Origin of the sequence: Pseudoxanthomonas jiangsuensis (assembly GCF_010093185.1) — a bacterium.
GTDB lineage: Bacteria > Pseudomonadota > Gammaproteobacteria > Xanthomonadales > Xanthomonadaceae > Pseudoxanthomonas > Pseudoxanthomonas jiangsuensis.
This window is the reverse complement of sequence record NZ_PDWL01000003.1, coordinates 1-224547: the sequence shown is the minus strand read 5'-3', so window position 1 is coordinate 224547 and position 224547 is coordinate 1. Positions and strand designations below refer to the sequence as shown.

Below are 224547 nucleotides of genomic sequence, written 5' to 3'. Positions count from 1 at the left end.
CCGGGCCGTGGCTGGCGCTGGTGGTGATGGCCCTGCAGTTCGTGATCGAGATCGCGGTGGTACGCAACTACGCGGTGGCCGCGGTGTTCATCACCGGCGTGGCCCTGACCATCGCCGCCGGCGGCCATGCGGTCGGGGACCTCGGCGGCCTGCTGCTGGCGCGCGGCCTGGACACCCTGCTCGGCTGCCTGTGCGCGCTGGCCGCGTTCCGGCTGCTGCCGCCCAAGGCCGACGCCCGCACCCTGGCCGAAGGCGTCGGCCGCTGCCTGGAGGCGATCGCCGCCACCTGCCGGGCGCTGGCCGCCGGCGAGGCGACCTCGCCGGCCGCGCGCACCGCCCGGCGCGACCTGCAGCACCGCAGCTTCCTGCTGGAGCAGCGGGTGGACGACGCGGTCGCCGGCGCCCGGGCCGAGCGCGAGGATGCGGCGCGCTGGTGGCCGGGCGTATCGATCTGCCAGCGCCTGGCCTACCGGGTGCTGGCCGCGTGCTGGGACGCCGAGCGCGACCTGCAGGCACAGGCCTCACCGCCCGCCTCTGCTCCGGGCATTGCCGCCCTGCAACCGCAGGACGCGGCCACCGTCGAGGCGGCGCTGCAGGCGCAGGCGCGCGCCTGGCAAAGCCTGTCGCCGCCGCCACCGCTGCCGGACCTGCCGCCCCTGCTGCAGGCCGACCTGGAGGACCTGCGCGGCTTCCTCGCCGGCCGGCTGCGCTGAGCCCGGCTCAACCGTCGGCGCGGGCCTGCGCCTCCAGCGCCGCCACCCAGTCCATCGCCGCCTGCGCCTGGTCCTCGTCGAAGCTGCGCAGCTCCACCCCGGGAAAGAAACGCGCGGCCAGCCCGGTGACCGCCGCCAGCCAGTGCCTGCCGGTGACCACCGCGCCGCGGGCGAAGCGCTCGAACTGGCCGAACTTGCCCAGCGCGTAGCGCAGGTCGTGGCCCAGCGCCGCCGGTGTCATCCCGGTGAAGCCGCGCAGGTCGCAGTACAGGCCGATGCGCTCGAACCGTGCCAGGCGCGCCTCGACGTCGGCGATGCAGCGGTCGTAGTCCTCGGCGGTGAGGGTGCCGGTGAAGCGGTAGGCGCCGATGTGCGGTGGCGAGGGCAGGATCTCGAGCATGGCGGTGGACCGGGGCGGGGAAGCCGGAGCACAGCCTAGCCCGGCGCGGCGGATGCCGCGTGCAGGCCGGCCGACGGACCGGCCGCCGGGTGCCCGCACCGGAGCGCGGCGCTACAGTGGCGGCCCCTTCGCACCCACGGGAGACCCGCGATGACCCGGACCGGCGGCTGCCGCTGCGGCGCGCTGCGCTACACCCTTGATGCCGAACCGCTGGCCACCCGCCTGTGCTGGTGCCGCGACTGCCAGTACTGGGCGTTGGGCAACGCCGCGGTGAACATCGTGGTCCCGCGCGCGGCGGTGAGCGTGGACGGCACGCCGCGCAGCTGGGACAGCACGGCCGACAGCGGCAACCGCATGCGCCGCTCGTTCTGCGGCGAGTGCGGCACCCAGCTGTTCAGCGAATCCGAAGGCAACCCGCAGAACATGGTGATCCGGGTCGGCAGCCTGGACGATGCAGCCGGGATCGCGCCGACGATGGTGATCTGGACCGCCTCGGCGCCGGCCTGGGCGCACATCGACCCGGCCTTGCAGGCCTTTCCCGGGCAGCCGCAGTGACGCCGGCGTGCATGCCCCGCCGCGCGCATGCCGTCGCCGTCCTGCTGGTACTGCTGCTGTCGGCCTGCGCCAGCCGCCCGCCGGCGCCGGTGCGGCCGCCGGCCGATACCCGCGCCGAGATCGTGCGGCGGATGCCGGCCAGCGTTCCCGACCGCGCCGGCTGGGCCGCCGACATCGAGGCCGCGCTGGCGGCGCAGCGGATCGAACCCAGCCCTGAGAACCTGTGCGCGGTACTGGCGGTGACCGAGCAGGAATCGGGCTACGTCGCCGATCCGCCGGTGGCCGGGCTGGCGCGCATCGCCCGGGCCGAACTGGACCGCCGCGCCGCCGCCGCGCACGTGCCCGGCTTCCTGGTCCACGCCGCCCTGGCCCTGCCCTCCTCCGACGGCCGCAGCTACGCCACCCGCCTGGACGCGGTGCGCACCGAGGGCGAACTCAGCGCCCTGTACGAGGACCTGGTCGAGCGGGTGCCGCTGGGCCGGCGCCTGCTCGCCGAGCGCAACCCGGTGCAGACCGGCGGGCCGATGCAGGTCTCGATCGCCTTCGCCGAAGCGCGGGCCGACGGCTACCCGTGGCCGCTGGCCGGCAGCGTGCGCCGGGAAGTGTTCACCCGCCGCGGCGGCATGTACTTCGGCATCGCCCACCTGCTCGGCTACGCCACCCCGTACACGCGCAAGGTGCACCGCTTCGCCGACTACAACGCCGGCTGGTACGCCAGCCGCAACGCCGCCTTCCAGAACGCGGTGGCGGTGGCCAGCGGGCAGGCCCTGGCGCTGGACGGCGACCTGCTCGCCCCCGGCGCGCCGCTGGACCGGCCGGGCCAGACCGAGCGCGCGGTGCGCAGCCTGGCGCCGCAGCTGGAGATGGACGCGCGCGCGATCCGCCGTGCGCTCGAGCGCGGCGACCGCCTGGACTTCAACGACAGTCCGCTGTTCGCGCGGGTCTTCGCCCTGGCCGAGGCCCGCGCCGGCAAGCCCTTGCCGCGGGAGACGCTGCCCGGGATCCGCCTGGAAAGCCCGAAGATCCGCCGCGAGCTGACCACCGCCTGGTTCGCCACCCGGGTCGAGGAGCGCTACCGGCGCTGCCTGCAGCGCTGAGCGGCCGCGCCGGACTCAGCCGGCGCGGTACTCCTTCTCCTCGATGAACAGCGAGCCGGCCAGGCGGTTGATCGCGTTCTTCAGCCCGACCCGCTCGCCGTTGGTGCGGCCGACCGCGCGCGCCAGCGCGATGAACTCGGCGCCGAAGTCCTGCGCCGCCTCCTTGGCCCGCAAGGCGTCCTGCACGTCCCACATCGCCTCGTTGACGGTGCGCAGGCGCGCGCGCAGTTCGGCCACTTCCGGATGGCGGGCCTCGATTTCGTTCCAGATCGCCAGCAGTCCTTGCAGCTCGATGCGCACGTTGCCGCGCTTGGCCGCGTCGGCGATGCGCTCGGCCTTGATTTCCAGGATGGTGATCTTGTCGACCAGTTCGCCGATCGAGACCGGCACCTGCACGGTGTTCATGCGCGATCCTCCTGTGACTGCAGCATCGGCAGCTGCAGGCCCTGCTCCTGCGCGCACTGCCTGGCGATCTCGTAACCGGCATCGGCGTGGCGCATCACCCCGGTGCCGGGGTCGTTCCACAAAACCCGGGCGATGCGGCGGTCGGCCGCCTCGCTGCCGTCGCAGACGATGACCACGCCGCTGTGCTGGCTGTAGCCCATGCCCACCCCGCCGCCGTGGTGCAGCGACACCCAGGTCGCGCCGCCGGCGACGTTGAGCATGGCGTTGAGCAGGGGCCAGTCGGAGACCGCGTCGCTGCCATCTTTCATCGCCTCGGTCTCGCGGTTGGGCGAGGCAACGCTGCCGCTGTCCAGATGGTCGCGGCCAATGACCACTGGCGCCTTCAGCTCGCCTTGGCGCACCATCTCGTTGAAGGCCAGGCCGAGCTTGTGGCGCAGGCCCAGGCCGACCCAGCAGATCCGCGCCGGCAGGCCCTGGAAGTCGATCCGTTCGCGGGCCATGTCCAGCCAGCGGTGCAGGTGCGGATCGTCGGGGATCAGCTCCTTGACCTTGGCGTCGGTGCGGTAGATGTCCTCCGGGTCGCCCGACAGCGCCACCCAGCGGAACGGGCCGATGCCGCGACAGAACAGCGGGCGCACGTAGGCCGGGACGAAGCCGGGGAAGTCGAAGGCGTTGGCGCAGCCCTGGTCGAAGGCCATCTGCCGGATGTTGTTGCCGTAGTCCACGGTCGGGATGCCGCGGGTGTGGAACGCGAGCATCGCCTCGACGTGGGTGCGCATCGAGGCCTTGGCCGCGTCGCGCACGCCTTCCGGATCGGCCTTCTGCGCGGCCAGCCAGCGCTCCACGCTCCAGCCGGCCGGCAGGTAGCCGTGCACCGGGTCGTGGGCGCTGGTCTGGTCGGTGACGCAGTCCGGGCGCACGCCGCGGCGGACCAGTTCCGGCAGGACCTCGGCGGCGTTGCCGAGCAGCGCGATGGACCTGGCCTCGCCCGCCGCCGTGTACTTCGCGATCCGCGCCAGGGCGTCGTCCAGGTCGGCGGCCTGCTCGTCGACGTAGCGGGTGCGCAGGCGGAAGTCGATCCGGCTCTGCTGGCACTCGATGGTCAGCGAACTGGCGCCGGCCAGCGAGGCGGCCAGCGGCTGCGCCCCGCCCATGCCGCCGAGGCCGGCGGTGAGGATCCAGCGGCCCCTGAGATCGCCGCCGTAGTGCTGGCGGCCCATCTCCACGAAGGTCTCGTAGGTGCCCTGCACGATCCCCTGCGAGCCGATGTAGATCCACGAGCCGGCCGTCATCTGCCCGTACATCATCAGGCCCTTGCGGTCGAGCTCGTTGAAGTGCTCCCAGGTGGCCCAGTGCGGAACCAGGTTGGAATTGGCGATCAGCACCCGCGGCGCGTCCGGGTGGGTCGGGAACACGCCCACCGGCTTGCCCGACTGCACCAGCAGGGTCTGGTCGTCGCCCAGGTCCTTCAGCGTGGCCAGGATCGCGTCGAAACTGGCCCAGTCGCGCGCGGCGCGGCCGATGCCGCCGTACACGACCAGATCCTGCGGACGTTCGGCCACGTCCGGGTCCAGGTTGTTCTGGAGCATGCGGAACGGGGCTTCGGTCAGCCAGCTGCGGCAGCTGAGCCGGTCGCCGCGCGGGGCGCGGACAACGCGGGAGGGGTCGTGGCGCGGATCGGACATGCCGGGAATCTCGACGAAAGGCGTGCCGGCATTATCGCAGGCCCTCGTGCCGCGGCTCAGTCCTGCGTTTCGGCCTGCGCGCGTTGCCGTTCCAGCGCCTCGCGTTCGCGCTCGTAGCCCTGGCGGCGGGCCTCGAACGCCTGGCGCAGGCGTTCGGACTCCGCCGCGTCGACACCCACGCGCTGGCGTTCGGTCCGGGCCCGGTCGGCTTCCAGCCGCTGGCGGTTGGCGTCGATCGCCAGCGCGACCCGGTCGCGCTCGGCGCGGCGCACCGTCTGTGCCTGGCGCTCGCGCGCCTGTTCCTCGGTGTGGCGCTGGCGCTCGTAGTTGGCGCGCGCATCGGTGCCTGTGGTGGCCGGCGGCGGCTGGCTGTAGCGGTTGGGCTTGACCGACTGGGCCGACACCGCGGGGACCAGCAGGACGGCCGCCAACGCCGCCGCGGACAGCCGCAGGCCCGGACGATGGATGATGCGGTGGCGTGGCTGCATGCGCGTACTCCTGGCGGGACTGTGGCCATGGTTATAGTTCCTGCGGCCACAACGCACGGTCAATGTCCGGACCGGACGTTCAGCCGGGGGCAGCCCGGGTACCGTGGCCGGGCCGGAACGCGGTGTCATGCAGCCGCAGCCGCCGTCTGCGAAGCTGTGCGCTGCATCCGCTCCGCCTCGTCACCGCCGAATGCCCGTGCGCCCGTACCGCTTCGCCCTGCTGTGCCTGCTGCTGTGCCTGTCGGCCTGCGCCGGCCTTCCCGCCCGCCAGGACGGCATTGCCCCCTCATCCGCGCCCCTGCTGCTGGTCTCCATCGACGGCCTGCGCGCCGATGCCCTCGGTCGCGGCGACACCCCGGTGCTGGACCGGCTGGCCGCGCAGGGCGTGCGCGCGCAATGGATGCGGCCCTCCTACCCGGTGCTGACCTTCCCCAACCACTACACCCTGGTCACCGGACTGCGCCCGGACCACCACGGCGTCGTCCACAACTCGATGAACGACGCGCAGCTGGGCCGTTTCGTGGTCGCCGACAAGGCCGCCGGGCAGATGCCCGGCTGGTGGCAGGGCGAGCCGGTGTGGACCGGCGCCGAGCGCGCCGGCATCGTCACCGGCGTGTGGGCCTGGCCGGGCGCCGCTGCCCCGCGCGATGGCGTGCTGCCGCATTACCACCATTCGTTCGATCCGGACGTGCCGCTGCCGGCGCGCATGGCCGAGGTGGTCGCCTGGCTGTCCGGGCGCGACGGCCCGCCGGCGCGGTTCGCTGCGCTCTACCTCGAGACCGTCGACGGCGCCGGCCACGACCACGGCCCCGACGCGCCGGCCACCCGCGCCGCGGTGCGCGCGGTGGACGCGGCGATCGGCCAGTTGCTGGATGCCCTGGACGCCGCCGGCCTCGGCGGGCGCGTCAATGTGGTGGTGGTGTCCGACCACGGCATGGCCGAGGTGCCGCAGGGCCACTACCTGGCGGTGGAGGACATCGCGGCGATGGAGGAGGCCGAAGTGGTCAGCATCGGCCAGGTGATCGGCCTGGTGCCGCGCCCTGGCCACGCCGCCGCGCTGGAGGCGCGCCTGGTCGGGCGCCACGACCATTACCAGTGCTGGCGCAAGAGCGAAATCCCGCCGCGCCTGCATTACGGCAGCCACCCGCGGATCCCGCCGATCGTGTGCCAGATGGACGAGGGCTGGAACGCGCTGGGGCGGGCGACTGTGCTCAAGCGCGACGCCGACGGCAGCCACGACCGCGGCGCGCACGGCTACGATCCGGACCTGCCGTCGATGCGCGCGGTGTTCCTGGCCCAGGGCCCGGCGTTCGCCGCCGGCCGGGTGCTGCCGCCGTTCGACAACACCGACGTCTACCCGCTGCTGGCGCGCCTGCTCGGCATCGCTCCGCAGCCGAACGACGGCGATGCCGGCACCCTGGTGCCGGCTTTGCGCGAACGCTGAGGCGCCGCAGGAACCGGCTTGGCATCCATGTCCGAAAACGGCCAGTCCCGCACCGCCTCCGGTGCTAGCCTGCGCGCATGTCTTCCGCCACCGCCCCCACCGCCCTGCCCGACCCGCAGGTATGCGAACGCGCCCGGCTCAGTCGCGACCCGCGCTTCGACGGCCTGTTCTTCACCGCCGTGCGCAGCACCGGGATCTACTGCCGGCCGGTCTGCCCAGTGCCGGCGCCGAAACCGCAGAACGTGGACTACTACCCCAGCGCGGCCGCGGCCGAAGCCGCCGGCTTCCGGCCCTGCCTGCGCTGCCGGCCGGAGCTGTCGCCCGATGCCGGCGCCTGGCGCCGCGGCGACGAGACCGTGGCCCGCGCGCTCAAGCTGATCGACCAGGGCTTCCTCGCCGAACGACCGCTAGCCGACCTGGCCGCGCGCGTGCATCTGGGCGAACGCCAGCTGCGCCGGCTGTTCGTCGAACGCCTGGGCGCGGCGCCGGTCGGCGTGCACGGTACTCGCCGCCTGCTGTTCGCCAAGCAGCTGCTGACCGAGACCGCCTTGCCGGTCACCGAGGTGGCGCTGGCCGCCGGCTTCGGCAGCCTGCGCCGCTTCAACGCCGCCTTCCTGGAGGCCTACCGCATGGCCCCGCGCGACCTGCGCCGGCACGCCCCGGACGCGGACGAAGCCGGTACCGGGCGCGGCCAGCCGCTGGTGCTCAGGCTCGGCTACCGCCCGCCCTACGACCTGGCCGCAATGCTCGATTTCCTCCGCGGCCGCGCCCTGCCCGGAGTGGAGGTCGTCGACGACCGGCACTATGCGCGCGTGGTCGGCAGTCCGGACGCGCCAGGCTGGCTGCGGGTCAGCGCCTGGCCGGCTGGCCGCGAGGGCCCAGTACACGCGCTGAAGCTGGAACTGCATGGGGTGCCGCCGGCGCGGCTGGCCGACACCGTGCGAAGGGTGCGGCGGATGTTCGACCTGGACGCCGACCCGCAGGCGATCGGCGCCGCGCTGTCGGCGGACCCGCGCCTGCGCCCCTTGCTGCACAAGCGCCCGGGCCTGCGCCTGCCCAGCGGCTGGGACGGCTTCGAGATCGCGGTGCGCGCGGTGATCGGCCAGCAGGTCAGCGTCGCCGCGGCCCGCACCCTGACCGCACGGCTGGCGACGCGGCATGGCCATGCCGTCGCGCTGTCCGGCCCGGAGGGACTCACCCAGCTGTTCCCCACGGTCCAGGCCCTGGCCGAAGGCGACCTCGACGGCCTCGGCCTCACCGCCGCACGCGCGACGACGGTGCGGGCGATCGCCACGGCCCTGCTCGAAGGCCGGGTCGACTTCCGGCCCGACCGCATCCTGGACGACTTCGCCGCGGCCTGGACCGCCCTGCCCGGGATCGGCCCGTGGACCGCGCAATACCTGGCGATGCGCGCGCTCGGCCATCCCGACGCGTTCCCGGCGCAGGACCTAGTCCTGCAGAAGGCGGTGCCGAGCGATGGCAGCCGCCTCACCGCACGCCAGCTTTCGGCCCGCGCCGAGGCCTGGCGTCCCTGGCGCGCCTACGCGGTGATCCACCTCTGGCGCGAATCCATGGCGCCCACCGATTCCAAGGAGAACAAGCCATGAACCGCATCCACTACCGCAGGATCGACAGCCCCGTCGGCACGCTCACCGTGGCCGCCAGCGATGCTGGCCTGCATGCGATCGAGTTCCCCGGCGACAGCTGGATGCTGCCGCGGGATGGCTGGCACGAGGGCGACCACCCCTTACTGCGCGCCGCACAGGCGCAGCTCGACGCCTATTTCGAAGGGCGGCGGCGCGATTTCGACCTGCCGCTGGCACCGCAGGGCACCGCGTTCCAGCGCCAGGTCTGGTTCGCGCTGGCCACCATTCCCTATGGCCAGACCCGCAGCTACGCGCAGATCGCCGCGCAGCTGCAGCGCCCCACCGCGACCCGCGCGGTCGGCGCGGCCAACGGCCGCAACCCGCTGCCGATCGTGCTGCCCTGCCACCGGGTGATCGGTGCCGACGGCTCCCTGACCGGCTTCAGCGGCGGCCTGCCGACCAAGCGCTTCCTGCTGGAACTGGAAGGCGCGCTGCCGCGCGAGGCGGGCTCCGATCTGTTTTCTTCCGCGGATCAGCGGAGCCCGGGGATCGGGTGAACGGCGGCACCCGCGTGGATGCGTCCTACGCTGCGTCGATCGCCTTGCGCAAAGGCGCCAGGAACGCCCTCGCCCGCGCCGCGGCCTCGTCCGCATCGCCGGCCTCGGCCAGCGCCGCCACCAGCGCGCTGCCGACCACCACCCCGTCCGCGTCGGCGGCCATCGCCGCCGCGCTGGCCGGGTCCTTGATCCCGAAGCCCGCCACCACCGGCACCTTCGCCGCGGCGCGCAGTTCCTGCAGCCGGCGCCCGGCCGCGCCGGTGTCCAGGCGGTCGGCACCGGTCACGCCGGCATAGCTGACGTAGTAGAGATAGCCCTGCGCATGCGCGCTGAGCATCGCCGCCCGCTCCGGCGAGGTGGTCGGCGAGGCCAGCATCACCAGCGCCAGGCCGGCGACGTTGAACGCGTGCTGGAAGGCTTCGGCCTCCTCCGGCGGCAGGTCCACCAGCAGCACGCCGTCCACCCCGGCAGCCACCGCCTCCTCGGCGAAGCGCTGCGCGCCGCGGATCTCGACCGGGTTGAGGTAGCCCATCAGCACTACCGGCGTGTGCGCATCGCGCTGGCGGAACGCGCGCACGCAGTCGAGCACGTAGGCGGTGCCCGCGCCGCGCGCCAGCGCGCGCTCGGAACTGCGCTGGATCACCGGGCCGTCGGCCATCGGGTCGGAGAAGGCCACGCCCAGCTCGATCGCGTCGGCACCGGCCTCGACCAGGGCATGCATTACCGGCACCGTGGCTTCCAGCGAAGGATCTCCGGCGGTGACGAAGGGGATCAGAGCCTTGCGGCCGGCGGTGCGCAGTTGCGCGAATTTGGTCTCGAAACGGCTCACAGCGAAATCCCCTCGCGCGCGGCGATGGTATGCACGTCCTTGTCCCCGCGCCCGGACAGGTTGCACAGCACCAGCGCGTCCTTCGGCAGTTCGCGCGCCAGCTTGATCGCCTGAGCGACCGCGTGGCTGGACTCCAGCGCCGGCAGGATGCCCTCGGTGCGGGTGAGCGTGTGGAACGCCGCCAGCGCCTCCTCGTCGGTGACGCCCACGTACTCGGCACGGCCGGTGTCCTTGAGGAAGGCGTGCTCCGGGCCCACGCCCGGGTAGTCCAGGCCAGCGGAGATCGAGTGGGTCTCGATGATCTGGCCGTCGTCGTCGCAGATTACGTAGGTGCGGTTGCCGTGCAGCACGCCGACCCGGCCGGCGGCCAGCGAAGAGGCGTGGCGGCCGGTGTCGATGCCGTCGCCGGCGGCCTCGGCGCCGACGATGCGCACGCCGGCGTCGTTGAGGAAGGCGTGGAACAGGCCGATGGCATTGCTGCCGCCGCCCACGCAGGCGGTGATCGCGTCCGGCAGGCGGCCGTAGTCGGCCAGCATCTGCGCCCGCGCCTCGCGCCCGACCACCGCGTTGAAGTCGCGGACCATGCGCGGATACGGATCGGGCCCCGCGACCGTCCCGATGATGTAGAACGTGTCGGTCACGTTGGTCACCCAGTCGCGCATCGCTTCGTTGAGCGCGTCCTTGAGCGTGGCCGAGCCGCTGGTCACCGGGACCACGGTCGCGCCGAGCAGCTTCATCCGGTAGACGTTGATCTTCTGCCGCTCGATGTCGGTGGCGCCCATGTAGACCACGCATTCCAGGCCCAGGCGGGTGGCCACGGTGGCGCTGGCCACGCCATGCTGGCCGGCGCCGGTCTCGGCGATGATCCGCTTCTTGCCCATCCGCGCGGCCAACAGCGCTTGGCCGATGGTGTTGTTGATCTTGTGCGCGCCGGTGTGGTTCAGGTCCTCGCGCTTGAGCAGGATCTGGGCACCGCCGGTTTCCCGACTCAGGCGCTCGGCGTGGTAGATCGGGCTGGGCCGGCCGACGTAGTGCTTGAGGTCCTTGTCGAAGGCGGCGACGAAGGCCGGATCGACCCGCGCCGCGTCGTAGGCGGCGGCCAGTTCCTGCAGGGGCCCGATCAGGGTCTCGGCGACGAAGCGGCCGCCGTGGCGGTCGAAGTGGCCGCCGGCATCGGGGAAGGCGTGGAAGTCCGCGGGGGCGGGAATGGCGCTCATGGCAACAACTCGGAGGACAGCGGCGAAGGCGTCAGCCTAGCGCACAGGTCCTCCCTTCCGAAATCGAGAATAGCTGGGATACATGTGATTAAATCTCACACATGTCCCGACCGCTGCCGCCGCTCAACGCCCTGCGCGCCTTCGAGGCCGCCGCCCGCCTGGGCAGCCTCAGCCGCGCCGCCGCCGAGTTGCACGTGACCCACGGCGCCGTCAGCCGCCATGTCCGTACCCTGGAAGAATCATTGGGCCAGCCGCTGTTCGCCCGCGAGGGCCGCGGCCTGGCCCTGACCGCCGCCGGCCTGCGCCTGCGCGACGCCGCCGGCGATGCCTTCGCCGGGTTGCAGAGCATCTGGGCCGGATTGCGCGAGCGCGGGCCGGCGGCGTTGGTGCTCGGCTGCCCGGGCAGCCTGCTGGCGCGCTGGGTGATCCCGCGCCTGGAGCGGCTGGCGAGCGACCTGCCGGACCTGAAGCTGCACCTGTCGGCGCAGGAAAGCGGCTTCGACGAAGCGCTCACCGGCCTGGACGCCGCCCTGCTGCTGGGCGAGGCACCGTGGTCGGCGGGCTGGCAGGTGCACGCGCTCGCGCCGGAACGGATCGGCCCGGTGCTCAGCCCGCGGCATGCGCGTTTCGACGCATTGCGGGCCGCACCGGCGGTGGCGCTGCTGGACAAACCCCTGCTGCATACCGCCTCGCGTCCGCAGGCCTGGCCGCGCTGGCTCGCCACGCAGGGGCTGGATCCGTCCACCCTGCGCCCGGGCACCGGCTTCGACCATCTCACCTACCTGCTGGAAGCCGCCGCCGCCGGCCTGGGCGTGGCGATCGCGCCGCAGGAACTGGTCCAGGCCGACCTGGACAGCGGCCGCCTGGTCGCCCCGTGGGGCTTCGTCGCCAGCGGCGGCGAGTGGGCACTGTGCACGCGGCGCGGCGATGCCGATCCGCGGGTGGCGGCGCTGGCGGACTGGCTGCGGCGGGAACTGCGCGGGTGATGCCGCCGTACCGCGTCTCCCTTGTAGGAGCCGGTCTTGCCGGCGACCGCCATGGTGTAGACACCTGCGCGAAACCGGGTGCCAGTAATCCGTCCGCCTCTACGGTCGCCGGCAAGACCGGCTCCTACAGGGGGGTGATCTCCTGCCCGACAACATCGATCGCCGCAGTGCCACACGGGCGCTGCCGCAGTTCCCGCACCACCCGCCCCTGCTCCATCACCAGTACCCGGTCGGCACTGGCGATGGTCTCGGGCCGGTGGGCGACGATCACCTTGGTCAGCGACAGGCCGCGCACGGCCTCGTTCACCAGGCGCTCGTTGGCCACGTCCAGGTGGCTGGTCGCCTCGTCCAGGAACAGCAGCTTCGGCTCGCGGTACAGGGCCCGGGCCAGGATGATCCGCTGCTTCTGCCCGCCCGACAGCGAACTGCCCATGTCGCCGATCAGGCTGTGGTAGCCCATGGGCATGGCCGCGATCTCGTCGTGGACCGCGGCCAGGCGCGCCGCCGCCTCGATCCGGGCCGGGTCGTGGCGGGTGTCGAAGAAACCGATGTTGTCGGCGATGCTGCCGGCGAACAGCTGGTCGTCCTGCATCACCGCGCCGACGATGGCACGCACGTTGCGTGGGCCGACCTTGTGCAGGTCGTAGCCGCCGATGCAGATCCGTCCTTCGCTCGGCTTCAGCAGGCCAAGCAGGAGCTTGACCAGGGTGGTCTTGCCGCAGCCCGAGGCGCCGACGATGGCCACCGACTCGCCCGGGGCGATGCTGAAGCTGCAGTCCTTCAGCACCCAGGGCTCGCCCTCGCCGTAGCGGAACGACAGGCCCTCGACCTCGATCCGGGTATCCGGCGGCGGCGGCAGTTCCGGTGGTGCCGCGTCGTCCTCCGGCGGAGTCAGCACGATGTCGGCCAGGCGCTCGCCATGCAGGCGCAGCATCCGGAACTCCACCCACTTGTCGATCAGCCCGGCCATCCTCGCCGCGAACTGGTCCTTGTAGGCCATGTAGGCGATCAGCATGCCCACCGAGAACACGTTCTGCAGGGCCAGCACCGCGCCGATCCAGATCACCGCGATCCGCTCCACGCCGAACACCAGCTGGCTGGCGCCGTTGAAGCCCAGGCCCATCCGCGCCAGCCGCACCTCCTGGTTGACGGTGTCGACCATCAGGTTCTCGTAGGTGGCGCGGCGCTGCGGTTCCTCGCCGGCGACCTTCAGGCTCTGCATGCCGCGCAACGATTCCAGCAGGTGGCTCTGCTGCTTCGCGCCGGCCACCAGCTGCTGCTCAGTGCGGTCGCGCACCGGCCGGTAGGCCAACGCACGGATGCCCAGGTACAGCGCGACCGCCAACAGGGTGACCAGCGCCAGCTTCCAGCTGTAGACCAGCATCAGCCCCAGGGTCACCACCGCCATCAGGCCGTCGATGATCGCCTCGACGAAGCTGGTGGTCAGGGTGCGCTGGATCGCCTGCACCGAGGCCATGCGCGAGGTGATGTCGCCCAGGTGGCGCTTCTCGAAGAAGTCCAGCGGCAGCCGCAAGGCATGGGCGAAGACATTGCCCATCCATTGCAGCCCCAGCCGCGAGGAGAGGTACACCACCGACCAGCCGCGCAGCAGGCCGATGCCGACCTGCAGCAGCAGGGCCAGGCCGAAGCCCAGGCCGAGCACGGTGAGCAGGTCGCGATCGGCCGAGACCAGCACCTGGTCGACCACCCATTGCATGAAGAACGGGGCCAGGATCACGAAGACCTGCAGCGTGACCGAGAGCAGCAGGATCTGCGCCAGGGCCGGCCACAGGCCACGGACCGGGCCGGTCAGCTGGCGCGCCGAGACCGTCGGCGTCGCCTTCCGTGGCTTGAACTGCGCCGTGGGTGTCAGTTCCAGGGCCACGCCGGTGAAGTGGTTGGACACTTCCGACAGCGGCAGCCGACGCTCGCCGACGGCCGGATCCAGGACCGTGACCTTGGACTTGCCGACCTTGGCCAGCACCACGAAGTGGTTCAGGTCCCAATGCAGGATGCAGGGAAGCCTGAGTTGACCCAATTCCTCCAGGTCCAGCCGCAGCGGCCTGGTGGAAAAGCCCAGCCGCTGGGCGATATGGATCAGCTGATCGAGCCTCGCCCCCTTGAGCGACAGCGGGAAGCGCTGGCGCAGCTCGGCCAGGCCGATGCGCATGCCGTGCGCATTCGCCGCCATCACCAGGGAAGCGAGGCCGCACTCAGCGGCCTCCGACGCAACGACAGCGGTCGTCGAGCGCGACCCCAGCATCGCCGCAAACGCGAGGGAGAGCTTGCGCATGCCGCGGCCTATCCGCCGGATCGGGCGCAATGGGACTGGCCGACGACCGGGGCCATCGGCGCGCCATCGACGAGGAAATCGACCGGCAGGGTGTGGTAGCCGGCCCTATTCAATCCGCCGACGTGGAAGTGCAGGTGCGGATTCTGCGAGAAGCCGGAGTTGCCGACGCTGGCCAACCGCTTGCCGGCCGGAACCCGGTCGCCTTCGAGGACCAGGACCGAACCCTGCATCAGGTGCGCGTACACGGCTTCGGTGCCGTCGTCGTGCAGGATCACGACGCGGTTGTCCAACCGCTCCTTGCCCGCTTGGTATCCACCGGCATCGGAGTAGCGATCCTCCACGAACACCACCTGCCCAGGCAGCGCGGCCACCACCGGCGTGCCCTTGCCCGCCTTCAGGTCCACGGCATGGATCATCCCCTCGGCAGCGGCATGGGTAGGCCGGCTCCCGGCTTCGACCTGGCCGTCGGCCTGCACCACCTCGCCGCACCCCCCCAGCGGGAACTGCAGCGCATGCCGGCCGTCAGGATGACGCTCCTCCGCCAACCGGGCATACGAGGACACGGTGGCCGTGCTGATGCCTACCACCTCATCGAACACCGCCGACGCGAACATCTTGTCGTCGCTTGAGGAGATGATCATCGGCGGCGACAGGCCCTCGAAGGCGGGCGACAGCCGCTTGACCAGCAGGAACGACTCGAACTGGCCCGGCTCGACAGCCAGTATCCACCGCCCCCCCTCTCCCCGCGACTCCCAGGTGAACTGGAACGGGTTGCGGTCGGCGTGCTTCTCATCGCCTCCGCTCCGCAACCATCCCTCGCGTCCGGCGAAAAACGCCGTCACGAAGATACCCACGATGGCCAGCAGGAAAATGGCTATCCGCATCTGTTTATTCGACCCAACCAAGCGCGCCCGGGAATCCCACCCTCGGCCGAGTCGGCCGGGGTGGGACAACGTACCAGTTACTCGACCTTCACACAGGTCGCCTCAGTGGCACTGACCTTCGGTGCGGTGCCGTCGGGGCAGTTCACACTCGCTCCGTTCGCCGCGGAGCCCGAGTTCGAGGAGCTGCTGCCTGCCAGGTAGCCACCGATCGCCGAACCGGCGGCGACGATGGCCGCACCGACGAGGTAGACGAGGGGACCCGGGCCACCAGCGACCTCTTCGAACTCTTGGGCAGTCAGTTCACGCATGTCATAACTTACCGATGAACGGATCATCAACCCTCCGCAGACACATCAACCTCACTCCGAGAATATGTCGACGGCCTTTATATCGACCAAAATGCTCGGATTCAGGACCGGTTCGCACCCGTTGACGACGGCAATCATGTTGATCGGCGCCTCCCCGCCCATGTAGTCCTTCTGCCAGGACTCACGTCCCCGCGTGGCTTCCACTTGATCCAGCGCAGCAACGCCCAATTCGTAGAGTGGATTGCCCCGCCCCTCACTCCAGGCCTTACGACGTGCCAAGTATTCCTCCCAACTAAGCCCCGCGAGCACCGAGTGGCGCATGTAGTGTTCGGCTGGCCATTCCCAGTAGCTCCTGTACAGGAAGTAGTCGCGCACCATCTCCGGCAAAGACCTGATCTGTTGCAAGGCTGAGCAAACCGCCGGCTGGTTCCCACTCCTGATGGCATGCATGAGAACCCTTGACCTAGCCTCGATAAGATCCAGATATCTTCCTTCGGGATATCCAGGAAAACCCACCAAGTCTAGACGCGGCCTCAGAAGCGCGTACTGCACAGCGGAGTGGAACGCCTCATGGGCCGCCACTGCACTCCGGTCAAGGCGTCCATCCGGCGTGGAAATATCCCGCACGATGACGATCCTTCTATCACAAGCGGTCCCGAAAACAGCATCCTCATTCGACTCGAGGGCCAGCACTGCCTGTGCCGACAGATTCTTTCCGCACACATCCATTCCGCGGCGATAACCAAAAATAATCAATGCGCCATTCGGATCCGCAACTTGGGTCCAAACGGATTTATCGATGTGATGGTCAATATGATCCATTGCCGCCCCCCTCGCTTGGATGCTAGAGAGCAAAACCATGACAATCATGGAGACCCCGCCAATCCGGCGGGGCCTTGGAACCTTATGGAAATGCATCAATTGGTCTTCTTAGCCTGTTCAGCTCGAAAGTCCCCACAGTTTACCTCCACCTCCTTCGTAATGGTGACATCACGCCCTCCGCCTATACCTCCGATCCCGGCGTTGGCACTAACGGAAATGGATACAGTCACCACGGCAGAGTCGGGCTGCCCTTCACATGCCGAAGCCACCTTGCTATTGAGCTGATCATTTCCACCGCATACGAGAACAACCTCCCCACCATTCATAGCGCGCATTTCAGGCTCTCCTTATAGTTAGTTCGAATTCTTTTTAGCTTGCTCCTCGCGGAACTCACCACAATTAACGGTGATGCTCATGCTGTCGGAAGCTTCTGCACCACCAAGGACTTTGCCGAATGCCCCACCGATGTTGCCGGATGAAGACACAGTCACGGTTACATTCGCCGAATCGGGTTGACCCTTGCATGCATCAGCTACCTGTTCGCGCAGCCCCTCACCGCCACCGGACACCATGCACACATCTGCTTCTTCCAGAACCTTCATGCCTTTCTCCTTAATCTGATGTTTCAAATATTCGCAAGCTCCCCTGCGCGACAAGTTCGCAGCCAAGAGCAGTGCGATTGCATTTCACTTCAGCACATCTTGATCAGGCACATCAGGATTGTATGGTTGGGCGCCCCCTATTAATCTCAATATCGATCACTGGCACCGATAGACCCCAACTACTTTTGCAGATCCGACGATTCCTTTGAAGGACTTTGCTGACCCGGAAAACTCGGAATCAAGTTTTGAAACGGATCAGGAGTGCACGTCTCATTGTTCTCGCCAGGATGAACTCCCCCAAATACCTCTTTGATATAGCGATCTTCAATAACTAGCATTGTGGATTTCTCCTGCTTTTGATATGGCGCGCATCCCGCGCCCTGGAGCCAGGACACCCCGGCAATCTTCGCCCTCCAGTGAAAGTCAGCCATTACCGACCTTCCCCTTGATCGAATACAACGGCTCGAAGATCCATTCGACCAGCCGCCGCCGCTCCCCCAGGATGTCCGCATCCAGCAGCATCCCCGGCTTGAGCGGCTCGGGCCTGCCGTAGGCGACCACCGCCTGCTCGGCCAGCGCCACCGTCACCCGGTAGAACGGCTCGCCCTGCTGGACACTGCCGATCAGCGCGCCCAGTTCGCCGCTGCTCAGCGCGCTGCGGCTGATCCGCTCCACCGTGCCGCGCTGGTGGCCGAACTTCTGGTACGGATAGGCCTGGTAGCGCAGCAGCACGCTGTCGCCCGGCTCGATGAAACCGATCGCGCGACTGGGCACCAGGAGTTCGGCTTCCAGCCTGCCGTCGCCCGGCAGCAGGCTCAGCAGGGGCTGGCCGGCCTGCACCGCCTGCCCAGGCTTGACCAACTGGGTGGCCACCACACCACCCACCGGAGCGCTCACCGCCAGCGCGCCCTGGGCCTGGGTCTGCACCCGCTCCTGTTCCAGCGAGGCCAGGTCGCGCTGCAGGGTGGCGGCCACGGCCTGCTGTTGGCCGGGCAGTTCGCGCAGGGCCTGCTCCAACTGGGCGATGGCGCGGCGCGCCGCCGTCGTTTGGCGTTGCAGGGCCTGCGCTTGCCCTGCGTACTCGAGCGCGGCCGACTCCTGCTGCTTGATCTGCAGCAGGCTCACGTACCTGTTGTCCTGCAGCTGGCGCAGGCGGTCGAGTGTTTCCCGGGCGATGCGCGCCTGTTCCTGGCGGGTAAAGACCTCGGCCTCGGCCTGGGCCAGTTCACGCCGGGCCGAGGCCAGTTGCGCGCCCAGGCCTTCGGCCTGGGCCTGCAATTGTTGCTGCTGGGCGTCCTGCATCGATTGCAGGCCGGCCTGGCGCTGGGCCAGGCGCGATTCCAGCGCGGCCTGGGTGTCGCCGGCGGCCGGAGTGGCGCGCGGCACCGTCACCACCGCCAGGGCCTGGCCGGCGTCGACGCGCTCGCCTTCGCTGGCATCAAGCCGGCCGACGACACCTGTGGCGGGCGCGAGGACCGTCGCCAGGCCCTGGGTGGGCACGAGTTGGCCAGTGACTGTGGAGCGGCGGGTGTAGGTGCCCAGGACCAGAAACGTACCGATGGCCAGCGCCGCCAGCACGGCGAGCAGGGTGAGCAGCCACAACCGCAGCGGCTGGGCCAGCGATATCGCGCCGAGCCAGCCCGTGCGCCGTGCTTCAATCACTTCCCTGCGGAACAGTGTTTCGGTCATGCCTTCCTGCGCTTGGCCAATGCCGTGTCCGATTCCGCAGCTGAAGCCGCGGCAGGCCGATATTCACTACGGGAACGGCAGCCATCAAGATTGGTACCGCGTCATCAGCCGCCAATACCGCTTGCATGCCCTGCGCCGCATCCCATGCGGCAAGGCCGGTTTACCGCCTGCAAGCGCAACTGTACGAATCACCGTCAATATCGCTTGCATTCGTGGCGAAGTTGCACGTCCGCGGGCGCGAGGGCTACGCTCACTCGACTGCACAGGACAGGCAGAGGGGAAGTTGAAATGCAACTTTCGGTAAGGATCCGGATCGCCCGCCAGCGCGCCCGGCTCTCGCAGGAAGCGCTGGCCCGGCAGCTCGGCATCAGCCGCGGCGCGGTCGCCAACTGGGAATGCTCGGTGGGCGCCCTGCCCGCCACCTCGCGGCTGGAGCAGCTGGCGCGGATCACCGCGGTGCGCTTCGAATGGCTGGCCACCGGGCGCGGCGGGATCGGCTACGAAGCTGCGGACGAAGACGTGCCGGCCGCGGAGGCCGAGTTCGTCCATGACCCGGCCGAGCGCCGGCTGCTGGCGGCGTTCCGCGCCTGCGACGCGCAGACCAGGAGGATGCTGCTGCGGTTGGCGGAGGCGCCGTTGCCGGAGGGCAGGCGCAGCGCCTGAATCGGGTTCTGCGCGCGTCGGCCGGGATGATGGCGCCGGCGAGACCGGCTCCTACACGGAGCGGGAGGGTCGCGCCATGGCGTCAACCGGCGCTAGTCGATCTCGGCGCAGTCGGCCTTGCGTACTTCAGCGACGAGGCGGCGCATCTTCTCGCCGTCCTTGATCCCGGGCGAGGCCTCGATCCCGCTGGCCACGTCCACCGCCCACGGCAGGGTCGACAGGATCGCGTCGTGGACGTTGTCGGCGGTGATCCCGCCGGCCAGCACGAACGGCCGGTGCAGGCCGGTGGGAATCCGGCTCCAGTCGAAGGCGTGGCCGGTGCCGCCGGCGCCGCCCTTGCCGTGGCTGTCGAACAGGAAGCCGGCCGCGTTCGGCCAGTTCTGCTGCAGGGTGCGGGCGTCCCACTGGGCGTCGCCGCCCATCGGCACCGCCTTCATGTACGGCACTCGGAAGGTGCGGCAGAACGCGTCGTCCTCGTCGCCGTGGAACTGCAGCAGGGCCGGGCGCACTTGGCGCACCACCTCGCGCACCTCCTCGACCGGGTTGTCGCGGAACAGGGCCACGGCGCTGACCATCGGCGCCATCGCCAGGCGCAGCTGGCGCGCCTCGGCCGCGGTCACCCGGCGCGGGCTGCCGGCGGCGAACACGAAGCCCACCGCGTCCACCCCCAGTTCGCCGGCCAGGCGCACGTCGCCCGGGCGGGTCATGCCGCAGAACTTGATCCGGGTGCGGTACAGGGTGCGGGTCACAGGTTCACCTCCGGCGGGAGGCCCCATTCTGGGGGATACAGCGGGCGCAGGAACACCAGCCCCTGCGGCGGCGCGGTCGGCCCGGCCAGGGTGCGGTCGCGGCCGGCCAGCAGGCGCGCGATCCAGCCCTCGTCCCGGGCGCCGGCGCCCACTTCCAGCAGGGAGCCGACGATGTTGCGGACCATGTGGTGGAGGAAGGCGTTGGCCTGGACCTCGATCTCGACCGTCTCGCCGACCCGGCGGACCAGGATCTCGTGCAGGTTGCGGCGCGCATGCGGGGCCTGGCAGTGCACGGTGCGGAAGGCGCCGAAGTCGTTCTCGCCGACCAGGACCTGGGCGGCGCGGTGCATGGCCTCGGCATCCAGCGGCCGGCGCTCCCAGGCCATCAGGTTGCGGTACAGCGCCGGGCGCACCTGGCGGTTGACCAGGCGGTAGCGGTAGCGACGCGCGCGTGCGGAGAAGCGGGCATGGAAGTCGTCGGCCACCGGCACGCACCAGCGCACGCACACCGTCGGCGGCAGCCGCCCGCTCACGCCCAGGGTCCAGGCGCGCGGGTCGCGGGCGGCGGTGCTGTCGAAATGCACCACCTGGCATTCGGCATGCACGCCGGCGTCGGTGCGGCCGGCGCAGCTGACGGTGATGGCCTGGTCGGCGACCGAGGTCAGCGCCCGTTCGAGCGCGGCCTGCACGGTCGGCGGACCGGAGGGCCCCAGGCCCTGCCAGCCCTGGAAGCCGCCGCCGTCGTATTCGACGCCGAGCGCGTAGCGCATGCCTGCCGCCCTGCCCGTCCTGCCGCTCAGCCGATCTCGCGCAGCAGCTGCGCCGCCTCGTCGCGCGCGGCGGGGTCGTGGCCGACCGCGACCTCGTGCAGCAGGGTGCGCGCGGTCTCCACGTCGCCCAGGTCCAGGTAGGCGATCGCCAGTTCCAGGCGCTCGCGGCCGGCGGGGGCCGGATTCAGCGGGCCCAGGCCCGGCGCCGGGGCGGCGTCGGTATGCCAGGCGGGCACGCCGGTGGCCGGAGCGACCTCGTCCACCGGTTCGGCATAGGCGTGGTGTGCGTCCTCGAGACCGTCGGCCGCAACCGCCGGATCGGCCGGCACCGCGACGGCCGGTACCGCGGCCGCCAGCGAGGCCGCGTCCCAGCCGCCGGAACGCGCGGTCGGGATCGGCAGGGGCTTGGGCCGCCGCGCCCACCACCAGACCACGGCGGCGGCCAGCAACAGGCCCAACCCGGCCCACAGCCACGAAGGCGCGCCGGCCCCGGCCGCTTCGGCGGGGCCGGACTGCTGGACCTGGGCCAGACGCTGCTGCGCGGTGGCCAGCTCGCTGTCCTTCATCTCGATCAGCTTGAGCTGCTGCTGCTGCAGCTTCTCCAGTTCCTCGACCCGGCTGCGCAGTTCCTGCAGTTCCGAGTCGCGCGCGGCCAGGTCTTCCTGGGCCTGCCGCAGGGATTCGTTCGCCAGCATGTCGCCCTCACCACCGGTGCCGAGCCCGGATTCCGTTGCCTGGGTACCGGCCGCCGCGGCCGCCGGTGCGATCTCCAGCCGCGCCCCGGAGGCCACCGCCGCGGTGGGTGTCGCGGCGGCGGTGGCGGTCGGCGCCGCTGTCGCCGCTGCGGTTCCTGCATCGGCCGGCTGCTGCACCGGACGCGAGGCCTGGCGCCACTGCGCGGTCTGCTCGCGGACCAGGGCCGCGGCGGTGGCGGCATCGGCCTGCGAGAAGTCCGCCGTCGCCGGCATCCGCAGCACGGCGCCGCTGCGCACGCGGTGGATGTTGCCGCCGATGAAGGCCTCGGGATTGGCATTGAGCAGGGCCAGCATCGCCTGGTCCAGGCTGTGGCCCTGGCGGTCCATGCCCGCCGCGATCCCGGACAAGGTCTGTCCGCGCCGGACCGTGGCCAGCACTTCGCCCGCCGCGGCGCTGGCCTGCGGCGGCGGCGTGGGGGCGACTGGAGGCGCGGGCGGTGCCGGCGGCACAGGCCTGGCGGACGCGGTGGAATCCGCGGGTTCCGGCGGCACCGGTGCTTCGGCCACCGCCGGCGCCGGCTCGCGCACGATCGCGTCGGAAGGTGCGGCCTGCGGGGTCTGGATCGCCGGGGCCTCGATCGCCGCGGCCGTCTGCGGCGCGGCCACCAGCGCCGAGTACTCGCGCACCAGCCGGCCCTGGCCCCAGTCGACCTCGATCAGGAAGGCGACCGCCGGCACGTCCACTGGCGCTTCGCTGGTGACCCGGACCACGGCCCGGCCCTGGGCGTCGGCGGCGATCTCGAACTGCAGGTCGCGGACCAGGCCGGCCGGCGGCTGCAGGCCCACGCGGGCGAAGGTCTCCGGCGAAGCCAGCCGGGCGCGCGCGTTCTCCAGTTCGCCCGGCTCGTTGGAGATGATCGGGATCTCGGCGAGCAGCGGCTGGCCTGGCGCCGACAGCACCCGGATCTGGCCCAGGCCGAGCGCCATCGCGCCGCTGCTGAGCAGCGACAGCACGACCGCCAGCAACCATTGCCACGGGCGCAAGGCGCCCCGTCCCCTCTTCGTCATGCGGCGCACTATAGCGGGTTCGCCGGGGCCTACACGAGGGCGGCAAACGCAGACGGCGCGCGGGCAGAACCCGCGCGCCGTCCGCAACTGCCTGCGACCCCGCCGGCCGGATCAGCCACCGTTGACCACCAGCTCGGCCAGCTGGACCGCGTTCAGCGCGGCGCCCTTGCGGATATTGTCCGACACGATCCACAGGTTCAGGCCGCGCGGGTGCGAGATGTCCTCGCGGATCCGGCCCACGTACACCGCGTCGTTTCCGGAGGCGTGTGTCACCGGGGTCGGATAGCCGCCGGCCTTGCGCTCGTCCACCACCTCGATGCCCGGCGAGCGCTCAAGCAGTTCGCGCGCCGCCTCCGGGGTCACCTTCTTCTTCGTCTCGATCGCGACGGCCTCCGAATGGCCGTAGAACACCGGCACCCGCACCGCGGTCGGGTTCACCTGGATGCTGTCGTCGCCCAGGATCTTGCGGGTCTCCCACACCAGCTTCATCTCCTCCTTGGTGAAGCCGTTTTCCTGGAAGTCGTCGATGTGCGGGATCAGGTTGAAGGCGATCTGCAAAGGGAAGCGCTGCGGGTCGGCGTCCTGGAAGTTGAGGATGTTGGCGGTCTGCCGGCCCAGCTCCTCCAGCGCCGAACGGCCCGCGCCGGACACCGACTGGTAGGTGGCCACGTTGATCCGCTCGATCCCGTACTCGCGGTGCAGCGGCGCCAGCGCCACCAGCATCTGCATGGTCGAGCAGTTCGGGTTGGCGATGATCCCGCGCGGGCGGTTCTTCGCCGCCTCGGGGTTGACCTCGCTCACCACCAGCGGCACGTCGTCGTCGTAGCGGAAGGCCGAGGAGTTGTCGATCACCACCGCGCCTGCCGCGGCGAACTTCGGCCCGTACTCCTTGGACACGCCGCCGCCGGCCGAGAACAGGGCGATGTCCACGCCGGTCGGATCGAACGTGGCCAGGTCCTGGACCTTGACCTTGCGGCCGGCGAACTCGACCTCGCCGCCGGCCGAGCGCTCGGAGGCCAGCGCCACGATCTGCCCGACCGGGAACTGGCGCTCGGCCAGGATGTTCAGCATGGTCTCGCCGACCGCGCCGGTGGCGCCGACGACGGCGACGGTGAAACGACGTTCTGCATTGCTCATGGTGTGGCTCTCTCGGGTACTGGAATGTCGGAGGAATCGCGGGGAATTCATGCGCGGCGGCGGCGCGCGTGGACCGGGTTCGGGGAACCTCCCTCCTGGGTGCCGTGGCCCGGCGGGCTCAGGCGGAGGTTCCCGGTCGTTTGCCGGTCGCGGCTTTGCCCGCGCCGGCAATCGCACCGGTGGTGGTAATGGCGGTGGTCTGCTTCGCGGTCACCGGGTTCGACGGCCGACCGGCCTGCGGGCCGAAGCCGAGCGCGGCGGCGAGGTTGTCCACCGCCAGCTGGACCATCGCCCGCCGGGTGGCCTGCGAGGCGCTGCCGATGTGCGGGGTCAGCACGACGTTGCGCAAGGCCAGCAGTTCCGGGCGCACGTCCGGCTCGCCTTCGTACACGTCCAGGCCGGCGGCGGCCAGGCGGCCGTTGGCCAGCGCATCGGCCAGGGCGAGCTCGTCGACCAGGCCGCCGCGGGCGATGTTCACCAGGGTGGCGCCGGGCTTCATCTTCGCCAAAGCGGCGGCGCCGATGATGTGGTGCGAGGCCGGCGAATACGGCAGCACCAGCAGCAGGTGGTCGGCCTGCGCCAGCAGGGCGTCGAAGTCCACGTAGCGCGCGCCGACCTCGCGCTCGACCGCCTCCGGCAGGCGCGAACGGTTGTGGTACAGCACCTTCATGCCGAAGCCGTGGTGGCCGCGGCGGGCGATGGCCTGGCCGATCCGGCCCATGCCGAGGATGCCCAGGGTGCTGCCGTGGACGTCGGCGCCGAGCATGGTCGAGAACGACCACTGCCGCCAATGTCCCTCGCGCAGCCAGCGCTCGGATTCACCGATCCGGCGCGCGGCCGCCATCAGCAGGGCGAAGCCGAGGTCGGCGGTGGTCTCGGTGAGCACGTCGGGGGTGTTGGTCGCCACCACCCCGGCCGCGTCCAGCGCGGCGATGTCCAGGTTGTTGTAGCCGACCCCGACGTTGGCGATCGCGCGCAGCCGCGGCGCGGCGGCCAGCTCGGTCGCGCCGATGCGCTCATTGAGGGTGACCAGGGCGCCGTCGGCGTCGCGCAAGGCCGCGGCGATCGCCGCGGCATCGTACTGCACGACCTGCGCCGCGGCGTCCACGTCGCAATGCGCCGCCAGCTGGTCGACGATGTCGTCGAACAGCGGCTGCGACACCCAGACGCGGGGACGCGCGGCGGCCATGGTCGCTAGCCCTGCCCCCCGCCGAGCGCGCCGGCGCCGGCCGGGATCCGCGGGTCGACCGTGCCGACGTCGCCACACTGGGCGCGGTGGCGCAGGGCCTGGTCCATCAGCACCAGCGCGACCATCGCCTCGGCGATCGGAGTGGCGCGGATGCCGACGCAGGGATCGTGGCGGCCGGTGGTGACCACCTCGACCGGCGCGCCGTGCACGTCCACGGTCGGCCCGGGCAGGCGCAGGCTGGAGGTCGGCTTGAGCGCGATCGAGGCCACCACCTGCTGGCCGGTGGAGATGCCGCCGAGGATGCCGCCGGCGTGGTTGCTGGCGAAGCCCTCGGGCGCGATCAGGTCGCGGTGCTGGGTGCCCTTCTGCGCGACGGACGCGAAGCCGTCGCCGATCTCCACGCCCTTGACCGCGTTGATGCTCATCAGCGCCGCGGCGAGCTCGCCGTCGAGCTTGCCGTAGATCGGCTCGCCCCAGCCCGGCGGCACGCCGTCGGCGACCACGGTCACCCGCGCGCCGACCGAATCGCCGGACTTGCGCAGGGCGTCCATGTAGTTCTCGAGTTCGGCCACCTGCGGCGCGTGCGGCCAGAAGAACGGGTTGTCCTCCACCGCCTGCCAGTCGAAACCGGCCGGGGTGACGTCGCCGATCTGGGCCATGAAGCCGCGCACGGTCACACCGTAGCGCTGCCGCAGCCACTTCTTGGCGATCACCGCCGCGGCCACCCGCATGGTGGTCTCGCGGGCCGAGCTGCGACCGCCGCCGCGCGGGTCGCGGATGCCGTACTTCTGCCAGTAGCTGTAGTCGGCGTGGCCCGGGCGGAACTGCGCGGCGATGTTCGCGTAGTCCTTGCTGCGCTGGTCGGTGTTGCGGACCAGCAGGGCGATCGGGGTGCCGGTGGTGCGGCCCTCGTATACGCCGGACAGTATCTCGACCTCGTCGGCCTCGCGCCGGGCCGAGGTGTGGCGCGACTTGCCGGTGGCGCGGCGCTGCAGGTCGTGGGCGAACTCCTCCGGCGCGATCTCCAGCCCCGGCGGGCAGCCGTCGATCACGCAGCCGATGGCCGGGCCGTGCGATTCGCCGAAGGTGGTGACCGACAGGAGCTTGCCGAAGGTGTTGCTGCTCAAGACGCGCCCCGCGCAGGGAATCCGGATGGGAGACGCGCAAGGATCGCATATCGGCGGGGTGTGCTGCAGCGCGTCAGGGTGCGCGGAAATGTTGCCCGGGTAACGGTCGCGCTGGCATGGGCCTGGGGAAAAGCAAAGGCATGGGCTTGGGGCGGGCTGCCGCTGATTGAAGCGCTGGCTTCGGAGGGGGCCGCCGTGCCTTGGGTATCCGGCGCACCGCTCGGGCGGGCATCCTGCCCGCAACTCGCGGCCGTGGCACGTCCCTGTGCCACTTGCCCCGGATACCCAAGGCACGACGGCCTCGGCGAGCGTGAAGTTCCCCGCTTCTGGCGCTCCCGCTCATCAGGCTTCTGCAGCGCTCTTCCCCACTGCCGTCGTCCCGGCGAACGCCGGGACCCAGCGCCTTTGCAGGAGCCGGTCTTGCAGGAAAGACCGGTTCCCTGCAGGGATCAGGCGCGCGCCGCCGCCAGTTCCGCGATCCGCGCGTTATGCACGATCAGCTCGCGGCACTCGACCGCGAAGATGCCCATCTGCCCGACCTTGAACTCGATCCAGGCCAGGTCCAACTCCGGCAGCAGCTTGACCAGGTGCCGCTCGGACTCCCCCACCTCGCAGATCAGTAGCCCGTCGCGGGACAGGTGCAGCGGCGCATCGCGCAGGATCTTCAGCACCAGGTCCAGGCCGTCCGGCCCCGCGCGCAGGCCCAGCTCCGGCTCGTAGGAGTATTCCCGCGGCAAGGCGTCGGTCTCGTCGTCGGTGACGTACGGCGGATTGGTGACGATCAGGTCGTAGTGGCGCCCGGTCAGGCCGGCGAACAGGTCCGACTTGACCAGCTCGACGTTGTCCGCGTGCAGCCGCGCCTTGTTCTCCGCGGCCAAGGCCAGGGCGTCGTCGCTGATGTCCACCCCGTCCACGTCCCACTCCGGGTTGTAGTGGCCCATGGCGATGGCGATACAGCCCGAGCCGGTGCACAGGTCCAACGCGCGGCGCACCTCGCGCCCGGCCAGCCACGGCTCGAAGCCGTTCTCGATCAGCTCGGCGATCGGCGAGCGCGGCACCAGCGCACGCGAATCGGACTTGAAGCTCAGCCCGGCGAACCAGGCCTCGCCGGTCAGGTAGGCCGCCGGTACCCGCTCGTCGATCCGGCGCTGGAACAGCGCCAGGATCGCCCGCTTCTCCTCGCCGGTCAGGCGCGACTGGCCGTACACCGGGCTCAGGTCGTGCGGCAGGTGCAGGGCATGCAGCACCAGTTGGGTCGCCTCGTCCATCGCGTTGTCGTAGCTGTGGCCGAAGGTCAGCCCGGCCGCGTTGAAGCGGCTGCCGCCGTAGCGGATCAGGTCGACGATGGTGTGCAGCTCGGTGGCCGGGTCGGCGTGGGTCATGGCGCGCGGCGCCACCGGGGCGCAAGGTCTGGAAACGGCCGCCAATTATAGGCCATCGCCCCGGCGCCGATGACGGCGGCGCCCGCGGCCTGCGGCTATCATGGCCGGCCCCGAACGCCGACCGGACCGTTCCTCCATGTTCAACCGCACCTCCGGCTACATCCTCGCCGCCGCGCTCGCCGCCGGCCTGGGGCTGCTGGCCGCGCACCACTACCTCGGCGGCGGCGACGCGCCCGCCGCCCCACCCTTGCAGACCGCCACCCTGCTGCCGCAGCCGCGCGAGCTGCCGGCCTTCAACCTGCGCCAGTCCGACGGCACCCCGCTGGTGCCGGGCGAGTTGGCCGGGCACTGGACCCTGGTGTTCCTCGGCTTCACCTTCTGTCCGGACGTGTGCCCGACCACCCTGGCCGAACTGGCCCAGGCACAGAAGCAATGGCAGGCCCTGCCCGAGGCCACCCGCCCGCGGGTGCTGTTCGTCTCGGTCGATCCGGAGCGCGACACCCCGCGCAAGGCCGGCGAGTACGCCCACGCCTTCCATGCCGACACCCTGGCCGCCACCGCCGACGTGCCGGCGCTGGAGAAGTTCGCCACCTCGCTGGGCTTCGTGTTCATGAAGGTGCCCGGCAAGGGCTTCGAGCAGAACCCCAACGACTACAGCGTCGACCACTCGGCCAACATCGCCCTGCTCGATCCGCAGGGCCGCCTGGCCGGGCTGATCCGGCCGCCGTTCAAGCCCGCGGCCATCGCCGACGACCTGGCCCGGCTGAGCGCCGCGGAGCGCGCGCCGTGAGCCTGCTGACCGCCCTGACCTGGGCCCTGCCGCACCGGCTGCTGTCCTCGCTGGCGCGCGGCGTGGCCTATTCGGAAAGCCCGTGGGTGAAACGGCGCTTCATCGACACCGTGGTGCGCCGCTTCGGCGTGGACCTGGACGAGGCCGCCGATCCGGATCCGGCCTCGTACGCCAGCTTCAACGCCTTCTTCACCCGGTCGCTGAAGCCCGGCGCGCGCGTCGCCGATCCGGACCCGCGCGCCCTGCTGATGCCGGCCGACGGCCGGATCAGCCAGCTCGGCCCGATCGAGAGCGACGGCCGCATCTTCCAGGCCAAGGGCCAGTCGTTCACCGCCGCCGAACTGCTGGGCGACGCCCAGGCCGCGCGGGTGTTCTGTGGCGGCAGCTTCGCCACCGTCTACCTGTCGCCGCGCGACTACCACCGGGTGCACATGCCCTGGACCGGCGTCCTGCGCGAGACCGTGCACGTTCCGGGACGGCTGTTCAGCGTCGGCCCGGCGGCGGTGCGGCACGTGCCGCGGCTGTTCGCGCGCAACGAGCGGCTGGTCTGCCACTTCGACACCGATTTCGGGCCGATGGCCTGCGTGATGGTCGGGGCGATGCTGGTCTCGGGCGTGGAGACGGTCTGGAGCGGGATCGAGATCCCGGTCTACGGCGACGCGATCACCCGCAAGGACTGGCGCGGCAAGGGGATCGTGCTGGAGCGGTTCGCCGAGATGGCGCGCTTCAACTACGGCTCCACCGTGATCGTGCTGCTGCCGCCGGGCGCGGCGGCGCTGGCGCCCGGGCTGGAAGCGGAATCGCCGGTGCGGCTGGGGCAGGCGCTGGCCTACCGCCCCGGCTGAGCCCTCCCTTCCTGCAGGAGGAAGGGAACCGCCGCTACTTCCTGCAGCCTTCCAGCTTCAGCTGCTGGCCCTGGCGCAGGCTATAGGCCGGCGCCTTCAGGCCGTTGGCGCGGGCCAGCGCCTTCAGCTCGCAGTCGTGGCGGTCGGCGATCCGGCCCAGGGTGTCGCCGCGCGCGACCCGGTAGCTGCGCGCCTGCTGCGCCTTCGGCCGGGCCGGCTGCGGCGCGCCGGTAGCTACCGTCGTCGCCACCCCGGCCACCGGGGTCAGGTCGCCCACCGCCACGTTGCCCATCGGCGCGTCGCGCACGATCGCCGCGTTCACGTCCGCGGTCACCAGCGCATGCGCCAGGTCGGCGCGCGCGCCGCTGGCGCAATGGCGGTGGTACAGGCCCGCGATCTTCGTGGTCGCCGCCAGGGTCGTGCCGGCCGGGATCCAGGTCTCGGCCTCGTAGCGCGGGTTGAGGTTGCGCAGGGCGCGCATGTAGCCGTCGCGGTTGCCACTGTTGCCCAGGCAGATCGTCAGCTCGTAGATGCTGGCCGGGCGCGACAGCCGCAGGGATGCCGGCTGCGCGTCCACCTTCGGGAAGCTCACCCCGTACTGCCGCGGGTGTAGGAAGATCCAGGCCGCCGCGATCACCATCGGCACGTAGTCGCGGGTCTCGGCCGGGAACTGGTCGTAGACCGAGGCGTTCCAGAAGCCGGTGCCGCCGCTGGCCCGGTGCACTCGCAGAGCCCGGCCCTCGCCGCCGTTGTAGCCGGCCAGCGACAGCTCCACGTCGTTGTTGAGCTGGCGCAGGCGCTCGTTGAGGTAGGAGGCGCTGGCCTCGGCCGCGCTGCGCGGATCGTAGCGGGTGTCGAAGCCGCTGCCGTCCGGGCCCAGGCCGAAGCGGCGTCCGGTGGCCGGCATGAACTGCATCGGCCCGGAGGCGCCGGCGCGCGAGGTCGCATGCACCCGGCCGTTGGACTCCTTGGCCAGGATCCCGAACAGCAAGGCCTCCGGCAGGTTGCGGCGCTCGAACTCCGGCCACATCAGGTGGCGCATGGTCTGGTAGTTCTCGTAGCTGGTCATCAGCTGCGGGCGCATGTCGGTCAACCAGCGGCGGATGCCGGCCTGGATCGCCGGGTTGAAGGTGACCATGCGGTCGAAGCCGTGGCGGCTGTCGTCGCCGATCAGGCGCGCGGCGCGTACCGCCTCCGGCACGTCGGCCGCCAGCGCCGGATCGGCGTCGAGCAGGTCCTCGCCCGGGTCTTCCTCGACCTGCGCGGCGCTGTCGACCTCGGCCTTGAGCAGCCGCTTGAACGTGGCCAGCAGGTCCGACACCGGGCAGCCGCGCTGCTTGACGCAGGCATCGACCACGTCCTCCATGTCCTCCAGCGCCGCGTTGCTCTCGCTGGTGCCCTTGGGGTCGCCGTTGGCGGCCAGCACCAGGGCGTCGCGGTAACGCTGCTCGGCCGCGCTCATGCGCTGGACCAGGACCTCCGACGCGGCCTTGTCGCGGGCCGAGACCCGTTGCGCCATGGCCGGCGGGACAAAGCACAGCAAAAGGACCGCGGCCAGCGGCCGGAATTTCGGGAAGCGCAGGAGCATCAGCGACATCGGCGAAGGAGCGACCGGCAGGGTAGCCGCCGCCGGCGTCGCGCGGCAAGCCGGGCAAGCGCACTAGAATCGGGGCCGGCAACGGCAATCGCCGCACCCCACTCCTCCGAGGCAACGAATGGATCCGATCCTGCTGGGCAAGGGCCTCACCGACGACGTCCCGGTCGTCCTGCTGCCGAAGTACGGCAATCGCCATGGCCTGGTCGCCGGCGCTACCGGCACCGGCAAGACCGTGACCCTGATGACCCTGGCCGAAGGCTTCTCCCGGCTCGGCGTGCCGGTGTTCATGGCCGACGTGAAGGGCGACGTGGCCGGGCTGGCCGTGGCCGGCGACGGCAGCGGGAAGGTACTGCATCGCGCCGCCGAGATCGGCGTGGCCGACTACGCGCCCGGCGCCAGCCCGGTGGTGTTCTGGGACCTGTACGGCAGGCTCGGCCACCCCGTGCGCACCACCGTCAGCGAGATGGGCCCGACCCTGCTCGGCCGCATCCTGGAACTGAACGACACCCAGTCCGGCGTGCTCGACATCGTGTTCAAGCTCGCCGACGACCGCGGCCTTCTGCTGCTCGACCTGGACGACCTGCGCGCCCTGCTCGCCCTGGTCGCCGAAGAGCGCAAGGCGGTCTCGGCCGAGTACGGCCTGGTCAGCGCGCAGTCGGTGGCGGCGATCCAGCGCGCCCTCTTGCGGCTGTCGCAGGACGGCGGCGAAGGCTTCTTCGGCGAGCCGGCGCTGGAGCTGGCCGACCTCATGCGGGTCAACCACGACGGCCGCGGCGTGATCGGCATCCTCGCCGCCGACCAGCTGATCCTCAAGCCGCGGTTGTACGCCACCTTCCTGCTGTGGCTGCTGTCGGAACTGTTCGAGACCCTGCCGGAAGTGGGCGACCTGGAGAAGCCCAAGCTGGCCTTCGTGTTCGACGAAGCCCACCTGCTGTTCGACGACGCCCCGGCGGCGCTGAGGCAGCGGATCGAACAGGTGGTGCGCCTGATCCGCTCCAAGGGCGTGGGCGTGTACTTCTGCTCGCAATTCCCCGACGACGTGCCGGACAACGTCCTCGGCCAGCTCGGCAACCGGGTGCAGCACGCCCTGCGCGCCTACACCCCGCGCGACCAGAAGGCGGTCAAGACCGCGGCCCAGACCTTCGTGCCGAACCCGAAGCTGGACGTGGCCGCGGCGATCTCGCAGCTGGGCACCGGCGAGGCGCTGGTGTCCACCCTCCAGGACAACGGCGTGCCCTCCCCCGTGCAGCAGACCAGGGTCGCCCCGCCGCGCTGCCGGATGGGCGCGATCACCGAGGCCGAGCGCGCCCAGGTGCGCGCTGGCAGCCCGGTGGGCATGCGCTACGACACTGCGGTCAACCGCGAATCGGCCGCCGAGTTGCTGGCTGCGCGGGTCCAGCCCGGCATCCAGGACGCCCCGCCGGCGCAGCAGGAAGGCGAAGGCGGCATCGGCCAGAAGATCAACGAATTCCTGTTCGGCACCAAGCGCCGCCAGGGCGTGGTCGAATCGGTGGCCAAGCAGACCGCACGCAACGTGGGCGGCTCGATCGGCCGCAGCGTCGGTAGCTCGATCGGCAAGTCGGTCGGAGGCAAGACCGGCGGCAAGTACGGCGGCCAGATCGGCAACCAGATCGTGCGCGGGATCCTCGGCGGGATCTTCGGCCGGCGCTGACTCCAATCCGATCCCCATGTCCCGCTGGCGTCCGCCCCCCGAGAAAAGCACCGCCCTGATCACCCGTGCCGGCCACGAGCGGCTCAAGGCCGAGCTGGACGAGCTGTGGCGCGTGCGCCGGCCGGAAGTGGTCAAGGCCCTGGCCGCGGCCGCGGCCGAGGGCGACCGCTCGGAGAACGCCGAGTACACCTACCGCAAGAAGCAGCTGGGCGAGATCGACCGGCGGGTGCGCTACCTGTCCAAGCGCATTCCCGCGCTGAAGGTGGTCGAGGGCCGGCCCGCCGATCCGGAGTCGGTGTTCTTCGGCGCGCGGGTGCAACTGGAGCGGGTGGACGATGGCCAGCCTTTGCACTACCGCATCGTCGGCCCGGACGAGACCGATGCCGGGCTGGGCCACATCAGCATCGATTCGCCGCTGGCGCGGGCCCTGCTGAAGCGGCGGATCGACGACGAGGTCGCGGTCGAACTGCCCGCGGGCCCGGCGCACTTCGCCATCGTCGACATCCGCTACGACGCCTGAGGCGCGGCACACGCTGTTCCCGTGCCGTGCGCCCGCCAGCCGCGATGCCGTTCGCGCATCCGACGCATACGCAGGCGCACGGAACGTGCAGCGTCATCTTCGTGAAATCAAACGCGTAACCGCGCTGTGCCGCACCCGTACTCCCGCGTATTTGACCTATGGCCGGGCCGCGTGTTCTCGTCCCGACCTGTCATGTATTCAGGGGAGGAAAACATGTCAGCCGTCGAACTGAGCGTGGTCCCGCCCGCTCCCGAGGAAGGTTCCAACGTCCGCCGCCTGGTCCGCACCGGCATCGTCATCGACGCGTCCTGCGACGTCTCGGCCGAATTCCTGGCCGACCCGGACGTGGCGGTGATCCCGATCCCGATCCGGATCGGTGCGTCCACCTACGTGGACCAGCACGATCCCGAGGCCAGCGCCCGCTACATGCGCGAGAACGGCAACGGCGAAGGCGCGGCCGGCCAATCGGTGCCGCTCGATGCAGAGCAGATGCGCAGCTTCTTCATCGAGCGCTTCGGCCTGGACTACGACTCGGTCTACTGCCTGACCATCACCGCCAGCCGCAGCCCGATCCACGACGCGTCCAGCCAGGGCAGCGCGATGGCCCTGGCCAGCATCCGCGACATGCGCCAGGCCGCGGACATCAAGCGCCCGTTCCAGTTCCGGGTGATCGACACCAAGAACATGTTCGCCGGCTCCGGCATCCCGGCCATGGCGGTGCGCGACATGCTCGGCCGGCACATGCAGCCCAAGGACATCCGCGACGACCTGTTCCGGATCATCGATTCGACCTACACCTACTACGTGCCCGACGACCTGGGCTACGCCCGCACCCGCTCGCGCGTGCGTGGGGACCGCAGCATCAACCTGCTCAGCGTGATGCTCGGCGGCGCGCTGGACATCAAGCCGATCATCCGCGGCTACCACGGCGACACCCACCCGGTGAGCAAGTATCGCGGCCGCGCCGAGTCCTGGGGCCGGCTGTTCGGCTTCGCCGCTGCGCGCGTGGCCGCGGGCCTGTATGCGCCGCACCTGATCGTGTCCTACGCCGGCCCGCTGGAGGACCTGCATGCCACGCCCGAGCTGGCCACGCTGCGCGCGGCCTGCGAAAACGCCGGGGTCGCCCTGCACGTGCTGCAGATGAGCATCACCGGGATGATGAACATCGGGCCCGGCGGCCTGACCCTGGCGTTCTCGGGGCCGACGCACAGCGAAGTACCCTGACCGGCCGCGGATGCGGCCAGGTGCTGTTGCCGCGACCGCGGCAGCGGGCCTGCGCGGCTCAGAGCAGGCGCAGGCCCAGCGGTGCGGCGTCGGCGGTTTCGGCGTACTCCACCTCGCCGTACAGGTCGTGCTCGTCGCTGCCCATGATCCGCACGTCGACGAACTCGCCCGGCTGCAGGCCGGCGTCGCGGCCGTCCTGGATCTGGACCACGCCGTCGATCTCCGGCGCATCGGCCATCGAGCGGGCGATCGCCAGTTCGCCGTCAAGCAGGTCGACCAGGCAGCGCTGGACCGTGCCGACCTTGGCCTCCAGGCGCGCGGCCGAGATCCCGCCCTGGCGCTCCATGAACCGGGCCAGGCGTTCCTGCTTGACCTCTTCCGGCACCGGGCCGGGCAGCGCATTGGCCGCCGCGCCGTCCACCGGCGAATAGGCGAAGGCGCCGACCCGGTCCAGCTGGGCCTGGTCGAGGAAATCGAGCAGTTCCTCGAACTCTTCCTCGGTCTCACCCGGAAAGCCGACGATGAAGGTCGAGCGCAGGGTCAGCTGCGGGCACATCGCGCGCCAGCGCTGCACGCGTTCCAGGGTCTTGTCGACCGCGCCGGGGCGCTTCATCAGCCTGAGGATGCGCGGGCTGGCGTGCTGGAACGGGATGTCCAGGTACGGCAGCACCTTGCCCTGCGCCATCAGCGGGATCACGTCGTCCACGTGCGGATACGGGTAGACGTAGTGCAGGCGGGTCCAGGCGTCGAGTTCGGACAGGCCTTCGCACAGCGCCTTCATCCGGGTCTGGTACTGGCGCCCGCGCCAGCTGCGCTCGGCGTACTTCAGGTCCACGCCGTAGGCCGAGGTGTCCTGCGAGACCACCAGCAGCTCGCGCACGCCGCCCTTGACCAGGCGCTCGGCCTCGCGCAGCACCTCGTCCACCGGGCGCGAGACCAGGTCGCCGCGCATCGAGGGGATGATGCAGAAGCTGCAGCGGTGGTTGCAGCCTTCGGAAATCTTCAGGTACGCATAGTGGTGCGGGGTGAGCTTGAGTCCATAGTCCGGGACCAGGTCCAGGAACGGGTCGTGCTTCGGCGGCAGCGCCGCGTGCACCGCCTCCATCACGCTGCCGTAGTCTTGCGGGCCGGAGACCGAGAGCACGTCCGGGTACTGCTCGCGGATCAGCTCCGAGCGCTTGCCCAGGCAGCCGGTGACGATCACCTTGCCGTTCTCGTTCATCGCCTCGCCGATGGCGTCCAGCGATTCGGCCACGGCCGAGTCGATGAAGCCGCAGGTGTTGACCACCACCACGTCGGCGGCGTCGTAGCTGGGGACGATGTCGTAGCCCTCGACCCGCAGCTGGGTGAGGATGCGCTCGGAATCGACCAGCGCCTTCGGGCAGCCGAGGCTGACGAAGCCGACCTTGGGGTTGTGCAGGGACATGGAAGGACTCGGGAGGAGCGGGCTGCCGGAACGGTGGCGGACCCGGCGCGGCCGGGGCGCGGGATTATACGCGGGCGGTCCGCGACGTTCAGGACCCCAGCTCCGTCGTCCCGGCGCACGCCGTGACGACGGGGGACAGGCCTACACTGGCGTCCCCTCCCGCAGGAGTCCTCCCATGGGCCAGTGGATCCAGCTCGACACCCCGCACGGCGCGGTCGCCGCCTGGCAGGCCGACCCGCCTGCCGCACCGAAGGCCGGCCTGGTGGTGATCCAGGAGATCTTCGGGGCCAATCCGCACATCCGCGCGGTGGCCGACGGCTATGCCGCCGAAGGCTACGCGGTGCTGGCCCCGGCTTTCTTCGACCCGGTCGAGCGCGGGGTGGAACTGGACTACGGCGAAGCCGGCTTCGCCCGCGGTCGCGAACTGGTGAACCGGCTCGGGCTGGAGGCGGCGCTGGACATCGTCGCCGCGGCGGCCGCGCAGCTGCGCGCGCGCCTGGCGCCGTCCGATGCGTCCCCGGCGCCGGAGGCGGTCGGCACGGTCGGCTACTGCTGGGGCGGCACGGTGGCGATGCTGTCGGCGCTGAAGCTGGGCCTGCCGTCGGTGGCCTACTACGGCGCCCGCGACCTGCCCTTCCTCGAGGATCCGGCCCTGACCGCCGCGCCGAAGGCGCCGGTGATGTTCCATTTCGGCGAGCTGGACACCTCGATCCCGCCCGAGGCGGTGGAGGCGCACCGCCGCGCCCTGCCTTCGATGGACGTGTTCACCTATCCGGCCGGCCACGCCTTCAACCGCGACGTCGATCCCAAGGCCTACGACAAGCCCAGCGCGCGGCTGGCCCTGGCGCGCAGCCTGGCGTTCATGGCGGAGCACCTGCGGTGAGCGGCTTCGAGCTGGACCCGCGGCTGGCCGCCGACAGCGCCTTCGTCGCCGACGGGCCGCTGTCGCAGGTGCGGCTGATGGACGACACCCGCTTCCCCTGGCTGCTGCTGGTGCCGCGGGTGGCGGGCATGGCCGAGTGGATCGACCTGGACGGCGGCCAGCAGCGCCTGCTGCTGGCCGAGGTCAACCAGCTCTCGCAGCTGCTGCGCGGCGAGCCGGGAGTGGAGAAGCTCAACATCGGCGCGCTCGGCAACATCGTGTGCCAGTTGCACGTACACCTGGTCGGCCGGCATGCCGGCGATGCCGCCTGGCCGGGACCGGTATGGGGCCAGGGCGCGGCCGTGCGCCATGCGCCCGAGGCGCTGGCGGCCGCTGCCGCGCGCTGGCGTTCGCGGCTAGGATAGGCCCCCGTCCCCTCCCCGCCACGGTTTCCCCGCCATGGGCTCCAACCTGTTCGCCGCGCTCGTCCTGATCGTCCTGGGCCTGTTCTTCCTGGCCCGCAACCTGGGCTGGATCGACAGCGGCCTGGGCAGCCTGCTGGCGACCTGGTGGCCGGCGCTGCTGGTGGTGGTGGGCGTGGGGATGCTGCTGCGGCGCAAGTAGGCGCTACGACACCGCCGGGCCGGTGCCGCTGACGCTGGCCACCGCGTCGTGCGGATGCAGGCTCTCGAAGTGGGAGACGGTCGCTTCCCAGCGCTCGACCCGGGCGTCGGCCGACAGCACCGAGGCTACCCGGCGGGCGGCGTCCTCGCAGAACATCAGATTGGCGGCGTTGAGCTCGGCGAAGGCCTGCTCGTCCTCGCGCTTGACCGCCGTCTGCACCGGGGTGCCCAGCGCGGCCTCCAGCGCGTCGATCAGCGCCAGCAGCGGCAGCTCGTCGAACTGCGGGCGCAGTTCGACCCTGACCTTGGCCTCGCTGCGCTGCGCGTGCGGGGTGGCGGCCATGCCGCGGTCGGAAGCCAGCCAGTCGCGCACCGCCTCGACCGGGACCGGCGCGGCGCCGGCGAAATCGGCGGAGAAGCGCGCGGCGTTGGCCTGGCGCGAGAGCGCGGCCGAGCACGGGCAGGTGCTGGAGTATTCCAGGCCGAAGCCGAGCACCAGCTTCAGGTGGCCGTCGGCCAGCGAGGCCTCGATCTCCACCGGGTAGCGCTTCCAGCCGGCGTTGTCGCTGCGCAGGGCGCCGCGCAGCAGCAGCGCCTCGTAGCGCAGGCGCAGGCGCGCACGGTCGGCCAGGCCGGACTGGGAATCGACGCTGGCCTGGAGGATGTGGCGCAGGCCGGCCGGGGTGACCTCGTGCCGGGCCAGTTCCTGCTGCAGGCGCAGGTACAGCCGCGACATGTGGATGCCGCGCTCGCCGGCGCGGGCCAGGTTCACCGACAGGTCGGCCTGGGCAGCGACCTGGACGTGTCCGCCGGCGCCGTCGGACACGCGCACGGGGATGGCGATGCCTTCCATGCCGACCCAGTCCAGCGGCCGCGCGAGCGCGGGGGCCTGGAGGGCGACATCGGGCAAGGAAGCGGGAACGGCAGCGACAGCAGGAACGGAGGACATGGCAGCGGCTTGGTTCGGGGGAGAGGCAGGCCGGTGGCGGCGTCCTGCGGGTCGGGCCGGATCGGGGAGTGGTGAATCAGGACCGATCCGGGACCCATTCGCGGGCAATTGTAGCCGCAGCGGCCGGCGCGGCCCTTGCGGCGGGCTGAAACGCAGTGTCGCGTCGTGCCGTCAGCCGCCGGCGGCGGCACGCCAGGCCCGCCACAGGATCCGCAGCGGCTGCCGCCCGGGCTGCGGCAGGCGGCCGGCGGCGAACGGCTGCAGCCTTCGCCGCGCCAGCGCCGACCAGACCCGGCGCGGCAAGGGACCGCCCGGGCGCGCCGGCCAGGCGTCGAGCAGTTCGCCGGCCCAGGCGCGCTGGGCGTTCTCGCGGCCGGCGGTATCGTCGGCGCGCGGCTGCGAAGACTGCGGCACCGCGTCCACGCCGGCCTCGGCCAGGCGGGTGGCCAGCACCTGCGCGGCCAGCGCGCGCGGCGCGGTGGCCCGGCCTTCCAGCACCGCCGCCTCGACCTCGGCCACGGCCTGCGCATAGGCGGCCAGCGCGGCGAAGGCGCCGGCGCCGTCGGCCGGCCGGGCGCGCGCGGCCACCAGGTCCGGCAGCGCGTCGGCCAGCGCGGCCCAGGGCGCGGGCACCGGTTCGAGCAGGCGGCCGAGCGGGTGGCGCGAACGCTGCCCCGCCCAGTCGCGCAGTTCGGTGCCCCACCAGCCGAGCTTGGCGTCGGCCGGCAACGGGTCGCCGGCGATGTTGAGGATGTCGTCGAACTCCTGCAGCAGGGCGAACCAGGCCACCGCCCGCTCGCGCTGCGACGCCGGCACGAACACTTCGGCCACCGCCCATTCCGGCCAGCGGCTGCGCCATTTGTCGAGGAAGCTGTCGAGGGCGGTCGGGCCGGCCATGCAATCAGGGCGACAGCGGCGCCGGCCAGGCGGCCGGGTCGAGCAGCTCGCGCGGCTGCGCGGCCATGGCGTCGGCCTGCCAGGTCTCGGGGTCCTCGCCGTCCAGGCGGTAGCCCCAGGTCACCGCAATCGAGGCCATGCCCGCGGCGCGGGCGGCGACCACGTCGCGTTCGTCGTCGCCGACGTAAACGCACTGGCCCGGCGCCACGCCCAGGGTCCGCGCCGCTTCCAGCAAAGGCAGCGGATGCGGCTTCTTCTCCGCGTAGGTGTCGCCACCGACCAGCACCGCGCAGCGCTGCTGCCAGTCCAGCCCGGCGAGCACGTCGCGGGCCAGGTACTCGGCCTTGTTGGTGATGATGCCCCAGCGCGCGCCGTCGTCCTCCAGCGCCTGCAGCATCGCGGCGATGTCGTCGAACAGCGCGCTGTGGCGGCCCAGTTCCTCGCGGTAGACCCGCAGGAACTCGGGCACCAGCGCATCGCGGCCGGCCTCGTCCAGGTCCGGGAACATCGCCGCGACCATCGCCCGCGCGCCCTTGGACACGTGCTTGCGCAGCATGTCCGGGTCCACCGGCGGCAGACCGCGCGCGGCGAACATGCGGTTGGCGGTGGCGACCATGTCCGGGGCGCTGTCGAGCAGGGTACCGTCGAGGTCGAACAGGGCCACCCGCGGGAAGCGCTTGGCGGATGCCGCGGCCGAATCCACGCTCACGCCTCCGCCTTGAGCGCGCAGGCCAGGTAGTTCACCTCGGTCCGGCGGGACAGGCTGGCCTTGTGCCGCACCGGGTCGTAGAACAGGCCGCTGACGTCCTCCAGCTGCAGCCCTGTCTGGCGCAGCCAGCCGGCCAGCTCGGAGGGACGGATGAAGTCGGCGTAGCGGTGGGTGCCCTTGGGCAGCAGCCGGGCCACGTACTCCGCACCGACGATCGCCAGCGCGAACGCGGCCGGAGTGCGGTTGAGGGTCGACAGGAACAGGCGTCCGCCGGGGCGCAGCAGCCGCGCGCAGGCGGCGATGATCGCGGCCGGGTCCGGCACGTGCTCGAGCATCTCCATGCAGGTCACCGCGTCGAAACCGCCCGGCCGTTCCTCGGCCAGCGCCTCGACCGCCTTGACCTGGTAGTCGACCTGCACGCCCGATTCCAGCCCGTGCAGGCGGGCGACCTTGACCAGCTCGGGCGCCAGGTCGATCGCGGTGGCCTGCGCGCCGGCCTTGGCCAGGGCCTCGCTGAGCAGGCCGCCGCCGCAGCCGACGTCGAGGACGCGGGCGCCGGCCAGCGGCGTGCGCTGGCGCACGTACTCCAGGCGCACCGGGTTGAGCACGTGCAGGGCCTTCTGCGGGCCGTCCGGGTCCCACCAGCGGTTGGCCAGGGCGGCGAACTTGTCCAGTTCGGCCTGGTGGTAGTTGTCGTGGGCGGCGGTGGTCATGGCGTCGTGCTGAAGCATCACTGGGTCCGGATCGTAGCAATGCGCTGCCGCCACTGGCGTGCATTGGCCACCAGCGCGTCCGTGTCGATGTCCACCAGCATCCGCGAATCCAGCTTGCGCCGGCCGGCGATCCACACGTCGCTCACCTGCTGCCGGCCGGTGGCGTAGACCAGCTGCGAGAGCACATGGTGCAGGGGCTGGGTCTCCAGCGCCGACAGGTCCACGCAGACCAGGTCGGCCTCCTTGCCCGGCTCGATCGAGCCGATCCGCTCGCCGAAGCCCAAAGCGCGGGCGCCGCCCAGGGTGGCCGCGCGCAAGGCGGTTGCCGCATCCAGGGCGGTGGCGTCGCCGGCCACGGCCTTGGCCAGCAGCGCGGCGGTGCGCAGCTCGCCGAACATGTCCAGGTCGTTGTTGCTGGCGCAGCCGTCGGTGCCGATCGCCAGGTTCACCCCGGCCCGCTGCAGGGCGCAGGCCGGGCAGAAGCCCGAGGCCAGCTTGAGGTTGGACTCGGCGCAGTGGGCCACGTGCACCCCGCGCTCGGCGCACAGGTGGATCTCGGCCTCGGTCAGCTGGGTCATGTGCACCGCGATCAGGCGGTCGTTGACCAGGCCCAGCCGGTCCAGCCGCGCCAGCGGGCGCTGGCCGTACTCCTTGAGCGAGTCGGCGATCTCCTGCGCGGTCTCGTGGGTGTGCAGGTGGACCTGGACGTCGAGCTGGTCGGCCAGCATCCGCACCCGCTCGAAGTTGGCGTCGCTGACCGTGTACGGCGCGTGCGGGGCGAAGGCGGTGGCCACCAGCAGGTCGTCGCGCCAGTCATCGTGTACCTGCCCGGCCTTGTCGAAGTACTCGTCGTCGCCGGCCGCCCAGGCGGTGGGGAAGTTGATCACCGGCAGCCCGACCAGGGCGCGGAAGCCGTGGCGCTTGTAGACCGCGGCCTGGACGTCGGGGAAGAAGTAGTTCTCGTTGGCGCAGGTGGTGCCGCCGCGCAGCATCTCGGCGATCGCCAGGGCCATGCCGTCGGCGACGAATTCCGGCCCGATCACCGCCGCCTCGACCGGCCAGATGTGCTGCTGCAGCCAGGTCATCAGCGGCAGGTCGTCGGCCACCCCGCGCAGCAGGGTCATCGGGTTGTGGGTGTGGGCGTTGACCAAGCCGGGGATCAGCACCGCGTCGGGGCGCCGCACGGTCTGGGCCGGGGCGAAGCGGGCTCGCGCCTGGGCGCTGGGCAGCAGCGCGACGATCCTGCCGGCCGTCACCGCCACCGCATGGTCCTCGAGGACCACGCCGTGCGGCTCGACCGGGACCACCCAGCCGGCTTCGATCAACAGGTCGCAGGGCTGGGGGGCGGTGTCGGTCATGCTCAGGTCACTTCACCCGGCTGACGTACTCGCCGCTGCGGGTGTCGACCTTGATCACCTCGTCCTGGGCGACGAACAGCGGCACGCGCACCACCGCGCCGGTCTCCAGGGTGGCCGGCTTGCCGCCGGTACCGGCGGTGTCGCCCTTCACCCCGGGATCGGTCTCCACGATCTTCAGTTCGACGAAGTTCGGCGGGGTGACCTGGATCGGGTTGCCGTTGAACAGGGTCACCACGCATTCCTCCTCGCCCTTGAGCCACTTGGCCGCGTCGCCGACGCCGTTCTTGTCGGCCTGGACCTGCTCGAAGGTCTCCTGCTGCATGAAGTGCCAGTACTCGCCGTCCGTGTACAGGTACTGCATGTCGGTGTCTACCACGTCGGCGGCCTCGACCGAGTCGGTCGACTTCATGGTGATTTCCTGCACCCGGCCGGTGCGGATCTGGCGGTACTTCACCCGGGTGAAGGCCTGGCCCTTGCCCGGCTTGACGTACTCGGTGTCGGTGATGATCGAGGGTTCGTTGTTGACCAGGATCTTCATCCCGTTCTTGACGTCGTTCATGCCGTAAGAGGCCATGGGAACTCCTTGGGGTATGGCAGGGCCGCCGGGGACGGCGGCCGGGCAGTGGTGAAGAGGGCGGTTACAATGCCCGGCCCGCCGGATCCGGCCGGGCCTGCATTCCAGACCGCACATGATACCCGCAGCCTCCCTCGCCCTGCAGCCGGCCGCGGCCTCCGGCCCCGACCCGGCACCCGCCGCCCTCCCCGCGCCCGCGCGCTGGCAGAGGCTGTGGCGCGAGGCGGTGCGCGATCCGCGCGAGCTGCTGGCCCTGCTCGGCCTGGACGCCGCCGCGGCCGGCCTGTCCGAGGCCGCGGCCGCGCAGTTCCCTTTGCGGGTGCCGCGCGGCTTCGTCGCCCGCATGCGCCACGGCGACCTGCACGATCCGCTGCTGCGCCAGGTGCTGCCGGTCGACGCCGAGGAGCGGATCGTGCCCGGCTTCAGCCTGGACGCGGTCGGCGACGGCGCAGCCAGGAAGGCCGAGGGCGTGATCCAGAAATACCGCGGCCGGGCCCTGCTGGTAGCCACCGGCAGCTGCGCGGTGAACTGCCGCTACTGCTTCCGCCGCCACTTCCCCTATGGCGAGGAGACCGCCGCCCGCGACGGCTGGGCCGGCGCGGTGGCGGCGATCGCCGCCGATCCGGGCATCGACGAGGTGATCCTGTCCGGCGGCGACCCTTTGTCGCTGGCCACGCCCAAGCTGGCCGAGCTGACCGCCCGGCTGGCCGCGATCCCGCACATCCGGCGCCTGCGCATCCACAGCCGCCTGCCCATCGTCCTGCCGGAACGGGTGGACGAGCCCCTGCTGCAGTGGCTGGCCGCCCTGCCCTGGCCTCTGGCCTTCGTGGTCCACGCCAACCACGCCAACGAATTCGACCCCGCGGTGGACGCGGCCCTGGCCCGCCTGCGCGGCGCCGGGGTGCAGCTGCTCAACCAGGCGGTTCTGCTGCGCGGGGTCAACGACAGCGTCGAGGCCCTGGCCGACCTGTCCGAGCGCAGCTTCGCCGCGGGTGTGCTGCCCTACTACCTGCACCAGCTGGACCGGGTGCAGGGCGTGGCCCACTTCGAGGTCTCCGACGAACGGGCCCGCGCCCTGCACGCCGCCCTCGCCGCGCGCCTGTCCGGCTACCTGGTGCCCAGGCTGGTGCGCGAGGTGCAGGGCGATACGGGGAAGCGGCCGCTGTAGGGCGCCAGGCAACCGCACAAAGCAGAACGCCACGGCCGGAGCCGTGGCGTTCGCATCATCCCGGCCTGGCGGCGGATCGCGCCGCCCCGGCTCAGAACTTGAACAGCACCTTCACCGTGCCGTCCACCGACGCATCGTCGATGTAGCCGATCGCGCCCGGGGTCGAGGCGACCTTGGCCTTCACCGCCGCATCGCTGGACAGCTCCTCCGGCGCCTTGGCCTTGCCGGTGAAGATCAGCTTGGACCAGTAGCCGGCCAGGTCCGCGCCCGAACGGCCCAGGACCTTGCCCTCGAACGCCTGCTTGGCCGCACCGCCCTTCTGGTACACCACCACGGTCGGCTTGCCGCCGACCGAAGCCTCGCGCCCCAGGAACACACGCTTGACCGCCTCGGCGTCCATCGCGGCGGCCGGCGAATCGGCGCCGACCACGACCGAACCGGCCAGGCAGGGGAAACTCAGGGCCGACAGCACCAGGCCCATCACGAACTTGCGATTCATTCCTCGTCTCCCGGTCAGAACGTGAAGACCACGCCGGCGGCGACCAGGTCCGCATCGGCCCCGGCGGCGACGTCGCTCTTGTAGCGGGTGTAGTCGACCTTCACCGCCACGTTGGCGTTGACGTCGTAGCGCACGCCGGCGCTGGCGTACTTCTCCACCGCTTCCTGGCTGGCCAGCAGGCCGACCGCGTACGGGTAGTACGGGTGGGCCGGGGTCAGCAGCGACAGCGCGGTCGCGTCCGGCTGCACCCGGTTGCGCGACCAGCTCAGGTACGGGGTCCAGTCGCCGGCGCGGTAGGCCGCGTTCACCGCCACGCTCTTCTGCCGGCCGACGAAGTTGTCGCCGTAGTCGATGTCGGTGTACTCCACCCCGACGGTGGCGCCGGCGTGGTTGAACTCGGCGCTCAGGCCGAGGAAGGAGGCATCGTCGCGCTCGAACGCCAGCGCCGCGCCGGCCTGCGGGGCCACGGCCGAGATCGCCGCGATCAGCGCCTGCGCGCTGTCCACGTGCACGGTGGCCTCGCCGACCACGTAGCTGGCGCGCAGCGACAGCCACTCGTCGTAGTTCGCCTCGAAGGTGGCGCCGGCCTGGTCGCGCACTTCCACGTCCAGGGTGTCGTTGTCCTCGTCCACGGTGCCGTAGATGAACTGCGCGCGCAGGCTCCACTTGTCGAAGCTGCGGTCGCCGACCAGGTTCACGCCGTTGTAGTTGCTGTACGGCAGGTTGTAGACGCCCAGCGGCACGCGCATGAACGGATAGGCCGCGCCCACTTCCAGGTAGTCCGAATAGCGGAAGTACGGGGTGCGCTGGCGACCGGCGGTGACCGACCAGGTCGGGCTGAAGCGGTAGCGCACGTAGGCCCAGGCGAACTCGGGCTCGAAGTCGTCGCGGCCGCGGGCCACGACCTGGGCGACCGCGTCGGCGTTGTCGCCCAGCGAGGCGGTGGCCTGAAGCGCGAACAGCGATTCGGGATCGAAGCTGACGCTGTCGTCGTAGTCGGTGCCGGCGACGCGGCTGCCCTGGTCGAGGGTGCTGCCGGCGACCACTTGGCCGAAGCCGTTGAAGGTGACTTCGGCGTGCGCGGCCGGAACGGCGGCCAGCGCGAGCAGCGCCATCGCTCCGGTGGAGAAATGCTTGGTCTTCACTTCGTTGCGTCCTGGACTGGAAAGGGGTCGGGCCCGCTCGGGGCACATCGCGGTATCGGCGCCCCGGGCCGCCGGCTTTAACCGTTTCCTAACGGAATCCTGAACCCGGGCCTCAAGCCAGCCGCCCTGCGGGCCGATAGCCGCTACGAACCGGACGGCCTTCCCGCCGCCCGTGTGCATGCCCCGGAGTCGCCCATGTCGTCGTCCAGCGGAAGCCCGATGCGGCTTCCCCGCCCCTCCCTCCGCCTCGCCCCGCTGGTCGCCGCCGGTGCCCGCCGCCTGCGCCACCTGTCGATCCGCAGCAAGATCCTGCTGCTGCCGGCGATCGCCCTGGCCGGGCTGCTGGGCTACTTCGTCTACTCGGCGGTGGTGCTGCGCGCCAACACCGACACCCTGGACGGCTTCGCCGAACGCACCCTGCCGGTGATGACCCTGGCGGCGCAGGCCAACCAGGGCCTGGTCGAGACCCAGGGCCTGTTCACCCAGGCGCTGGGCGACCGCGACGAGTTCCTGATCGAGGACGCCAACAAGCAGGCCGCCGCCACCCGCGAGCGCCTGCTGGCGATCAAGGCCACCGACCCGGCCTACGCCGCGCGCATGGACACCCTGGCCGCGCTATGGGACCGCTACGTCGAGCGCAGCGGCACCGCGGTGTCGGGGATGATCGCCGGCGACGGCGACATGGAGACCTTCCAGGCGCTGGCCGCCGAGAAGCAGGCCGCGTTCGAGGAAGTGCGCAACGAGCTGGCGCAGCTGGCCAAGGACAGCGAGAGCTCCTCGCAGGCCGCGATCGCCGGCGCCACCGCGCGCTCGCGCGGCGCGCTCAAGGTCGGCATCGGCATCGTCCTGGTGCTGGGGCTGCTGGCGGTGGTCACCGTGCTGCTGGTCGACGCCGCCATCCGCCATCCGATCGAGCGCCTGGACCAGGCCATCGCCGAGGTCGCCCGCGGCAACTTCGGCGTGCGCGTGGAGGCAGAGGGCCGCGACGCGATCAGCGCCATGTGCCATTCCTTCAACGCCCTGCTGGCCGCGCTGAACGCGGCCATCGCCGAGTCCAACGACGTCCTGGCCGCGGTCGGCCGCGGCGACTTCGGCCACCGCGTGGCCGCCGACCTGCCCGGCGACCTGGCCCGGCTCAAGACCGGCGTCAACGCCAGCGCCGACAGCGTGCAGAAGACCATGGAGGCGCTGGACGCGGTGATGGACGCGATGGCCCGCGGCGACTTCTCCGCGCGCATGAGCGCCGAGGTCGAGGGCGAGTCCCGGGCCAAGGTCGACCGCGCCATGGGCCTGCTGCAGCAGTCGCTGGCCGCGCTGGAGCACGCCCTCAGCGGCGCCGCCGACGGCGACTTCTCGCAGCGCATCGAAGCCCAGCTGCCGGGCGACCTGGACCGGCTCAAGCGCGCGCTCAACCGCTCGATGGCCTCGCTGGAGGAGGCGTTCGAGGAGATCGGCGCCACCACCCAGGCGCTGGCCGAGGGCGACCTCACCCGGCGCATCCACAACGACTACGCCGGCACCCTCAAGACCCTGACCGAAGCCCTGAACCGCTCGCTGGACAGCGTCTCCCAGACCATCCGCGAGAGCATGTTCAACGCCGAGGAAGTCGGCATCGGGATCGAGGAGATCGCCCGCGGCAACGCCGACCTGTCCGGCCGCACCGAGCGCCAGGCCAACGCCCTGCAGGACAGCGCCGCCAGCATCGAGCAGCTGCTGGCCGCCGCCCGCAGCGCGGCCGAGAACAGCCGCCAGACCAGCAGCCTGACCCACGGCGCGCTGGACGGCTCGCGCCAGGGCGTGAGCGTGGCCGAGCAGGCCAGCGCCTCGATGGTCTCGATCACCGACGCCAGCCGCCGGATCGGCGAGATCATCGCCCTGATCGACGCGATCGCCTTCCAGACCAACATCCTGGCCCTGAACGCGGCGGTCGAGGCCGCGCGCGCCGGCGAGCACGGCCGCGGCTTCGCGGTGGTCGCCACCGAGGTCCGCAGCCTGGCCCACCGCAGCGCGACCTCGGCCAAGGAGATCCGCGACCTGATCAGCGACGCGATCACCCGGGTCGGCGAAGGCAGCGGTCTGGTGGATGAGTCGCGCCAGCAGCTGGAATCGATCGCCCGCTCCAACGAGACCATCGCCAGCCTGGCCCAGCAGGCGGCCGACTCGGCCCAGGAGCAGTCGCAGGGCCTGCAGCAGCTGAGCCGCTCGGTCGGCGACCTGGAGTCGGTGAACCAGCAGAACAGCGCGCTGGTCGAGGAAGTGGCCGCCGCCAGCGCCTCCCTGCGCGAACGCGCCCAGGCCCTGCGCACGGCGATGGGCCGCTTCCGGCTGCAGGCCGAGGGCGACGACGTGGCGCGCGCGGCCTGAGGCCGCAGGCAGGAAGCGGCAGCCTCGAACGGGGTCGCCGCGAAGCGGCAGGCCCGCCGCTCAGCGCCGGAACAGCGCGATGCTCTCCACGTGCGCGGTGTGCGGGAACATGTCCATCACCCCGGCCGACACCAGGCTGTAGCCGCGCTCGTGGACCAGGAAGCCCGCGTCGCGCGCCAGCGAACCCGGGTGGCAGCTCACGTACACGATCGTGCCGATGTCCTGCAAAGGCAGCTGCTTGAGCACCTCGTCGGCGCCCGAGCGCGGCGGATCCAGCAGAAGCCGGTCGAAGCCCTGGCGCATCCACGGCGTCCCGCGCTGGTCCTGGGTCAGGTCGGCGGCGAAGAACTGCGCATTGCCCAGCCCGTTGCGCTGCGCATTGGCCCGCGCCCGCGCCACCAACCCTGCGTCGCCCTCCACCCCCACCACCTCGCGCACCTGCCGCGCCAGCGGCAGGGTGAAGTTGCCCAGTCCACAGAACAGGTCCAGCACCCGGTGCTCCGGGCGCAGGTCCAGCAGCTCCAGCGTGCGCGCGATCATCGATGCGTTGAGGCGGCCGTTGACCTGGATGAAGTCCAGCGGCTCGAACGCCAACTCCACGTCCCACTGCGGCAGCCGGAACGACAACGCCGGCGCCTCGCCTTCCAGCGGATGCACGCTGTCGATGCCCTTGGGCTGCAGGAAGATGGCGAAGCCCTGTTCGCGGCCGAACGCGGCCAGCGCCGCGCGGTCGGCTTCGCCCAGCGGCATCAGGTGGCGCACCGTCAGCGCGATCGCATCGTCGCCGGCGATGAACTCGATCTGCGGGATGTGCTCGCGCGCCTGCAGCCCGTCCACCAGCTCGGCCAGCGCCTGGATCTTCATCCCGATCTCCGGGATCACCGTGTGGCACTCGCGCAGCTCGGCGACGAAGCGCGGATCCTGCTCGCGGAAGCCGACCAGGGTCTTGTCCTTCTTGTTCACCCGGCGCACCGAGAACCGGCCCTTGCGCCGGTAGCCCCAGCTGGCGGCGGTCAGCGGCGGCAGCACCTGGTCCGGCGCGACCTTGCCGATCCGCTCCAGGTTCTCCAGCAGGACCTGCTGCTTGGCCAGGATCTGTTTGTCCTCGGCTAGGTGCTGGAGCACGCAGCCGCCGCAGGTGCCGAAGTGCGGGCAGCGCGGCGCCACCCGGTCTGGCGCGGCCTCCAGCACCTCCAGGGTGCGCGCTTCGTCGAAGCGGCGGCTGCGCGCGGTCGGCTCGGCCAGCACGGTCTCGCCCGGCAGGGCGCCGGCGACGAACACCGCCTTGCCGTCAGGCAGGCGGGCCACGCCGCGGCCGTCGTGGCTGAGGTCGAGGATCTGGATCTGGAACGGGGTACGGTCGAGTCGGGCCACGTGGCGGGGGCTGCGGGGCGAAAAGGCCGGCCATTATCCCGGATCGGGAAGCCGGGTGCCCCGGCCATGACGACTAGCGCGCCGCGCCGCCCGGCTGCGCTAGGATGGTTCCAGCCGACAAGGAGTCAGCCAATGGGTTCGCGCGTTCCTACACCGCCCGCCAATGCCCCCCGGATCCTGCTGGTCGAGGACGACACGATCAGCCAGGCCTACTTCCGCGCCGTGCTCGAGGCCTTGCCGGCCGAAGTCGATGCGGTCGCCACCCTCGCCTGCGCCCTGGCCCGCGGCCAAGCCGTCCGCCACGACCTGTGGCTGATCGACCTGAGCCTGCCCGACGGCGCCGGCACCGAGCTGCTGCAACGCCTGCACGAACGCTGGCCGCAGCCGCCGCCGGCGCTTGCCCATACCGCCGATGCCGACCCCGGCTCGCGCGCCGGCGCATTGCGCGCCGGCTTCCGCGAGGTCCTGGTCAAGCCGCTGGCCAGCGCCGAACTGGCCGCGGCGGTACGCGCCGCCCTGGCCGAATCCGGCGGCCTGCCCGACTGGGACAACGCCGCCGCCGCGGCCGCGCTGAACCACGATCCGGCCAACGTCCAGGCCCTGCGCCGGCTGTTCCTGGACGAGCTGCCGGGCGCCCGCGCCGAGGTCGTGGACAGCGCCCGCCGCGGCGACGACGCCTCGCTGCGCGCCCGCCTGCATCGCCTGCAGGCCAGCTGCGGCCTGGTCGGCGCCCGGCGCCTGGCGGCGGCGGTGGAGTCGCTGCGGCGCACTCCCGATTCGCCGGCCGCGCTGGAACGCTTCGACCACGCTGCGCGCGACCTGATCCGCTAGCTCCGCGTGCGTACACGACGCGGCCGCCTCCCGAACGCGGCGGCCCGCAGCACGTCGATCCCGCGCCGCACCCCCCGGGAGGGCGCGAGGATCGGGAAGTGCGGCGCCCTCCCTGGCGCCGAACCTCGCCTGCGCCCGCTCAGCCCAGCTGCGCCGCCCGCTCGTACCAGTCGATCCGGCGGGTGACCCACATGATCCCGGCCAGCACTCCGAACAGCAGCAGGGAGCCCATCAGCAGCGCGTTGTCCTCCGACACCAGCAGGCTGTAGAGCGCGCCGTACAAAGCGGTCAGGGCGACCGCGAACGCACCGGCCCGCCACCAGCTCTTGAGCACCCCCGACAGGTACACGAACTGCAGCCCGATGCAGGCCGCGGCCGAGACCGCGTACGCGCGCCAGAACGCCACGTGCTCGGACAGGCCCAGCAGCAGCAGGAAGAAGATCGCCAGCGCCAGGCCCACCAGGAGGTACTGCAGGGGATGGATGCGCAGCCGCTTGACCAGTTCGAACAGGGCGAAGCCGACGAAGGTCAGGACCACGAACAGGATCCCGTACTTGCTGGCGCGGTCGGCCTGGGTATACACGTCCACCGGATCGACCAGGCTCAGCTGCACGCTGTCGATCCCGGCCACGTCGCCGTCGTATCCGGAGCCGCCGCCGGCCGGCCGCGCCAGGCGGAGGTCGCCGGCCTGCAGCTGGGTCTGCGCTGCGCTGGCCAGCGAGGAGATGTTCCAGGCCGCGCGGAAGCCGCCGGCGTCGATGCTGCGCTCGTTCGGCAGGAAGCGCCCGCCGAACAGCGGATGCGGCCAGCTGGACTGCAGCGCGATGTGGTTGCTGTCGGCCACCGGCACGATGTCCAGCGACTGGGTCCCGGCCAGTGTCATCTTCAGGGCGATGCGGCTCGCCTCCAGCGCCCGTGCCGGCGCCTCCGCGCCGTCGCCCGAAGGCAGCCGCGCGTGGACCCCGTGCATCTTGCCTTCCAGCGCCATCGCCCCCGGCTGCAGCTCCAGGGCCCTGCCGTCGGCCTGCAGCGAGGGCGTGCCGACCAGCCCGCGCACGTCACCCAGGCCCAGCACCAGGTACGGCTCGCCGTACTCGCGTCCGTCCACGCGCGGCAGTTCCATCGGCCCGAACTGCGCGTCCACCTGCCCCTGCCACTGGAACACGCGCACGTCGTACAGCCCGATCCGGCGCACGTCCGGCACGATCGCGCCGCCCGCGTCCAGCCGCGAGGGCGCCTGCAGCAGGTAACCCTCCACCAGTTCCTGGCGCGCTTCGATCCGGCCGTCCTCGCCGGCCACATTGACCCGGCGACTGCCCTTCCAGGGCACCACCCGCAAAGGGCCGACCAGCTGCTGCGGTCCGGCCATGCTCTGCGCCACCCGCTCCACGGCCTGGGCGCGGTACTGCTCGCGGTCGTGGATCAGGCCGCGGATCATCAGCAGGGGAATCAGCAGCAACAGCACCAGGCCGCCGACGGTGAGGAAGCGCAACAGCAATCGCAGGGATTTCATGGTCTCGATCCGGTTGGGAACCGGAGCGCATGCTGCGACCGCCGCGTGGGGCGGGTGCGGATCGAATTTGAAGCGGGGGTGAAGTGGCCCCTACAGGGGCAGCGAGATGCCGGCTTCGGCGCCGCCGCCGGCGCGGTTGCCCAGCCAGGCCTCGCCGCCGTGCAGCCGCGCCACCTCGCGCACGAACGGCAGGCCCAGGCCCGAACTGCGCGGCGCCGCCGGCCGCGGCAAAGAATAGAAGCGCTCGAACACCCGCTCCGCCGCGTACTCCGGCACACCCGGCCCGGCGTCGCGCACCAGCACCCTCGCGCCGGCCTCGTCGCGCTCCAGCGCCAGCACGATCTCCCCGCCCGCCGGCGAGAACCCGATCGCGTTGTCCAGCAGGTTCGCCAGCGCCTGGCGCAACAGGAACGCGTCGCCCTGTACCTGCAAGGGCGCCTGCGTCCCCTCGACCCGTAGGCTCAAGCCCGTACCTGCCAGCCGCGGTTCCACCGCCGCCGCGGCCTCGCCCAGCAGCGCCGCCAGGTCCACCGGCTCGCGCCTCTGCAGCCAGCCGTGCTGCTCCACCTCGGCCAGCGCCAGCAGCTTGTCGATGGTCTCGGTCAGCCTTTGCTGCTGCTCGCGGATGCTGCCGGCGAAACGCTGGCGATCGGCCTCCGGCAAGGGCTCCTGCAACAGCTCGGCGGCGCCGCGGATCGCCGCCAGCGGGCTCTTCATCTCGTGGGTCAGCGACTGCACGTACTGCTCCACGTAGGCCTTGCCCTCCAGCTTGCGGCGCATGTCCTCCAGCGCCTGGCCCAGCTCGCCGAGCTCGTCGCGCCGGCGCGGCGGCGGCGGCACCGGATCGCCGGCGGCCACTGCCTGGGCATATCGGTTCAGGCGGCCGATCCGGCGCGCCAGCCACGCCGTCATCCCGATGCCGACCAGCGCCGACAGGCCGATCAGCCAGGCGCCCTGGCGCAGGATCTCGCGCTGGCTGGCCTGGATGAACGGCTCGATGCTGCGGTTGGGCCGGGCCACCGTCAGCACCCCGATCAGCCGCCGCGGATCGTCCGGGGCCAACACCGGCGCGGCCACGTGCATCACCGTGCGGGTGCCGTCGCCCGGCGTCTCCGGGCTGGAGCGCGCGCCGTACTCGCCGCGCAGGGTGCGGTAGACGTCGTTCCAGCGCGAGTTGTCGCGGCCCAGGTCGCGGCCCTCCGAATCGAACACCACGATCCCGCGGGCATCGGTGACGGTCACCCGGAACTCGATGCTGCGCTGGGGGAAGCGCCAGATCGTCGCGCCGGGATCGCGCTGGCGCAGCGAGGCCAGGGCCGCGGCGAAGCGGCCGTCGCCGATCCGGCCCGCCGCCAGGTCCGGCGCGGCCAGCACCGCCAGCGCGTTGGCGGTGTCGACCAGGGTCGATTCCATCGCCTGGCGCACGCCCGGCTTGACCTCGTCGACGAACACCCGCATCACGAAGAACGCGGCCAGGCCGACGATCAGGAAGAAGCCCAGGAACAGGCGCAGGCCCAGGCGCATTCAGGCCTCGATCGCGTAGCCGAGGCCGCGGTGGGTGCGGATCGGGTCCGGTTCGGCGCCGGCCGCGCGCAGCTTGGCCCGCAGCGTCTTGACGTGGGTGTCGACGGTGCGGTCGCCGCTGTCGGCTGCGCTGTCCCAACCGCGGTCCATCAGCTGGGCGCGGCTGAGGATCGCACCGGGACGCTGCAAAAGGGCTTCCAGCACCGCGTACTCGTAGCGGGTCAGCTCGAGCAGGCGGCCGCGGTAGCGGATCCGGTGGCCTTCATGGTCCACCGCGAATTCGCCGCGCACCCGCCAGTCCTGCCCGTCCGCGGCGTCCACCGGCGCCGGCGCGGCCGCGGGCTGCGCCCGCCGCAGCCGCGCCCGCACCCGGGCCACCATCTCCCGCGGCGAGAACGGTTTGGCCACGTAGTCGTCCGCGCCCAGCTCCAGGCCGAGCACGCGGTCGATCTCCTCGTTGCGCGCGGTCAGGAAGATCACCGGCAGCGGGCTGAAGGCGCGCAGCCGCCGGCACACCTCGAAGCCGTTGAGGTCGGGCAGGCCCACGTCCAGCACCAGCACGTCCACCCCGCCGGCGCGCACCCGCGCCAGCGCCTCGGCGCCGAGCAGGCAATGCTCGGCCGCCAGGCCGTCGCTGCGCAGCGCGTACAGCAGGGTGTCGGCGATGGCCGGCTCGTCTTCGACGACCAGGATCAGTGGTGGCGGCGTGGCGGTCACCGCGCAAGCATAGTCGGGCCCCCGCGGCGGCGGCTATGCTGCCGCCATGAACTACCGCCACGCCTTCCACGCCGGCAACCATGCCGACGTGCTCAAGCACATCGTCCTGCTGGCGGTGATCGACGCGCTGCAACGCAAGGACAGCCCGTTCTTCGTCCTGGACACCCATGCCGGCCGCGGCCGCTACCTGCTGCAGGGTGAGGCGGCCGGGCGCACCGGCGAGGCCACCAGCGGAATCCTGCCGCTGGCCGGGCTGGCGAACGTGCCGGACGTGGTGGCGCGCTACCTGCGGGCGGTGGCGGCCGCCAACCCGGTCGGGGCCCTGCTGGCCTACCCCGGTTCGCCCCTGCTGACCGCGCAGGCGATGCGCCCGCAGGACCGGCTGGCCGCCTGCGAGCTGCAGCCGGAGGAGGCGGCGGCGCTGAAGGCGCTCTTCGCCCACGATGCGCGGGTGGCGGTGCATGCGCGCGACGGCTACGCGGCGGTGCGGGCCCTGCTGCCGCCGAAGGTGGACGGGGTGCGCTATGCGCGCGGCCTGGTCCTCATCGATCCGCCGTACGAGGCGCAGGAGGCGGAGTATCCGGTAGTGGCGCAGGCGGTGCGCGAGGCGCTGGAGCGCTGGCCGCAGGCGACCTGCGCGATCTGGTATCCGGTCAAGCAGAGGCGCAGCCTGCAACCGTTCTTCCGCAAGCTCGAAGGCCTGCCGGTGCGTTCGTCCCTGCTGGCCGAGCTGCTGGTCCGGCCGGACGACTCGTCCCTGCGCCTCAACGGCAGCGGCATGGCCATCCTCAATCCGCCCTGGAAGCTGGACGAGGCGATCGCGCCGGCGTTGCCGTTCCTGCAAAAGACCCTGGGCGAGGCCGGCGCCTCGACCCGGCTGGAGTGGTTGCAGCGCGAAGGCGGTTAGCCGGGATGGCGGGGCCATGTGATGACGTGGCCGCCGCGACGGCAGAGGGCAAATGCGAAAAGCGTCGGCTTCGGATGGGGCCGCCGTTCCCTGGGCATGTGGCGCCCCCCTCGGGACGGCATCCTGCCTTTACTCGGGGCCGTGGCACATCCATGTTCCACTGGCGCCACATGCCCAGGGAACCACGGCCTCTGCGGCGGTGGGGTTTCCGCTTCTGCAGGCCCGCGCGAAAAGCCGGAGCGTGTGTGCGTGGCGCTGGAGCACGACAGCGCAAAGAGCAAAGGCGCTGGGTCCCGGCGTTCGCCGGGACGACGGGTCGATAGAAGTCTTGGACTCACTGCGCGCGGAAGACGCGGCGAATCGGTTGTGTTGGGGCAGCGGCCAAGGATGGCCGCGGTAGCGAGTGCGCACACGGACGTGCGCCCGAGCGGCCACGACACGGCCGGTTCGCCACGGCTCAGCCCGAGGACAGCCAAAGCCGATGCTTTTGCCGTTGCCTTGGCTTGTGCCCGTTGCAGTCGCTGGAAATGCCCCCGCCAACCGCCTCAGACCGGCGCCGGCTCCGCACCCTCCGGTTCGAAGAAGCTCCAGCGCACCACCGGGAACTGCGCCTTCAGCGCCCGCTCCACCTGGTCGATCTCGCGCAGCATCGCCTCGCCGTCGCGGACCTGGTGCATCCGGGCGTGGATCGACACCAGCACCTCGTTGCCCTGCTGCAGGGTGATCAGGTGCAGCAGCTCGGCGATTTCCGGGCGCTCCACCAGGAACTGGCGGATCTGCGCCTGCAGCAGCGGATCCACGCTCTGCCCGATCAGCATCGCCTTGACCTCGATCGCCACCAGCACCGCGATCACGATCAGCAACACGCCGATGCCGATGGTGCCCAGCGCGTCCCACATCGGATTGCCGGTGGCCACCGCCAGCAGGATCGCCGCCAGCGCGAACACCAGGCCCAGCAGGGCCGCCAGGTCCTCGCCGAAGATCACCACCAGCTCGGCCTGGCGGCTCTCGCGGAACCACTGCCACAGGCTGCGCGAGCCGCGCGCCTTGTTCACTTCCTGCAGGCAGGCGCGCATCGACACCGCCTCGGCCACGATCGCGAACACCAGCACCCCGACCGCCCACCACCACTGCTGCAGGGGCTCGGGATGCTGCAGCTTGTGCACGCCCTCGTAGACCGAGAACATGCCGCCCACGCTGAACAGCATCACCGCCACCAGGAACGACCAGAAATAGATCGCCCGGCCGTAGCCCAGCGGATACTCCGCCGACACCGGGCGCCGCGCCTGGCGCAGGCCCAGCAAAAGGAGCAATTGGTTGCCGCAGTCGGCCAGCGAGTGCACGGTCTCGGCCAGCATCGCCCCCGAGCCGGTGACGAAGGCGGCCACGCCCTTGGCCACCGCGATCGCGAAATTGGCGCCGAGCGCGAAGAAGATCGCCCGGGTCGAATCGCCGCTGCCTGCCATCGCCGCACTCCCTGCCTGTGGACGCGCCGGAGTCTAGCAAGCCTGCCCGATCCGCAGCATGCACGCCGGCGGCACGTACACCGGCACCGCGCGATGTGGGAATATCGCTCCCATGCCACGCAACCGGCTTCCCCCCTGGCACGAGGAATTCGTGCTGCCCAACCGCCGCGCCATCCTGATCCGGCCGATCCGTCCGGAGGATGCGGCGCCGCTGCAGGGCGTGTTCGGCCTGCTCGGCCCGGACGAGATCCGCGGCGCCTTCGCCGGCGCCGACGGCGTGCTCGGCGACGGCGAGGCCGCGCGCCTGGCCCGGCCCGACCCCAAGACCGAACTGGTCCTGGTCGGCGCCGAGCCGGAGCCGCCGGGCGAGGCGATGATCGCCGGCCTGGCCCGCGCCCGGATCGTCCCCGGCACCCGCCAGGCCGAGTACGCGATCCTGCTCGGCAGCTACGTCGCCGGCCTGGGCCTGGGCCGGCACCTGATGCAGAAGCTGGTGAAGTGGTCGCGCGGCCGCTACCTGGACCGGCTGTACGGCGACACGCCCGAGAGCAACGCGCCGATGCTGGACCTGGCCGCCTCGATGGGCTTCCGTCCCAGCCTGGAACCGGGCGTGCCGCCGGGCCTGATCCGCCTGGTCCTGGACCTGACGCCGTTGTAGGTCGCGCGTGACCGGCCGCCCCGCGCCGCGGGGCTACAATGCCCGGTTCATGCCGTCCGCCCCCGCTTCCGTGCCTTCCACGCCCCCGCTGCCCCGCCGCGGCCAGGCCCGCGCCTGGTGGCGCGCGCCGGCCTCGCCTTCCGCCCTGGCCTGGCCCCTGGTCCAGGCCGCCCGTGCCCACCCCGGCCCCGTGCTGTTCGTGGCCCGCGACAACCAGTCCGCGCACCTGGTCGAATCCGACCTGGCGACCCTGCTCGGCGCCGACGGCACGCTGCCGGTGGTGCCGTTCCCGGACTGGGAGACCCTGCCCTACGACCGCTTCAGCCCGCACCCGGACATCGTCAGCCAGCGCCTGTCCGCCCTGCAGCGGCTGCCGCAGCTGCAACGCGGGATCGTGGTGGTGCCGGTGCAGACCCTGCTGCAAAGGCTGCCGCCCCTGCGCTACATCAGCGGCGGCAGCTTCGACCTGAAGACCGGCCAGCACCTGGACCTGGACGCCGAGAAGCGCCGGCTGGAGGCCGCCGGCTACCGCAACGTGCCGCAGGTGCTGGACCCGGGCGATTTCGCCGTGCGCGGCGGCCTGCTCGACGTGTACCCGATGGGCGCGGACGCGCCGCTGCGGATCGAACTGCTGGATGACGAGATCGACTCCATCCGCAGCTTCGACCCCGAGAGCCAGCGTTCGCTGGAACGGGTGGACGCGGTCCACCTGCTGCCTGGCCGCGAGCTGCCGATGGACGAGGCCAGCATCGCCCGTGTGCTCGACGCCCTGCGCGAGCGCTTCGACGTCGATACCCGGCGCAGCGCCCTGTACCAGGACCTGAAGGCCGGGCTGGCGCCGGCCGGCATCGAGTACTACCTGCCGCTGTTCTTCGACACACCTCATAGGAGCGCGGCCCGCGACGGCAGCGCAAGCACCGCGACCCTGTTCGACTACCTGCCGGTCAGCGTGCTGCCGGTGCTGGCCGACGGCGCCAATGCCGCCGCCACCGCCTTCTGGGCGCAGGCGCGCAACCGCTACGAACAGCGCCGGCACGACGTCGAGCACCCGGTGTTGCCGCCGGAAGAGCTGTACCTGCCACCCGATGGCTTGCGCGAGCGGCTCAACCTGGGCATCCGGATCGAGGTCTGCGGTGCCGACCACACCCATGCGGCCGACGCCATGCCGCTGGGCGACCAGCCGGCGCCTGCGCTGCCGGTGGCCGGACCGGACCACCATCGTGCCGGCGAGGCACTGCGGTCGTTCCTGGCCAGCTACCCGGGCCGGGTGCTGGTGGCCGCCGATTCGCCCGGCCGGCGCGAAGCCCTGCTGGAAGTGCTGCAGGCGGCGGAGCTGCGGCCGGAGGTGGTGGCGGATTTCCCGGCGTTCATCGGCCGTCGTCCCGGCGAAGGACCCGGACGCGACAAAGCGGGATTCGCGCTGGCCGTCGCGCCCCTGGAAGACGGCTTCGCCATCGACGACCCGCGGTTCGTCGTCCTCACCGAGCGCCAGCTGTTTCCCGAGCGCGCCACCCAGCCGCGCCGCGCGCGCCGCGCCGGACGCGAGCCGGAAGCGATCATCCGCGACCTGGGCGAGCTGACCGAAGGCGCGCCGATCGTCCACGAGGACCACGGCGTCGGCCGTTACCGCGGCCTGGTGGCGATGGACATCGGCGGCATGCCCGGCGAGTTCCTCGACATCGAGTACGCCAAGGGCGACCGCCTGTACGTGCCGGTGGCCCAGCTGCACCTGGTCAGCCGCTACTCCGGCGCTTCGCCGGAGACCGCGCCTTTGCACTCGCTCGGCGGCGAGCAGTGGACCAAGGCCAAGCGCAAGGCCCAGGAGAAGGTCCGCGACGTGGCCGCCGAGCTGCTGGAGATCCAGGCCCGCCGCCAGGCCCGCGCCGGCCTGGCGCTGGATATCGACCGGGCCATGTACGAGGGCTTCGCCGCCGGCTTCCCGTTCGAGGAGACCCCGGACCAGCACGCCGCGATCGAGGCGGTCCTGCGCGACCTGCAGTCCAGCCAGCCGATGGACCGGGTGGTCTGCGGCGACGTCGGCTTCGGCAAGACCGAGGTGGCGGTGCGCGCCGCGTTCGCCGCGGCCAGCGGCGGCCGCCAGGTCGCGGTGCTGGTGCCGACCACCCTGCTGGCCGAGCAGCACTACCGCAACTTCCGCGACCGCTTCGCCGACTGGCCGTTGAAGGTCGAGGTGCTGTCGCGCTTCAAGACCAAGAAGGAGATCGAGGCCGAGCTGCAGAAGGTGACCGAGGGCGGGATCGACGTGATCGTCGGCACCCACCGCCTGCTGCAGCCGGACGTGAAGTTCAAGGACTTGGGCCTGGTGATCGTCGACGAGGAGCAGCGCTTCGGCGTGCGCCAGAAGGAGGCGCTGAAGGCGTTGCGCGCGAACGTCCACCTGCTGACCCTCACCGCGACCCCGATCCCGCGCACCCTGAACATGGCCATGGCCGGGCTGCGCGACCTGTCGATCATCGCGACACCGCCGCCGAACCGGCTGGCGGTGCAGACCTTCGTCGTGCCCTGGGACGATGCCCAGCTGCGCGAGGCGTTCCAGCGCGAGCTGGCGCGGGGCGGCCAGCTGTACTTCCTGCACAACGACGTGGAGAGCATCGGCCGGATGCAGAAGCAGCTGGCCGAGCTGGTACCGGAGGCCCGCATCGGTATTGCTCATGGGCAGATGCCGGAGCGCGAGCTGGAACGGGTGATGCTCGACTTCCAGAAGCAGCGCTTCAACGTGCTGCTGTCGACCACGATCATCGAGTCGGGCATCGACATCCCCAACGCCAACACCATCGTCATCAACCGCGCCGACCGCTTCGGCCTGGCCCAGCTGCACCAGCTGCGCGGCCGGGTCGGCCGCTCGCACCACCGCGCCTACGCCTACCTGCTGGTGCCGCCGGACCGGCGCTCGATGACCCCGGACGCGGAGAAGCGGCTGGAGGCGATCGCCTCGATGGACGAACTCGGCGCCGGCTTCACCCTGGCCACCCACGACCTGGAGATCCGCGGCGCCGGCGAGCTGCTGGGCGAGGACCAGAGCGGGCAGATGGCCGAGGTCGGCTTCAGCCTGTACACCGAACTGCTCGAGCGCGCGGTACGCAGCATCCGCCAGGGCAAGCTGCCGGACCTGGATGCGGGCGAGGAAGCGCGCGGTGCCGAGGTCGTGCTCAACGTGCCGGCGCTGATCCCGGAGGATTACCTGCCGGACGTGCACACCCGCCTGACCCTGTACAAGCGCATCTCCAGCGCCCGCGACCCGGAGGCCCTGCGCGAGCTGCAGGTGGAGATGATCGATCGCTTCGGCCTGCTGCCGGACCCGGTCAAGCACATGTTCGCGATCGCCGAGCTGAAGCTGCAGGCCGACGCCCTGGGCATCCGCAAGCTGGAGCTGGGCGAGAGCGGCGGGCGGATCGTGTTCGAGGCCAAGCCACGCGTCGACCCGATGTCGGTGATCCGGATGATCCAGCAGCAGCCCAAGCTGTACGCGATGGAAGGCCCGGACAAGCTGCGCATCCGGGTGCCGTTGCCGGAAGGCCCGGACCGCTTCAACGCCGCCCGCGCGCTGATGGCGACGCTGGCGCCGGGCTGACCGCCGGCGCCTACAACTGCGATTCCACCGGCAGCCAGCCGACCGCGCGCGCGGCGCCGCGGCGCCATAGGCTGGCTTCCGGCTCGCGCTCCCAGGTCTTCGGCGGCTGCGCCGCGTCGTCGTGCCAGCGCAGGGCGCCGTCGGCCAGCTCCAGGCGGTAGGCCAGCGCCGGCCCGGTCTTGGCCGCGTACAGCGCCTCCAGTTCGGCGGCCGCGTCGGCGCAGGTGAACAGCAGGCCCATCTCGGTGTTGAGGTTCATCGAGCGCGGGTCGAGGTTGAACGAACCGATGAAACCGCTGCGGCCGTCGACCAGGAAGGCCTTGGTGTGCAGGCTGGCGCCGCTGGAGCCGAACAGGCTGCCGTCGACCTTGCCGAACGGCTTGAGCTCGTACAGCGTCACCCCCTGCTCCAGCAAAGGGATCCGGTAAGGCGCGTAACCGCCGTGCACCGCCATCACGTCGTTGGCGGCCAGCGAGTTGGTGAGGATGCCGACCTGCACCCCGCGCCGGCGCTGGGCCGCGAACCAGTCCACGCCGGCGGTGCCGGGCACGAAGTACGGCGAGATGATCCTCAGCTCGCGCTGTGCGCCCTCGGCCTTGGCCAGCAGCAGCGGCGTCATCCAGTCCGGGCCGGGGCTGGCGCCCTGGGCCTTCTCCGGCGGATCGGACACCACCGCCGCGTCCGCGGTCCAGTGCAGGCGGGCGCCACCTTCCATCAGCGCGCGCACCCGCTCGGACTCGCGCAGGCGCTGCAGGTAGGGGGCGGCACGGACCGAGGCCTCGCCGGCGTCGATGCTCCGGCGCAGCCGCGGCAGGGCCTCCGGCCCGGCCCGGACCAGCGCCTCCAAAGGGATCGCCGCCTCGCTGTTCCAGTAGGCGTCGAAGATCGCCTCGGCCTGCTTTACCGCCGGGCCGACCACCGCCGCGTCGGTGTCCATGAAGTTGATGTCCGCCGCGGCGTCGAAGTATTCGTCGCCGATGTTGCGGCCGCCGACGATCGCCACCCGGCCGTCGGCGATCCAGCTCTTGTTGTGCATGCGCCGGTTGAGGCTGAAGAAGCGCAGCACAAGCTCCACGCCGCGGGCGATCGTGCCCTCGCGGGCACGGGTGGGGTTGAAGAGCCGCACCTCGATGCCCGGATGGCTGTCCAGCGCGGCCAGGACCGTGTTGCTGCCGTGGGCGTTCATGTCGTCCAGGAGCAGGCGCACGCGCACCCCGCGGTCGGCCGCCTGCAGCAGCTCGTTGTGGATCAGGTTGCCGGTGAAGTCGGCGTGCCAGATGTAGTACTGCAGGTCCAGGCTGCGGCCGGCGGCGCGCGCACTGGCGGCGCGCACGGCGAAGGCGTCGAGGTTGTCGGAGACGATGACGATCCCGGTCTCGTCCGGGCGGGCCGAGGTCAGCGGCGAGATCGCGCGGTCCAGCGCGGTCGCGGCCGGCTGTACGTCGAGGGCATGGGCGGCCGGGCCGCGCGCGTTCTCGGCGAAGCGGCCGTAGGCGTAGAGGGACAGCAAAGAGGCGGCCACGAACACGGCCAGGACGATACCGATCCACTTGAATGCCTTCTTCGCCATCGCGGCCCTGCCCTGTCCCCGTCCGGTTCGCCGGATTGTAGGCGAGCGGCGCGCGGTCGCCGCGTGCAGGGATTTTCTGACTTCCGGCAGGTCACGCCGGCGGTCGCGCTGACTACAGTCGCGGCAGCTTCCAGGACGGACCGACATGACGGGCACCCGAATCTCCGCTTTCGGCTCCAGGCGCAAAACCCTGAAGCGCGCGCTGCTGGCGCTCGCCGCGCTGGTCCTGATCGTGGCCGGGCCCACCCTGGCCTTCCTGGCGCTCTGGTCCTGGCCCCTGCACCGGCTGCCCGGGGTGGGCGCCGGCCAGGAAAGCCAGTCCCGCACGCCCGGCATGCCGGAGGCCGATGCCGCGCAGCTGATGGCGGTGCTCCGCCAGGCGCGTACCGACGCCGGCGTACCCTCGCTTTCGGCCGCGATCGCACACGTCGACGGCAGGCGCTGGGCCGGCGCCAGCGGCTGGGCGGAGGTCGAAAGCCGGCAGCCCGCCACCCCGGCTTCCCGCTACCGCACCGGCAGCGTGGCCAAGCCGATCACCGCCGTGGCCCTGATGCGGCTGGCCGCCGAAGGCCGCATCGACCTGGATGCGCCGGCGGAGCGCCATGTCGCCGGCCTGCCCCCGGCGCTGGCTGACCTGAGCGCGCGCCAGCTGGCCTCGCATACCGCCGGCATCCGCCACTACGCGCAGACACCGCAGTGGTGGCCGGGCTGGCACGAGGCGCTTGCCATGCACGATTGCCCCGACGTCGCCGCCGGCCTGGACCTCTTCAAGGACGATCCCCTGCAGTTCGCCGCGGGCGCCGGCTTCGGCTATTCCACGTTCGGCTACATCCTGCTGTCGCGGGTGATGGAGGGCGCGGCCGACCGCCCGTTCCCGGACCTGCTGCGGCAGGAAGTGCTGGACCCGGCAGGCATGATCGCCACCGGCGTGGACCGCGACGGTGCGATGCCCGGCCGGGCCGCGTTCTACGAAGGCCGGCAGGGGCGCTACACCCGGGCCCATCCGCTGGATTCGAGCTGCCGGATCGCCGGCGGCGGCCTGGTGAGCACGCCGACCGACCTGGCCCGGCTGGGCGCCACGCTGCTCGGTGGCAAGCTGTTGGACGAGGCCGCGCTGCGCATCCTGTGGACGCCGCAGCCGCTGGCCGACGGCAGCCCCAATCCGCAGCACTACGCCCTGGGCTGGCGGGTGGAGGACGATCCGCGGCTGGCGGCCGGCGGCAGGCCCTTGCGGGTCGTGCATCACGGCGGCAGCCAGACCGGTGCGGCGGCGTTCCTGCTGCTGGTGCCCGATCGCGGGCTGGCGGTGGCGGTCATGGCCAATTCCGGCAGTGCCCGCGGCGACGTGGAGGCGGCCGCCTTCGCCCTGGCGAGGGCTTCCCTCTAGCGTTTCGGTGCCCGCACCCACGGCGCCAGCATCCCCAGCCAGCGCGCGCGCCAGGCCAGGACGAAGGCCACGCCCGCGGCCGCGCCGGCCAGGGCCATCACCCACACCAGGGCCGCCATCGAGGGATGGTCTGCGGCCAGGCACAGGGTCAGGGCGACGGCCAGGCCCAGCCAGCCCAGGATCCGCAGGACGCGCGCGCCGGCCGGGGCCAGCGCCCGGCCCCAGACCTGGCGGGCATGCACGTCCATGGCCAGCGCCAGCCAGCCCATGCCGGCCACGCTGGCGGCCAGCGCGGCGGCCAGCAGCCAGGCCGCATCCGAGGGCTCATGCATGGGCGGCCTCCCGCTTGCGCGGTGCCTCCGCGGCCGGCGCCTCGGCGCGGCGGCCGAGTCGGCGCGCGCTGGCGAAGGCGATCGCGGCGGCGGCCAGCAGGGCCAGGTCGAACCCGGCCACCGGCCAGTAGCCGGCGCCCAGGGTCCGCAGCAGGTGGTCGCCGGTGGTGATCCAGTTCAGCAGCACCGCGGCCAAGGCCAGCGCGACGATCGCCCAGGCCTGCTCGCGCCAGGCCGGGTTGGACAGGCCGCGCGCCACCGGTGCGCTGCGCCAGGCCGCGTGCAGCAGGGCCAGCAGCCAGCTGCCCCAGAACGCGTAGCGCTCCCAGTCCCCGCGCGCCGGCAGGCCTTCGGGCAGCAGCCGGTTGGCGACCAGGATGCCCAGCGCGGCCACCACCATGCCGGTGACCGAGGCCACCGCCAGCGCATCGACCACGCGTGCGCCCTGGCGTCCCTCGGCGGCATGCTGGCGTTTGCGCTTCTGCACGAAGAACAGGAAGCCGGTGGCGATGCACACCGCGCCGAGCAGCCCGCCGAGCACGTACATCCAGCGCAGCAGCCAGTGGCGGAAGTGCTGCAGGTGCAGGCCGGTCAGGAACTCGTTGACGCCGCCGGCCGCGGTGGCCGGGGGATCCTCGCGCAGCAGCGCGCCGTCGGCGGCCTTGAAGTGGATGCCCTGCCCCACCAGCGCGATCCGGTCGGTGCCGGCGCGGTAGACGCTGACGTAGCCGTTCGCGTCGCCGACATGGGTCAGGACCAGGAAGCCGACATCGCCGGCCATGCCGCGCGCCTCCCAGCGGCGACGGGCTTCGGCCACCATCGCGTCGACGTCGGCCAGCCCGGCCGCCACTCCGGCGCGCCCGTGCGGCAGGCCCATCGACTCGACCTCCTGCCTTTCGTGCAGCTCGTGCAGGTCATGCAGCTGGGTGTGGCCGACCGGGAAGTAATAGGCGCTGGCGAAGATCAGCAGGCCGGTGAAGGCGAAGAAGAAGTGGAACGGCAGTGCGACCACCCCGGTGAGGTTGTGCAGGTCCAGCAGGCTTCGCAGCCGGGCCTTGCCCGGGCGGAAGGTGAACAGCTCGCGGAAGATCCTGCGGTGCATGACCACGCCGCTGACCAGCGCGGCCAGCATCACCAGCGCCGAGAAGCCCACGATCCAGTAGCCCAGGCCCTTCCAGTCCAGGGTCAGGCTGTAGTGCAGCGGGTAGAAGAAGCCGCTGCCGATCTTGAGCCGGTCGTCCGGCAGCGGGGTGCCGTCGCGCGGGTCGATGGTGTTGTAGGCCCAGATGCCCTCGTCGGGGTCCTTGGCGTTGGGCACCTCGTAACCGGCGTACACCGCCAGCACCGGGTCGCGGTGGGTGGTGTAGGCGCTCCAGTAGTTGACGGTATCGAAGCGCTCGGGCATCGGCCCGTTCACCCGCGGCCGCATCGCGTCGATGTCGGCCTGCGAAGGCCGCATGCGCTCGAACGCCGGCCGCAGCACCTGCTCGAACGAGGGCATCGGCTGCGGCTCGAAGCGCGTGGACGGGATCGCCCAGCGGTCGATCTCGCGGTCGAACACCGACAGCGCACCGAAGAAGAACGCGGCCATCAGCACGAAGCCGAGCACCAGCCCGAACCACGTATGCAACCAGGCCATGGCCTGGCGGAAGCTCTGGAACACGGCAGTCTCTCCGCTGGACATGGGGATCAGACCAGGGTCGCCTGGACCAGCGAGCCGACGGCCGCCAGGACCGCCCCGCCGCCGGCCAGCACCAGCCAGGCCACCGCCAGCCGGCCGCGGCCGCCGATGGTCCACAGGAACGCGACCAGGTACAGCAGCAGCCCCAGTGCGCTGGCCAGGAACTCGGCGTCGTGGAACTCCATCCCCGCCTTGAACAGCAGCGCCATGGCCGCGGCGATGAAGCCCCAGGTGAAGGCGTAGCCGCCGAGCACGGCGGCGGCGACCCGCGCCGCCAGTTGCAGGCGCGGGGACCGGGGGGAAGCGGCGATGGCAGGGGTGCTGGACATGGCGGCGGCGGGGTGTCTGCGGGGCGGCGCGGCGATCAGAACCGCCAGCTCAGGCTCAGCGAATAGTTGCGCGGCGCGCCGTAGTAGCCACTGTAGCGCAGGGTGTTGATGTACTTCTCGTCGCCGAGGTTGTTGACGTTGACCTGGAGCGTGGCATTGGGCAGGAAGTCCCAGGCGGCGAACGCGTTGCCCACCAGGTAGCTGCCCTGGCGCACGCGGAAGCCGCTGGCTTCGACGTTGAAGATGTCGCTCTGCCAGCGCCCGCCGACGCCCCAGGAGATCGCTTCGTAGCCGGGCAGGCGGCCGCTGAGCAGCAGGTTGGCGGTACGCCGCGGCACCCAGGAATAGGTGTCGTCGCCGTTCAGGCCGTCCAGCTTCAGCGCGGTGTAGCCGAACACCAGGTCGAGGTGGTCGTTGAGCCTGCCGACCGCCTCCAGCTCCACGCCCTTGGAGCGCACGTCCACCGGGGCGTAGATGGTCGAGCCGAACTCGTTGTACTCGCCGGTGGGCGTGGCCAGGCCCTGCTGGTCGGCCTTGAACACGGCCAGGGTGGTCAGCAGCCGCTGGTCCAGCCACTGCGCCTTGATCCCGGCCTCGTAGTTCACGCCCTTGCTGGCGTCGAGGTAGCGGTCGTTGGCGTCGACCTGGTCCTGCGGCTGGTAGATGTCCGAATAGCTGACATAGCCCAGGACCTGGTCGCTGAAGTCGAAGGTCAGGCCGCCGTAGGGGCTGGTGTGGCGGGTGGTCTGGTCGAAGGCCAGCGCATACGAATTGCCGTTGCGGCGGTACTCGGCGTAGTTGACGCCGACGATGGCCTTGAGCCGCTCGCTCAGTGCGATCCGGGTTGCGCCGAACGCGCGCTTCAGGCGCTGGTTCAGCACCGAATAGAGCGACAGCTCGCTCCAGGCCGGCTCGGGAATGGCGTTGGCGGCGTACGGGAACGGCGGCAGCGCGCCCCAGGCCGGCGAGGAGAAGTCCGCGCTGCGTTCCCAGCTGTCCGATTCGCTGCGGGCCACGCTCAGGCCCAGCATCGCCTCCTGGTCGCGGCCGAACAGCTCGAAGTGGCCGTTGAGGGTGACCGCGCCCAGGTGCATGGTCGCCTCGTCCTTGCCACCCCACGGATAGCCGTACAGGCCCAGGCCGGTGGCCGGATCCAGGGCCTCGGCGGTGCCGTCCTCGTCCGTGTCGCGCAGGAAGGCGTAGAACATGTTCTCGTCGCCGGTGGCGCGGCGGTAGTTGTACGACACCTTCAGCTGCCAGTCCTGGCCGAGCTGGTGGGCGTATTCGGCGAAGGCGGTCTGGTTGGTGGTGTCCCAGTAGGTCCAGTCCTGGGTGGTCGAGGCGCTGGTCGGCCACGCGTTCTGGGTGCCGTCGCTGTCCATGAAGGTCAGCGCGCCCCACATGATGCCGTCGGACTTGGCCCGCTGGTACGAGTAACCCAGGGTCAGGGTGCCGTTCTCGCCGATCTGGCCGTCGACCACGCCGTAGAGGTAGTGGCGGCTGTTCTCGTTGGCGCGCAGCCAGCTTTCGCCGTCCTCGTGCGCGGCGACCACGCGTCCGGCCCAGCGGCCGTCGTCGGTGAACGGGGTCGAGTAGTCGACTTCGGCGCGCACCGTGCCCCACGAGCCATAGCTCAGGCCAAGCGAGCCCTGGGCCTCGTTGGTCGGGCGCTTGCGCACGTAGTTGATGGTGCCGGCGGCGTTGCCGACGCCGGTCAGCAGGCCGTTGGCGCCGCGGATCACCTCCACCTTCTCGTAGCCGAAGGTGTCGAACGCGCCGGTGGACACGCCCCAGCGTTGGGCAGACCGACGCCGTCGAGCTGGGTGTTGAGGATGTCGAAGCCACGCGCGCTGTAGGTGGTGCGGTTGGTCTCCCATTCGTCGACCTGCACGCCGGTGGCCAGGCGCAGCGCATCGTTGACGCTGGTGGCGCCGAACTGGCGCATCTGCTCGGCACTGACCACGCTGATCGACTGCGGGGTGTCCTTGATCGCCAGGTCGAGGTTGGTGGCGCCGTTGCTGACGCGCTCGGCGCGCTGGGCAACCACCAGCACCGCGTCCAGGTCGGTCGCGGTGGCGGTGGCTGCACCGGCGGCATCCTGGGGTGCGGCCAGCGCCGCACCGGAGGTACAGGCCAGGGCGAGCGCGATCGCGAGCGGCAGGCGGCCGCCGGCCAGGGCGCGGGAGGCCGGGCGGCGGTTGGAAAGGCGGGTCGGGAACATCATGGGGGAGTTACCTTGTCTTGAATGCGGTGCGGAATTCGGAAGAAGGAGAGCGGCCGGTCACCAGTCGATGCGCAGGCTCAGCGAGCCGTTGCGGGCCTCGCCCAGCGCACCCAGCTGCCAGTACTTGCGGTCGAACAGGTTGTTGACGTTGCCGGTCAGCAGGGCCGGGCGGCCGGCCAGGATGGTGCGGTACTGGAAGCCGACCCCGGCCAGGGCGTAGGACGGACTGGAGACGCGGTTGTCGTCGGCGTACCAGGCATCGCCGAAGTAGCGCACGTTGCCGTGCAGGCTCAGGCCCTGCACCCCCGGCACACGGTATTCGGCGTTGGCCAGCGCCTGCAGGCGCGAGGCGCCGGCCGGGCGGTTGCCGCGGTAGTCGGCGTACTCGGGCGAGACGTCCTCGATGCGCGGTGCGCGCCGACGGCTTGTAGATCACCGCCGCGGTGGGGGTGGTCGCGCGGACGTCGTAGCCGGAGTCGTAGCCTGGGTCGCCGTCCAGGTCGAGCATCTCGAAATCCGTGCTGCGCAGGCCGAGCACCGCCTGCCAATGCCGGCCCAGGTGCAGGGTGTCGCTGGCGAACAGCGCCTTCTGCCGGGTGTCGGCGCTGACCGGCTCCAGGCTGAAGTCGAAGTCGCGGGTGACCAGGAACGTCTGCGGCCGGTACAGGTTGCCGTCGAAGTCGTTGCTCCAGTACCACTCCCTGCCCCACTGGTCGGTGGCGCGCTGGTAGTCGGCGCCCAGGGCCAGCTCGTGGCCGATCGCGCCGGTCTGCAGCCGACCCTGCACCAGCAGGCGGGAGAAGGTATTGCGCAGGACGCCGGCGAAGTTGTACGCGCTGCCCGAGTAATCGCCCTCGGCGTTGAGCAGGTCGGCGAACATCTTGTTGGAGTAGTGCTCGCGGCGGCTGTGGCCGAGGCTGAAGTCCACGCTCCAGGCCTCGTTGATGCGCCACTCCAGGCCGGTGGTCGCGTGCGCGGTCTGGGTCTTGTAGAACGCGTTGCGCACCGACACGTCGCGGTAGTCGTAGGTCGGCGCGGGCGGGCGCCGGCCTTGGTACAGGTCCCAGTAGAACAGGATCGGCTCGCCACCCAGGCGGCTGTCCTCGTGGAAGCCGTCGAACCGCCAGGTCAGGCGCTCGCCGAGGGGCTGGACCAGGGCCAGCGAGACCAGCTCGCGGTCGACCTGCGCGCCGTTGTAGGCCTCTCCATGCTCGGCCGCGGCATTGATCCGGTAGCCGGGCGAACCGGCGCCGGCCACCCGGCCGCCGGCGTCCACGTGCGCCGAGAACACGCCGTCGCTGCGGTAGCCGAAGGTGGTGGCCAGCAAGGGCGCGTCGGTGGGCTTCTTCAGCTGGTAGCTGATGATCCCGCCCGGCGAGCCGAAGCCGTACATGAAGCCACCCAGGCCCTTGAGCGCCTGCACCGATTCCACCGCCTCGACCGGGAACTCGCCGCCCCACTCCATCAGCATCGGCACGCCGTCGACGTAGTAGCTGCGCACGCCCAGGCCGCGGATCTTCAGGCCCCACCAGTTGGTGGTGCCGCCGGCATCGGCGGTGGTCACGGACGGGTCGTTGATGAAGATCTGGCCGAGGGTGACCGCCTGGCGCCGGGCGATGTCCTCCTGATCGACCACGGTCACCGAGAACGGGGTGTCGATCAGCGCCCTGGCGCCGAGGGCGCCCTGGCCGGCCACCGTGTCCAGGCCCAGGCCCTGCCGCTCGCCGTGCACGGCCACCGCATCCAGCTCGGTCACCGGGTCGCGCGCGTCGCCGCGGCCGGCCTCGTCGCGCGCCTCCTGCGGTGCCGCGTGGGCGGCGGCGGCCATGGCGACGAAGACCACGGCGATCGCCGCGCGCAGGCCAGGCTGCGCCGACGCCGGTGCGGAAGAGCGGGGAGCCAGGGGACACGGCAGGCAGGACGGAAGCATGGGATGCGGATCGACGGAGAGACTTGGCGGACCGGGGGAAAGCGGGCAGACACGGGCCGGCGTACCGGTGGCCAAGGCTTCCCGCCGCGTGCAGTCCACTGCCAGTTGCCGGGTTCCGGACCACGGCGCGCCCTGGCGGGCCAGGCGCCTGTCCCGTCCAGGGGACAGAAACTGCGCGCATATTAAATGCGAATCACTCTCATTGCACAAGAGCCGGGCGCCGAAACGAAAACACCCGGCCGGAGCCGGGTGTCGTTCGAAGCCGGGAACGGGAGTGCGAGCGCTACTTCGCCTTGCCCTGGTTGGCCACCGCCTCGGCGGCCCGCTTCGCCGCTTCCGGGTCGCCCAGGTAACGGTGGGAGACCACCTTCAGCTCGTCGTCCAGCTCGAACAGCAGCGGGATGCCGGTCGGGATGTTGAGCTCCAGGATCTCCTCCTGCGACACCTCGTTGAGGTACTTGTACAGCGCGCGCAGGGAGTTGCCGTGGGCGGCGACCAGCACGGTCTTGCCGGCCTTCAGCTGCGGGGCGATGGCGTCGTGCCAGTACGGCAGCACCCGCTCCAGGGTGGTGGCCAGCGACTCGGTCGAGGGCAGCGCCTGGCGGTCGAGGCCGGCGTAGCGCGGATCGTTGGCCGGGTGGCCGGGGTCGTCCAGCGCCATCGGCGGCGGCGGGATGTCGTAGGAGCGGCGCCAGATCTTGACCTGCTCCTCGCCGTGCTTGGCGGCGGTCTCGGCCTTGTCCAGGCCCTGCAGGGCGCCGTAGTGGCGCTCGTTGAGGCGCCAGCTCTTGTGCACCGGCAGCCAGTCCTGGTCCAGCTCGCCCAGCGCCAGGTTCAGGGTGCGGATGGCGCGCTTGAGGGTGGAGGTGAACGCCACGTCGAAGCGCAGGCCTTCCTCGCGCATCAGCGCGCCGCCGGCGGCGGCCTCGGTGCGGCCCTGCTCGGTCAGGTCGACGTCGACCCAGCCGGTGAAGCGGTTCTCGAGGTTCCACTGGCTCTGGCCGTGGCGCAGCAGGACGAGCTTGCGGGTCACTGGGGGATCTCCGGTACGGGAAAAAGCGGGAGGCCGATTGTAGCGGCGGGGCGCGAGGATCGCCGGGGTCGTTGCAGCTGTCACGGATGGTGTCGTTCGACGACACGCCATCGCCTGCGCTTCACCGGCCACGGCCATAATCGAGCCATGACCGCATCCGCCTCCGCGTCCGATCCCTTCCCCGGCTGGGACGGCAGCATCGCCGGCGCCCGCGCGCTGCAGGCCGGACTCGCGGAGCGGGTATCCCTCGCCGACGGCTTCGTGCAGCCGCTGCGCACGGTGGCCGGCTTCGACGTCGGTTTCGAGGACCAAGGCGCGACCACCCGCGCGGCCGTGGTCCTGCTCGACGCGCAGTCGCTGCAGCCGCTCGAATCGCACGTGGCGCGGGTGCCGACCTCGATGCCCTACGTGCCGGGCCTGCTCAGCTTCCGCGAGCTGCCGGCCCTGCTGCAAGCGCTGGGCATGCTGGCGGCCGCGCCCGACCTGGTCATGGTCGATGGCCAGGGCATCGCCCATCCGCGCCGGCTGGGGATCGCCGCGCACTTCGGCGTGGCCACCGGCTTGCCCAGCCTGGGCGTGGGCAAGAGCCTGCTCTGCGGCCACTTCGATCCGCCCGGGCCGCAGCCCGGCGAACGCAGTCCGATCGTGCACCGCGGCGAGACGGTCGGCTTCGCCCTGCGCAGCAAGCCGCGCTGCAATCCGCTGATCGTCTCGCCCGGGCACCGGGTCTCGCTCGAGGGCGCGGTGGAGCTGGTGATGCGCTTCCTCGCCGGCTACCGCCTGCCCGAGCCCACCCGCTTGGCCGACCGCCTGGCCTCGCGCCGCGACCGCCAGCCGGCGTAGGAGCCGGTCTTGCCGGCGACCGCCATGGCGGATACGTCTGCGTGAAACCGGTTGCCAGCGATCCGTCCGCCTCCATGGTCGCCGGCAAGACCGGCTCCTACAGGGGTGTGCATGCCAGGCACACGCACGCAACGATGCGTCCCTCCGCCGGCGCGGCGGCGGCCGCGCGATCCGTGCCATCCTCCCGGCCTGCCAGCCCACGGAGCCCGCCATGACCACGATCATCGAACCGCGCGTGCATGACCTCGGCGACGGCTTCGTGGTCCGCCGCGCAGTGCCCACGATCCAGGCGCGCAGCGTCGGCCCGTTCGTGTTCGTCGACCACATGGGACCGGTGGTGTTCGAGCACGGCCGCGGCCTGGACGTGCGCCCGCACCCGCACATCGGCCTGGCCACCGTCACCTTCCTCTGGTCGGGCGCGATCAACCACCGCGACACCTTGGGTTCGGAGCAGGTCATCCGCCCCGGCGACGTGAACTGGATGACCGCCGGCCGCGGCATCGCCCATTCCGAACGCACCCCGGCGCCCGAGCGCGCCGCCGGCAGCCTGGCCCACGGCATGCAGACCTGGGTGGCCCTGCCGAAGGCGCACGAGGAGACCGCGCCGGCGTTCTACCACCACGCCGCCGCCACCCTGCCGCAGCAGCGCCGCGACGGCGCCTGGCTGCGGGTGATCGCCGGCCGCGCCTATGGCGAGGAGTCGCCGGTGAAGGTGTTCGCCGACACCCTCAACGTGGCCATCGACCTGGAACCGGACGCCGAGCTGGCGCTCGACCACGGCCACGTCGAGCGCGCGCTCTACATCCTCGAGGGCGAGGCCCAGCTGGACGGCGTCGACATCCCGGCGCGGCACCTGGTCCTGCCCGATCCCCGCACCCGGCCGAAGCTGCGGGCCAAGACCCCGCTGAAGGCGATGCTGCTCGGCGGCGAGCCGCTGGACGGCCACCGCCACCTGTGGTGGAACTTCGTCTCCAGTTCCAAGGAGCGGATCGAGCAGGCCAAGCAGGACTGGCTGGACGGCCGCTTCGGCAGGATCGAGGGCGACGACGAGTTCATCCCGCTGCCGCAGCGCTGAGCCGCCGCGGCTCCGTTTAACCGGAGCGCAACGCCGGCCGGCGCGCGGAGGCGTACCCTCGGCTCGCCCGTTGCGGGCTATCCATGGGGACGATCGATCATGACTCTGAGCAAGCGATGCGCGGCCGAGTTCCTCGGCACGCTGTGGCTGGTGCTGGGCGGATGCGGCAGTGCGGTGCTGGCGGCGAAGTTCGGCGGCGACGGCAACCCGCTCGGGATCGGCTTCGTCGGCGTGGCCCTGGCCTTCGGCCTGACCGTGCTGACCGGCGCCTACACCTTCGGCCAGATCTCCGGCGGCCATTTCAATCCCGCGGTCAGCGTCGGCCTGTGGGTCGGCGGCCGCTTCCCGGCGCGCGACCTGGCGCCGTACATCGTCGCCCAGGTGCTGGGCGCGATCGCCGCCGGCTTCATCCTGCTGCAGATCGCCAAGGGCGGCGGCGGCTTCGCGATCGATCCCAGCGCGCCGGGCGCGTTCGCCAGCAACGGCTACGGCGTGCTCTCGCCGGGCGGCTACACCGTCGGCGCCGCGTTCCTGTGCGAGGTGGTGCTGACCGCGTTCTTCCTGGTGGTGATCATGGGCGCCACCCACGGCCGGGCGCCGGTCGGGTTCGCCCCGATCGCCATCGGCCTGGCCCTGACCCTGATCCACCTGATCAGCATTCCGGTGACCAACACCTCGGTGAACCCGGCCCGCTCCACCGGCGTAGCGGTGTTCGCCGGTTCCGGCGCGCTGGGCCAGCTGTGGCTGTTCTGGGTCGCGCCGCTGGTCGGCGGCGCCCTCGGCGGAGTGCTGTACGCCTGGCTGCGCCGCGGCGACGAATAGCCGGACGGCCGGCGGCGCCGCACGGTGCCGCCGGTTCGCGCGGCCGGGATGCCACGATCTCACCACGATTTGCGACACTCGCACCGCCCCGGGCCGATCCGGGTTAGGATGGTGCAATGCAACAACCCCAGCGCAAGCGTGGCATTTCCATGCTCTACCAACTGCACGAACTCAACCGCGCGATGATGGCCCCCTGGGTGCACCTGGCCGAGGCCAACGCCCGCATCTTCTCCGACCCGTCCAGCTGGGCCTCCTCGCTGCCGGGCGCCGAGCGGGTGGCCGCCGGCAACGAGCTGGTGCACCGGCTCGGCAAGGACTACGAGAAGCCGCCGTGGAACATCCACGAGGTCGAGGTCGAAGGCCACAAGGTGCCGGTGCTGGAGCAGGAGGTGGTGCGCAAGCCGTTCTGCCGGCTGGTGCGCTTCAAGCGCTACAGCGACGACGCGGCCACCATCGCCGCGCTCAAGGACGACCCGGTGGTGCTGGTGGTCGCGCCCCTGTCCGGCCACCACGCCACCCTGCTGCGCGACACCGTGCGCACCCTGCTGCGCGACCACAAGGTCTACGTCACCGACTGGGTCGACGCGCGCATGGTCCCGGCCGAGGACGGCGCGTTCGGCCTGGACGACTACGTCGCCTACGTCGAGGACTTCATCCGCCACATCGGTGCGGCCGACCTGCACGTGATCAGCGTGTGCCAGCCCACCGTGCCGGTGCTGGCCGCGGTCTCGCTGATGGCCGCGCGCGGCGAGCCGGTGCCGCGCTCGCTGGTGATGATGGGCGGGCCGATCGACGCCCGCCGCAGCCCGACCGCGGTCAACAACCTGGCCACGCGCAATCCGCTGTCGTGGTTCGAGAACAACGTCATCCACACGGTGCCACCGCCGTACCCGGGCCAGGGCCGCGAGGTCTACCCGGGCTTCCTGCAGCACGCCGGCTTCATCGCCATGAACCCCAGCCGCCACTTCATGTCGCACTGGGACTTCTATTCGGACCTGGTCAAGGGCGACCTGCAGGACGCCGACTCGCACCGCCGCTTCTACGACGAGTACAACGCGGTGCTGGACATGCCGGCCGAATACTACCTGGACACCATCCGCACGGTGTTCCAGGAATTCCTGCTGCCGCGCGGCAAGTGGAAGGTCGGCGGCGAGCTGGTAAAGCCGGCGGCGATCAAGGGCACCGCGCTGATGAGCATCGAGGGCGAGCTGGACGACATCTCCGGGGTCGGCCAGACCGCGGCGGCGCACGACCTGTGCACCGGCATCCCCAAGGCCAAGCAGCAGCACCTGACCGTGGAGGGCGCCGGCCACTACGGCATCTTCAGCGGCCGCCGCTGGCGCGAGAAGGTCTATCCGCAGGTGCGCGACTTCATCGCCCGGCACGACGGCTGAGGCCGGCTGCGCCAGCGCGATCAGCGAGAAGCCCCGCCTTGCGCGGGGCTTTCCGTTTGCATTCACACCACCGGGTTGCGCACCAGCAGGTGCTTGGCCAGCCAGCCGTGGAAGCGGCCGACGCCGCGGGCCAGGTGCAGGGTGGCGAACAGCAGCAGCACCCCGGCCAGCGCGAGCAGCGGCAGCACCCACCAGGCGTTGCCCTGCAGCAGGTCCACGCCGTCGATGTGCAGCACGTAGCCCTCGACTCCGAACAGCGGGGCGAACGGCGCGGCCACCAGGCCCAGCGCCACGCTCAACAAGGTGACCACGATGCTGAAGTAGGCGGTGCCCAGCGGCAGCATCAGCAGCATGTAGGCCATCGCGCTCCAGGTGCGCGCGTCGGTGAACATCTCGCCGATCCGCTTCAGCCAGGGCTTGTCGCGCTGGGTGTACAGCGGCCGCCGCGGCATGCGCTCGCCGAGCAGGACCTCGACCACCCGTCCCTCCACCAGCGACAGCAGCCGCACCGACATCAGGAACAGCAGCAGCAGGGGGATGCCGACGATCAGCACCAGCAGGCCGGCCGACAGGCTGACGCCGGTGACCACCCAGGTGAAGTAGAAGATGCCGGTGGCCAGCGCCAGCAGCATGTAGAACAGGCTGCCGTAGGTGTAGGGGTCGGCGGCCACGCCGAAGAAGCGTCCGGCCAGCGAGCGCCGCCTCGGCGCCTGCGGCGGGCGCAGGGCGCGGTTCACGGTGACCTCGGTCTGGCGGTAGATGTCGGCCACCTCCTCCGGCGCGCCGTAGCTGCCGGCGACCGCGGCGATGACCTCGGCCTCGTCCTTGCCGGACTGCTCGGCCAGTTCCGAGCGCAGGTATTCCTCGGCGTCGTACAGCGCGTCCTGGACCAGCGCCGGATCGGCACCGCGCAGGGCCTGGCGCAGCTGCTCCAGGTACCCGGGGATGGTGGTCGGCAGCGGCCGGGCATGGGCGTGTTCGGTGTTCATCTCAGGTCCCCTCAAGCACGGAATCGACGGAGTCGCGGGTGGCGCGCCAGGCGGCGGCCCATTGCGCCAGGACCTCGCGGCCCGCGGCGGTGATGCGGTAGTAGCGTCGCGGCGGCCCGGACACGGAGGGCTCGACGTGGCTGTCGAGCAGGCCGGCGCCCTCCAGGTTGCGCAGCACCGGGTACAGCGCGCTCTGCTTGCCGCTGAGCACGCCCTCGCCCACCTGCTCCAGGCGCTTGGCGATCAGGTAGCCGTACAGGGGCTCGCCGGCACGGGCCAGCACCGCCAGCAGCGCCAGGGACACGGTCCCGGCGCTGAGCTCCTTCTGGAACTTCTTAAGCTGGGTCTCGACCCCGTTCATCGCGGCCTCCGGGCCTGTACCGCTAGGTTGGAGGGCAATCTAGTATCAAGTCCGGTATAGCGGATGTGCCGGTAGTCATGACGCCTGACGACCGGTCCTGCGCCGCGGCTGGCAGGCGCGGCCGCCGGCGGCCAGAATCGGGACCTTCCCGCCGATCGGTCCGCCCATGCGCCTGCGCCCGCTGCTGTCCGCCTGCCTGCTCGCCACCCTCGTCGCGGCGCTGCCGCAGCCCGGCGCCGCCGCGCCCTACCGCGGCATGCAGGAAATCCTCGACGCCTCGCCGGCCGCCGACTGGCGCTCGCCGGACCCGGAGAACACCCTCTACCTGGAGCTGGACGCGGGCCGGGTGGTGATCGAGCTGGCGCCCGGCTTCGCCCCGGCGCACGTGGCCAACATCCGCACCCTGGCACGCGAGGGCTTCTGGGACGGCACCAGCATCTACCGGGTCCAGGACAACTTCGTGGCCCAGTTCGGCGACGCCGACGCGGACGATGCGGCCAGGGCCAAGCCGCTGGGCACGGCGAAGCGGAAACTGCCGGCCGAGTTCGAGCGCGACGCCGCGGGCCTGGCCTTCGAGCCGCTGCCCGATGCCGACGGCTGGGCGCCGCAGGCCGGCTTCGTCGACGGTTTCGCCGCCGGCCGTGATCCGGATGCCGGCAAGGCCTGGCTGGCGCACTGCTACGGCGCGGTCGGCGCCGGCCGCAACCTGGAGGCCGACAGCAGCCTGGGCGCCGAGCTGTACGTGGTGATCGGGCAGTCGCCGCGGCAGCTGGACCGCAACATCACCCTGGTGGGCCGGGTGATCCAGGGCATCGAGCGGCTCAGCGCACTGCCGCGCGGCCCCGAGCCGATGGGCTTCCACGAAGAGGCCGCCCGGCGCACGCCGATCCGCGCGGTGCGCCTGGCCAGCGAGCTGCCGCCGGCCCAACGCAGCACCCTGCAGCTGCTGCGCACCGACAGCGCGACCTTCCGCGAGCTGGTCGAATCCCGCCGCAATCGCCGCGACGACTTCTACAAGCGTCCGGCCGGGCACATCGACCTGTGCAACGTGCCGCTACCGGTGCGTGCGGCGCCGGCCGGCTGACGCCCGGCCCGCGGAAGGCCATCCGCGACGAACCCGCTTGACGGCAGCGCGGCGCCGGTGTATTTAGCAATTACGTTAATTATCTAAGCATCGATCCATGGCAGTCGACCGCATCTTCGACGCGCTGGCGTCCCGGCCCCGGCGCGAGATCCTGGCCTACCTCTCGGCCCAGGAACTGACCGCCGGCGAGATCGGCGCGCGCTTCGCCATGAGCGCGCCGGCGATCTCCCGGCACCTGTCGGTGCTGGAAGCGGCCGGGCTGGTGGCCAGCGAGAAGCGCGGCCAGTACGTGTTCTACCGGCTGGTGCCCGACAACCTGGTCAACACCCTGGCCGGCTTCGCCTTCGAGGTCTGCCCCACCGCCGGCCCGCTCAAGCGCGAGTCGCAGGCACGGGCCCGCCAGGCCACCGCCCCGCCCTCGCCCAAGCCACGCACGCCCAAGCCACGCTGACTTCAGGAACCGCGCCATGAGCCGCCATCCCGACGTAGTCGCAGGATTCCCCACCGCCCGCATCCGTTCCTACAGCGGCGGCCTTCCGGTCGAAGTGGTGCTGCTGGCGCAGCTCGGCCACGGTGCGGGCGATCGCCTGCACCGCGACGCCGGTGCGCGCCAGCGCGGGCACGACGGCTTCGTCGACGCCCTCGACGAACCCTCGGTGCGGGTGGCCGCGCCGGACTTCGACGCCGGCGAGCGCAGCGCGCTGTTCACCTTCGCGGTCGGCGCCGGCGGCCATCCCTTCCACCGCCATGCCGGGCACCGGGTGTTCACCGCGGTCAGCGGCAGCGCCGGCGCGCGGCTGCGCTTCTCCACCGCCTCCGACGCGCAGCTGGCGCAGGACCCGGCGCATTTCGCCGCGGCCCTGCACCACATCGAAGTGCCGCCGGATTGCCTGTTCACGGTGCGCTTCGGCGGCGGCACCTGGCACCAGTTCGCGCCTTTGCAGGCCGGTTCGCCGCATCCGGTGCTGTTCGCCCTGTCCTGCCATACCGACGAGCTGGGCGGACTGGACGCCGCCGGCGCGCTGCAGGACCAGGTCCTGGCCGGCGACGCCACCATCGCCAGCCTGACCGAGACCCTGCCGGCGCCGGTACAGGCCTGGCTGGCGGCGCATCCGCCGGAACGGCGCGAGGTGCCGACGGTGCGGCTGTCGCTGCATGCGCCGCCGGGCAGCTGGCGGCGGGGCCTGTGCGCAGCGGTGCGCGCGCCGGCCGGGCGCCTGCGCGCCTGGCTGCCGGCCGGCGACGGCTTCGTCGAAGGGCGCGTGCCGCGGGCACGGCCGCTGCCGGCGCCGCCGCAGGGCTCGCTGCTGCTGGAGCAGCTGCCCGGCTTCCATCAGCAGGACACGTTCGTCCTGCGCCTGCACGGCCAGGTCGCCGCGGGCCACAACGCGGCCAGCCTGCTGGCCGAGCTGCTGGATGGCTTCCTGCAGTACCGTCCGACCGGCGTGACCCGGTTGATGCGCCTGCGCAACCTGCTGGTGCGGCCGCTACGCCTGCGCACCTCGCCGCTGGGCTGCCCGGTGTCCTCTTTGCTGTCGGAAGACCGCAGCCGGCTGTTCGCCGGACGCCACCCGGTGCTGGCGCAGCAGATCGACGAAGATGGCCGGCGCGCGCAGGTGGTGCTGGGCGCGGACGACCGCCACCTGGCGTTCCGCTCCTGCGTGGGCGTGCAGATCGGCGATGCCGGGGTCGAGATCAGCCTCGGCACCCGGGTGCGTTGCCGCAATGCCTTCGGCCACCTCTACCTGGCCCTGATCGCCGGCGTGCACCACGCCTACATCGCCCCGGCGATGCTGCGCCTGGCCGCCGAGGCGCTGCCGCGCCGGCACGCGCAGCTGTCGCCGGCGCAGGGGCTGTTCGCCTGAGCGGCAGCGACGCCGCTCAGCGCGCGCGCTGGCTGGCGGCGACGCTGCCCAGGATCAGCAGCCCGGCCAGCAGCATCCTCACCGTCACCGGCTCGCCCAGGAACAGCCAGGCCAGCAAGGCGCCGAACACCGGGATCAGGTAGGCCACCACCGCGGCGCGCGGCGCGCCGATGCGCTGGATCAGCCGGTAGTAGGGAATGAACGCCAGGCCGGTGCCCAGCACCCCCAGCGCCACCGCGCTGGACCAGGCGGCCGCCGAGACCGGCTGCACCGGCCACGCGGCCAGCGCCAACGGCAGCACCAGGACTGCGGCGACCGACAGGGTGGCTCCAGCGGCGGCCGCCGGCGGCAGGTCGCCGAGCCGGCGCTTCACCAGGTTCATGCCGATCCCGTAGCAGAACGCCGCGGCCGTGCCGGCCAGCACCGCCGGTCCCAGCGCCAGGCCCGAGACCTTGGCGGTGGCCAGTACCACCACGCCGGCGAATCCGGCCAGCAGGGCCAATGCCCGGCGCAGGCCGATCCGCTCGCCGAACGCGGCGAACGCCACCAGTGCGGTGAACAGCACCGCCATCGCGTTGCAGATCGCCCCGACCGCCGCCGGCGCGCGCTGCGCCGCCCAGGCGAACAGCAGGAAGGGCACAGCCGCGTTGATCGCCCCGATCAGCGCCACCACAGGCCAGCGTTGCCAGGGCAGCTGCCGACGCGCCTGCCACACGAACGGCAGCAGCACCAGCGAGCCGCAGACCAGGCGCACCCCGACCAGCGGCCCGGCGCCCATTTCCGGCGCCGCCACCCGCATGAAAAGGAACGAGCTGCCGAACACCGCGCCGACCAGCAGCAGCTGCAGGGGCGTGTGCCAGTCGCGTGCCGGCTCCCCTGCCACGCGCGCCGCCTCGGCCGGGCCGCTCACGCCGCCGCTCCCGCGGCGCGCTTGTGCGCCTCCTGGATGATGCGCACGTTCTCCACCCGCACTTGGCCCACCATCAGCAGGCGCAGGTCCTCGACCACGTGCCGGGCCAGCGCATCTTCATCAATGTAGGCACCGGGGATGTCCAGGCGGAAATCCCAGCCGCGCAGCCCGCCGCCATTGGAGAAGGTGATCTCGAAATCGAACAGCACCCGGTGTTGCACGTTCTTTCCTTGGGTCGTCGCGGCAGGACGACAGGATCGGTCCGCGCGGCCACCGCCGACAAGCGCGTAGTATCGCGGCAAGCCACAAATCTGGTTCAGGTCTGACCATGAAGCTGCGCCCCGCCCTGCTGCCGGCCCTCGGCGTGTTCGTCGCCGCCGCCCGGCACCAGAACTTCGCCCATGCCGCCGACGAGCTGCACCTGACCGCCAGCGCGGTCAGCCACCACATCCGCAAGCTGGAGGCACTGCTCGGCGCGACCCTGTTCCATCGCCATGCGCGCGGAGTCAGGCTGACGGTCGAGGGCCGGCAGCTGGCCGACGCGGCCGGCGCGGCCCTGGACGACATCGCCGCGGTGGCCGGCAACCTGCATCCGGACCCGGACGCGGCGCCCTTGCGGGTCACCACGCTGCGCTCGCTCTCGTACTGCTGGCTGCTGCCGCGCCTGCCCCGGTTCTGCCAGGCCCATCCGCACGTGCGCCTGGACATCCAGACCGACAGCGCGTTCTCGCGCTTCGAGGAAGGCGGGCCCGACCTGGGCGTGCGCTATGGCGAAGGCCATTGGCCCGGGCTGCATGCCCACCACCTGATGGACGACGAACTGTTCCCGGTCGCCTCGCCCGCCCTGGTCCAGCGCGCGCGCATCGCCGCACCCCGCGACATCGCCGGCCTGCCCCTGCTGAGCGACCTGTCGCCGCAGAGCTGGCGCGACTGGTTCCGCGCCGCCGGCGCCCGCGTGCAGCTGCCGCCGATGCACACCTTCAACGACAGCACCGACGTGATGCGCGCGGCGGTCTACGGGATCGGCGCGGCGCTGGCGCGCAAGCACATCGCCGAACCCTACCTGCAGCAGTACGAACTGGTACGGCTGCCCGGCCCGGCGCTGAAGGCCCGCTACGCCTACTACATCGTCTACCCCGCCCATCGCCCGCCGAGTCCCGCCGCCACCCTGTTCATCGACTGGCTCAAGCGCGAGGCCGTGGACGAGCGCACGCCGCCGCCTTCGCCCGGCGGACGCGCGCGCCCGCGCACGCGGACCTGACAGGCACGCAGGCGCAGGCGCCGTCCTCACCCGGCGTTTATGGCGGCGGCGGCAGGCTGGAACCGACCCCACACGGAATCCCGACCATGCCCCAGCTCCGCATCCGCATCACCGGCAGCGACGACGACCTGCGCGCGGTGGCCGACCTGCTGCAGAGCGTGGAAGGCATCGAGCACGTGGAGGAAGTGGCCGACCTGATGCCGCACATGGACGACGACGACTCCAGTTCGGCCGGCCTGTCGGACGACATCGGCCCGGGCACCCACGAACTGGAAGTGGACGCGCCCAACGACTACACCGCCGGCCGCGTGCGCGAAGCGGTCGAGGAACTGGCCCTGCGCCTGGGCCTGGTGGTCGAGTTCGAGCACGACGGGGAATAACCGCCCCTTGCATCCGGCGCCGCATCCACGCATGCACGGCGCCCTTGCCACAGACTGAACCGATCCGCACCTCGACTCCCTGAATCACTCAGGAAGCGGCGCCTACGGCCGCTAACAGGATCGCCGAATGCCTGCGTTGTCGCCGCATGGCGACATGCGAGCTCCGGTGTCTGGCAGTCAGGTGCGGCCCCGATGCTTTCCTCTCGAAAACTCTCACGTCTCCGCAGGCACGCGGGCCTCGCGCTCCTGGCGCTGTGGAGCGGCTGGATGGTCGCCGCGTTCGCCGCGATCGCACCTCATCCCGAGGCCACCGCCGCCGTGCCGCAGCGGGTGCTGGATGGCCTGCGCGCGCAGTTGCCGGCCACCGCCCTCGGCCGTCCGCTGGCGCTGCGCCTCTCCGGCGCCGCCTGTTCCTGCCCCGTCGATGACGCCGGCTGGGAGCGGCTGGCCCAGGCCATCACCGACCGCAACGGCACCGCCCACACCATCGATGCCGCCGCTCCCGGTCTGGCCGGGCACGAAGTGCTGATCCTTGGTGCCGATGGCGACCTGCGCTATGCCGGTGCCCTGCGGCCGGACCCGACGCTGTGCGGCGCCGGAAGCGCCGATACCCGCCTCGCCCGCTGGCTGCCCGCCCTGCTGGCCTCCAGCCGCAGCGTCCAGCTGCCCGCAGCCGCGTCCTGCGCCTGCTGATCTCTTCCCTTCCGTTTCGCTTCCGCAGAGGCCCCCGTGTCCACCGTCATCAAACCCTCGCCGGATTCCGGCCTCAACGACTTCGTCTATGCCCGCGGCCTGTCGGCCAAGGCCGACCGCCTGTTCCTGGTACTGGCCGGTCTTCAGGCGCTGGCCTCGCTGGCGCTGGCCGCCTGGAACGGCCAGTGGCTGCCGTTCCTCGCCGTGGTCCTCCCGGGCCTGGCGGTGATGGGGCTGCAGGTCCGCCTGCACGCCGGCACCCGGATCAGCAGCGCGACCGCGGCCCTGGTGCTGATGGCGATGGTGGCGGCGGTGATCCAGCAGTCGCACGGGCTGGTGGAGACCCACTTCGGCGTGTTCGTGGTGATCGCCCTGCTGCTGTACTACCGCGACTGGCTGCCGGTGGTGGTGGCCGCCGCGGCGATCGCGGTGCACCACGTGGCGTTCTTCTGGCTGCAGTCGCGCGGGCTGCCGATCCGGGCGTTCGAGCCGGGCAGCGGCTTCGGGATCGTGGTCCTGCATGCGCTGTACGTAGTGGTGGAGACCGCGTTCGTCTGCATCATGGCCCGGCAGCTGCGCCAGCAACTGGAGGCTCTGGGTCACGGTCCGCGCCGGCTGGCCGGCCTGGCCGAGGGCGTGGCCCGCGGCGAGCCGGTGCCCGAGGCGATGGCGAACATGCGCTTCCCGGCCGGCTCGCTGGCCGCCGCGCTGGTGCGGATGAGCGCGCAGATCCGCCAGCGCGAGCAGGCCGAGCGCGAGGCCAACGAGAACAACGCGCGGACCCGGGTCGCCCTGGACGTGTCGCGCACCGGGATGATGATCGCCGACGAGGACCACGTCATCCGCTACGCCAACCGCTCGGTGGTCGAGCTGCTGCGCCATCAGGAATCCGAACTGCGCAAGCGCTTCCCGGACTTCGACGCCGACGGCCTGCTCGGCACCAGCATCCACCGCTTCCACGCCGACCCGGCGCGGATCCGCGACCTGCTCGACCGACTCGACGGCACCCACCAGGGCAACATCCGGGTCGGCCAGGTCCACTTCAGCCAGGTGATCACGCCGGTGCTGGACGCGGCGGGCCAGCGCATCGGCTTCGTGGTCGAGTGGCGCGACCGCACCGCCGAGCTGGCGCTGGAATCGGACATCGCCCGGATCATCGACGCCGCCGCACGCGGCGACCTGGGCCAGCGGCTGGACGCCGCGCGCAGCCAGGGCTTCTTCGCCACCCTGGGCGAGGGCATCAACCGCTTCCTGGATACCACCCAGGACAGCGTGCGCGAGGTGCGCGGCCTGCTTTCGGCGCTGTCCGAGGGCCGCCTGGACCGGCGCATCGAGCGCGACCTCGGCGGCGACTTCGGCCAGATGAAGGCCGATGCCAACGCCACCTGCGACCGCCTGGCCGCGATCATCGGCCAGCTGCAGCAGGCCGCCACCCGGATCGACACCGCCGCCGGCGAGATCGCCGCGGGCAACCAGGACCTGTCCCGGCGCACCGAGCAGCAGGCCGCCAGCCTGGAGGAGACCGCCGCCTCGATGGAGGAGATGACCTCCACCGTGCGCCAGAACGCCGACCACGCGCGCCAGGCCGACCGGCTGGCGCAGGGTGCGGCCGAGGTGGCCGCGCGCGGCGAGGAGGTGGTGCTGAAGGCGGTGGCGACCATGGGCGAGGTCGAGGGCGCCTCGCGCCGGATCGCCGAGATCATCGGCCTGATCGACGGCATCGCCTTCCAGACCAACATCCTGGCGCTCAACGCCGCGGTCGAGGCCGCGCGCGCCGGCGAGCAGGGCCGCGGCTTCGCCGTGGTCGCCAGCGAGGTGCGCGCGCTGGCGCAGCGCTCGGCGGGCGCGGCGCAGGAGATCAAGGCGCTGATTGAGGACTCGGTGGGCAAGGTCGGCGCCGGCTCGGCGCTGGTGCGCGAGGCCGGCGACACCATGTCGGCGATCCTGGACTCGGTGCGCCAGGTCAACGGGATCATGGCCGGGATCGCCACCGCCTCGCGCGAGCAGGCCGCCGGGATCGAGCAGGTCGGGCACGGCATCGTGCAGATGGACCAGGCCACCCAGCAGAACGCGGCCCTGGTCGAGGAAGCCACCGCCGCCGCGCGCACCCTGGAAGCCGAGGCCGAGGCCCTGGCCCGGACCACGGCGATGTTCCACCTCGGGACGCCGACCGCGGCCGCCACCGGCGACCTGCGGTTAGTGCGGAACGCCTGAGCGGCGTTCCGCTGCGGGGCGCACTTCGTTTACCGGCGACGCCCCCCACGCGCGCCGCCGCGATCAGCCGCGGCGCCGCTTCCGCCAGCGCCACACCGCCACCAGCACGGCCACCACCACCGCCAGCGGGATCAGGAACGCGACCGCGCGGATGGTCCAGGCGGTGCCGGTGGCCAGGATCGAGACGAAGTCGCGCACCGCCTGGCCGATCTCGCCACTGCCGCTCTGCAGGTCCGGCGGCTGGAATTCCAGGGTCAGCTTCTGGGTCTGGATCCGGCGCTGCTGCTGGGCCGCCTCCTGCGCCGCCGCCTGCAGCTGCGCCTCCACCTGGGCCAGCTGCTGCGACAGCGCGATCATGTCGGCCACCGCCAGGTCGCGGCGCGATTGGAACTCCTCCAGCCGTGCCTGCTCGCGCCGCAGCCGGTCCTGGGCCTGGGCGTTGTCGGCCACCGCCTGGGCCAGGTCCTCGGCATGGGTGCTGCGGCTGCCGCCCCGGCCGCCCTGGCTGGCCGCGCCCACCATCGGCCCCACCCCCGCCGGCACGTTCCGCACCACCAGCCGGGCCGAGGGATGGTCGCCGCCGTGCTGGGCCACTTCCAGTACCTCGCACTCGCCGAACCTGGCCGTCTGGCAAGCCGACTGCACCTCGGCCAGGCGGCCGGCCAGCGCCTCGACATCCAGCGCCACGGTGACCTGGTGCTCATAGGCCAGGAACCGTCCCTGCGGCGCCCCGGCGGCCGCGTCGGCCGCCGCGAAGCCCATGCTCTCCTTGTTCGCGCAACCGGCCAGGAACGCGGCCGCGACCAGCGCCAGCATCCGGGAACCCGCTCCCGGCCTCACAGCCGCGCCCCATCGAAGGGCGCGACCTGCAGCGCATCCAGCTCCACCTCCGGCAGGCAGCGCACGTTGACCGCGACCATGGTGCTGCCATCCGGCGCCTGGCCCTCGCCGAACGGGGCGATGCCGCAGGTCGGGCAGAAGTGGTGCTGGATGTGGCGCCGGTTGAACAGGTAGGTCGCCAGACGCTCGCGCGGCGTGCGCAGGGCGAACGCCGAGGCGGGCACGAACCACAGCAGGCCGCCGCGTCGCCGGCACATCGAGCAGTTGCAGTCCACGACCTGGCCGATCTCGCCCTCGACGGTGAACGCGATGCCGCCGCAATGGCAGCTTCCCTGGTATTCCATGGTCCTGCTCCGTGTCCTCGGGATGCCCAGCGTACGAGGTCGGGGCCGCTGCGGGTAAGCCAATGGCAGGTGCGGCCGCCGGGGCCGCCGCCTATGCTGGCGGCCTCCTTCCGGATGCCCGACCGCCATGCGCCGTTCCCTGCTCGCCCTCGCCCTGCCCGCCGCGCTGCCCGCCTGCCAGCAGGCGCAGACGCCCGCCCCCAACGCTGCCGAGGCCACGACCGCCGGCGACCAGGCCCGCGCCGACGCCGCCTTCGCCGACCTGTCGCGGCGCGCGCTCGAGGGCTGGCTACGGCTCTCGCCGGTGGGCGCCACCCAGATCGGCGAGCACCGCTACGACGGCGAACTGGACGACCTGTCCGCCGAGGGCCGGCGGAAGGGCCTGGAATTCGGCCGCGGCATCCTCGCCGAACTCGATGCCATGGACCTGTCCGCGCTGTCGCGCGAGAACCAGGTCGACGCGGCGATCCTGCGCAACCAGCTGCAGTACGACCTGTGGAGCAGCGAAACCCTGCAGGCCTGGGCCTGGGACCCGCAGGTCTACAGCGGCCTGGCCGGCGGCGCGATCTACGGACTGATGGCGCGCGAGTTCGCGCCCCTGCCGGCGAGGCTGAAGTCGGCCACCGCGCGCATGCTGAAGGTCCCGGCCCTGCTGGCCCAGGCCCGCGCCAACCTCGACCCGGCGAGGGTGCCGAAAATCCACGCCGAGACCGTGGCCCGGCAGAACGCCGGCATCCTCAGCATCGTCGACACCTTCATCGTCCCCAACCTGGGCCAGCTGGAGGCAGCCGACCGCAGCCAGGCCGAGGCGGCGATCGCCGGCCTGAGGCAGGCCGTGGCCGAGCACCAGCAATGGCTGGACCAGACCCTGGTGCCCAATGCCAAGGGCGAGTTCCGGATCGGCGCGCAGCTGTACGACCAGAAGCTGCAGTTCGCGCTGGTGTCCTCGCTGTCGCGCGCGGAGATCAAGCAGAGGGCCGAGGGCGAACTGGCGCGCGTGCGCGGGGAGATGTACGCCATCGCCCGCGACGTGCTCAAGGACAAGGCCGGCGCGCCGGCCCTGCCAGAGACGCCGGACGCCGGCCAGCAGCAGGCCGCGATCGAGGCGGCGCTGGAGCTGGCCTATGCGCAGCGTCCGGCCCGCGACAAGGTGGTGGCCGAGGCCGAGGCCGCGCTGAAGCAGGCCACCGACTTCGTCCGCGCCAAGGACCTGGTGACCCTGCCCGACGCGCCGGTGGAGATCATCGAGATGCCGGAATTCCAGCGCGGGGTGGCGGTGGCCTACTGCGACTCGCCCGGCCCGCTGGACAAGCACCTGAAGACCTTCTACGCGGTCTCGCCGATCCCGGAGGACTGGACCGGCGAGCAGGTCGACTCGTTCCTGCGCGAATACAACTCGCGGATGATCCACCTGCTGAGCATCCACGAGGGCACCCCGGGCCACTACCTGGAAGGCTGGCACTCGGCCAAGTTCCCCTCGACCCTGCGCGCGGTGTTGCGCTCGGGCATGTTCGCCGAGGGCTGGGCGGTGTACACCGAGAAGATGATGGCCGACGCCGGCTACCTGGACGGCGACCCGCTGTTCCGCCTGGTCCAGCTGAAGTTCTACCTGCGCACGATCGCCAACGCGATCCTCGACCAGGGCGTGCACGTGGACGGCTGGAGCCGCGAGCAGGCGATGGACCTGATGGTCCGCCAGACCTTCCAGCAGGAGCGCGAGGCGGCCGGCAAGTGGGTGCGCGCGCAGCTGACCTCGGCCCAGCTGCCGACCTACTTCGTCGGCGTGCAGGAACACTTCGACATGCGCAAGGCGGTGGAGGCCTCGCGCGGCGCGGACTTCAAGCTGAAGGCCTACCACGACCAGGTGCTGTCCTACGGCGCGCCGCCGGTACGCTTCGTGCGCCAGCTGATCCTGGACGAGCCGATCCAGTAGGCCGCACCGTCGCCACACCCGACATCGGAGCCCGTCTGCCTTGCAGGCGGGCTTTTTCGTTGGGCAATGGGTCCCTGGTGACGGAATGCATGCCTTCTGCCCGCTGGAAAGCCTGGAAAGGCAGGAGACCCGGCTGAAGCGGTGGGGCGCGACGCCTGCCGCCGCTCATGTCCCCCGGCTTCGGCCCATGGCCGAAACCTCCTCCTTTACTTCCCGTCGGCAGGCATCGCGCTCCACCGCCCCACGATCATCCTCGTCTGTACGAAGGGCAAAGGCATATCGATGCGGTACCGGTGCGCAGTGCGCGCTTTCCGTTGGCAGCCAGCCAGGCCTGGTGCGCCCTGGCGTGTGGCCTGCTGACGGGAAGTAAAAGAGGAGGTCCCGGCCCGACGGGACGGGACCGGGGGACATGAGCGGCAGCAGGCCACACGCCAGAGCGCCACAGCCCGCCACCGGATTCCCGCTTTCGTTGGCAACCGCGCGGCCGCCCTACTCCACCGGCAGCAGGCGCAGGTCCTGGAAGTCGAAGCTGAAGTCGGTCAGGTCCGAGGCTGCCTCCATCCGTGCCTCGCGGATCTTCCCGTCCGCATCCAGCGCGAACGTCACGAACGCATCGCCGTTGAGCGTGCGGTCATCCCACTTCGCCAGGAAGGTGTCGTGCTGCCAGTGCTGCAGCGTGCCGCGCAGCAGCGGGCTGCGGCCGAAGGCGATGCGCAGCGCGCCGCCTTCCTGGCGGACCTCCACGTCGCCGTACCACGCATCGCGGTACGTGCCGGCGTAGCGGGCCAGCGGCAGGGACGGCTTTGAACGCAGGTCGCGCGCGGCGACCCGCGCCTTCCATGCGGCATCGGCCTTGGCCCGGGAGGCATCGGCCGTCTGTGCATAGGCCTCGATCCAGCCGGTGCGCTGCGCCGGCCGCAGCCAGGCATCGAGTACCTGCAGGGTCACCGCGTTGAAGGCCGCGCCGGATTCCTGGTTGGTCAGCACCACCACGCCCAGGTTGCGCCCCGGCACCAGGGTGACGCGCGAGACCATGCCGGGCCAGCCACCGGTGTGCCAGACCAGTTTCTCGCCGCGGTAGGACGAGGTGATCCAGCCTTCGCCGTAGCCGATGAAGTCGGGCACCGCCGGCGCCAGTGCCGGCACCGACGGCGCGCCGACCGGCATGGGCGAATGCAGCGACCACATCGCCTTCTGACGCGCCGGGCTGAACAGCTGCTGCGTGTTGCCCTGCGCATCGGTGTAGCGGCCACCGGCCAGTTGCGCGTTCATCCAGCGGGACATGTCGTGCACGCTGGAGTAGAGGCCACCGGCGCCGGCGGCGTTGTGCCAGGTCAACGGGAAAGTCGGCTGCAACCGGCTGAAATCGGCCTTGGCGTGGCCGGTGGCGGCCGCATCGCCCGGGCGCAGGGCATCGGCATTGAAGCGCGTGCCCGACATCCCCAGCGGATCGAAGAAGCGCTGCTGCAGGAAATCCGCATAGGACTGGCCGGAGACCTGCTCGATCACCAGGGTCGCCGTGGCGTAGAGGATGTTGTCGTAGGCGTAGCGCTCGCGGAAGCCGGTCTTCAGCGGCACGTCCTTCAGCCGCTGCACCACCTCGGTGGTGGAGTAGTCACTGCCCGGCCAGAACAGCAGGTCGCCCGCTCCCAGGCCCAGGCCACTGCGGTGGGTGAGCAGGTCGCGGACGCGCATTTCGCGCGTCACGTACGGGTCGGCCATGCGGAACCACGGCAGGTGGTCGACGACCCGGTCCTCCAGCGAGAGCTTGCCCTCGTCGGCCAGCATCGACAGCGAGGCGGCAGTGAAGGCCTTGGTGTTGGAGGCGATGGCGAACAGGGTATGCGCGTCCACCGCACCGGGCTTGCCCAGCTCGCGCACGCCCCAGCCACGCTCCAGCACCACCTTGCCATCCTCGACGATGGCCACCGCGATCCCCGGCACCTCGAAGCGCGCGCGCACCTGCTCGACGTAGGCGTCGAAGGCGGCCGGGTCGAAGGCGGCATCGGCAACCGGCGTGCCGGCAGGTGCCGGCCTGGCGCCTTCGGCGGCATGGGCCACTGGCGGGGCCGCCAGCATGGCCAGGCTGCACAGCAGTGCAGCGCGCAACAGCTTCGATACGGGACGGGGGCGCATGCGGCTCTCCGGAAGGAAAGCCCCGATTCTAGGCCTCTACTGCAGGAGCCGGCTTGCCGGCGACCGCCCCCGGACATCGCACCCTCAGCCTGCCCCCGGTCGCTTCCGGACCGCCTCGCCAAAGCGACTCCGCCGGGCGGACCCCCGGCCTCCGCCCCCACGGAATCGGACGCATCGCCGGCAAGCCGGCTCCTACGGGAGCGGGTGCGCGGCAGCCCGCGTCAGGTCGGCATCAGGTCCGCGGCAGGGTCACGCCGGTCTGGCCCTGGTACTTGCCGCCGCGGTCCTTGTACGAGGTCTCGCACACGTCGTCGGCGGCCGACTGGAAGAACAGCATCTGGGCCACGCCCTCGTTGGCGTAGATGCGCGCCGGCAGCGGCGTGGTGTTGCTGAATTCCAGGGTCACGTGCCCTTCCCATTCGGGCTCGAGCGGGGTGACGTTGACGATGATCCCGCAGCGCGCGTAGGTGCTCTTGCCCAGGCACACCACCAGGGTGTCGCGCGGAATGCGGAAGTACTCCACGGTACGCGCCAGGGCGAAGGAATTCGGCGGGATGATGCACTCGTCGGCCTCGATGTCCACGAAGCTCTTCGGGTCGAAGTGCTTGGGGTCGACGATGGTGGAGTTGATGTTGGTGAACACCTTGAACTCGCGCGAGCAGCGCACGTCGTAGCCGTAGCTGGAGGTGCCGTAGCTGACGATGCGCTGGCCGTCGGCGGCCAGCTTGACCTGGCCCGGCTCGAACGGCTCGATCATCCCACCCGGCTGTTCGGACATGCGGCGGATCCAGCGGTCGCTCTTGATGCTCATGCGGTGTCCCTTGTGGCCGCTCGGGCCGTAACCCTTGGATTCTAACCGGCCCGCTTCCCTTGTAGGAGCCCAGCTTGCTGGCGACACGGACGTCGGAGCCACGAGGTCGCCTGTGCCGACGGTGTCGCGTCGCCAGCAAGCTGGGCTCCTACAAAAGCAGCGGCCGCCCGCACCCTCCCTGTCCTGGCAGGCTCAGCCCAGGGTGGAGGCGATCGGGATCGAGGCCCGCGGGCGGGTGGCCAGTTGCGCGGCCATCGCCTGTGCCGCGGCCAGGTACGCCTGCGCCGGCGCCGAGTCCGCTGCCGCGGCCACCACCGGGGTGCCCACGTCGCCCTGCTCGCGGATGCGCAGGTCCAGCGGCAGCGAGCCCAGCAGCGGCACCCCGTACTGCGCGGCCATGGCCTGCCCGCCGCCCTGCCCGAACAGGTGCTCGGCGTGGCCGCAGTTGCCGCACACGTGCACGGCCATGTTCTCGACGATGCCCAGCACCGGCACGTTGACCTTCTCGAACATCTTCAGCGCCTTGCGTGCATCCAGGGTGGCGATCTCCTGCGGCGTGGTCACGATCACCGCCCCGGCCACCGGGATCTTCTGGGCCAGGGTCAGCTGGATGTCGCCGGTGCCCGGCGGCAGGTCGATCAGCAGGTAGTCCAGGTCACCCCAGCGGGTGTCGTTGAACAGCTGGGTCAGGGCCGAGGTGGCCATCGGCCCGCGCCAGATCATAGGCGTGTCCTGGTCGACCAGCAGGCCGATGGACATGGCCTCGATGCCGAACGCGCGCATCGGTTCGATCGACTTGTCATCCGGGCTCTCCGGCCGCCCCGACAGGCCCAGCATCGCCGGCACGCTGGGCCCATACACGTCGGCATCGAGCACGCCCACCTTCGCCCCGAGCCGCTGCAGGGCCAGGGCCAGGTTGACCGCCGTGGTGGACTTGCCCACCCCGCCCTTGCCGGAACCCACGGCGATGACATTGCGGATGCGCGGGTGGGGGAACAGGCCGGGCTGCACGGCATGGGAGGCGATCTTGTTCATCATGTCCTGGATCCGGAGTGCTGCCCCGTGCGCGCTTGGCCCACACGGGGCGGGTGGCTTATGGCGTGTACAGGCCGGCGGCCTGGAGCCTGTCGACCAGCGGCGCCAAGCCCTTCAGGTGCCTGCGGGAGCTGCCGACCGAACGTGTATGCACCGGCTCGCGCACCTGCGCCGCGCTGGCCGTGGCGAAGGCCCTGCGCCTGTCCGGAACTTCCAGAACGGCCGGATTCCACTCCAGGCCGCACCAGTCGTAGATGCGCCGTGACTGCCCTTCCGGGTCGGCCACCAGCGCCTCGTAGCGCACGTCGAGTATCGCCCCGGGCATCACTTCGTGCCAATGCCGCATCATCCGGCGGTAGGCGATGTAGTACTCCGCCAGTTCGTCGAGATCGTAGGAGAATTCGTAGGCGTTGAAGAACAGCGTCTTGAAGATCGCATAGCAGCTGTCCAGCGGGTCGCGCTCGACATGGATGATCCGGGCATTGGGCATGGCCCGGTGCAGCAGGCCGCAGTACATGTAGTTGGCCGGCATTTTGTCGATGAAGCGCGCACTGCCGCCTGCCATCTGCCGGGCACCACGCATGTAGTCACGCCCAAGCGCGGCGAAGTCCAGCTGTTGCGTGGCTGCGGCCACGCCCAGCGAGGGATCGGCGACCTGCAGGCGGCTGATCGCCGCACCCAGCAGGAAGCCGAAATCGGTCAGTTCACCGGCGTTCTCCACGCAACCGGACTGCAGGAGCATGCGCTCGGCGAGCGTGGTACCCGTGCGTGGCATGCCCAGGATGAAGATCGCGCCCTCGTCCTCGCACCCGTTCGCGGGTGCCGACATCGCCGGCGCATCCATGACCCCACGGACCTCTTCCAGGGTGGCGTAGAAGGCCGAAGCGTCGTAGTTGAGCGTGGCCCTGCGCTTCTTCGCACCGGCCGTGAAGGCAGCGAAGGAACGCTCGTGCTCGCCGAGGTCCTCCAGCTCCTTGCCCAGCGCATACAGTGCGCAGGCCTCGTCCTCGTCCTGCGAGAAGCCCGCCTGCAGCCTGGCCTCGATATCGGCGACGTGATTGCTTTGCGGCCCTTGCCTGACGAGGGTCGAACGCAGGTAGATCACGGGACCGGCCTGCGGCGTCACCGCCAAGATGCTCTCCAGGTCGCCCTCGGCCGCCGCCGCGTCACCGGCGTAAAAGCGGGCGACCGCCAGGTCGTAGCGCCAGGCCGGCCGGTCGCCGGCCACGGCCAGTGCCCTGACGTAGTGGACGATGGCCTCTTGCAGCATGTTGTGGTGGAAGTAGAGCTTGCCGATCTGCCAGAGCAGCACGGCATTGTCGCCGGCCTCGGCGGAAATCCCGGCCACCAGGGCCGGCACCTCGTCGCGGCGGTACGAGCGCGACAGCAGCCAGGCCTTCTTGACCTTGTGCTGCGCGGCACCACCGAGCGCGATGGCCTGGTCTATCGCGACCAGCGCGCCGGGCAGGTCGTCCGCCAGGCGCAGGGCCTCGGCCAGGAAGGCGAAGACCTGCGCCTGGTCCGGGCAGGCCTCGGCGGCACGGCGCCCGAGCTCCACCGCCTCGGTGAACCGTCGCTGGCGCAGCAGGTCATTGCCCAGTCCGACCAGGGCGGCCGGACTGTCGATCCGGGAGTTTTTCTGGCTATTCATGTCCGGAAGTCTACGGCAGCCGTCAGGAATGCCCGAACGGGCCGGAGCGGCCCTCTACGCGGGCAATGTGTTGATGTCGTTAAAAAGGCGTTGCATTTTACGGAAAGCCGTGAGTAGTATCATTCAGCAACGATTGCAACAGCAACGTTACTGCGACCCAACTAGTTGTTTCCACAGGAGAATTCAATGGCCGCCCGCCGCAACGCTTCCGGCTCACGCTTCAACAAGAACCCGCTCACCCTCGCGCTGGCGACCGCCCTGATGTTCCCGCTCGGCGTCGTCCACGCTCAGGACGCCACCGAAGAGGACTCCCAGGAGTCCACCGAAGAGGCCGCCCCCACCAATACCTCGACCCTGGATGCCGTCACCGTCACCGGTTCGCGTATTGCCAAGAGCACCTTCAACTCGGTCTCGCCCATCCAGGTGATCCCCCGCGAGGAGTCGACCGTTGCCGGCTTCAACTCCACCGCCGGCCTGCTCCAGAGCAATGCCGTCACCGGCGGCTCGGACCAGATCAACAACGCTTACGGCGGCTACGTCGTCAACGGCGGCCCGGGCGTCAACACCCTGTCGCTGCGCGGCCTGGGCCCGACCCGCTCGCTGCTGCTGGTCAACGGCCGCCGCCTTTCGCCGTCCGGCTCGCGCGGCGCCGTGGGCTCGGTCGACCTCAATACGCTGCCGAACATCATGGTCGAGCACGTTGAGGTCCTGAAGGATGGCGCTTCGGCCATCTACGGTTCCGACGCGGTCGCCGGCGTGGTCAACGTGGTGACCAAGAGCAAGTTCGACGGCGTGGCCGTCGAGTTCCAGACCAACGCCACCCAGAACGGTGGCGGCCTGGAAACCCGCTGGGGCACCCTGTTCGGCACCAGCGGCGACAAGTGGCGCGTCTCCGGCTCGCTGGAGATCTACGACCGCCAGGAAGTCACCATGGGTGACCGCGACTGGGCCAGCGATTGCCCGCGCCCGCTGCTGGGCCGCGACGACGCCACCGGCCGCTACGGCGCCGACGACTACATCGATCCGACCACCGGCGAGCCCAAGTGCTGGGGCCTGGACGCCGGCGGCGTGACCATCAACACCCTTGGCACCCAGTACCTGCTGGGTCGCCCCGGCCTGGGCAGCCTGGGCTATTACGGCACCTACGATCCGGACAACATGCCGCCGGGTGGCTTCGACTATTTCAACCGCTGGCGCCCGAATGCCTCCGTCACCGATGGCGACCTGCCCGGCTACGAGGGCGTGGATCTGGAAGGGCGTACCACGTACGACCCGACGATGAAGCGCGAGTCGCTGATCTCGCCGACCACCAACGTCACCGGCTTCCTCCAGGGCAGCATGGACCTGGGCGTGATGGGTGATGCCGAGGCCTACTTCGAGGCCCTGATCACCCGCCGCGAGTCCGAGCAGACCGGCTACCTGCAGCACACCGTCGACTACGCCGTCGGCAGCCCGCTGCTGGGCGACCTGTCGTGGCTGCCGCGGATGTCCGCCGCTCCCGCCGACGGCTCGACCAATGGCCTGCCGATCGCTGCCCGCGCCTTCATCGGCTGGGGCCTGTACGGCAACCGCCAGACCATCGACTTCGGCCGCTACACCGCCGGCCTGCGCGGCGACCTGGGCAGCTCCTGGAGCTACGACGGCTACCTCAGCTACGGCCGTTCGGACGCGGACTACTACACCGACAACCGCCTGACCGACCGCATCGCCAAGAGCTATGACGTGGTTTCCGATGGCAACGGCGGTTTTGTCTGCCGCGACACCTCCGACGGCTGCGTCGCCGCCCCGGTGTTGAGCGCCGACGTCGTCGCGGGCAACCTCTCGCAGGCGTACCGCAACTACATCATGCAGGAGACCCACGGCAGCACCATCTACGAGGAAGAGACCGCGGCCTTTGGCGTCAGCGGCCCGCTGTTCGACATTCCGTTCGGCGGCACCGTGGCCGCAGCGTTCGGCGTCGAGTACCGCGGCATGGAGATCGACGACACCCCGGACATCAACTCGATCAACAGCAACCTCTACGGCTTCACCTCCTCCACGCCGACCCGCGGCGAGGACTCGGTGAAGGAAGCCTATGCCGAGTTCGAGATCCCGCTGCTGTCCGGCCTGCCGGGCGCACAGGAGCTGACCTTCAACCTGTCCGGCCGCTACACCGACTACGACTCCTACGGCAGCGATGACACCTGGAAGCTGGGCATGCTTTGGACGCCGGTCGACTGGCTGTCGCTGCGCGCCTCGCGTGGCACCTCGTTCCGCGCCCCGGCACTGTTCGAGCAGTTCCTCGGCGCCAGCAGCGGCTTCGCCAACCAGAGCGGCGACCCCTGCAACGACTGGGGCAATGCCACCGACACCAACAGCAACACCTACCTGAACTGCTCCTCGCTGGGCCTGCCGCCGAACTTCAACGCCACCAACAGCATCACGGTCTACACCCAGGGTGGCGCGGAAACCGGCCTGTCGGCCGAGACCTCCGAGGCGGTGACCGCAGGCCTGGTGTTCCAGCCGGAATTCGGTGACGGCTTCGGCGACCTGTCCTTCGCGGCGGACTACTTCTCGATCGAGGTGAAGAACGGTGTTGCCCGCCTGAGCGGCGCCCAGGTCCTGGCACTGTGCTACGGCCAGTCGCAGGCCGAGTTCACCGCCGGCTCCGGCTACTGCTCGCTGGTGCAGCGCGCCGCCAACAACTCGCTGACCGTGACCACCGGTTACATCAATGTGGCCCGTGACAAGGTGCGCGGCTGGGACTTCACCACCCGCTATGCGCGTGACATCGGCCAGGGCCGCTTCGTTGCCAACCTGGCGGTCACCAGCTTCCTGGAGCAGGGCGGCCAGACCCTGCCGAGCGTCGAGTACAAGGACTACAGCGGCACCATCGGCGCACCGGAACTGACCGGCCAGCTGGACCTCAACTACACCATCCGCAACTGGCGCGTGCGCTACGGCCTGGACTGGGTGGGCTCGGTTGAGAGCTACTCGTACTACGAGAAGTACGACGGCGTTGACTACCGCCCGACCTACCAGATGGCGATCGACGACTACTTCCTGCACAACCTGTCGCTGAAGTACACCGGCGACGACTGGTCGGTGACCGGCGGGATCCGCAACGTGGCCGACAAGGACCCGCCGGTCGTGTCGACCGGTGCCTACACCACCATCGGCAACGCACCGCTGTACAGCGGCTACGACTACTTCGGCCGGACGTTCTTCCTGAATTTCTCCAAGGAATTCTGATCCGTGCTCCTGATGTAGTGGTTTGACAGGCCGCCGCCCGCAAGGGCGGCGGCCTTTTGTTTGCCCTGCTAGTATCGAACCGCATCCACCCGTCGACGGAGCGACCGATGAAAATCAAACACGCACTCCCCCTGGCCATCCTGGCCAGCCTCGCCACCGGCCAGGCGCTGGCCGCGCCCCCGGTTGCACCCACCATCGAACAGATGGCCGCCTACCCGGCGTTCTCGGGGTTCAGCCTCTCTCCCGATGGCAAGCACATCGCCGCCCTGCGGGGTGATGGAGAGGAGCGGGTCATCGCGGTCTGGAATACCGCAGACCTGGCCAAGGCACCGACCCTGATCGGCGCCTCCAGCATGAAGATCACCGGCGTCCAGTTCATCAAGAACGACCGCCTGGCCGTGTCGCTGATGCAGCCCCTGGACCTGCGCCTGGGCGACGTGACCAAGAACTTCCTGTCCAAGCTGATGATCACCGACCTGCAAGGCAAGGACTGGAACGAGCCCCTGCCCCAGAAGCGCGCCAACACCCGCGCCGAGCAGCTAGTGCAGGCGATCACCAACCCGACCATCCTCGACTCCCTGCCCAACGACCCCAGCCACATCCTGGTGGTCAACAATGTCGGCGCCGATGCCGGCGACGTCTACCGGGTCGACCTGCGCAACTTCAAGTCCGAGCGCATCCAGATGTCCGAGTCCCAGGTCGCCGGCTACGTGACCGACCTGGATGGCAACCTGCGCGCCCGCCTGAAGCAGGACGTCGGCGGCAGCGGCGCCTACATTTCCGCCGAGTTCCGCAACACCGAAGGCAAGTGGGAGGAGCACTTCCGCTCCTACGTCAAGGACCGCGACCAGACCGAGATCATCGGCTTCAGCCGCGACCCCAATATCGCCTTCGTGCTCAGCAACGCCGGCGAAGACAAGGCGCTGGTCTACGAGTACGACATTGCCGCACGCCAGCGCAAGGAAGTGCTGTTCCAGCACCGTTTCTTCAACGCCAACCGCGTACTGGTCAATCGCTCGCGCGACGCCGGCTCCGACTTCGGCGAGATCCGCGGCCTGGGCTACGAGGGCCCGCGTGGCGACGACATCGAGTGGACCGACCCCGACATGCGCGCGCTGGACGCCGGCCTGCGCCAGGCGCTGGGCATCACCAGCCAGAAGCTGAGGATCGTCGACCCGGCCACCGGCCAGTCGGCGACCATCGACTACCCGGTGGAGAGGAACATCACCATCAACGGGTCCACGCCGGACCTGTCCACCGTGGTGTTGACCGTGGATGGCGCCTCGGTGCCGCCGGAACACTACCTGTTCCGCAACGGCCAGCTCTCGCTGCTGGCCAAGAGCTACCCGGCCATCGACCCGCGCTCGCTCGGCAGCACCGAACTGGTCTACTACAAGGCCCGCGACGGCCTGGACATCCCGGCCTTCCTGACCCGTCCCAACACCGAGATGTGCGGCGCAGGCCCGTGGAAGGCCGTGGTCCATCCGCACGGCGGCCCATGGGCACGCGACACCATGGACTTCGACGGTTCAATGTGGGTGCCGCTGATGGCGTCACGCTGCATGGCGGTCCTGCGTCCGCAGTTCCGTGGCTCCGATGGCTGGGGCCGCAGGCTGTGGATGGCCGGCGACGCCGAATGGGGCCAGAAGATGCAGGACGACAAGGACGATGGTGCCAAGTGGATGATCGAACAGAAGATCGCCCAGCCCGGCCACATCGCCATGTTCGGCTTCTCCTACGGCGGCTACTCGGCCTTCGCCGCCTCCGTGCGTCCCAACGGCCTGTACAAGTGCGCCATCGCCGGCGCAGGCGTTTCGGACCACAAGCGCATCTGGTCGCGCTACTACACCAATCCATTCTTCCGCCAGGCCCAGGCGCCGACGGTGGATGGCCTGAATCCGATCGACAAGGCCGACCAGATGCAGATCCCGCTGATGGTCTACCACGGCGACCGCGACCAGATCGTGCCGCTGGAGCAGTCGGTGTGGTTCGTCGACAAGGCCAAGCGCGCCGGCAAGCCGGTGGTCTACCACGAGATCAAGGACTACGCCCACGGCCCGGCCTGGACGCGCGAGATCATGGGTGACCAGCTCCGCCTCATCGATGACTACCTGACCAAGGACTGTGGCGGCGGCGGCCTCTGAGCCGCCCCCCGGCGCAAGCCTGAAGACCCGGCTGCTGCCGGGTCTTTTTTTGCGCTGAGCGCTTCCATACGCAAGCGAATGCGGTGTAAGTTGGGCGCACGGGAGGCCCCGGGCCGCCGATCCATCCACATCCCTGGGAGGGGACCATGCGCAAGACCCTGCTGGCCGCACTGGCGGCGACCCCGCTTATGCTCGCCTCGCTCGCCGCCATCGCCGCCGACCCGGTGGTCGGCCGCTGGAAGACCATCGACGGCGACACCGGCCGGCCCAAGTCCTATGTCGAGATCAGCCAGGCCGCCAATGGCGTCCTCACCGGCCGCATCGTCGAGCTGATCAACCCCAGCCGGCCGAACCCGACCTGCGACAAGTGCGGCGACGACCGCAAGAACAAGCCCATCACCGGCATGGAGATCATCCGCGGGATGCGCGCCGAGGGCGGCGGCGAGTACGCCGGCGGCACCATCCTCAAGCCCGACGAGGGCAAGGTGTACAAGTCCAAAATGGAACTGATCGAAGGCGGCAGCAAGCTGGAGGTGTCCGGCTGCATCGCCTTCATCTGCAAGTCGCAGGTGTGGGAGCGGCAATAGGCCGCCCGACGCGATAGCGGCACGCCACCCGCGACCCGGCCCAGGCCGGGTCGCTGCTTTCCGGGACCGCGTCCGCCCCCATGCGATAATCGCCGCCCCCTCGCCGCACGCCACCCCATGTCCCGCTCCGCGCTCGTCACCAACGCCCTGCCCTACGCCAACGGCCCGCTGCACCTGGGCCACCTGGTCGGCTACATCCAGGCCGACATCTGGGTCCGGGCCCGGCGCATGCGCGGCGACACCGTGCACTACGTCTGCGCCGACGACACCCACGGCACCCCGATCATGCTCGCCGCGGAGAAGGCCGGGGTCACGCCGGAGGCCTTCATCGCCGGCATGCAGGCCAGCCACGAGCGCGACTTCGCCGCCTTCGGGGTGGACTTCGACCACTACGACTCGACCAACTCGGCCGCCAACCGCGAGCTGACCGGGCTGTTCTACGCGCGCCTGGAGGCCGGCGGCCACATCGCCCGCCGCAACGTGGCCCAGTTCTACGACCCGGCCAAGGGCATGTTCCTGCCCGACCGCTACATCAAGGGCATCTGCCCCAACTGCGGCGCGGCCGACCAGTACGGCGACAACTGCGAGGTCTGCGGCGCCACCTACGCGCCGACCGACCTGAAGGAGCCGAAGTCGGTGCTGTCGGGCGCGACGCCCGAGATGCGCGACTCCGAGCACTTCTTCTTCGAGGTCGGCCGCTTCGAGGCCTTCCTGCGCGACTGGCTGGCCGGCGACGTCGCCCTGCCGGGGGTCAAGGCCAAGCTGATGGAATGGCTGGACGCCGAGGGCGGCCTGCGCGCCTGGGACATCTCCCGCGACGCGCCCTACTTCGGCTTCCAGATCCCCGGCCAGCCGGGCAAGTACTTCTACGTCTGGCTGGACGCGCCGATCGGCTACCTGTCCAGCTTCCGCAACCTGTGCGCGGGCAACGGCGCCGACTTCGACGCCTTCCTGGCGCCGGACAGCGACGCCGAGCTGCACCACTTCATCGGCAAGGACATCGTCAACTTCCACGGCCTGTTCTGGCCGGCGGTGCTGCACGGCGCCGGCCTGCGCGCGCCGACCCGGCTGCACGTCAACGGCTACCTGACCGTGGACGGCGCCAAGATGTCCAAGTCGCGCGGCACCTTCATCATGGCCCGCACCTACCTGGACGCGGGCCTGGAGCCGGAGGCCCTGCGCTACTACTACGCGGCCAAGTCCTCCGGCGGCGTGGACGACCTGGACCTGAACCTGGCCGACTTCACCGCGCGGGTGAACGCCGACCTGGTCGGCAAGTTCGTCAACCTGGCCAGCCGCTGCGCCGGCTTCATCGAAAAGCGCTTCGGCGGCCGCCTGGCCGATGCGCTGCCCGACCCGGCCCAGTACGCCCGCTTCGTCGCCGTCCTCGACGGCGTGCGCGAGGCCTACGAGCGCAACGACCCGGCCGCGGCGATCCGCCAGCTGATGGCGCTGGCCGACGAGGCCAACAAGTACATCGACGAGCAGAAGCCATGGGTGATCGCCAAGGAGGCCGGTGCCGACGCCCGGCTGCAGGCGGTGTGCACCCAGGGCCTGAACCTGTTCCGGGTGCTGGCCGCCGCGCTGGCGCCGGTGCTGCCGCGCACCTCCGCCCAGGCCGCCGAATTCCTGGCCGCGCCGGTGCGCGCCTGGGCGGACTTGGACGCGCCCTTGCTGGCCCACGCCATCAACGCCTACGCCCCGCTGTTCACCCGGATCGACCCCAAGCTCATCGACGCCATGACCGACGCCTCGAAGGACACCCTCGCCGCCGCGCCCGTCGCCAAGCCTGCCGAGGCGAAGAAGGCCGAAGCCGCCAAGCCGGCCGAAAGCAAGGCCGCCGCACCCTCGCCGGCAGGCGACGCGCCGCAGTACGTCGGCATCGAGGATTTCGCCAAACTCGACCTGCGCATCGGCAAGGTGCTCGAGTGCGGCTTCGTCGACGGCTCGGACAAGCTGCTGCGCTTCCTGCTCGACGCCGGCGACCTCGGCCAGCGCCAGATCTTCTCCGGCATCCGCGCCAGCTACGGCGAGCCGGAGAAGCTCGTCGGCCGCAGCGTGGTGTTCATCGCCAACCTGGCCCCGCGCAAGATGCGCTTCGGCGTCAGCGAGGGGATGATCCTCTCGGCCGGTTTCGACGGCGGCGCCCTGGCCTTGCTGGACGCCGATGCCGGCGCCGAGCCGGGCATGCCGGTGCGGTGAACTTGCCCGCTGCGCGGCCGCCCCCTTGACTCAAGGGGGCAATCGCCCGAGGTTGGAGCGATGGACCTGGCGCTGATCGACTTCGACCACACGGTCACCACCTGCGACTCCTACGCCCGCTTCCTGCGCCGCGTCGCCAGCCCCCAACAGCTGGCCGCGGCGAAGTGGAGCGTCGGCCCCTGGCTGGCGGGCTACCGCCTGGGCCTGGTGTCGGCTGCGGCGCTGCGCATCCGCGTCACCCGGCTGACCTTCGCCGGCCGCGAAGCGCAGGAGATGGAGGCCGCCGGCCACTGCTACGCCGAAGAAGTCCTGCCCGGCCTGCTGCGCCCGCGGATGATGGAACGCATCGCCTGGCACCGCGCTCGCGGCGACACCCTGGTGCTGGTCTCGGGATCGCTAGATGCCTACCTGCGCCCCTGGTGCGCGCGCCACGGTCTGGACCTGATCTGCAACCGCCTGGAGCCCACCGCCGACGGCCTGCTCAGCGGCCGCTACCTGGATGGCGACCGCGGCCGGCACAAGGCCGCCGACATCCGCGCCCGCTACGACCTGTCGACCTACGGCCGCGTGTTCGCCTACGGCGACAGCCGCGAGGACCGGCCGATGCTCGCCCTGGCCCATGAGCGCTGGTACCGCGGCCGCCGCATCGCCTGATGCCCGCCGTCCATGCCGGCACGATCCCGTGCCTGGGCGATAATGCCCGGCCACCGGCGCCACGCCGGGCGCGCAGCCTCCGCCACGCATGTCCGCAGACCCTTCCGCCGCCGACCTGGTCGAACGCCTCGACCGCCTGCTGCCGCAGACCCAGTGCGGCCAGTGCGGCTACGCCGGCTGCCGCCCCTATGCCGAGGCGATGGCGCATGGCGAGGCCGGGGTGGATCATTGCCCTCCCGGCGGCGACGCCGGCGCGCTGGCGCTGTCGCGCGTGCTGGCCGTCGCGCCCCTGCCCTACGACCGCGACCGCGGTGCCTGCAAGCCACCGCAGGTCGCGGTGGTGGTGGAGGCCGACTGCATCGGCTGCACCAAGTGCATCCAGGCCTGCCCGGTGGACGCCATCGTCGGTGCAGCCAAGCTGATGCACGTGGTCATCGACCCGCTATGCACCGGCTGCGAGCTGTGCGTGCCGGCCTGCCCGGTGGACTGCATCGTGATGGAGCGGGCGCCGCCGTTGTAGGCGATCAGCGCCGGCAGGCCGAGCACAGTCGCTCGACCTTGTAGCCCTTCGCCCGCAGCTTCTCGACCAGTCCGTCCGGGCCCAGCAGGTGCAAAGCCCCGACCACCACCAGGGTGTCGTCGTCGCGGCTTTCCAAGCGCGCCTGCAGCTTCGGCAGCCAGGCATCGTTGCGATCGACGTTCACCCGCGCGTACAGCGCCGGGTAGTCGCGCTTCATCTCCAGCGCCATCCGGTTCCACAGCGTTGCCGCGTCGCCAGAGCGCCACAGCGTGTGCAGCTCGCGCACCTGGGCCGGCCCGGCCTCCGCCTGCTCCAGCGCCTCGGCCAGCATCTGCCTCTGCTCGTCCAGGCTCATTCCCGCCAGCACCCGGATCTGCTCGCTGGCCGGCTCCAGCCCCGCAACCGGCTTGCTACCGGCCGCGGCGCGCTCCATGAAATGCCGGTCCAGGCCCAGCTTCGGGTCCAGCCCCTGCTTGCCCATCTCCAGCAGGCCGATGGTCAGCCCGGCGAACCACGGGTCGTAGCCTTCCAGCATCGGCAACGGCAGGCCGTTGGCGGCGGTGTAGGCCTGCAACCGCGACCACAGCGCCGGTCCCAGGTCCTGCTCCAGGCTGCCCGGACGCGTGCGCCGGGCCGCCTGCGCCATCTGCAAAGGCAGCTGCGGCGAGTTGGCCTCCTGCGGCGACAGCTCGAACATCAGCGCCTCGGCGTCGACGAAGGCCGCATCCACCTCGGCCGCCAACGGATAGTCGTCCTTGCCCAGCAGGTGGAACGACCCAAGCAGGTAGACCGCGTTGTCGGCGTCCGACACCTTCCACAGCAAGGGCACAGGCGGTGCGGCGTGGGCGGCGGGAACGGTGGCCGCCAACAGCAGCAGGAAGACGGTCAAACGGCGGCGCAGTGGCATCGCAGGTTCCGGAGTGTGGGCAGGCACGGGTTCAGTGCACCGGCGCGGCGTAGTTCTTCTCGCCGGCGGTGATCGGCAGGGCGATCCGGTTCTCCGCCGGCGGCAGCGGACAGGTCGCGAACAGGGTGAACACGCACGGCGGGTTGTAGGCGCGGTTGAAGTCCAGCACCACCTTGCCGTCCGCCCCCGGCCACGCGGCCTCGAGGAAACGCCCGGCGGCATAGCTGCCGTGGCCGCTGGTGCCGTCGGCGAACACGAAGAACAGCTCGCGCCCCGGTTCGCCTAGCGCCTGCAGCCGGTACGTCTGGCCGTCGCGCTCGAACTCCACCGCACCGGGATTGGGCGATTCGCTCTGGGTGCCGACGATGTCGCCGATCGGCAGGGTCTTGCCCACCGGGTTGGCGACGAAGCGGCCCTCGATCCGCCACGACGGATCGGCTGGCCAGTACTCCAGCCCAGCGAACTTCAGCCGGGTCGGCGCGTCGGCGTGCTTGATCCGCAAGGCATAACGGTCGCCGCGCTGGAGCAGGCTCATCTGGCCCTGGCCGTCGTCGAAGCCGACCACTGTCGGCTCCGGGTCGTGGTCGCTGTGCAAGGCGATCCGGCCCTTCAGCGGCTCGCCGTTGGCGGTCAGCACCAGCCCGGTCTCGGGCGTGAACCAGTAGCCGCCGGCCTCGTCGCGCGAGACCATGCCCATCTTCGGCGGGCCGAAGGCGAAGCGCACGCCGTTGCCGATCCGCTCGCCGCTGCCGACGTAGTGCGCCTTCAGCTGCAGCCAGTGCAGGCCGACCAGGCTGGTCCAGCCGTCCGGGCGCAGCAGGTCTTCCCGGCGCTGCGCGCGCCAGGCGTCCAGCCCGGCCAAGAAAGCCGGGTCCACCTTCGGCGCTGCCGTGGCCGTCTCGTCCGGCTTGCCGCCGCAGGCGGCCAGCCACGCGGCCAGGCCCAGCACCGCGCCGGCCCGGAGCGCCTCGCGCATCATCTTCCCCGCAGGAACCATCGATCGATCTCCCCCAGACTGAATCGCGCCCAGGTCGGGCGGCCATGGTTGCATTGCCCGGAGCGCTCGGTGGCTTCCATGTCGCGCAAAAGGGCGTTCATTTCCGGGAGGGTCAGCCGCCGGTTGGCGCGCACCGCGCCGTGGCAGGCCATGGTCGAGAGCAACTCGTCGCGCGCGGCGGCGACCCGGCGGGTGGCGCCGTGCTCGCGCAGGTCGGCCAGCACGTCGCGCAGCAGTGCTTCCGGATCGGCATGCGCCAGCAGGGCCGGCACGCTGCGCACGGCCAGCGACTGCGGGCCGCTGCGGGTGACGTCGAACCCCAGCTCGGCCAGGGTCTGCGCCTCGCGCTCGGCGACGTCGGCATCGCGCTCGCCCACCGCCAGCGCCAGCGGCACCAGCAGGGGCTGGGCGCGCAGGCCGATGCCATCGTGGGCGTGCTTGAGCCGCTCGTAGCCGATCCGCTCGTGGGCGGCGTGCATGTCCACCACCACCAGGCCCTCGGCGTTCTCGGCCAGGACGTAGATGCCGTGCAGCTGGGCGATGGCGAAGCCCAGCGGCGGCACTTCGCCGTCGCCCTGCGGCAGCGCGCCGTCCTGGCGCGGCAGTGCGGTCGCGGGCAGCGCGAAACCGGCGTCCGCCTGCGGAGCGGTCGGCGCATACAGGGCCGCGTAGGCCGCGGGCGCCTCGTCCAGGCGCAGGCCCAGCGGCTGCGGCCGCGGCGTCCAGGCCGGCGGCGGCTGCACGCCGTTCGCCGCACCGTGGACTGCACCGCCGTAGCCGCCGGCGGCGGCCGCGATGCCTGCCGCCGGCGCGGTTCCTGCCCCGGCCACGTCGGCACCGGCGCGGGTCTGCGCCAACGCCTCCTGCAGGGTGCGGAACACGAAGTCGTGGATCAGCCGCGCGTCGCGGAAGCGCACCTCGTGCTTGGCCGGGTGCACGTTCACGTCCACCCGGGTCGGATCCAGTTCCAGGAACAGCACGTAGGCCGGCTGGCGGCCATGGAACAGCACGTCCTGGTAGGCCAGCTTCACCGCATGGGCGATGCTGCGGTCGCGCACCGCGCGGCCGTTGACGTACAGGTACTGCTGGTCGGCGCTGGAGCGCGAATAGTGCGGCTGGGCGATCCAGCCGTGCAGGCGCAGGCCGGCGCCCTGGTGGTCGATCCGCAGGGCCTGGCGCGAGAAGTCCTCGCCCAGGGTTTCGGCCAGGCGCGCGGCGGCTTCGCGGTCGCCCTGGCCGCCGCCGTCGGGCTTGTACCGGCGCGAGGGCTTGCCGTTGTGGCTGACCCGCAGCTCCACGTCCGGCCGGGCCAGGGCCAGCGAGCGCAGCCATTCCTCGATGTGGCCCAGCTCGGTGCGCTCGGCGCGCAGGAACTTGCGCCGCGCCGGCACGTTGAAGAACAGGTCGCGCACTTCCACCGTGGTCCCCGGCGCATGCGCCTTGGGCGCGACCTCGCCGACCCGGCCGCCATCGACCTGCAGGGCCGCGCCATGCGCGTCGCCCGGCCGGCGCGAAGCCAGCAGGAAGCGGCTGACCGAGGCGATCGACGGCAAAGCCTCGCCGCGGAAGCCGAGGGTGGCCACCGCCTCGAGGTCGTCGAGCGAGGCGATCTTGCTGGTGGCGTGGCGGCTGACCGCCAGCGGCAGTTCCTCCGGCGCGATCCCGCCGCCGTCGTCGCGGATCCGGATCAGGCGCACGCCGCCTTCCTCAAGGTCGATGTCGACCCGGCGCGCCCCGGCGTCCAGCGCGTTCTCGACCAGTTCCTTGACCACCGAGGCAGGACGTTCGACCACTTCGCCGGCGGCGATCTGGTTGACCAGGGTGTCGGGCAGCTGTCGGATCGGCACGGGCGGGCGGCGGACGGGCGCCGCATCGGGGGGAGACGTGCAGATGATAGCCGCCGCGCGCATCCTGCGCCGGACGCGTCCTGTAGGCAGGTTTGCGGGCGGCCCGGACGGCCACCACCCGAAGCCGGCGCGACTCAGGGCGTGCCGCCGCCGCCCACCGCGCCCGAGGCCATCGCCACCTGCTCGGCTTCGGCGCGCGCGGCGAACAGCGTGCCGGGCGGCGGCTGGCGGGTGAAGTAGGTGTTGATCCCGTCCACCACCGCGCCGGCGACCTTGCGCTGGTAGGCCGGGTCGGTCAGCCGCTTCTCTTCCTCGGCGTTGGAGATGAACGCCGTCTCCACCAGCATCGCCGGCATGTCCGAGGTGCGCAGCACCGCGAAGTTGGCGCGCTCGATGTTGGGCTTGTGGTTGTTGCCCACCCGCTTGAGCCCGCCGAGCACGTGGTTGGCCGCATCCTCCGAGGCGCGCATGTGTCCGCTCTGGGCCAGGTCGAGCAGCACCCCGGCCAGCACGTTCTCGGTCTGCTGCAGGCGCACGCCGCCGACCAGGTCGGCCGCGTTCTCCTTGTCGGCCAGCCAGCGCGCGCGCTGCGAGGACGCGCCCTTGGTCGAGAGCACGTACACCGAGGAACCGCGCGCGTTGCGGTTCTCGGCCGCGTCCGCGTGCAGCGAGACGAAGATGTCGGCCTTGGCCGCGCGCGCGCGCTGGGCGCGCATCGGCAGGGGGATGAACATGTCGCTGTCGCGCACCAGGAAGGCCTTGAGCCCCGGGGTGGCGTCGATCTGCCGCGCCAGTTCGCGGGCCATGGCCAGGTTCACGTCCTTCTCGCGCTTGCCGGTCGGGCCGATGGCGCCCGGGTCCTGGCCGCCGTGGCCGGCGTCGATTGCCACGATCAGCGGGCGCGAGGAAGTCGAGACGGCCGGGCGTACAGGCGCCGGAGCCGGCGTGGCCGCGACCGGCGCGGACGCGACGGGCGATACGACCGCCGGGGCCGCGGCTGGCGGCACGGACGCGACCGCGGAAACCGCCGCACCGGTGCGACCTTCGAGGATCGCCTGCGGGCTCGCGGCCGACGCGGCTCCAGCAGCAACGGGTGCGGTACCGGTCGGCGAAGCCGTGGTGCGGCCGGCCTGGGCCACCTGGGCGGTCAGCAATGCAGTGGCGCGCGCGGCGTCGGCGCGCGGATCGGCCGCGCCGGCCGCAGCGGTCGTGGACAGCGCCTTGGTGGTGTCCGTGGGCGCCGCAGAAGCAGGCTGCATGCCCGTAGTGGCGGGAGCCGCCGCAACGGCCTGCGTCGGGGCCGCAGGCGCCGGGCCATCGCCCGGCCATTCGATCACCAGCCGCGAGCCGCCCGCGGAGGGTTCGCTGCGCAGCGGCAGCGCCATCACCGGCGCGGCCAGTTCGAACACGATGCGGAAGGTGCCGGGCACCGGCTGCCCGGTGCGCACGCCGGTGACCAGGCCGGCCGGCGCAGGCAGGGCCAGGCCGCGCACGGCCTGCGATTCGGGCAGGTCCAAAACCAGGCGGTAGGGTTCGCTCAGCGACAGGGTCTTGTAGCTGCCGGCGCCGTGCAGCTGGACCTCGGCGCGGGTGCCGGTCGGCCCCTGGCGCAGGTCCACGCCGCGAATCTCGCCGGCCCAGGCCGCACCCGCGCACGCTGACAGGGCGAGCATCAAGCCCGCTCCCCATCGACCGATCCGGGTGATCCCCTGGCGCATGGGCCGGATTCAAGCACCATCACCCGGGGAGCGCAAGGGGTTTTCCCTTAATAATCCGTGACCTGTGGAATCTTCCTGGAAAAGATTCGAGCTACCGGCGCCATCCTCGCGAAAGTCGGACCGACCACCAAGCCATTGAATCGGCTGGGAAATCCCGAAGAGTCAGGTCCGCCCGCCAGCGCCGGGAAGCGCCTCCAGCCAGGCCTCGCCCGCGGCCGAGGCCGCCTCCAGCCGGGCCAGGCGCCCCGTGCCCGCCTGGGCCAGATGGATGCGCAGGTCGGGCGCGGCTAGCGCCCTGGCGCCGCGCTCGGGCCACTCGACCAGCCACAGAGTCGCCTCGCCGCCGTCCAGGCCGAGGAAATCCAGTTCGCCGGCATCGCCGATCCGGTACAGGTCCAGGTGCCAGGCCTCGCCGCCGGGTACCGGGTAGCGCTCGACCAGGGTGTAGGTCGGACTGCGGATCGGCCCGTCCACGCCCAGTTCGCGCAGCAGGGCGCGCGCCAGGGTCGACTTGCCCGCGCCGAGATCACCGTGCAGGTGTACCGATGCCGGTTGCGGCCGGGTCGTGGCCAGGGCGCGGCCCAGCGCTTCGGTGGCGTCGCTGTCGGCCAGCTCGATCTGCATCAGTGCGGTTCCCGTGTGGGCGTGGGATTGGACAGGCGGCGCAGCCATGGCAACAGGTCCGACGGCAGCAGGCCGCGTTGCCCGCCATCGGCCGCGGCCGCGTCGCCGGCCAGCGAATGCAGCAGGGCGCCGGCGCAGGCCGCCTCGAACGCCGGTAGGCCCTGCGCACGCATGGCCGCGATCGTGCCGGTGAGCAGGTCGCCCATGCCGCCGGTGGCCATCCCCGGATTGCCGGCATCCAGCACCTGCGGCAGGCGCCCGGGCGCGGAGACGATCGTGCCGGCGCCCTTGAGCACCACCGCGCAGCCATAGCGCGCGGCCAGCGCCTGCGCGGCGCCGAAGCGATCGCTTTGGATCTCCGCGGTGGTCGTGCCGAGCAGGCGCGCGGCTTCGCCGGGATGCGGAGTGAGGATCGCGTCGGCCGGCGCGCTCGGCCCGTGCGCCAGCAGGTTCAGCGCGTCGGCGTCGAGCACCAGCGGGCGGCCGCTGGCGAGCACGCCGCGATACAGGGCCTGGCCCCAGGCCTGCTGGCCCAGGCCCGGTCCGCAGGCGACCACGCCGGCGGTTTCGAGCAAGGGCGCCAGTGCATCGCCTTCCTCCACCGCGCGCACCATCGCTTCCGGGCGCCGCGACAGCAGGGCGGCCACGTGTGCCTGGCGGGTGGCCACGCCGACCAGCCCGGCACCGGCACGCAACGCCGCTTCGGCGCACAGCGCGACCGCGCCGCCACCGCCGTGGTCGCCGCCCACGCACAGCACCCGGCCCGATTCGCCCTTGTGGGTATCCAGGCGGCGCGGCGGCAGCCAGTGGCGCAGGGCCGGGGCGGCCAGCAGTACCGCCATCGCCGGCGCGCCGGCGGCGTAAAGCGACGCCTCCACGTCCAGCGCGTCCAGCAGCAGTTCGCCGGTGTGTTCGCGCGCGGCGCCGGTGTGCAGGCCGGCGTGGGCGACGATGAACTGCAGGGTGCAGTCGGCGCGCACGGCCGCGCCGGGCACGCTGCCGCGTCCGGCATCGACGCCGCTCGGTACGTCCAGCGCCAGCAGCGGTGCGGGCGCCGCATCCAGTGCCTGCAGCAGGGCCGCCAGTTCCGCGCGAGGCGCCTGCTCCAGGCCGATGCCCAACACCGCATCGACCAGCACGTCGGCATCGTCCAGCGGCGCTGGAAACAGTTCCACCTGTCCGCCGGCCGCCAGATAGTCGGTGCAGGCGCGCTGCGCCAGCGGCGTGCGCGGACCGCCATCGCGCGGATGCAGCACCCGCACCCGCCGCCCGGACTGCAACGCCAATCGCGCCAGCACGTAGCCGTCGCCACCGTTGTTGCCACTGCCGCAGGCGACCACGATCCGCTGCGCCTGCGGCCAGCGCTGCAGCAGGAGCCGCCAGGCGGCCAGGCCGGCGCGCTGCATCAGCAGGTAGCCGTCGCCGCCGAGGTCGGCGGTGGCGCGGCGGTCGATCGCGCGCGCGGCGGCGGTGGCGTACAGCGGGAATGCAGGCGTGGGCATGGGTGGATTCTAGCGGCCGGCTCCTATAATTCCGCCATGTCCTCCGCCGCGCCCCTGCCCGCCATGACGCCTGCCGACCCGCTGGCGATGGCCACGCGCGTGCGGGCGCTGGCACGCGAGTTCGGGTTCCAGCGCTGCGGCATCGCCGGCATCGAGCTGGGCGAGGACGAGGACCACCTGCGCGACTGGCTGGCCCAGGGCCTGTACGGGACGATGGCGTGGATGGCCCAGCACGGCGACAAGCGCAGCCGTCCGCAGGAATTGATCCCGGGAACTTTGCGGGTGATCTCGGTCGGCCTGGACTACGGCCGCAACGACGGCGACGAAGCCTGGGACACCCTGCGCGACGGCGCGCGCGCCTACGTCGCCCGCTACGCCCTGGGCCGCGACTACCACAAGCTGATGCGCAACCGCCTGCAGAAGCTGGCCGAGCGTCTGCAGCAGGAGGTGGGTCCGTTCGGCCACCGCGTGTTCGTCGATTCGGCGCCGGTGCTGGAGCGCGCGCTGGCGCGCAACGCGGGGCTGGGCTGGATCGGCAAGCACACCTGCCTGATCGACAAGGATGGGGGCTCCTGGTTCTTCCTCGGCGAGATCTACGTCGACCTGCCCTTGCCGGTCGATCCGCCGGCCAGCGCGCACTGCGGCAGCTGCGTGCGCTGCATCGAGGTCTGCCCGACCCAGGCGATCGTCGCCCCGCACCGGCTCGACGCGCGGCGCTGCATCTCCTACCTGACCATCGAGCATGACGGCCCGATCCCGGAGGAACTGCGGCCGGCGATCGGCAACCGGATCTTCGGCTGCGACGACTGCCAGCTGGTCTGCCCCTGGAACAAGTTCGCCCGGCGCACCGACGAGCCGGATTTCCGCGCCCGCAACGACCTGGACACCGCGTCGCTGGCGCAGCTGTTCGCCTGGGACGAGGACGAATTCCTGCGCCGCACCGAAGGCAGCCCGATCCGCCGCAGCGGCCACGAACGCTGGCTGCGCAACATCGCCGTGGCCCTGGGCAATGCGCCGACCACGCCCGAGACCCTCGCCGCGCTGGCCTCCCGCCGCGACCACGCCTCGCCGCTGGTGCGCGAGCATGTGCAGTGGGCGCTGGAGCGGCATGCTTTGTCTGACACCTGAGAGCAAAAGCGCTGGCTTCGGGCGGGGCCGCCGTGCCCTGGGTCTGCAGTGCACCGCTTCTGGTACTTCTGCTCTTCCGGATTCCCTGCCTTTTGTAGGAGCCGGTCTTGCCGGCGACCGCCATGGTGGAAGCGTCTGCGTGAAACCGGGTGCCAACGATGCGTCCGCCTCCACGGTCGCCGGTAAGACTGGCTCCTACAGGGTGGAGCGGAGCGAAGGCACTGGGTCCCGGCGTTCGCCGGGACGACGGTCATAGAAGTCCTGAACTTCCAGCGCGCGGAAGACGCGGCGGACCGGTTGTGTCGGGGCAGCGGACAGGGATGTCCGCGGTAGCGAGTGCGCACATGGATGTGCGCCCGAGCGGCCGCAACACGGCCGGTTCGCCGCGGCTCAGCCCGAAGCCGGCCAGACCCGATGCTTCCGCCGTTGCCTTTGGCTTGCGGCCGCGCTTCCTACCGCCTCACCGCCCGTACGGCGCCACTCTCTCCATCGCGCTATCCTGTCCCGCCGCCTGCGCGCGTCCGATGTCCGAGCAGAATCCCGTCCTGACCCCGAGCCAGCTCAACACCCTGGCCCGCGACCTGCTCGAAAGCGCCTTCCCCCTGCTCTGGGTCGAAGGCGAGCTGGGCAACATCACCCGCCCCGGCTCGGGCCACCTCTACTTCACCCTCAAGGACGCGCGCGCCCAGGTGCGCTGCGCCATGTTCAAGCCCAAGAGCCAGTGGCTGAAGTTCGTCCCGCGCGAAGGGTTGAAGGTCCTCGGCCGCGGACGCCTCACCCTGTACGAAGCCCGCGGCGACTACCAGCTCGTCCTCGACCACATGGAGGAAGCCGGCGAAGGTGCCCTGCGCCGCGCTTTCGAAGCGCTCAAATCGAAGTTGGAAGCCGAGGGCCTGTTCGACCCCGCGCGCAAGCGTCCCCTGCCCGCCTTCACCCGGCGCCTAGCCGTGATCACCTCGCCCACCGGCGCCGCCGTGCGCGACGTCCTCAGCGTCCTGTCCCGCCGCTGCCCGCTGCTCGACGTCGAGATCCTGCCCAGCCTGGTCCAGGGCGAGACCGCCGCCGCGCAGATCGCCGACCTGCTGCGCCGCGCCGGCGCCAGCGGCCGCTACGACGCCGTGCTGCTCGCCCGCGGCGGCGGCTCGCTGGAGGACCTGTGGGCGTTCAACGACGAACGCCTGGTGCGCGCGATCGCCGCCTCGCCGGTACCGGTGGTGTCGGCCGTCGGCCACGAGACCGACTTCACCCTGGCCGATTTCGCCGCCGACGTGCGCGCACCCACGCCCTCGGTCGCCGCCGAACTGCTGGTGCCCGACCGCCGCGACCTGCAGGCCCGGCTGCGCGCCCTGCAGGCCCGGCTGGCCACGCTCCAGCGCCATCGCCTGCGCCAGGCGATGCAAAGCGCCGACCGCGCCGCCCTGCGGCTGCAGGCGCAGTCCCCGCAGGCCCGGCTGCTGGCCTTGCGCCAGCGCCAGGACGGCCTGCGCCGGCGCCTGGACGCGCTCTGGCGCGAGCGCCTGCAGGCCCGCCATGCGCAGCTGCGGCACGCCGCCGCGGTGCTGCGCGCGCACCATCCCGCGCGCAGCCTGGCCCAGCTCCAGGCCCGGCTGCAGCGCCTGCAGCCGCGGCCGCAGGCGGCCGTCGCCCGCGTGCTCCAGCGCGACGCGCTCAAGCTGCGCGCCCTGGCCCGGTCGCTGGAAGCCTGCAGCCCGCTGGCCACCGTCACCCGCGGCTATTCCATCCTCAGCCGCGCCGACGACGGCCGGCTGCTGCACTCGGTCGCCGAGGCCGCGCCGGGCGATCGCCTGCAGGCCCGCGTGCGCGACGGCGTGCTGGCGGTGACGGTGGACGAGGTGCGACCCGACATCCCCGACGCATGAGGAAAACGGACAACCGGCCTCGCGTCACATCACGGTCATCCGGGCGTAACCGCACAGGCACGCGCCCGGCGCAGGCTGCGCAAAACCGGAGCCGCCGCGCATGCGCTACGCCCTCGTCACCGAAACTTGGCCGCCGGAGGTCAACGGCGTCGCCCTGACCGTGCAGGGCCTGGCCCAGGGCCTGCTCGCGCGCGGCCACGCAGTGGAAGTAGTGCGGCCGCGGCAGGCCACGGACACCGCCGATGCCGACGAAGGCGCGCTGGCGACGCTGCGGGTGCGCGGCGCGGCCCTGCCGCGCTATCCGGGCCTGCGCTTCGGCCTGCCGGCCACCCGCCTGCTTTCGCGGCACTGGACCGGCTCGCCGCCGGACGCGGTCTACGTGGCCACCGAAGGCCCGCTGGGCTGGTCGGCCCTGCGCGCGGCCACCCGCCTCGGGATCCCGGTGGCCTCCGGCTTCCACACCCGCTTCGACCACTACATGGCCGACTACGGCCTGCCCTGGCTGGAAGGCACCGCCCTGGCCTGGATGCGGCGCTTCCACAACCGCGCCGACGCCACCCTGGTGCCGACCGCCGAACTGGCCGATTTCCTGCAGCAGCGCGGTTTCCAGCGGGTGGTGCGGCTGGCGCGCGCGGTCGACAGCGCCCAGCTGTCGCCGGCGCTGCGCGACGACGCACTGCGCGCGCGCTGGGGCGCAGGCCGCGACAGCCTGGTCGCGATCCACGTCGGCCGGATCGCCCCGGAGAAGAACCTCGACCTGGCGGTGCGCGCGTTCCGCGCGATCCAGGCGCGCAGGCCCGATGCCCGCTTCGTCTGGGTTGGCGACGGCCCGGCACGCGAGGCACTGGCGCGGGCCAACCCCGACTTCGTGTTCTGCGGCATCCAGCGCGGCACCGAACTGGCCCGGCATTTCGCCAGCGGCGACCTGTTCCTGTTCCCCAGCCGCAGCGAGACCTTCGGCAACGTCACCCTGGAAGCGATGGCCAGCGGCGTGCCGACCGTGGCCTTCGATTCCGGCGCCGCGCGCGAACACCTGCGCGACGGCGTGCACGGCGCCCTGGCCAGCGACGATGCCGGCTTCCTCGCCGCCGCCGTGCGCCTGGCCGGCGACGACGACGCCCTGCGGACGATGGGCATCGCCGCCCGCGCCGCGATGCTGCGCCTGCGCCCGGAGCAGGTCGCCGCCGACTTCGATTCGCTGCTGGCGGGACTGGCCCGCCGGGGAGAGCGCCATGCCGATCTCGCAGCCTGAAAACGCCCACCCGGTTTTCGTCCCCGCGCGACGCAGGCGCACCGCGCGCCTGCGCGCCCGCGACCGCGGCTGGTGCGTGCGCGCCAACCGCTGGGGCGCGCGCGGCATGGTCCGCCGCTACTTCGCCGCCATCAGCCGGCTCGGCGACGGCGTGTTCTGGTACGCGCTGATGGGTGCCCTGGTGCTGTTCGACGGCCTGTCCGGCCTGCGCGCCTCGTTGCACCTGGCCCTGATCGGCGTGGTCGCCCTGAGCCTGTACAAGGTCCTCAAGCGCTGGACCCGCCGCCCGCGCCCGTTCGCCGCCGACGGCCGGATCCAGGCCTGGGTCGCGCCGCTGGACGAGTTCAGCTTCCCCTCCGGCCACACCCTGCACGCGGTCGCGTTCACCACCGTGGCCCTGGCTTATTACCCGTGGCTGGCGGTACTGCTGGTGCCGTTCACCGCCTCGGTGGCGGTGTCGCGGGTGGTGCTGGGCCTGCACTATCCCAGCGACGTGCTGGCGGCGACGGCGATCGGCTCGCTGCTGGCCGGCATCTCGCTCTGGATCGGATCGCTGCTGTAGACGCAGCGCGGCGCGGCTACAGCGGTTCCAGCCTCGCCCGCACCAGCGCCGGCTGCAGTTGGCCCGGCCAGTCGTGGTCGTTGGCGACCTGGGCGCGGCCGCGCGTGGCTTCCAGCAGGTCGAAATCCAGATCCGCCACCGCCCACGCGTCATCGCCGCGGGTGCGGGCGAGTACCCCATCGGCCGGGAAGCCCGCATCCATCGGCGCGTACAGCGTGGCCTCGCCGGTGTTCTCGTCCAGCGCCGGACTCCACCGCGCCTGGCCCGCGGTCACCGCCTGGGCCACGAACATCCGGTTCTCCAGCGCCCGCGCCAGGCAGCCCACCTGGACCCGGGTCGCGCCGGCGACGGTATCGGTGCAGCTGGGCACCAGCAACAGGCGCGCGCCGGCCTCGTACTGCGCGCGCACCGGCAACGGGAACTCGCTGTCGTAGCAGATCGAGACGCCCGCGCGCACGCCGTCCAGGTCGACCACCTTCAGCGCATCGCCGCCGTCGATCACTCCGGTGGCCTTCTCGAACCCGGTCAGTTGCAGCTTGTCCTGCCAGGCATGGCCACCGCCGGGCGCGAACAGGTCGCTGCGGTTGCGGTAGCGGCCGCCGCCGGCATCGAGCAGGAAACTGCCCGCGACCACGTGCATGCCGGTGCGCCGCGCCAGGCCGGCGAACAGTTCCAGCCATGCCGCGCGCAGGGGCTGGATCGCCGCCAGCGAAGCGTGCAGGTCGGCGTGCACCTGCGCCGGGAACAAGGCCGCCAGTTCCAAAGAAAGGTATTCGGGCAGCACCGCCACTTGGGCGCCGCGCGCGGCGGCTTCCTCCAGCAGGCGACGCTGGCGCTCGGCGAAGGCCTGGAAATCCCGTGGCCTGCCGACCGGGTACTTGCACACTGCCACCTTCATGCCGGTGCCGCCTGCCAGTCGCGCAGCCAGAAGGTCAGCGGATGCTCGATCTCGCCGCGGTCGATCTCGTTCCAGGGCATGTAGGTGGTCAGACCCGGCAGGCGCGCGTAGCCGCGCTTGTGCCAGAACGAATCGTTGGCGCGGTAGTCCGGCGGCCGCCGCGGATCGTCCGGGCTGCGGTCCACAGCGCAGAACGCGGTCCAGCGGAAACGGCCCAGCGCGCGCGCATGCACCTCGCGCTGATCGAAGAAGGCGTGGCCCAGGCCCAGGCCGCGATAGCCCGGCAGCAACACCGACTCGCCGAAGTAGAACACCTGCTCCACCGGCAGCCCGGCCCGGCGCAGCGGCGCGCCGTAGCTTTCCGGATCGTCGGCCAGCGGCAGCCCGGTGGAGGCGCCGACCACCCGCGTTCCGTCCAGCGCCAGCACCAGCACGCTGTCGGGCGAGGCCGCGTAGGTCGCCAGGTACTGGCGCTCGTATTCGCCGTCGCTATCGCCCTCGTAGAGGTAGGGCCAGTCGCGGAACACCGCGACCCGCAGGCACGCGACCTCGTCCAGCCAGGGTGCGATCGCGGCGCCGCTCAGGCGGCGGATTTCCGGGGTGGAAGGCATGCGGGGATTCTAGCGGCGCCGTCAGCTGCGCGGCGCCAGCCGGCCAAGCGCGGCGGCCATCTCCCAGGACTTCAGCCCGCGCGCGCCGAGGTGGTGTGCCAGCACCGCACGCAGGGGCAGGCGCAGGCTGGCCAGGTCGGCGGCGTCGGGGCGCTGGCCCGCGGCCAGCGCCAGCAAGGCGCGGCCGGTGGCGGCGGCTTTGCGTTCGGCCTGGCCGCGGTCGCTCAGCAGCCGGCGCGGGCCGTGCTCGGGATCGAGGCGGTAGCGCGCGGCCGGGTCGATCGGCTCGCCGTCGCCGTCGCAGTGCAGCTCGAAGCCCACGCCCAGCGCCTCGAGCAGGTCGCGCTCGAAGCGGCGCAGGGTCCAGGCCAGCGGCTCGGCCACGCGCAGGCGCTCGCGGGTGCGGGCGTAGGCCGCGTCCAGTTCCGGCAAGGGGTCCTGGCGCGGGGCCAGGCGCAGCACCAGTTCGTTGAGGTAGAAGGCCGCCAGCAGGGCTTCGCCGGCCAGCTGTGGCGCGGCGTCCAGCGCTTCGGCCGCGCGCAGCTGGGCCAGTTCGCCGGCCAGCACCGCGTCGAAGCGGATGTGCTGCAGCGGCTGCAGCGCCGCGCGCAGCACCTGGCGCTTGGGCGACTGCACCCCGCGCGCGACCAGGCCGAGGCGACCGTGGCCGGCGCTGAGCACCTCCACCAGCAGGCTGGTCTCGCGCCAGGGCCGCACGTGCAGGACGAAGCCGGTCTCGCCCTCGATCCGCATGTCAGCCCCGCGCGGCCACGCCGCGGTCAGGAATCGCCGTAGCCGAAGGCCTTCAGCGCGGCCTCGTCGTCGGACCAGCCTTCGCGCACCCGCACCCAGGTCTCCAGGAACACCTTGTTGCCGAACAGCCGCTCCATCTGCTGCCGGGCCTTGCTGCCGATCTCGCGCAGGCGCGCGCCGGACTTGCCGATCACGATCGGCTTCTGGCCTTCGCGCTCGACCCAGATCACCGCGCCGATCCGCAGCAGCGGGCCCTGGCGCTGGCTGGTGTCCACCGCGAAGCGCTCGATCTCCACCGTGGCCGCGTACGGCAGCTCGTCGCCGAGCTGGCGCATCAGCTGCTCGCGCACCAGCTCGCCGGCCAGGAAGCGCTGGCTGCGGTCGGTGATCTCGTCCTCCTCGTAGGCCGGCGGCGCCTCGGGGACCAGCCGCAGCAGATCGCGCACCAGCGATTCCAGGCCCTTGCGCTTGAGCGCGGAGACCGGGTGGATCGCGGCGAACTCGCGGCCTTCGCTGACCTGGGCCAGGAACGGCAGCAACGCGGCCTTGTCCTTGAGCCGGTCGACCTTGTTGACCACCAGCACCACCGGGATGCCGGCGTCGTGCAGGACCCGGAACACCAGGGTGTCCTCCTCGTCCCAGCGCCCGGCCTCGACCACCATCATCGCCGCGTCCACGTCCTCGACCGTGCCGCGCACGGCGCGGTTCATCACCCGGCTCATCGCCGAGGCCTTGAACTTGCCCTGTTCGCGGTGCAGCCCGGGGGTGTCGACCATCAGGAGCTGGCCGCCCTCGACCGTGGCGATGCCCAGCAGCCGGTGGCGGGTGGTCTGCGGCCGGCTGGAGACGATGCTGACCTTGGCCCCGACCAGGGCGTTGACCAGGGTGGACTTGCCCACGTTCGGGCGGCCGACCACGGCGACGCTGCCGCAGCGGTGGGATTCTTGGATGGGTTCGGAATTCACTTCGTCATGCTGCTCAGGAGTGGCGGGACGCGGGCTCGAGCCGGTCCAGCACCGCCGCCGCGGCCGCCTGTTCGGCCAGCCGGCGCGAGGTGCCCTGGCCCTCGGCCTCGACCGCGGGCTCGCTCAGGGTACACCGGGCCAGGAACAGCTTGGCGTGCTCCTCCCCGGACTCGGAAACCAGTTCGTAGGCCGGACGCGGCAGCTGCCGGGCCTGCAGCCATTCCTGCAGCCGGGTCTTGGCGTCCTTCTCCGGCCTGCCGACCGGCAGGGCCGCCAGGGCCTGCTCGAACCACGGCAGGACCACCTTGCGGCAGCCTTCGTAGCCGGCGTCCAGGTAGATCGCCGCGACCACCGCCTCCAGCGCGTCGGCCAGGATCGAGTCGCGGCGGAAGCCGCCGGACTTCAGCTCGCCCGGGCCCAGGGTCAGGCGCTCGCCCAGTTCCAGGCCGCGGGCGATCGCGGCCAGCGAGGCCTCGCGCACCAGCTCGGCGCGGGCGCGGGTGAGCACGCCCTCGTCGGCCTTGGGCCAGCGCTGGTACAGGGCCTCGGCGGCGATCAGGTTGACCACCCCGTCGCCGAGGAACTCCAGGCGTTCGTTGTGCGGGGCGCCGGCGCTGCGATGGGTCAGCGCCTGCGCCAGCAGCGCCGGATCGGCGAAGGCGTGGCCGATCCGGTCGCGCACCACGGCGCGGTCAGTCCCCGCCACCATGCCGCGTCAGGTTCTGGGTGGTGTCGAAGTTGCCGACCACGTCCAGGTTGCCGACCAGCGGCTTGCGCACCTCGTAGAACACCCGCATCTTCCAGCCGCCGTCGGTGCGCTCGAACTTCACGTTCTGCGGCTTCACGTTCTCCGAGTAACTGATGTACAGCTTGCGGAAGAACAGGTCCTGGATCCGCGCCGGGTCCATGTCGCCCACGCCGGGCTCGTTGGACAGGCTCTTCAGGGCCGTGCGCACCGAGTAGTACTCCTGGTACATCGGGAACAGCTTCATGCCGATGTAGGCGGCGAAGCCGACCACCGCCAGCACGACCAGGAAACCCACCAGGCTCAGACCGCCTTGCTTGCGCTTCATTGCCATTCCCCTTGCGGGCGCCGCGCGCCCTTACTTGATCGACGTCCCGATCCGCGACGGATCGAAACTCCCCTTGCAGAACCAGCCCTCGCAGTTGAGCCAGATCAGGAACGCCTTGCCCCGCAGGTTCTCCTCCGGGAGGAAGTGGGTCTGGGTCCAGAACCGGCTGTCCTCGCTATTATCACGATTGTCGCCCATGACGAAATACTGGCCCGCCGGCACCGTCCATTCGCCCTGGCCGGCCGGGTTGGCGCGGTCGATCCACTCCAGCACCTGGTGGTCGCGGCCGGGCAGGTGCTCGGTCAGCAGGGTCGCGCCAGTCATCTCGGCGCCGCGGCCGGTGCCCACGTACTCGCCGATCGGGTCGTACTTCACCGCCTCGCCGTTCACGTACAGGGTGTCGCCGTGGAAGCCGATGCGGTCGCCCGGCAGTCCGACCACCCGCTTGATCCAGTTCTGGTCCGGGTCCTGCGGCGGCTTGAACACCACCACCTCGCCGCGGGCCGGCTCGCCCAGGGACAGGAACTTGTGGTTGTTGATCGGCAGGCGCAGGCCGTAGGCGAACTTGTTGACCAGGATGAAGTCGCCGATCAGCAGGTTGGGCATCATCGAGCTGGACGGGATCTTGTACGGCTCGGCGATGAAGCTGCGCAGCACCAGCACCACCGCCAGCACCGGGAAGAACGCCCGGGAGTAGTCCACGACCACCGGCTCCTCGTCCAGCAACCCGCCGGACGCGGCGCGGCGCTTGGCGAAGAACAGCCGGTCGACGAGCCAGATGATACCGGTGGCGAAGGTCAGCACGACCAGGCCGATCTCAAACCATTTCATTCGGGGTCCTTCGGGGGAAAGTGGGTGGAGGCCTGGAACGGGGTCACTTGCTGTCCACCTGCAGCACGGCCAGGAAGGCCTCCTGCGGGATCTCGACGCGGCCGACCTGCTTCATCCGCTTCTTGCCCTCCTTCTGCTTCTCGAGGAGCTTCTTCTTGCGGCTGATGTCGCCACCGTAGCACTTGGCCAGCACGTTCTTGCGCAGGGCCTTGACCGTGGAGCGGGAGATGATCTGCGAGCCGATCGCGGCCTGGATGGCCACGTCGAACTGCTGGCGCGGGATCAGGTCCTTCATCTTCTCGCACAGCTCGCGGCCGCGGCGGTCGGCGTGGGTGCGGTGGACGATGATCGACAGCGCGTCGACCCGGTCGCCGTTGATCAGGGTGTCCACCCGCACGAACGGGCCGGCGTCGAAGCGCAGGAAGTGGTAGTCCAGCGAGGCGTAGCCGCGGCTGACCGACTTGAGCTTGTCGAAGAAGTCCAGCACCACCTCGGCCATCGGCAGCTCGTAGCTGATCTGCACCTGGCTGGCCAGGTACTGGATGCCGATCTGCACGCCACGCTTGTCCTCGCACAGCTTGATGATGTTGCCGATGTAGGCCTCGGGAGTGAGGATGTTGGCGCGGATGATCGGCTCGCGGACTTCCTGCACCAGGTTGGCCTGCGGCAGCTTGGCCGGGTTGTCCAGCGGCATGACCGTGCCGTCGGTGCGCAGCACCTCGTAGACCACGGTCGGCGCGGTGCTGATCAGGTCCAGGTCGTACTCGCGCTCCAGCCGTTCCTGCACGATCTCCATGTGCAGCATGCCGAGGAAGCCGCAGCGGAAGCCGAAGCCCATCGCCTCCGAGCTCTCCGGCTCGAAGCGCAGGGCGGCGTCGTTCAGGCGCAGCTTCTCCAGCGCCTCGCGCAGGTCCGGGTAGTCCTCGGCGTTGACCGGGAACAGGCCGGCGAACACCCGCGGCTGCATTTCCTGGAAGCCCGGCAGGGGCTTGGGCGCCGGGTCGCCGGCCAGGGTCAGGGTGTCGCCGACCGGGGCCCCGTGCACGTCCTTGATCGAGGCGGTGATCCAGCCCACCTCGCCGGCGCGCAGGGCGGGCAGTTCCTTGCGCTTGGGGGTGAATACGCCGACCTTGTCGACCTCGTGGGCGCGGCCGGTGGACATCACCAGGATCTTGCTCTTGGGCCTGATCTCGCCCTGCATCACCCGCACCAGCGAGACCACGCCCAGGTAGTTGTCGAACCAGGAGTCGATGATCAGCGCCTGCAGCTTGTCGGTGTCGCGCGGCTGCGGCGGCGGAATGCGGTGGACGATGGCCTCGAGCACCTGGTCCACGTTCAGGCCGGTCTTGGCGCTGACCGCGACCGCGTCTTCGGCGTCGATCCCGATCACGGCCTCGATCTCGGCCTTGGCCCGCTCGATGTCGGCGGTGGGCAGGTCGATCTTGTTGAGGACCGGCACCACCTCCAGGCCCTGCTCCACCGCGGTGTAGCAGTTGGCCACCGACTGCGCCTCCACGCCCTGGGCAGCGTCGACCACCAGCAGGGCGCCCTCGCAGGCGGCCAGCGAGCGGCTGACCTCGTAGGAGAAGTCGACGTGTCCGGGGGTGTCGATGAAGTTCAGGAAATAGGTGTTGCCGTCCTTGGCCTTGTACGGCAGCGAGACGGACTGGGCCTTGATGGTGATGCCGCGCTCGCGCTCGATCGGGTTGGAGTCGAGCACCTGGGCCTCCATCTCGCGCGCCTCCAGGCCGCCGCACAGCTGGATGATGCGGTCGGCGAGGGTCGACTTGCCGTGGTCGACGTGGGCGATGATGGAGAAGTTGCGGATGAACCGCATGGAATCGGAGGTCATGTAGGGGCGGCGCTCTGCGCCGTCGTCGGACAACGGCGGATTATCGCACGCCCGGGGGGCCTCCACCGCGCCGGGCCCGCCGATCGCGGGCCCGGACGCCGGTGGGCTGGCCAGGACGGCGCGGGCGCTCAGCCGCCGCCCACGGTCAGGGCGACGAAGCTGCTGGCGCCGTTCGGCGTGCGCACCAGGAGCATGGCCACCTCGCCCTTGCCGATGCCGGCCAGCTGGCGTTCCAGCGCGGCCACGCTGCCGACGGGGGTGCGGCCCACGCTCAGCACCACCATGCCCGGCTGCAGTCCGGCCTCGCGCGCCTCGGCGCTGTCCACGCCGGTGATGCGCACGCCCTCGCCCGCGCCCAGGCCCAGCTGGCGCCGCGACTGCGCGTCCAGGTCGGCCACCCGCAGGCCGAGCAGGGCGGCGCTGGAGGCGGGCGCCGCGGGGCGTCCGTCGTCGTCGGTTGCGGCGGCCACGCGCTGCGCGTCGGTGGTCAGCTCGCCCAGGGTGACGCTCAGCTCGCGCGGCTTGCCGTCGCGGACCACCCCGATCTTCGCCTTGGTGCCCGGCGGCAGCATGCCCACCAGCGGCGGCAGGTCGGCGTTGCTGTGCACCGGCTGGCCGTTGACCGAGGTGATCACGTCGCCGACCTCGATCCCGCCCTTGTCCGCGGCGCTGTCCGGCTCGACGTTGTTGACCAGTGCGCCGCTGCTGCTGGGCAGGCCCAGCGCCTTGGCCTTGGCCGCGTCCACCGGCTGGATGGTCACCCCGAGCATGCCGCGGCTGACCTTGCCGGTCTTCTTGATCTGCTCCACCGCGCTCATCGCCAGGTCGATCGGGATGGCGAAGCTCACGCCCATGTAGCCGCCGGAGTTGCTCAGGATCTGCGAGTTGATCCCGACCACCTCGCCGGAGGTGTTGAGCAAGGGGCCGCCGGAATTGCCGCGGTTGATCGCCACGTCGGTCTGGATGAACGGCACGTACTGCTGGCCGCGGCCGCCGCTGCGGCCCAGGGCGCTGACGATGCCGGCGGTGACCGACTGCTCCAGGCCCAGCGGCGAGCCGATCGCCACCACCCACTGCCCGGGCCTGAGCGCGGCCGAATTGCCCAGGCGCAGGCTCGGCAGGTCCCTGGCGTCGAGCTTGAGCACGGCCACGTCGTAGGCCTCGTCGCTGCCGACCAGCTTGGCCTGCAGCTCGCGGCGGTCGTCCAGGCGCACGGTGATCGCGTCGGCGCCGTCGACCACGTGGTGGTTGGTCAACACGTAGCCATCGTCGGAGATGATGAAGCCCGAGCCGACCGAGCGCCCCGGCATGGCGTTCGGACCGGGCTGGTTGGGCATGCCGAAACCGGGACCGAAGAAGCGGCGGAAGATCTCCGGGATCTGCTCCTCGTCGATCTCCTCGCCGCCGCGGGCCGAGGCGCGCGGGCTGATCCGCGCCTCGATGTTGACCACGCCCGGCGCGACCCGCTCGACCAGACGGGTGAAATCAGGCAGGCCGGTGACCAGCGGCGCGGCCGACGCCGCCGGGGCGGCGGCCACGGCCGGGGACGGCGGGGCGGCGGCCTGGGGATCGCGGGCGCAGGCGACCAGCGGCGCGGTCAGCGCGAGGGCGGCGAACAGGTGGTTGCGGACACGTGGGTTCATCGGAGGCGGACCTCGTTGCGTGCTTGGGGGAAGGACCGCCCGCGCCCGTCGCGGCCGAAGGCACGGCCGGCGGGATGCGGTGCGGCGATGATCAGAAGCCGCCGCCCGGGTGCGGGCGGCGATGCCTCGCGGACCGGCGCATGCGCCTCAGCGCGGCGGCTCGGTGGCGTCGTCGTCGGCCGGCGCCTGTTCCGCGGCGTCCGCTGCGGCCTCGGGGGCCGGCAGGCGCGGTTCGAACGGATAGAACGTGCGCGCCTGGCCGCTCTGGCCGAAGCTGGCGGTATAGCCGCCCGCGGCCTGGGCCTGCGACAAGGCCGCGCGCGGCCAGGGACGGGCATGCAGGGGCGCGGCCGAAGCGAACGGATCGGAGGCCGTTGCCGCCGCCGGGGTCGTCGTCACCGGGGCCGCTGCCGCCAGGGCGGGCGCAGCCGCCGCACCGCGATCCGGCTGCGCCGGGACCGCCGTGCCCGGCATCCTGCGGGTTTCGGTCGCGGGGGGGCCCGCCGCCCCCGCGCGCGGCGGCTCGCGCACTACCGCCTGCGGCCGGGACGCACGCGGCGCGGCGGCTTCGGCCTGGGGCGCCGGCGCGACCGCCCGGGCCACGGCCGGACCGGCCTGCGTTGCATCAGCGATCAGCGCTGCGGCGGCAGGCACCTGCTGCGCGCCTTCGGCGACCAGTGCCGGCGCCGTCGGGCCGTAACCGGCTTCCGGTACCTGCGGGCGGTTGACCAGCAGGGCCACGGCCGCGACCGAGGCGGCCAGCGCGGCGGCGCCACCGCCCCAGCGGGTCCAGGCGCCGCGGCGGCCGGCGTGGGCGGCGGCCGGCGCGGCCAGCGCATGCGCGGCTTCCTGGCGCAGGGCGGCAGCCACCCGCTCGCTGAAATCCGGGGCCGCGACCAGGACCGACTCGCGCCGCAGCAACTGCCCGCACAGCTGCCAGCGCTCGTAGCGGCCGGCCAGGTCGCGGTCGTGCTCGAGCCGGCGCCAGAGGAAGCGCGCCTCGTCGGGCGCCAGTTCGCCGTCGACCAGGGCCGACAGCTGCTGGCAATGGTGGAGTTCGAGTCGGTCGACGCCGGGGGCGTCGTGGCGGGGATCCTGGCTCATGGACGGTTCCGTTCGCGGGTAGCGCTTTGGACATCGAGCAGCGGCCGAAGTTCGGCATCGATCGCATCGCGCGCGCGGAAGATCCGCGAGCGCACCGTGCCGATCGGGCAGCCCATCTTCTGCGCGATCTCGTCGTAGCTCAGGCCGTCCACCTCGCGCAGGGTGATGGCGGTCCGCAGTTCCTCGGGCAGGGCGTCCACCGCCTTCATCACCGTGCGCTCCAGTTCCTCGCGCATGGCCTCGCGCTCGGGGGTGTCGGTGTCGCGCAGGCGCGCGCCGACGTCGTACTGCTCGGCGTCGGCGGCGTCGATGTCGTCGGTGGGCGGGCGGCGGTTGTGGGCGACCAGGTGGTTCTTGGCGGTGTTCACGGCGATCCGGTGCAGCCATGTATAGAACTGGGAGTCGCCGCGGAAGTTACCGAGCGCGCGGTAGGCGCGCATGAACGTGTCCTGGGCGACGTCCTGGCACTCGCTCCAGTCGGACACGTAGCGCCCGATCAGCCCGACGATCCGGTGCTGGTACTTGCGCACCAGCAGGTCGAACGCCGCGCTGTCGCCACGCTGCACGCGGCGGACCAGTTCGAGGTCCAGCTCCTGGGGCGGACTCTCCTGCGTTTTGTCTTGCGTTCCTTCGGCCATGCCGGGCCGCACTCCTGTCGGCGCCGGCCGTGTTGGCCGTGCCCTGTGACCGCCTCGACCGGGAAAAGTTCAGCGGCCTGGCGTGGGCCGCTCCCGGATGGGTGGCGCCGCGGCGACGGAGGTCGCCCGCGGGCCATGCACAACCTTAACCGCCGGCCCCGCAGGATCGCCCCTGCCGCGCGTCACCCCCGCCGGAACCGCCTTCATGCCGTGTTATGGGATTTGACGCGGCAGAAACAACCTCGGGATGATAGCCGTCCTCTCCATACACGACCGGATGGTTCTGCCATGCTTCCAGGCCTCGACGGACTCCGATTCAGCCACTGGCAAGCCGCGCGGCGCGAGGACGGCATCGTGGTGCTGGCGCTGGACCGCCAGGACGCGGCGGTCAACGCGCTCTCGCAGGACGTGCTGATCGAGCTGGGCGACATCGTCGAACGGCTGGCGATCGATCCACCGAAGGGCGTGGTGTTCCGCTCGGCCAAGCCCTCGGGCTTCATCGCCGGCGCCGACCTGAAGGAGTTCCAGGAGTTCGACCGCAAGGGCACGGTCGACGACGCCATCCGCCGCGGCCAGGCGGTGTTCCAGAAGGTGGCCGAGCTGCCCTGCCCGACCGTTGCCGCGATCCACGGCTTCTGCATGGGCGGCGGCACCGAGCTGGCGCTGGCCTGCGACTACCGGGTGGCGTCGAACCACGGCTCGACCCGGATCGGCCTGCCCGAGACCAAGCTCGGCATCTTCCCCGGCTGGGGCGGCAGCGCGCGCCTGCCGCGCCTGGTCGGCGCGCCGGCGGCAATGGACATGATGCTGACCGGGCGCACGCTCTCGGCCTCGGCCGCGCGCGGCATCGGCCTGGTCGACAAGTTGGCCGAGCCGGCGGTGCTGGAGGACGCGGCCGCGGCTTTGGCGCTGAAGGGGCTGCAAAGGCCGTTCGGCCAGCGCTTCAAGGGCTGGGCGAGCAACACCTGGCCGGCGCGCAAGGTCCTCGCCCCGCAGATGGCCAAGCAGGTCGCGCGCAAGGCGAAGAAGGACCAGTACCCGGCGCCGTACGCGCTGATCTCCACCTGGGAGCGCGCCGGCGGCAAGGGCATCCAGGCGCGCCTGGACGCCGAGCGCCGCGCCGTGGTCAAGCTGGCCGGCACCGCGACCGCGCGCAACCTGATCCGGATCTTCTTCCTGACCGAACGGCTGAAGGGTCTAGGTGGAAAAGATCACGGGATCAGGCACGTGCACGTGGTCGGCGCCGGGGTGATGGGTGGCGACATCGCCGCATGGTCGGCCTACAAGGGCTTCGAGGTCACCCTGCAGGACCGCGAGCAGCGCTTCATCGATGGCGCCCTGGAGCGAGCGCAGGCGCTGTTCGCCAAGAAGGTGCGCGACGAGGCCAAGCGCCCGGCGGTGGCCGCGCGGCTGAAGGGCGACCTGGCCGGCGACGGCGTGGCCGCCGCCGACCTGGTGATCGAGGCGATCATCGAGAACCCCGAGGCCAAGCGCGCCCTGTACGAGACCCTCGAGCCGCGGCTCAAGCCCGACGCCTTGCTGACCACCAATACCTCCTCGATCCCGCTGGACGAACTGCGCGAGCACATCGACCGCCCGGCGCAGTTCGCCGGCCTGCACTACTTCAACCCGGTGGCGTCGATGCCGCTGGTGGAGATCGTCCAGCACGACCGCCTGGACCCGGCGACGGTCCAGCGCCTGGCCGCGTTCTGCAAGGCCCTGGACAAGTTCCCGGTGCCGGTGGCCGGCACCCCGGGCTTCCTGGTCAACCGGGTGCTGTTCCCATACATGCTCGAGGCCGCCACCGCGTATGCCGAGGGCATTCCCGGGGTGGTGATCGACAAGGCCGCGGTCCGGTTCGGCATGCCGATGGGCCCGATCGAGCTGATCGACACCGTCGGCCTGGACGTGGCCCAGGGCGTGGGCGCGGAGCTGTCGCCCTTCCTCGGCCTGCAGCTGCCCGCGGCGCTGGCCACGGTCGAGCCGGGCAAGCGCGGCAAGAAGGACGGCCAGGGCATCTATGCCTGGAAGGACGGCCGTGCGGTCAAGCCGGAAGCGCCGCAGGGCTACGCGGCGCCCTCGGACCTGGAGGACCGGCTGATCCTGCCCCTGCTCAACGAGGCGGTGGCCTGCCTGCACGACGGCGTGGTCGCCGATGCCGACCTGCTCGACGCCGGGGTGATCTTCGGCACCGGCTTCGCCCCGTTCCGCGGCGGCCCGATCCAGCACATCCGCGCCGCAGGCGCCGACGCCCTGGTCGAGAAGCTCAAGACCCTGCAGGCGCGCCACGGCGACCGCTTCGCCCCGCGCCCGGGCTGGGACAACCCGCTGCTGCGGCAGCCGCCGGAGTAATCCGGCGGCATCGCCGGGAACGCCCGACGCGCCCTACTCCACGCCCGCCTCGTCCAGCATCCTCTGCAGGAACGCCAGCTGCGCGTCGCGCCGGTCCGGGCCCTCGTAGCGGCGCACCACCCACCACTCGTGCGCGATGGTCGATTCGCCCGGCGCCAGGGTCGCGTAGGGGCCGTGCACTTCCAGCTCCATCAGCCCCGGGTCGTCCTGGCCCGGCTTCCAGTCCAGGTACAGCTCGACCTGGCCCTGGTCGGGATGGATGCGCTCGGCCGGCTCGTGTTCGAAGTGGATCAGGAACGCCTGGCCGGCGGCGAAGCCGGCGATCCAGCCGGCGCGCGGCTGGATGAAGACCTTGCCGCGGCGGCCCTGCAGGCCCTCGGCCGGCGGCAAGGGCTCCAGCGAGAACAGGCCGTCGGCGGTGCTGCTGACCAGGCCGTCGTAGCCCTCGCCCGTGTCCGAGCGCACCCGCACCCCGCTGCCGTCGGGCGCGACCGGCACGTAGATCCGGGTCTGTGGATGGACCCGGGTGTTGAACCAGATGTCGCGCGCCACCGGCTCCTTGCGCACGTTGCGCATCTCCACCGCCAGTTCGACCGTGTCCGGCCTTTGCGGGGAAATGGCGAAGGTCTGCAGCAGCTGCACCCCGCTGACCGGGCTGGCCGCGCCTTCCAGCACCAGGCGTGCCTCGTCCTGCTCGACCACCCGCGCCGGCGCGTGCGCCAGCCACGGATCCGGCGGCCACTGCGCGGCGGCCTTGCGGCGGGCGGCATTGACGGTCTGGAAGCGCCACCAGTCGCCCTGCGGTCCGACCCAGACCTCGTGGCCCAGATAGGGAATGTTCTCGCCGGTGGCGCTGGGCTTCGGCTCGGGCTGGGCGGCCAGCGCGGCGGTGCCGGCCTTGATCAGGTTCGGTTCGCCCGGCAGCGACAGGTGCAGCACGCGCCCGCCCAGGCGCGGGGCGATCTCAAGTTCCACGCCGGCGCCCTGCAGGCGCACGCTCCGCGGCACCGCGGCCGCAGCAACCTCAGAGGGTGCGGCGGTGGCGGCACGCGGCGTGGACTGGGCGGCCAGGCCGATGCCTGGCAGGACCGTGCACGACAGCACGACGCATGGCAACGCCAGGGACGACAGCCGTGCCCACGGGCGACGGCTCGGGCGGGGTACAGCGCGCATCGCATCCTCCGTAACCGGCGGACCGGAGGACCGGCGGTTCGTACGATTGCAGAGCGGCGGGCCGCACGGCCCGCCGGCTCACATGGTCTGGGTCGGCTTGTCCGCGTTGAGGGTGCCGGCCAGCAGGGTCTCGATCCGGTTCTTCACCGCCTCGCCGTCGCTGCCTTCCGGGAACTGCACGCCGATCCCGGCGGTGCGGTTGCCCTGGGCGCCGGCCGGGGTGACCCACACCACCTTGCCGGCGATCGGCAGGCGGTCGCTGGAATCGGGCAGGGTCAGCAGAAGGAACACCTCGTCGCCGAGGAAATAGCGCTTGGGCGTGGGCACGAAGATGCCGCCATGCTTGATGTACGGCATGTAGGCGTTGTAAAGCGCGGCCTTGTCCTTGACCGCCAGCGACAGGATGCCCTGGCGCCCGCTCGCAGCACTCATCGGTTGTCCCCTCTTGCCTGTCCACTTGCGCCGGATCCACCACGCGCGGCGTCGCGCCAGGCCAGCAACAGGTCGGCCATCACCAGGTCCGCGCGGACCGTGCTCCGCAACAGGTCGCGGGCGCGGTTGGCGGCGTCGAACCACGTCGCCAGCTTGTGCAATCGGGCCGGATCGGTCAAGCCGGCGGCCTCGGACACCGCGTGCTCGGCGGCGTGGCGCAAGCGTTCGTCGCCGTCCTCGCCGCCGCTCCAGCGCTGGGCGGTCTCCAGCGGATCGGCGCGGCCTCCGGCGATCGCGCCGAGGTCGGCCGCGACCTGCCGGCGCAGGGCCAGGCCGTCGCCGCGCAGCCAGGCGTCGGCCAGCCCGGGATGGCCGCGCGCGGCCTCCAGCGCCTCGGCCGCCGCTTCGGCCGCATGGCCGTGTCTGTGCAGCCAGGCCAGCGCCTCCTCGCGCGGCGGCAGGCGCATCTCCAGGCGCTGGCAGCGGCTGCGGATGGTCGCCGGCAGCCGCGCCGGGCTGGCGCAGACCAGCCACAGGTAGCGCCCGGGCAACGGCTCCTCCAGGGTCTTGAGGATCGCGTTCCAGGCTTGGTAGTTGACCGCGTCGGCCGGATCGACCAGCGCAATCCGCGACTCGAACCCGGCCGACACCTCCAGCCGTTCGGACAGCTGGCGCATCTGCTCGATCACGATCTCGGTGCGCATCCGCGGCGGGGCCGGCTTCAGCCGCCACTCGTAGCCGACGAACACCAGGTCCGGATGGGCGCTGTGGCCGTGCGGCTGGGCCAGCGAGCCGTCCGGTCGGGTCTCGACCGGATCGCGCTGGGCGCGCACGCCGAACAGCTGGCAGCTGCGGCAACGGCCGCAGGGCTCACCGCCCGCGCGCGCCTGGCACAGCACGTACTGGGCCAGGGCCTCGGCCACCGCGCGCTTGCCCAGCCCGGCCGGACCGCACAGCAAAAGGGCGTGGCCCATGCGCCCGGAATCCAGCGCGGCCACCGCCTGCTCGTACACGCGCCGTTGCCAGGGCGCGAAGTCCGTCCGGCTCACGGCCGCCCCTGCTGGCCGTCCAGCCAGCGCGCGACCGCGGCGGCCACCGCCGTGCCGACCGCCTGCGGCGGCTGGGCCGCGTCGATCACCCGGAAGCGCTCCGGCTCGGCCTCGGCGCGGCGGCGGAACCCCAGGCGCACGCGTTCGAAGAAATCGTCCTGCTCGCTCTCGATCCGGTCCGGCCACAGGTCGCGGCCGGCGGTGCGGGCGCGGCCTTCGCGCACGTCCAGGTCGAGCAGCAGGGTCAGGCCCGGCTGCAACCCGACCGCGCGCCGCTCCAGGTCGGCGATCCAGGCGCGGTCCAGGCCGCGGCCCTCGCCCTGGTAGGCGTAGCTGGAATCGGTGAAGCGGTCGCTGACCACGTAGGCGCCGCGGCGCAGGGCCGGCTGCACGACCTGGCGCACGTGCTGGGCGCGGGCGGCGAACATCAGCAGCAGTTCGGTCTCGGCGGCCAGCGGCTCGGCGTCGGTCGCGCCGTCGCGCAGGCCGTCGCGGCCGCCGAGCAAAAGCTCGCGGATGCGCTCGGCCAGCGGCGTGCCGCCGGGTTCGCGGGTCAGCACCACCTCGTGGCCACGGCCGGTGATCAGGTCGCGCACCGCCGCCAGCGCGGTGCTCTTGCCCGCGCCCTCGCCGCCTTCCAGGCTGACCAGGCGCGGATGCCGCGGCAGGGCGCCGGGCACGCTCACCGCCGCGCCTCCGGGCCAGGCGCGTCCGGCGCGGATGCGTCGGCGGCGTGTCCGGCGCGGCAGTTGCGGCGGCGCTGGTAGCAGTCCACCGCGGCGTCGTGCTCGGCATAGGTGGCCGAGAAGATGTGGCTGCCGTCGTTGCGGGCGACGAAGTACAGGGCATCGCCCGCGGCCGGATTCACCGCTGCCTGCAGGGCGGCGCGGCCAGGCATGGCGATCGGGGTCGGCGGCAGGCCGGCGCGGGTGTAGGTGTTGTACGGGGTATCGGTGGTCAAGTCGCGCTTGCGGATGTTGCCGTCGTAGGCGCTGCCCAGGCCGTAGATCACGGTGGGATCAGTCTGCAGCAACATGCCCTTGCGCAGCCGGCGGGCGAACACCCCGGCGATCTGCGGGCGCTCGTGCGCCTGGCCGGTCTCCTTCTCCACGATCGAGGCCAGCACCAGCGCTTCCTCGGGCGACTTCAGCGGCACGTCGGCCGCGCGCGCCTCCCAAGCCTGGGCCAGCGCCTGCTCCATCGCCGCGTGGGCACGGCGCAGCACGTCCAGGTCGCTGTCGCCGCGCTGGTACAGGTAGGTCTCGGGCAGGAAGCGGCCTTCCGGATGCTGGCCGGGATGGCCGAGCGCGGCCATCAGCGCGGCATCGTCCAGTTCGCCGGTCTCGTGCTCGAGCGGATCGGCCGCGGCCAGGGCGGCGCGCAGCTGGCGGAAGTTCCAGCCTTCGACCAGGGTCACCCGGTAGTGGATCACGCGGCCGTCGCGCATGCGCTGCAAAAGGATGCGCGGGCTCATCCCCGGCTCCAGCGCGTACTCGCCGACCTTGAGCCGGCCGGCCGCATCCATCTGCCGTGCCAGCAGCCGCCATTCCAGGTCGTGGCCGGCCTGCACCCCGGCCGCGCGCAGCTTGCGCAGCACCGCGGCGAAGCCGTCGCCGCGCTCGATCCGCAGGCTCGCCGGCACTTCGGCGGCACCGACGGCGCCCTCGGCCTGCGCCGGCACCGCCGGAGCGTCGGCGAAGCGCTGGTAGCGGCTCCAGCCCCAGCCGGCCACCGCGGCGGCGGCCAGCAAAAGCACGCACAGCAGCAACACGGTCGTCTTCAGCGCGCGCTTGAATCGGCCAGCCACGTCCACCCCGTCAGTCACGATGCCGCTCAGGATACCGCGGCCGGACGGCGCGCCCGCCTTCCCGCGCGCTCACGCCTCCGGCTCCAGCGCGCGCAGCAGGCCGCGGGCCTTGGCCCGGGTCTCGTCCAGCTCGCGCGCCGGCACCGAATCGAACACGATCCCGGCGCCGGTGCGGAACAGTGCCTCACGGCCCAGCACTTCCGCGCTGCGGATCAGGATGTTCAGGTCCAGGTCGCCGTCGCGGCCGAGCCAGCCGATCGCGCCGGTGTAGGCGCCGCGCGGGACCTGCTCCAGCTCGGCGATGATCTGCATGCAGCGCACCTTGGGGCAGCCGGTGATGGTGCCGCCGGGGAACACCGCGGCGATCACCTCGCCCGGGGTGGCGCCCTCGCGCAGCAGGCCGCGCACGTTGCTGACGATGTGGTGGACGTGGGCGTAGCTCTCCACCGTCATCAGCTCGTCCACCTGGACGCTGCCCGGCGCGCAGACCCGGCCAAGATCATTCCGCTCCAGGTCGATCAGCATCACGTGCTCGGCGCGCTCCTTGGGATGGCCGACCAGCTCGCGGATCCGCGCCGCGTCGTCGTCGCCGGGAAAGCGCGGGCGGGTGCCGGCGATTGGCCGGGGCTCCACCACCCTGCCCCGCACCGAGACCAGGCGCTCGGGCGAGGAGCTGGCCACCGCCCAGCCGTCGCCGGCGAACAGTCCGGCGAACGGCGCCGGATTGGCCCGGCGCAGGCGCGCGTACAAAGAAGCCGGATCCAGCGGTGCGTCGAAGACCGCCCGCCAGGCGCGCGACAGGTTGACCTGGAACACGTCGCCGGCGCGCAGGTAATCGAGGATCCGCTCGACCCCGGCGACGAAACGCTGCGGCGGGTCCTCGAGGATCTCGCGCGGCGGCTGCCAGGCCGGCAGCGGCACCAGTGCGGCGCTGGCGCGCAGGTCGTCGAGCACGCGGCGCAGCAGCGCGTCCTGGCCGGCCTCGGCCACCGCCACGCATTCGCCGCTGGCGCGGTCGCGCAGCACCGCCGCCGGGCAGCGCAGGGCCAGCGCCTGCGGCCGGCCTCCGGACGCGCGCGCCGGCAGCCGCAGGACCGGTTCGACCTGCGCCGCCAGTTCGTAGTCCAGCGAAAGAGCCCAGCCGCCGTGGAACGGCCAGCGCGGTTCCTCGGCCTGCTGCCTGGCCGCGGTCCACTGCGCGTCCAACGCCTGCAGGAAGGTGCCGGCCTGCGCCTGCCCGTCCAGGTCGCGGGTGACGCCGTCGGCATCCAGGCGCAGGCCGCCGCCGCTGGCGACCAGCAAAAGGTCCCAGCGACCCTGCACGGTGCCGGCGGCGACCGACTCCATCAGCAGCGGATAGCGCGCCGGCGCCTGCCGGTGCAGGGCCAGCAGGTCGGTGTCGGCGGGCAAAGGATGGGGGAGCAGCCTGCGTCCTGCGGCGGGCGTGGTGCGGAAGGTTGCGAAGACACGGGTCACCGCACCCGCCGCACCCGTCACCCCTGGCGAGGGCGTGCCGGCGGCGGACCGGCGACCCGGCCGCCGCAAGGATGGCTCAGATCCGCCGGAACACCAGGGTGCCGTTGGTGCCGCCGAAGCCGAAGCCGTTGGACAGGGCCACGTCGATCCGCTTTTGCCGGGCCACGTTGGGCACGTAGTCCAGGTCGCAGCCCTCGCCCGGCTCGTCCAGGTTGATGGTCGGCGGGACGATGTCGTCGCGCAGGGCCAGGACCGAGAAGATCGCCTCCACGCCGCCGGCCGCGCCGAGCAGGTGGCCGGTCATCGACTTGGTCGAGCTGACCATCATTTTGTACGCGTGGTCGCCGAAGGCGCGCTTCATCGCCAGGGTCTCGGCCACGTCGCCAAGCGGCGTGGAGGTGCCGTGAGCGTTGAGGTAGTCGACCTGGTCGACGTTCACCCCGGCGTCCTTCAGCGCCATCGCCATGCAGCGCGCCGGGCCGGAGCCGTCCTCGCTGGGCGCGGTCATGTGGAAGGCGTCGGTGCTGGCGCCGAAGCCGGCCAGCTCGCAGTAGATGCGCGCGCCGCGGGCCTTGGCGTGCTCGTATTCCTCGATCACCAGGATCCCGGCGCCGTCGCCCATGACGAAGCCATCGCGGTCCTTGTCCCACGGCCGCGAGGCGCGGGCCGGGTCGTCGTTGCGGGTGGACATGGCCTTCATCGAGCAGAACCCGCCCATCGAGGTCGGCGAGGAGCCGCGCTCGGCGCCGCCGGCGACCATCACGTCGGCGTCGCCGTACTGGATCATGCGCATGGCCATACCGATCGAGTGGTTCGAGGTGGCGCAGGCGGAGACCGCGGAGAAGCCCGGGCCCTTGAGCCCCTTCATGATGCTCAGGTGCCCCGGCAGCATGTTGATGATGGTGCTGGGGATGTAGAACGGCGAGATCTTGCGCGGACCGCCCTCGACGTACTTCTCGGTCTGCTGCTCGATGCCGAGGATGCCGCCGATGCCCGAGCCGATGATCGCGCCCACGCGCTCGGCGTTGGCTTCGGTGATCTCCAGCCCCGAGTCCTCCAGCGCCATCAGCGAAGCCGCCATCCCGTAGTGGATGAACGGATCCATCTTCTTGGCGTCCTTCGGATTGACGTACCGGGCGATGTCCAGCCCGCGCACCTCGCCGCAGATGCGGGTGGCGAAGGACGAGGCGTCGAACGAGGTGACCTCGCCGATGCCCGAACGGCCGTTGACGATCCCGTCCCAGCTGCTGGCCATGTCATTGCCCAGCGGCGAGACCATGCCCATGCCGGTGACGACGACGCGACGACGCTGGCTCATTGGCGGCTCCTGGTGTTCATGGTTCGCTCCAAGGCCGCCATGTGCGGCCCTGGACGCGCACGGGCCGCAATGGCGGCGCCGGACGCACACGGGGCCGCAATAGCGGCCCCGGCGGAATGTATCGCCGCGGGCCGGACGGTGCCGGGCCCGCGGTCGCGGCCTGCGTCAGCTCTTGACGTGGGCCTTGATGTAGTCGATCGCCTGCTGGACCGAAGTGATCTTCTCGGCTTCCTCGTCCGGGATCTCGCACTCGAACTCTTCCTCGAGGGCCATCACCAGCTCGACGGTGTCGAGCGAGTCGGCGCCCAGGTCGTCGACGAACGAGGCGCTGTTGGTGACTTCTTCTTCCTTAACGCCGAGCTGTTCGACGACGATTTTCTTGACGCGCTCTTCGATGGTGCTCATGGGTTCCTCTGCTCCAGGCGGAGTGGTTGTAGATCGGGCCGGCGCATGCGCGCCGGCGGGGGCTCACTTTCCAACAAGGCGGATAGTGTAGTCAAAAGCCGCGGTCGCGGGCACCTGCCCGCAATCGCAGCCGGATCAAAAGCTTACGCAGCTTTTGAAATCCTGGATTGCATGACGTGGACGAACGCGCGCGGCCCTCAGGCCATGTACATGCCGCCGTTCACGTGCAGGGTCTCACCGGTGATGTAGGCGGCTTCCGGGCCGGCCAGGAACGCCACCGCGCGGGCGATGTCGGCCGGCTCGCCGAAGCGGCCCAGGGCGATCTGGCCGAGCATCGCGTTCCTGGCGTCCTCGGGCAGCTCGCGGGTCATGTCGGTGTCGATGAAACCGGGGGCCACCACATTGACGGTGACTCCGCGGCTGCCGATCTCCTTGGCCAGCGACTTGCTGAAGGCGATGATCCCGGCCTTGGCCGCGGCGTAGTTGGCCTGGCCGGCGTTGCCGGTGGCGCCGATCACCGAGGCGATGTTGACGATCCGGCCCTTGCGCGCCTTCATCATCCCGCGCATCACCGCCTTGGAGGTGCGGTAGACGCTGGTCAGGTTGGTGTCCAGGATCGCCTGCCAGTCCTCTTCCTTCATCCGTATCAGCAGGTTGTCGCGGGTGATGCCGGCGTTGTTGACCAGGATCGAGACCGCGCCGAATTCCTTGCCGATAGCATCGACCAGGGCCTCGACCGCGGCCGCGTCGGTGACGTCCAGCCGGCGGCCGTGGCCACCCTTGCCGGCCAGGCGCGCGCCGATCGCCTCGGCGCCGGCGTCGCTGGTGGCGGTGCCGATGACGGTCGCGCCGCGGGCGGCGAGCTCGTCGGCGATGGCCGCGCCGATGCCACGGCTGGCGCCGGTGACCAGCGCGATCTCGCCCGCCAGCGGCAGGGTGTTCGGGGTCGGGGTGCTCATCTGGGACCTCGTGGTTCGTTCGTCGGGATGCGTGGCGCCGGGCGCCGTCCGCATCGGGGAAGGATCAGCGCCAGTCGGCCAGCGCGGCGTCGAAGTCGGCCGGTGCGCCGATCGCGCGCGCGTCAAGCGACTTGTCGACGCGCTTGACCAGGCCGGCCAGCACCTTGCCGGGGCCGCATTCGGCGATGCGGGTGGCACCGCGGCCGGCCAGGGCCTGCACGCAGCCGGTCCACTGCACCGGCAGGTAGAGCTGGCGCACCAGCGCATCGCGGATGGCCGCCACGTCGTCGTGCGCCTGCGCGTCCACGTTCTGCACCACCGGCAGCGACGGGCGCTGCCAGGACAGCCCGTCCATCGCCGTGGCCAGGCGCTGGGCGGCATCGCGCATCAACGGGGTATGCGAAGGCACGCTGACGGCGAGCTTGACCGCCTTGCGCACCCCGCGCTCGGACAGCAGCGCCAGCGCGCGGTCCACCGCCGCGGCGTGGCCGCCGATGACGATCTGGCCGGGAGAGTTGAAGTTGGCCGGGACCACGACCTGGTCGCCGGAGGCTTCGGTGCACACGTCCTGCACCAGCGCATCCTCGGCGCCGAGCACGGCGGCCATGGCGCCGGTGCCGGCGGGCGCGGCGTCCTGCATCAGCTGCCCGCGCAGGCGCACCAGGCGCGCACCGTTTTCCACCGAAAGCGCACCGGCGGCGACCAGCGCGGTGTATTCGCCCAGGCTGTGGCCGGCCAGCAGCGACGGCTGCGCCCCGCCCTGCGCCTGCCAGGCACGCCACACCGCCACGCCCGCGGCCAGCAGTGCCGGCTGGGTGAACTCGGTACGGTTGAGGTCGTCTTCCGGGCCGCCCTGGGCCAGGGCCCACAGGTCGACGCCGGCGCCGGCGGAGGCTTCGGAAAAGGTCTCGCGGACCTGCGGGTGGCGTTGCGCCAGTTCGGCCAGCATGCCCACGGACTGGGAGCCCTGACCTGGAAAAACGAAAGCGAGCGTCGGATCGGTCACGCGGTCGATGGAGCCTCGAAAGTAAGCGCGGATGATACGTGCGAATGGTCACCGGCGTCTGTACTGGCGCGTATGCACGCGGCCGGCGTTGCCGGATCAGGGCATCGGCGCGAAGCGCGCGTCACCGGGATCGACGACGGCGGCAGCGGCACGCGCTACCGCATGCACCGGATCAGGCAGCGGCCGTCCGCGCCGCGGCACTGGCAGCCCGGGCGGCGCTGACCGCTGCGCGCAGCCCGGCCAGGCTTTCCTTGCCGGCGGGCGACTCGAACATCGCGCTGTCCACCAGCGTGCCCACGCGCTGGCCGTTGGCCAGGGGGATTTCCAGGAAGGCGATGTGGTCGGACCAGGAACGGTAGCGGCGGACCATGAAGATGCTGTGGCTGGACTTCGCCGAGTGGATGCTCGACAGCGCGACCTGGCGGCGGCTGTCGCCCTTGACGATGAAGAGCTGGTCCTGGTGGATGAACGCCGGGCCGGAACGCAGCAGGCGCCGCAACTCGATGACGAACCGCACGACAAGGGGCGACACCAGGCCGCTGACCAGCAGCAGGTCGCGCACCGGTTCCTGGCCGATCCGGGACAGGATCAGCACCACGATCGCCAGCAGCACCGCGCCGGTGATCCAGCAATAGAAGTAGACCTTGTCGAACTCGTGCGCGGAAAGGAAGCGGACGTCCATGTGCTCGGTCCTCAAGATGCGGAGCCGGACGCCACGTGCGCGTCAGGCGATGTCCTGCTGCGGAAATCCTGCGACGAAAATTCCGGGGCGGTTGCGCGGCCCGCGACGACGCGGGCGGCCGGTCAGTAGCGCAGCAGCGCCGAGCCCCAGGTGAAGCCGCCGCCGAAGGCTTCCAGCAGCAGCAGCTGGCCGCGCTGCACGCGGCCCGAGCGCACCGCCTCGTCCAGTGCCAGCGGCACCGAACCGGCCGAGGTGTTGCCATGGCGGTCGACGGTGACCACCACCCGCTCCATCGGCATGTCCAGACGCTTGGCCGTGGCTTCGATGATGCGCAGGTTGGCCTGGTGCGGGATCAGCCAGTCCAGGTCGCCGCGGCCCAGGCCGTTGGCGTCCAGGGTCTCGTCGACCACCCCGTCCAAGGCCTTGACCGCGTGCTTGAACACCTCGTTGCCGGACATGAGGATGCGCACGCCGCCGTTGGCCTCCTCCGGCTTGAAGCCGCTGGAGACGCCGGCCGGACAGCACAGAAGATCCTTCTTGCTGCCGTCGGCATGCAGGTGCGTGGACAGGATGCCGGTCTCGGCGTCGGCCTTGAGCACCACCGCGCCGGCGCCATCGCCGAACAGCACGCAGGTGGTGCGGTCGTTCCAGTCCACGATCCGGGTCAGGGTCTCGGCGCCGACCACCAGCGCGGTCTTCGCCGCCCCGGCGGCCACGAACTTGTCGGCCACGCTCAGCGCGAACACGAAGCCCGAGCAGGCTGCATTGACGTCGAACGCGGCGCAGCCGGCGATCCCCAGCTTCTGCTGGATCAGGCAGGCCACCGACGGGAACACCACGTCGGGCGTGGTGGTGCCGACCACGATCAGGTCGATCTCGGAGGCGTCGATGCCGGCGGCCTCGATCGCCTTCAGCGCGGCCCGGTAGCCCAGGTCGCTGGTGTTCTCACCCTCGGCGGCGATGCGCCGCTCGCGGATGCCGGTGCGCGTACGGATCCATTCGTCGCTGGTGTCGACCACCTTGGCCAGGTCGTCGTTGGTCACCACCTTCTCCGGCAGGTAGCTGCCGGTTCCGGCGATGCGCGAATAGATCCGCTCGCTCATGCGCACTCCCGCTGAAGGCCCCCGCGGGAGCCGGACGAATACCCGATCACGCGGCGCGCGCGGCCCTGCGCGCGCGCCGGAACCGGGCTCAGTCTTCCTCGACCGCCGAGGTCTTGCTGGCGATGACCTTCTTGCCGCGGTAGTAGCCGTCGGCGGTCACGTGGTGGCGCAGGTGGGTCTCGCCGCTGGTCGGGTCGGTCGCCAGCTGCTTGGCGGTCAGCGCGTCGTGCGAACGGCGCTGGCCACGGCGGGACGGGGTGACTCGGGATTTCTGCACAGCCATGGGATTGCTCCAAACTCGGTTGAATTGCGTTGTGTGGTTGGACCTGCAAGCCACCCGCCGGTGCCGTTCCAGGGCGCCTGCATCGGCGGCGCGGCCGTCCTACTGCTTCTTCAGCGATGCCAGCGCCGCGAATGGGCTGGCCGCCTGCTGTTCTTCCTCGCTGGCCGAACAGGTGCGTTCGACCGGGTCGCTGTCCGGCGCCACCGGGACCACCGGCAACGCCAGCACCAGCTCGTCCTCGACCAGGTCGAGCGGACGCAGCTGGCCGTCCTCGGGCACCAGCAAGGGCTCGTAGCCCGGCGGCAACGCGGCCTCCTCGGCCTCGTCGCGGATCAGGCCGAGCCTCTGCACGGTCTTCACCGGGAACACGAACCGCTCCAGGCTGCGCTGGCACACCAGCGGCAGGCCCGTCTCGATCGCCAGTTCGACGAAGGGCACCTGCAGCGGGTCCTGGCCGAACTCCAGCGTGAAGCGGCACTCGCCATCGGCATCGGCGAGGCTGGGCTCCAGCCGGGTCAGCGCCGACAGCGGCACGCGCCCTTCAAACTGCCGCCTCGCGGCGACCATCCTCCAGGCATCCAGCGTTTCGGGGACCTGCACGACGGACGCACCTGCGGACATAAGCCGCTGAATGTTAAGGACCGCCCCGTCCCCTGTCAAACCCGCTTATGACCGCGGCCACCGGATTTGCCCGCTGCGGCGCCGGCGCCGACACTGTCCCGCCCCCGAACCGGCCGTGCCATGCTGATCCTGGCCTCCACCTCCCCCTACCGCCGCGAGCTGCTGCAGCGCCTGCGCCTGCCCTTCGACTGCGCCCGCCCCGAGGTCGACGAGGCGCCCCTGCGCGGGGAAAGCCCGGCCCAGCTGGTGCGGCGCCTGGCCCGGGCCAAGGCCGACGCGGTCGCCGGCCGCCATCCCGACGCCTGGGTGATCGGTTCGGACCAGGCCGCCGACCTGGACGGGCGGGTCCTGGGCAAGCCCGGCGGCCGCGAGGCCGCGATCGCCCAGCTGGCGGCCATGGGCGGGCGCGCCGTGCACTTCCACACCGCCGTCAGCCTGCGCCGGGGCGCGCACGAGCTGCTGGCGATCGACCTGACCCGGGTCCGCTTCCGCGCCCTGGCCGCGGCCGAGATCGAGCGCTACGTCGATGCCGAGCAGCCGTTCGACTGCGCCGGCAGCTTCAAGTGCGAAGGCCTTGGCATCGCCCTGTTCGAGGCGATCGAATCACAGGACCCGACCGCCCTGGTCGGGCTGCCGCTGATCGCCCTGGCCGGGCTGCTGCGCGAAGCCGGCTACGCCGTGCCCTGAGCCGCCTCAGCGCGGCTGCGCGCCCGGGTCCAGCGCCACCGGGCACAGGCGGTAGGGGAAATGCTCGTCGCCGATCCGGCTGTCGTGGCGGCTGCAGGCGCCGGCATCCAGGCGCAGTCCATACGTTGACGCCAGCTGCGCCGCGATCGCCTCCAGCTGGCCGCGCACTTCGGTTTCGTGCGCCTGGCGCGCGTCCCCCCCGGGCTGCACCGCGCCCTCCAGGGCGAAACTGCAGCGCCCACCCGGCGACTGCGCGGGCTCAAGCAGGGCCAGGCTGCGACTGCGCGCGGCCATCCGCCGCATCAGCGCGCAGTCGCCGCGGTCCAGCAACAGCGATGCGGCGATGCGGTTGTAGCGCGCGGCCTTGCCGTCCTTGGCCTGCAGTCTGGCCGCCATCGCGTCGGCCGGCGCCACCAGCAAGGCCAGCGCCTCGCCTCCGGCCAGCCTCTCCCGCACCGCTGCCGCGTACGCCGGCGACTCGGGGAAATTGCTGGCGACACCGACGTAGGCCGCTTCCTTCCACAGGAATGGCAGCCGCCAGGAATGCGGCTCGTCGCCGACCAGCAGCACCGTGGCCGGCGCCGGACGCGCCGGCTTTTCCACTGCGAACGCGGTCGATGTCCAGCGCGCGTGCCCCCAGTCGTTCCAGCCGGCCAGCGCGACCAGGGCGCAGGCCGCCACCGCCGCATGCGCCAGGCGCCGGCCGGCGGGAGCCGGCCAGGCGCCCTGCATCAGGCGCCACAGCAGCAAGGGCGCCAGCAGTTCCAGCACCACCAGGTAGCGGTGGATGCTGAAGACCAGCATCCACAGCACGAAACCGGCGACGAAGAACACCGCGACCATACGCGTGGCCGCATCCGGCGCCGCGGCAACCGCTAACGAACGCCGGCGCCGCGCAAGCCAGGCAACCACGGCCGCAGGCGCGGCCAGGTACAGGGCCGCCCACGCCAGCTGCGGCAAGGCGATCTCGCTGACCCGGTGCGGATCGAGGGTGAACAGCAAAGGCCACCACAGCATCTCGCCCGCGTCGCGGGGACGCCAGCGCATGTCGCCGGTGACGTCGGCCGCGGCCAGCGGCGCCTGGAACCAGGCGTTGTACTGCGGGAACAGCGGATTGCCGAACTCGTTCCAGATCCGGTACAGCCAGGGACCGGCGACCAGCGCGAACACCAGCGCGGTGGCCGCGGTCAGGCCTGCGCCCGCGCCCAGCCGCTCGCGCCAGGGCCGCGGCGCGGCCAGCACGGCCAGCCCCAGGGCGACAGCGTAGGTCGCGTTCGTCAGCTTGAGCCCCACCGCCAGGCCCAGCAGGGCGCCGGCGCCCAGCACCCGCGCGGCGCGCCAGCGCTCGCCCGGCAGGCACAGCGCCAGCGCGCCCAGCACCAGCGGCGCGGTGCTGTTGTCGCCCATGGTGTTGCCCAGCTCGGACAGGAATACCGCGCTGGCCAGCCCGGCCAGCGCCAGCACCGGCGCCAGCCGCGCCCTGTGCGGATCGGCGGCGAGCAGGCACCAGGCGATCCAGGCCAGCGGCACGAACGCCAGCCCGTGCAGCGCGCCGAGCACCGCACCGGCCAGCGGCGCGGGCGCGTGCTGGACCAGCAGGTAGTACGGCAGGTCCAGCCCGGGCGCGAAGTAGCTCTGCAGCTGCGCCGGCGCCAGGTCCAGGCCGAGCCGGCCCTCGAACCAGGACCAGGCGTTGTGCAGGTGGTAGTTGCGCAGGTCCCAGTTCGCATCCTGGCCGCGCAGCAGGGAAAGCAGCGCCGCCAGCGCGGCGACGGCGGCCGTGGCCCGGCGCGCGCCGGCGCGCGAGTGGAAGGCGAACGCATGCTCCAGCAAACCGGCCGCGCGCCCGGCCGCGGCACGCAGGCGCGCGGCCATGCCCGGCCGCGCCGGCGTGTCCGCCAGGTTCATGCCGCGGTTCCGGTGGCGTCCGCCACGCTCGCCGGCCGCAATCCGGCCGCATCGTCGTCCGGCGTCGCCGCCAGCGTCCCGCGCGTGGCCGGAATGGCGAGATAGGCCAGGCGCTTGGCCTCGGTCCGGCCACGGGTGACCGTGTCCAGGATCAGGCCGCAGGCCAGCGCCAGGGCCGACAGCAAAGCCAGCGCCGAGCACAGGATCGCGGTCGGGAAGCGCGGCACCAGCCCGGTCTGGGCGTAGGTCACCAGCAGGGGCGCCGCCAGCACCAGCGCCAGCGCGAGGCTGGCCGCGGACAGCAGGGAGAAGAACAGCAGCGGCCGCTCGGCCTTGAACAGGCGGACGATGGTGCCGAGGATGCGCAGGCCGTCGCGCCAGGTGTTGAGCTTGCTGGCCGAGCCCTCCGGGCGCACGCCGTAGGCGGTGGGCACCTCGGCCACCGGCATGCGCAGCTGCAGGGCGTGCACCGCCAGTTCGGTCTCGATCTCGAACCCGGCCGCGTGCGCCGGGAACGACTTCACGTAGCGCCGCGAGAACACCCGGTAGCCGGAAAGCATGTCGTCGAAACTGTCGCCGAACAGCAGCCCGGCGCAGCGGGTCAGCAGCCGGTTGCCGAAGCGGTGGCCGGCGCGGTAGGCGGCGCGCTCGCGGTCCACGCGCGCGCCGACCACCATGTCCAGGCCCTCGTCGAGCAGGCGCCGCACCAGCGCCGGCGCGGCACCGGCCTCGTAGGTGGCGTCGCCGTCGACCATCAGGTAGACGTCGGCCTCGACGTCGGCGAAGGCGCGGCGGATCACGTTGCCCTTGCCGCGCAGGGCCACCGGATGCACCTGCGCCCCGGCGGCGCAGGCGATCGCGGCGGTGCCGTCGTCGGAGGCATTGTCGAACACGTGGCAACGCGCCTGCGGCAGGCTCGTGGCGAAGTCCGCCACCACGGCGGCCACGGTGGCCGCCTCGTTGCGGCACGGCACCAGCAAGGCGATGCGCAGCGGTGCGGCCCGGTTCCCGATCAGTTCCTGCATTGCGGCTCCCGTGTTCCGGCGCGCATGTTACTGGCCCGGGCGGTCGGCGACGATCCGCACAGGCTGCTGCGGCCAGTCCTCGACGCTGCCGTCGTTGCCGTGCAGGCGCAGGCCCAGCCAGCGGCGGCCGGCCTGGCTGGCCGGCAGGTCGATCTCGGCGCGGAAGCCGACATGCGGCTGCTGCGGGTCGAGCGATCGCGGGAACGCCGACGACACGTCGTACGCGTCCCCGTACGCGGCTTCGGCCACCACCGCGCCGTCGAGCAAGACTTCCACCCGTGCCAGGCCGACGCCTTCCTTGAACGCCCAGCCGCCCACCTCGAAGCGGCTGGGCACCTCCGCGCCCGGCGAAGGCCGGTCGACCCAGGCCAGCGCCGGGGCCACGCACGCCGCGCCCGATGCGCCCCCGCCCGGCAGCCGCAGCAGCAGGAACCGCTGCGCGCCGTGGTCCACCATCACCGTGCGTGCCGGCGGCAAGGGTCCCAGGCGCGCGCACAGGCCCTGGTAGTAATCGAGCCAGTCCTTGAACGAAAGGTGCCCCGGCGCCAGCACCAGCAGGGTCGGCACGGCGGGCGGCGCATCGGCCTGCAGCTCCCACAGCCGCAACTGCGGCGCCCGCCCGTGGGCGTGGTTGAGCGGATGGTCGAGCACGGCCAGATCGGGATCGCCCAGGGCGAAACCCAGTTCCGCGCCCACCTTGAAGTCGCCGGCCAGCAGCCGGGTACCGGCCGGCATCGCCGCCAGCTCCCGCTCGACCGCCGCGGCCAGCGGCGCCCAGCCGGCGAAATTGCGCGGGTAGTGCTTACTGCCGGCGCTGGCCGCGCGCAGCGAAGGCGTCGACACCGCCAGGCACCATCCCAACGCGGCGACCAGCCCCAGCGCGGCGATGCCCCAGACCGGGCGCCGCCAGCGCAGTGCCCGGGTGTTGAGCAGGGCCGCCGTGCCCGGCAGCAAGGCCAGCCAGGCCGGCACCGGCCAGTGGAAGCTGACCCGCTCGCTGTCGGTGAGGAAGCCCAGGGCGAAGATGCCCGCCGCCGCGATCGCCCCGAACAGGCCGAGGAAACGCCATTGCGGCCGCAGCGCGCGCCGCGGCCGGACGCTGCGCCAGGCCACCCACAGCATCGCCAGGAACAGCGGCGGCGTGGCCAGCAGGGCCTGCACCGGCAGGAACGCCAGGCCGCCGGCGTGCAGCGCCCACGGATGCCGCTCCACCAGCTGGAAACGCAGGCCGGCCTCGCCGTTCTCCAGGTTCCACAGCAGCAAGGGCACCCAGGCCAGCGCGCCGACGGTCAGCGCCAGCAGCACCCGCGGGTCGCGCCAGAGCCGCCGTCCCTGCGGCAGCCACAGCATCGCCACCGTGCCGGCCACCAGCACGCCGCCGAAGCGGTAGTGGCTCAGCGCGCCCAGGGCCAGGCCCAGGGCCAGTTCCAGCGCGGGCGCCGGCCCGGCCTCGCGCAGCAGCCGCGCGCCGGCGTGCAGGCACAGCACGGTGGCGAAAGCCAGCGGCACATCCGGCAGGGCCATGATCCCCAGCGTGCCCACCAGCGGCAAAAGCACCGCCAGGCTGCCGGCGTGCCAGCCGTTGATCGCGCCGAACCAGCGCCGCCCGGTGCGCATCACCCACCACGGCAGCAAGGCGCCCAGCACCAGGAACGGCAGCCGCAGCGCCAGCACGTGCTCGCCACCGACCGCCACGCCCAGGCGCGCCAGCCACGCGGTCATGCCCGGCAGGTCGGAATAGGCCGCGGCCAGATGCCGGCCCTCCTGCCAGTAGAAAGCCTCGTCGACGAACAGCGGCAGGCGCGCGGCGACCACCAGCTTGGCCAGGCAGGCCAGCGTCCAGATCGCGATGAACGTGCGCCGCGCGCGTTGCTCTTCCACCATTCCCGCTACACTCCGGAACGACCCCAACAGACCGGCACGCGATGGCGCACACCGTCGAGACTCAGGGAACGATGCTAACCGACGCGCTGCGCGACGCCCTCGCCCGCGCGCAGCAGCAGGTCAACTCGCTGGTGCTGGGCAAGCCGCAGGAAGTGCGCATGGCGTTCGTGGCCCTGCTCGCCGGCGGCCACGTGCTGATCGAGGACCTGCCCGGCCTGGGCAAGACGACGCTGGCGCATGCGCTGGCCGCGACCGTGGGACTGTCGTTCCAGCGCGTGCAGTTCACCTCCGACCTGCTCCCGGCCGACGTGCTGGGCGTGTCGGTGTACGACGCCACCGCACGCCGCTTCGAGTTCCACCCCGGCCCGGTGTTCACCCAGGTGCTGCTGGCCGACGAGATCAACCGCGCCCCACCGCGCACCCAGAGCGCGCTGCTGGAGGCGATGGCCGAGCAGCAGGTGACCGTGGACGGCATCACCCACGCCCTGCCCGATCCGTTCTTCGTGATCGCCACCCAGAACCCGGTCGACCTGTCCGGCACCTTCCCGTTGCCGGACTCGCAGCTGGACCGCTTCCTGCTGCGCTTCTCCCTGGGCTATCCCAACGCCGAGTCCGAACGCGCCCTGCTCACCGGCGCCGACCGCCGCGAACTGATCGGCCAGGCCCTGCCGGTGCTGGGCGACGGCGACGTGGCCGCCTTGCGCCGCGCGGTCGAGCAGGTCCGCGCCAGCGAGGCATTGGTGGCTTACGTGCAGGCCCTGCTTGCCCGCAGCCGCCAGCACCCGGGACTGCGCGTGGGCCTGTCACCGCGCGCCGGCCTGGCGCTTTTGCGCGCCGCGCGTGCCTACGCCTTGCTGCTCGGCCGCGGCCACGTGCTGCCCGAGGACGTGCAGGCGCTGTTCATCGCGGTCGCCGCGCACCGCCTGGTGGCCGAGGCCGAGGCCGGTTCCGGCGCGGCCCTGGCCAAGGCGGTGCTGCACGCGGTGCCGGTGGACTGATGCGGGCGGCCCTGCGCCGGCTCGTGGCGCGGATGCACGCGCTGGAGCGGCCGCGCGCGCCCGAGCCGCTGCCGGTGACGATCGGCCGCCGCCGGGTCTACGTCCTGCCCACTCCGTTCGGCCTGTTCTACGGCGCCCTGGTCATGGCCATGGTCCTGGGCGCGCTGAACTACAACAACAATCCCGCGCTTCTGCTGGCCCTTTTGCTGGGCGCGGCCGGGCTGGCCAGCCTGATCGCCACCCACCTGCAACTGTCGGGCCTGCGGGTGGAGGCGGTGTCGGCCGAACCGGTCGCCGCCGGCGAGCCCTTGCAGCTGCGCCTGGCGTTGGCCACCGCCGACGGCCGCCGCCGCCGCGGGCTGCGCGCCGACCTGGACGAAGCCAGCGACCGCGCCGCCACCGGCGAGGACGGCCGCGCCGAGTTCACCCTGGCCCTGCCCCCCCGGCGCCGCGGCTGGCTGGAGCCGGGCCGCATCCGCCTGTCGACCCCCCAGCCGCTGGGCCTGGCCCGCGGCTGGTCGCGGACCTGGCCGCGCCAGCCGCTGCTGGTCTACCCGCGCGCCGAGGCCCATCCGCCGGCGTTGCCGGAAAGCGGAGGCCAGGCCAGCCATAGCCGGCCGCACCCGCTCGGCGACGAGCCGCACCAGCTGCGCGCCTACCGCGCCGGCGACCCGCCGCGGACCATCGCCTGGAAGCACAGCGCCCGCCGCGACAGCCTGGTGGTGCGCGAGTTCGAGCGCAGCCAGGGCCTGGACGTGGTCCTGGACTGGCAGGCGCTGGCGCCGCTGCCGTGGGAACGCCGGATCGCACGCCTGGCCGCCTGGGTCGACCAGGCCGAACGCGGGGGCCGCCGCTGGCGCCTGCGCCTGCCCGGGCAGGCGGAACTGGGCCCCGGCCGCGGACCCGACCACCGCCACGCCTGCCTGCGCGCGCTGGCCGTGCTGCCGGAGGGCTGAGCCATGGCCGCCATGCCCCCGCCGCCACTCGATGCCGCCAGCCGCGGCTGGGCCCTGGCCACCGCCGCGCTGGCCCTGCTGCCCTTGCTGCTGATCCTGCCGCCGACCCTGTCCATCGGCTTCGGCCTCAGCGCCCTGGCCGTGGCCGCGCTGTCCTGGCGGCAGGCCCTGCCGGGCTGGCTGCGGCTGCTGCTGACCCTGGCCATGCTGGCGGCGGTGTTCGCGACCCTGGGTACCCGCTTCGGCCGCGACACCGGCTGCGCCCTGCTGGCGGCGATGCTGGCGATCAAACCGGCCGAAGCGCACACCCTGCGCGACGCGCGCAGCCTGCTCGGGTTCTCGCTGTTCGCGCCGTTCGCCGCCTTCCTGCTCGACCAGGGACCGATGGTGATGGTGCTGGGCCTGGCCGCGGCGCTGGCCGCCCTGCTCACCCTGCAGCGCCTGGCCGATGCCGAAAGCGGCGCCGCACCCCTGCCCCTGCGCCAGCGCCTGGGCGTGACCGCGCGCCTGGTCGCCCTGGGCCTGCCGCTGACCCTGGCCGCTTTCTGGCTGTTCCCGCGCCTGGGCTCGCCGTTGTGGGGCGTGCCCGAACGCGCGCTCGCCCGCCCCGGGCTGTCCGACAGCATGGAACCGGGCGGCTGGGCCGACTTGATGAGCGACGACAGCCCGGCCCTGCGGGTCACCTTCGACGGCCCGGTGCCAGCGGCCGAACAGCTGTACTGGCGCGGACCGGTGCTGTGGAACTTCGACGGCCGCAGCTGGACCCGCTCGCGCCGGCTGGAGGGCCTGCCGCCGCCGGAAGTGGCCGCGCTGGCCACGACCTGGAGCTACGAGATCGAGATGGAGGCCACCGACCGCCGCCAGCTGGTCGCACTGGACCTGCCGTTGGCGGCGCCGGAGGGCGCCCGGCTGGGCTTCGACCGCTCGCTCACCGCCGACAAACCGCTGGCCTCCGCCAGCCGCTGGCGGCTGCGTTCCTCGCCGCCGGCCCCGTTCGAGCCGCAGCTGCGCCCGACCCTGCGCACGGTCGCCCTCGACCTGCCGCCGGGCATGAACCCGCGCACCCTGGCCCTGGGCCGGCAGTGGCGCCAGGAGGCCGGCGACGACGACATAGCCATCGTCGAGCGCGCCCTGGCCTGGATCCGCGCCGAGTTCGGCTACACCCTGGACGTGCCCCTGCCCGGACGCGACGCGGTCGACGATTTCCTGTTCGGCACCAAGCTGGGTTACTGCGAGCACTTCAGCTCGGCCTACACCGTGCTGATGCGCGCAGCCGGGATCCCGGCGCGGGTGGTGACCGGCTACGCCGGCGGCTATCCCAATCCGTTCGGCGGCTACTGGGTGGTGCGGCGGATGGACGCCCACGCCTGGGTCGAGGTCTGGCTGGAGGGCCGCGGCTGGGTGCGGGTCGACCCCACCGCCGCGGTCGCGCCCGAGCGCATCTACGACACCCTCGAGCAGCGCAGCAGCGCCGCCCGCGCCGCCGGCGGCGCGCAGCTGCTGCGCCTGGACAGCTTCGGCGACCTCACCGACTGGCTGCGCCGCGGCTGGAACGACCTGGTGCTGGGCTTCGACGCCAGCCGCCAGCAGGCCCTGCTGAGCCCGCTGGGGCTGCAGCACCTGCAGCCGTCGCAGCTGCTGGGCCTGTTCGCCGCGCTGGCCGGCCTGGCCCTGGCCGGGATGATCTGGCTGCTGTCGCGCGGCGAGCGGGAACACGATCCCCTGCTGCGCGCCTGGCACCGGCTGTGCCGTCGCTACGCCCGGATCGGCCTGGGCCGGGCCGGACACGAGCCGGCCCTGGCCTGGGCCAGGCGTGCAGCCGCCGCCCACCCGAGCGGCGGCGCTGAGCTGCTCGCGCTCAGCCAGCGTTTCGCCGATGCGCGATACGCTGGCGACGACAGGGGAACGCGCCGGCTGCTGCACGACCTGCGGCGTCACCGCCCCTGAACTTCCGGAGGCCGTCATGTCTGTGCGCAACCCGTTCCGCATCCTTGTGCTCACCGCCGGCGCCGCGCTGCTCGGCGCCTGCGCCACCGCGCCCCAGCCCCTGCAGGGCGCGTTCCCCACGGTCACCCCGCAGCAGGCGGTGGCCGCGCCGCAGGCCGGCGCCACCGTGCGCTGGGGCGGCCGCATCGTCGAGACCCAGCCCAAGCAGGACCGCACCTGCTTCCAGATGGTGGGCATGCCGCTCAACGCCAGCGGCCGCCCGGACAGCGGCTCGGCCGACGCCAGCCAGGGCCGCTTCATCGCCTGCCGCGCCGGCTTCTACGACCCGGCGGTGTTCACCCCGGGCCGCGACGTGACCTTCGTCGGCCGGATCGAGGGCACCGACAGCGTACGCATCGGCGAGTACGACTATCGCCTGCCCCTGGTGGCCGCCGACATCGTCTATTTGTGGCCGGAGGTGCGCGAGGTCGAAGTGGTCGCGCCGCGGGCGTATCCGTATCCGTACTGGGGCCGTCCGTACTGGAGCCCGTGGTGGGGCTGGTAAGCCCGAGGGAACGCCAACACCACTGGACCGCCGACGCCGCCTCCGGGCGGCGTTCGCGCATGTGCGGTCTGATGAAGCGCAGTCCTCAGGGCGTGCCGAAGTGCCCCAGCGGCGCGCCGGCCAGCAGGTGCAGGTGGATGTGGAACACGGTCTGCCCGGCGTGTTCGCGGCAGTTCATCACCACCCGGTAGCCGTCCTGCGCCAGCCCTTCGCGGCGGGCGTACTCGGCCGCGGCCAGCAGCAGCCGGCCCAGCAGGGGCGCCTGCTCGGCGGTGGCGTCGTCCAGGGTCGGGATCGGCGCGTGCTTGGGGATGAACAGCACGTGCACCGGCGCCTGCGGCGCGATGTCCTTGAAGCCGAGGATGTCCTCGTCCTCGTAGACGATGGTGGCCGGGATTTCGCGGCGGATGATCTTGCTGAAGAGAGTGTCGGTCATGGGAATGCCCGGTGCTGGAGACAGGGGAAAATGCTTGGTGCCGCCCCTACAGGGGCATTTCCGCGCGGGTGCCGAACGCGTGCGACAGGGTGCCGCGGTCCACGTATTCGAGCTCGCCGCCCAGCGGCAGGCCCTGGGCCAGGCGGCTGGGGCGCACGCCGTGCTGGCGGGCCAGTTGCGCCAGGTAGTGCGCGGTGGCCTCGCCCTCGACGGTGGCGCTGGTGGCCACGATCATCTCGGCGACCTCGCCGACGGCCAGGCGCGCGGCCAGCGCGTCCAGGCCCAGCTCGCGCGGGCCGATCCCGTCCAGCGGCGACAGCCGTCCCTGCAGCACGTAGTACAGGCCGCGGTAGCCGGTGGCGGTCTCGATCGCCAAGCGGTCGGCCGGCGACTCGACCACGCACAGCTGCTGGCGCTCGCGCCCGGCGCTGGCGCAGACCGCGCAGACTTCGTCCTCGCTGAAGTCGCGGCACTGGCTGCAGTGGCCGATCCGTTCCACCGCCTCGGCCAGCACCTCGGCCAGCCGCCGGCCGCCGTCGCGGCCGCGCTCGAGCACGTGGTAGGCCATGCGCTGGGCACTCTTGCGGCCCACGCCGGGCAGCACGCGGAAGGCTTCGATCAGTTGTTCAAGCAGGGACAAGCCCGTCCCTCAGAACGGCAGCTTCATGCCCGGCGGCAGCGGCATGCCGGCGGTGGCCGCGCCCATCTTCTCCTTGGACTCGGCGTCGACCTTGTTGGAGGCGTCGTTGAAGGCCGCGGCGATCAGGTCCTCGACCATCTCCTGGTCGGACAGGATGCTCGGGTCGATCCGCACCTTGCGGCACTCCTTGGTGCCGCTGAGGGTCACGCTGACCATGCCGCCGCCGGCCTGGCCGGTGACTTCAAGCTTGGCCAGTTCTTCCTGGGCGCGCTGCAGGTTCTCCTGCATCTTCTGCGCCTGTTGCATCAGCTGGGCGATATTGCCGCGCATCGGTCGTTCACTCGTCTACGGGTCGGATGGAATCGGGCACCACACGGGCGCCGTGCTGTTCGATCAGGCGGCGCACGCCCGGATCGTTGAGGAAGGCCTGCTCGGCCGCTTCCTGGCGCGAGTCGCGCTCGCTGGCCTGGCGCTGGTGCAGGGTTTCGGCCTGGGCGGCGCCGGCCTGGATCGAGATCTTCGGCGGCGCCCCCAGCGAGGCGGCCATGGCCTCGGCCAGCGCGGCCAGCGAACGCTCGCTGCGCAGGTATTCGAAGCCCGGATCCAGGGCCAGGGTCAGCACGCCGTTGGCGTGGCCGACGAAGGCGGTGTGCGCGGCCAGCTGCCGGGCCGGGCCGCTGAGTTCGCAGGCGGCCACGCGCCGCAGCCAGTCCTCGGCGTCGGCGACGATCGGGCCGGTGGAGGCGGAACGGTCGGCGGCGGGCAGCGGCGACGGAGCGGACGGCGACGGCGCCGATGCGACTTCTGCCGCTATCGGCCGCGGAGGTTGCGGACGCGAAGCGGCAGGCGCCGGCGACAGCATCACGATGCCGCGCTCCAGGGCTTCGGCAGCAGCGGGCCTGGCGCTGCCGGCGGCCACGCGCACGGGCGTGTCCGGCGCGGCCTCGGCGAACGGATCGACCGGCGGCGTCGCCGTACGCGGCACGGTGGCGCCAGCAGGCATCCCGCTGGCCTGCGGTGCGGGACGCGCCGGCGTGGCGGGCGGCGCAGTGGCTGCGACCTCCCACGGCGGCAGGTCCGTTGCGTCCGGCGAAGGCGCATCGGCGCGCGGCGCGGAAGCCGGCGGCGAAGGCGCCATCGTCGATGCGGACGCGGCGGCGGACGGCAGCGCGGTCGCGGCTTCCGGCGCCACGGCAGCGGCGGCCGCACGCGGCGCCTGCCCTGCCGTCGCCGCGGCCACGCCTTCGCCGGCGCCCGCACCGGACCCGGCCGCCGGCGGGCCGGCCTCGGCCTCGGGCCGGAACGCCAGCATCCGCAAAACGCTCATCTCGAAGCCGACCCGCGGCGCCGGCGCCAGTTCCAGGTCGCGGCGGCCGTTGACCGCCATCTGGTACCAGAGCTGGACCACCTCCGGCCGCACCCGGCCGGCGTAGGCGGCGGTGTCGATGCCCTCGTCGTCGCGGGCCGCGCCCGGCACCAGCTGCCGCACCTGGATCCGGTGCAGGGCCTCGGCCAGCGCCTCGAGCACGTTGCCCCAGTCCGGGGCGAACCCGGCCAGGGTCTCGACCACCTGCAACAGGCCCGCGCCGTCGCCCTCGGCCAGCGCGTCCAGCAGCGCCGCCACCTGGGTCCGGTCGACGCTGCCGAGCATCGCCCGCACCGTGTCCTCGCCCAGCGCGCCGCCGGCATAGGCGATCGCCTGGTCCAGCAGCGACAGGCCGTCGCGCAGGCTGCCGTCGGCCGCCCGCGCCAGCTGGCGGATCGCGCCGGCGTCGGCCTCGATCTGCTCGGCGGCCAGGATCCGGGTCATCTGCCCTTCGATCTGGCCCTCGTCCAAGCGCTTGAGGTTGAACTGCAGGCAACGGCTGAGCACGGTCACCGGCAGCTTCTGCGGGTCGGTGGTGGCCAGCAGGAACTTCACGTGTCCCGGCGGCTCCTCCAGGGTCTTGAGCAGCGCGTTGAACGCCGCCTTGGAGAGCATGTGCACTTCGTCGATCAGGTAGACCTTGTACTGCCCGCGCGAGGGCATGTACTGCGCGTTATCGATCACCTCGCGGACGTCGTCCACGCCGGTGTTGGAGGCCGCGTCGATCTCCAGCAGGTCGATGTAGCGCCCGGCGTCGATGTCCAGGCAGGCCGCGCACTGGCCGCAGGGCTCGGCGCTGGTGCCCTTCTCGCAGTTCAGCGACTTGGCGAAGATCCGGGCGATGGTGGTCTTGCCCACCCCGCGGGTGCCGGTGAACAGGAAGGCGTGGTGGACCCGGCCGGTATCCAGGGCGTTGCCCAGCGCGCGCACGACGTGCTCCTGCCCGACCAGCTCTGAGAACCGCTTCGGGCGCCACTTGCGGGCGAGGACGAGGTAGGACATCGGGCAACCCATGCAACAGGACCGGCATTGTGCCACGCCGTCCCCGCGCCCCGGCCGCGCTTGTGGCAAGTGCCCGCGGGCGCTAGAATTCGCGCCCCTGTCGGACGCTGCCAGCAGCGCCCGCCAGGTCCCGGAGAGGTGTCCGAGTGGTTGAAGGAGCACGCCTGGAAAGTGTGTAAGCGTCTAAACCGCGCTTCGGGGGTTCGAATCCCCCTCTCTCCGCCAGATACGAAAAGCGAAGGCCCCCGCAAGGGGGCCTTTTTCGTATCTGGCGGAGAGAGGGGATCTCGATTCGACCCCCACCGGGTTCGACCACCCGCGCAGCGGGTGTACACGACGGCGAAGCCGTCGCCCGAAGGGCAAGGCGCGAAGCGCCGCAGTGCATCCCCCTCTCATTCGGCTGGCGCGTTCAACTGATCGCTACCAGCCTGCTCCGCGCCCGCCGAGTCGGCTCCAGCACGTGTCACAAAGCTGGAAGTGAACCTGACCCCGCTTGCCCGTTCGCCGACGAAAAGCTAGGCCTCTGTGCCCATACCCACCTGAAGAAAGCGGGAAGGAGTGGAGAACATATTGCTGTCTGGAAGAGGCATATTGATCTTGTAGTTGCCGTCCGCTTCGCGGAGAGCCCAGCGCCCAGAGCGGATATAGCCGTTGACTTCGGATTTGGAAAAGACCCAGCCTTCTGTGGACGATGTAAGCAATACGACCGAGTAGTCTTCAAGCTCGTTGATGAAGTCAATGATTGCCTTGGCAAGACCCCAGAAGGGTCTATCGCTCCGACTAATCTTGACTACAAGGAGCCGCTTGTTGAGCGTGAAGTAGTTTTGGCGCTTGAAAACGCGCCGAAACAGGGCGTAGTGCTCGCTTCCCGCGAGCGGGACTTTGGCGCCAACGGCTTCAACGAATTGCTTGATTTCGGGTTTAGTCACGATGACTGGCCCATGGAGTTACACCAGTTAGAACGGCTTCCATTTGCGCCAATCCGGCTTGGATTGGTCATCCGTAGCCGGCATGGTTTCGGGCGCAGGAGCCACAGGCTGAACTACCGCATTTTGCTGGACATTGATTTGCGTGCTCACAGCAGGCGTGCCCGTGTAGGCCATCCGGTCTGCGGCCTGGTTCGCGCTGTTTACGATCATGTTCGCGCTTCCCCACGCTGCCGCGTACTGACGTTGAGCGCGCTGCATGGCGGCAGCGTCGCTACGCTCCCCGTATCCAATGACTTTGCCGCCCATCATCTGGACCCAATACTCGCGCGTGTCGCTTCCGTCGGTATCCAGGAAAGAGGAGGCGAGGCAGTAAAACAGAACCTTCGAATCCTCTGGCCCACTTTCCGCGCTAACCGGCTTGCCAATCAACTTCGTAACTTCATCGAGCGTCATCCCCTTATCGATCAAGGGAAAGTCGGTGTTCTTCCGGCACAGCCGTGCCGAGGCGTCTCCCGCCACAGTCACCAGCAGAAAGAACGTCGATACCATTAGCAACGCGCGCATGGCAAGCCCCGTATCAGCCCCGCTGAGCCGATCCTATGCCCATCAAGTTTCAATGTCACCCGTGGTGAGAAACAACCAATGAAACGGGGTCAGATTCACTTCCCACCTCCCCAGAACAGACACAGACTCCGCCACTCCCATAAGGCCCAAGCCCGTAGGCAACACCCTGCTCGCCAGGTCCGGAGCACCGGCCGCCAGACATGCAGGCAGCGACAACGGGGCCTCTTGCCCCGATCACGAGGCTTCCCAGCCTCACCGGCGAAGCTTTTTGCTCCAGGCGCGAGGCTCCCCCGGCACCGATGCCGAGCTTTTGCCCCGATCACGGAGCCTTTGGGCATCGCCAGCGGGCCTTTTTGCCCCGCGCCCGGGGCTCCCGGACATCGGTGCCGGGCTGCCCCTCCCCGATCACGCAGCTCTCGAGCGCCGACGCCGGGGCATTTCGCCTCGCACTTGCATGTCGCCGGGTTCGCTCCTGACTGTGCAACCCGCGGCCACCGCCGCCATGGCGGAACAGCGCGCCAATCGGCTAGAATCCGCCTCCCGCTCGCGTGGCGGCCGCTTCACCGCGGCCTGCCCGCCCGCCGGAACCAGGATCCCCAGCGATCCCGTCCTATGGTGGCCCCGTCGGCCCCTCGCGACGCTAGATCGAAAATCCCGCCAGGGCCGGAAGGCAGCAACGGTATCGATCGACGCGGGCGCCGAGGCCAGCCGGCGGGGCCGCCACCTTTTTTCGCCTTGGAAAGGCTACTCCTACGGATGCAGCCAGCCGGCGTCGCCGTCGGCGTAGCGCTCGTGCTTCCAGATCGGCACCCGCGCCTTGACCTCGTCGATCACCCAGCGGCAGGCGGCGAAGGCCGCATCGCGGTGACCCGCACTCACCCCCACCCACACCGCCAGGTCGCCGATCGCCAGCTCGCCGGTGCGGTGCACGCAGTGCACCCCGGCGATGGCGAAACGCGCTGCCGCCTCATCGACGATCCGCTGCCCCTCCGCCTGCGCCAGCGCGGCATAGGCCTCGTAGTGCAGGCCGCGCACCGGGCGGCCCTCGTTGTGGTCGCGGACCCAGCCCTCGAAGCTGGCATAGGCGCCGGCATGGGCCAGCAGCAAGCCCTGCCGCAAAGGCGCGATCTCGAACGGCACTTCGGCCAGCGCGAATCGGGCCTCGACCGAAACCGCCGCAGGATTGTCCGGCATCGCCCTCATCCCCCCGACACCGGCGGGATGAAGGCCACCTCGCCGCCGTCGCGCAGCGGATCGGACCAGCGCGCGAACGCACCGTCGGCCGCCACCCGCAGCCGCTCGCGTGGCCAGGCCAAGCCATGGCGTGCGGCGGTCTCGGCGTACAGGGCGGCCAGGTCCGGCGCGGCGCTGTCCACCGTCTCGGCGTCGCAGCCGGCGGCCTCGCGCAGGCTGGCGAAGTAAAGCAGCCGTATCGTCGCCATCAGCCCACCGTCCCGAAATCGCGCTTGCCGCCGCGCTTGCCCAGCAGCCGTGCCGGGCCGAGCACGATCCCGTGCGACAGGGCCTTGCTCATGTCGTACACGGTCAGCGCGGCGACCGTGGCCCCGGTCAGCGCCTCCATCTCTACCCCGGTGCGGGCGGTGGTGCGGGCCTGGCACTCGATCCGCAACTCGCGCTCGCCATGCCAGTCGATCGCGATGCGCACGCCGTCCAGCGGCAGCGCGTGGCAGAACGGGATCAGCTCGTGGGTGCGTTTGGCCGCCATCGTCCCGGCGATCACCGCGGTCTCGACGATTCCGCCCTTGCCGGAGCGCAGGCCGCTGGCACGCAGCTGCGCGGCCACTGCGGCCGGGAACTTGACCCGGCACTCGGCGACGGCGCTGCGTGCGCTCACCTCCTTGGCCGATACGTCGACCATCGCCGGACGGCCGGCGGCGTCCAGATGGGTCAGTCGGGGGGCGCTGGCGCCGGTTTTCCTGGGTGCAGCCACTCAACCTCCGATCAGGTACATCTCGATGTGCTTGCGCGGCGCCTGCGGCCGGCCGCGGATCTCGCTGTAGCGGTCGCCGCGCCGGCCCCACAGCCCGGCAACGTGCCCGGCCAGCCAGGCCTCGCCCTGGGCCAGCGCCGGGCGCAGATCATGGCCCTGTCCGGCGAACAGGCAGGTGTACAGCCGGCCGTCGGCCGAGACCCGGGCGCGGTGGCAGTCGCCGCAGAACGGCGCGCTGACCGAACTGACGAAGCCGACCTCGCCGCCGCCGTCGACGAAGGCGTAACGCTCGGCCACTTCGCCACGGTACTGCGCCTGCAGCGGCCGCAACGGCCAGCGCGTGGCGATCCGGTCGCGCAGCTCGCGCGAGCTCACCACCTGGGCCGGATCCCAGCCGTTGCAGGTGCCCACGTCCATGTATTCGATGAAGCGGACCACGTGGCCGCTCCCGCGGAAGCGCTCCAGCAACGGCAGGACCTGGTCCTCGTTGGCGCCGCGCTGGACCACGCAGTTGATCTTCAACGCGCCGAAGCCGGCGGCCTCGGCCGCGGCAATCCCGTCCAGCACCGCGCCGATCTCGCCGCGGCCTCCGGACATGCGCGCGAACGCGGCCGGTTCCAGCGCGTCCAGGCTGACCGTGATCCGGCGCAGCCCGGCCTCGCGCAGGGCGCGGGCCTGGCCGGCCAGCAGCGAGGCGTTGGTGGTCAGCGCCAGATCCTCGATCCCCGGGATCCTCGCCAGGCGCGCGACCAGCTCGGGCAGGCGCTTGCGCAGCAGGGGCTCGCCGCCGGTCAGGCGCAGCTTGCGCACGCCGATCGCGGCGAAGCCGCGGACCAGGGTCTCGATCTGCGCGAACGACAGCCGTCCGGCCGCGTCCAGGCCGTGGTCGTCGGGAATCCGGTCGGCCGGCATGCAGTAGCCGCAGCGGAAGTTGCAAGCCTCGATCACCGACAGCCGCAGGTCGTGCAGCGGCCGGCCGAGGCGGTCGTGCGGCAGGGGCTGCAGCTGCTGGGCCAGGCTCATGCCGATGCCTGCATCGCGGTCGGCGCCGCCAGCGCGCGCAGCTCGCCGGGACGGGCCACGTCGTAGCCGCGCGCGGCGATCGCCGCCGCGTCGGCCTGGCCGGCGTAGTGGTAGAGCAGCATGCGCTGGCGCAGGGCCGCCGGGTATTCGCGCTCCAGGTCGTCCAGGCCGGTGTGCGAGGGATTGCCGTGCAGGGCGCAGTCGTGGGCGATGAGTTCGCCGTCGTCGGCGTGGCGGGCCAGCATCTCCGGGATCGGCCGGGTATCGCCGCTCCACACCAGGCTGCCGCGCAGGCGCAGGCCGAAGGCGGTGTCTGGCCAGTGGTGGCGCACCGGGAACACCTCCAGGCGCAGGCCCTCGTGCCAGAACGCCTCGCTCACCGGCACCAGCTGGAACGCGTCCCAGAAGTTGACCCCGCCCTCGGCCAGCACGTTCGGGTAGTCGCCCACCCGCCGCTGCAGCAGGGGCACGATCGGCGCCGGCACGTACAGCCGCACCCGCCCGCGCCGCTCCGGATCGAACCAGGTGGCGACGAACAGCCGCTCCAGCCCGGCGATGTGGTCCAGGTGGGCATGGGTGACGAACACCGCGCCGGGCATGCGCCCGTACTGGGCCTCGAACGCGGTCAGGCCCTCGGCGCCGCAGTCGATCGTCAGCCAGGGCGCGCCCTGGTGCTCGATGCTGGCCATGGCCGAGCCCAGCTCCACCGCCGTCGCGTTGCCGACCCCGTGCAGGCGCAAGGACCAGGCCATCTCAGCAGCCCCGGTTCCAGGCCAGGTCGTAGGCGCGGCGCAGGCGGGCGAAGTCCTTGTCGACCTCGTCACGGCTGCGCTCGCCACGCAGCTTGAGCAGCGAGCGGTGCAGCCGGCGCAGGTTGGCCTCGCGCCAGCCGGTGGCCGGGATGCGCATGCGGCCGCGGTCGAAGTCGATCAGCCAGCCGCGGCCGTTGCCGTCGAACAGCAGGTTGTGGGCGTTGAGGTCTGCATGGTCCAGGCCTTCGCGGTGGAAGCGCGCGATCAGCCGCCCGGCCTCCTCCCAGGGCGCGCCGGCGCCGGCCACCAGCGCGCGGTCGGCCAGCGAGCGCACCCCGTCCAGCCGCTCCAGCAGGATCGAGGCGCGGTAGCGCAGGCCATCGCGCACGTAGGAGGCGGCCAGCGGCCGCGGCACCGGCAGGCCGCGGCCGATCAGCTCGCGCATCAGCCGGAACTCGGCGAAGCTGCGGGTGCGCGCCGCGCCGTGCCACAGGTAGCGGTCGCGCGAGACCCGTGCGGCCAGGCCGCCGCGCAGGTAGTGGCGCAGCACGCAGGCGCCGAACGGGGCATCGACGAACCAGGCGCCGCCGCGCCCGCCGGACGAGACCGGGCGCGCACGCTCGCCCCAGGCCACCGGCGAGAACAGCTCCGGCCCGGCTTGCCGCAGCCGTTCGCGGTCGAACAGAATGGAGCCGTATCCGCTGTCGGCGCGGTACGGCGTCAGGGCTTCATTGGCGTCGAACGCGGCCATTCGCGCGAGTCTAACAACACCCCGAGACCGATGCGCCCCTCGATCTGCCTGCTGCGCCTGTCCGCCCTGGGCGACGTCACCCACGTCGTGCCCCTGGTCCGCACCCTGCAACGGGCCTGGCCGGACGCGCCGCTGTACTGGATCATCGATCCGGCCGGCCATCGCCTGCTCGAAGGCCTGGAAGGGGTGAGCTTCCACGTCTACGACAAGCGCACCGGCCTGGCCGGGATGCGCGCCCTGCGCCGCAGCCTGCCGGCCGCCGGCTTCGAGGTGCTGCTGCAGCTGCAGGTGGCCGCGCGCGCCAACCTGCTGTCGGCCTTCGTCCGCGCCCGCCGCCGGGTCGGCTATGACCGCGCGCGCTCGAAGGACCTGCACGGGCTGTTCGTCAACGAGCGCATCCCCGACCGTCCCGGGATCCACGTGCTCGACGCCATCGGCAGCTTCTGCGAACCGCTGGGCCTGAAGCAGGATCAGGTGGTCTGGAACCTGCCGGTGCCCGACGCCGCCCGCGAATGGGCCCGGGCGCAGTGGGCCGACGACGGCACCCCGGTGCTGATGATCTCGCCCTGCTCCAGCCACGTCCGCCGCAACTGGTATCCGCAGCGCTACGCCGCCCTCGCCGACCATGCCGCATCGCGCGGCTGGCGGGTCGTGCTGTGCGGCGGCCGCAGCGCGCTGGAGCGCGAGACCGCCGACGCGATCGTGGCGACCATGCGCGCGCCGGCGCTGGACCTGGTCGGCAAAGACACCCTCAAGCAGCTGCCGGCCCTGCTCGAGCGCGCCGACCTGCTGGTCACCCCCGACTCCGGGCCGATGCACATCGCCAACGCCATGGGCACCAGGGTGCTGGGCCTGCACGCGGCCAGCAACCCGGCCCGCAGCGGCCCCTACTCCGACCGCCGCTACTGCGTGGACCGCTACGACGACGCCGCACGCAGGTACCTGGGCAAGCCGGCGGCGGCGCTGAAGTGGGGCACCAAGATCGAGCACGACGGAGTGATGGAGCTGGTCACCGTGGACGACGCGGTCGATGCGTTCGAACGCTACCGGGCCGACCACGGCCGCTGAGCCGCCGCCCGCGGCCGCCCGGCGTCCCGCCGGGCGCTTCGCATCCGCACGCGTGCCGTTCCGCGGATGACGGCCTCCCCGCTGCCCGCGGCGCGCACCGCCGCACTGCCCGGCGCGGCGGTGCTGGGGCTGTTCGTGGTCTCGGGCTTCTCCGGTCTGGTCTACCAGTCGCTGTGGTCGCACTACCTCGGCCTGGTCCTGGGCCATGCCGCCTACGCGCAGAGCCTGGTGCTGGCGATCTTCATGGGCGGCATGGCCCTGGGCGCCTGGCTGGCGGCGCGCCTGGTCCCGCGCTGGCGGCGCCTGCTGCTGGCCTATGCGCTGGCCGAGGCCGCGATCGGTGTGCTCGGATTGGCCTTCCACCCGCTGTTCCTGGGCTACGCCGGGTTGTCGGAAACGGTGCTGGCCGCGCTCGGCGACGGCAGCGCCGGCCAGCTGTGGCCCTGGCTGTCGGCGGCCCTGCTGATCCTGCCGGCCTGCCTCCTGCTCGGCGCCACCTTCCCGCTGCTCAGCGCCGGCTGGCTGCGCGCGGCCGGGCCGGCGCAGGACGGCCGCGTGCTCGGCGGCCTGTATTTCGCCAACAGCCTGGGCGCGGCCCTGGGTGCGCTCGGGGCGACCTTCCTACTGCTGCCGCGGCTGGGCATGCCCGGGGCGATGACGGTGGCCGGGATCGCCAACCTGGCGGTGGCCGCGGCGGCCGGCTGGCTCTCGCGGCGCGCCTCCAAGGCCATGCCGACAGACGAAGCCGCAACCACAGCATCACGGCAAAGTGCCCCCGCAAGCACGACGGCGTCCACGCCACGGACCCGCGCCGTGCTCTGGATCGGCCTGCTCTCCGGCGCCTGCTCCTTCGTCTACGAGATCGGCTGGGTCCGCCTGCTCAACCAGGCCCTGGGCACCACCGTGCACAGCTTCGAGTTGATGCTGGCCGCGTTCCTGCTCGGCCTGGCCTTCGGCGGCGCCTGGGTGCAGCGGCGCGCGGCGCGGCTGCCCGATCCGCTGCGCACCGCCGCCCTGGCCCAGGTGGCGATGGGCGTGGCCGCCCTGCTGTCCCTGCTGGCCTTCGCCCATTCCTTCGACTGGACCGCGGCCCTGGTCCAGGCGCTGGCGCGCACCGATGTCGGCTACCGGCTGTTCCTGCTGGGCAGCGCCGGGATCGCGCTGGCAGTGATGCTGCCGGCGGCGTTCTTCGCCGGCACCACCCTGCCGCTGTTCACCCTGGCCCTGCTGCGCGAGGGCGGCGGCGAGGCGGCCATCGGCCGGCTGTACGCGGCCAACACCCTGGGCGCGATCGCCGGCGTCCTGCTGATGACCCACCTGCTGGTGCCGGTGCTGGGCGTGCGCCTGGGCCTGGTCCTGGCCGCGGCCGGCGACATCGCCCTGGGTTTCTGGCTGCTGGCCCATGCCCGCAGCGAACTGCCGCCTCGCCGGATCGGCGCGCTGGTGGCGGCGGCGACCGCCGCGCTGGGCATCGCCCTGCTGTGGGGCCGGCCCGATCCGCGCGCGCAGCTGTCGGGCGCGTTCCGCACCGGCCATGCCCGCCTGGACGACGCGCTGCAGGTGCCGTTCCTGCGCGACGGCAAGACCGCGACCATCGGCGTCGTGCGCTCGCCCGAGCGGGGCACCCTGTCGCTGCTGACCAACGGCAAGTCCGACGGCGCCATGGCCATGCGCCTGGACGATCCGCCCGGCGGCGACGAACTGACCATGGTCACCCTCGGCGCCTTGCCGCTGGCGCTGCATCCGCGGCCGCAGCAGGTCGGGGTGATCGGCTGGGGCCTGGGCCTGTCCACCCACACCCTGCTCGGCAGCGACCGGGTGCGAAGGGTGGAGACGGTGGAGATCGAGCCGCAGGTGCATGCCGCCGGCAGCCGCCTGTTCGCGGCGCGGATCGACCGCGCCCTGCACGATCCGCGCTCGCAGGTCCGCTTCGACGATGCCCGCCGCCTCTACGCCAGCGGCCGGCGCCGCTACGACGTGATCGTGTCCGAGCCGTCCAACCCCTGGGTCAGCGGCGTGGCCGGGCTGTTCACCACCGAGTTCTACCGTTTCCTGCACGGCCACCTGGCCGAGGACGGCCTGCTGGTGCAATGGCTGCAGACCTACGAGATCGACGACGCCCTGCTGGCCTCGATCGTGGCGGCGATGCTGGAGAACTTCCCCGACGCGGCGGTCTACCTGGCCCAGGACAACGACCTGGTGGTGGTGGCCTGCCGCAGCCACTGCCCGCAGGCGCTGGCCTCGCGCCTGGGCGTGACCGCGCCGCTGGCGCGCGAGACCGCGCGGGTGGGCCTGGCCAGCGACGCCGCGCTGGAACTGCGCCGGATCGGCGGCCGCGCCCTGCTGTCCAGCTACGTGCACGCGCTGCAGGCGCAGCCGCACAGCGACTTCCATCCGCGCGTTTCGCTGCAGGCCCCGCGCACCCGCTTCCGCGGCGACCGCGCCGAGACCCTGCAGCGCCTGGCCGACAACGGCCTGCCGGTACTGGACCTGCTGGAAGGACGGCAACCGCCGCCGGCCGAGGCCGACATCCCGGTGCTGCGCGGCCACGGCCTGCTGCAGGCGCGACAGCGCGCCATCGCCCTGGCCACCGCGCTGCGCACGGGACGGCACGACAGCAAACTGGGCACGCGCCAGCGCGACCTGCCGGCGGCCGAACCGCGGCTGCAGGCGTTGCTGGGCCTGTCACGCGACCCGGTGCGCGATCCGGCGACCTGGGCCGAGGCCGCCTCGGCCATGGCCTTGGCGACCCTCGGCCACCTGCCTGCCGCGGACCTGCACGGGGTGTGGATCGCGCCGGAGTGGATCGATCCGGCGATCCAGCCGGCCCCGGTCCAGGCCATGCTCGAACTCTATGCCGCCGCCGCGGCGCGCGATCCGGCGGCGATGCGCGCCAGCGGCGAAGCCGTGCTGCGGCGGCCGGAGGCCCTGCCCCTGCAGGTCCAGGAGCAGGCCTTGCTGGTCGCCCAACTCGGTGCGATCGGCCTGGGCCGCCCGCAGGAGGTGGAGCGCCTGCGCGAAGGCTACGGGGTCGCCCTGCCCCACAGCCCGGAGCTGCGCATGGTCCGCCACCTGGTCAGGATCCGCGCCCTGGAACTGCGCGGACGCGCGCCGGGTCAGCCGGCCGCACCGCCGGCGCGGTAGTCCTGGTAGGACTTCTCCTCGACGTAGGCCGAACCCAGCGCCAGGTTGATCTCCTTCTTCACCCGCGCGCGCTCGTCGTTCTCGAAGTACACGCTGCGGGCCAGGCGCACGAACTCCTCGTCGAACTCCTGCGCCTTCTCCTTGACCCGGATCTCGTCCTCGATCTCCCACAGCCGCTCGTTGACCGCCTTCAGCTGCGCGCGCAGTTCGGCGACCCCGGTCCCGGAGCCCGAGCCGGGCGTGCCGCCGGCGGCCGGGTGCTGCATCCAGGTCTGCTCCAGCGCCGACAGCTCCTTGCGCACGTTGGCCAGCTTGGCCGGGTCGCTCATGCGCTCGGACTTGATCTGCAGGATCGCGATCTTGTCGAGCAGTTCGCCGAAGGACACGGGCACCAGGATCTCGGACATGGCAGGGCACGGGATGAATGAGAGGCGGACAGTCTAGGGCCTGGCCCATGTACCGGGGACCCCGCGGCCGGCCGGCCCCGAGTTGTGCCCGCCCGGCGGCTTCCCGTATCATGGCCGGCCCGCGCTCGACCACGCCGCGCGGGACTGCGGGAAGGTGGCAGAGTGGTCGAATGCGCCGGATTCGAAATCCGGTGTACCGGTCTCCGGTACCGTGGGTTCGAATCCCACCCTTCCCGCCACATTCGAAGCGAACGAAAGACGGGCCCCGGCCCGTCTTTCTTCTTTCCGGGCACCGCCGCGCCCGGCCCGACGCCGGCTCCCCCGGCCCCCCGCCTGTCCTTACGGGCGCGGCGTATACGTTTATCCTGCCTGACAGCGAAGCCGCCGCGGACGCCATGATCGAATTCGGACACCTGACCCACGTGGGGCTGCGCCGCGGGCTCAACGAGGACACCTACTACGGCGACAGCGAACTGGGCCTGTGGCTGGTGGCCGATGGCATGGGCGGGCATGCCTGCGGCGAGGTGGCCAGCGCCCTGGCCCGCGAGACCATCGTCCGCGAGGTCCGCGACGGCACCCCGCTGGTGCAGGCGATCCTGATCGCCGACGAGGAGATCATCCGCGCCTCGCGCCGGCGCAACGACACCCTGCCGATGGGCACCACCGTGGTCGCCGCCCGGGTCCAGGGCCCGCGCTTCGAGGTGGCCTGGGTCGGCGACAGCCGCGCCTACCTGTGGCGCGACGGCCGCCTGGCCCAGCTCAGCCAGGACCACAGCTACGTCCAGGACCTGATCGCCCAGGGCAGCCTGACCCCCGAGCAAGCGCGTTCGCACCCCCACCGCAACGTGGTCACCCAGGCCCTGGGCGTGACCGACCCGGCGCACCTGAACGTCTCGACCATGGCCGGCGAATTGCTGCCGGGCATGCAGCTTCTGCTGTGCAGCGACGGCCTGACCGAGGAAGTGGACGACCGCCACATCGCCGAGGCCATGGGCCACCAGGACTGCAGCGCGCAGGAGTGCGTGGACATCCTGGTCGCCGCCGCGCTCGATGGCGGCGGCTCGGACAACATCACCGCGGTGCTGGTGCGCTGCCAGTAGCGGTGCGCCTCAGGCCGGCAGGGGCTCGGCTTCGGCCACCGGCTCGACCTCGTCCCACACCGCGCGCCCGGCCTTCTTGCGCAGGTGGACCAGCCGGCGCAGGTGCGCCTCGCGCTCGGCCTCCACGGTGACGATGCGCGGACGCTCGCCGGCCACCGGGGCGAAGCTCACCACCGCCGCCGGCCGGGCGCTGGCCGCCTCGGCCTCGCCGAAGCCGATCTCCTCCTGGCCGGAGGTCAGGGCGATGTAGACGTCGGCCAGGATCTGGGCGTCGAGCAGGGCGCCGTGCAGCTGCCGGTGCGAGTTGTCCACGCCCAGGCGCTTGCACAGCGCGTCCAGCGAATTGCGCTGGCCGGGGAAGCGCTCGCGCGCCAGCAGCAGGGTGTCGACCACGCTCACCCGGTCGAGCATGCGTCCGTACTGCGGCCCCAGCCGCGACAGCTCCGAATCGAGGAAGCCCAGGTCGAAGGCGGCGTTGTGGATGATCAGCTCGGCGCCGTCGATGTAGCCAAGAAATTCCTCGGCGATCTCGTCGAAGCGCGGCTTGTCGGCCAGGAACTCCAGGGTCAGGCCGGTCACTTCCTGGGCGCCGGCCTCGAACTCGCAGTCCGGCTTCAGGTAGCGGTGGAAGTTGCGGCCGCTGGGACGTCGCTCAAGCAGCTCCACGCAGCCGATCTCGACCACGCGGTTGCCCTTCTTCCATTCCAGGCCGGTGGTTTCGGTATCGAGGATGATCTGGCGCATCGCGGTCAGTTTACCGCGCAGCGGCGCGCGCCTGCTGCGAGGCGATCCGCGCCAGCATGTCGACCCGCTCGTTGTCCGGGTCGCCGTTGTGGCCCTTGACCCAGCGCCAGTCGATCCGGTGGCGGCCGGCGGCCGCGTGCAGCCGCTCCCACAGGTCGCGGTTCTTGACTGGATCGCCACCGGCGGTCTTCCAGCCGCGCCGGACCCAGCCTGGCATCCATTCGGTGATGCCCTGGCGCACGTACTGCGAATCGGTGTGCAGGATCACCTCGCAGGGCTCGCTCAGCGCCTCCAGGGCCATGATCGCGGCCATCAGCTCCATGCGGTTGTTGGTGGTGTCCGGCTCGCCGCCGGACAGCTCGCGCTCGTGCGCCTTGTAGCGCAGCAGGGCGCCCCAGCCGCCGGGGCCGGGATTGCCCGAACAGGCGCCATCGGTGTGGATCTGGATCTGCTTCATTCGGTCTTCGCAAGGAGGAAAGGATCAGGCCGCCGGCGCGGCGCCGTGGCGCCAGTGCACGGCCGCCGGCGCCACCGGCGCGGCGACCCGCTTCTCGGCCTGGAGCACGCAGGCCGCGCGCAGCGACAGCGCCGAACCGGCATCGCGGCCGTCGCCGCGCAGGCGCCAGCGCGGGCCGACGAAACGCACCGGCTCCACGCTCTGCAGGCCGAGCCTGTGCAGCCGCCATTGCCAGTCCTGCGCCAGCGGCGCCGCCCAGTGCGCACCGCGCCCGCGCAGGCGGAACGGGCCGCAGGGATTGAACGCACACAGCCACAGGCGGCCGCCGGCCACCAGCAGCCGCAGGCTCTCTTCCAGCAAGGCGTCGATCTGGGCCGGCGGCGGATGCTGCAGGACCACATCGCCCATGCACTCGCCGGGCAACGGCCAGGGCAATGCGCAACGCACGCTGCCGGCATAGCCGGCGCCGTGCGGATACAGCAGCACGCCGCGCGGCACCGGCACGGCCGGCTCCGGCGGCGGCACCGGCGCCAGCCACAGCCGCGGCTGCACCGGACGCGCCGCCAGCCGCGGCGCCAGCCAGTGGCGCTCCTCGTCCAGCAAAAGCTGGCCGCCATGTCCGCTGAACCAGGAACTGGTGCCGGGTTGACGGCTGGACGCGGGCGCAGGCATGGTCGCGATTCTATGCGACCGCGTGCGCTGCCGGCATTGGAGGACAACTACGTCTGGGTCCTCGGCGAGGACGCGAAGGCGCTGGTCGTCGATCCCGGCGAGGCCGCACCGGTGCTGCGCGCCGCCGACCAGGGCCTGCGCCCGCAGGCGGTGCTGCTCACCCACCACCATCCCGACCACTGTCAGGGCGTCCCCGCCCTGCTGGAACGCTGGCCCGGCCTGCCGGTGTTCGCGCCCGACGACCCTCGCATCGACATGCCCTGCGAGCGGGTGGGCGAAGGCAGCCGGCTGGCGCTGCTGGATCTTCAGATCGAAGTGATCGCAGTCCCCGGCCATACCCGCAGCCACATCGCCTATCGGGCCGACGGCGTTCTGTTCTGCGGCGACGCACTGTTCAGTCTGGGCTGCGGACGCATGTTCGAAGGCACGCCCGCGCAGATGCACGCCTCGCTGCGGCGGATGGCCGCCCTGCCCGGCGACACCCGGGTCTGCTGCGGCCACGAATACACCCTGGCCAATGCCGCGTTCGCGCTGGCGGTGGAGCCGGACAACCGCGAACTGGCGCAGCGCCGGGAGCAGGCCCTGCAGCAGCGCCGGGCCGGGCTGCCGACCGTGCCTTCCACGATCGCCTCGGAGCGGGCCTGCAATCCCTTCCTGCGCTGCGGCCAGCCCGGCGTACGCGCGGCGGTGGCCACGCGCCTGGGACGGCCGGTCACGGACGAGGTCGAGGCGTTCGCCGCGCTGCGCGCCTGGAAGGACGGATTCACCGGATGAGGCGGACCTGCCTGCTCGCCCTGCTGGCGCTGCCTTTGCCGGCCATCTCGGCCGCACCACCGGCCGAGGCCGGCGTGCCGGCAACCACCGGTGCTGCCGCCACCGGCGTCGATGTCAGTGCGGCCGCAAGCGGCGACACGCCGCCGCCATCCGCTCCCACCGCGGCAGAGGCCGATGTTCCGGCACCGGTGGACGTCACGACCGCGGCCGCCGCGGCGGCCGGCACCCGCAACGGCCTGGCGATCTACGCCGCCTTCCGCGACGGCCTGGCCGAACCCGAATGCGGCGACGACAACGCCCGCTGGCGCCGCCACTTCGCCCATGCCCCGGAGCGCCTGGCCGACCGCGACAGCGATGTCCTGCCGCTGTTCGGGCACGTGGTCGACGCCCTGCGCGAGGCGCACCTGCCCACCGAATTCGCCCTGATCCCGTTCATCGAGAGCGGCTACGCCCCGGGCGTGCGCGGCGCAGGCGGCCCGGCCGGCCTGTGGCAGTTCGTCCCGGTCACCGCGCGCAACCACGGCATCGAGGTGGGCGAACGCTACGACGGCCGCCTCTCCCCGGCCGAGTCGACCCGCGCGGCGGTGCGCTACCTCAAGACCCTCAACGGCATGTTCGGCGGCAACTGGCGGCTGGCCGCGATGGCCTACAACGCCGGCGAATACCGCGTCCTCCAGGCGTTGCGGCGCAACGGCGGCAGTGCGCTGGAAACGGCGCCTTCCGCCCTTCCCGGCCTGTCCCCGGTGACCTACGCCTACGTCGACAAGCTGCACGCCCTGGCCTGCCTGCTCGAGCATGCCGGCGACCGCGACGGCTGGCGCGAGGAACTCGACCGCTCCGTCCTGCAGCTGCAGGCGATCGAGGCCGACGCCGGCCCCAGCCTCGATGCCTGGGCCGGCCGCCAGGGCCACGATCCGGCGCAGCTGCGCCGGCTCAACCCCGCCCTCGCGGGCGGCCGCTGGCCACGCAAGGCACGGCCGCTGGTGCTGGCGCCGCTGCAGGCCAAGGCGACGGATGCGACGGTCGCCGGCGCCGCCGGCCCGGATTCCGCGCCGGCCGCCGGGGGCGGAGCCGCAAAGCCAACGACGGCCACCTCCACGCGTACCCATGTCGTGCGGCGCGGCGATTCGTCGTGGGCGATCGCCCGCCGCCACGGGCTGCGCCTGGAACGCCTGCTCGAGCTCAACGGCCTCGGCCCGCGCAGCACGCTCAAGCCGGGAATGGTGCTGCGCCTGGAGTGACCGGCGGAGGATGCCGCGACGCCGTCCCGTGGGTGTTCCGTCGCCATGACGACGAAGGGCGCGGATCGCTCCGCGCCCTTCGCCTTTCGTTCCTGTCCGCGTGGGCGGGTCAGAGCTGGCTTTCCTGCACCGCCACCGTGAACTGCTTGCGCAGCTGGCGCACGTAGGCTTCGGCCGCGGCCGCGCCGTCGATCTGGGCCAGCTGGCTGCGCAGCTGTTCGCGCTGCTCCTTGCTCAGCTCCTCCGGATTGCCCGGGTGCACGGCGTTGACCGCGAACAGCGCCTGGCGGCCGCCCGGCAAGGCGAAGCGGCCGGCCGACGGCTTGCCCTCCACCGGCACCGGAGCTTCGAAGATCGCCTTGTTCGCCTCCGGCGAAGGCGCCGGCGCGCCGCGCGGCAGGCCGGGCATCGGCACCACCTCGGCACCGGCCGAAGCGGCGACCGCGGACAGCGCCTCGCCGGCCTGCACCCGCTTGACCAGCGCCTCGGCGGCGGCCTCGGCGGCCTTGGTGCGGCGGTCGGCCCGCACCGCGGCGATCACCTGCTCGCGCACCTCGGCCAGCGGCCTGGCCTGCTCCGGGGCGTGCTCCACCACCCGGATCACGACGCTGTGGTTCGGGCCGATCTCGATCGGGTCGCTGGCGGTGCCGTCCTCGATCAGCGACTCGGAGAACGCGGCGCGCTTGACCTCCGGCGAGGCGGCGACGCCGACCGTGTTCTCGCGGCTGAACGGCCCGATGCGCTGCACCTGCAGCCCGACTTCCTTGGCCGCCGGCTCCAGGGTCGAGGGATTCTGGTAGATCAGGTCGGTCAGGCGCCCGGTCAGCTCGCTGTAGGCGCGCTCGCGGTCGGCCTGGGCCTGTTCGCGCGCCAGTTCCTCGCGTGCCTGTTCGAACGGCACCTGGGCGCCGGTCCGGACCTCGCGCAGCTGCAGCACGTGGTAGCCGAAATCGGTCTGCACCGGGCCGCGCACCTCGCCGGCCTGCATCGCGAACAGCGCCTGCTCGAACGGCGCCACCATCACGCCCTTCTCCACCCAGCCCAGGTCGCCGCCGTTGTCGCGCGATCCCGGGTCCTCGGAATTGGCCTTGGCCAGCGCGGCGAAGTCGGCGCCGGGGGCCTTGGCCTCGGCGGCCAGGCGGGCGGCCTTCTCCTCGGCGGCCTTGCGGGTGGCCTCGTCGGCGCCCGCATCGACCCGCACCAGGATGTGCGAGGCCAGGCGGCCCTCCGGCTCGACGAAGCGCGACTTCTCGTCCTCGTAGCGCTTGCGCAGGACCGCATCGTCGGCCTCGGCCGGCGCGGGCAACTGCTCGGCGCCGACCTCGACGTACTCGATCGTCACCGTTTCCGGGCGCATGAAATCCTGCTTGTGCGCTTCGTACCAGCCGCCGATATCGGCGTCGGTCACCGGCGCGGTGTCCTCGGCCTGCTCGGGCAGCAGCACCGCCTCGACGTCGCGCTTCTCGCCCGACAGGCGCACCATGCGGTCGACCTCGGCCTGGGTCACGAAGGCCGAGGTGCCCAGGCCCACCGGGATCAGCGACTGCCTGAGCGACTCGCGCACGAGCCCTTCGAACTCCTTGGGCGTGCGCGGCGGCATCTGCGAGGAAAGCGCCAGCTGGTAGCGGGTCGCGTCGAACTTGCCGTCGACCTGGAACGCGGGAATGCCCTCGATGTAGCTGCGCACGGCCGCGTCGCCGATGGTCACGCCGGCGCGCTCGGCGGCCAGCAGGAGCACCTTTTCGTCGATCAGGCCGTCGAGCACCTTGCGCTTGTTCTCCACGCTCTCGAACTCGCGCGGATCGAAGGCCTCGCCCTGCTGCTGGCGCTGCTGCATCCGCTCCTGTTCGAAGCGCTGGCGGAACTCCTCGACGCTAACCTCGCGGTGCTCCCACAGCAGCGAAACCGGCCACCACGACGGCGCGCCCTGCCACCAGGACGGCGGCGCCTTGACCTGGGCCGCGTCGTTGGCGCCCATGCCGCCCATGTAGCTGTGGTCGATCACGAAGAGGAACGGGATCATCAGCAGGCCGATGATGACCGTGGCGGCCCAGCCCGTGGTCCGATCGCGGAGTTTCTGCAGCATTGTCCAGCCCGTCAGGTAAGCGGCGAAAAGTAAGCGGCGAAGTGTAACCCGTCGCGCGGCGGCCGCCACGCCCCGGCCGGTCCGCGTTCCGCGCCGGCGGCCGGAGCCAGCGGATCCGATCCCGGAAAAGAAGAAAGCCCCCGATCGCTCGGGGGCTTTCCGTGTAATGGCGGAGTGGACGGGACTCGAACCCGCGACCTCCGGCGTGACAGGCCAGCATTCTAACCGACTGAACTACCACTCCGCTGTGAGCTGCGCATTGTAAGGTGGTTTGCGGAATTCCGCCAGACCATCGAACAATTTTTTTCGTCTTTACCCGCGTCGCCCGAAGGTGGTGGGTGCTGAGGGTTTCGAACCCCCGACCCTCGCCTTGTAAGGGCGACGCTCTACCGCTGAGCTAAGCACCCGGGTGCATGCACCCTGCCTCGGCGGCGGGTCGATTAGTTTACAGCGTCCTTCAGGGCCTTGCCAGCCTTGAACGCCGGGTTCTTCGAGGCGCTGATCTTGATGGTCTCGCCGGTCTTCGGGTTGCGGCCGGTGCGGGCGGCGCGCTTGCGGACCTGGAAGGTGCCGAAGCCGACCAGGGTCACCGCGTCGCCCTTCTTCAGCGCCTTGGTGATCGAATTGATGACCGCATCGACCGCACGGGCGGCTTCGGCCTTGGTGACTTCGGCTTCGCCGGCGACGGCATCGATCAGATCGGTTTTGTTCATTCGTCTTTGCTCCCTGTGCGGCGTGGCCGCGAGATGAGTGACCGGGCCCGCGCGCTGCGGCGCGTGCCCGATGATGGTCCGGTCCGCCACACGTGGGAACGTTGCCGGCGGGTGCGCCCGTTATACAGGGCGCTACCCCCTGCCGCAACCCGGAAACGCTGTAATAACGCGGGTTTTACGCTTGTTGCGCGGGTCCGCGGCGATCCTCAATGCTTGACGTCGGAGCGGTCCTGTGCGGTCCGCGAGCGCCGGCCGGAGGCCTTGCCGGCCTTGCCCCGGACGGGGGTGCCGGCGCCCTGCGCCGGCCCCAGCGGACGCTCGAGGGCCAGGTCCAGGACCTCGTCGATCCAGCGCACCGGCACGATCTTCATGCCCGCGGTGACGTTGGCCGGGATGTCCGCCAGGTCCTTGCGGTTCTCCTCCGGGATCACCACGGTGCGGATGCCGCCGCGCAGGGCCGCCAGCAGCTTCTCCTTCAGCCCGCCGATCGCGGTCACCTTGCCGCGCAGGGTGATCTCACCGGTCATGGCGATGTCCGCGCGCACCGGCACCTTGGTCAGGGTCGAGACCAGCGCGGTGACCATGGCGATGCCGGCGCTGGGGCCGTCCTTGGGGGTGGCGCCGTCGGGCACGTGCAGGTGGACGTCGTGCTTCTGCAGGAAGTCGACCTCGATGCCAAGCCGCTCGGCGCGCGCGCGCACCACCGACAGCGCGGCCGAGGCCGATTCCTTCATCACGTCGCCCAGCTGGCCGGTGAGGATCAGCTGGCCCTTGCCCGGGACCAGGGTGGCCTCGATCTGCAAAAGGTCGCCGCCGACCTCGGTCCAGGCCAGGCCGGTGACCAGGCCGATCTCGTTCTGCTCCTCGGCGCGGCCGTAGTCGAAGCGGCGCACGCCCAGGTATTTGTCCAGATTCTTCGCGGTCACCTGCACCTGCGCGGCGGCCTTGGCCTTGCGCGCCGGCGCCTTCCTGCCCGCGGCCTTCTTCGCCGCCGGCTGCGGACCCTTGAGCGCGATCTCCTTGACCACCTTGCGGCAGATCTTGGCGATCTCGCGCTCCAGGTTGCGCACCCCGGACTCGCGGGTGTAGTAGCGCACGATGTCGCGCACCGCGTCCTCGGCGATCGCCAGTTCCTCGGGCTTCAGGCCGTTGGCCTTGAGCTGCTTGGGTACCAGGTAGCGCCCGACGATGCTGGTCTTCTCGTCCTCGGTGTAGCCCGGGATGCGGATGACCTCCATGCGGTCCAGCAGGGGCCCTGGGATGTTGAGCGAGTTGGAGGTCGCCACGAACATGACTTCCGACAGGTCCAGGTCGACCTCGAGGTAGTGGTCGTTGAACGAGTGGTTCTGCTCGGGGTCGAGTACCTCCAGCAGGGCCGAGGACGGATCGCCGCGGAAGTCCATCGACATCTTGTCGATCTCGTCGAGCACGAACAGCGGGTTCTTGGTGCCGACCTTGTTGAGGTTCTGCACGATCCGGCCCGGCATCGAGCCGACGTAGGTGCGGCGGTGGCCGCGGATCTCGGCCTCGTCGCGCACGCCGCCCAGCGACATGCGCACGAACTTGCGGTTGGTGGCCTTGGCGATCGATTGGCCCAGCGAGGTCTTGCCCACGCCGGGCGGGCCGACCAGGCACAGGATCGGGCCCTTCATCTGCTTCACCCGCGACTGCACCGCCAGGTACTCGAGGATCCGCTCCTTGACCTTGTCCAAGCCGTAGTGGTCCGCGTCCAGGGTGTCCTGCGCGGCATTGAGGTCCTTGCGCACCTTGCTGCGCTTCTTCCACGGCACGCCCAGCACCCAGTCCAGGTAGTTGCGCACCACCGCGGCCTCGGCCGACATCGGCGACATCTGCTTGAGCTTGTTCAGCTCGTTGCGGGCCTTGGTCTCCACCGCCTTGGGCATGCCGGCTTCGGCGATCTTGCGCGCCAGTTCCTCCAGTTCGCCCGGCGAGTCGTCCAGGTCGCCCAGTTCCTTCTGGATCGCCTTCATCTGCTCGTTGAGGTAGTACTCGCGCTGGCTGCGCTCCATCTGCGACTTGACCCGGCCGCGGATGCGCTTCTCCATCTGCTGCACGTCGATCTCGCCCTCGACCAGGCCGACCAGCAGCTCCAGCCGCTCGCCGGTGTCGGCGGTCTCCAGCAGCCGCTGCTTGTCGGCCAGGCGCACGCCGATGTGGGCCGAGATGGTGTCGGCCAGGCGCCCGGATTCGTCGATCCCGGCCAGGGTCTGCAGCAGCTCCGGCGGCAGCTTGCGGTTGGTCTTGACGTACTGCTCGAACAGCCCGTTCAGGGTCCGCGCCACCGCCTCGATCTCGCGCGGGTCGCGGCCGCTGCCGGCCTCGATCAGCTCGCCGCGGCCGTGCAGGGCGCCGTCGCGCTCGGCGATCCGGCTGACCGCCACCCGCGCGGTGCCCTCGACCAGCACCTTGATCGTGCCGTCGGGCAGCTTGAGCAGCTGCAGGACCGTGGCCAGGGTGCCGACCGCGTACAGGTCGCCGGCCTCCGGATCGTCGGTCTCGGCGGACTTCTGCGCGACCAGCAGGATCTGCTTGTCGGCCTCCATCGCCTGCTCCAGCGCGCGCATGGACTTGTCCCGGCCGACGAACAGCGGGATCACCATGTGCGGGAACACCACCACGTCCCGCAGGGGCAGGACGGGCAGGTCGAGGGCGTCGGATCGGGTGCGGGACATGGAAGCTCCGAAAGGTGGGGATGACGGTCTGGGCCGTCTCTGGCCCCGTTATGGGGTCTACCCGCGGGCGATGCAAGGCGCAGGCCACAACCCCAACGGAATCAACTGGTTGCAGAAAAACGAAACCCCCGCCACGGGCGTGGCGGGGGCCTTGGCGGAGGCTGGCCGGGCTTCGCCCGACCCGGGCGATCACTCGCCCGAGGCGGCCTTCGGCGGGGAGGCCGGCGGGGTCTGGTAGATCAGGTACGGCTCGGTCTTGTGCTCGATCACCGACTCGTCCACCACCACCTTGCTGACGTTCTCGGCCGACGGCAGGTCGTACATGGTGTCCAGCAGCACCGACTCGACGATGGTGCGCAGGCCGCGGGCGCCGGTCTTGCGCTTGAGCGCCTTGCGCGCGATCGCCGCCAGCGCGTCGGGGCGGAACTCCAGCTCGACGCTCTCCATCTCGAACAGCTTGCGGAACTGCTTGGTGATGGCGTTCTTCGGCTCGGTCAGGATCTTGACCAGGGCCGCCTCGTCCAGCTCCTCCAGGGTCGCCACCACCGGCAGGCGGCCGACGAACTCGGGGATCAGGCCGAACTTGATCAGGTCCTCCGGCTCGACCTCGGCCAGCAGCTTGCCGGTGTCGGCCTTGCGCGCGGTGCTCTTCACCTTGGCGCCAAAACCAATACCGCCGGACTCGGTGCTGCGCTGCTGGATGATCTTGTCCAGGCCGGCGAACGCGCCGCCGACGATGAACAGGATGTTCTTGGTGTCCACCTGCAGGAATTCCTGCTGCGGATGCTTGCGCCCGCCCTGCGGCGGCACGCTGGCCACGGTGCCCTCGATCAGCTTCAGCAGGGCCTGCTGCACGCCCTCGCCGGACACGTCGCGGGTGATCGACGGGTTCTCGCTCTTGCGCGAGATCTTGTCGATCTCGTCGATGTAGACGATGCCCTGCTGCGCCTTGTCGACGTCGTAGTCGCACTTCTGCAGCAGCTTCTGGATGATGTTCTCCACGTCCTCGCCGACGTAGCCGGCCTCGGTCAGCGTGGTCGCATCGGCGATCGTGAACGGCACGTTCAGCAGCCGCGCCAGGGTCTCGGCCAGCAGGGTCTTGCCCGAACCGGTCGGGCCGACCAGCAGGATGTTGGACTTGGCCAGCTCCACGTCCTCGTTGCGCTGGCGGCTCTCGATCCGCTTGTAGTGGTTGTACACGGCCACGGCGAGGGTCTTCTTCGCCCTCTGCTGGCCGATCACATACTGGTCCAGGACCTCGAGGATCTCGCGCGGCTTGGGCAGCGAGCTGCGCGCCGACTGCGCCTTCTCCTCGAGCTCCTCGCGGATGATGTCGTTGCAGAGCTCCACGCATTCATCGCAGATGAACACGCTCGGGCCGGCGATCAGCTTGCGCACCTCGTGCTGGCTCTTCCCGCAGAAGGAGCAGTACAGGATCTTGTTGCTGTCGCCGGAACGGCCTCGGTCTTCGCTCATGCTTCGCTTTTCCAGATGTTTCTGCCCGCCGCGGCGGGACTTCGGGCCGAGAATAGCACAGGGCCGGAACCGCGCCAGAGGCGCGCCGGGCCAGGCTTTTCCAATGAAATCAAGGCTTGCAAGCTCCGTGCCGGCCCGGTTCGGGAGACCGGCGCGGGGCGCTGGCGGGCGGGCGGACCGCCGCGGTCAGCCAGCCTGGATCGACTCGTCCGGACGCCGCTCCAGGACCTCGTCGACCAGGCCGTAGGCCTTGGCTTCGGCGGCGCTCTTGAAGTTGTCGCGCTCGGTGTCGCGGGCGATGGTCTCGATGCTCTGGCCGGTGTGCTGGGCCAGGATCTCGTTCAGCCGCGCGCGCATGCTCAGGATCTCGCGGGCGTGGATGTCGATGTCGGTGGCCTGGCCCTGGAAGCCGCCCAGCGGCTGGTGGATCATCACACGCGAGTTCGGCAGGGCGTAGCGCTTGCCCGCCGCGCCGGCCGCCAGCAGGACCGCGCCCATGCTCGCCGCCTGGCCGACGCAGATGGTGCTCACGTCCGGCTTGATGTACTGCATGGTGTCGTAGATCGCCATGCCGGCGGTGACCAGGCCGCCGGGCGAGTTGATGTACAGGCTGATGTCCTTCTCGGGGTTCTCGGCCTCCAGGAACAGCATCTGGGCGATGATCACGTTGGCGACGTGGTCCTCGACCGGTCCGACCAGGAAGATCACCCGCTCCTTGAGCAGGCGCGAGTAGATGTCGTAGGCGCGCTCGCCGCGGCTGGTCTGTTCGACCACCATCGGGACCAGGTTCAGGGCTTTGATCGAATTGTCCACGCGGGGATCTCCTGTGTTTTGTTGAATCCCCGCACATGGATGTGCGGGCCGTTGCGAGGGACTCGTGCTTACGCCCGGATCGCTTCCTGGAACGACAGCGCCTGCTCGGTGTGCTGGGCGCGCTCGGCGATCCAGTCGATCACCTGCTCTTCCATCACCCGGCCCTGCAGTCCCTGCATCAACTGGGGGTCGTTGCGGTACATCTCAATGACCTGCTCCGGCTCCTCGTAGGTGGAGGCGATCAGGCGCAGGGTTTCGTTCACGCGCTTGGGGTCCAGGCGCAGGTCGTGGCGGCGGGCCACCTCGCCGACCAGCAGGCCGGCCAGGACGCGCTTGCGCGCCGGCTCGACGAAGTTCTGGTGGGCGTCGGCCGGCGGCTGGCCCGGGTCGCGGCCGCTGCGGCGGATCTGCTCGACCTGCTGGGCCAGCATCGCCCGGGCCTCGTTCTCGACCAGGCGCGGCGGCAGCTCGACGTGGGCCCAGGTGGCGGTCAGCTGCTCGCCGACCTCGCGCCGCAGGCGGGCCATCAGCGCGCCCTTGAGCTCGCGTTCCAGGTTGCTGCGGATGTCCTCGCGGAACTTGTCCGCCTGCCCGCTCTTGACCCCGAAGCTCTTGATGAAGGCCGCATCGACCTCCGGCAGCACCGGCTCGGAGACCTGGGTCAGGGTGACGTGGACCTGGGCGGTCTTGCCGGCCAGCTGCGGCTGGCGCCAGTTCTCCGGGAAGGCCACGTCCAGCACGTGCTCCACGCCCGGCTGCAGGCCGGCCAGCGCGCTTTCCAGCGCCGGCAGCAGCTGGCCGGAGCCGATCACGGTGTTGAAGCGCTCCTCGCCCTCGGCCGGCTGGCGGAAGTCGCCGAACCGGGTCCACAGCGCGCCGGCGACCAGGTCGCCCTCCTTCGCCTCGCGCTCGACCTTGTTCCAGGTGCGGCGCTGCAGGCGCAGGTTCTCGATCATCTGGTCGATGTCGGCGTCGGTGACCTCGGCGGTGTGGCGGACCACGGTCAGCTTGGTCACGTCGACGTCGCCGAAGTCCGGCACGATCTCGAAGGTGGCCACGAAGTCCAGCTCGCTCTCGCCGGCGCGGTCGATCCGCGGGTTGCCGGCCAGGCGCAGCTCGTTCTCGCGCACGGCCGAATCGAAGGCCTGGCGGACCAGGCCGCCGAGCACCTCGGCCTTGACCTGGTCGCCGTAGCGCTGCTCGATCACCTTGGTCGGCACCTTGCCCGGGCGGAAGCCCTTGATCCGGGCGGTGCGCGCGATCTCGCGCAGGCGGCCGCTGACGCCGGACTCCAGCTGCTCCGCCGGCAGGCTGAAGTTGATGCGGCGCTCGAGGTTGCCGGTGGATTCGACAGAGACTTGCATGGTGGTCTGGCTCCTGCAGCCGCGGGCCGTGCCGCGGCGGAAATCACGGGTGGTGGATGGTTCGGCGGCGGACTCCGTCCGGGCGCCAGCGGAAAACGCGCTAGTTTCGCCGATCGGCCGCCAGCGCGCCAGTCTGGGCCGCTTCCGGCATTGACAGCCGTGCCGGCGATCCCGAACAATAGCCGGCCTTGCGGGACGCCAGCCGGCCGACCGCAAGCCGGGCCCGGCGGGCCGGATGTTTCGGGGCGATGCCGGACCTGACCCAGCACACCGGGGTATAGCGCAGTCTGGTAGCGCGCCTGCTTTGGGAGCAGGATGTCGGGGGTTCGAATCCCTCTACCCCGACCATCTTCCCGCGAGGCAGGCAACGCGACACCGAGTTGTGCGCCCGTAGCTCAACCGGATAGAGCACCGGCCTTCTAAGCCGGCGGTTGCAGGTTCGAGTCCTGCCGGGCGCGCCATCACCGGCGCTGCGGCGGGAACAGTTTCAATGTGGTGGCTGTAGCTCAGTTGGTTAGAGTACTGGATTGTGATTCCAGTGGTCGGGGGTTCGAATCCCCTCAGCCACCCCACCCATAGCGGCATGCGCGACGCGGACGGCGACATAGACCGCGGAAACGCTTGCCACGGCCACGCGATCTGATTAGACTGCGCGGCCTCGGTTTCAGGGCCGTTAGCTCAGTTGGTAGAGCAGCTGACTCTTAATCAGTAGGTCCAAGGTTCGAATCCTTGACGGCCCACCACTGAAACAGGAAAGCCCCGCTTCGGCGGGGCTTTTTCTTTGGCGGCACGGCGGCTTCGCGATCGGGCGGCGGCCGCGGTTAGAATGCCGGCGGCATCGCGAAAGTGGCGGAATTGGTAGACGCACTGGATTTAGGTTCCAGCGGGTAACCCCCGTGCGGGTTCGAGTCCCGCCTTTCGCACCAACCCACGCATATCTCCGGGCCGCGGCCATGAGGAACGAGCGTTCGCGAGTGGCGCACCCCACACGCCGCAGTGCTTCTGCCACCTCCCCCATGTATCCTTAATCCCCGTCCAGGGACACACACGGAGCGACCTGCCCCATGCGCAGCGGCAATCCCGCACTCAAGGAATCCACCTTCCTCGACCTCGGCAGCGGCACGGTGGTGTCGCGCGACGGCGGGGCGATGACCCTCAACGGCACGGTCAACAAGACCGGCATCCTGCTCCTGCTGGCGGTGCTGACCGGCACCTTCGCCTGGTCGCAGATGCAGATCACCGAGGCCGGCGTCACCGGCATGGGCTACGTCTGGGGCGGCGCGATCGCCGGCTTCGTGCTGGCCCTGGTCACGATCTTCAAGAAGGAATGGGCGCCGGTCAGCGCGCCTTTGTACGCGCTGGCCGAGGGCCTGTTCCTGGGCGGCATCTCCTCGGTGTTCGAGGCGCGCTTCCCCGGCATCGTGATGCAGGCGGTGCTGCTGACCTTCGGCACCCTGTTCGCCCTGCTGTTCGCCTACCGCAGCGGCCTGATCAAGGCCACCGAGAACTTCAAGCTCGGCGTGGTCGCGGCCACCGGCGGCATCTGCCTGGTCTACATGGCCACGATCGTGCTGGGCTTCTTCAACATCAACGTGCCCTTCATCCACGACTCGGGCCTGATCGGGATCGGCTTCAGCCTGTTCGTGGTGGTGATCGCCGCGCTCAACCTGGTGCTGGACTTCGACTTCATCGAGACCGGGGTCGAGCAGGGCGCGCCGAAGTACATGGAGTGGTACGGCGCCTTCGGCCTGATGGTCACCCTGGTGTGGCTGTACATCGAGTTCCTGCGCCTGCTGGCCAAGCTGCAGTCGCGCGACTGACTGGCAGCACGCCGCGGACATGAGAAAGGGCGCCGGTGGCGCCCTTTTTCTTTCCCGCCGGACAGCAGTTACAGCCGCCTGGCGATCGCCTCGGCAAAGCCCATGGTGGTGCCCTGGCCGCCCAGGTCGCCGGTCAGCGAGTCCTTGGCCTCCAGCGTCGCGACGATCGCCTTGCGCACGCGCTCGGCGTTCTGCGGCTGGCCGATGTGATCCAGCATCTGCGCGGCCGCCAGCAAAAGGGCGCAGGGGTTGGCGATGCCCTTGCCGGCGATGTCCGGCGCGGTGCCGTGCACGGCCTCGAAGATCGAGGCGTGCTCGCCGATGTTGGCGCCCGGGGCCAGGCCGAGGCCGCCGACCAGGCCGGCGCACAGGTCGGAGATGATGTCGCCGAACAGGTTGGTGGTGACCAGGATGTCGAACTGCTCCGGGCGCATCACCAGCTGCATGCAGGCGTTGTCCACGATCATTTCCTGGAACTCGATCTCCGGGTACTGCGCGGCCACTTCGCGGGCCACGCTCAGGAACAGGCCCGAGGTCGACTTGATGATGTTGGCCTTGTGCACCGCGGTGACCTTCTTCCGCCCGGTGCTGCGGGCCAGCTCGAAGGCGTAGCGGACGATCCGCTCCGAACCCTTGCGGGTGATGCGGGCGCCGGAGATGGCGGTCTCGCCATCGGCCGACAGTTCCTGGCCCTCGGCCAGGTAGGCGCCCTCGGTGTTCTCGCGCACGGTGATCAGGTCCACGCCGTCGCCGAAGCGCGATTTGGTGTTCGGGAACGACTTGGCCGGGCGCACGTTGGCGTACAGGTCGAAGTGCCGGCGCAGGCTGACGTTGATCGAGGTGAAGCCGCCACCGATGGGGGTGCTCAACGGGCTCTTCAGCGCGACCTTGTTGCGGGCGATGGAGTCCAGGGTCTCCTTCGGCATCAGGTCGCCGTGCTTCTCGAGCGCGACCACGCCGGCGTCGGCGAATTCGTACTCCAGGCCGGCGCCGAGCTGGTCGAGCACGTACAGGGTCGCGTCCATGATCTCCGGGCCGATGCCGTCGCCGCGGATGACCGTGATCTTCTGGGTCATTGGTAAGTGTTCCGGACAGGCGCACCGGCCCGGGGAAGCGGGGCCAGGCGCGCGGGAGGGGGAAAGTTTGTGGTGAAATTATGCCCGATCGGCCATGAATCCCCCATATCGACCTTGGGAGGGGCCTGTCCGGACGGAGGCCGTGACTCAGCCGTGGTCGTGGCCCGGAGCCTCGACGCCCTCGCCGCCCGCCTCCAGCCGGTCGAGGAAGTCCACCGCCCGGCGCAGGTGCGGGATCACGATCGAGCCGCCGACCACCAGGCCGACCGAGAAGGTCTCGAAGAACTCCTCGCGATTCACCCCGGCCTCCCGGCAATGGGCCACGTGGTAGCTGATGCAGTCGTCGCAGCGCAGGACCAGGGAGGCGACCAGGCCGAGCAGTTCCTTGGTCTTCACGTCCAGGGCCCCGGCCTGGTAGGTCTGGGTGTCCAGGGCGAAGAAGCGGCGCACGACCTGGTTGGGTTCGGCCAGGATCCGCTGGTTCATGCGCTGGCGGAACTCGGTGAACGCGCGGACGCGGTCCTCGCCGCCCTGCTCCGCAGCGCTCACGCCGAGGCCTCCGGGCCCTGCCCGTCCAACAGCGGCAGCAGCCTGCCGGCGCGGTGCAGGGCCATCATGTCGTCGTAGCCGCCGACGTGGACCTCGCCGACGAAGATCTGCGGCACGCTGGTGCGGCGCGCCAGCGCGACCATCTTCTCGCGCTCGGCCGGGTCCAGGTCGACCCGGACCTCGGTCCATTCGCGGCCCTGGCTCTTGAGGAAGTTCTTGGCCGCCACGCAGTAGGGGCAGATGGCGGTGGAATAGATGCGGATCGGGGGGGTGCCGGTGGCCATGGGAAACTCCTGGCGTTGCGGAAGGGTCGGATGCGGATATGGTATCGGCCGGGCCGATTCCGACCCCCAACGCTGCAACACTGCGGATTAACCACCGATTCACCCGCACGCAGGCCCCGCTGGGCATGCTGCCGGCAACCTCCAGGAGTCCGGAACCTTGCGCCCCCTTCCGCTGGCCGCCGCCCTGTCGCTGAGCCTGGCCCTGGCCGCCGCCCCGTCGCCGGCCCAGGACGAGCTGCGCCTGCCCGACATCGGCTCCTCGGCCGGCGAGCTGCTGACCCCGGCCCGGCAGGCCGAGTACGGCGCGATGATGCTGCGCGAGCTGCGCAACTACGGCTACACCCTGGAAGACCCCCTGGTGGACGACTGGCTGCAGTCGATCGGCAACCGCCTGGGCGCCAACAGCGACCGGCCCGAGCAGCACTACACCCTGTTCATGCTCAAGGACCGGCAGATCAACGCCTTCGCCACCCTGGGCGGCTACATCGGCATGAACGCCGGCCTGGTCCTGACCGCCGAGCGCGAGGACGAGGTCGCCGCGGTGCTCTCGCACGAGATCGCCCACGTCACCCAGCAGCACGTGCTGCGCGGGGTCGAGCGCGCCCAGCGCGATCAGGTCCCGATCCTGCTGGGCATGCTGGCGGCGATCGTGGCCGCGCAGGCGGCCGGCGGCAGCTCCTCCGGCGACGCCACCCAGGCCGCGCTGGTCAGCGCGATGAGCCTGATCCAGCAGAACCAGATCAACTACACCCGCTCCAACGAATCGGAGGCCGACCGGATCGGCATCCGCACCCTGTCGCGCAGCGGCTACGACGTGGACGCGATGGCCGGGTTCTTCCAGCGCATGTCCTTCGCCATGCGCGGCAACCAGGGCGGCTACAGCACCCCGGACTACCTGCGCACCCACCCGGTCAACACCACCCGCATCAGCGAGGCCAAGCAGCGCGCCGACCAGATCCGCGGGCAGACGGTCACCGCCACCACCTCGGTCGGCGAGCCGGGCGAGTCGGTGCGGCGGGTGGAGCGGGTCGAGCGCCAGGGCGTGGCCCTGCCGCCGCCGGCGCCGGGCCAGGGCAATCCCCTCTTGCCGGCCGGGATCGACCTGGCCGGGCTGGCGCCGGGCCTGGACAGCGGCGACAGCGGCCAGTTCGCCTGGGCCCAGGAACGCCTGCGCGCGCTCAGCGCCAACACCGCCGCCGCAGCGGTACGCGAGTACGAGGCCCTGCGCCGCGCCCGTGCCGATGGCCTCAGCGACCCGCAGCGCTACGGCCTGGCCGTGGTCCGGCTGGGCCAGGAGCCGGCGGCCGCGGCCCGCGAGCTGGAAGCCCTGCTGCGCAACCACCCGGACAACCTGTGGCTGGCCCTGGGCCTGGCCGAGGCCGAATCGCGCCAGGGCCATGCCGCCCAGGCCAACCGCCGTTTCGACGAGCTGTTGCGGCGCCTGCCCGGCAGCCGTCCGGTGGCCCTGACCTATGCCCGCGCCCTGGTCGAACAGGGCGGCGCCGAGGGCGGCCGCCGCGCCCAGGAGATCCTGCGGCCCCTGCTCGCCCGCGCCGGCGAAGACCCGGTGTTCCAGCAGACCTTCGCCCGCGCCTGCGAGCTGGCCGGCGACACCGCGCGCGCGGCCGAGGCCTACGCCGAGGCCGCCTTCCTCAACGGCCGTCCCGAGCAGGCCCTGATCCAGCTGGAAACCCTGAAGAAGCGCGGCGACCTGGACTACGTCGCCCGCTCCCGGGTCGACGCGCGGATCGCCGCGATCACCCCCACGGTGCTGGAGCTGCGCCGCCAGGGCATCCGCGATCCGGACATGCAGCGTCGCTGAACGCGGCGCGCGCGCAGTCGCCGTGCATGTCACAGATCTGTCATCCAGCGGTAGTCTAATTGCCGGCGACCCAGGCAGAGCCGGCCCGAACCGTGCAGAAGCAGATCCTCATCGTCGACGACGAACCCGCGATCCGCGACATGGTCGCCTTCGCCCTGCGCAAGGGCGACTATGCGCCGGTGCACGCCGGCGACGCCCGCGAGGCCCAGGCGGCGATTGCCGACCGGGTCCCCGACCTGATCCTGCTGGACTGGATGCTGCCCGGCACCAGCGGCCTGGAGCTGGCCCGGCGCTGGCGTCGCGAGGCGCTGACCCGCGAGGTGCCGATCATCATGCTCACCGCCCGCGGCGAGGAGAACGACCGGGTCGGCGGCCTGGAAGCGGGCGTGGACGACTACGTGGTCAAGCCGTTCTCGGCGCGCGAGCTGCTGGCGCGGATCCGCGCGGTGATGCGCCGCTCGCGCGAGGACGACGAGGACGGCAGCGTGGCTGTGGGCCCCCTGCGGATCGACGGCGCCGCCCACCGGGTGTTCGCCGGCGACGCGGCGGTGCCGATCGGCCCGACCGAATACCGCCTGCTGCATTTCTTCATGACCCATCCCGACCGGGTCTACAGCCGCGCCCAGTTGCTCGACCACGTCTGGGGCGGCAGCGTGTACGTGGAGGAGCGCACGATCGACGTGCACATCCGCCGCCTGCGCAAGACCCTGGAGCCGTTCGCCGTGGACGGCATGGTCCAGACCGTGCGCGGCGCCGGCTACCGCTTCTCCGCGGCGGCCTGAGGGCGCGGCGCGGCGAAACGGAATGGACGCCCGTACCCACGCCCCGCGCCCGAGCGCACGCGAACCCGCCACACGCGAAGAGCTGCCCGCGCCGGCGCGGATGCCGCCGCACCTGCGCGCGGCCTGGCGCCGGACCTTGGCGGTTCTGCTGCTGGTGCTGGCCGCAGCGACCGTGTTCGGGCTGGTCATCGGCCAGGTCGGCGCGGTCCTGGCGCTGGCGGCGCTGGGCGTGCTGGCCTGGCACTACTGGCGGCTGCGCCGGGTCCTGCTTGGCCTGACCGTGCGCCAGCGCTGGGAGCCCGGCCGCGGCCACGGCGCCTGGAACGAGCTGGACCGCCTGCTCCACCGCAGCCAGACCGAGATGCGCGCGCGCAAGCGCCGGCTGCTGGACATGCTGCGCGCATACCGCGCCGCCGCCGCCGCGCTGCCCGACGCGGTGGTGGTGGTGGACCGCAACACCCAGCGCATCCTCTGGTTCAACAAGGCCGCCACCGACCTGCTCGGCCTGGTCCATCCGCGCGACCTCAACGCCCCCGTGTCCGAGCGCCTGCAGCCCCTGCCGCTGGCGCGCTGGCTGGCCGCCGGGCGCAACGCCGAGCCGATCCTCGACGCGCCGGCGCCGGCGGACGAGCGCCTGCGCCTGAACCTGCGCCTGATCCCCTACTCGGAGGACTACTGGCTGCTGGTGGCGCGCGACGTCAGCAAGCTGCTGCGCCTGGAGCAGGTGCGCCGCGACTTCGTCGCCAACGTCTCGCACGAGCTGCGCACGCCGCTGACCGTGGTCCACGGCTACCTGGACATGCTCGAGCCGGCCGACTTCCCCGAGTGGGAACCGATGCTGGCCGAGATGCGCAAGCAGTCCCAGCGCATGACCCAGCTGGTGGAGGACCTGCTGACCCTGTCGCGGCTGGAATCGCGCGACAGCCTGCCGGAGGAGCCGATCGCGATGGCGCCCCTGCTGGCCACCCTGCGCCGCGAGGCCGAGGCCTTCAGCCAGGGCCGGCACCGGATCGAGGTGCACGACGAGGCCGGCTGCGACCTGCTCGGCTCGTCCAAGGAACTGCACAGCGCCTTCTCCAACCTGGTGATCAACGCGGTGCGCTACACCCCGGCCGGCGGCACGGTCGAGGTACGCCTGGCGCGCGAGGCCGGCGGCGGCGTGGTCCTGGCGGTGCGCGACACCGGCTACGGCATCCCCGAATCGCACATCCCGCGCCTGACCGAGCGCTTCTACCGGGTCTCATCCAGCCGCTCGCGCGAGAGCGGCGGCACCGGACTGGGCTTGTCGATCGTCAAGCACGTGCTCGGCCTGCACCAGGCGCGGCTGTCGATCGAGAGCACGGTCGGCCAGGGCAGCGTGTTCGCCGCGCACTTCGGCCCGGAACGGGCGCTGCCCCGGCACGAGGGCGAAGGCGCCGCCGCAGCGGCGGCGGACGCACCATGAACGATCGCAGCCCACGCAGGCCAGGCCCCGGGCCTGCGCCTTCCTTCTCCTCCTGACCCTTCCGTGCAGGCCATGCCCCGAACGTCCCGACCCCGCACCGCGAACGCCATGGACACCGACCGCCTGCTCCCCGGCCCGCCCCCGGCCGCGCCCGAACACGACGCCGACGACGCCCTGCGCGATCCGGCGCTGTACCTCAACCGCGAGCTGTCGCAGCTGGACTTCAACTTCCGGGTGCTGGCCCAGGCTTTGGACCCGCAGGTGCCCCTGCTGGAGCGGCTGCGCTTCCTGTGCATCTCCTGCACCAACCTGGACGAGTTCTTCGAGATCCGCGCCGCCACCGTGCGCCACGCGGTGGACTTCGGCCTGCCGGCCGCGCCGGACGGGATCGCGCCGGCGGCGCTGCTCGACGCCATCCACGACCGCGCCGCCGGCCTGGTCCAGGCCCAGTACGAGTGCTGGAACCAGGTCCTGCGCCCGGCGCTGGCCGAATCGGGAGTACGGATCCTCGGCCGCAACAGCTGGGACAAGCGCCAGCGGCGCTGGCTGCGCGCCTATTTCCGCAACAAGGTCATGCCGGTGCTGTCGCCGCTGGGCCTGGATCCCTCGCATCCGTTCCCCCGGATCCTCAACAAGTCGCTGAACGTGGCGGTGGTGCTGGAGGGCATGGACGCGTTCGGCCGCCCCGGGCACATGGCCATCGTGCGCGCGCCGCGCTCGCTCAGCCGCATCGTCGAGCTGCCGCCGGGGCTGCGCGGCAAGGGCGAGCAGGCCTTCGTGCTGCTGTCCTCGATGCTGGCCGCGTTCGTGGACGAGCTGTTCCCGGGCATGACCGTGCGCGGCGCCTACCAGTTCCGGGTCACCCGCAATTCCGAACTGATCGTGGACGAGGACGAGGTCGAGAACCTGGCCTCGGCCCTGCGCACCGAGCTGGTCGGCCGCGGCTACCGCCCCGCGGTGCGCCTGGAGATCGCCCACGACTGTCCCAAGCCGATCGTGCGCACCCTGTTGCAGAACTTCGAGCTGGGCGAGAACGCGGTCTACTACATCGACGGCCCGGTCAACCTCAACCGGGTGATCCAGGTCCACGACCTGGTCCAGCGCCCGGAGCTGAAATACCCGCCGTTCACCCCGCGCAACCGGCTGGAGGACGAGAACGTCTTCAAGATCGTGACCCGCGGCGACGTGCTGCTGCACCATCCGTTCGACTCGTTCTCGGGCGTGCTGGAGCTGCTCAGCCAGGCCGCAGCCGACCCGGACGTGCTGGCGATCAAGCAGACCCTGTACCGCACCGGCAAGGACTCGGCGATCGTCGAGGCCCTGGTCCAGGCCGCGCGCAACGGCAAGGACGTGACCGCGGTGGTCGAGCTGCGCGCGCGCTTCGACGAGGAGGCCAACCTGGCCTTCGCCGACCGCCTGCAGGAAGCCGGGGTGCAGGTGGTGTACGGCGTGGTCGGCTTCAAGACCCACGCCAAGATGCTGCTGATCGTGCGCCGCGAGGGCCGCCGCCTGCGCCGCTACGTGCACATGGGCACCGGCAACTACCACTCCGGCACCGCCCGCGCCTACACCGACCTGAGCCTGATCACCGCCGACCCGGACATCGGCAACGACGTCCACCTGCTGTTCCAGCAGCTGTCCGGGCTGGCGCCGTCGATGCGGCTCAAGCGCCTTCTGCAGTCGCCGTTCACCCTGCACAGCGGGATCCTGGACCGGATCGAGCGCGAGACCCGGATCGCCGCCAGCGGCCGTGCAGGACGGATCATCGCCAAGATGAACGCGCTCAACGAGCCGCAGGTGGTGCACGCGCTGTACCGCGCCTCGCAGGCCGGGGTGTCGATCGACCTGATCGTGCGCGGCGCCTGCACCCTGCGCCCGGGCATCCCCGGGATCTCGGACAACATCCGGGTGCGCTCGATCGTCGGCCGTTTCCTCGAGCACAGCCGGGTGTACTGGTTCGGCAACGACGGCCGGCCGGAACTGTACGGCGCCAGCGCCGACTGGCTGGAGCGCAACCTGCTGCGCCGGGTGGAGACCTGCTTCCCGATCCTGGACCCGGCCCTGGTCGAACGGGTCCAGCGCGAGGCCCTGCAGAACTACCTGGCCGACAACCTCAACGCCTGGGAGCTGGGCGCCGACGGCCGCTACTACAAGTGCGCGCCGGAGCCCGACCAGGCACCCTACTCGGCGCAGCAGGCCTTGCTGGACGCGCTGTGAGCCGGGACCTGGACGGCCGGGCGGCGGTCATCCGCTAAGATTCGCCGCATGCCGAACACCCTCTCCTCCAGCCGCCCCCAGGTCCAGGACGGCGACACCCTCGCCGCGATCGACCTGGGTTCCAACAGCTTCCACATGATCCTGGCCCAGCACATGCTGGGCCAGTTGCGTGTGGTCGACCGCCTGCGCGAGACCGTGCGCATGGCCGACGGCCTGGACGGCCAGGGCGGGTTGTCGCAGGCGGCCCTGCAGCGCGCGCTGGACTGCCTGGCCCGCTTCGGCCAGCGCCTGCGCGGGGTGCGCGGCCTGCACGTGCGCGCCCTGGCGACCAACACCGTGCGCCAGCTGCGCGAGCCGCAGGCGTTCCTGGCCGCGGCCGAGGCGGTGCTGGGCCATCCGATCGAGGTCGTCTCCGGCCGCGAGGAGGCGCGCCTGATCTACCTTGGGGTGGCCCACGCGCAGCCGCCCAAGCCGGGCCAGCAGAGGCTGGTGATCGACATCGGCGGCGGCTCGACCGAGTTCATCATCGGCCGCGGCTTCGAGCCGATCGAGCGCGAGAGCCTGCAGGCCGGTTGCATTGCCAGCACCCGGCGGTTCTTCCCCAGCGGCAAGCTGTCGAAGAAGAAGTGGAAGGACGCGCTGACCGAGATCAGCGCCGAGTTCCAGCAGTTCGCCGGGCTGTACCGCGCGCTGGGCTGGCACGAGGCGCTGGGTTCCTCCGGCACCCACAAGTCGATCGGCGAGATCTGCGCAGCGATGAAGCTGACCAAGGGCGCGATCACCGCCGAGGCCCTGCCGCAGGTGCGCGAGCGCCTGCTCCAGGCCGACAGCATCGAGCAGATCGACCTGCCCGGCCTGTCCGGCGACCGCCGCCCGATCATCGCCGGCGGGGTGCTGGTGCTGGAGGCCGCGTTCCAGGCCCTGGGCCTGCAGAAACTGCTGGTGAGCAAGGCGGCCATGCGCGAAGGCATCCTCTACGACATGCTCGGCCGCGGCGGCGCCTCCGACCCGCGCGACACCTCGATCCAGGCCCTGGTCACCCGCTACGCGATCGACGCCCTGCAGGCGGCGCGGGTGGAAAGCACCGCCCTGCACCTGCTCGACCAGGTGGCCGAGGCCTGGGACCTGGACGACGACGACGCGCGCATGCTCGGCTGGGCCGCGCGGGTGCACGAGCTGGGCCTGGCCATCGCCCACAGCCAGTACCACGTCCACGGCGCCTACGTGCTGGAGCACTCGGACATCGCCGGCTTCTCGCGCCAGGAGCAGCAGGTGCTGGCGGCGCTGGTGCGTACCCACCGCCGCGGCGTGCCCAAGAGCGCGTTCGACGCCCTGCCCGACCGCCTTCTGCTGCCGGCCCGGCGCAAGGCCGCGCTGTTGCGGCTGGCGGTGCTGCTGCACCGCGCCCACGACAGCGACGAGATCCCGATGCTGGAGCTGTCCGCCAGCGGCAACCGGCTGCAGCTGGTTCTGCAGCGCGACTGGGTGGAGACCCGGCCCCTGCTGCGGGCCGATCTGCTCGGCGAGAAGGAAGGCATGCCCGGGCTGGGGATCGATTTCCAGCCGATGGTGGCCTGACGGCGCCGCCTTAACCCCATGCGCCCGGACCGCGCGTTCGATCTCCCGTCCAACCCGGGAGTCCCGACATGCGCACGTCCCTGCCGTACCGCTCCATCGCCCTGACCGCCCTGTCCACCGGCGTGCTGCTGGCCCTGTCGCTGGCCGCCTGCCGCTCGCTGCCACCGGCCGATGACGCCGGCCAGGCCATCCGCAAGGCCGAGGCCGAGGCCGGATCGATGGGCATCGCGCTCGAGGAATCGTCCCGCACCCGCCAGGCCGACGCGGCCGCCTTCACTCCACCCGCGCCGCCTGCGCCGGTAGCGGCCGCGCCGCAGGCGCTGTACCGCGCGCTGGCACCGATGCCGCAACCCGTCGCCCAGGCGGCCAACACCGAGCGCTACCAGGCCCGCGACGACAACCCGGTGCAGCGCGCCGCCGAGCAGCCGGTGTCGACCTTCTCCATCGACGTGGACACCGGCAGCTACGCCAACGTGCGGCGGATGCTGCGCGATGGCGTGCGGCCGCCGGCCGATGCGGTGCGGGTGGAGGAGTTCCTCAACTACTTCGACTACGGCCATCCGGCCCCGGCCGGCCGCGACGTGCCGTTCCGGGTCAGCACCGAACTGGCGCCGGCGCCCTGGAACCCGAAGCGGCAGCTGCTGATGGTCGGGATCAAGGGCTACGACGTGGCCAAGGCGCAGCTGCCGCCGGCCAACCTGGTGCTGCTGGTCGACACCTCCGGCTCGATGCAGTCGGCGGACAAGCTGCCCTTGCTCAAGCAGGCGTTCTCGGCGCTGGTGCCGCAGTTGCGCGCCCAGGACCGGGTCTCGATCGTGGTCTACGCCGGCTCGGCCGGGCTGGTCCTGGCGCCGACCCCGGGCGACCGCCACGAGGAGATCCTGGCCGCGCTGGCAAGGCTGGAGGCCGGCGGCAGCACCAACGGCGGCGACGGCATCCGCTTGGCCTATTCGGTGGCCCGCCAGGGCTTCGTCGAGGGCGGGGTCAACCGGATCCTGCTGGCTACCGACGGCGACTTCAACGTCGGCACCGTCGACCAGGGCGCGCTGGAGACCCTGGTCGCCGACCAGCGCCGCACCGGGATCGCGCTGTCCACCCTCGGCTTCGGCCAGGGCAACTACAACGACGCCATGGCCGAGCGCCTGGCCGATGCCGGCGACGGCAGCCACGCCTACATCGACACCCCGGAGGAGGCGCGCAAGGTGCTGGTCGAGCAGATGCAGGCCACCCTGCTGACCATCGCCAACGACGTCAAGGTGCAGATCGAGTTCAACCCGGCGGTGGTGTCCGAGTACCGCCTGATCGGCTACGAGAACCGGCTGCTGGCGCGCGAGGACTTCGGCAACGACCGGGTCGACGCCGGCGACATCGGCGCCGGCCACCAGGTGACCGCGCTGTACGAGCTCACGCTGGCCGGCTCCGGCGGCGAGCGCCTGCCGCCGCTGCGCTACGGCGCCGCGCCTGCCGCCGGCGGAGCGGCCGCGGGCGAACTTGCCCACCTGCGCCTGCGCTACAAGCTGCCCGGCCAGGCGAACAGCCGCCTGCTGCAGACGCCGGTGCTGCGTTCCTCCCTGCGGCCGCAGGCCAGCGAGCCCCTGCGCTTCGCCGCCGCGGTGGCCGGCTACGCCGACCTCCTGCGCGGCGGCCACAACGTCGAGGGCTGGACCTGGAGCGAGGTCTCGGCCACCGCCCGCGGCGCGCTGGGCGACGACCGCTGGGGCCTGCGCCGGGAGTTCCTGGGCCTGGTCGAATCGGCACGCGCGGTCACGTCCACCGGTACGGCGGGCGCTACGGCGGTGATCGCGGTCGAGTGAACCAAGGTGGAGCGGCCTGGAGCACTGCCTCAACCGAGCAGATGCTCCAGCACCGCCATGCGCACCGCCACGCCGTTGGCGACCTGGCGCAGCACCCAGGACTGCGGGCCGTCGGCGACCTCGTCGGTGATCTCCACCCCGCGGTTGATCGGGCCCGGATGCAGCACCGCCGCGTCGGCCGCCGCGCGTCGCAGGCGCTGCGCCGTCAGACCGTAGCGGGCGTGGTAGTCCTCCAGCGAAGGCACCAGCCCTTCCTCCATCCGCTCGCGCTGCAGGCGCAGCATCATCACCGCGTCCACGCCCTCGAGCATCGCGTCGAAATCGTCGCCGACCATGCAGCCGGCCGTGGTCTCCGCGTCCGGCAGCAACGAGGCCGGGCCGCACACCCGGACCTCGCCGGCGCCCAGCGCGCGCAGCGCGTGCAGGTCCGAGCGCGCCACCCGCGAATGCTTCACGTCGCCGACGATCAGCACCTTCAGCTTCGAGAAGTCGCTGCCCTTGGCCTGGCGCAGGGTCAGCATGTCCAGCAGGCCCTGGGTCGGGTGCGCGCTGCGGCCGTCGCCGGCGTTGACCAGGGCGGTGCCCTCGCCCGCCGCGTCGGCCAGGGCCTGGACCGCGCCGTCGTCCGGATGGCGCACGACGAAACCGCGCACGCCCATCGCCTCCAGGTTCTTGAGGGTGTCGCGCGCGGTCTCGCCCTTGCGGGTGGACGAGGTCGAGGCGTCGAAGTTGAGCACGTCCGCGCCCAGCCTCTGCGCCGCCAGCTGGAACGAGCTGCGGGTGCGGGTGGACGGCTCGAAGAACAGGGTGCACACCGCGGTGCCGGCCAGCACCGTGCGCTTGCCGACCCGGCCCACCGCCGCGTCGCGGATCTGCCCGGCGCGGTCGAGCAGCTGCAGCATGGTCGTGCGCGGCAGGCCCTCGAGGGTCAGCAGGTGGCGGAGGCGGCCGTCGGAATCGAGTTGGGGCGTCATGGCGGATGGGCGTCTTCGTTGGGGCCGGCTTGCGGCGGCAAGGGCGGGATGAGCGTTTGCGCGTGGGCGAATGTCGGTTGCGAACGGCACTGCGGGCCGGGCCGGGCGGATGGCGGGGCGGTCGCCCGCAGGACCGGCGCCTACAGGGGCGTGGCCTCCCCCGGTGCGGCCAGCCAGCGCTCGATGATCACCGCGGCGGCGGCGGCGTCCAGCGCCTCGGCGTCGCGGCGGCGGCGGTTGCCGGCGGCGCGCTCGCGGGCGAAGCGCTGCGCGGCCTCGACCGAGCTGGAGCGCTCGTCGACCATCGCCACCGGCAGGGCCCAGCGCGCGCGAAGTTCGTGGGCGAAGGCGCGCGCGCGCCGGCGCGCGGGCTGGTCCTCGCCCTCCAGGGTCATCGGGTCGCCGACCACCAGGCCGCGCGGGCGCCATTCGCGGTGCAGGCGCTCGAGCGCGTTCCAGTCCGGGCCGGCGCCGTGCACGTCCACCACCGCGATCGCGCGCGCGCCGCCGAAGGCGCTGCCCACCGCCACCCCGATCCGCCGCGAGCCAACGTCGAAGCCGAGCACGATCGCATCGGCCGGCGGTAACGCGGACGGCGGCGCGGCGGACTCAGGCATGCCCGCTGTAGTCGGTCAGGCGGAACAGGTCGTCCAGGCCGATGCGGCCGGCGGCGCGCTGCCAGCGCTGTTCCAGCGGCAACGCGAACAGCAGCTCCGGGTCCGGCGGCGCGGTCAGCCAGGTGTTCTCGCCCAGCTCGAATTCCAGCTGTCCGGCACCCCAGCCGGCGCAGCCCAGGGCGACCACGGCATGGGCCGGGCCCTCGCCGGCGGCCATCGCCTCGAGGATGTCGCGCGAGGTGGTCAGGTACAGGCTGTCGGCCACCTGCAGGCTGGAATCCCATTCGCGCCCGCCGTCGTGCAGGACGAAGCCGCGCTCCTGGTGGACCGGGCCGCCGTGCAGCACCGCCTGCGCGCACAGCGCCTCGTCCTCGCTGCCGATGCCCATCTGCGAGAGCACCTGGCCCAGGGTGTACTCGGAGGCGCGGTTGACCACCACGCCCATCGCGCCCTGCTCGTCGTGCTGGCAGATCAGGGCCACGGTCCGGGCGAAGTTGGGATCGGCCAGGGCCGGCAGCGCGATCAGCAGCTGGTTGGAAAGAGTGTCGGCAGGCGCGGGCATGCGCGCATTCTAGCGCGGCGCCGCCAGCGCCGGCCCCGGGTCACACGCCCATGTAGCGGTTCGGTCGGTGGTTGAACATCAGCACCAGGCTCAGCACCAGCGACCCCAGCGCCGAGTACAGCACCTTGGACGGCGACAAAACGAAGAACGCCGCCATCATCAGCACCGTGTCGAACGCCAGCTGCACCTTGCCCGCGCTGATCCCGCGCTCGCGCTGCAGATACACCGCCAGGATGCCGACCCCGCCCAGGCTGGCGCGGTGGCGGATGAAGAACAGGATGGCCAGGCCGCACAGCGAACCGCCGACCAGGGCCGAGTACGCGGTATCCATGTAGGCGTAGCCGGCCCAGCGCGGCAAAAGGTCGGTGAGCAGGCCGCAGGCGCCGACCGCGGCGAAGGTCTTCAGGGTGAATTCCCAGCCCATCCGCCGCACCGCGATCCAGTAGAACGGCAGGTTCGCCAGCACGAACACCAGGCCGAAGTTCCAGCCCAGGCCGTAGTGCAGCAGGAACGAGACCCCCGCCATGCCGCCGATCATGATCCCGCCCTGGGCGAACACCGCCAGCCCCAGCGAGGCTACCAGCGTGGCCAGGACCATGCCCTGCACGTCCTCGGCCAGCGAATGGTGGAAGGCCCGGTCGTCCGCCGGGGTCCCGGCCGAATCGGGCGGCGGGGTCAGCGGGCCGGCGGTGACGACCGCGCCGTCGTCGGGCAGGGCGTGCTGGTCCGGCCGCAGGTCGGAATCGGGAAGGGTCACGGGAAGGGGCGGATGGGGACGGGCGGCGTATTAGACACCAGCCGGCGACCAAGTTGCACATGAAACCTAATCGGGATCTTTCCCCCGGGACCCGGAAACGACGAGGCCGCCCATGGGCGGCCTCGATCCGGAAGCGGCGCGGATATCCCCCACCTCAGCGCGTCTCGGCGATCTCCACCCCGTCCAGGCCCTGGGCCAGGGTGCGGGCGTCGCCGCCCTGGGAGAGCTTGATCCGCAACCGCACCTCGTTCTGCGAATCGGCGTAGCGCAGGGCGTCCTCGTAGGAGATCTCGCCGGCCTGGTACAGCTCGAACAGGCTCTGGTCGAAGGTCTTCATGCCCAGGTTGGTGGACTCCTTCATCACTTCCTTGAGCTTGTGGATCTCGCCGTCGCGGATGTAGTCCTGGATCAGCGGCGTGCCCAGCAGGATCTCCATCGCCACCCGCCGGCCCTTGCCGTCCGGGGTCGGCACCAGCTGCTGCGCGACTACGCCCTTGAGGTTGAGCGACAGGTCCATCAGCAGCTGGCTGCGACGATCCTCGGGGAAGAAGTTGATGATCCGGTCCATCGCCTGGTTGGCATTGTTGGCGTGCAGGGTGCACAGCACCAGGTGGCCGGTCTCGGCGAAGGCGATGGCGTGGTCCATGCCCTCGCGGGTGCGGACCTCGCCGATCATGATCACGTCGGGCGCCTGGCGCAGAGTGTTCTTCAGCGCGTTCTCCCAGGAGTCGGTGTCGATCCCGACCTCGCGCTGGGTGATGATGCAGCCCTCGTGCTTGTGCACGAACTCGATCGGGTCCTCGATGGTGATGATGTGCCCGGTCGAGTTCTGGTTGCGGTAGCCGATCATCGCCGCCAGCGAGGTCGACTTGCCGGTGCCGGTGGCGCCGACGAAGATGATGATCCCGCGCTTGGTCATCGCCAGGGTCTTGATCACCGGCGGCAGGTTCAGCTCCTCGACCGTGGGGATCTTGGTCTCGATCCGGCGCAGGACCATGCCTACCTGGTTGCGCTGGTAGAAGCAGGACACGCGGAAGCGGCCCACGCCGGCAACACCAATTGCGAAGTTGCACTCGTGGGTCTTCTCGAACTCCTCGCGCTGCGCCGGGGTCATCACGTTCAGCACCAGGTCGCGGCTCTGCTGCGGCGTGAGCGGGGTCTGGGTGATCGGGCTGATCTTGCCGTGGACCTTCATCGCCGGCGGCATGCCCGCGGTGATGAACAGGTCCGACGCCTTCTGGTGCGCCATCAGCTTGAGGAACGAGGTGAAGTCGATGGTGCTCATCTTGGGCTCCTGCGGAGCCGTGATTCGTGATTGGTGATCGGTGATTCGAAGAAGCCGTCCTTCTCCACGCCACCCGCTCACCGCATCAGAATCCTCGGCCTTTACGAATCACGAATCACGAATCACGAATCACCGATCACGGCGTCACTCGAACAGGCGCTTGTCCTTGGCGTATTCCTTGGCCTGGTTGCGGGTGATCAGGCCGCGCTTGACCAGGTCCTGCAGGTGCTGGTCCAGGGTCATCATGCCGTACTGCTGGCCGGTCTGGATCGCCGAGTACATCTGCGCCACCTTGTCCTCGCGGATCAGGTTGCGGATGGCCGGGGTGCCGACCATGATCTCCCAGGCCGCGGTGCGGCCGCCGCCGACCTTCTTCAGCAGCGCCTGCGAGATCACCGCGCGCAGCGACTCCGACAGCATCGAGCGCACCATCGGCTTCTCGCCGGCGGGGAACACGTCGATGATGCGGTCGATGGTCTTGGCCGCCGAACTGGTGTGCAGGGTGCCGAACACCAGGTGGCCGGTCTCCGCGGCGGTCAGCGCCAGGCGGATGGTCTCCAGGTCGCGCAACTCGCCGACCAGGATGTAGTCCGGGTCCTCGCGCAGGGCCGAGCGCAGCGCCTCGTTGAAGCCGTGGGTGTCGCGGTGGACCTCGCGCTGGTTGATCAGGCACTTCTGCGAGGTGTGCACGAACTCGATCGGGTCCTCGACGGTGAGGATGTGCCCGTACTCGTTCTTGTTGATGTGGTCGACCATCGCCGCCAGCGTGGTCGACTTGCCCGAGCCGGTCGGGCCGGTGACCAGGATCAGGCCCTGCGGCTGGTCGATCAGCTCGCGGAAGATCGGCGGGCAGCCCAGGTCCTCCAGCGACAGCACGTCGGAGGGAATGGTCCGGAACACCGCGCCGGCGCCGCGGTTCTGGTTGAACGCGTTGACCCGGAAGCGGGCCAGCGAGGGGATCTCGAACGAGAAGTCGACCTCGAGGAACTCCTCGTAGTCGCGCCGCTGCTTGTCCGACATGATGTCGTACACCAGCGCGTGGACCTGCTTGTGGTCCAGCGCCGGGATGTTGATCCGGCGGACGTCGCCGTCGACCCGGATCATCGGCGGCAGGCCGGCCGACAGGTGCAGGTCGGAGGCCTTGTTCTTGACCGAGAACGCCAGCAGCTCGGCGATATCCATGCGCATTCCCCTGGTGGTCCGCGCCGGGCGCGGACTGGTGCGGTACATCCCCTCGCGGCAGTATAGCGCTCCGGCCGCCGCCGCCAATCCCGCCTCTTACACCGTTCTTACGTGCCTTCGATGCCCGCTCCCGAACGACGCCTGCAGGACGTGCTGCACCGCATTGACAACGCGGCCGCCGCCGCCGGACGGCCAGCGCCCGCCCTGCTCGCCGTGTCCAAGCTGCAGCCGGCCGAGGCGGTGGCCGCGCTGGCCGCCTCCGGCCAGCGCGCCTTCGGCGAGAACTACGTGCAGGAGGCCGCGGCCAAGCGCCAGGCCCTGGACCCGGCGCTGGACGCGGCCCTGGAGTGGCACCTGATCGGCCACCTGCAATCGAACAAGGCCGCGCTCGCCGCGCAGGTGTTCGACTGGGTGCAGAGCGTCGACCGGCCCGGCGTGGCCGAGGCCCTGGCCCGCCACCGCGACCCGGCGCGGGCGCCGCTGAACGTGCTGGTCCAGGTGAACGTGGAAGGCGAAGCCGGCAAGGCCGGCTGCGACCCGGTCGATGTCCCGGACCTCGCCGGGCGCATCGCCGCCCTGCCCGGGCTGGCCCTGCGCGGCCTGATGGCGATCCCGGTGCCGCACGAGGACCCGGAAGCGCGCCGCCCGGCCTTCCGCGCGATGCGGTCCCTGTTCGACGCGCTGGCCGCGCAGCATCCCGGCGTGGACACCCTGTCGATGGGCATGAGCGACGACTTCCCGGTGGCGGTGGCCGAGGGCGCTACCCTTGTGCGGATCGGCACCGCCCTGTTCGGCGCCCGTCCGCCGCGCTGAGCGCCGCGTACACTGGCGCGACCCCTCATCCGGAGGCCCTTCATGTCCGCTTTGCCCTCTTCTGCCGCCACCGGCCGCATCGCCTTCCTCGGCGGCGGCAACATGGCCCGCAGCCTGATCGGCGGGCTGGTGGCGCGCGGCGCCGACCCGGCCTCGATCCACGTGGCCGAGCCGGCCGAAGTCCTGCGCCAGGCATTGGCCCGGGATTTCGGCGTGCAGGTCTTCGCCGAGGCCACCGCGGCCGCGGAAGGCACCGACCTGTGGCTGCTGGCGGTCAAGCCGCAGGTGATGCAGGCGGTGTGCGAAGCGCTGGCCCCGCAGGCGCAGGCGACCCGGCCGCTGGTGGTGTCGATCGCCGCCGGCGTCACCGTCGCCCGCCTGCAGCAATGGCTGGGCGGCGAAGTGCCGGTGGTGCGCTGCATGCCCAACACCCCCGCCCTGCTCGGCGCCGGGGTCACCGGCCTGTTCGCCGGCGCCGGCGTGGACGCGGCACGGCGGGAGCGCGCCGACGCGGTCCTGGCCAGCGCCGGGCAGACCGTGTGGATCGAGCGCGAAGCACTGATGGATGCGGTCACCGCGGTCTCCGGCAGCGGTCCGGCCTACGTGTTCCTGCTGGCCGAGGCGATGCAGGCCGCGGCCGAGGCCGAGGGCCTGCCCGCCGCCGATGCCCGCACCCTGGTCTCGCAGACCCTGCTCGGCGCCGGCCGGATGCTGGCCGAGAGCGAGGAGCCGGCGACCGAACTGCGCCGGCGGGTGACCTCGCCCGGCGGCACCACCCAGGCGGCGATCGAGACCTTCCAGGCCGGCGGCTTCGAGGCCCTGGTCGGGCAGGCGGTGGCCGCCGCCCGCCGCCGCGGCGCGGAGTTGGCCGGCGGATGAGCGCCTTCCGGTCCGGCACGGGAACCGCATCGCGCCGGCCGTGCGCCAGTGGCCCGAGACCGGCCGCACGCACGCGTCTTCTTGGCCACGTGTTTGCCGCCGCGCTGGCTTCGCTGCTCACGGCCGCACTGGCCGGATGCGGCGGCGGCCAGGCGCCGGTGGCGGCGCAGTTCGTGCCGCCGGCGCCGGCGGTGGCCGACCTGCAGGGTCCCCTGCGCGCGCACTACAACCTTTTGCCGACCCTGGCGCTGAGCGAAGCGGTCGCCCGCCAGTACGGGATCGAGCGCTCGGCCGGCCAGGCCTTGCTGGTGGTCGCCCTGCGCCGGCCGGGTGAAACGCCCGGGGATGAAATCGTCGCCGAAGGCCAGGTCCATGCCCGGGCCCGCAACCTGGCCGGCCAGCAGCAGGAGATCGCCATGCGTGCGGTCGGCACCGGCGATTACATCGACCACATCGGCATGGTGGCGATCGGCACCCGCGACGTGGTCCGGATCGAGGTCAGCGTGGACGCCGCCGGCGGCCGCCAGCGGTTCGATTTCCAGCGCAATTTCTGATTGCGCCGCCGGCCGCGCGCGGGCTATGGTCGCCGCGGGAGCATATCCGGCGCCGCCAGGCGCGGGATGAGAGGGGGAAACAGGAGGACGTGCCGGTGCGGCGGATGCCGCGCCCGTGCGGCCGGGCCCGCATGGGTCCCGCGCCGTGGCATGTCCGCAGGTCCGATTCCTTCCGGGTACCCCCATGAATAAGACGATCGCCGTTCTGCTATCCCTGCCGCTCGCATTCCAGGCCGCTTCCGCGTCCGCGCAGCAGGCCTGCCCGGCCATGCCCGACGGCAGCCCTTTGCGCTGGGAACGGCAGGCCGGCGACGGCTTCGACGTATGCCGGGCGATGGATGCCGAGGGCCGCCAGGTCTTCGGGGTGATGCTCACCCGCAAGCCGACCGTGCGCCTGCAGCGCCGCCACCGGGTCGAGGAAGGCATGATCGGCCGCTACGAGATGCACTGGTACCGGCCCGCCATCGCCCAGGACACCGGGCTGGAGAAGCGGATCACCGTGGTCGAACTGGACGACGGCCGTTACGCCCAGTTCTGGGTCGATGCCGAGGACCCGGCGCAGCTGCAAAGCGCGCTGGGCCTGGCCCAGGGCATCGCCCTGAACTGATCGGCGACCCGCCTCAGAACCGGCCTTCCTGGAAGTCGACGAAGGCCTGCATCAGCTCCTGGCGGGTGTTCATCACGAATGGCCCGTGCCGCGCCACCGGCTCGCGCAGGGGCCGGCCGGCGACCAGGATCAGGCGCGCGCCCGCTTCGCCGGCGCGCAAAGCCAGCCGACCGCCGCCGCCGAGCACGCCCATCTCATGGGTCTCCAAGGCCCGCGCATCGTCGCCTTCGCCCACGCCGAGCGCGCCTTCGAACACGTAGGCGAACACGTTGTGGCCTTCGGGCAGTGGGTATTCCCAGGCCTTGCCTGGTTCCAGGGCGATGTCCAGGTACAGCGGATCGGTGGCCGGCTGCACGATCGGGCCGAGGGTGTCGCCGACGCGGCCGGCGATCACCTTCACCTCCACGCCCGGCGCCGGCCGCACGACCGGGATAAGGTCGGGCGCGAACTCCTGGTAGCGCGGATCGGTCATCTTCTCGCGCGCGGGCAGGTTCACCCACAGCTGGAAGCCGCGCATGCGCCCGGATTCCTGCTCGGGCATCTCCGAGTGGACCAGGCCGCGGCCGGCGGTCATCCACTGCACGCTGCCCGGGGTCAGCAGGCCTTCGTTGCCGTGGTTGTCCTTGTGCCGCATGCGCCCGTCGAGCATGTAGGTGACGGTCTCGAAACCGCGGTGCGGGTGGCTGGGGAAACCGGCGAGGTAGTCCTCGGCCCGGTCGGTGCCGAACTCGTCCAGCAGCAGGAACGGGTCGAGTTCCGGCAGTTCCGGGCCGCCGATGACGCGGGTCAGCTTGACCCCGGCGCCATCGGAGGCGGCGCGGCCGTGCACCTTGCGGATAAGGCGGGCGGGCTCGCCGCGCGGGTCGATGGTGTTCATGGCTTTCCCTCCTCGATGGCCAGGCGCAAGGATGGGGGCAGTGGCCCGCAGGATAACCCTGCGGGTTTCACCGGACTGTTGCGGTGGCGGAACGGTGGTGGTGGTTAAAAGCGCTGACTCCGGACGGGTCCGCCGTGCCCTGGGTCTGCGGTGCACCGCTCGGGCGGGCGTCCTGCCCGCAACTCGCGGCCGTGGCACGTCCATGTGCCACTTGCACCGCAGACCCAGGGCACGGAGTGCGCACACGGAGGCGCGCCCGAGCGGCCACGACACGGCCGGTTCGCCGCGGCTCAGTCCGAAGTCGGCCAAACCCGATGCCGTCGCTTTTGCCTTCGAAGAGCCGGGAAAACTCAGCCGTTCTCCTGCAAAGCCAGCTGCATGTCGCGCTGGCGGCGCTTGTCCTCGCGGTACATCAGCCACCAGCCGATCACCGCCGCCAGCGAGACCGCCATGATCAGCAGGGTGGCCAGCGCGTTGATCTTCGGGCTCACGCCCAGGCGCACCGACGAGAACACCTTGATCGGCAGCGTGGTCGAATCCGGGCCGGCGACGAAACTGGCGATCACCACATCGTCCAGCGACAGGGTGAACGCCAGCAGCCAGCCGCTCATCAGCGCCGGCGCGATGATCGGCAGGGTGATCAGGAAGAACACCTTGACCCGGTTCGCCCCCAGGTCCATCGCCGCCTCCTCCAGCGACTTGTCCAGCTCCTGCAGGCGCGAGGACACCACCACCGTCACGAACGACACCGTCAGGGTCACGTGCGCGATCCAGATCGCCACCATGCCCTTGGACGGGATCCCCAGGGCCGCGCCCACCGACACCAGCATCAGCAGGATCGACAGGCCGATGATCACCTCCGGCATCACCAGCGGCGCGGTGATCAGCGCCCCGAACACGGTCTTGCCCGGGAAGCGCCGGAACCGGGTCATCACCATCGCCCCGAGGGTGCCGATCACGGTAGCCGCGCTCGCCGTCCAGAACGCGATCCGCAGGCTCACCCAGGCCGCGTCCAGCATCTGCCGGTCGCGCAGCAGCTCGCCGTACCACTTGGTCGAGAAGCCGGCCCATACCGTGGCCAGGCGCGAGGAATTGAACGAGTACACCACCAGCAAAACGATCGGCAGGTACAGGAAGGCGAAGCCGAGCACCAGCACCGCCCAGCGCAGCGCGCGTTGGCCCAGGGTCGGGTTCATGCCAGCCGGCCCTCCAGTTCCTTCTGCTGCTGGCGGTTGAACACCAGGATCGGCACCAGCAGGAGCAGCAGCATCACGATCGCCACCGCCGAGGCCGCCGGCCAGTCGCGGTTGTTGAAGAACTCGCCCCACAGCACCCGGCCGATCATCAGCGTGTCCGGCCCGCCCAGCATCTCCGGGATCACGAACTCGCCCACCGCCGGGATCATCACCAGCATGCAGCCGGCGATGATCCCCGAGCGCGACAGAGGCAGGGTGATGCGGGCGAACGCCTGCCACGGCCGCGCGCCCAGGTCGTAGGCCGCCTCCAGCAGGCGGTTGTCCAGCTTCACCAGGTTGGCGTACAGCGGCAGGATCATGAACGGCAGGTAGCAGTAGACGATGCCGATGTAGGCCGCCAGCGGGGTGTAGAGGATCCGCAGGGGCGCGTCGGTGATCCCCAGCGCCATCAGCGTGCGGTTGAGGATGCCGTTGGCGTCGAGGATGCCGATCCAGGCGTAGACCCGGATCAGGAACGAGGTCCACGACGGCAGCACCACCGCCATCAGCGCGATGTTGCGGGTGGACGGCTTCATCCGCGCGATCGCGTAGGCCATCGGGTAGCCGATCAGCAGGCAGAACAGGGTCGAGACCGCCGCGATCTTGATCGAGCTCAGGTAGGCCAGCACGTACTGCGAGTCACCGAACAGGGCCGCGTAGTTGCCCAGGTTCAGGCGCAGGGTCAGGGCGTTTTCGACGTATTCCAGGATCGGGGTGTACGGCGGCATGGCGATGGCCAGCCGCGAGAAGGAGATCTTCAGCACGATCAGGAACGGGATCGCGAAGAAGAACAGCAGCCACAGGAACGGCACCGCGATCACCGCCCAACGCCCGGACGGCAGCCAGCGCTTGAGGGCCTTGGCGTTCATGAGGTCAGCACCACGCCGTCGTTGTCGTCCCACCACAGCCAGACGTGGTCGCCCCAGGTCAGGCCCTCGCTGGCCCAGCGCTTCTCGTTGGCGAAGTTGGCCATCAGCTTGAACCCGGACGGCAGACGCACGTGGTAGACCGAGTGGCTGCCGAAGTAGGCGATGTCCTCGATCGTGCCGTGGGCCTTGTTGTGCGGCTGGGCCGGCTCGTCCTTGCCGATGCCCAGCTTCTCCGGGCGCAGGGCGAAGGACACCTGCTGGCCCTCGAAGCCGGTGATGCCGTGGCCGATGTAGATCGGCGCCTCGAACGCCGGGGTTTTCAGGGTCACGTAGTCCGGCTCGTCCTCGTCGATGGTCGCGTCGACCAGGTTGACCGAGCCGATGAACTCGGCGGCGAAGCGATTGGCCGGCTGCTCGTAGATTTCGTCCGGGGTGCCGACCTGCTGGATCCAGCCCTGGTCCATCAGGGCGATGCGGGTGGCCATGGTCATCGCCTCCTCCTGGTCGTGGGTGACCATCACGCAGGTCACCCCGGAGGTTTCGATGATGTTGACCAGTTCCAGCTGCATGCGCGAGCGCAGCTTCTTGTCCAGCGCGCCCATCGGCTCGTCCAGCAGCAGCAGCTTGGGCCCCTTGGCCAGGGAACGGGCCAGGGCCACGCGCTGCTGCTGGCCGCCGGAGAGCTGGTGCGGCTTGCGCCTGGCCAGCTTGCCGAGCTGGACCAGCTCGAGCATCTCGGCCACGCGCTTGCGGATCGCATCCTTGGCCAGGCCGTCCTGCTTCAGGCCGAAGGCGATGTTCTGCTCCACGGTCATGTGCGGGAACAGGGCGTAGGACTGGAACATCATGTTGATCGGCCGCTCGTACGGCGGCAGCTCGGTGATGTCGTCGCCGTCGAGCACGATCTTCCCCCGGGTCGGACGCTCGAAGCCCGCCAGGCAGCGCAGCAGGGTCGACTTGCCGCTGCCCGAACCGCCGAGCAGGGCGAAGATCTCGCCCTTGCGGATGTCCAGGTTGACGTCGTCCACGGCGACGAAGCCGTCGAACTCCTTGCGCACGCCCTCGATCCGCAGGTAGCGGGCCGCATCGCCCTCGGCCGAGGTCTGGGCGGGGGGCCCGCCCGCGCGTTCGTTGCTCGCCGCCATGGACACTCCAGGTTGTGGCTGGTGGGGGTGGCGGCCGCCGGGCGGCGGCCGCACCTGGGTTCGACCGCAGCCTAACGGCCGGTCTTCAGTTCGGTCCAGAGCCGGGTGTAGATCCGGTCCACTTCCGGCGGGATGATCGCCAGGGTGAACAGCTTGGCGGCGACCTCCGGCGGCGGGTAGATCGTGGGGTCCTCGCGGATCGCCTGGTCCACCGACGGCAGCGAGGCCGGCACCGGATTGGGATAGCTGACGTAGTTGCTGTTGGCCGCCGCCACCTCCGGACGCAGCAGGTAGTCGATGAAGGCGTAGGCGTTGTCCAGGTTCTTGGCGTCCTTGGGGATGGCCAGCATGTCCACGAACAGCGGCGTGCCCTCCTTCGGGATCGAATAGGCCACCTCGACCCCGTTGCCGGCCTCGGCGGCGCGGTCGCGGGCCTGCAGGATGTCGCCCGACCAGCCCACCACCAGGCAGGCGCTGCCGTTGGCCAGGGCGTCGATGTATTGGCTGGAATGGAAGGTCTGGATGTAGGGGCGGATGGTCTTGAGCAGGTCGGCGCCCTTCTGGATCACCGCCGGGTCGGTGCTGTTGGGATCCTCGCCCAGGTAGTTGAGCGCGATCGGCACCAGCTCGGTCGGGGTGTCGAGCATCATCACCCCGCAGTCCTTGAGCTTGGCGATGTTCTCCGGCTTGAACACCAGGTCCCAGCTGGCGGCGATGTCGGTGCCGCCGAACGCGGCGGTGAGCTTGTCGACGTTGTAGCCGATGCCGGTGGTGCCCCACAGGTAGGGGATGCCGTATTCGTTGCCCGGGTCCTGGACCGCGATCCGCTTCATCAGTTCCGGATCGAGCCCGGCGTAGTTCTTGAGCCTGGCCTTGTCCAGCGGCTGGAACACCCCGGCCTGGATCTGGCGGCCGAGGAACTGCAGCGAGGGCACCACCACGTCGAAGCCGGAGCTGCCGGCCAGCAGCTTGGCCTCCAGCACCTCGTTGCTGTCGAACACGCCGTAGGTGACCTTGACCCCGCTCTCCTTCTCGAAGTTCGGGACGGTGTCCTCGGCGATGTAGTCGGACCAGTTGTAGACGTGCAGCACGCCGGCATCGGCCGGCCCGGCCTGCGCCGCGGCGCCGGCCGCCTCTTCCTTCTTCCCGCACCCGGCCAGCACCGCAAGCGCCAGCGTTCCCAACAGCAACCCCGGTTTCCACGTCTTCATCGTCGCTTCCCCTTCGCCCCGCAGGGCCGTTCGGTTGTGCACGACGCCGCCGTCCGGCAGGCGTCCACGGGTTCCCCTCCCCTCGACCTCCCACCTCTGCCGCTCGATGTTGCGATGCTGCCTGTTGCTGCCCTGTCGCCTTGGAAAGAGGCTTGGCGGTTCCCGGCCGGGCCTGGCCGGGAGCCGTCCCCGGCTCAGCGGCCGGTCTTGATCTCCGTCCACAGCCGGGTGTAGAGCTTGTCGGTCTCCGGCGTGTTGATCGCGTAGGTGAACATCTTCGCCGCCACGTCCTCCGGCGGGTAGATGGTCGGATCGGTGCGGATCTCCTCGTCCACCAGCGCGGTGGCCGCGATCACCGGGTTGGCGTACTGGATGTAGTTGGTGTTGTTGGCCGCCACCTGCGGTTCGAGCAGGTAGTTGATGAAGGCGTAGGCGTTCTGCGGATGCTTGGCGTCGGCCGGGATCGCCAGCATGTCGAACCACTGCGCGGTGCCTTCCTTCGGGATCGAGTAGGCCACGTTGACGCCGTTGCCGGCCTCCTGCGCGCGGTCGCGGGCCTGGATGATGTCGCCCGACCAGCCCACCACCAGGCAGGTGCTGCCGTTGGCCAGCGAGCTGACGTACTGGCTGGAGTGGAAGTTCTGCACGTAGGGGCGGATCGACCTGATCAGGTCGGCGGCCTTCTGGATCGTCGCCGGATCCTCGCTGTGCGGGTCCTGGCCCAGGTAGTGCAGGGCGATCGGGATCATGTCCGACGGGGTGTCGAGCAGGGTCACGCCGCAGTCCTTGAGCTTGGCGATGTTCTCCGGCTTGAACACCAGGTCCCAGCTGTTGGCGATGTCGGCGCTGCCGAAGGCGGCGGTGACCTTGTCGACGTTGTAGCCGATGCCGGTGGTGCCGACCATGTACGGCACGCCGTACTTGTTGCCCGGGTCCTGGGCGGCGATGCGTTCCATCACCTTCGGGTCCAGGTTGGCCAGGTTCGGGATCTTGGACTTGTCCAGTTCCTTGAACACCCCGGCCTGGATCTGGCGGCCGAAGAAGTTCAGGGTCGGGACCACGATGTCGTAGCCGCTGGAACCGGCCAGCAGCTTGGTCTCCACGATCTCGTCGCTGTCGTAGACGTCGTAGGTGACGCGGATGCCGGTCTGCTGCTCGAAGTTGGGGATGGTGTCCTCGGCGATGTAGTCCGAGTAGTTGTAGACGTTGAGCACCTTCTCCTCGGCGCCGGCCTGGCCGTCCGCACCGGTGGGGGCGGCCGGGTCCTTGCCGCCGCAGGCGGCGAGCAGGGCGGCGGCGATGCCCACCATCAGCAGGCGCGGAGTGGGCAGGCGCGGGGTCAGCGGGCGCGGTTTCATCGGGATATCCTCATGGCGGAAAGACCCGCGCAGGTTAGCGCCGCCAGGGGGCGCTTGCCCACCGCGGCGGCGGCGACGCTCACCGGCCCAGCTCCTGCGCGGTCTGGTCCAGCGACTTCCAGGCCTTGTCGAACAGCTCGTCCACCTGCGCGCGGGTGATCACCAGCGGCGGCGACAGCAGCATCGAGTCGTAGGTGGCGCGCAGGATCAGGCCGTTGCGCAGGGCGATGTCGCGGCACAGCGCGCCGACGGTGCCGCGCTCGTCGAAGAACCCGCGCCGGCCCTTGTCCGGGACCAGCTCCAGCGCGCCCATCAGCCCGGTGATCCGGGCCTGGCCGACCAGCCGGTGCTCGCCCAGCTCGGCCCAGCGCTGGGCCAGGTAGGGCGCGATCTGCTCGCGGGCGTGCTCGACGATGTGCTCGTCCTGCATGATCCGCAGGTTCTCCAAAGCCACCGCTGCGCACACCGGGTGGCCGGAATAGGTCGCCCCGTGCGCCAGTTCGCCGCCGCTGTCCTTGAGCACCCCGGCGACGCGGTCGTTGAACATCGCCGCGCCCAGCGGGATGTAGCCGGAGGTGATCCCCTTGGCGAGGGTCATCACGTCCGGCTGGAAGCCGAAGTGCTGCGCGCCGAACCACTGCCCGGTGCGGCCGAAGCCGCAGATCACCTCGTCGGCCACCAGCAAAACGTCGTATTTGCGGCAGATCCGCTCGATCTCCGGCCAGTAGGTCCGCGGCGGGATGTACACCCCGATCGCGCCCATGATCGGCTCGCCGATGAAGGCCGCCACCCGCTCCGGGCCCAGCTCCAGGATCCTGTCCTCCAGCCGGCGCGCGGCGCGCAGGCCGTACTCGTCCTCGTCCAGGTCGCCGCCGTCGGCGAACCAGAACGGCGGCTCGATGTGGGCGATGTCCGGGATCGGCAACCCACCCTGCCCGTGCATCGCCTTCATCCCGCCCAGGCTGGCGCCTGCCACGGTGGTGCCGTGGTAGCCGTTGTGGCGGCCGATGAAGATGTTCTTTTGCGGCTGGTCCTGCACCGCCCAGAAGTGCCGGACCAGGCGCAGGATGGTGTCGTTGGCCTCCGAGCCGGAGTTGACGAAGAAGGCGTGGTTGACGTCGCCCGGGGTCAGTTCGGCCAGTTTGGCCGCCAGGCGGATGGTCGGCTCGGTGGTGCACTGGAAGAAGCTGTTGTAGTACGCCAGCCGGGTCATCTGCCTGGAGGCGGCCTCGCCCAGCTCCGGACGGCCGTAGCCGATGTTCACGCACCACAGCCCGGCGAAGGCGTCCAGCAGCTGGTGGCCCTCGGCGTCCCAGACGTAGCAGCCCTCGCCGCGGACCAGCACCCGGGTGCCCTTCTTCGCCAGCGCGGCGTTGTCGTTGAACGGGTGCAGGTGGTGGGCGGCGTCCAGGCGCTGCAGCTCGCTGATGTCGATCGTCATGGTGGCCGGTTCATGTCCTTCGAAAGCGGGAGTCGCTGGGTTCCGGTGTGTACCGGGACGACGGCGGGTTCAGACGTTCAGCAGCAGGAACTCGCGCTCCCAGGAGCTGATGACGCGGAAGAAGGTCTCGTATTCCTTGCGCTTGACCGAGACGTAGGCGCGCACGAAGCGCGGCCCGAGCATCTCGGCCAGCTCGGCGCAGCCCTCCAGCGCATCCAGGGCCTCGCCCAGCGAGCGCGGCAGGGCGTAGCCCACGTCCTTGGCGCTGGCGGCGGTCGGCGGCGTGGGCTGCAGTTTCTCGCGGATGCCGAGCAGGCCGCAGGCCAGGGTCGCGGCCATCGCCAGGTAGGGGTTGGCGTCGGAGCCGGCGAAGCGGCTCTCCACCCGCTGGTTCTCCGGGGTGTCCATCGGCACCCGCAGGCCGCAGGTGCGGTTGTCGTAGCCCCACAGCACGTTGCTCGGCGAGACCTCGCCGAACATCAGCCGGCGGTAGGAGTTCACGTTGGGGGCGAAGAACGCCATCGCCATCGGCACGTACTTCTGCAGCCCGGCGAGGTAATGGGCGAACACCGGGCTGAACTGCCCCGGCTTCTTCCCGGTGAAGACGTTGCGGCCCTTGGCGTCGACCACGCTCTGGTGGATGTGCATGGCGCTGCCGGGCTCGTTCTCCATCGGCTTGGCCAGGAAGGTGGCGTACACGCCGTGGCGCATCGCCGCCTCGCGCATGGTGCGCTTGAACAGGAACACCTGGTCGGCCAGCGACAGCGCGCCGGCGTGGGTGAAGTTGACCTCCAGCTGGGCGGCGCCGGATTCGTGGATCAGGGTGTCCACGTCCAGCTCCATCGCCTCGCAGTAGTCGTACATCAGGTCCAGGATCGGATCGAACTCGTTGACCGCGTCGATCGAGTACGACTGCCGCGCCGTCTCCGGGCGGCCATTGCGCCCGGCCGGCGGCTGCAAGGGGAAGTCCGGGTCGGTGTTCTTCTGCACCAGGAAGAATTCGAGCTCGGGTGCCACCACCGGCTGCAGCCCTTCCCTGGCGTACTCGGCCAGCACCCGGCGCAGCACGTTGCGCGGGGCCAGCTCGTGCGGCTTGCCGTCCTTGGTGTGGCAGTCGTGGATGATCTGCGCGGTCGGGTCGGTGGCCCAGGGCACCATGCGCACAGTGTCCGGGTCCGGGCGCAGCAGCATGTCCGAGTCCGAGGGCGAGGTCAGCTCGTAGTAGTCGTCCGGATAGTCGCCGGTGACGGTGGTGGCGAAGATGCCCTCGGGCAGGCGGGTGCCGTAGTCGTGGCTGAACTTGTCGGCCGGGATGATCTTGCCGCGGGCATTGCCGGTGATGTCCGGGACCAGGCACTCGACCTCGGTGATCCGGCGCTCCTTGAGCCAGCGCCGCAGGGAGCTTTCCTGCTGGGCGGTGCTGGTGGCCTTGCGCTGGTCGGTCTGGCGGGTGCTCATGGGATGGTCGGGATCAGGCGGCCGTGGCCGGGATCGCCCGCGGCGCGCGCCGGGCCGCGTATTCGCGGCAGGCGCGGCCGAAGGCCTGGAAGATGCCGAGGTAGAACGGGTCGTCGGCGACCTGCCACTCCGGGTGCCACTGCACCCCGAGCAGGAAGCCCTCGCCGGTGCCGCGGAAGGCCTCGACCACCCCGTCCGGCGCGGTCGCCTCGACCGCCAGGCCGCGGCCCAGCCGGGCCAGGCCCTGGCCGTGCAGCGAGTTGACCCGGGCCGCGGTGCCGCCGGCGATCGCGGCCAGCAGGCCGCCCTCGGCCAGGCGCAGGTCCTGCACCGGCGCGTACTGGGTCTCCAGCGGGTCGTCGGGATTCTCGCGGTGGTCGGCCAGGCCGGGCACCTCGTGCAGCTTCTGGTGCAGGCTGCCGCCCAGGGCCACGTTCACTTCCTGGAAGCCGCGGCAGATCGCCAGCACCGGCATCCCCAAGGCCAGCGCCCGCGGGACCAGGCCCAGGGTGGTGGCGTCGCGCGCCGGGTCGTGCAGGTTGCCGTCCCAGCTGGGCTCGTCGGAATAGTGGTGCGGCTCGATGTTGCTGACCGCGCCGGTGAGCAGCAGTCCGTCCAGCCGCGCCAGCCATTCGTCGGGCGCCACCGGCGGCTGTAAAGAGGGCAGCAGCACGGGGGTCGCCTGCGCGCCCACCACCACCGCTCGCACGTACTTCTCGCCCACCGCAAGGAAGGGATGCAGGCCGATCTGTTTGCGGTCCGACGGCAGTCCGACCAGGGGCGGCAGGGCCATGCGCGAAGCGTCCGATGGCGTTCCGGCAACTTACCCCGGCCGTTTTATTTTTACAACACGACGGCGGTGGGAGGGTCGTATTCACGCTAAAGGCACCGTATTGGTGCGCAGAACGCCGCCGCGGCGTTGAGTATTCTTGACGAAGCGCCGGCCTGCTACTCTCGCCCCGCACCCGCCGAGGTCCGCCCATGAACCGCGAAACCGCCCCGTCCGCGCTGCCGCCCGAGGACCTGCAGACCCTGCTCGGCGTGCCCGGCCACGCCGAGGCCCAGGTCGACCTGCTGCTGCCCGACAGCAACGGCGTGCTGCGCGGCAAGCGGGTCGCCGCGCAGAGCCTGGAGAAGGTCTACGCCGGCGGGGTCTGCCTGCCGATGTCGCTGGTGGCCGCCGACATCACCGGCAACACGGTCGAGGAGACCGGGCTGGGCTACGACATCGGCGACGAGGACCGGATCTGCCGGCCGGTGCCGGGCAGCCTGCGCCCGGTGCCATGGTCGCCGCGGCCGGCGTTCCAGCTGCTGCTGCGGATGGAGGACGGCCAGGGCGGCTGGTTCGAGGCCCATCCGCGGCGGGTGCTGGAGCGCGTGCTCGACCGCTACCGCGCGCTGGGCATCGTACCGGTGCTGGCGGTGGAGCTGGAGTTCTACCTGTTCGACCGCCTGGCCGACGCCGACGGCCGTCCGCAGGCCACGATCAACGCCAGCAGCGGCCGCCGCAACGCCAGCACCCAGGTCTATTCGATCGACGACCTGGACGAGAACGCGGCCTTCATCGACGCGGTCGCCCAGGCCTGCCGCGCCCAGCACATTCCCGCCGACACCGCGGTCGCCGAATACGCGCCGGGCCAGTTCGAGATCAACCTCAAGCACCGCGACGACGCCCTGGCCGCCTGCGACGACGCGATCCTGCTCAAGCGCGCGATCAAGGCCATCGCCCAGCAGCAGGGTGCGCTGGCCAGCTTCATGGCCAAGCCGCTGGCCGGCCAGGCCGGCAGCGGCCTGCACCTGCACGTGAGCCTGCTCGACGCGCAGGGACGCAACCTGTTCTCCGGGCACGAGGCCGGCCCGGCCGACGCGCTGCGCCACGCGGTCGGCGGGCTGCAGGCCAGCGCCCGCGACAACCTGCTGCTGTTCGCGCCGCACGCCAACAGTTACCGGCGCTTCGTCGCCAACGCGTTCGTGCCGCTCAATGACAGCTGGGGCTTCAACAACCGCACAGTGGCCATGCGCATCCCGCACAGCGACGCGGCCAACACCCGGATCGAGCACCGCATCGCCGGCGCCGACGCCAATCCCTACCTGGTCGCGGCGGCGGTGCTGGCCGGGATGCTGCACGGGATCGAGCAAAGGCTGGACCCGGGGCCGCCGGTGACGGGCAATGCCTACGAGCAGTTCGAGGTGCGCACGCCGTACTGGCGCGACGCGATCGAGGACTTCCTCGGCAGCAGCTTCGCCGCCGACTGGTACGGGGCGCAGTTCCGGCACATCTACGGGCAGCAGAAGTACAAGGAGATGCGCGACTTCGACGCCCTGGTCACGGATCTGGACTATGCCTGGTACCTGCGCACGGTGTAGGAGCCCGATGCCATGAGCGCGGCCTACCCGCCCAGCTGGTACGCCGCCAGCGCCGCGCCGCCGGCGGAGCAGCCGGCGCTGGACGGGCGCATCGCTGATGCCGACGTGTGCATCCTCGGCGCGGGCTACACCGGGTTGTCGGCGGCGCTGGAACTGGCCCGGGCCGGTTACCGGGTGGTGGTGCTGGAGGCGCAGCGGATCGGCTGGGGCGCCTCGGGGCGCAACGGCGGCCAGGCCATCGTCGGCTACGGCTGCGAGCAGTCGACCCTGGAAGACCTGCTCGGTCTGGATGCAGCGCGCGCGCTGTTCGAGCTCTCGCGCGAGGGCATGGGCCTGCTGCGCGCGCGCATCGCCGAGCACGCGATCGCCTGCGACTGGCGCGACGGCCATGCCCACGTCCCGATCAAGCCGCGCCAGGAACGCGCCCTGCGCGCGGGCATCGTCGAGATGGCGGAGAAGTACGGCTACCCCCTGCAGTGGTGGGACCGGGCGCGCCTGCGCGCCGAGCTGGACAGCGACCGCTACCTGGGCGCGATGTACGACCCGCTCAGCGGCCACCTGCACCCGCTGGAATACGCCTTCGGCCTGGCCCGCGCGGCGCTGGCGGCCGGCGTGCGGATCTTCGAGCATTCGCCGGTGGTCGAGCTGGTGCGCGGGCCGAAGCCGCGCCTGCGCACCGCCCGCGGCGAGGTCGCGGCCGACTTCGCGGTGATCGCCGGCAACGCCTGGCTGCGCGGGATCGCCCCGGAACTGGAGTCGCGGGTGATGCCGGTGGGCACCTACATCGCCGCCACCGCGCCGCTGGGCGAGGCGCGCGCCCGGGCCCTGATCCGCAACGACATGGCGGTGGCCGACGTGAACTGGGCGCTTGACTACTTCCGCCTCAGCCGCGACCACCGCCTGCTGTTCGGCGGCCGCGCCAGCTATTCCAGCTTCCCGCCGCCGAACCTGGGCGGGGTGATGCGCCGGCGGATCCGCGCGGTGTTCCCGCAGCTGGCCGGAGTGCCGATCGAGTACCTGTGGGGCGGCTACGTCGACATCTCGCTCAACCGCGCCCCGCACTGGGGGGCGCTGGCGCCCAACGTGTTCTTCGCCCAGGGCTTCTCCGGCCACGGGGTGGCCAGCACCGGGCTGGCCGGCCGGCTGATCGCCGAGGCGATCGGCGGCCAGTCGCGGCGCCTGGACCTGTTCGCCCGGATCCCGCACGCGCCCTTCCCCGGCGGCCGCGCCCTGCGCACGCCCCTGCTGGTGCTGGCGATGGCCTGGTACAAGCTGCGCGACGCGCTGTGGTGACCGTGCCGGCCGCGTGCCGCGTCGCAAAAATTCTGTGACCGGTCTCTAAAGTCCGCCGCCGCGCCGCCGCTATTCCTCGGACAGACTGCGCAACTGCCGCCTTCCGCATGCACCCGCTGCCGCTGACAACCCGGCCTTCCTCCTCCTCCCTGCCGCAGAGGGTGCTGCTGGTGGAGAACTCGCGCGCCTACATGCAGGTGGTGGCCCAGGCGATCGAGCAGCAGCTGGAACTGCCGGTCACCGTTGCCACCACCCTGGCCGAGGCCCGGGCCGAGCTGGACAGCCACGACGACTGGTTCATGGTCCTCACCGGCCTGGTCCTGGCCGACGGCGACCGCGACACCGTGGTCGACTGCTTCCTGCGCCGGGGCCTGCCCACCGTGGTGGTCAGCGGGGTGTACGACGAGGACCTGCGCGTGCGGATGCTGCGCCGGCAGATCATCGACTTCGTGCTCAAGAGCACCCCCGGCAGCCTGGACTACATCGTCTGGCTGGTGCAGAGGCTGGAGCGCAACCGGCGGATCTCGGCCCTGGTGGTGGACGATTCGACCTCGGCGCGGATGCACGCCTCGATCCTGCTGGAGATGTTCGGCTACCGGGTGGTCCAGGCCGACGGCGGCGAGGCGGCACTGGCCGCGATCGAGGCCGACCCGACCATCCGCCTGGCGGTGGTGGACCAGGAGATGCCGGGCATGCAGGGCATCGAGCTGACCCGGCGCCTGCGCGCCCTGCGCGCGCGCGACCGGGTGGCGGTGATCGGCGTGTCCGGGCGCGACGACCCGGGCCTGGTCGCCCACTTCCTCAAGAACGGCGCCAACGACTTCCTGCGCAAGCCCTATTCGCGCGAGGAGTTCTTCTGCCGGGTCTCGCAGAACGTGGACCAGCTGGAGCTGATCGGCAGCCTGCAGGACCTGGCCACCCGCGACTTCCTCACCGGCCTGCCCAACCGCCGCCACTTCCTCGAGCAGGCCGAACGGCTGGTGCCGAAGCTGCAGGAGGCCGGCGAGCCGGTGGCCGCAGCGATGATCGACATCGACCACTTCAAGCACATCAACGACAGCTGGGGCCACGAGACCGGGGACTTCGCCCTGCGCGCGGCCGCCCAGGCGGTCTCCGGCCATGCCCGACGCCAGGACCAGATCGCGCGCTTCGGCGGCGAGGAGTTCTGCCTGCTGGTGCCGGGCCTGGACGAGGCGGAGCTGGACGCGTACTTCGACACCCTGCGCCGGCGGATCGAGGACCTGCGGGTGCCGGTGCGCGGCGGCGAGCTGAAGATGACGGTCAGTATCGGCGTGTGCCCGGCCGAGTCGGGCGACAGCCTGCACCGGCTGCTGTCGGAGGCCGACCGCCGGCTGTACCTGGCCAAGGCCGGCGGCCGCAACCAGGTGGTCGCGGCGGGTTGAGCCGCGGCCGCACGGCCCCGGCCATTGATCGCGATCAAGGCGTGCGTGCGGCGCCGCCACTAGCCTGCGCGCATTCCCCATCGAATGCGTGGCTGCCCCCATGGCCCTGCTGCTCTGGCAAGACGACCTCAACACCGGCATCGAAGTGATCGACGACCAGCATCGTCGCATCGTCTCGATGATCAACCAGCTGCACCAGGCCCAGACCGGCGCCTCGGCGCTGGTGGTGGCCGACGTGATCGACGAACTGGTCGACTACACCCTCTCCCACTTCGCCTTCGAGGAGGAGCTGATGGAGGAGGCCGGCTATCCGTTCTGCTCGGCGCACAAGCGGGTGCACGAGGTGTTCACCAAGCGGGTGGGCGAGTACCGGATGCGCTTTCAGGCCGGCGAGGACGTGGTCGACGAGCTCAAGAGCATGCTCTCGCGCTGGCTGTTCAACCACATCCGCAACGACGACAAGGCCTATTCGGAGCAGGTGCGCCGGCACCTGGACCGCTTCACCCGCGAGCACCAGCAGGGCGGCTGGCTGACCCGCACGGTGCACCGGCTGTTCGGGTAGGAGCCGGTCTTGCCGGCGACCGCCATGGCGGAGACGTCTGCGCAAAACCGGTTGCCAATGATCCGTCCGCCTCCACGCTCGCCGGCAAGACCGGCTCCTACACCGGCCGCTTCGGTACCAGCAACAGCGCCAGCAGGGTCAGCGTCGCCATCCCCGACAGGTACCAGCCGACCGAGGCGATGCCATGGCTGCCCGCCAGGCGGGTGGCGATGTACGGCGCCGGCGAGGCGCCGAGGATGCCGGCCAGGTTGAACGCCAGCGAGGCGCCGGTGTAGCGCACCGGGGTGGGGAACATCTCGGCCAGGATCGTCCCGCAGGGGCCGTAGGTCAGGCCCATCAGGCCCAGCCCCAGGCCCAGGAACAGCAGCACCTGCCAGGCGTTGCCGGCGGCGAACAGCGGCTCGAACAGCAGGCCGAAGACGATGATGCCGGCCGTGGCCAGGATCATTGCCGTGCGCCGGCCGTGGCGGTCGGCGTACACCGCCGAGACCGGGATGGTGGCGGCGAAGCACAGCACGCCGGCCATCTGCAGCCACAGGAACTGCTCGCGCCCGTAGCCCAGGGCCGAGGTGCCCCAGCTCAGCGCGAACACGGTCATCAGGTAGAACAGGACGAAGGTCGCCATCAGCGCCAGGGTGCCGACCACCAGGGTGCCCGCATGCCGGGTCAGCACGGTGGCCATCGGCAGGCGCTCGCGCTCCTCGCGCTCCAGGGTGCGCTGGAACGCCGGGGTCTCGGTGATCCGCAGCCGCACCCACAGCCCGGTCAGCACCAGCGCGGCGCTGGCGATGAAGGGGATGCGCCAGCCCCAGGCCAGGAACTGGGCATCGCTCAGGAAGTGGGTCAGCAGCAGGAAGATCCCGGTCGAGCACAGGAAGCCCAAAGGCGCGCCCAGCTGCGGGAACATGCCGTACCAGGCGCGCTTGCCCGGCGGCGCGTTCTCGGTGGCCAGCAAAACCGCCCCGCCCCACTCCCCGCCCAGGCCCAGGCCCTGGCCGAAGCGGCACAGCGCCAGCAGCGCCGGCGCGGCCACCCCGATCTGGGCGTAGGTCGGCAACAGACCGATCACCACGGTGGAGACGCCCATGGTCAGCAGCGCCGCCACCAGGGTGGCCTTGCGCCCGATCCGGTCGCCGTAGTGGCCGAACAGGGCCGAGCCCAGCGGCCGGGCGAAGAACGCCAGGGCGAAGGTGGCCAGCGACTGCAGGGTCGCCGCGGCCGGTTCGGCCGCCGGGAAGAACAGCTTGGGGAACACCAGCACCGCGGCGGTGGCGTAGATGTAGAAATCGAAGAACTCGATCGTCGTACCGATGAGGCTGGCGAACAGGATGCGGCGTGGCGAAGCGGGTGCACTCATCGGTGGTAGCGGCCGGGTGGCGGGAAGTCGGTGCCGATTCTGGCAGATTCGCGCCCGGCCATCGGCCGACCCGGCAGGCATGTGGGTGAACCGGTGTGCCTGCGGGAAGGCTGAAAAGCATGATCAAGAGCGGAAACTGCAGCGTTTCGGTCCGCCTCGCACTCTTCTTGTAGGAGCCGGTCTTGCCGGCGACCGCCATGGCGGATGCGTCTGCGTGAAACCGGTTGCCATAGATGCGTCCGCCTCCACGGTCGCCGGCAAGACCGGCTCCTACAGGGGAAGCAAAGTCGCGGGGACGAAGGCAGGAATCCAGAAGCCCGCGCAACCCGATGCATTTGCGGTTGCGGTTGCGGTTGCCGGCGAGCTACACCCGCCGCAGCCAGCGCGGCGTCACCGCCACCGCCAGCAGCGACACCGCCAGGCACAGGAAGGCGAACACCAGCGAGGTGCCATGGGCGAGGAAGCCGATCAGCGCCGGCCCCGCCAGCACGCCGGCGTAGCCCAACGTGGTCACCGCCGGGATCGCCAGGCTCTCCGGCATCGCCGTCTGCCGCCCGGCCAGGGTGAACATCACCGGCACGATGTTGGCGCAGCCGATCCCGACCAGGGCGAAGCCGACCAGCGCCGCCACGGGCGACACCAGCAAAGTCGCCAACGCGAACCCGCCCGCCGCCAGCACCGCCCCGCCCGCCACCGCGCGCATCCGCCCCACCACCGCGACCAGGCGGTCGCCGGCCAGGCGGGTGGCGGTCATCGCCAGCGCGAACACCACGTAGCCGATGCCCGCGCGCGCCGGATCCATGCCGCGCGCCTCGTCCAGGAACACCGCGCCCCAGTCCAGCATCGCGCCCTCGGCCAGGAACATCACGAAGCAGGCCGCGCCGATCAGCAGGACGATCCCGTGCGGCCAGGCGAAGGCCGGCGCGTCCTGCGCGACCCGCTCGCCGCGCCAGTGCCGCGCCGACAGTGGCAGCAACGCCAGCAGCAGCACCGTGGCCGCCGCGCACGCCAGCCACAAAGGCACCCGCAGGCTCAGCAGCAGGGTCATCGCCGCCGCGCCGGCGAACCCGCCCACGCTGTAGAAACCGTGGAAGCCGGACATCAGCGGCCGCCCGCTCTCGCGTTCGACTACTACCGCCTGCAGGTTCATCGCGCAGTCCATCGCGCCCATCGCCGCGCCGAACACGAACAGCACCAGGCCCAGCGCCACCGGGCTGGACAGCCAGGCCAGCGCCGGCAGCACCGCGCAGATCAGCAGGGACGCCACCACCATGACCCGCCGGCAGCCCTGCCGCGCCGCCAGCGCCCCGGCCAGGGGCATCGCCAGCAGCGAGCCAGCGCCCAGGCACAGCAGGACCATCCCCAGGGTCGCCTCGTCCAGACCGGCGCGGGCCTTGGCGAACGGCACCACCGGCGCCCACGCCGCGATCGCGAAGCCGGGCAGGAAGAAGGCGGCGCGGGTGGCGTGCTGCTGCAGGCGCGGGGTGGAGGACACGTGGCGGACTCGGCGTTGGAACGGCCGCGCATTATCGACGCTGCGCTGCGGAGCGGACCCGCGGCATGCGCGGCCGCATACGTATTCGCGCAGCCGGCCGACACCGACGCACGAATGACCGCCCTCAGTTCGCCTCGCCGCGCACGGCTTCGCCCGCCGGCGGATCCAGCCGCACCACCAGCCCGCGCAGGAAGAACTGGGTCAGCGGCCCGACCGCCAGCGCGAACACCACCGTGCCCACGCCCAGGGTGCCGCCGAGCGCGACGCCGACCGCCAGCACCGTCACCTCCATCAGCGTACGCACCCGCCGCAGCGGCCAGCCGGTGCGGCGGGTCAGGCCGGTCATCAGCCCGTCGCGCGGCCCGGGGCCCAGTTGCGCGCCCACGTACAGGGCGGTGGCGAAACCGCAGGCGACCACCCCGGCGAGCATGAACGCCACTCGCAGCCACAAGGCATCCGGGGTCGGCAGCAAGGCCAGGTTGGCGTCAGCGAACGGCCCCAGCAAAAGGGTGTTGGCGATCGTGCCCAGGCCGGGCATCTGCCGCAGCGGAATCCAGGCCAGCAAAACCACCACGGCGGCCAGCACCATCACCGTGCCGAACGAGACCGGCAGGTGCCGCGACACGCCCAGGTGGAACACGTCCCAGGGCGAGGCGCCGAGCGCGCCCTCGATCATCAGGGCGATGGCCAGGCCGTAGATCCACAGCCCGGCCAGCAGCCGGCAGACGCGTTCGGGCAGGCGCCCGGCCTTCAGTTGCGCCAGCGGGCCGAGGTTGGCCAGGCCCAGGGGGGAGCGATCGGTCTTCATGCGGGCCACGATGAGGGGAATTGGCCCTCTGCCATAGAGCCAATCGTGCGATAGTGGCCCCATGCACCGTTCCATCGCTCCCGCGCGCTTGGCCGCGCTGGTCGGCCCGTTCGACCGCGATCCCGCCTACCGCGGCCTGTGCCAGGCGCTGCAGGCGCTGATCGGCGATGGCCGCATCCCGATCGGCACCCGGCTGCCCAGCGAGCGCAGGGTCGGCGAAGCGCTGGGGGTGTCACGCAACACGGTCACCCGCGCCTACGCCGAGTTGGCGGCCAGCGGCTTCGCCAGCGCGCGCCAGGGCTCGGGCACCTTCGCCACCGCCCCGCCCGAGCGCCGCCGCGCACACGACCGCGCCCTGCGCAGCCTGGGTACGCGGCAGTCGCCGCAGGGCGCGATCGACCTGACCTGCGCCGCCGGCGCCGCGGCCGACGGCATCGCCGCCGCCTATGCCCGCGCCCTGGCCGCCCTGCCGGCCTACCTGGGCAGCGACGGCTACCTGCCCTCCGGCCTGCCGGCGTTGCAGGCGCGCATCGCCGAGGCCTACGCGCGCCGCGGCCTGCCCACCCGCGCCCAGCAGATCGTGGTCACCTCCGGCGCGCTGTCGGCCATCGCCATCGCCGCCCGTGCCCTGACCCGGCCGGGCGACCGCATCACGGTCGAATCGCCCGGCTACCCGAACGCGATCGACGCCCTGCGCCTGGGCGGCGCCGCGCTGATCGCCTCGCCGCTGGCCGACCCCCTGGGCGAGGACGGCTGGGACCTGGCCGGGATCGAAGCCACCCTGCGCCAGACCGCGCCGCGCTTCGCCTACCTGATCCCCGACTTCCAGAACCCGACCGGCCAGCTGATGGACGACGCCACCCGCACGCGCTACGCCGCCGCGCTGCGCGCCACCGGCACCGTGGCCATCGTCGACGAGACCCTGCAGGCCACCCGGCTGTCGGCCGTGCCGATGCCGGCGCCGTTCGCGCTGCACGCCACCGACGCGGTCACCGTCGGCAGCGCCTCCAAGCTGGGCTGGGGCGGCCTGCGCGTGGGCTGGATCCGCGCCCCGCGCGAACAGATCGAGCGGATCGTCGCCACCCGCGCGCAGATGGACCTGGGCAGCTCGCTGTTCGACCAGCTGGTGGCCTGCGAGCTGCTCGACGCCGACGACCCCTACGCCGCTCGGCGCGAACGCAACCGCCGGCAGCGCGATGCGCTCGCCGCGGCCCTGCGCGAACACCTGCCCGACTGGCGCTTCCGCCTGCCCGACGGCGGCCTGACCCTGTGGGTACAGCTGCCGCACGGCAGCGCAACTGTGCTGGCCGCCGAGGTCGAGCGCGCCGGCGTGCACATCGCGCCCGGCCCGGTGTTCGGCGTGGACGGCGGCCTGGACCAGTGGCTGCGCCTGCCCTACGCGCGGCCGGAGGAACAACTGGTCGAAGCGGTGCGGCTGATCGCCGCGGCCTGGAAGGCGATGCCGGACGCCGCCGCGGCGCGGCGCACCCGGTCCAAGCTGCTGATCGCCTGAGCCCCTGCAGACGCCGGGAGACCCGGCGCCTACAAGTTCGCCAACGACCGGCACATGCCATCGGCATGCCTCCAGGGCAGCATCGCCGGCGACCATTTCGGGTAACAACGCCATGCCCATCCCACCGGACGTTGCCACCCTGCGCCTGTACCTGCTGCGCGGGATGTACCTGCTGATCGCCGTCGGCCTGGGCCTGAGCCTGTGGCCTTCGATCCTGGCCCCGGCCGATACCTCCGCCGATCCCCATTCGGTGGTGCGCGCCGTGCTCGGAGCCCTGTCGCTGCTGTGCCTGCTCGGCCTGCGCCATCCGCTGCGGATGCTGCCGCTGCTGCTGTTCGAACTGGCGTGGAAGCTGCTGTGGCTGCTGGCCACCGCCTGGCCGGCATGGCGCGCGGGCACCCTGGGCGAATATGGGCACGAGGTCTGGTTCGCCTGCATGGTCGGCGTGGTCCTGGTGCCGCTGGCGGTGCCGTGGGGCCACGTGTGGCGACACTACCTGCGCGGGCCGGGCGAACCCTGGCGCGGGCGCCGCTCCTTGTAGGAGCCGGTCTTGCCGGCGACCGCCTTGGCGGAAGCGTCTGCGTGAAACCGGGTGCCATTGCTGCGTCCGCCTCCACGGTCGCCGGCGCTCCTCCACGGACGGATGTCTGGTCTCCCGGCTCCTACAGGAGCCCGGCCTCGCCCAGCGCCGCTTCCATCCTGGCCTGGTTGCCCGGCTCCAGCTCGGTCATCGGCAGGCGCAGGGTGCCGCCGCAACGACCCAGCCGCGCCAGCGCCCACTTCACCGGGATCGGATTGGCCTCGACGAACAGCTGCCGGTGCACCGGCAGCAGCCGGCGCTGGATCGCCATCGCCGTGGCCACGTCGCCGGCCAGCGCCGCCGCGCACAGCTCGCGCATCAGCCGCGGCGCGACGTTGGCGGTGACGCTGACGTTGCCGTGGCCGCCGCAGAGCATCAGCGCGACCGCGGTGGCGTCGTCGCCGGAGTAGATGGAGAAGCCTGCCGGCGCCTCGCGCACCAGCCATTGCGCCCGCTCCAGGTTGCCGGTGGCCTCCTTGATGCCGACGATCCCCGGCACCTGCGCCAGGCGCAGCACGGTGTCGTGCTGCAGGTCGGCCACGGTGCGGCCGGGCACGTTGTAGAGCACGATCGGCAGATCGCCGGTGGCCTCGGCGATCGCACGGAAGTGGCGGTACTGCCCTTCCTGGCCCGGCTTGTTGTAGTAGGGCACCACCTGCAACTGGCTGTCGGCGCCGACCTGGCGCGCGAACTTCGCCAGCGCAATCGCTTCCGCGGTGGAGTTGCCGCCGCAGCCGGCCATCACCGGCACCCGGCCGGCAGCCTGCTCGACCGCGACCCGGATGATCTCGCAGTGCTCCTCCACGTTCACCGTCGGCGACTCGCCGGTGGTGCCGACCACACCAATACAGTCGGTGCCCTCGGCCACGTGCCAGTCGATCAGCCGGCGCAAGGCGTCGTAGTCGACGCTGCCGTCCGCGTGCATCGGGGTGACGAGCGCGACGATGCTGCCGCGCAGGGGCGTGGAGGGAGAGGTCATACGTGGGGAGAAGCGCTGCCTGAGGGAACCGTGGATTCTAATCGGGAAGGCCGCGCGATTGGCCGCCGCCGGATGCCTGCAGGCGCAGCGCGGTCGTTGCCGGAGAAATCATCGCCACGCCATTCGATCGCTGCCGCCTCAGCGGCGCGGCGGTTCGTCCGCTTCCTCGACGCCGTCGCCGTCGTCGTTGGGCGCATCGGCGGCCTTGGCTTCCTCGTTCGAGCGGGTTTCCTGGGCGCCGGTGCCGTAGGGGCTGGGATTGTCCGGCTGGTGCGAACCGGCGGTCGGCACCGGATTCTCCGAGACGTCCGCTTCGCCGGGACGCGGGCCGCAGGCGGCCACGGCCAGCATCGCCATCGCCACCACCGGCATCGTCCATCGCTTCATGTGCATTCGCGTTCCTCCACTGTCGCTACTGCGTGGGGAGACGCTAGCCCGGTGGACCTGATCGCGCCGTGATCGGAGGGACGGATGCCGCGCGTTGTGCCCCGGGCTCGATCGCCAGCGGCCGCCGGTGCGCGGCCATGCACGACAGCACGCCCAGCACCACGCAGGCCAGCGCCGCCACCTCCAGCGCGGTCGGCAGGCGCCGCTCCCAGAGGAAGGCGTAGACCAGCGCGAACAGGGTCTCGAACAGGATCATCTGCCCGACCAGGGTCAGCGGCAGCAGCCGGCTCATCCGGTTCCACAGGGCGTTGCCGGCGATCGAGGCGAACACCGCCACCCCGGCCGAGACCGCGCCGAAGCGCATCCACGCCGCCGCGTCGTGGTCGCCCGCGCCCAGCACGAGGGCGAGCGGCACCAGCAACAGGCTTTGCGCGCCGGTGACCAGGCCGGTGAGCAGGTTCCAGTCGTGCGCCGAGACCTGCTCCAGCCGCACCAGGCAGCGCGCGTTGCCGATCGCATACGCGGTCCACGAGGCCAGCGCGCCGATCGCGCAGGCCAGGCCGAACAGCTGCCGCCCGGCCAGCCCCTCGCCTGTCCCGGCCAGCGCCTCCCAGCCGATGCACAGCGCCCCGCCCGCGCACAGCAAAAGCGAGGGCCACAGCCGGCGCAGAGGCACCGCGCCATGGTCGCGGCTGCCGATCACCGTCACCGCCACCGGCAGGAAGCCGATCACCAGCGAGGTCATCGCGATCCCGCCGTTCTGCACCGCGGCCGACAGCAACAGGTAGTAGACCGTGTTGCCCGCCAGCGCCAGCCAGGCCAGGTTGCGCCACTGCCGCCGCGGCAGGCGCCCGAACAGGGCGCGCCAGCGCGGCGCGACCAGGGCCGCGGCGACCAGCCCGTAGCAGAGGTAGCGGCCGATGGTCAGCTGCAGGGGACTGAACTCGCGCGCCAGCTCCGGCGCCAGGAACACCAGGCCCCACAGGGCACCGGCGCCCATGCCGCAGGCGATCCCGGTCCAGGTCCCGGCGTGGCCGGCGGCAGGGGCGGAACGGACGGTGGCAGGGGTGGGCGAAGCATCCATGGCGGGCAATCTACCGGCACGCCCGCGATGATTCGAGCCGCCAGTGCCGCATGTGCCATGGAACCGGGGCCACCACGACTTCTCCGCAAGCACATACTTGTTCTGCGACGGAAGCATGAAGTGAGCCCTAACGCTCAAACTCAGCCGCCGTTTTGCCGTAGCGAAGCGAAGGCAAAACGGTCGGCTGGAGTGCCTTGTTGGGCTTCACTAACCAGGCAGCTTGGCCGCTAGAACGTCAACCATCTCGATGGACGGCGGTGTAGAAAAAAGGTCGCCTGCCTGGGCCATGAGGGCCGCGGCAACCTTGCCGGCAAGATGAGCCTGACGGCCTGCCTCATCGGGGAAGGCGTCAAAAATGCCGAACGTGGATGGCCCCAAACGAATGCCAAACCATGCAGTAGTGGCAGGCTCCGCTTGGACTAGCGGAAGCCCGCCCAGCAGAAACTGCTCTACTTCTTTCTCTTTTCCGGGCTTTGCTTCCAAGCGAACGAACAGTGCGACTTTGACCATGGCACGTCTCCTCTGATTGAGAGTCACCCACTATACGCCCTGTTTGTGAAGCCCAACGCTTGAATTAAGCCGTGCCGTGAAGCGGCATCGGCTTGAATGAATTGTTAGAACTCACTAGCGATTACTCGGGTGCTGAGTTAGAGATAGATGCAAGATGTGCATCCAGGGCCGCATCAGCTTTTTCGGCCATCTCGAAACAAGTTGGCAGAAATGTGTTGTTACCGATGTACACCAAAAATCCTGCAGGCGGCGAAGGAGCAGTGAGGTCATCTGCGTTCTGCGTGCTTTGCGCAGCTTCAATCTCGTAGATAGCTTCCTGCCGATTAGGTCGGGAACCTTGGCGTTTGATCTTGATTTTTCCGGACACGATTGAACCTTCCTTGTGAGTGTTAACGCCTTAGTTAAGCCGACCGGCGAAGCCGGTTCGGCTTGAATGAATTGTTAGGCACGTAGCCAGTCACTTGAACTGGTAGACCTGGATACCTAGCGAGCGAACTGGCCGGGACTTGAACTGTGAAGGCTTGTATCTAAGGCCAGTTACGTGCTCTGCGGCGATCTTGGCCAGCCGCTCGTCTTGGCTCCGGAGTACGACAGGATCCACGGGTGTGCCGTCCGTATTCAGAACGAATCCGATCAGTACCTCGCCGGTAATAGGAGCCCCCGCATCATCGGTAGGCGTTGGTGGCTGGGACCCCCCAACAAGACTCATAGGCTCGTAACCCTCGGAGCTGAAGATAATAGCGAATGGGTACTTGCACCCATACTTGCTCTGTAATTCTTGATCCAGCTCCATTGTCTGAGGGGAGATGTTGTTGAACACCACATCCTCGACCGAGGCTCCTTCGCTGACTTGTCGCACGCGAAAGCTGCCCCCGACGCCACGACCAAAATCAGAACCCACAAGCGCTTCATAAGCCTCTCCACGTGCCTAACGCCGGAATTAAGCCGACCCGCGAAGCGGGTTCGGCTTGAATGAGTTGTTATATGCGCTCACGGCTGCGCATCTGTGTACGCGCTCCATGAAGGAAGGCGGTGCTTGCGGGCCAGGTGGCGGAAGTAGGCGGCCATGCACAGACCAAACAGCACGCCAGCCAAGATCGCGGAGCTGAGC

At 71.3% G+C, this 224547-nt stretch carries 208 protein-coding genes, 9 tRNA genes and 1 other RNA gene (1 of these 218 only partly in view); 81 read left to right on the top strand and 137 right to left on the bottom strand.

Features of this window, described 5'->3' with window-relative positions:
* The coding region annotated (locus CSC62_RS03570; protein ID WP_162404788.1) for an FUSC family protein crosses the window boundary (this coding region is incomplete at its 5' end): on the top strand, positions 1 to 713 show 713 of its 1853 nt. The annotated region extends 1140 nt beyond the left edge of the window.
* A gap of 7 nt (positions 714 to 720) precedes the next feature.
* Here CSC62_RS03570 and CSC62_RS03565 read toward each other — a convergent pair.
* Positions 721 to 1113: a SpoIIAA family protein gene (locus tag CSC62_RS03565; RefSeq protein ID WP_162404787.1), complete on the bottom strand. Its 393-nt coding sequence runs from the start codon at positions 1111 to 1113 to the stop codon at positions 721 to 723.
* Between the two features lie 150 nt (positions 1114 to 1263).
* Here CSC62_RS03565 and CSC62_RS03560 point away from each other — a divergent pair, with 150 nt between their 5' ends.
* Positions 1264 to 1668: a GFA family protein gene (locus tag CSC62_RS03560; RefSeq protein ID WP_162404786.1), complete on the top strand. Its 405-nt coding sequence runs from the start codon at positions 1264 to 1266 to the stop codon at positions 1666 to 1668.
* 11 nt (positions 1669 to 1679) lie between these two features.
* A complete protein-coding gene (locus CSC62_RS03555; protein ID WP_162404785.1) occupies positions 1680 to 2765 on the top strand; it encodes a DUF1615 domain-containing protein in 1086 nt (361 codons plus the stop codon).
* Between the two features lie 15 nt (positions 2766 to 2780).
* Here CSC62_RS03555 and CSC62_RS03550 read toward each other — a convergent pair whose 3' ends face one another.
* From CSC62_RS03550 to CSC62_RS03540, 3 genes are read right to left on the bottom strand one after another with little or no spacing between them, the layout of a single operon-like run.
* Positions 2781 to 3170, bottom strand: a complete 390-nt coding sequence (locus CSC62_RS03550) for a DUF6165 family protein (RefSeq protein WP_162404784.1) — start codon at positions 3168 to 3170, stop codon at positions 2781 to 2783.
* Positions 3167 to 4855 (bottom strand): urocanate hydratase, encoded by a 1689-nt coding sequence (gene hutU / locus CSC62_RS03545; RefSeq protein WP_162404783.1) that lies wholly within the window; start codon positions 4853 to 4855, stop codon positions 3167 to 3169. The genes CSC62_RS03550 and hutU overlap by 4 nt, the downstream gene beginning before the upstream one ends.
* A 56-nt stretch (positions 4856 to 4911) precedes the next feature.
* Positions 4912 to 5343, bottom strand: coding sequence for a hypothetical protein (locus tag CSC62_RS03540; RefSeq protein ID WP_162404782.1), 432 nt, complete (start codon positions 5341 to 5343; stop codon positions 4912 to 4914).
* Between the two features lie 190 nt (positions 5344 to 5533).
* Between CSC62_RS03540 and CSC62_RS03535 the strand changes: the two genes are divergently transcribed.
* The 3 genes from CSC62_RS03535 (at position 5534) to CSC62_RS03525 (ending at position 8930) form a co-directional block, all read left to right on the top strand.
* Positions 5534 to 6787 carry an alkaline phosphatase family protein gene (locus CSC62_RS03535; RefSeq protein ID WP_162404781.1) on the top strand — a complete coding sequence of 418 codons (1254 nt, stop codon included), beginning with the start codon at positions 5534 to 5536 and terminating at the stop codon, positions 6785 to 6787.
* A gap of 77 nt (positions 6788 to 6864) precedes the next feature.
* On the top strand, positions 6865 to 8394 hold the full coding sequence (locus tag CSC62_RS03530) for a DNA-3-methyladenine glycosylase 2 family protein (protein WP_162404780.1): 1530 nt from the start codon (positions 6865 to 6867) through the stop codon (positions 8392 to 8394).
* On the top strand, positions 8391 to 8930 hold the full coding sequence (locus CSC62_RS03525) for a methylated-DNA--[protein]-cysteine S-methyltransferase (RefSeq protein ID WP_162404779.1): 540 nt from the start codon (positions 8391 to 8393) through the stop codon (positions 8928 to 8930). Before CSC62_RS03530 ends, CSC62_RS03525 begins: the two co-directional genes overlap by 4 nt.
* Before the next feature lie 25 nt (positions 8931 to 8955).
* Here the strand turns inward: CSC62_RS03525 and trpA are convergent, their stop codons facing one another.
* Positions 8956 to 9759, bottom strand: coding sequence for a tryptophan synthase subunit alpha (gene trpA / locus CSC62_RS03520; protein ID WP_162404778.1), 804 nt, complete (start codon positions 9757 to 9759; stop codon positions 8956 to 8958).
* A complete protein-coding gene (gene trpB / locus CSC62_RS03515; RefSeq protein WP_162404777.1) occupies positions 9756 to 10976 on the bottom strand; it encodes a tryptophan synthase subunit beta in 1221 nt (406 codons plus the stop codon). Before trpB ends, trpA begins: the two co-directional genes overlap by 4 nt.
* Positions 10977 to 11077: 101 nt before the next feature.
* Between trpB and CSC62_RS03510 the strand changes: the two genes are divergently transcribed.
* A complete protein-coding gene (locus CSC62_RS03510; RefSeq protein ID WP_162404776.1) occupies positions 11078 to 11962 on the top strand; it encodes a LysR family transcriptional regulator in 885 nt (294 codons plus the stop codon).
* Between the two features lie 124 nt (positions 11963 to 12086).
* On the opposite strand, the gene CSC62_RS03505 is transcribed toward CSC62_RS03510, so the two are convergent.
* The 6 genes from CSC62_RS03505 to CSC62_RS03480 all read right to left on the bottom strand — a co-directional run bounded on the left by CSC62_RS03505 (position 12087) and on the right by CSC62_RS03480 (position 18560).
* The gene (locus tag CSC62_RS03505) at positions 12087 to 14225 is read right to left on the bottom strand and encodes a peptidase domain-containing ABC transporter (RefSeq protein WP_162404803.1); all 2139 of its coding nucleotides are present in this window, start codon (positions 14223 to 14225) and stop codon (positions 12087 to 12089) included.
* 38 nt (positions 14226 to 14263) lie between these two features.
* The gene (locus CSC62_RS03500; RefSeq protein ID WP_162404775.1) at positions 14264 to 15139 is read right to left on the bottom strand and encodes a M23 family metallopeptidase; all 876 of its coding nucleotides are present in this window, start codon (positions 15137 to 15139) and stop codon (positions 14264 to 14266) included.
* Positions 15140 to 15216: 77 nt separating this feature from the next.
* Positions 15217 to 15474 carry a class IIb bacteriocin, lactobin A/cerein 7B family gene (locus CSC62_RS03495; protein WP_162404774.1) on the bottom strand — a complete coding sequence of 86 codons (258 nt, stop codon included), beginning with the start codon at positions 15472 to 15474 and terminating at the stop codon, positions 15217 to 15219.
* A 24-nt stretch (positions 15475 to 15498) separates the two neighbouring features.
* Positions 15499 to 16269 (bottom strand): hypothetical protein, encoded by a 771-nt coding sequence (locus CSC62_RS03490; RefSeq protein ID WP_162404773.1) that lies wholly within the window; start codon positions 16267 to 16269, stop codon positions 15499 to 15501.
* 353 nt (positions 16270 to 16622) lie between these two features.
* A complete protein-coding gene (locus CSC62_RS03485) occupies positions 16623 to 16871 on the bottom strand; it encodes a hypothetical protein (RefSeq protein WP_162404772.1) in 249 nt (82 codons plus the stop codon).
* A 423-nt stretch (positions 16872 to 17294) separates the two neighbouring features.
* Complete coding sequence (locus CSC62_RS03480; protein WP_162404771.1) at positions 17295 to 18560, bottom strand: HlyD family secretion protein; 1266 nt, start codon at positions 18558 to 18560, stop codon at positions 17295 to 17297.
* Between the two features lie 288 nt (positions 18561 to 18848).
* On the opposite strand from CSC62_RS03480, the gene CSC62_RS03475 reads away from it, so the two are divergent.
* Positions 18849 to 19223, top strand: coding sequence for a helix-turn-helix domain-containing protein (locus tag CSC62_RS03475; protein ID WP_162404770.1), 375 nt, complete (start codon positions 18849 to 18851; stop codon positions 19221 to 19223).
* A gap of 92 nt (positions 19224 to 19315) precedes the next feature.
* Here CSC62_RS03475 and CSC62_RS03470 read toward each other — a convergent pair whose 3' ends face one another.
* The 7 genes from CSC62_RS03470 to prmB form a co-directional block, all read right to left on the bottom strand.
* Positions 19316 to 19972, bottom strand: coding sequence for a phosphoribosylanthranilate isomerase (locus CSC62_RS03470; protein ID WP_162404769.1), 657 nt, complete (start codon positions 19970 to 19972; stop codon positions 19316 to 19318).
* Positions 19969 to 20742 carry a tRNA pseudouridine(38-40) synthase TruA gene (gene truA, locus CSC62_RS03465; protein WP_162404768.1) on the bottom strand — a complete coding sequence of 258 codons (774 nt, stop codon included), beginning with the start codon at positions 20740 to 20742 and terminating at the stop codon, positions 19969 to 19971. Before truA ends, CSC62_RS03470 begins: the two co-directional genes overlap by 4 nt.
* A 26-nt stretch (positions 20743 to 20768) precedes the next feature.
* Positions 20769 to 22505 (bottom strand): FimV/HubP family polar landmark protein, encoded by a 1737-nt coding sequence (locus tag CSC62_RS03460; protein WP_162404767.1) that lies wholly within the window; start codon positions 22503 to 22505, stop codon positions 20769 to 20771.
* A 111-nt stretch (positions 22506 to 22616) separates the two neighbouring features.
* The gene (locus CSC62_RS03455; RefSeq protein ID WP_162404766.1) at positions 22617 to 23642 is read right to left on the bottom strand and encodes an aspartate-semialdehyde dehydrogenase; all 1026 of its coding nucleotides are present in this window, start codon (positions 23640 to 23642) and stop codon (positions 22617 to 22619) included.
* A gap of 118 nt (positions 23643 to 23760) precedes the next feature.
* Positions 23761 to 24831: a 2-hydroxyacid dehydrogenase gene (locus tag CSC62_RS03450; RefSeq protein ID WP_162404765.1), complete on the bottom strand. Its 1071-nt coding sequence runs from the start codon at positions 24829 to 24831 to the stop codon at positions 23761 to 23763.
* A 5-nt stretch (positions 24832 to 24836) separates the two neighbouring features.
* Positions 24837 to 25958: a chorismate synthase gene (gene aroC, locus CSC62_RS03445; RefSeq protein WP_162404764.1), complete on the bottom strand. Its 1122-nt coding sequence runs from the start codon at positions 25956 to 25958 to the stop codon at positions 24837 to 24839.
* A gap of 449 nt (positions 25959 to 26407) precedes the next feature.
* The gene (gene prmB, locus CSC62_RS03440) at positions 26408 to 27340 is read right to left on the bottom strand and encodes a 50S ribosomal protein L3 N(5)-glutamine methyltransferase (protein WP_162404763.1); all 933 of its coding nucleotides are present in this window, start codon (positions 27338 to 27340) and stop codon (positions 26408 to 26410) included.
* A gap of 136 nt (positions 27341 to 27476) precedes the next feature.
* Here prmB and CSC62_RS03435 point away from each other — a divergent pair, with 136 nt between their 5' ends.
* Both CSC62_RS03435 and asd read left to right on the top strand, forming a co-directional pair.
* Positions 27477 to 28130 carry an SCO family protein gene (locus tag CSC62_RS03435; protein ID WP_162404762.1) on the top strand — a complete coding sequence of 218 codons (654 nt, stop codon included), beginning with the start codon at positions 27477 to 27479 and terminating at the stop codon, positions 28128 to 28130.
* Positions 28127 to 28975, top strand: coding sequence for an archaetidylserine decarboxylase (gene asd, locus CSC62_RS03430; RefSeq protein ID WP_162404761.1), 849 nt, complete (start codon positions 28127 to 28129; stop codon positions 28973 to 28975). The genes CSC62_RS03435 and asd overlap by 4 nt, the downstream gene beginning before the upstream one ends.
* A 34-nt stretch (positions 28976 to 29009) precedes the next feature.
* Here the strand turns inward: asd and CSC62_RS03425 are convergent, their stop codons facing one another.
* Positions 29010 to 30563: a transglycosylase SLT domain-containing protein gene (locus tag CSC62_RS03425; RefSeq protein WP_162404760.1), complete on the bottom strand. Its 1554-nt coding sequence runs from the start codon at positions 30561 to 30563 to the stop codon at positions 29010 to 29012.
* 127 nt (positions 30564 to 30690) lie between these two features.
* Here CSC62_RS03425 and CSC62_RS03420 point away from each other — a divergent pair, with 127 nt between their 5' ends.
* The 3 genes from CSC62_RS03420 to CSC62_RS03410 all read left to right on the top strand — a co-directional run bounded on the left by CSC62_RS03420 (position 30691) and on the right by CSC62_RS03410 (position 33988).
* The gene (locus CSC62_RS03420; RefSeq protein WP_162404759.1) at positions 30691 to 32244 is read left to right on the top strand and encodes a helicase HerA-like domain-containing protein; all 1554 of its coding nucleotides are present in this window, start codon (positions 30691 to 30693) and stop codon (positions 32242 to 32244) included.
* A 16-nt stretch (positions 32245 to 32260) separates the two neighbouring features.
* On the top strand, positions 32261 to 32764 hold the full coding sequence (gene greB / locus CSC62_RS03415) for a transcription elongation factor GreB (protein WP_162404758.1): 504 nt from the start codon (positions 32261 to 32263) through the stop codon (positions 32762 to 32764).
* 213 nt (positions 32765 to 32977) lie between these two features.
* Positions 32978 to 33988: a DegV family protein gene (locus CSC62_RS03410; protein WP_246194154.1), complete on the top strand. Its 1011-nt coding sequence runs from the start codon at positions 32978 to 32980 to the stop codon at positions 33986 to 33988.
* A 58-nt stretch (positions 33989 to 34046) separates the two neighbouring features.
* On the opposite strand, the gene rimO is transcribed toward CSC62_RS03410, so the two are convergent.
* Positions 34047 to 35414 carry a 30S ribosomal protein S12 methylthiotransferase RimO gene (gene rimO / locus CSC62_RS03405; RefSeq protein ID WP_162404756.1) on the bottom strand — a complete coding sequence of 456 codons (1368 nt, stop codon included), beginning with the start codon at positions 35412 to 35414 and terminating at the stop codon, positions 34047 to 34049.
* A 175-nt stretch (positions 35415 to 35589) separates the two neighbouring features.
* Here rimO and CSC62_RS03400 point away from each other — a divergent pair, with 175 nt between their 5' ends.
* From CSC62_RS03400 to CSC62_RS17755, 3 genes are read left to right on the top strand one after another with little or no spacing between them, the layout of a single operon-like run.
* Positions 35590 to 36297 (top strand): dienelactone hydrolase family protein, encoded by a 708-nt coding sequence (locus tag CSC62_RS03400; RefSeq protein ID WP_162404755.1) that lies wholly within the window; start codon positions 35590 to 35592, stop codon positions 36295 to 36297.
* Positions 36294 to 36701 (top strand): HIT domain-containing protein, encoded by a 408-nt coding sequence (locus CSC62_RS03395; RefSeq protein ID WP_162404754.1) that lies wholly within the window; start codon positions 36294 to 36296, stop codon positions 36699 to 36701. Before CSC62_RS03400 ends, CSC62_RS03395 begins: the two co-directional genes overlap by 4 nt.
* Positions 36702 to 36735: 34 nt before the next feature.
* A complete protein-coding gene (locus tag CSC62_RS17755; protein ID WP_170298347.1) occupies positions 36736 to 36900 on the top strand; it encodes a LiaI-LiaF-like domain-containing protein in 165 nt (54 codons plus the stop codon).
* 3 nt (positions 36901 to 36903) lie between these two features.
* On the opposite strand, the gene folE2 is transcribed toward CSC62_RS17755, so the two are convergent.
* From folE2 to efp, 6 genes are all read right to left on the bottom strand, one after another.
* Positions 36904 to 37848: a GTP cyclohydrolase FolE2 gene (gene folE2 / locus CSC62_RS03390; protein WP_162404753.1), complete on the bottom strand. Its 945-nt coding sequence runs from the start codon at positions 37846 to 37848 to the stop codon at positions 36904 to 36906.
* A gap of 171 nt (positions 37849 to 38019) precedes the next feature.
* Positions 38020 to 38745 carry a squalene/phytoene synthase family protein gene (locus tag CSC62_RS03385; protein WP_162404752.1) on the bottom strand — a complete coding sequence of 242 codons (726 nt, stop codon included), beginning with the start codon at positions 38743 to 38745 and terminating at the stop codon, positions 38020 to 38022.
* 4 nt (positions 38746 to 38749) lie between these two features.
* Positions 38750 to 39448 carry a phosphoglycolate phosphatase gene (gene gph / locus CSC62_RS03380; RefSeq protein WP_246194164.1) on the bottom strand — a complete coding sequence of 233 codons (699 nt, stop codon included), beginning with the start codon at positions 39446 to 39448 and terminating at the stop codon, positions 38750 to 38752.
* A gap of 2 nt (positions 39449 to 39450) precedes the next feature.
* A complete protein-coding gene (gene ubiG, locus CSC62_RS03375) occupies positions 39451 to 40167 on the bottom strand; it encodes a bifunctional 2-polyprenyl-6-hydroxyphenol methylase/3-demethylubiquinol 3-O-methyltransferase UbiG (RefSeq protein ID WP_162404801.1) in 717 nt (238 codons plus the stop codon).
* A gap of 17 nt (positions 40168 to 40184) precedes the next feature.
* Entirely contained in the window at positions 40185 to 41525 is a 1341-nt protein-coding gene (locus CSC62_RS03370) for a TRZ/ATZ family hydrolase (RefSeq protein ID WP_162404751.1), read from the bottom strand.
* A 7-nt stretch (positions 41526 to 41532) separates the two neighbouring features.
* Positions 41533 to 42099, bottom strand: coding sequence for an elongation factor P (gene efp / locus CSC62_RS03365; protein WP_162404750.1), 567 nt, complete (start codon positions 42097 to 42099; stop codon positions 41533 to 41535).
* Positions 42100 to 42214: 115 nt separating this feature from the next.
* Here efp and epmB point away from each other — a divergent pair, with 115 nt between their 5' ends.
* Positions 42215 to 43267 (top strand): EF-P beta-lysylation protein EpmB, encoded by a 1053-nt coding sequence (gene epmB / locus CSC62_RS03360; protein ID WP_162404749.1) that lies wholly within the window; start codon positions 42215 to 42217, stop codon positions 43265 to 43267.
* Between the two features lie 91 nt (positions 43268 to 43358).
* Here the strand turns inward: epmB and CSC62_RS03355 are convergent, their stop codons facing one another.
* The gene (locus CSC62_RS03355) at positions 43359 to 43766 is read right to left on the bottom strand and encodes a type 2 periplasmic-binding domain-containing protein (protein WP_162404748.1); all 408 of its coding nucleotides are present in this window, start codon (positions 43764 to 43766) and stop codon (positions 43359 to 43361) included.
* Between the two features lie 14 nt (positions 43767 to 43780).
* On the bottom strand, positions 43781 to 44911 hold the full coding sequence (locus CSC62_RS03350; RefSeq protein WP_162404747.1) for a porin: 1131 nt from the start codon (positions 44909 to 44911) through the stop codon (positions 43781 to 43783).
* Between the two features lie 219 nt (positions 44912 to 45130).
* Between CSC62_RS03350 and CSC62_RS03345 the strand changes: the two genes are divergently transcribed.
* The gene (locus tag CSC62_RS03345) at positions 45131 to 47275 is read left to right on the top strand and encodes a methyl-accepting chemotaxis protein (protein WP_162404746.1); all 2145 of its coding nucleotides are present in this window, start codon (positions 45131 to 45133) and stop codon (positions 47273 to 47275) included.
* 60 nt (positions 47276 to 47335) lie between these two features.
* On the opposite strand, the gene rlmD is transcribed toward CSC62_RS03345, so the two are convergent.
* Positions 47336 to 48649, bottom strand: a complete 1314-nt coding sequence (rlmD, locus tag CSC62_RS03340) for a 23S rRNA (uracil(1939)-C(5))-methyltransferase RlmD (RefSeq protein ID WP_162404745.1) — start codon at positions 48647 to 48649, stop codon at positions 47336 to 47338.
* A 132-nt stretch (positions 48650 to 48781) separates the two neighbouring features.
* Between rlmD and CSC62_RS03335 the strand changes: the two genes are divergently transcribed.
* Complete coding sequence (locus CSC62_RS03335) at positions 48782 to 49480, top strand: Hpt domain-containing response regulator (RefSeq protein ID WP_162404744.1); 699 nt, start codon at positions 48782 to 48784, stop codon at positions 49478 to 49480.
* A gap of 139 nt (positions 49481 to 49619) precedes the next feature.
* Here CSC62_RS03335 and creD read toward each other — a convergent pair whose 3' ends face one another.
* The 3 genes from creD to creB form a co-directional block, all read right to left on the bottom strand.
* On the bottom strand, positions 49620 to 50993 hold the full coding sequence (gene creD, locus CSC62_RS03330) for a cell envelope integrity protein CreD (protein ID WP_162404743.1): 1374 nt from the start codon (positions 50991 to 50993) through the stop codon (positions 49620 to 49622).
* 90 nt (positions 50994 to 51083) lie between these two features.
* Positions 51084 to 52517, bottom strand: a complete 1434-nt coding sequence (creC, locus tag CSC62_RS03325; protein WP_162404742.1) for a two-component system sensor histidine kinase CreC — start codon at positions 52515 to 52517, stop codon at positions 51084 to 51086.
* On the bottom strand, positions 52518 to 53234 hold the full coding sequence (gene creB / locus CSC62_RS03320) for a two-component system response regulator CreB (protein WP_162404741.1): 717 nt from the start codon (positions 53232 to 53234) through the stop codon (positions 52518 to 52520).
* Positions 53235 to 53280: 46 nt separating this feature from the next.
* Here creB and CSC62_RS03315 point away from each other — a divergent pair, with 46 nt between their 5' ends.
* Entirely contained in the window at positions 53281 to 54141 is an 861-nt protein-coding gene (locus CSC62_RS03315; protein WP_162404740.1) for a 23S rRNA (adenine(2030)-N(6))-methyltransferase RlmJ, read from the top strand.
* Positions 54142 to 54686: 545 nt separating this feature from the next.
* On the opposite strand, the gene CSC62_RS03310 is transcribed toward CSC62_RS03315, so the two are convergent.
* Positions 54687 to 55607: a cation diffusion facilitator family transporter gene (locus CSC62_RS03310; RefSeq protein WP_162404739.1), complete on the bottom strand. Its 921-nt coding sequence runs from the start codon at positions 55605 to 55607 to the stop codon at positions 54687 to 54689.
* Positions 55608 to 55719: 112 nt separating this feature from the next.
* Here CSC62_RS03310 and CSC62_RS03305 point away from each other — a divergent pair, with 112 nt between their 5' ends.
* Complete coding sequence (locus tag CSC62_RS03305) at positions 55720 to 56265, top strand: GNAT family N-acetyltransferase (protein WP_162404738.1); 546 nt, start codon at positions 55720 to 55722, stop codon at positions 56263 to 56265.
* Between the two features lie 49 nt (positions 56266 to 56314).
* Positions 56315 to 59857 (top strand): transcription-repair coupling factor, encoded by a 3543-nt coding sequence (gene mfd / locus CSC62_RS03300; protein ID WP_162404737.1) that lies wholly within the window; start codon positions 56315 to 56317, stop codon positions 59855 to 59857.
* A gap of 10 nt (positions 59858 to 59867) precedes the next feature.
* Here the strand turns inward: mfd and CSC62_RS03295 are convergent, their stop codons facing one another.
* Positions 59868 to 61427 carry a phospholipase D family protein gene (locus CSC62_RS03295; protein WP_162404736.1) on the bottom strand — a complete coding sequence of 520 codons (1560 nt, stop codon included), beginning with the start codon at positions 61425 to 61427 and terminating at the stop codon, positions 59868 to 59870.
* A gap of 145 nt (positions 61428 to 61572) precedes the next feature.
* Here CSC62_RS03295 and CSC62_RS03290 point away from each other — a divergent pair, with 145 nt between their 5' ends.
* A complete protein-coding gene (locus CSC62_RS03290; protein WP_162404735.1) occupies positions 61573 to 62814 on the top strand; it encodes a serine hydrolase domain-containing protein in 1242 nt (413 codons plus the stop codon).
* Here CSC62_RS03290 and CSC62_RS03285 read toward each other — a convergent pair.
* From CSC62_RS03285 to gpmA, 7 genes are all read right to left on the bottom strand, one after another.
* Positions 62811 to 63146 carry a DUF3325 domain-containing protein gene (locus CSC62_RS03285; RefSeq protein WP_162404734.1) on the bottom strand — a complete coding sequence of 112 codons (336 nt, stop codon included), beginning with the start codon at positions 63144 to 63146 and terminating at the stop codon, positions 62811 to 62813. The genes CSC62_RS03290 and CSC62_RS03285 overlap by 4 nt on opposite strands.
* On the bottom strand, positions 63139 to 64809 hold the full coding sequence (locus tag CSC62_RS03280) for a PepSY-associated TM helix domain-containing protein (RefSeq protein ID WP_162404733.1): 1671 nt from the start codon (positions 64807 to 64809) through the stop codon (positions 63139 to 63141). Before CSC62_RS03280 ends, CSC62_RS03285 begins: the two co-directional genes overlap by 8 nt.
* A gap of 26 nt (positions 64810 to 64835) precedes the next feature.
* Positions 64836 to 65156, bottom strand: coding sequence for an iron uptake protein (locus CSC62_RS03275; RefSeq protein WP_162404732.1), 321 nt, complete (start codon positions 65154 to 65156; stop codon positions 64836 to 64838).
* Between the two features lie 35 nt (positions 65157 to 65191).
* Positions 65192 to 66943 (bottom strand): TonB-dependent siderophore receptor, encoded by a 1752-nt coding sequence (locus CSC62_RS03270; RefSeq protein ID WP_246194152.1) that lies wholly within the window; start codon positions 66941 to 66943, stop codon positions 65192 to 65194.
* Entirely contained in the window at positions 66895 to 67380 is a 486-nt protein-coding gene (locus tag CSC62_RS17975) for a TonB-dependent receptor plug domain-containing protein (protein ID WP_246194150.1), read from the bottom strand. Before CSC62_RS17975 ends, CSC62_RS03270 begins: the two co-directional genes overlap by 49 nt.
* A gap of 7 nt (positions 67381 to 67387) precedes the next feature.
* The gene (locus tag CSC62_RS18225; RefSeq protein WP_343039596.1) at positions 67388 to 69223 is read right to left on the bottom strand and encodes a TonB-dependent siderophore receptor; all 1836 of its coding nucleotides are present in this window, start codon (positions 69221 to 69223) and stop codon (positions 67388 to 67390) included.
* A gap of 370 nt (positions 69224 to 69593) precedes the next feature.
* Positions 69594 to 70343, bottom strand: coding sequence for a 2,3-diphosphoglycerate-dependent phosphoglycerate mutase (gene gpmA, locus CSC62_RS03260; protein ID WP_162404731.1), 750 nt, complete (start codon positions 70341 to 70343; stop codon positions 69594 to 69596).
* Between gpmA and nfi the strand changes: the two genes are divergently transcribed.
* From nfi to CSC62_RS03240, 4 genes are all read left to right on the top strand, one after another.
* Positions 70314 to 71186: a deoxyribonuclease V gene (nfi, locus tag CSC62_RS03255; protein WP_162404730.1), complete on the top strand. Its 873-nt coding sequence runs from the start codon at positions 70314 to 70316 to the stop codon at positions 71184 to 71186. The genes gpmA and nfi overlap by 30 nt on opposite strands.
* Before the next feature lie 211 nt (positions 71187 to 71397).
* Complete coding sequence (locus CSC62_RS03250; RefSeq protein WP_162404729.1) at positions 71398 to 72261, top strand: pirin family protein; 864 nt, start codon at positions 71398 to 71400, stop codon at positions 72259 to 72261.
* A gap of 99 nt (positions 72262 to 72360) precedes the next feature.
* A complete protein-coding gene (aqpZ, locus tag CSC62_RS03245) occupies positions 72361 to 73083 on the top strand; it encodes an aquaporin Z (protein ID WP_162404728.1) in 723 nt (240 codons plus the stop codon).
* Between the two features lie 149 nt (positions 73084 to 73232).
* The gene (locus tag CSC62_RS03240; protein WP_162404800.1) at positions 73233 to 74477 is read left to right on the top strand and encodes a polyhydroxyalkanoate depolymerase; all 1245 of its coding nucleotides are present in this window, start codon (positions 73233 to 73235) and stop codon (positions 74475 to 74477) included.
* Between the two features lie 62 nt (positions 74478 to 74539).
* Here CSC62_RS03240 and CSC62_RS03235 read toward each other — a convergent pair whose 3' ends face one another.
* Positions 74540 to 75466, bottom strand: coding sequence for a sensor domain-containing protein (locus CSC62_RS03235; RefSeq protein WP_162404727.1), 927 nt, complete (start codon positions 75464 to 75466; stop codon positions 74540 to 74542).
* A 1-nt stretch (position 75467) separates the two neighbouring features.
* Positions 75468 to 75827 (bottom strand): PadR family transcriptional regulator, encoded by a 360-nt coding sequence (locus CSC62_RS03230; protein ID WP_162404726.1) that lies wholly within the window; start codon positions 75825 to 75827, stop codon positions 75468 to 75470.
* Positions 75828 to 75993: 166 nt separating this feature from the next.
* On the opposite strand from CSC62_RS03230, the gene CSC62_RS03225 reads away from it, so the two are divergent.
* The 3 genes from CSC62_RS03225 (at position 75994) to CSC62_RS03215 (ending at position 78776) form a co-directional block, all read left to right on the top strand.
* Complete coding sequence (locus CSC62_RS03225; RefSeq protein WP_162404725.1) at positions 75994 to 76911, top strand: peptidylprolyl isomerase; 918 nt, start codon at positions 75994 to 75996, stop codon at positions 76909 to 76911.
* Between the two features lie 97 nt (positions 76912 to 77008).
* Entirely contained in the window at positions 77009 to 77362 is a 354-nt protein-coding gene (locus CSC62_RS03220) for a metalloregulator ArsR/SmtB family transcription factor (protein ID WP_162404724.1), read from the top strand.
* 16 nt (positions 77363 to 77378) lie between these two features.
* Complete coding sequence (locus CSC62_RS03215) at positions 77379 to 78776, top strand: DUF2867 domain-containing protein (RefSeq protein ID WP_162404723.1); 1398 nt, start codon at positions 77379 to 77381, stop codon at positions 78774 to 78776.
* A 16-nt stretch (positions 78777 to 78792) separates the two neighbouring features.
* On the opposite strand, the gene CSC62_RS03210 is transcribed toward CSC62_RS03215, so the two are convergent.
* Together CSC62_RS03210 and CSC62_RS03205 are read right to left on the bottom strand one after the other, a co-directional pair.
* Positions 78793 to 79686 carry a DMT family transporter gene (locus tag CSC62_RS03210; protein ID WP_162404722.1) on the bottom strand — a complete coding sequence of 298 codons (894 nt, stop codon included), beginning with the start codon at positions 79684 to 79686 and terminating at the stop codon, positions 78793 to 78795.
* Entirely contained in the window at positions 79683 to 79907 is a 225-nt protein-coding gene (locus CSC62_RS03205) for a cyclase (protein WP_162404721.1), read from the bottom strand. The genes CSC62_RS03210 and CSC62_RS03205 overlap by 4 nt, the downstream gene beginning before the upstream one ends.
* 107 nt (positions 79908 to 80014) lie before the next feature.
* Here CSC62_RS03205 and CSC62_RS03200 point away from each other — a divergent pair, with 107 nt between their 5' ends.
* The 4 genes from CSC62_RS03200 (at position 80015) to CSC62_RS18155 (ending at position 84234) form a co-directional block, all read left to right on the top strand.
* Positions 80015 to 80947: a LysR substrate-binding domain-containing protein gene (locus CSC62_RS03200; RefSeq protein ID WP_162404720.1), complete on the top strand. Its 933-nt coding sequence runs from the start codon at positions 80015 to 80017 to the stop codon at positions 80945 to 80947.
* An 86-nt stretch (positions 80948 to 81033) separates the two neighbouring features.
* Positions 81034 to 81327: a hypothetical protein gene (locus CSC62_RS03195; protein ID WP_162404719.1), complete on the top strand. Its 294-nt coding sequence runs from the start codon at positions 81034 to 81036 to the stop codon at positions 81325 to 81327.
* Positions 81328 to 81594: 267 nt separating this feature from the next.
* Positions 81595 to 82020: a hypothetical protein gene (locus CSC62_RS03190; RefSeq protein WP_162404718.1), complete on the top strand. Its 426-nt coding sequence runs from the start codon at positions 81595 to 81597 to the stop codon at positions 82018 to 82020.
* A gap of 36 nt (positions 82021 to 82056) precedes the next feature.
* Entirely contained in the window at positions 82057 to 84234 is a 2178-nt protein-coding gene (locus tag CSC62_RS18155; protein WP_162404717.1) for a methyl-accepting chemotaxis protein, read from the top strand.
* A 63-nt stretch (positions 84235 to 84297) separates the two neighbouring features.
* Here the strand turns inward: CSC62_RS18155 and CSC62_RS03180 are convergent, their stop codons facing one another.
* Positions 84298 to 85050 carry a DUF4349 domain-containing protein gene (locus CSC62_RS03180; RefSeq protein ID WP_246194148.1) on the bottom strand — a complete coding sequence of 251 codons (753 nt, stop codon included), beginning with the start codon at positions 85048 to 85050 and terminating at the stop codon, positions 84298 to 84300.
* Between the two features lie 20 nt (positions 85051 to 85070).
* Positions 85071 to 85418, bottom strand: coding sequence for a GFA family protein (locus CSC62_RS03175; RefSeq protein WP_162404716.1), 348 nt, complete (start codon positions 85416 to 85418; stop codon positions 85071 to 85073).
* A 127-nt stretch (positions 85419 to 85545) separates the two neighbouring features.
* On the opposite strand from CSC62_RS03175, the gene CSC62_RS03170 reads away from it, so the two are divergent.
* Complete coding sequence (locus CSC62_RS03170) at positions 85546 to 87351, top strand: DUF885 domain-containing protein (RefSeq protein ID WP_162404715.1); 1806 nt, start codon at positions 85546 to 85548, stop codon at positions 87349 to 87351.
* A gap of 489 nt (positions 87352 to 87840) precedes the next feature.
* Here CSC62_RS03170 and CSC62_RS03165 read toward each other — a convergent pair whose 3' ends face one another.
* The 4 genes from CSC62_RS03165 to CSC62_RS03150 form a co-directional block, all read right to left on the bottom strand.
* Entirely contained in the window at positions 87841 to 89487 is a 1647-nt protein-coding gene (locus CSC62_RS03165) for a serine hydrolase (RefSeq protein WP_162404714.1), read from the bottom strand.
* Positions 89488 to 89719: 232 nt separating this feature from the next.
* Complete coding sequence (dcd, locus tag CSC62_RS03160) at positions 89720 to 90298, bottom strand: dCTP deaminase (RefSeq protein WP_162404713.1); 579 nt, start codon at positions 90296 to 90298, stop codon at positions 89720 to 89722.
* Between the two features lie 192 nt (positions 90299 to 90490).
* Positions 90491 to 91336, bottom strand: a complete 846-nt coding sequence (gene apbC / locus CSC62_RS03155) for an iron-sulfur cluster carrier protein ApbC (RefSeq protein ID WP_162404712.1) — start codon at positions 91334 to 91336, stop codon at positions 90491 to 90493.
* A 55-nt stretch (positions 91337 to 91391) separates the two neighbouring features.
* Positions 91392 to 92984: a tetratricopeptide repeat-containing sulfotransferase family protein gene (locus CSC62_RS03150; RefSeq protein WP_162404711.1), complete on the bottom strand. Its 1593-nt coding sequence runs from the start codon at positions 92982 to 92984 to the stop codon at positions 91392 to 91394.
* Between the two features lie 186 nt (positions 92985 to 93170).
* On the opposite strand from CSC62_RS03150, the gene CSC62_RS03145 reads away from it, so the two are divergent.
* The 6 genes from CSC62_RS03145 to rnfB all read left to right on the top strand — a co-directional run bounded on the left by CSC62_RS03145 (position 93171) and on the right by rnfB (position 102322).
* Positions 93171 to 96215, top strand: a complete 3045-nt coding sequence (locus tag CSC62_RS03145; protein WP_162404710.1) for a TonB-dependent receptor plug domain-containing protein — start codon at positions 93171 to 93173, stop codon at positions 96213 to 96215.
* Between the two features lie 107 nt (positions 96216 to 96322).
* Entirely contained in the window at positions 96323 to 98359 is a 2037-nt protein-coding gene (locus tag CSC62_RS03140; protein ID WP_246194146.1) for an alpha/beta hydrolase family protein, read from the top strand.
* 146 nt (positions 98360 to 98505) lie between these two features.
* On the top strand, positions 98506 to 98946 hold the full coding sequence (locus tag CSC62_RS03135) for a DUF2147 domain-containing protein (RefSeq protein ID WP_162404709.1): 441 nt from the start codon (positions 98506 to 98508) through the stop codon (positions 98944 to 98946).
* A 117-nt stretch (positions 98947 to 99063) separates the two neighbouring features.
* Entirely contained in the window at positions 99064 to 101148 is a 2085-nt protein-coding gene (gene metG, locus CSC62_RS03130) for a methionine--tRNA ligase (protein ID WP_162404708.1), read from the top strand.
* Between the two features lie 60 nt (positions 101149 to 101208).
* Positions 101209 to 101802 carry an HAD family hydrolase gene (locus CSC62_RS03125; protein ID WP_162404707.1) on the top strand — a complete coding sequence of 198 codons (594 nt, stop codon included), beginning with the start codon at positions 101209 to 101211 and terminating at the stop codon, positions 101800 to 101802.
* Between the two features lie 88 nt (positions 101803 to 101890).
* Entirely contained in the window at positions 101891 to 102322 is a 432-nt protein-coding gene (rnfB, locus tag CSC62_RS03120) for an Rnf electron transport complex subunit RnfB (protein ID WP_162404706.1), read from the top strand.
* A 4-nt stretch (positions 102323 to 102326) separates the two neighbouring features.
* On the opposite strand, the gene CSC62_RS03115 is transcribed toward rnfB, so the two are convergent.
* From CSC62_RS03115 to CSC62_RS03090, 6 genes are all read right to left on the bottom strand, one after another.
* On the bottom strand, positions 102327 to 103229 hold the full coding sequence (locus CSC62_RS03115) for a TraB/GumN family protein (protein WP_162404705.1): 903 nt from the start codon (positions 103227 to 103229) through the stop codon (positions 102327 to 102329).
* Between the two features lie 31 nt (positions 103230 to 103260).
* Positions 103261 to 104205 carry a DUF1684 domain-containing protein gene (locus CSC62_RS03110; RefSeq protein WP_162404704.1) on the bottom strand — a complete coding sequence of 315 codons (945 nt, stop codon included), beginning with the start codon at positions 104203 to 104205 and terminating at the stop codon, positions 103261 to 103263.
* A complete protein-coding gene (mutL, locus tag CSC62_RS03105) occupies positions 104205 to 106073 on the bottom strand; it encodes a DNA mismatch repair endonuclease MutL (RefSeq protein ID WP_162404703.1) in 1869 nt (622 codons plus the stop codon). Before mutL ends, CSC62_RS03110 begins: the two co-directional genes overlap by 1 nt.
* 134 nt (positions 106074 to 106207) lie before the next feature.
* Complete coding sequence (locus CSC62_RS03100) at positions 106208 to 107791, bottom strand: N-acetylmuramoyl-L-alanine amidase (protein WP_162404702.1); 1584 nt, start codon at positions 107789 to 107791, stop codon at positions 106208 to 106210.
* Positions 107792 to 107953: 162 nt separating this feature from the next.
* Entirely contained in the window at positions 107954 to 108415 is a 462-nt protein-coding gene (tsaE, locus tag CSC62_RS03095) for a tRNA (adenosine(37)-N6)-threonylcarbamoyltransferase complex ATPase subunit type 1 TsaE (protein WP_162404701.1), read from the bottom strand.
* A complete protein-coding gene (locus CSC62_RS03090; protein WP_162404700.1) occupies positions 108415 to 109917 on the bottom strand; it encodes an NAD(P)H-hydrate dehydratase in 1503 nt (500 codons plus the stop codon). Before CSC62_RS03090 ends, tsaE begins: the two co-directional genes overlap by 1 nt.
* A gap of 63 nt (positions 109918 to 109980) precedes the next feature.
* Between CSC62_RS03090 and queG the strand changes: the two genes are divergently transcribed.
* From queG to CSC62_RS03070, 4 genes are all read left to right on the top strand, one after another.
* Positions 109981 to 111045, top strand: coding sequence for a tRNA epoxyqueuosine(34) reductase QueG (gene queG, locus CSC62_RS03085; protein ID WP_162404797.1), 1065 nt, complete (start codon positions 109981 to 109983; stop codon positions 111043 to 111045).
* A gap of 524 nt (positions 111046 to 111569) precedes the next feature.
* The gene (gene xseA, locus CSC62_RS03080) at positions 111570 to 112925 is read left to right on the top strand and encodes an exodeoxyribonuclease VII large subunit (RefSeq protein ID WP_162404699.1); all 1356 of its coding nucleotides are present in this window, start codon (positions 111570 to 111572) and stop codon (positions 112923 to 112925) included.
* 100 nt (positions 112926 to 113025) lie between these two features.
* Positions 113026 to 114177 carry a glycosyltransferase family 4 protein gene (locus CSC62_RS03075; RefSeq protein WP_162404698.1) on the top strand — a complete coding sequence of 384 codons (1152 nt, stop codon included), beginning with the start codon at positions 113026 to 113028 and terminating at the stop codon, positions 114175 to 114177.
* 106 nt (positions 114178 to 114283) lie between these two features.
* Positions 114284 to 114739 carry a phosphatase PAP2 family protein gene (locus tag CSC62_RS03070; RefSeq protein ID WP_246194160.1) on the top strand — a complete coding sequence of 152 codons (456 nt, stop codon included), beginning with the start codon at positions 114284 to 114286 and terminating at the stop codon, positions 114737 to 114739.
* 16 nt (positions 114740 to 114755) lie between these two features.
* On the opposite strand, the gene CSC62_RS03065 is transcribed toward CSC62_RS03070, so the two are convergent.
* The 11 genes from CSC62_RS03065 to rpoE all read right to left on the bottom strand — a co-directional run bounded on the left by CSC62_RS03065 (position 114756) and on the right by rpoE (position 125107).
* Positions 114756 to 115637 carry a carbon-nitrogen hydrolase family protein gene (locus CSC62_RS03065; RefSeq protein ID WP_162404696.1) on the bottom strand — a complete coding sequence of 294 codons (882 nt, stop codon included), beginning with the start codon at positions 115635 to 115637 and terminating at the stop codon, positions 114756 to 114758.
* Positions 115634 to 116248 (bottom strand): GNAT family N-acetyltransferase, encoded by a 615-nt coding sequence (locus CSC62_RS03060; protein ID WP_162404695.1) that lies wholly within the window; start codon positions 116246 to 116248, stop codon positions 115634 to 115636. Before CSC62_RS03060 ends, CSC62_RS03065 begins: the two co-directional genes overlap by 4 nt.
* 21 nt (positions 116249 to 116269) lie before the next feature.
* Positions 116270 to 117001, bottom strand: coding sequence for a DNA repair protein RecO (gene recO / locus CSC62_RS03055; RefSeq protein WP_162404694.1), 732 nt, complete (start codon positions 116999 to 117001; stop codon positions 116270 to 116272).
* 26 nt (positions 117002 to 117027) lie between these two features.
* Positions 117028 to 117951 (bottom strand): GTPase Era, encoded by a 924-nt coding sequence (gene era / locus CSC62_RS03050; RefSeq protein WP_162404796.1) that lies wholly within the window; start codon positions 117949 to 117951, stop codon positions 117028 to 117030.
* A 28-nt stretch (positions 117952 to 117979) separates the two neighbouring features.
* Positions 117980 to 118675 carry a ribonuclease III gene (gene rnc, locus CSC62_RS03045; protein WP_162404693.1) on the bottom strand — a complete coding sequence of 232 codons (696 nt, stop codon included), beginning with the start codon at positions 118673 to 118675 and terminating at the stop codon, positions 117980 to 117982.
* Positions 118659 to 119039 carry a DUF4845 domain-containing protein gene (locus CSC62_RS03040; RefSeq protein ID WP_162404692.1) on the bottom strand — a complete coding sequence of 127 codons (381 nt, stop codon included), beginning with the start codon at positions 119037 to 119039 and terminating at the stop codon, positions 118659 to 118661. The genes rnc and CSC62_RS03040 overlap by 17 nt, the downstream gene beginning before the upstream one ends.
* Positions 119040 to 119069: 30 nt before the next feature.
* Complete coding sequence (lepB, locus tag CSC62_RS03035) at positions 119070 to 119870, bottom strand: signal peptidase I (protein WP_162404691.1); 801 nt, start codon at positions 119868 to 119870, stop codon at positions 119070 to 119072.
* A 43-nt stretch (positions 119871 to 119913) separates the two neighbouring features.
* Positions 119914 to 121707, bottom strand: coding sequence for a translation elongation factor 4 (lepA, locus tag CSC62_RS03030; RefSeq protein WP_162404795.1), 1794 nt, complete (start codon positions 121705 to 121707; stop codon positions 119914 to 119916).
* A 143-nt stretch (positions 121708 to 121850) separates the two neighbouring features.
* Positions 121851 to 123365 (bottom strand): DegQ family serine endoprotease, encoded by a 1515-nt coding sequence (locus CSC62_RS03025; protein ID WP_162404690.1) that lies wholly within the window; start codon positions 123363 to 123365, stop codon positions 121851 to 121853.
* A gap of 147 nt (positions 123366 to 123512) precedes the next feature.
* Positions 123513 to 124469 (bottom strand): sigma-E factor negative regulatory protein, encoded by a 957-nt coding sequence (locus CSC62_RS03020; RefSeq protein ID WP_162404689.1) that lies wholly within the window; start codon positions 124467 to 124469, stop codon positions 123513 to 123515.
* On the bottom strand, positions 124466 to 125107 hold the full coding sequence (gene rpoE / locus CSC62_RS03015) for an RNA polymerase sigma factor RpoE (protein ID WP_162404688.1): 642 nt from the start codon (positions 125105 to 125107) through the stop codon (positions 124466 to 124468). Before rpoE ends, CSC62_RS03020 begins: the two co-directional genes overlap by 4 nt.
* A gap of 288 nt (positions 125108 to 125395) precedes the next feature.
* Between rpoE and CSC62_RS03010 the strand changes: the two genes are divergently transcribed.
* On the top strand, positions 125396 to 127459 hold the full coding sequence (locus CSC62_RS03010; RefSeq protein ID WP_162404687.1) for a 3-hydroxyacyl-CoA dehydrogenase NAD-binding domain-containing protein: 2064 nt from the start codon (positions 125396 to 125398) through the stop codon (positions 127457 to 127459).
* Positions 127460 to 127492: 33 nt separating this feature from the next.
* On the opposite strand, the gene CSC62_RS03005 is transcribed toward CSC62_RS03010, so the two are convergent.
* From CSC62_RS03005 to CSC62_RS02940, 14 genes are all read right to left on the bottom strand, one after another.
* The gene (locus CSC62_RS03005) at positions 127493 to 128632 is read right to left on the bottom strand and encodes a DUF4380 domain-containing protein (RefSeq protein ID WP_162404686.1); all 1140 of its coding nucleotides are present in this window, start codon (positions 128630 to 128632) and stop codon (positions 127493 to 127495) included.
* 78 nt (positions 128633 to 128710) lie between these two features.
* Positions 128711 to 129064, bottom strand: a complete 354-nt coding sequence (locus CSC62_RS03000; protein ID WP_162404685.1) for a PilZ domain-containing protein — start codon at positions 129062 to 129064, stop codon at positions 128711 to 128713.
* Positions 129061 to 130113, bottom strand: coding sequence for a DNA polymerase III subunit delta' (locus CSC62_RS02995; protein ID WP_162404684.1), 1053 nt, complete (start codon positions 130111 to 130113; stop codon positions 129061 to 129063). Before CSC62_RS02995 ends, CSC62_RS03000 begins: the two co-directional genes overlap by 4 nt.
* Positions 130110 to 130793, bottom strand: a complete 684-nt coding sequence (tmk, locus tag CSC62_RS02990) for a dTMP kinase (protein WP_162404794.1) — start codon at positions 130791 to 130793, stop codon at positions 130110 to 130112. The genes CSC62_RS02995 and tmk overlap by 4 nt, the downstream gene beginning before the upstream one ends.
* Before the next feature lie 2 nt (positions 130794 to 130795).
* The gene (mltG, locus tag CSC62_RS02985) at positions 130796 to 131938 is read right to left on the bottom strand and encodes an endolytic transglycosylase MltG (RefSeq protein WP_425501982.1); all 1143 of its coding nucleotides are present in this window, start codon (positions 131936 to 131938) and stop codon (positions 130796 to 130798) included.
* Between the two features lie 51 nt (positions 131939 to 131989).
* Complete coding sequence (locus CSC62_RS02980; protein ID WP_162404792.1) at positions 131990 to 133345, bottom strand: aminodeoxychorismate synthase component I; 1356 nt, start codon at positions 133343 to 133345, stop codon at positions 131990 to 131992.
* A gap of 127 nt (positions 133346 to 133472) precedes the next feature.
* On the bottom strand, positions 133473 to 134714 hold the full coding sequence (fabF, locus tag CSC62_RS02975; protein WP_162404683.1) for a beta-ketoacyl-ACP synthase II: 1242 nt from the start codon (positions 134712 to 134714) through the stop codon (positions 133473 to 133475).
* A gap of 165 nt (positions 134715 to 134879) precedes the next feature.
* Positions 134880 to 135119, bottom strand: a complete 240-nt coding sequence (gene acpP, locus CSC62_RS02970) for an acyl carrier protein (RefSeq protein ID WP_013535667.1) — start codon at positions 135117 to 135119, stop codon at positions 134880 to 134882.
* A gap of 197 nt (positions 135120 to 135316) precedes the next feature.
* The gene (fabG, locus tag CSC62_RS02965; RefSeq protein ID WP_162404682.1) at positions 135317 to 136078 is read right to left on the bottom strand and encodes a 3-oxoacyl-ACP reductase FabG; all 762 of its coding nucleotides are present in this window, start codon (positions 136076 to 136078) and stop codon (positions 135317 to 135319) included.
* Between the two features lie 64 nt (positions 136079 to 136142).
* Entirely contained in the window at positions 136143 to 137084 is a 942-nt protein-coding gene (fabD, locus tag CSC62_RS02960) for an ACP S-malonyltransferase (RefSeq protein WP_162404681.1), read from the bottom strand.
* A 172-nt stretch (positions 137085 to 137256) separates the two neighbouring features.
* On the bottom strand, positions 137257 to 137766 hold the full coding sequence (locus tag CSC62_RS02955) for a hypothetical protein (RefSeq protein ID WP_162404680.1): 510 nt from the start codon (positions 137764 to 137766) through the stop codon (positions 137257 to 137259).
* A gap of 122 nt (positions 137767 to 137888) precedes the next feature.
* Positions 137889 to 138869: a beta-ketoacyl-ACP synthase III gene (locus CSC62_RS02950; protein WP_162404679.1), complete on the bottom strand. Its 981-nt coding sequence runs from the start codon at positions 138867 to 138869 to the stop codon at positions 137889 to 137891.
* 88 nt (positions 138870 to 138957) lie between these two features.
* Entirely contained in the window at positions 138958 to 139152 is a 195-nt protein-coding gene (rpmF, locus tag CSC62_RS02945; RefSeq protein ID WP_162404678.1) for a 50S ribosomal protein L32, read from the bottom strand.
* Between the two features lie 99 nt (positions 139153 to 139251).
* On the bottom strand, positions 139252 to 139773 hold the full coding sequence (locus tag CSC62_RS02940) for a YceD family protein (RefSeq protein WP_162404677.1): 522 nt from the start codon (positions 139771 to 139773) through the stop codon (positions 139252 to 139254).
* A gap of 120 nt (positions 139774 to 139893) precedes the next feature.
* On the opposite strand from CSC62_RS02940, the gene CSC62_RS02935 reads away from it, so the two are divergent.
* Positions 139894 to 140460, top strand: coding sequence for a Maf family protein (locus CSC62_RS02935; protein ID WP_162404676.1), 567 nt, complete (start codon positions 139894 to 139896; stop codon positions 140458 to 140460).
* 6 nt (positions 140461 to 140466) lie between these two features.
* Here the strand turns inward: CSC62_RS02935 and CSC62_RS02930 are convergent, their stop codons facing one another.
* From CSC62_RS02930 to CSC62_RS02920, 3 genes are read right to left on the bottom strand one after another with little or no spacing between them, the layout of a single operon-like run.
* The gene (locus CSC62_RS02930) at positions 140467 to 142368 is read right to left on the bottom strand and encodes a glycosyltransferase 87 family protein (RefSeq protein ID WP_162404675.1); all 1902 of its coding nucleotides are present in this window, start codon (positions 142366 to 142368) and stop codon (positions 140467 to 140469) included.
* Positions 142365 to 143393 (bottom strand): glycosyltransferase family 2 protein, encoded by a 1029-nt coding sequence (locus tag CSC62_RS02925; protein WP_162404674.1) that lies wholly within the window; start codon positions 143391 to 143393, stop codon positions 142365 to 142367. The genes CSC62_RS02930 and CSC62_RS02925 overlap by 4 nt, the downstream gene beginning before the upstream one ends.
* Positions 143394 to 143420: 27 nt before the next feature.
* Positions 143421 to 145277: a glycosyltransferase family 39 protein gene (locus tag CSC62_RS02920; protein WP_162404673.1), complete on the bottom strand. Its 1857-nt coding sequence runs from the start codon at positions 145275 to 145277 to the stop codon at positions 143421 to 143423.
* A gap of 71 nt (positions 145278 to 145348) precedes the next feature.
* Here CSC62_RS02920 and CSC62_RS02915 point away from each other — a divergent pair, with 71 nt between their 5' ends.
* Genes CSC62_RS02915 through CSC62_RS02900 form a run of 4 tightly spaced genes read left to right on the top strand, consistent with a single transcriptional unit; the run spans position 145349 to position 149722 of the window.
* Complete coding sequence (locus CSC62_RS02915) at positions 145349 to 146275, top strand: AAA family ATPase (protein ID WP_162404672.1); 927 nt, start codon at positions 145349 to 145351, stop codon at positions 146273 to 146275.
* Positions 146275 to 147231 carry a DUF58 domain-containing protein gene (locus CSC62_RS02910; protein ID WP_162404671.1) on the top strand — a complete coding sequence of 319 codons (957 nt, stop codon included), beginning with the start codon at positions 146275 to 146277 and terminating at the stop codon, positions 147229 to 147231. Before CSC62_RS02915 ends, CSC62_RS02910 begins: the two co-directional genes overlap by 1 nt.
* Positions 147232 to 147234: 3 nt before the next feature.
* Positions 147235 to 149178 (top strand): transglutaminase TgpA family protein, encoded by a 1944-nt coding sequence (locus tag CSC62_RS02905; RefSeq protein WP_162404670.1) that lies wholly within the window; start codon positions 147235 to 147237, stop codon positions 149176 to 149178.
* 16 nt (positions 149179 to 149194) lie between these two features.
* Entirely contained in the window at positions 149195 to 149722 is a 528-nt protein-coding gene (locus CSC62_RS02900) for a Slp family lipoprotein (protein WP_162404669.1), read from the top strand.
* Between the two features lie 85 nt (positions 149723 to 149807).
* Here the strand turns inward: CSC62_RS02900 and CSC62_RS02895 are convergent, their stop codons facing one another.
* From CSC62_RS02895 to dnaX, 4 genes are read right to left on the bottom strand one after another with little or no spacing between them, the layout of a single operon-like run.
* A complete protein-coding gene (locus CSC62_RS02895) occupies positions 149808 to 150158 on the bottom strand; it encodes a histidine triad nucleotide-binding protein (protein ID WP_162404668.1) in 351 nt (116 codons plus the stop codon).
* Between the two features lie 46 nt (positions 150159 to 150204).
* Positions 150205 to 150798 (bottom strand): recombination mediator RecR, encoded by a 594-nt coding sequence (gene recR, locus CSC62_RS02890; protein ID WP_162404667.1) that lies wholly within the window; start codon positions 150796 to 150798, stop codon positions 150205 to 150207.
* Between the two features lie 9 nt (positions 150799 to 150807).
* Complete coding sequence (locus CSC62_RS02885; protein WP_162404666.1) at positions 150808 to 151128, bottom strand: YbaB/EbfC family nucleoid-associated protein; 321 nt, start codon at positions 151126 to 151128, stop codon at positions 150808 to 150810.
* A 7-nt stretch (positions 151129 to 151135) separates the two neighbouring features.
* A complete protein-coding gene (gene dnaX / locus CSC62_RS02880) occupies positions 151136 to 153166 on the bottom strand; it encodes a DNA polymerase III subunit gamma/tau (protein ID WP_162404665.1) in 2031 nt (676 codons plus the stop codon).
* Positions 153167 to 153298: 132 nt separating this feature from the next.
* Here dnaX and CSC62_RS02875 point away from each other — a divergent pair.
* Positions 153299 to 153391 (top strand) — tRNA-Ser (locus CSC62_RS02875).
* A gap of 290 nt (positions 153392 to 153681) precedes the next feature.
* Here the strand turns inward: CSC62_RS02875 and CSC62_RS02870 are convergent.
* On the bottom strand, positions 153682 to 154095 hold the full coding sequence (locus CSC62_RS02870) for a hypothetical protein (RefSeq protein WP_162404664.1): 414 nt from the start codon (positions 154093 to 154095) through the stop codon (positions 153682 to 153684).
* A 27-nt stretch (positions 154096 to 154122) separates the two neighbouring features.
* Positions 154123 to 154659 carry a hypothetical protein gene (locus CSC62_RS02865; protein WP_162404663.1) on the bottom strand — a complete coding sequence of 179 codons (537 nt, stop codon included), beginning with the start codon at positions 154657 to 154659 and terminating at the stop codon, positions 154123 to 154125.
* Between the two features lie 621 nt (positions 154660 to 155280).
* Between CSC62_RS02865 and ffs the strand changes: the two genes are divergently transcribed.
* An RNA gene (gene ffs, locus CSC62_RS02860) (signal recognition particle sRNA small type) lies at positions 155281 to 155377 on the top strand.
* Between the two features lie 32 nt (positions 155378 to 155409).
* On the opposite strand, the gene CSC62_RS02855 is transcribed toward ffs, so the two are convergent.
* Genes CSC62_RS02855 through CSC62_RS02830 form a run of 6 tightly spaced genes read right to left on the bottom strand, consistent with a single transcriptional unit; the run spans position 155410 to position 159136 of the window.
* Complete coding sequence (locus CSC62_RS02855) at positions 155410 to 155853, bottom strand: molybdenum cofactor biosynthesis protein MoaE (RefSeq protein WP_162404662.1); 444 nt, start codon at positions 155851 to 155853, stop codon at positions 155410 to 155412.
* 5 nt (positions 155854 to 155858) lie between these two features.
* A complete protein-coding gene (locus CSC62_RS02850; RefSeq protein ID WP_162404661.1) occupies positions 155859 to 156101 on the bottom strand; it encodes a MoaD/ThiS family protein in 243 nt (80 codons plus the stop codon).
* Entirely contained in the window at positions 156101 to 156610 is a 510-nt protein-coding gene (gene moaC, locus CSC62_RS02845; protein ID WP_162404660.1) for a cyclic pyranopterin monophosphate synthase MoaC, read from the bottom strand. The genes CSC62_RS02850 and moaC overlap by 1 nt, the downstream gene beginning before the upstream one ends.
* Complete coding sequence (gene moaA / locus CSC62_RS02840) at positions 156611 to 157633, bottom strand: GTP 3',8-cyclase MoaA (RefSeq protein WP_162404659.1); 1023 nt, start codon at positions 157631 to 157633, stop codon at positions 156611 to 156613.
* Positions 157630 to 158385 (bottom strand): MBL fold metallo-hydrolase, encoded by a 756-nt coding sequence (locus CSC62_RS02835; protein ID WP_162404658.1) that lies wholly within the window; start codon positions 158383 to 158385, stop codon positions 157630 to 157632. Before CSC62_RS02835 ends, moaA begins: the two co-directional genes overlap by 4 nt.
* 1 nt (position 158386) lies before the next feature.
* On the bottom strand, positions 158387 to 159136 hold the full coding sequence (locus CSC62_RS02830) for a 3-deoxy-D-manno-octulosonic acid kinase (RefSeq protein WP_162404657.1): 750 nt from the start codon (positions 159134 to 159136) through the stop codon (positions 158387 to 158389).
* A gap of 30 nt (positions 159137 to 159166) precedes the next feature.
* Between CSC62_RS02830 and CSC62_RS02825 the strand changes: the two genes are divergently transcribed.
* Positions 159167 to 160204 carry a glycosyltransferase family 9 protein gene (locus CSC62_RS02825; protein WP_162404656.1) on the top strand — a complete coding sequence of 346 codons (1038 nt, stop codon included), beginning with the start codon at positions 159167 to 159169 and terminating at the stop codon, positions 160202 to 160204.
* A 66-nt stretch (positions 160205 to 160270) separates the two neighbouring features.
* Entirely contained in the window at positions 160271 to 163348 is a 3078-nt protein-coding gene (locus tag CSC62_RS18150; RefSeq protein ID WP_162404655.1) for a fused MFS/spermidine synthase, read from the top strand.
* Here CSC62_RS18150 and CSC62_RS02815 read toward each other — a convergent pair.
* Entirely contained in the window at positions 163321 to 163755 is a 435-nt protein-coding gene (locus tag CSC62_RS02815; protein ID WP_162404654.1) for an acetoacetate--CoA ligase family protein, read from the bottom strand. The genes CSC62_RS18150 and CSC62_RS02815 overlap by 28 nt on opposite strands.
* 148 nt (positions 163756 to 163903) lie before the next feature.
* Between CSC62_RS02815 and CSC62_RS02810 the strand changes: the two genes are divergently transcribed.
* Positions 163904 to 163994: transfer RNA gene (locus CSC62_RS02810), tRNA-Ser, on the top strand.
* A gap of 156 nt (positions 163995 to 164150) precedes the next feature.
* Positions 164151 to 164855, top strand: a complete 705-nt coding sequence (locus CSC62_RS02805; RefSeq protein ID WP_162404653.1) for a PP2C family protein-serine/threonine phosphatase — start codon at positions 164151 to 164153, stop codon at positions 164853 to 164855.
* A gap of 9 nt (positions 164856 to 164864) precedes the next feature.
* On the opposite strand, the gene dnaQ is transcribed toward CSC62_RS02805, so the two are convergent.
* The 3 genes from dnaQ to CSC62_RS02790 are packed head-to-tail and all read right to left on the bottom strand — an operon-like array spanning position 164865 to position 166728.
* Complete coding sequence (gene dnaQ, locus CSC62_RS02800; protein WP_162404652.1) at positions 164865 to 165599, bottom strand: DNA polymerase III subunit epsilon; 735 nt, start codon at positions 165597 to 165599, stop codon at positions 164865 to 164867.
* 10 nt (positions 165600 to 165609) lie between these two features.
* Positions 165610 to 166056 carry a ribonuclease HI gene (gene rnhA, locus CSC62_RS02795; protein WP_162404651.1) on the bottom strand — a complete coding sequence of 149 codons (447 nt, stop codon included), beginning with the start codon at positions 166054 to 166056 and terminating at the stop codon, positions 165610 to 165612.
* A gap of 24 nt (positions 166057 to 166080) precedes the next feature.
* Positions 166081 to 166728, bottom strand: coding sequence for a hypothetical protein (locus CSC62_RS02790; RefSeq protein WP_162404650.1), 648 nt, complete (start codon positions 166726 to 166728; stop codon positions 166081 to 166083).
* Positions 166729 to 166740: 12 nt separating this feature from the next.
* On the opposite strand from CSC62_RS02790, the gene gloB reads away from it, so the two are divergent.
* Both gloB and CSC62_RS02780 read left to right on the top strand, forming a co-directional pair.
* Positions 166741 to 167502 (top strand): hydroxyacylglutathione hydrolase, encoded by a 762-nt coding sequence (gene gloB / locus CSC62_RS02785; protein ID WP_162404649.1) that lies wholly within the window; start codon positions 166741 to 166743, stop codon positions 167500 to 167502.
* Positions 167499 to 168743, top strand: a complete 1245-nt coding sequence (locus CSC62_RS02780; RefSeq protein WP_162404648.1) for a lytic transglycosylase domain-containing protein — start codon at positions 167499 to 167501, stop codon at positions 168741 to 168743. The genes gloB and CSC62_RS02780 overlap by 4 nt, the downstream gene beginning before the upstream one ends.
* A 109-nt stretch (positions 168744 to 168852) precedes the next feature.
* On the opposite strand, the gene CSC62_RS02775 is transcribed toward CSC62_RS02780, so the two are convergent.
* The 8 genes from CSC62_RS02775 to tig all read right to left on the bottom strand — a co-directional run bounded on the left by CSC62_RS02775 (position 168853) and on the right by tig (position 177888).
* The gene (locus CSC62_RS02775) at positions 168853 to 170829 is read right to left on the bottom strand and encodes a SurA N-terminal domain-containing protein (RefSeq protein ID WP_162404647.1); all 1977 of its coding nucleotides are present in this window, start codon (positions 170827 to 170829) and stop codon (positions 168853 to 168855) included.
* A gap of 167 nt (positions 170830 to 170996) precedes the next feature.
* A tRNA-Asp gene (locus CSC62_RS02770) sits at positions 170997 to 171073 on the bottom strand.
* An 88-nt stretch (positions 171074 to 171161) separates the two neighbouring features.
* Positions 171162 to 171236: transfer RNA gene (locus tag CSC62_RS02765), tRNA-Val, on the bottom strand.
* Between the two features lie 33 nt (positions 171237 to 171269).
* The gene (locus CSC62_RS02760) at positions 171270 to 171632 is read right to left on the bottom strand and encodes an HU family DNA-binding protein (RefSeq protein WP_484573166.1); all 363 of its coding nucleotides are present in this window, start codon (positions 171630 to 171632) and stop codon (positions 171270 to 171272) included.
* 116 nt (positions 171633 to 171748) lie between these two features.
* Positions 171749 to 174235: an endopeptidase La gene (gene lon, locus CSC62_RS02755; protein ID WP_162404645.1), complete on the bottom strand. Its 2487-nt coding sequence runs from the start codon at positions 174233 to 174235 to the stop codon at positions 171749 to 171751.
* Positions 174236 to 174424: 189 nt separating this feature from the next.
* Positions 174425 to 175711: an ATP-dependent Clp protease ATP-binding subunit ClpX gene (gene clpX / locus CSC62_RS02750; protein ID WP_162404644.1), complete on the bottom strand. Its 1287-nt coding sequence runs from the start codon at positions 175709 to 175711 to the stop codon at positions 174425 to 174427.
* A gap of 186 nt (positions 175712 to 175897) precedes the next feature.
* On the bottom strand, positions 175898 to 176524 hold the full coding sequence (gene clpP / locus CSC62_RS02745) for an ATP-dependent Clp endopeptidase proteolytic subunit ClpP (RefSeq protein ID WP_162404643.1): 627 nt from the start codon (positions 176522 to 176524) through the stop codon (positions 175898 to 175900).
* Between the two features lie 68 nt (positions 176525 to 176592).
* Complete coding sequence (tig, locus tag CSC62_RS02740) at positions 176593 to 177888, bottom strand: trigger factor (RefSeq protein WP_162404642.1); 1296 nt, start codon at positions 177886 to 177888, stop codon at positions 176593 to 176595.
* Between the two features lie 271 nt (positions 177889 to 178159).
* Between tig and CSC62_RS02735 the strand changes: the two genes are divergently transcribed.
* The 6 genes from CSC62_RS02735 to CSC62_RS02710 all read left to right on the top strand — a co-directional run bounded on the left by CSC62_RS02735 (position 178160) and on the right by CSC62_RS02710 (position 179708).
* Positions 178160 to 178236: transfer RNA gene (locus CSC62_RS02735), tRNA-Pro, on the top strand.
* A gap of 36 nt (positions 178237 to 178272) precedes the next feature.
* Positions 178273 to 178349 (top strand) — tRNA-Arg (locus CSC62_RS02730).
* 34 nt (positions 178350 to 178383) lie between these two features.
* Positions 178384 to 178460, top strand: a tRNA-His gene (locus CSC62_RS02725).
* A 95-nt stretch (positions 178461 to 178555) separates the two neighbouring features.
* A tRNA-Lys gene (locus CSC62_RS02720) sits at positions 178556 to 178631 on the top strand.
* A gap of 97 nt (positions 178632 to 178728) precedes the next feature.
* Positions 178729 to 178814 (top strand) — tRNA-Leu (locus tag CSC62_RS02715).
* Positions 178815 to 178952: 138 nt separating this feature from the next.
* On the top strand, positions 178953 to 179708 hold the full coding sequence (locus CSC62_RS02710) for a Bax inhibitor-1/YccA family protein (protein WP_162404641.1): 756 nt from the start codon (positions 178953 to 178955) through the stop codon (positions 179706 to 179708).
* Between the two features lie 68 nt (positions 179709 to 179776).
* Here the strand turns inward: CSC62_RS02710 and CSC62_RS02705 are convergent, their stop codons facing one another.
* The 3 genes from CSC62_RS02705 to grxC all read right to left on the bottom strand — a co-directional run bounded on the left by CSC62_RS02705 (position 179777) and on the right by grxC (position 181617).
* Positions 179777 to 180784, bottom strand: a complete 1008-nt coding sequence (locus tag CSC62_RS02705) for an isocitrate dehydrogenase (RefSeq protein ID WP_162404640.1) — start codon at positions 180782 to 180784, stop codon at positions 179777 to 179779.
* Between the two features lie 147 nt (positions 180785 to 180931).
* Positions 180932 to 181270 (bottom strand): carboxymuconolactone decarboxylase family protein, encoded by a 339-nt coding sequence (locus CSC62_RS02700; RefSeq protein WP_425501986.1) that lies wholly within the window; start codon positions 181268 to 181270, stop codon positions 180932 to 180934.
* A gap of 59 nt (positions 181271 to 181329) precedes the next feature.
* Positions 181330 to 181617 (bottom strand): glutaredoxin 3, encoded by a 288-nt coding sequence (grxC, locus tag CSC62_RS02695; RefSeq protein WP_162404638.1) that lies wholly within the window; start codon positions 181615 to 181617, stop codon positions 181330 to 181332.
* Positions 181618 to 181774: 157 nt separating this feature from the next.
* Here grxC and CSC62_RS02690 point away from each other — a divergent pair, with 157 nt between their 5' ends.
* The 6 genes from CSC62_RS02690 (at position 181775) to CSC62_RS02665 (ending at position 191274) form a co-directional block, all read left to right on the top strand.
* Positions 181775 to 183439: a M48 family metalloprotease gene (locus CSC62_RS02690; protein ID WP_162404637.1), complete on the top strand. Its 1665-nt coding sequence runs from the start codon at positions 181775 to 181777 to the stop codon at positions 183437 to 183439.
* A 92-nt stretch (positions 183440 to 183531) separates the two neighbouring features.
* Positions 183532 to 184221, top strand: a complete 690-nt coding sequence (gene phoB, locus CSC62_RS02685) for a phosphate regulon transcriptional regulator PhoB (protein WP_162404636.1) — start codon at positions 183532 to 183534, stop codon at positions 184219 to 184221.
* Positions 184222 to 184321: 100 nt separating this feature from the next.
* Positions 184322 to 185665: a phosphate regulon sensor histidine kinase PhoR gene (gene phoR / locus CSC62_RS02680; protein ID WP_162404791.1), complete on the top strand. Its 1344-nt coding sequence runs from the start codon at positions 184322 to 184324 to the stop codon at positions 185663 to 185665.
* Between the two features lie 108 nt (positions 185666 to 185773).
* The gene (ppk1, locus tag CSC62_RS02675; protein ID WP_162404635.1) at positions 185774 to 187882 is read left to right on the top strand and encodes a polyphosphate kinase 1; all 2109 of its coding nucleotides are present in this window, start codon (positions 185774 to 185776) and stop codon (positions 187880 to 187882) included.
* Between the two features lie 48 nt (positions 187883 to 187930).
* Positions 187931 to 189460: an exopolyphosphatase gene (gene ppx, locus CSC62_RS02670; RefSeq protein ID WP_162404634.1), complete on the top strand. Its 1530-nt coding sequence runs from the start codon at positions 187931 to 187933 to the stop codon at positions 189458 to 189460.
* 68 nt (positions 189461 to 189528) lie between these two features.
* The gene (locus tag CSC62_RS02665) at positions 189529 to 191274 is read left to right on the top strand and encodes a vWA domain-containing protein (RefSeq protein WP_162404633.1); all 1746 of its coding nucleotides are present in this window, start codon (positions 189529 to 189531) and stop codon (positions 191272 to 191274) included.
* A gap of 29 nt (positions 191275 to 191303) precedes the next feature.
* On the opposite strand, the gene CSC62_RS02660 is transcribed toward CSC62_RS02665, so the two are convergent.
* The 6 genes from CSC62_RS02660 to CSC62_RS02635 all read right to left on the bottom strand — a co-directional run bounded on the left by CSC62_RS02660 (position 191304) and on the right by CSC62_RS02635 (position 196651).
* Positions 191304 to 192248, bottom strand: a complete 945-nt coding sequence (locus CSC62_RS02660; protein ID WP_162404632.1) for an aspartate carbamoyltransferase catalytic subunit — start codon at positions 192246 to 192248, stop codon at positions 191304 to 191306.
* A gap of 140 nt (positions 192249 to 192388) precedes the next feature.
* Positions 192389 to 192865 carry a Holliday junction resolvase RuvX gene (ruvX, locus tag CSC62_RS02655; RefSeq protein ID WP_162404631.1) on the bottom strand — a complete coding sequence of 159 codons (477 nt, stop codon included), beginning with the start codon at positions 192863 to 192865 and terminating at the stop codon, positions 192389 to 192391.
* Positions 192858 to 193427 carry a YqgE/AlgH family protein gene (locus CSC62_RS02650; RefSeq protein WP_162404630.1) on the bottom strand — a complete coding sequence of 190 codons (570 nt, stop codon included), beginning with the start codon at positions 193425 to 193427 and terminating at the stop codon, positions 192858 to 192860. Before CSC62_RS02650 ends, ruvX begins: the two co-directional genes overlap by 8 nt.
* 40 nt (positions 193428 to 193467) lie before the next feature.
* On the bottom strand, positions 193468 to 194142 hold the full coding sequence (locus CSC62_RS02645; protein ID WP_162404790.1) for a YitT family protein: 675 nt from the start codon (positions 194140 to 194142) through the stop codon (positions 193468 to 193470).
* Positions 194143 to 194338: 196 nt separating this feature from the next.
* Positions 194339 to 195469: a PilT/PilU family type 4a pilus ATPase gene (locus CSC62_RS02640; RefSeq protein WP_162404629.1), complete on the bottom strand. Its 1131-nt coding sequence runs from the start codon at positions 195467 to 195469 to the stop codon at positions 194339 to 194341.
* Between the two features lie 144 nt (positions 195470 to 195613).
* Positions 195614 to 196651 carry a type IV pilus twitching motility protein PilT gene (locus CSC62_RS02635; RefSeq protein ID WP_162404628.1) on the bottom strand — a complete coding sequence of 346 codons (1038 nt, stop codon included), beginning with the start codon at positions 196649 to 196651 and terminating at the stop codon, positions 195614 to 195616.
* Positions 196652 to 196771: 120 nt separating this feature from the next.
* Between CSC62_RS02635 and CSC62_RS02630 the strand changes: the two genes are divergently transcribed.
* From CSC62_RS02630 to CSC62_RS02615, 4 genes are all read left to right on the top strand, one after another.
* Positions 196772 to 197464 (top strand): YggS family pyridoxal phosphate-dependent enzyme, encoded by a 693-nt coding sequence (locus CSC62_RS02630; protein WP_162404627.1) that lies wholly within the window; start codon positions 196772 to 196774, stop codon positions 197462 to 197464.
* Positions 197465 to 197506: 42 nt separating this feature from the next.
* Positions 197507 to 198343, top strand: a complete 837-nt coding sequence (gene proC, locus CSC62_RS02625) for a pyrroline-5-carboxylate reductase (RefSeq protein ID WP_162404626.1) — start codon at positions 197507 to 197509, stop codon at positions 198341 to 198343.
* Positions 198344 to 198432: 89 nt separating this feature from the next.
* Entirely contained in the window at positions 198433 to 198897 is a 465-nt protein-coding gene (locus CSC62_RS02620) for a DUF4426 domain-containing protein (RefSeq protein ID WP_246194143.1), read from the top strand.
* 184 nt (positions 198898 to 199081) lie between these two features.
* A complete protein-coding gene (locus CSC62_RS02615) occupies positions 199082 to 199504 on the top strand; it encodes a hypothetical protein (protein WP_162404624.1) in 423 nt (140 codons plus the stop codon).
* Between the two features lie 13 nt (positions 199505 to 199517).
* Here CSC62_RS02615 and CSC62_RS02610 read toward each other — a convergent pair whose 3' ends face one another.
* The 9 genes from CSC62_RS02610 to CSC62_RS02570 form a co-directional block, all read right to left on the bottom strand.
* Entirely contained in the window at positions 199518 to 200381 is an 864-nt protein-coding gene (locus tag CSC62_RS02610; RefSeq protein ID WP_162404623.1) for a pirin family protein, read from the bottom strand.
* A gap of 350 nt (positions 200382 to 200731) precedes the next feature.
* Positions 200732 to 201577, bottom strand: coding sequence for an ABC transporter permease subunit (locus tag CSC62_RS02605; RefSeq protein WP_162404622.1), 846 nt, complete (start codon positions 201575 to 201577; stop codon positions 200732 to 200734).
* Positions 201574 to 202485 (bottom strand): ABC transporter permease subunit, encoded by a 912-nt coding sequence (locus CSC62_RS02600; RefSeq protein WP_162404621.1) that lies wholly within the window; start codon positions 202483 to 202485, stop codon positions 201574 to 201576. The genes CSC62_RS02605 and CSC62_RS02600 overlap by 4 nt, the downstream gene beginning before the upstream one ends.
* Positions 202482 to 203630 carry an ABC transporter ATP-binding protein gene (locus CSC62_RS02595; RefSeq protein WP_162404620.1) on the bottom strand — a complete coding sequence of 383 codons (1149 nt, stop codon included), beginning with the start codon at positions 203628 to 203630 and terminating at the stop codon, positions 202482 to 202484. Before CSC62_RS02595 ends, CSC62_RS02600 begins: the two co-directional genes overlap by 4 nt.
* A gap of 71 nt (positions 203631 to 203701) precedes the next feature.
* The gene (locus tag CSC62_RS02590) at positions 203702 to 204841 is read right to left on the bottom strand and encodes a polyamine ABC transporter substrate-binding protein (protein ID WP_162404619.1); all 1140 of its coding nucleotides are present in this window, start codon (positions 204839 to 204841) and stop codon (positions 203702 to 203704) included.
* 194 nt (positions 204842 to 205035) lie between these two features.
* A complete protein-coding gene (locus CSC62_RS02585; RefSeq protein ID WP_425501984.1) occupies positions 205036 to 206151 on the bottom strand; it encodes a polyamine ABC transporter substrate-binding protein in 1116 nt (371 codons plus the stop codon).
* A gap of 127 nt (positions 206152 to 206278) precedes the next feature.
* Positions 206279 to 207640 (bottom strand): aspartate aminotransferase family protein, encoded by a 1362-nt coding sequence (locus tag CSC62_RS02580; RefSeq protein WP_162404617.1) that lies wholly within the window; start codon positions 207638 to 207640, stop codon positions 206279 to 206281.
* Positions 207641 to 207709: 69 nt separating this feature from the next.
* Positions 207710 to 209098, bottom strand: coding sequence for a glutamine synthetase family protein (locus tag CSC62_RS02575; RefSeq protein WP_162404616.1), 1389 nt, complete (start codon positions 209096 to 209098; stop codon positions 207710 to 207712).
* A 13-nt stretch (positions 209099 to 209111) separates the two neighbouring features.
* Positions 209112 to 209891, bottom strand: a complete 780-nt coding sequence (locus tag CSC62_RS02570) for a gamma-glutamyl-gamma-aminobutyrate hydrolase family protein (RefSeq protein WP_162404615.1) — start codon at positions 209889 to 209891, stop codon at positions 209112 to 209114.
* A gap of 188 nt (positions 209892 to 210079) precedes the next feature.
* Between CSC62_RS02570 and CSC62_RS02565 the strand changes: the two genes are divergently transcribed.
* The 4 genes from CSC62_RS02565 to CSC62_RS02550 all read left to right on the top strand — a co-directional run bounded on the left by CSC62_RS02565 (position 210080) and on the right by CSC62_RS02550 (position 214723).
* Complete coding sequence (locus CSC62_RS02565; protein ID WP_162404614.1) at positions 210080 to 211465, top strand: glutamine synthetase family protein; 1386 nt, start codon at positions 210080 to 210082, stop codon at positions 211463 to 211465.
* Positions 211466 to 211477: 12 nt separating this feature from the next.
* Positions 211478 to 212758 (top strand): NAD(P)/FAD-dependent oxidoreductase, encoded by a 1281-nt coding sequence (locus tag CSC62_RS02560; RefSeq protein WP_162404613.1) that lies wholly within the window; start codon positions 211478 to 211480, stop codon positions 212756 to 212758.
* Positions 212759 to 212865: 107 nt separating this feature from the next.
* The gene (locus tag CSC62_RS02555; RefSeq protein WP_162404612.1) at positions 212866 to 214161 is read left to right on the top strand and encodes a diguanylate cyclase; all 1296 of its coding nucleotides are present in this window, start codon (positions 212866 to 212868) and stop codon (positions 214159 to 214161) included.
* A 100-nt stretch (positions 214162 to 214261) separates the two neighbouring features.
* A complete protein-coding gene (locus CSC62_RS02550) occupies positions 214262 to 214723 on the top strand; it encodes a bacteriohemerythrin (protein WP_162404611.1) in 462 nt (153 codons plus the stop codon).
* 97 nt (positions 214724 to 214820) lie between these two features.
* On the opposite strand, the gene CSC62_RS02545 is transcribed toward CSC62_RS02550, so the two are convergent.
* The 3 genes from CSC62_RS02545 to yczE form a co-directional block, all read right to left on the bottom strand.
* Entirely contained in the window at positions 214821 to 216080 is a 1260-nt protein-coding gene (locus CSC62_RS02545) for an MFS transporter (RefSeq protein WP_211368915.1), read from the bottom strand.
* Positions 216081 to 216444: 364 nt separating this feature from the next.
* Positions 216445 to 217575: an MFS transporter gene (locus tag CSC62_RS02540; protein ID WP_162404610.1), complete on the bottom strand. Its 1131-nt coding sequence runs from the start codon at positions 217573 to 217575 to the stop codon at positions 216445 to 216447.
* A 124-nt stretch (positions 217576 to 217699) separates the two neighbouring features.
* Entirely contained in the window at positions 217700 to 218383 is a 684-nt protein-coding gene (yczE, locus tag CSC62_RS02535; RefSeq protein ID WP_162404609.1) for a membrane protein YczE, read from the bottom strand.
* Between the two features lie 61 nt (positions 218384 to 218444).
* Between yczE and yczR the strand changes: the two genes are divergently transcribed.
* Positions 218445 to 219896, top strand: coding sequence for a MocR-like transcription factor YczR (gene yczR, locus CSC62_RS02530; protein WP_162404608.1), 1452 nt, complete (start codon positions 218445 to 218447; stop codon positions 219894 to 219896).
* A 112-nt stretch (positions 219897 to 220008) separates the two neighbouring features.
* Positions 220009 to 220437 (top strand): hypothetical protein, encoded by a 429-nt coding sequence (locus tag CSC62_RS02525; RefSeq protein WP_162404607.1) that lies wholly within the window; start codon positions 220009 to 220011, stop codon positions 220435 to 220437.
* Between the two features lie 121 nt (positions 220438 to 220558).
* On the opposite strand, the gene dapA is transcribed toward CSC62_RS02525, so the two are convergent.
* From dapA to CSC62_RS18255, 6 genes are all read right to left on the bottom strand, one after another.
* Positions 220559 to 221455, bottom strand: a complete 897-nt coding sequence (dapA, locus tag CSC62_RS02520; protein WP_162404606.1) for a 4-hydroxy-tetrahydrodipicolinate synthase — start codon at positions 221453 to 221455, stop codon at positions 220559 to 220561.
* A 138-nt stretch (positions 221456 to 221593) separates the two neighbouring features.
* Positions 221594 to 221842 carry a hypothetical protein gene (locus CSC62_RS02515; protein WP_162404605.1) on the bottom strand — a complete coding sequence of 83 codons (249 nt, stop codon included), beginning with the start codon at positions 221840 to 221842 and terminating at the stop codon, positions 221594 to 221596.
* A gap of 43 nt (positions 221843 to 221885) precedes the next feature.
* Complete coding sequence (locus CSC62_RS02510) at positions 221886 to 222926, bottom strand: DMT family transporter (RefSeq protein WP_162404604.1); 1041 nt, start codon at positions 222924 to 222926, stop codon at positions 221886 to 221888.
* A gap of 207 nt (positions 222927 to 223133) precedes the next feature.
* Positions 223134 to 223436 (bottom strand): putative quinol monooxygenase, encoded by a 303-nt coding sequence (locus CSC62_RS02505; RefSeq protein ID WP_162404603.1) that lies wholly within the window; start codon positions 223434 to 223436, stop codon positions 223134 to 223136.
* Between the two features lie 121 nt (positions 223437 to 223557).
* On the bottom strand, positions 223558 to 223803 hold the full coding sequence (locus tag CSC62_RS02500; protein WP_162404602.1) for a hypothetical protein: 246 nt from the start codon (positions 223801 to 223803) through the stop codon (positions 223558 to 223560).
* 623 nt (positions 223804 to 224426) lie between these two features.
* On the bottom strand, positions 224427 to 224531 hold the full coding sequence (locus CSC62_RS18255) for a DUF6404 family protein (RefSeq protein WP_425501983.1): 105 nt from the start codon (positions 224529 to 224531) through the stop codon (positions 224427 to 224429).
* Positions 224532 to 224547: the final 16 nt, after the last annotated feature.

Coding starts and splice junctions, on each gene's coding strand:
- CSC62_RS03555 (WP_162404785.1), top strand. CDS start 1,680: ATGCCCCGCCGCGCGCATGCCGTCGCCGTCCTGCTGGTACTGCTGCTG.
- CSC62_RS02635 (WP_162404628.1), bottom strand. CDS start 196,651: ATGGATATCGCCGAGCTGCTGGCGTTCTCGGTCAAGAACAAGGCCTCC.
- CSC62_RS03295 (WP_162404736.1), bottom strand. CDS start 61,427: ATGGCGAAGAAGGCATTCAAGTGGATCGGTATCGTCCTGGCCGTGTTC.
- CSC62_RS02630 (WP_162404627.1), top strand. CDS start 196,772: ATGCCCGCTCCCGAACGACGCCTGCAGGACGTGCTGCACCGCATTGAC.
- CSC62_RS02910 (WP_162404671.1), top strand. CDS start 146,275: ATGCGGGCGGCCCTGCGCCGGCTCGTGGCGCGGATGCACGCGCTGGAG.
- CSC62_RS03475 (WP_162404770.1), top strand. CDS start 18,849: ATGCAACTTTCGGTAAGGATCCGGATCGCCCGCCAGCGCGCCCGGCTC.
- CSC62_RS03075 (WP_162404698.1), top strand. CDS start 113,026: ATGCGCTACGCCCTCGTCACCGAAACTTGGCCGCCGGAGGTCAACGGC.
- CSC62_RS03275 (WP_162404732.1), bottom strand. CDS start 65,156: ATGTCCAGCACCCCTGCCATCGCCGCTTCCCCCCGGTCCCCGCGCCTG.
- folE2 (WP_162404753.1), bottom strand. CDS start 37,848: ATGTCCTCCGTTCCTGCTGTCGCTGCCGTTCCCGCTTCCTTGCCCGAT.
- CSC62_RS03225 (WP_162404725.1), top strand. CDS start 75,994: ATGCGCCTGCGCCCGCTGCTGTCCGCCTGCCTGCTCGCCACCCTCGTC.
- xseA (WP_162404699.1), top strand. CDS start 111,570: ATGTCCGAGCAGAATCCCGTCCTGACCCCGAGCCAGCTCAACACCCTG.
- acpP (WP_013535667.1), bottom strand. CDS start 135,119: ATGAGCACCATCGAAGAGCGCGTCAAGAAAATCGTCGTCGAACAGCTC.
- rimO (WP_162404756.1), bottom strand. CDS start 35,414: ATGTCCCTGCACAACCCCAAGGTCGGCTTCGTCAGCCTCGGCTGCCCG.
- CSC62_RS17755 (WP_170298347.1), top strand. CDS start 36,736: ATGGGCTCCAACCTGTTCGCCGCGCTCGTCCTGATCGTCCTGGGCCTG.
- CSC62_RS03250 (WP_162404729.1), top strand. CDS start 71,398: ATGACCACGATCATCGAACCGCGCGTGCATGACCTCGGCGACGGCTTC.
- CSC62_RS03500 (WP_162404775.1), bottom strand. CDS start 15,139: ATGCGGATAGCCATTTTCCTGCTGGCCATCGTGGGTATCTTCGTGACG.
- fabF (WP_162404683.1), bottom strand. CDS start 134,714: ATGAGCCAGCGTCGTCGCGTCGTCGTCACCGGCATGGGCATGGTCTCG.
- CSC62_RS02605 (WP_162404622.1), bottom strand. CDS start 201,577: ATGAACCCGACCCTGGGCCAACGCGCGCTGCGCTGGGCGGTGCTGGTG.
- trpB (WP_162404777.1), bottom strand. CDS start 10,976: ATGAGCGCCATTCCCGCCCCCGCGGACTTCCACGCCTTCCCCGATGCC.
- CSC62_RS03560 (WP_162404786.1), top strand. CDS start 1,264: ATGACCCGGACCGGCGGCTGCCGCTGCGGCGCGCTGCGCTACACCCTT.
- CSC62_RS02705 (WP_162404640.1), bottom strand. CDS start 180,784: ATGACCCAGAAGATCACGGTCATCCGCGGCGACGGCATCGGCCCGGAG.
- queG (WP_162404797.1), top strand. CDS start 109,981: ATGACGCCTGCCGACCCGCTGGCGATGGCCACGCGCGTGCGGGCGCTG.
- CSC62_RS03025 (WP_162404690.1), bottom strand. CDS start 123,365: ATGAACCCACGTGTCCGCAACCACCTGTTCGCCGCCCTCGCGCTGACC.
- CSC62_RS03540 (WP_162404782.1), bottom strand. CDS start 5,343: ATGCAGCCACGCCACCGCATCATCCATCGTCCGGGCCTGCGGCTGTCC.
- CSC62_RS02855 (WP_162404662.1), bottom strand. CDS start 155,853: ATGCCGGACAATCCTGCGGCGGTTTCGGTCGAGGCCCGATTCGCGCTG.
- rnc (WP_162404693.1), bottom strand. CDS start 118,675: ATGGTGGCGGGGACTGACCGCGCCGTGGTGCGCGACCGGATCGGCCAC.
- gloB (WP_162404649.1), top strand. CDS start 166,741: ATGCGACCGCGTGCGCTGCCGGCATTGGAGGACAACTACGTCTGGGTC.
- rpmF (WP_162404678.1), bottom strand. CDS start 139,152: ATGGCTGTGCAGAAATCCCGAGTCACCCCGTCCCGCCGTGGCCAGCGC.
- efp (WP_162404750.1), bottom strand. CDS start 42,099: ATGGCCTCTTACGGCATGAACGACGTCAAGAACGGGATGAAGATCCTG.
- CSC62_RS03290 (WP_162404735.1), top strand. CDS start 61,573: ATGACGGGCACCCGAATCTCCGCTTTCGGCTCCAGGCGCAAAACCCTG.
- CSC62_RS03530 (WP_162404780.1), top strand. CDS start 6,865: ATGTCTTCCGCCACCGCCCCCACCGCCCTGCCCGACCCGCAGGTATGC.
- apbC (WP_162404712.1), bottom strand. CDS start 91,336: ATGATGAACAAGATCGCCTCCCATGCCGTGCAGCCCGGCCTGTTCCCC.
- CSC62_RS02815 (WP_162404654.1), bottom strand. CDS start 163,755: ATGTCCGAGATCCTGGTGCCCGTGTCCTTCGGCGAACTGCTCGACAAG.
- CSC62_RS03190 (WP_162404718.1), top strand. CDS start 81,595: ATGGTCGCCGCGTTCGCCGCGATCGCACCTCATCCCGAGGCCACCGCC.
- CSC62_RS02525 (WP_162404607.1), top strand. CDS start 220,009: ATGCCCATCCCACCGGACGTTGCCACCCTGCGCCTGTACCTGCTGCGC.
- CSC62_RS03525 (WP_162404779.1), top strand. CDS start 8,391: ATGAACCGCATCCACTACCGCAGGATCGACAGCCCCGTCGGCACGCTC.
- CSC62_RS03370 (WP_162404751.1), bottom strand. CDS start 41,525: ATGACCGACACCGCCCCCCAGCCCTGCGACCTGTTGATCGAAGCCGGC.
- CSC62_RS03450 (WP_162404765.1), bottom strand. CDS start 24,831: ATGGCCGCCGCGCGTCCCCGCGTCTGGGTGTCGCAGCCGCTGTTCGAC.
- epmB (WP_162404749.1), top strand. CDS start 42,215: ATGATACCCGCAGCCTCCCTCGCCCTGCAGCCGGCCGCGGCCTCCGGC.
- CSC62_RS02950 (WP_162404679.1), bottom strand. CDS start 138,869: ATGAGCGAGCGGATCTATTCGCGCATCGCCGGAACCGGCAGCTACCTG.
- CSC62_RS02650 (WP_162404630.1), bottom strand. CDS start 193,427: ATGCCCGCGCCTGCCGACACTCTTTCCAACCAGCTGCTGATCGCGCTG.
- CSC62_RS17975 (WP_246194150.1), bottom strand. CDS start 67,380: ATGATGTTCCCGACCCGCCTTTCCAACCGCCGCCCGGCCTCCCGCGCC.
- rnhA (WP_162404651.1), bottom strand. CDS start 166,056: ATGAAGCAGATCCAGATCCACACCGATGGCGCCTGTTCGGGCAATCCC.
- CSC62_RS03310 (WP_162404739.1), bottom strand. CDS start 55,607: ATGGCAGGCAGCGGCGATTCGACCCGGGCGATCTTCTTCGCGCTCGGC.
- metG (WP_162404708.1), top strand. CDS start 99,064: ATGTCCCGCTCCGCGCTCGTCACCAACGCCCTGCCCTACGCCAACGGC.
- CSC62_RS03125 (WP_162404707.1), top strand. CDS start 101,209: ATGGACCTGGCGCTGATCGACTTCGACCACACGGTCACCACCTGCGAC.
- CSC62_RS03235 (WP_162404727.1), bottom strand. CDS start 75,466: ATGAACACCGAACACGCCCATGCCCGGCCGCTGCCGACCACCATCCCC.
- CSC62_RS02930 (WP_162404675.1), bottom strand. CDS start 142,368: ATGAACCTGGCGGACACGCCGGCGCGGCCGGGCATGGCCGCGCGCCTG.
- CSC62_RS03510 (WP_162404776.1), top strand. CDS start 11,078: ATGTCCCGACCGCTGCCGCCGCTCAACGCCCTGCGCGCCTTCGAGGCC.
- CSC62_RS02560 (WP_162404613.1), top strand. CDS start 211,478: ATGAGCGCGGCCTACCCGCCCAGCTGGTACGCCGCCAGCGCCGCGCCG.
- clpX (WP_162404644.1), bottom strand. CDS start 175,711: ATGAGCGAAGACCGAGGCCGTTCCGGCGACAGCAACAAGATCCTGTAC.
- CSC62_RS03220 (WP_162404724.1), top strand. CDS start 77,009: ATGGCAGTCGACCGCATCTTCGACGCGCTGGCGTCCCGGCCCCGGCGC.
- CSC62_RS03490 (WP_162404773.1), bottom strand. CDS start 16,269: ATGGATCATATTGACCATCACATCGATAAATCCGTTTGGACCCAAGTT.
- CSC62_RS02925 (WP_162404674.1), bottom strand. CDS start 143,393: ATGCAGGAACTGATCGGGAACCGGGCCGCACCGCTGCGCATCGCCTTG.
- CSC62_RS02825 (WP_162404656.1), top strand. CDS start 159,167: ATGCGCCCCTCGATCTGCCTGCTGCGCCTGTCCGCCCTGGGCGACGTC.
- CSC62_RS03140 (WP_246194146.1), top strand. CDS start 96,323: ATGAAAATCAAACACGCACTCCCCCTGGCCATCCTGGCCAGCCTCGCC.
- CSC62_RS02555 (WP_162404612.1), top strand. CDS start 212,866: ATGCACCCGCTGCCGCTGACAACCCGGCCTTCCTCCTCCTCCCTGCCG.
- CSC62_RS02515 (WP_162404605.1), bottom strand. CDS start 221,842: ATGAAGCGATGGACGATGCCGGTGGTGGCGATGGCGATGCTGGCCGTG.
- CSC62_RS03145 (WP_162404710.1), top strand. CDS start 93,171: ATGGCCGCCCGCCGCAACGCTTCCGGCTCACGCTTCAACAAGAACCCG.
- CSC62_RS02805 (WP_162404653.1), top strand. CDS start 164,151: ATGATCGAATTCGGACACCTGACCCACGTGGGGCTGCGCCGCGGGCTC.
- CSC62_RS03435 (WP_162404762.1), top strand. CDS start 27,477: ATGTTCAACCGCACCTCCGGCTACATCCTCGCCGCCGCGCTCGCCGCC.
- yczR (WP_162404608.1), top strand. CDS start 218,445: ATGCACCGTTCCATCGCTCCCGCGCGCTTGGCCGCGCTGGTCGGCCCG.
- CSC62_RS02580 (WP_162404617.1), bottom strand. CDS start 207,640: ATGACGATCGACATCAGCGAGCTGCAGCGCCTGGACGCCGCCCACCAC.
- CSC62_RS02955 (WP_162404680.1), bottom strand. CDS start 137,766: ATGGACGTCCGCTTCCTTTCCGCGCACGAGTTCGACAAGGTCTACTTC.
- CSC62_RS02590 (WP_162404619.1), bottom strand. CDS start 204,841: ATGAAGACGTGGAAACCGGGGTTGCTGTTGGGAACGCTGGCGCTTGCG.
- CSC62_RS03455 (WP_162404766.1), bottom strand. CDS start 23,642: ATGAGCAATGCAGAACGTCGTTTCACCGTCGCCGTCGTCGGCGCCACC.
- CSC62_RS03065 (WP_162404696.1), bottom strand. CDS start 115,637: ATGAAGGTGGCAGTGTGCAAGTACCCGGTCGGCAGGCCACGGGATTTC.
- CSC62_RS02565 (WP_162404614.1), top strand. CDS start 210,080: ATGAACCGCGAAACCGCCCCGTCCGCGCTGCCGCCCGAGGACCTGCAG.
- CSC62_RS02900 (WP_162404669.1), top strand. CDS start 149,195: ATGTCTGTGCGCAACCCGTTCCGCATCCTTGTGCTCACCGCCGGCGCC.
- CSC62_RS03345 (WP_162404746.1), top strand. CDS start 45,131: ATGCGGCTTCCCCGCCCCTCCCTCCGCCTCGCCCCGCTGGTCGCCGCC.
- ubiG (WP_162404801.1), bottom strand. CDS start 40,167: ATGACCACCGCCGCCCACGACAACTACCACCAGGCCGAACTGGACAAG.
- CSC62_RS03240 (WP_162404800.1), top strand. CDS start 73,233: ATGCTCTACCAACTGCACGAACTCAACCGCGCGATGATGGCCCCCTGG.
- CSC62_RS03485 (WP_162404772.1), bottom strand. CDS start 16,871: ATGAAGGTTCTGGAAGAAGCAGATGTGTGCATGGTGTCCGGTGGCGGT.
- CSC62_RS03335 (WP_162404744.1), top strand. CDS start 48,782: ATGGGTTCGCGCGTTCCTACACCGCCCGCCAATGCCCCCCGGATCCTG.
- CSC62_RS02575 (WP_162404616.1), bottom strand. CDS start 209,098: ATGAGCACCCGCCAGACCGACCAGCGCAAGGCCACCAGCACCGCCCAG.
- CSC62_RS03110 (WP_162404704.1), bottom strand. CDS start 104,205: ATGCGCGAGGCGCTCCGGGCCGGCGCGGTGCTGGGCCTGGCCGCGTGG.
- CSC62_RS02865 (WP_162404663.1), bottom strand. CDS start 154,659: ATGCGCGCGTTGCTAATGGTATCGACGTTCTTTCTGCTGGTGACTGTG.
- CSC62_RS02885 (WP_162404666.1), bottom strand. CDS start 151,128: ATGCGCGGCAATATCGCCCAGCTGATGCAACAGGCGCAGAAGATGCAG.
- CSC62_RS03175 (WP_162404716.1), bottom strand. CDS start 85,418: ATGGAATACCAGGGAAGCTGCCATTGCGGCGGCATCGCGTTCACCGTC.
- CSC62_RS03005 (WP_162404686.1), bottom strand. CDS start 128,632: ATGCGCGCTGTACCCCGCCCGAGCCGTCGCCCGTGGGCACGGCTGTCG.
- CSC62_RS03215 (WP_162404723.1), top strand. CDS start 77,379: ATGAGCCGCCATCCCGACGTAGTCGCAGGATTCCCCACCGCCCGCATC.
- CSC62_RS03315 (WP_162404740.1), top strand. CDS start 53,281: ATGAACTACCGCCACGCCTTCCACGCCGGCAACCATGCCGACGTGCTC.
- CSC62_RS02915 (WP_162404672.1), top strand. CDS start 145,349: ATGCTAACCGACGCGCTGCGCGACGCCCTCGCCCGCGCGCAGCAGCAG.
- CSC62_RS02550 (WP_162404611.1), top strand. CDS start 214,262: ATGGCCCTGCTGCTCTGGCAAGACGACCTCAACACCGGCATCGAAGTG.
- CSC62_RS03565 (WP_162404787.1), bottom strand. CDS start 1,113: ATGCTCGAGATCCTGCCCTCGCCACCGCACATCGGCGCCTACCGCTTC.
- grxC (WP_162404638.1), bottom strand. CDS start 181,617: ATGGCCACCGGCACCCCCCCGATCCGCATCTATTCCACCGCCATCTGC.
- CSC62_RS02595 (WP_162404620.1), bottom strand. CDS start 203,630: ATGGCGGCGAGCAACGAACGCGCGGGCGGGCCCCCCGCCCAGACCTCG.
- hutU (WP_162404783.1), bottom strand. CDS start 4,855: ATGTCCGATCCGCGCCACGACCCCTCCCGCGTTGTCCGCGCCCCGCGC.
- CSC62_RS02640 (WP_162404629.1), bottom strand. CDS start 195,469: ATGAGCACCATCGACTTCACCTCGTTCCTCAAGCTGATGGCGCACCAG.
- CSC62_RS03195 (WP_162404719.1), top strand. CDS start 81,034: ATGCCCCAGCTCCGCATCCGCATCACCGGCAGCGACGACGACCTGCGC.
- rpoE (WP_162404688.1), bottom strand. CDS start 125,107: ATGGCCGAAGGAACGCAAGACAAAACGCAGGAGAGTCCGCCCCAGGAG.
- CSC62_RS03410 (WP_246194154.1), top strand. CDS start 32,978: ATGTCAGCCGTCGAACTGAGCGTGGTCCCGCCCGCTCCCGAGGAAGGT.
- CSC62_RS03420 (WP_162404759.1), top strand. CDS start 30,691: ATGGATCCGATCCTGCTGGGCAAGGGCCTCACCGACGACGTCCCGGTC.
- CSC62_RS03150 (WP_162404711.1), bottom strand. CDS start 92,984: ATGAATAGCCAGAAAAACTCCCGGATCGACAGTCCGGCCGCCCTGGTC.
- CSC62_RS02830 (WP_162404657.1), bottom strand. CDS start 159,136: ATGGCCGCGTTCGACGCCAATGAAGCCCTGACGCCGTACCGCGCCGAC.
- CSC62_RS02700 (WP_425501986.1), bottom strand. CDS start 181,270: ATGAACCAGCGGATCCTGGCCGAACCCAACCAGGTCGTGCGCCGCTTC.
- CSC62_RS02660 (WP_162404632.1), bottom strand. CDS start 192,248: ATGACGCCCCAACTCGATTCCGACGGCCGCCTCCGCCACCTGCTGACC.
- ppk1 (WP_162404635.1), top strand. CDS start 185,774: ATGGACACCGACCGCCTGCTCCCCGGCCCGCCCCCGGCCGCGCCCGAA.
- proC (WP_162404626.1), top strand. CDS start 197,507: ATGTCCGCTTTGCCCTCTTCTGCCGCCACCGGCCGCATCGCCTTCCTC.
- CSC62_RS02935 (WP_162404676.1), top strand. CDS start 139,894: ATGCTGATCCTGGCCTCCACCTCCCCCTACCGCCGCGAGCTGCTGCAG.
- CSC62_RS03180 (WP_246194148.1), bottom strand. CDS start 85,050: ATGCTGGCGCTGGTCGCGGCCGCGTTCCTGGCCGGTTGCGCGAACAAG.
- dapA (WP_162404606.1), bottom strand. CDS start 221,455: ATGACCTCTCCCTCCACGCCCCTGCGCGGCAGCATCGTCGCGCTCGTC.
- yczE (WP_162404609.1), bottom strand. CDS start 218,383: ATGAAGACCGATCGCTCCCCCCTGGGCCTGGCCAACCTCGGCCCGCTG.
- lon (WP_162404645.1), bottom strand. CDS start 174,235: ATGTCCCGCACCCGATCCGACGCCCTCGACCTGCCCGTCCTGCCCCTG.
- CSC62_RS03495 (WP_162404774.1), bottom strand. CDS start 15,474: ATGATCCGTTCATCGGTAAGTTATGACATGCGTGAACTGACTGCCCAA.
- lepA (WP_162404795.1), bottom strand. CDS start 121,707: ATGCGGTTCATCCGCAACTTCTCCATCATCGCCCACGTCGACCACGGC.
- rnfB (WP_162404706.1), top strand. CDS start 101,891: ATGTCCGCAGACCCTTCCGCCGCCGACCTGGTCGAACGCCTCGACCGC.
- CSC62_RS03000 (WP_162404685.1), bottom strand. CDS start 129,064: ATGAGTGCTGCGAGCGGGCGCCAGGGCATCCTGTCGCTGGCGGTCAAG.
- CSC62_RS03400 (WP_162404755.1), top strand. CDS start 35,590: ATGGGCCAGTGGATCCAGCTCGACACCCCGCACGGCGCGGTCGCCGCC.
- CSC62_RS02920 (WP_162404673.1), bottom strand. CDS start 145,277: ATGGTGGAAGAGCAACGCGCGCGGCGCACGTTCATCGCGATCTGGACG.
- CSC62_RS02905 (WP_162404670.1), top strand. CDS start 147,235: ATGGCCGCCATGCCCCCGCCGCCACTCGATGCCGCCAGCCGCGGCTGG.
- CSC62_RS02615 (WP_162404624.1), top strand. CDS start 199,082: ATGAATAAGACGATCGCCGTTCTGCTATCCCTGCCGCTCGCATTCCAG.
- CSC62_RS03230 (WP_162404726.1), bottom strand. CDS start 75,827: ATGAACGGGGTCGAGACCCAGCTTAAGAAGTTCCAGAAGGAGCTCAGC.
- prmB (WP_162404763.1), bottom strand. CDS start 27,340: ATGACCCACGCCGACCCGGCCACCGAGCTGCACACCATCGTCGACCTG.
- moaA (WP_162404659.1), bottom strand. CDS start 157,633: ATGAGCCTGGCCCAGCAGCTGCAGCCCCTGCCGCACGACCGCCTCGGC.
- ruvX (WP_162404631.1), bottom strand. CDS start 192,865: ATGCCTGAGTCCGCCGCGCCGCCGTCCGCGTTACCGCCGGCCGATGCG.
- phoR (WP_162404791.1), top strand. CDS start 184,322: ATGCCGCCGCACCTGCGCGCGGCCTGGCGCCGGACCTTGGCGGTTCTG.
- CSC62_RS03285 (WP_162404734.1), bottom strand. CDS start 63,146: ATGCATGAGCCCTCGGATGCGGCCTGGCTGCTGGCCGCCGCGCTGGCC.
- CSC62_RS03020 (WP_162404689.1), bottom strand. CDS start 124,469: ATGAGCCAGGATCCCCGCCACGACGCCCCCGGCGTCGACCGACTCGAA.
- CSC62_RS03355 (WP_162404748.1), bottom strand. CDS start 43,766: ATGAATCGCAAGTTCGTGATGGGCCTGGTGCTGTCGGCCCTGAGTTTC.
- CSC62_RS03425 (WP_162404760.1), bottom strand. CDS start 30,563: ATGCTCCTGCGCTTCCCGAAATTCCGGCCGCTGGCCGCGGTCCTTTTG.
- CSC62_RS02835 (WP_162404658.1), bottom strand. CDS start 158,385: ATGGCCTGGTCCTTGCGCCTGCACGGGGTCGGCAACGCGACGGCGGTG.
- creD (WP_162404743.1), bottom strand. CDS start 50,993: ATGAAATCCCTGCGATTGCTGTTGCGCTTCCTCACCGTCGGCGGCCTG.
- CSC62_RS03100 (WP_162404702.1), bottom strand. CDS start 107,791: ATGCGCCAGGGGATCACCCGGATCGGTCGATGGGGAGCGGGCTTGATG.
- greB (WP_162404758.1), top strand. CDS start 32,261: ATGTCCCGCTGGCGTCCGCCCCCCGAGAAAAGCACCGCCCTGATCACC.
- CSC62_RS02775 (WP_162404647.1), bottom strand. CDS start 170,829: ATGCTGCAGAAACTCCGCGATCGGACCACGGGCTGGGCCGCCACGGTC.
- aqpZ (WP_162404728.1), top strand. CDS start 72,361: ATGACTCTGAGCAAGCGATGCGCGGCCGAGTTCCTCGGCACGCTGTGG.
- CSC62_RS03170 (WP_162404715.1), top strand. CDS start 85,546: ATGCGCCGTTCCCTGCTCGCCCTCGCCCTGCCCGCCGCGCTGCCCGCC.
- CSC62_RS02545 (WP_211368915.1), bottom strand. CDS start 216,080: ATGAGTGCACCCGCTTCGCCACGCCGCATCCTGTTCGCCAGCCTCATC.
- dcd (WP_162404713.1), bottom strand. CDS start 90,298: ATGAGCATCAAGAGCGACCGCTGGATCCGCCGCATGTCCGAACAGCCG.
- CSC62_RS18150 (WP_162404655.1), top strand. CDS start 160,271: ATGACGGCCTCCCCGCTGCCCGCGGCGCGCACCGCCGCACTGCCCGGC.
- CSC62_RS03070 (WP_246194160.1), top strand. CDS start 114,284: ATGGTCCGCCGCTACTTCGCCGCCATCAGCCGGCTCGGCGACGGCGTG.
- CSC62_RS03060 (WP_162404695.1), bottom strand. CDS start 116,248: ATGCCTTCCACCCCGGAAATCCGCCGCCTGAGCGGCGCCGCGATCGCA.
- dnaQ (WP_162404652.1), bottom strand. CDS start 165,599: ATGCGCCAGATCATCCTCGATACCGAAACCACCGGCCTGGAATGGAAG.
- CSC62_RS03385 (WP_162404752.1), bottom strand. CDS start 38,745: ATGGCCGGCCCGACCGCCCTCGACAGCTTCCTCGACAAATGGCGCAGC.
- CSC62_RS02665 (WP_162404633.1), top strand. CDS start 189,529: ATGCGCACGTCCCTGCCGTACCGCTCCATCGCCCTGACCGCCCTGTCC.
- CSC62_RS02710 (WP_162404641.1), top strand. CDS start 178,953: ATGCGCAGCGGCAATCCCGCACTCAAGGAATCCACCTTCCTCGACCTC.
- creC (WP_162404742.1), bottom strand. CDS start 52,517: ATGCGCCTGGGCCTGCGCCTGTTCCTGGGCTTCTTCCTGATCGTCGGC.
- CSC62_RS03305 (WP_162404738.1), top strand. CDS start 55,720: ATGCCACGCAACCGGCTTCCCCCCTGGCACGAGGAATTCGTGCTGCCC.
- CSC62_RS03200 (WP_162404720.1), top strand. CDS start 80,015: ATGAAGCTGCGCCCCGCCCTGCTGCCGGCCCTCGGCGTGTTCGTCGCC.
- dnaX (WP_162404665.1), bottom strand. CDS start 153,166: ATGTCCTACCTCGTCCTCGCCCGCAAGTGGCGCCCGAAGCGGTTCTCA.
- fabG (WP_162404682.1), bottom strand. CDS start 136,078: ATGAGCACCCCGACCCCGAACACCCTGCCGCTGGCGGGCGAGATCGCG.
- tig (WP_162404642.1), bottom strand. CDS start 177,888: ATGCAAGTCTCTGTCGAATCCACCGGCAACCTCGAGCGCCGCATCAAC.
- CSC62_RS03550 (WP_162404784.1), bottom strand. CDS start 3,170: ATGAACACCGTGCAGGTGCCGGTCTCGATCGGCGAACTGGTCGACAAG.
- CSC62_RS02510 (WP_162404604.1), bottom strand. CDS start 222,926: ATGGATGCTTCGCCCACCCCTGCCACCGTCCGTTCCGCCCCTGCCGCC.
- recO (WP_162404694.1), bottom strand. CDS start 117,001: ATGCGGATCGAGGGCGAGACCGGCTTCGTCCTGCACGTGCGGCCCTGG.
- CSC62_RS02850 (WP_162404661.1), bottom strand. CDS start 156,101: ATGGCGACGATACGGCTGCTTTACTTCGCCAGCCTGCGCGAGGCCGCC.
- CSC62_RS03535 (WP_162404781.1), top strand. CDS start 5,534: ATGCCCGTGCGCCCGTACCGCTTCGCCCTGCTGTGCCTGCTGCTGTGC.
- mfd (WP_162404737.1), top strand. CDS start 56,315: ATGCCGTCCGCCCCCGCTTCCGTGCCTTCCACGCCCCCGCTGCCCCGC.
- CSC62_RS02610 (WP_162404623.1), bottom strand. CDS start 200,381: ATGAACACCATCGACCCGCGCGGCGAGCCCGCCCGCCTTATCCGCAAG.
- CSC62_RS02895 (WP_162404668.1), bottom strand. CDS start 150,158: ATGACCGACACTCTCTTCAGCAAGATCATCCGCCGCGAAATCCCGGCC.
- CSC62_RS02585 (WP_425501984.1), bottom strand. CDS start 206,151: ATGGTGGGCATCGCCGCCGCCCTGCTCGCCGCCTGCGGCGGCAAGGAC.
- CSC62_RS03460 (WP_162404767.1), bottom strand. CDS start 22,505: ATGACGAAGAGGGGACGGGGCGCCTTGCGCCCGTGGCAATGGTTGCTG.
- lepB (WP_162404691.1), bottom strand. CDS start 119,870: ATGAAATGGTTTGAGATCGGCCTGGTCGTGCTGACCTTCGCCACCGGT.
- CSC62_RS03480 (WP_162404771.1), bottom strand. CDS start 18,560: ATGACCGAAACACTGTTCCGCAGGGAAGTGATTGAAGCACGGCGCACG.
- CSC62_RS02780 (WP_162404648.1), top strand. CDS start 167,499: ATGAGGCGGACCTGCCTGCTCGCCCTGCTGGCGCTGCCTTTGCCGGCC.
- tsaE (WP_162404701.1), bottom strand. CDS start 108,415: ATGCAGATCGAGCTGGCCGACAGCGACGCCACCGAAGCGCTGGGCCGC.
- CSC62_RS02790 (WP_162404650.1), bottom strand. CDS start 166,728: ATGCCTGCGCCCGCGTCCAGCCGTCAACCCGGCACCAGTTCCTGGTTC.
- CSC62_RS02570 (WP_162404615.1), bottom strand. CDS start 209,891: ATGGCCCTGCCGCCCCTGGTCGGACTGCCGTCGGACCGCAAACAGATC.
- CSC62_RS02505 (WP_162404603.1), bottom strand. CDS start 223,436: ATGGTCAAAGTCGCACTGTTCGTTCGCTTGGAAGCAAAGCCCGGAAAA.
- CSC62_RS03135 (WP_162404709.1), top strand. CDS start 98,506: ATGCGCAAGACCCTGCTGGCCGCACTGGCGGCGACCCCGCTTATGCTC.
- CSC62_RS03505 (WP_162404803.1), bottom strand. CDS start 14,225: ATGCTGGGGTCGCGCTCGACGACCGCTGTCGTTGCGTCGGAGGCCGCT.
- truA (WP_162404768.1), bottom strand. CDS start 20,742: ATGCGCTACGCGCTCGGCGTCGAATACGACGGCGGCGGCTTCCAGGGC.
- ppx (WP_162404634.1), top strand. CDS start 187,931: ATGCCGAACACCCTCTCCTCCAGCCGCCCCCAGGTCCAGGACGGCGAC.
- CSC62_RS02600 (WP_162404621.1), bottom strand. CDS start 202,485: ATGAACGCCAAGGCCCTCAAGCGCTGGCTGCCGTCCGGGCGTTGGGCG.
- CSC62_RS03010 (WP_162404687.1), top strand. CDS start 125,396: ATGCTTCCAGGCCTCGACGGACTCCGATTCAGCCACTGGCAAGCCGCG.
- CSC62_RS03115 (WP_162404705.1), bottom strand. CDS start 103,229: ATGCCACTGCGCCGCCGTTTGACCGTCTTCCTGCTGCTGTTGGCGGCC.
- CSC62_RS03040 (WP_162404692.1), bottom strand. CDS start 119,039: ATGAAGCGCAAGCAAGGCGGTCTGAGCCTGGTGGGTTTCCTGGTCGTG.
- CSC62_RS03165 (WP_162404714.1), bottom strand. CDS start 89,487: ATGCGCCCCCGTCCCGTATCGAAGCTGTTGCGCGCTGCACTGCTGTGC.
- CSC62_RS02940 (WP_162404677.1), bottom strand. CDS start 139,773: ATGTCCGCAGGTGCGTCCGTCGTGCAGGTCCCCGAAACGCTGGATGCC.
- CSC62_RS03090 (WP_162404700.1), bottom strand. CDS start 109,917: ATGCCCACGCCTGCATTCCCGCTGTACGCCACCGCCGCCGCGCGCGCG.